We start from the raw sequence: 224,636 nt of genomic DNA on the forward strand, positions 1-224,636 counted from the left end.
CAGGATTTTTCCACGCTCGTGATCCGCGACGTCATGCACGCGAACCCGCGCCGCGTGCATCCGGAACAGCTGGCGGTGGATGCCGTCGCCGTGATGGAAGAATTCCGCATCAACCAGATGCTCGTCGTCGACGCCGATGACGTCCTGGTCGGCGCGCTGCACATCCACGACCTCACGCGCGCCAAGGTGATCTGATGGTGACTCCGCTGGCACACATCGAGCGCGCGGCGCGCGTGAAAGTCATGATCTTCGACGTCGACGGCGTCCTCACGGACGGCAGCCTGACCTATGGCCCGGACGGCGAAGTCACGAAGACGTTCTACGTGCTGGACGGCCTCGGCATCCAGCTGTTGAACCGCACGGGCGTGCAGACCGCGATCATCAGCGCGCGCACGTCGCCCATCGTCATCAAGCGCGCAAGCGACCTGGGGATCACGCACGTGTTCCAGGGCCAGCACGACAAGCGCCTCGCGTTCGCCGAGCTGCTCGCCAAGACCGGCGTGACGGCCGAGGAATGCGGCTACATCGGCGACGACGTGATCGACCTGCCGCTGTTCACGCGCGTGGGCTTTGCCGTGACCGTGCCGAGCGGGCATCCGGAAGTGCGGCACCGCGCCCATTACGTGACGCAGAACCCGGGCGGCCGCGGCGCCGTGCGCGAAGTGTGCGACATGGTGATGCGCGCCCAGGGCACCTACGAACAGGCGCTCGCGCCTTACTTCGGATAAGAGGACGAGCGCGCCATGGCTCCCGCCTCCTACAAACGTACCGCGCACCGCTGGCGCCTGCTGGCCCTGATGCTGACCGCCGTATTCTTTGCGTTCGGCAGCTTCTGGCTCGTGCAGGTGATGCAGGGCGAGGAGAGCGGGCCGCATGCCAACCCGGGCAACGAGCCCGATTACATCGTCGACAACTTCAGCTGGGTGCGCATGTCGGAGGCCGGCAAGCCGCGCTACGTGATCTCGGGCGAACGCCTGACGCACCGCCCGGCCGACAACACGGCCCTCGTCGACAAGCCCGTCGTGCAGAGCCTCACCACCGAGCATCCGCCCATGACGATGACGGCCGAGCACGCGCTCGTAAACCAGAACCAGAACCAGATCGACCTGACCGGCAACGTCGACATCCAGCGCCCCGGCAACGCGGCGTCGCAGCCGCTGCGGATCCGCACGGAAGTGCTGACCGTGCTGACGGACGACGAGATCGCCAAGACCGACCGGCCGATCCACATGACGCTCGGTAAAGCATCGGTCGACGCCGTGGGCATGGTGGCCAACAACGCCACCCAGCAGATCGAACTGGGCGGCCGCGGCGCAATCAGCTATCCGCCGCGCCAGTCGCGCTGAGCCCGCTGAAGCCAATAGGCCAATAGAGAGGACAACCGAATGAAAAAAATACTCGCCGCCGCCATCTTCCTGCTGGTGCCGCTGGCTGCTTCGGCCGAGAGGGCGGACGCGCTCAAGCCGATCAACATCCAGTACGACAAGGCCAACGTCGACCAGGTGACGCAGAACTATGTCGCCACCGGCAACGTGATCATCACGCGCGGCACCATGATCCTCAAGTCGGACCGCGCCGAGGTCAAGGAATCGCCGGACGGCTACCACACGTTCATCCTGACGGCCGAGCCGGGCAAGCTCGCGACCTTCCGCCAGAAGCGCGATGGCGGCCCCGACCTGTGGGACGAAGGCCGCGCCCAGCGCATCGAATACGACGAGCGCAACGACCTCGTCAAGCTGTTCTCGAAAGCGATGATCCGCCAGCTCGAGGGCCAGAAGGTCACGCAGGAAATGGACAGCAAATTCATCTCCTACGACAACCGCAAAGAGGTGCTGGTCGGCCGCAACGACGCCACCGGCGCCGACAAGCCGGGCAATGGCCGCGGCAGCATCACGCTGCAGCCGCACCGTGCGCCGGCGCAGGCGACCCCGGCGGCCGCCCCGGCACCGGCGGGCAAGCAATGACGGAGGCCCGCACGATGGACGTACGCACCGAGGTTCCGCCGGTCGAATGCGGCGGCAGCACGCTGGTCGTCAAGGGCCTGCAGAAGAGCTACGGCAAGCGCCTCGTGGTGCGCGACGTGTCGCTGCAGGTCGCGTGCGGCGAAGTCGTCGGCCTGCTGGGGCCGAACGGCGCGGGCAAGACGACGTCGTTCTACATGATCGTGGGCCTGGTGCCGTCGGACGCCGGCAGCATCGACATCAACGGCACCGACATCATGCGCCTGCCGATCCACCGGCGCGCGCTGCTGGGCCTGTCGTACCTGCCGCAGGAAGCGTCGGTGTTCCGCAAGCTGACGGTCGAAGAGAACATCCGCGCCGTGCTGGAATTGCAGCGCGAGAACGGCAAGCCGCTGACCAAGACGCGCATCGCCGAACGCCTCGACGAGCTGCTGACCGAGCTGCAGATCGAAAAGTTGCGCGAGAGCCCGGCCCTGTCGCTGTCGGGCGGCGAGCGCCGCCGCGTGGAGATCGCGCGCGCCCTCGCGACCAATCCGCGCTTCGTGCTGCTGGACGAACCGTTCGCCGGCGTGGATCCAATTGCCGTCATCGAGATCCAACGTATCGTGCGCTTCCTGAAGGAGCGCGGCATCGGCGTGCTGATCACGGACCATAATGTGCGCGAGACGCTCGGCATCTGCGACCGCGCCTACATCATCAACCAGGGGGCGGTGCTGGCATCCGGCCGACCCGACGACATCATCGCCAATGAATCGGTGCGCCGCGTTTACCTGGGCGAACACTTCCGAATGTAGTCATGAAACAGACGCTGCAACTCAAGACTTCACAGCACCTTGCACTGACGCCCCAACTCCAGCAATCGATCCGGCTGTTGCAGCTGTCGACTCTGGAGCTGCACCAGGAAATCGAGCAGGTCTTGAGCGAGAACCCCTTGCTCGAACGGCTCGACGATCCGCTCGACCGGTCGGTGCGCCTGCTGGCCGACGGCGCCATCAACAGCGCGCCGGCATCGACGCAGGCCGGTGAGGCGCCGGCCGCGCAGGGCTCGGGCGAGGAGGGCGGCGCGCCCGCCGAGCATGGCAATGGCGAGAACGGCGAAGCGGGTGGCGACAGCGGCGAAGGCGGCGGCAGCGAAGCCGGCGAGGACTGGGGCGAGTACGGCCGCAGCGGCAGCGGCGGCGACGATGAAGACGGCCGCCCGCAACTGGAAGCGAGTCCCGTCACGCTGCGCGAGCACCTGATGGAGCAGGTGCGCCTGACGTGCTGCGCGCCGCGCGACTGCGCGCTCGTGGAACTCGTCGTCGATGCGCTGGACGACAACGGTTATCTGGAAGAGCCGCTGGAAGACATCCACGCGCGCCTGCCGGCCGAACTGGAGATCGAGTTCGAGGAATTGCGCATGGCGCTCGCCCTCGTGCAAAGCATGGACCCGCCCGGCGTGGGTGCGCGCAGCGCGGCCGAATGCCTGGCCCTGCAGATCCGCCGCATGCCCGGCGTGCCGCTCGTCACGCGGCGCATGGCGCTCGTCATCGTCGAAAAATACCTGACGTGGTTCGCGCAGCGTGAATTCAACAAGCTCAAAAAGGCGCTCGATTGCGACGACGAAGACCTGCGCGAAGCCCAGGCCGTCATCCGCCAGTGCAACCCCCATCCGGGCGCGGCGTTCGCCTCGGATGTGTCGGACTTCGTCGTGCCCGACGTGATCGTGCGCCGCGCCAAGGACGGCTGGAGCGTGCAGCTGAATCCGGAAGTGATGCCGCGCCTGCGCGTGAACAGCCTGTACGCCTCGCTGATGAAGCAGGGGAAATCAGAAACACAGCTGGGTGCACAGTTGCAGGAAGCCAAGTGGCTCATCAAGAATATGCGGCAGCGCTTCGACACGATCCTGCGCGTGGCCCAGGCTATTGTGGATCGCCAGCGCAACTTTTTCTCGCATGGCGCAGTCGCGATGCGGCCCCTTGTTTTACGTGAGATAGCTGATACACTAGGTCTACACGAGAGCACAATTTCTCGAGTCACAACTCAGAAATATATGCTGACCCCGCACGGCATGTTCGAGTTGAAGTATTTCTTCGGGAGTCACGTTGCCACCGAAGCGGGAGGCGAAGCATCGTCGACGGCAATACGGGCCCTCATCGTACAACTGACAGGAGCAGAAGACCCCAAGAATCCCTTATCCGACAGCAAGATCGCGGAGATGCTAGGGGAACAGGGAATGGTGATCGCGCGGCGCACGGTCGCGAAGTACCGTGAGGCGCTGAAGATTCCACCCGTCAGCCTCCGCAAATCCTTGTAGCAAACTCTTGCAACAACGTTGCCATTTGCGCTTGATGCGCGCACGGCAACGCATCTTCAAAGGAGTGTGTATGAATCTCACAATCAGCGGACATCATCTCGATGTAACTCCAGCCATCCGAGAATACGTACAGAACAAGCTCGAACGCATCACCCGCCATTTCGATCAAGTGATCGATTCCCACGTCATCCTCTGCATCGACAATCTCACCGAGAAAGAAAAACGCCAGAAAGCGGAGATCAACCTGCGTGTCGCGGGCAAGATCGTCCATGTCGCCAGTGCCGCGCACGATTTATATGCCGCGATCGACATGCTGATGGACCGCCTCGACCGTCAGGTCGTCAAGTACAAGCAAATGCTCAAGGATCATGACAACGCGTGCATCAAGCGCATGTCCGAAGGAGGAGAGGAAGCTGCCGTCGCGGCGTGATACCACGCCAGCCGCAGCACCGAGGAACGAAGGGCGCATTGGCGCCCTTTTCGTTTTTATGGGCGCTACAATGTATCTCTGATTATTTCAATAACAAGGAGGAGCCTCGCAAAACCGTCGCGAGCGGCAGCAATGTTGTTTGAGAAGCGCAGCTGTACGACGAGTACAGCGAGCATCGCGGAACGACAGTGCAACGCGCAGCAGGTTTTTCGACGCGCCGAAGAGACATGACCGAACACGTACTGACGCGGATCGCCAACCGCACGGGCATCATCACCCTGGACCGACCGAAAGCGCTGAACTCGCTGTCGCTGGACATGGTCCGCGCACTCACTGCGACGCTGCTCGCCTGGCGCGAACATGCCGGCATCGACGCCGTCGTCATCGCCAGCACGAGCGAGAAAGCCTTGTGCGCCGGCGGCGACATCCGCTTCTTCCATGAGGCCGGCAAAGCCACGCCGCAGACGGGCAGTCCGCTGCTGGAAGATTTCTTCACCGAGGAATACGCGCTCAACCACCTGATCCACTTTTACCCGAAGCCGTATATCGCGCTGATGGATGGCGTGGTGATGGGCGGCGGCATGGGCATCGCCCAGGGCGGGCCGGATTGCGGCCTGCGCATCGTGACGGAGCGCTCGAAGATCGCCATGCCCGAGGTGAACATCGGCCTGTTTCCGGACGTGGGCGGCAGCCACTTCCTGTCGCATGCGCCGGGCCGCCTAGGCCACTACCTTGGCGTGACGGGCGTGACCATCGGCGCCGCGGACGCCATCTACGTCGGCCTGGCCGACGTGTTCGTACCGGCCGCCCAACTGGACGCGCTGCGCGCGCTGATCGAGTCGACGCCAGGCGCGGAACTGCCGGGCGCGATCCGCGCGTTTGCCGCGCCGTTCGCGCCCGACGCCGGCGAGCTGGCAGCGCAGCGCGAGGCGATCGACCGCCACTTCGGCGCGGACTCCGTCGCGGCCGTGATGGCATCGCTGGAAACCGATGCGAGCCCGTTCGCGCACAAGACGCTGGCCACGATGCGCCAGCGCTCGCCGCTGATGATGTCCGTGACGCGCGAGATGCTCGTGCGCGGCGCAAGCCTCGGCGTGGCCGACTGCCTGCGCATGGAACGCTCGCTCGTGCGCCGCACGTTCGAACACGGCGAGGTGCTGGAAGGCGTGCGCGCGCTCGTGATCGACAAGGACAATACGCCGCAGTGGAAACCGCCTCTGCTCGCCGACGTCACGCCGGAGATGGTGGCGTGGTTTTTCGCGCCCGTGTGGCCGGCGCACGCGCATCCGCTGCGCGATCTGCGCGATTCGTGATCGAACTGCGCTTCGAGTCCGAGCTGGCCGCCGCACCGGACACGGTGTGGCGATGGGCGACGTCGGTCGACGGCATTGCCGACGAGATGTCGCCGCTGCTGCGCATGACGTTCCCGCGCGGGATGCGTGCGCTGCCTGCGGATGCCTGCGCACCGGGCCAGCGCCTGTGCCGCAGCTGGCTTCTTTTGCTGCGCGTGCTGCCCATCGACTGGAGCGACCTGACCCTCGTCGAACTCGACCCGGGCCGGCGTTTTCTCGAACGCTCGCCGATGCTGTCGATGGCGTTCTGGCAGCACGAGCGCACGATCTCGCCGTCACCGCGCGGCGCCAGCGTGATCGACAACCTGACGTTCCGCCCGCGCCGTCCGCTCCCGCGTGCGCTCGTGCGCGCGAGCGTGGCGCTGTTCTTCCGCCATCGCCACGCGCGGTTGCGGCGGCGCTTCGGCGCTAGCCGACCGGAGACGGCATGACGCGACCACACGCACCCGCCGCCTGGACGGCACGCCTGGCCGGCTACCGCTGGACGGGCCAGGACACCGGTTGTTCGGAGGCCGACGTGTTCCGTCTCGACGCACCGGGCAAGCCCGTCCTGTTCGCGAAGACCGAATCCGCCGATCCGCTGGCGGAACTGCGCGACGAGGCGGCGCGCCTGCGCTGGCTGGCTGGCCGGCGCCGGCGTGCCGTGCGCGCCGGTGCTCGACCTGACGCAGGAGGCGGGTATGGACTGGCTGCTGCTCGGCGCCGTGCCGGGGCGCGATTTGCTGGCCGCCCGCCTGGCGCCGGCCGTCAAGGTCGCGCGGCTGGCGGCGGCGCTGCGGGCGCTGCACGCGCTCGATATCGCCACGTGCCCGTTCGACCACCGCGCGGCCCGGCGCATCGAACGGGCCAAGGCACGCCTGGAGGCCGGATTGGTGGACGAGGATGACCTCGACGATGAACACCACGGCACCGGGCCCGCCGTGCTGTTCGCGCGCATGGCCGCGCAGGCGCCGCATGGCGAAGACCTGGTCGTCACGCACGGCGACGCCTGCCTGCCGAACCTGATCGTCGATGATGAAGGGGATGCGGGCTGGATCGATTGCGGCCGCCTGGGCGTGGCGGACCGCTGGCAAGACCTGGCGCTGGCCACGCGCGACATCGCGGAAGCATTGGGCGACGCGTGGGTCGAGCCGTTCCTGGACGCCTACGGCACGCGCTTCGACGCTGCGCGCAGCCGTTTTTATCGGCTGCTCGACGAGTTCTTTTGATTCCCGCGCGGGCATGGGGTGCCCGCCCTACGTGTAGGCGGCCGGGTGGGCACCCGTGCCCACGCGTGACGCCTGCGATTCGTTGGCCGTGTCAGGGCTGTTCGCGGTGCCGCACGACGACCCGTTCCGTGCCGCCGAAATAGGCGCCGAGCCGCTCCGCCATGTACACGGACCGGTGCTGGCCGCCCGTGCAGCCGACCGCCACCGTCAGATAGCTGCGGTTGTCCTTCTTGAACGACGGCAGCCACTTGGTGATGAAGGCGCGGATGTCGGACAGCAGTTCGGCCGCCTGCGGTTGGGCGTCGAGGAAGGCGATCACGGGGGCGTCCTTGCCGTTCAGCGGGCGCAAAGTGAGGTCGTAATACGGGTTCGGCACGGCGCGTACGTCGAACACGAAGTCGGCGTCGAGCGGCACGCCGCGCTTGAACGCGAACGATTCGAAGTACAAGGTCAGCGGCGCGTACGTGACCTCGGCCAGTTCCTTGACCCAGGCGCGCAGCTTGTTGGCCGACAGTTCGGACGTGTCGATCACGTGGCCCATCTTCTCGATCGGTCCCAAGCGGTCGCGCTCTTCCGAAATGCATTCGATCAGCGTGCGGCGCGACGCGGGGTTCTCGCCCGGCCGCAGTTCGTGCGACAGCGGATGGCTGCGGCGCGTCTCGGAAAAGCGCGCGACGAGCGAGTGCGTGCTGGCGGTCAGGAAGATCACCTTGACCTGGTGACCGGCGTCGCGGAGCAGGGCGACGGTCGTCGGCAGTTCGGCCAGCGATTCGGCGCTGCGCGCGTCGACGGCGACGGCGATGCGTTTCGTGTCGCCGCCTTCGATGGTGCCGACGAGGGCCGGCAGCAGGGCGGGGGGCAGGTTGTCGACGCAGTAATAGCCCGCGTCTTCGAGGACGTTCAGGGCGACGGATTTACCGGAGCCCGAGATACCGGTGATGAGTAGGATGCGCATGGGGCGATGATAGCATCGGCCCGTGTTTGCCGCAGCGCACAAGGCTTATGGTTGAGGTGTTTGCAACAGGCTCCGGCGGCGCGCTGTTCGATTTTTGAAACGCTGTATGGACTCCCGCCTGCACGGGAAGTCGTTTCCGGCAATGCCGGGAATGACGGTCGTTTCAGGACCCGTATTTAGGTCGGTTCGGGATCCGTATTTAAAAACGTCGTTCCCGCGAAAGCGGGAACCCATACTGAACATCCGTCAGTCGCTCGACATCGCCTGCCGCTGCCGCTCCATGAACTCCTGCAGCGTATCGATCCCGCGCAGCTGCAGAATCGTATTGCGCACGGCGGCCTCCAGCAGCACCGCGATGTTGCGGCCGGCCGCGACGGGGATGACCACTTTGCGGATCGGCAGGCCCAGCACGTCCTCGGTGGGGAAGTGGAACGGAAGGCGTTCGACTTCTTCGTCCAGCGCGCCGCGCTTGACGAGGTGGACGATCAGTTTGAGGCGCATCTTGCGGCGCACGGCCGTCTCGCCGAAGATCGCCTTGATGTCCAGCAGGCCCAGGCCGCGCACTTCGAGCAGGTTCTGCAGCAGCGGCGGGCAGCGGCCTTCGATCATGTTCGGCGCGATGCGCGAGAATTCGACGGCGTCGTCGGCAACGAGGCCGTGCGAACGCGAGATCAGTTCCAGACCGAGCTCGCTCTTGCCGAGGCCCGAGTCGCCCGTGATCAGCACGCCGACACCCAGCACGTCCATGAACACGCCGTGCATGATGACGCGCTGCGCCAGCTTCTTCGACAGGTACACGCGCAGGTAGTCGATCACCTGCGCGGCCGGCAGCGGCGTCGAGAACAGCGGGATGTTCTGCTCGTCGCAGATGGCGAGGATGTCCGGCGGCGTGTCGAGGCCCTGGGCGATGAACAGGGCCGGCGGGCCGCCCGCGATCAGTTCGCCGATCAGGTGGCTGCGCGAGCCGGACTTCAGGCGCTGGTAGTAATTCAGTTCCTGGTGACCGAACACCTGCATGCGGCCCGGGTGGATCAGGTTCAGGTGACCCACCTGGTCCGCGGCCGAGACGGCGTCGCCGGAAATCTGGCGTTCTCCACCCGGGAATCCTGCGAACCAGCCCAGTTGCAGGCTGTCGCGGTTGTCGTCGTACAGCCGTTGGATGGTCAGCGGAGTCTGCAGCATGGTCGCTTTCGCAAGGTCAGCCGAGGGCTTGCAGGCTCGGCTGCCAGTTGATGATGCGTTCGTAGACGGATTTCGGATCCGTGTCGGTCGTCAGGGCCGTGCGGATCGCCTCGTCGGAGAACAGTTCCGCGATCTCCGACAGGATCTCGAGGTGCTGTTGCGTGACATGATCCGGGATCAGGAGGAAGAACAGCAGCTTGACCGGCTGGCCGTCCGGCGATTCGAACGGAATCGGTTCAAGCAGGCGCACGAACGCGGCCAGCGGCGATTTGAGGCTTTTGCTGCCCTTGATGCGGCCGTGCGGCACGGCGACGCCGTGACCGAGTCCGGTGGAGCCGAGTCGCTCGCGCGCGAACAGATTGTCCGACACGGTGGAGCGGGCGATGCCGCAGTTGTTCTCGAAGATCAGGCCGGCCTGCTCGAAGGCGCGCTTCTTGCTCGACACTTCCAGATCGAGCTGCACGTTCTCGAGCGAGAGGATTTTGCTTAGATTAGTCATAACACGCTTCTATTGCGGTGCACCCGGGGGTGCTTGCGAGCGGGAATTATAGGCCGGTTTTATGGCCGTGTAATTCGATTTTGCATGTCGTCGGGTGCTTGTCCAATCCCTGCCGCAAACGTGTGCGTAAAGACCAGGCACCCGACAACCTGACATGCGCAATTTCCGCCACGAAATCCCGGGTTTCACGCATGAACCATTCTCCCGGGGCCTCTTTTACCGATTTTTCTAGCGCTCGGTTGAGCAAAATTGTCGCTTTGCACATCCAACGGCATCGCAGACGCATCGCAGACGATGTCGCTGGAAACGTACACTGTAGATGGGGACGAACGACGAAAAATCACCCATCCGCACTGTTCATTGACGTGCAGTACGCAAATTCGGCGGTTTTCCGGTGCTGAAATTGGCGCGCCAGGGGTTGATGTCCAGGCCGCCGCGGCGGGTGTAGCGGGCGTACACGGCCAACTTGTTCGGTTTGCACTGGCGCAAGATGTCCGTGAAGATGCGCTCGACACACTGCTCGTGGAATTCGTTGTGCTCGCGGAAACCGATCAGGTAGCGCAGCAGGCTTTCCTGGTCGATCTGCGGTCCGGCATAGCGGATCTGCACGCTGCCCCAGTCCGGCTGGCCAGTGACGAGGCAGTTCGACTTGAGCAGGTGCGACATGAGGGTTTCCTCGACCGCCGCTTCGTCGTGGTTGGCTTTAAGTAACTCCGGCGACGGACTGTAGTGGTCGACCTCGATGTCGAGGCGGTCGATCAAGAGGCCGTCCTGCTCGCCCATTTTGAGCTTGTCGAAGTCCTCGGGCAGGGTCAGCGCCACGTGCACGGGCGCGCCGACGGCGTTGGACAGGTCTTCGCGCAGCAGGGCCAGCAGGGCGTCCGTGTTGGCGAGCCGCGTCTGGTTGAACGAATTCAGGTAGAGCTTGAAGGATTTCGATTCGACGATATTGGGCGAATCGGCGGGCACGGTGAAGGTCGCGATGGCGACTTGCGGCTTGCCGCGCATGTTCAGCCACGACAATTCGTAGGCATTCCAGATGTCGACGCCGAAGAAGGGCAGCGTGCCCTTCAGGCCGAGCTCGTCGCGCTTTTGCTGGCGCGGGATGGGAAACAGCAGCTCCGGCGCATACTGGGTCTGGTAGGCCGAGTTTTTGCCGAGAGGCGAATGTTCAGGGGTATTGGTCATGATGTTTTCTCGAAGCCGGCCACGTGCTCGTGACGTGCGTGGCGATGCCGGTCCGGCGGCGGCAAGGCGGCGTATCGTACACCTTTCCCGAAAACGCTGCGCGTTCAGGTAACCGATGCGTTACGGGTGGGGTGGACGGGAGACCCGCCCACCCTATGCAAATGCATGATCCGTATCAAAGAAACAGCTTGTAGACCGGATTCGCGCTCTCGTCCCAATAGCGGTAACCCAGCGTCGCGAGGAACTGGCGGAATTCGTCCATCTCGCCCGACGGCACTTGCAGGCCGACGAGGATGCGGCCCACGTCGCCGCCCTGGTTCCGGTAGTGGAACAGCGAGATGTTCCAGTTCGGCGCCATGCTGTCCAGGAAGCGCATCAGCGCGCCCGGGCGTTCCGGAAACTCGAAGCGGTACAGCAGCTCGTCGTGCGCCAGCCCGCTCTTGCCGCCGACCAGGTGGCGCACGTGCTGTTTCGCCAGCTCGTCGTGCGTGAGGTCGAGGGTGCGGAAGCCGTGTTCCTCGAACGTGCGCGCGACGGTGCCCGATTCGCTGCGGCTGCCGATCTGCACGCCGACGAAGACGTGGGCTTCGCTCTCGTCGCTGATGCGGTAGTTGAACTCGGTGACGTTGCGCGGTCCGATCAGCGCGCAGAAGCGCTTGAAGCTGCCGCGCTGCTCGGGGATCGTCACGGCGAATACCGCTTCGCGCGCCTCGCCCAGTTCGGCACGCTCGGCGACGAAGCGCAGGCGGTCGAAATTCATGTTGGCGCCGGACGGCACGGCGACGAGCGTCTCGCCGCGCACCGGATTCTTCGACATCAGCGAACGTTCGACATACGCCTTGGCGCCCGCGACCGCGAGCGCGCCGGACGGCTCGACGATGCTGCGCGTGTCCTGGAACACGTCCTTGATGGCCGCGCAGATCGCGTCGTTGTCGACGATGATGATTTCATCGACCAGTTCCTGGCACAGGCGGAAGGTCTCCGAGCCGACGAGGCGCACGGCGGTGCCGTCCGCGAACAGGCCGACGTCGGACAGCGTCACGCGCTCGCCCGCCTTGAGGCTGCGCGCCATCGCGTCCGAATCGTTCGTCTGCACGCCGATGATCTTGATGTCCGGGCGGATCTGCTTTACGTATGCGGCCACGCCGCTGATCAAGCCGCCGCCGCCGATCGCGAGGAAGATCGCGTGGATCGGGCCCGCGTGCTGGCGCAGGATCTCGACGCCGATGGTGCCCTGGCCGGCGATGACGTCCGGATCGTCGAACGGGTGCACGAACGCCAGCTTCTGCTCCTTCTCCAGCATCTGCGCGTGGATGAAGGCGTCCGTGTACGATTCGCCGTGCAGGACGACTTCCACGTTGCTGCCGCCGAACGCGCGCACCGCATCGACCTTCACGCTGGGCGTGGTGGTCGGCATGACGATCACGGCGCGGCAGTTCAGCCGCGCCGCCGACATGGCGACGCCCTGCGCGTGGTTACCGGCCGACGCGCAAATCACGCCGCGGTTCAGCTGCGACTCCGACAGGTTCGCCATCTTGTTGTAGGCGCCGCGCAGCTTGAAGCTGAACACGCTTTGCATGTCCTCGCGCTTCAGGTAAATCTTGTTGTCGGTGCGCTTCGACAGGCTGGGGGCGTATTCCAGCGGGGTTTCGACGGCCACGTCGTAGACGCGCGCGGTGAGGATTTTCTTGAGATAGTCGGTAGTCATGATCGATGCGGGCTGTTCGGGTTCCGGGGCGACGCTGACTGTCCTGCTTGGCGGGTAACCGAGGCGAGCAGTGCGGCAGCTTGGCTTGGTAGAGCCTGGCGTACCGTGTCGTTGCGAATGGACACCTCGAAAAACCGTCGCGAGCGGCAGCAACGTCGTTCGAGAAGCGCAGCTGTACGAATAGTACAGCGAGCATCGCGGAACGACAGTGCAACGCGCGGCAGGGTTTTCGACGTGCCCGGGTGTTTCTCCCCATTATAATGTACTGGACCCATCCGTCTCCCGTCCATCCCTTCCCGCCGATGATCGAATCCGCCGTACTGTGGCTGCTGAAATTCCTTGCCGTGCCCACCGTCGGGCTCACGTCGGTCTTCCTGATCGCCTTCGTCTCCGCCACCCTGCTGCCGCTCGGCTCGGAACCGGCCGTGTTCGCCGTCGTGAAAGCCAATCCCGCCATGTTCTGGCCCGTGATCCTCGTGGCCACGCTGGGCAACACGCTGGGCGGCGTCGTCGACTACTGGATCGGCTACCGCGCCAAGGTCGCCTTCGCGAAAGAGCGCTCGTCGCGCTGGTTCCACTGGCTGAAGCGCTACGGCGCGAAAACGATGCTGCTGTCGTGGGTGCCCGGCATCGGCGACCCGCTGTGCACGCTGGCCGGCTGGCTGCACCTGCCGTTCTGGCCCAGCGTGATCTATATGGCCGTCGGCAAGTTCGGGCGCTATGTGTTCATGACGGTCACGTTGCTGTACGTGCCGAACGGGTGGTGGAAGTGGCTGGGGGAGACGAGCAGCAGGCTGTTCGGGTAAGTGGGCATCCATCCGGCGTGGATAAGATGCCTCTTCTTTCATCACGCCGAGCTTTTGCTGGAAAATATTGCATTTTGCCATAACAAATTTGTGCGGATCCGCCGTTTTCTGTGCATTTCTGCTTTAGAAGCGTTGCAAAAATCATTCCTTCCCAGCGTGGTGCATCGCAATAAGCTAGAATAGAGAGTCCTACGCGTCAGTAAGACAGTCGATCTCCCCATGAACGCTCCTGCCAATATCCACGCCCTGCTCGAAGACAACGCGCCCATCCGGCTGCGCGAAATCCCCTATAACTACACGTCGTTCTCCGATCGCGAGATCGTGATCCGTCTGCTGGGCGAGTCATCGTGGCAACTGTTGGACGAATTGCGCGGCGCCCGCCAGACCGGGCGTTCGGCGCGCATGCTGTACGAAGTCCTGGGCGACATCTGGGTCGTGCGCCGCAATCCGTACTTGCAGGACGACTTGCTGGACAACCCGAAGCGCCGCGCCAAGCTGATCGAAGCGCTGCACCACCGCCTGGCGGAAGTCGACAAGCGCCGCCTGACGGTGGATAGCAGCGAGGCCGATGCGGCCACGGCGAGCCGCCGCAGCGCCGCCGTCGAGGAGCTGCTCGTCGCCGCGCGCAAGGCCGTCGACGACTTCGGCCGCGAGTTCCAGCAGACGTACGACCTGCGCAAGCGCGCCCGCGCCGTGCTGGGCCGCTACACCGATAAACGCAACATCCGCTTCGACGGCATGCACCGCACGTCGCACGTGACGGATGCCACCGACTGGCGCGTCGAATATCCGTTCCTCGTCCTGATGCCGGATTCGGAAGACGAGATGGCCGGCCTCGTGAAGGGCTGTATCGAGCTCGGTCTGACCATCATCCCGCGCGGCGGCGGCACCGGCTACACGGGCGGCGCGATTCCGCTCACGCCCATGTCGGCCGTCATCAACACGGAAAAGCTGATCGGCATGGGCGCCGTCGAGATGACGCGCCTGCCGGGCGTCGACCGCGATTACGCGACGATCTATACCGGTGCCGGCGTCGTCACGCAGCAGGTGTCGCAGGCGGCCGAGAAGGCCGGCTTCGTGTTCGCCGTCGATCCGACGTCCGCGCACGCCTCGTGCATCGGCGGGAATATCGCGATGAACGCGGGCGGCAAGAAGGCCGTGCTGTGGGGCACGGCCCTCGACAACCTCGCGTCGTGGCGCATGGTCGACCCGAACGGCGACTGGCTCGACGTCACGCGCATCGACCACAACCTGGGCAAGATCCACGACGCCCCGGTCGCGACGTTCAAGCTCGAATGGACGCATCCGTCGGAAAAGGGCGCGCCGAAGGGCGAGCCGTTCCGCACCGAGACGCTGGCCATCGAAGGCCGCCGCTTCCGCAAGGAAGGTCTCGGCAAGGACGTCACCGACAAATTCCTCGCGGGCCTGCCGGGCATCCAGAAAGAGGGCACCGATGGCCTGATCACGTCGGCCCGCTGGATCCTGCACAAGATGCCGAAGTACACGCGCACCGTCGCGCTGGAATTCTTCGGCCAGGCGCGCGATGCGATCCCGTCGATCGTCGAGATCAAGGATTACCTGGACAGCCTGCCGAAGAGCGGCAAGCCGGAATTCGCGAGCCTGCGTCTCGCCGGCCTGGAGCACCTGGACGAGCGCTATCTGCGCGCCGTCGGCTACGCGACGAAATCCAAGCGCGGCACCCTGCCGAAGATGGCGCTGTTCGGCGACATCGTCGGCGACGACGAGAACGCCGTCGCGCTGGCCACGTCGGAAGTCGTGCGCCTCGCGAACACGCGCGTGGGCGAGGGCTTTATCGCCGTGAGCCCGGAAGCGCGTAAAAAATTCTGGCTCGACCGCTCGCGCACGGCCGCCATCGCGCGCCACACGAACGCTTTCAAGATCAACGAGGACGTCGTCATCCCGCTGAACCGGATGGGCGAGTACACGGACGGCATCGAGCGCATCAACGTCGAGCTGTCGATCAAGAACAAGCTGCAGCTGGTCGAAGAACTGCACGCCTATTTCACGTCCGGGAACCTGGAAGTGACGAAGGCGGACGACGCGACCGGCGAAGGCGTGTCGAAGGAAGAGATCCTCGGCGACCGTTCGCAGCAGGGCGACGATCTGCTGGCCCGCGTGGCCGCGCGCTGGACCTGGATCATGGCGAACCTCGACCAGCCGCTGGGCGCGGTGCTGGACAAGCTGGCCGACTTCGGCCTCGATGGTTTGAGCGGCACGTTCCAGGCGCGCCTCGCGCAGCAACCGGGCGCCACGCTGTTCGACGTCGTGCAGGACCACACCGTGCGCGTCTCGTGGAAGAACGAGATCCGCGCGCCGCTGCGCCAGATCTTCAACGGCGCGGCCTATAAACCGATCCTGGACGAGGCCACCGCGATCCACAAGCGCGTGCTGCGTTCGCGCGTGTTCGTCGCGCTGCACATGCACGCGGGCGACGGCAACGTGCACACGAACCTGCCGGTGAACTCGGACGACTACGCGATGCTGCAGGATGCGCACAAAGCCGTCGAGCGCATCATGAAGCTCGCGCGTTCGCTGGACGGCGTGATCTCGGGCGAACACGGCATCGGCATCACGAAGCTGGAATTCCTCACCGAGGACGAGATCCGCGACTTCCGCGACTATAAGAAACGCGTCGACCCGGAAGGCCGCTTCAACAAGGGCAAGCTGCTCAACAGCGAGACCGCGTACGCCGACCTGCGCAACGCGTACACGCCGTCGTTCGGCCTGATGGGCCACGAATCGCTGATCATGCAGCAGAGCGACATCGGCGAGATCGCCAACAGTGTCAAGGATTGCCTGCGCTGCGGTAAGTGCAAGCCCGTGTGCACGACGCACGTGCCGCAATCGAACCTGCTGTACTCGCCGCGCGACAAGATCCTCGCGACGTCCGCGCTGATCGAAGCGTTCCTGTACGAAGAGCAGACGCGCCGCGGCGTGTCGATCCGCCACTGGGAAGAATTCGAGGACGTGTCCGACCACTGCACCGTGTGCCACAAGTGCGTGACGCCGTGCCCGGTCAACATCGACTTCGGCGACGTCTCGATGAACATGCGTAACCTGCTGCGCAAGATGGACAAGCGCAGCTTCAAGCCGGCCCAGCGCGCGGGCATGTTCTTCCTGAACGCGACCGACCCGACGACGATCAACACGATGCGCAAGGGGATGATCGACTGGGGCTACAAGGCCCAGCGTTTAGGCAGCGCCGTGCTGAAGGCAGTCGCGAAAGAACAGACGAAGGCACCGCCTCCGACGACCGGCAAGGCGCCGATCCGCGAGCAGGTGATCCACTTCGTGAACAAGAAGATGCCGGGCAACCTGCCGAAGAAGACGGCGCGCGCGCTGCTGGACATCGAGGACGACAAGGTCATCCCGATCATCCGCAATCCGAAGGTGACGAACGCCGATACGGAAGCCGTGTTCTACTTCCCGGGCTGCGGCTCCGAGCGCCTGTTCTCGCAGGTGGGCCTGGCCACGCAGGCGATGCTGTGGGAAGTGGGCGTGCAGACCGTGCTGCCGCCGGGCTATCTGTGCTGCGGCTATCCGCAGCGCGGCGCCGGCCAGTACGACAAGGCCGACAAGATGATGACGGATAACCGCGTGCTGTTCCACCGCATGGCCAACACGCTGAACTACCTCGACATCAAGACGGTCCTCGTCTCGTGCGGCACCTGCTACGACCAGCTGGCGACGTACGAGTTCGACAAGATCTTCCCGGGCTGCCGCATCATGGACATCCACGAGTACCTGCTGGAGAAGGGCGTCAAGCTGGAAGGCGTGACCGGTACGCGCTACATGTACCACGACCCGTGCCATACGCCGATGAAGATGCAGGACTCGATGAAGACCGTGAACGCGCTGGTGCAGACCGTCGACAACGTCAAGATCGAGAAGAACGACCGCTGCTGCGGCGAGTCGGGCACATTCGCCGTGAGCCGTCCGGACATCTCGACCCAGGTCCGCTTCCGCAAGGAGCAGGAGATGGTGAAGGGCGCGGATAAACTGCGCGCCGACGGATTCGACGGCGACGTCAAGATCCTGACGAGCTGCCCGTCCTGCCTGCAAGGCCTGTCGCGCTACAACGACGACTCGGGCACCACGGCCGACTACATCGTCGTCGAAATCGCGCGCCACCTGCTGGGCGAGAACTGGATGCCGAACTACGTGGCCAACGCCAACAACGGCGGTATCGAGCGGGTGCTCGTATGACGACGCGCGTGGCCGGCTGCGAGCTCTGCGACTTGAACGTGCCGACCGTCGTCGACAACGACAAGTTCGCCGTGATCCTGGTCGACGACGCGAACTATCCCGGCTTCGCGCGCGTGATCTGGAAGGATCATGTGCGCGAGGTGAGCGACCTTCCGGACGCCGATCGCCTGCTGCTGAACGACGCCGTCCACAAGCTCGAACTGGCGGTGCGCGACGTGATGCGGCCGCTGAAGGTCAACGTGGCGAGCCTCGGCAACGTCGTGCCGCACCTGCACTGGCACGTGATTCCGCGCTACGCCGACGACGCGCACTTCCCGGCGCCCGTGTGGACGCAGGCCGTGCGCGCGACGCCGGACGCGGTGCTTGCCGAGCGCAGGAAGCTCGTGCCGCAACTGGCGGAGGCGATCGCGCGCAGGTTCACCGACCGATAAAATATGCACCGTCGTTCCCGCGCACGCGGGATTCCATGCCGAGCCGACCGAAGATGCGCCGCATGGATTCCCGCTTCCGCGGAATGACGTTCTTGCTTTGCTACTGAACGGACCCCATCATGCCCACTCCCACCAACCTCACCATCCGCCAGCAATCGAAGGTCCTGGAAATCGCCTTCGACGACGGCGCCGTCTTCGCCATCCCGTTCGAACTGCTGCGCGTGTACTCGCCGTCGGCCGAAGTGAAGGGCCACGGTCCGGGCCAGGAAGTGCTGCAGGTCGGCAAGCGCGACGTCGGCACCCGCGGCGCCGAGCCGGTCGGGAACTACGGCATCAAGCCGCTGTTTACGGACGGTCACGAGTCCGGCATCTACACGTGGGACTATCTGTACAAGCTGGGCAGCGAGCAGGACCGGCTGTGGCAGGATTACCTGGGCCGTCTGCACGCGGCGGGGTATGAGGGCGACAGCGGCCGCGAGGCCAGTGCCGTGCCGGTGGCCGGGCAAAAGGGTGGCGGTTGCGGCAGCGGTGGGTGCGGGGGACATTAAGTCCGCCGCACGGGGACATTAAGTCCGCCGCATGCGGTCACTAACGAAAAAAGCGCCGGTTCGACACACGGCGCTTTTTTTTTCTTTGCCGGCCTGGTGGGCCGGCGCTATCCGGTCTGCGTTCCGGTCGGGAATTATTGCGGCTGGATGTTTGCTGCCTGCTTGCCTTTCGGGCCCGAGGTCACGTCGAAGCTGACGCGCTGGTTTTCCGCCAGCGATTTGAAGCCGGCCGAATTGATGGCCGAGAAGTGTGCGAACAGATCGTCGCCACCATCGTCAGGTTTGATGAAGCCAAAGCCTTTTGCGTCGTTGAACCATTTCACGGTGCCAGTCGCCATGTTTCTCTCTCTCAAGAAATTTTTTAACAAGTAATGAATTTAGCTGGCGGCACATGGTTAAGCGATAAGGCATCCCTGTTCCAGACTGTGCGCTAGCAAAAATCATTATAAGCAGAGTTTTAACAATAGTGATGCACGATTGCTATTCTGTGTGGCAAAGCCGACATGTACGCCGCAGACGTCATGTTCACCGGCGCGTTGAGCTTCCTTAAACACGGACTATGAGCGATCTCAGCTGTGTCTTTTGATGTTGGGATAGGGTGTACGACAATGCGCTAGTTTGCGCTTCCTGCATTACCGAACGACTTGGTGAACGCCGCGATGTCGATGCATGTTCTCGTGAGTTCCGCCGTCAGGACCTGTCGATTCCGCATCGATGACCATCCACGCGTGCTGCAGGCCAGCCTGAGTTTCGAGGCCTATGGCGATTTGCCCATGCGCGCGCTGCTTTTCAGGTTCTACCGGCCCGATGGCGCGCTTCTTCATGAAATCCATCCCGTGCGGGGCGCGATGTCCGAAGACAGTGTGCTCAGCCGTATCAGGAAGCTGCCGCTGGCGCTGCGGATGGAATATCTGATCCGGAGTCTGCTCCGTCGAAAGCTGTACTTTTCTCTCGACCTGCCGCCGTCCTGTCTTCAGTACCCTCGGTTTTCCGTGCGCGTGGAAAACGTCGGTGGCGCTCCCGTCGCGGTAGGCATGCCCCGGCTCAGTACGTCCACGCTTGCGCCGGACCGTCTCGAGCAGAATCTGCATTCGATCGAAGGATATGGCGACCGAATGAGCGTGTTCCCTGGCGAACCGCTGCAATTATTCGTCCATGCGCCACGCCGGCGGTTCGCGCTGACCGTCATCCGTCACGGCGCGCGAGAGCAGTCCATGCTGTCCATCGGCGGGATCGAAGGCAAGCCTCAGCATTACGCCGCCAATGCTTACGAGTGCGGCGCCGCCTGGGAGCCCACCTTCACCCTGCAGGTCGGCGCGGATTGGTGCAGCGGGATGTACGCGGCGCGTATTTCCGACAGCAGTGGGGCCGCCTTCGATATTACGTTCATCGTCAAGAAACGCAGGCTCGGCAGGCCCGCCGGCGTGGCGGTATTGGCGTCGACCAATACCTGGCTGGCTTACAACGCATGGGGTGGCGCGTCGCTGTACCGCTACGACATCGACGACGGCCTTGGCAAGCGGAGCGCATTCCGGGTACACATGCAACGGCCGAATCCGGCCGCATCGCCGGCCGGCGACGACGGCCACCTGGCAAACGCCGAAAAGCACATCCTGCGCTGGTTGGAGCAGAACGGCATCGCTTACGACTTGTACGCCGACATCGACTTGCACGACACGCCAACCTTGCTACGGCAATACCCCACCTTGGTGATCAGTACCCATAGCGAATACTGGACGGACCCGATGTACCGTGGCCTGGAAAGCTTCCTCGATGCGGGAGGCAACCTGATCTACCTCTCGGGTAACGGCCTCTACTGGAAAGCGGAAATCCGCGCACAACAGCTCGAGGTCAAGTATGACAGCGGCAGGCACACCTTCAGTGGTGAAGCGGGCGGGCGCTGGCGCGATTGCGGGCGCTCGGAAACCAGGATGCTCGGCATTCGTTTCACGTTGGCCGGCAAATCCACGTACGGTCCTTACAAGGTGATCGCGCCCCGCCACTGGATCTTTGACGGCACCGGCGTCGAAACAGGCAGCTTGATCGGCAAGGCAGGATTGAACATGGGCGGCGCTTCGGGATGGGAAATGGACAAGATCGACCCCCGCAACAAACCCGCCGGACTGGTCCACCTGGCCAAGGGGACCAATCGCTGGCGCAGCGGTGCGGACATGACGTATTTCACGCACGCCGGTGGGGGCGGTGTATTTTCGGCCGGATCGATTACCTTCGGCGGCAGCCTGGCGATCGATCCCGTATTGAGCCGGATGCTGCGCAACGTGTTTGCCAGATTCTCGCGACCGTGCGCCGAAGCGGAGACGACGGGCGCGTCCGGTCGCGCGCACGTGGCGGTCGCGGTAAGACAGCTTTAAGCTGAGCGCAGCACCCGGCTTGTATAATGTGGCAAGACTATACGGCTTGCTACTATGACCAACACCACGCATTTCGGCTACAAGACCGTCTCGGAAGACGAGAAGGTCCACGAGGTAGCCAAGGTATTCCACTCGGTCGCGTCCAAATACGACGTGATGAACGACCTGATGTCCGCCGGCCTGCACCGCGTGTGGAAGGCGTTCACCATCGCCCAGGCCGGCATTCGTCCCGGCTTCAAGGTGCTCGACATCGCGGGTGGCACGGGCGATCTGTCGAAGGCGTTCGCCAAGCAGGCGGGGCCGAGTGGCGAGGTCTGGCTCACCGACATCAACGAGTCGATGCTGCGCGTGGGCCGCGATCGTCTATTGAACAAGGGTCTCGTCACCCCCACCTTACTGTGTGACGCGGAAAAACTGCCGTTCCCGGACAATTATTTCGATCGCGTCAGCGTGGCGTTCGGCCTGCGCAATATGACGCACAAGGATCAGGCGCTGGCGGAAATGCGCCGCGTGCTCAAGCCGGGCGGCAAGCTGCTCGTGCTGGAGTTCTCGAAAGTCGCGGCGCCGCTGCAAAAGCCGTACGACGTGTATTCGTTTTCGGTGCTGCCGTGGCTGGGCCAGCGCATCGCGGGCGATGCCGAAAGCTACCGCTATCTGGCGGAATCGATCCGCATGCACCCGGACCAGGAGACGTTGAAATCGATGATGGAAACGGCGGGTCTGGAACGCGTGCAGTACTACAACCTGACGGCCGGTGTTGCCGCACTGCACACCGGCATCAAACTTTGAGGTGAGCAGATGAAAAAATTCTTGGCCAGCATGATGATCGCGCTGATGACGCTGTCCAGCGTCGCCGACGCGCGTCCGCTCGGCGGCAGCCGCTCGTTCGGCCGCCAGTCGCAGTCGGTCAGCCGGATGCGTGCCCCGGCGCCTGCGCCGGCGCCCGCGCCTTACCAGCAGCCGTCGTACCAGCGTCCGGCTCCGGCGCCCGCCGTGCCGGCCCCGCTGCCGGTAAAACGGCCGAGCATGTGGAAAGGCGTGCTGGGCGGGGCGCTGCTCGGCCTCGGCCTGGGCGCGCTGTTCTCGCACTTCGGCATCGGCGGGGCGATGGCCAGCGCCTTGTCGTCGGTGCTGATGATCCTGCTGCTCGTGTTCGCGGTGATGTTTATCGTGCGTATGTTCCGCCGCAAGGACACGCCGGCCAATCCGGCGTTTACCGGTTTTAACCAGACCCCCATGCCGGCCTCGGCCACGCCGGAAATCGGTTCCGGCCTGAACAGCGGCTACCAGGGCAACCAGGGCGGCTTCCAGCCGGGCTTCGCGAGCGCGCCGTCGCTCGACAAGGCCGCGCCTGCGCACCAGCAGTGGGGCGTGCCGGCCGGGTTCGACACGGAGGCTTTCCTGCGCCACGCCAAGGCCTCGTTCATCCGCATGCAGGCCGCCTGGGACCGCGGCGACCTGGCCGACCTGCGCGAGTTCACGTCGCCCGAGGTATATGCCGAACTGTCGCTGCAGATCCAGGAGCGGGGCGGCCAGCCCGACTTCACGGAAGTCGTCAATATCGATTCCCAACTGCTGGGCATCGAGACGACCGAGCGCGACTACTTGGCCAGCGTGCAGTTCAACGGCATGATCCGCAACGCGCCGGGCGCGCCGGCGGAACCGTTCGTCGAGGTCTGGAACCTGTCCAAGCCGCTCAACGGCAGCGGCGGTTGGGTCCTGGCGGGCATTCAGCAAATTACTTAAAAACTTCGCAATAAAAAGCTTGTGCTCCGGGTTTTATGCTCCGGTGAACTGGTAAGATCGAAACCGCCCGACCTATGCCGGGCGGTTTTATTTTGTGTAGGTGAAATGGCGATGCTTTCGACTCCCTCTTTCCTGTCGCCCACGGCCCCGGCCGTGGCGACGATCAATCACCTGCTGGCGCAGGAAGCCTGGGCGCGCGACGGCCTGATGCGCCATGCCGGCAAAACGGCCTGTATCGATATGGGCCATGTCGCGTTACGTATGCGCGTCGCGCGCGACGGCATGCTCGAGACGGCGGGCGCCGATGACGCGGCCAGCGTCACGATCCACGTCAAGCTGAGCGACCTGCCGCTGATCGTGCAGAACCGCGATCGCGCGTTTTCGTATGTGCGCATCGAGGGCGATGCCGAGTTCGCCAACACGATCTCGCAATTGTCCAAAGGCCTGCGCTGGGACGCGGAGCACGACCTCGAGCGCGTGTTCGGGCCGATCGGCGCCGTGCGCCTGGCCGGCGGGGCGCGCTCCGTTGTGACCGGTGCGGCCACGGCCGGGCGCCGCCTGGCGGAAAACGTCGCCGAATTCCTGCTGGAAGAACGCCGCGTGCTCGTGCGGCCAGCGGCGGTCGACGCATTCGCCGACGATGTCGGCCGCCTGCGCGACGACGTCGAGCGCACGGCCAAGCGCATCGCCAAACTGGAACAAAAATTGGCGCAACAAGCCGAGCGCCGCGCCGCGCCCGTACCGACGATCCCTGATACGCCTTCGGACCACTGATGATCCTGAAATTCCTGCGCCTGCTGAAGATCTTCACCGTCATCGTCAAATATGGCCTGGACGAGATCGCAATTTCCGGCCTGCACGTACCACGCACCGCCCGCCTGATCAATACTGTCTTCTTCTGGCGCAGGATCACCTCGCCGCGCGCGATCCGCCTGCGCCTGGCACTGGAAGAACTCGGACCGATCTTCGTGAAATTCGGCCAAGTGCTGTCGACCCGTCCCGACCTGATGCCGCCCGACATCGTGGCCGAGCTGTCGCTGCTGCAGGACCGCGTGCCGCCGTTCGATTCCGACGTGGCCGTCGCCCAGATCACGCGTTCCCTCGGCGCGGCGCCGGACATGCTGTTCGCCGCGTTCGAGCGCACCCCGGTCGCGTCGGCATCGATCGCCCAGGTCCACTTCGCGACGCTGAAAAACGGCAAGGAAGTCGCGGTGAAAGTGCTGCGTCCGGGCATGAAGTCGACGATAGATGAAGACATCGCCCTGATGCAGATGGCCGCCGGCCTCATCGAAAAAGTCTGGGCCGATAGCCGCCGCCTGAAGCCGCGCGAAGTCGTGGCCGAGTTCGACAAATACCTGCACGACGAGCTCGACCTGATGCGCGAGGCGGCCAACGCCAGCCAGTTGCGCCGCAACTTCGCGAATTCCGATTTGCTGCTCGTGCCGGAAATGTATTGGGATTATTGTTCCAGCAGCGTGATCGTGATGGAGCGCATGAACGGCATCCCGATCTCGCAGACGGATCGCCTCGTCGCGGCCGGCGTCGACCTCAAGAAATTGTCCAGCGACGGTGTCGAGATTTTTTTCACGCAAGTCTTCCGCGACGGCTTTTTTCACGCGGATATGCACCCGGGTAACATCCTCGTGTCCATCGATCCGGCCACGTTCGGCCGCTACATCGCGCTGGACTTCGGCATCGTCGGCACCCTGAACGATTTCGACAAGGATTACCTGTCGCAGAACTTCGTCGCCTTCTTCCGCCGCGACTACAAGCGCGTGGCCGAGGCGCACATCGAATCCGGCTGGGCACCGCGCGAAACCCGTGTCGACGAACTGGAAGCGGCCGTGCGCGCCACGTGCGAACCGATCTTCGACCGGCCCCTAAAAGACATTTCTTTCGGCCAAGTGCTGCTGCGCCTGTTCCAGACGTCGCGCCGCTTCAACGTCGAGGTGCAGCCGCAGCTCGTGCTGTTGCAGAAGACCATGCTGAACATCGAGGGCCTGGGTCGCCAGCTCGACCCGGAGCTCGATCTGTGGAAGACCGCGAAGCCGTACCTGGAGCGCTGGATGGCGGAACAGGTCGGCTGGCGCGCCTTCGTCGACCATTTGCGCGACGAGGCGCCGCGTTACGCGGCGATCTTCCCGCAACTGCCGCGCTTGGCGCATCAGGTGCTGGAAAAACATGCGCACCGCGAAGTCGACCAGGACGTCGTCATGGCCATGCTGCTGCACGAGCAGCGCCGCACCAACCGCCTGCTGATGTTCGTCGCCTGCGTGGCGGGCGTGCTGGCCGTGCTCGTCGTCGGCATGCATGTCGCCCAGCGCTGGCACTGGGGCTTCTGATGGCGTCGACGCCGGATTTCGCCAGCCGCGATCCGCTGTCGCCGCAATTCTGGGACGAGCGTTTCGAGCGCGATTTCACGCCGTGGGACCGGGGCGGCGTGCCGCTGGCGTTGCGGCGCTTCGTCGCGGCGTCCGAACGGCCCCTGACGGTGCTGATTCCCGGGTGCGGCTCCGCGCACGAGCTGGCGCTGATGTGCGAGGCCGGCTGGGACGCCATCGCCATCGATTTCTCGCACGAAGCCGTCGCCCGCGCCCGCGCGCTGGCCGGACCGGGCGGCGCTCCGTCGTGGGCGGACCGCATCGTGCAGGCCGATTTTTTCGCGTACACACCGCCGCGGCCGCTGGACCTCGTCTACGAACAGGCGTTCTTCTGCGCGCTGCCGCCGGCAAGACGGTCCGACGTGGCGCGGCGCTGGGCCGAATTGCTGGGGCAGGGTGGTTTGCTGGCGGGTTATTTTTACTTCGACGATGCGCTGAAGGGACCGCCGTTCGGCATCACGCGCGCCGAGCTCGATGCGCTGCTGGTGCCCACGTTCGAGTGCATCGTGGATGAGGCCGTCGAGGATTCGATCCCGGTATTCGCCGGCAAGGAACGCTGGATGGTCTGGCAGCGCACCTAGGTACGTCATTCCCGCGCACGGGAACGACGGGCTATCGAAAAGAAAAAGGCCCGCAAGCGGGCCCCGATTTGAAGTGTTCTTCTATGGTATTGCGGCGGGCCGGCAGAGCCGGTCGCGCAAACTTCTGTTTCTTAAACCTTGCACAGCATCGTTCCTGCTGAGGAATGCTATTTAAACAGTTAAGTTGATGTTCGGCAAACGGAACGCATCTGTGCGCTGACGAAAAACAACACTGTTTCCATGGTGCAGCAAGATGGCCATGCGTCCATCTACCCGGCAAAAGCTTTATAATTCAGGGTTTTGATGATTTTTGCGGAGTATTCAGATGCCGATTTACGCCTACCGCTGCGAAGAATGCGGTTTTGCCAAGGATGTACTGCAAAAGATTTCCGATCCGGTTCTGACCGTTTGCCCGTCGTGCGGCAAGTCATCGTTCAAGAAGCAAGTCACCGCTGCCGGTTTCCAGTTGAAAGGTACGGGCTGGTACGTGACCGACTTCCGCGGTGGCTCTGCTCCGGCGACCGGCACGGCACCAACGACGCCGGCCTCGTCCGACAGCGGCGGCAGCAGTGCCGAATCGTCGGCCGCGCCGGCGCCCGCGGCCGCACCGGCCAAGGACAGCAGCAGTACCTGACAACGGCGCCGGCCCTGCGTGGGCGGCGCATAATGAGCACCCGATACTTTCACCGGACGAATCCGTCACGACAATCGATGCGTAAATATTTCATCACCGGCGCGCTGGTGCTGGTTCCCCTGGCGATCACGGCCTGGGTGCTGCACTTCGTGATCGCTACGCTGGACCAGTCGCTCGTCCTCGTGCCGACCGCGTGGCAGCCGCGCAAGTACATCCCCGGCCTCGGCGCGATCATCACGCTGGCCATCGTGTTCCTGACGGGCGTGCTGACCAATAACCTGGTCGGCAAGTGGTTCGTCCGCATGTGGGAGCGGGTGCTGCAGCGCATCCCCGTCGTGAATTCGGTGTACGGCAGCGTCAAGCAGGTATCCGATACGTTGTTCTCGTCGTCGGGCAACGCGTTCCGCAAGGCCGTGCTGATCCCGTACCCGCACGAGAATTCGTACACGATCGCTTTTCTCACCGGCGTGCCGGGCGGCGACGTCAAGAATCACCTGGTGGGCGACTACGTGAGCGTGTACGTGCCGACCACGCCCAATCCGACTTCCGGCTTCTTCCTGATGATGGAAAAGAGCCGCGTCGTCGAGCTGGACATGTCGGTCGACGCGGCCCTCAAGTACATCGTCTCGATGGGCGTCGTGGCGCCACCGCCGCCGCTTGAAGCCGCGGCCGACGCACGCGCCGCCGTCGCGGCGCAATAAAAGAACAAGGCAGCAAAGAATCCAGGGCCTGCGATAGAAGCGGGCCCACCGAATCAACCAACCAGGATCGAAAAATTATGTCCTCCATGCGTACTCACTACTGCGGCCTCGTGACCGAAGAGCTGCTGGGCCAAACCGTCAGCCTGTGCGGCTGGGTGCACCGCCGCCGCGACCACGGCGGGGTGATCTTCATCGACCTGCGTGACCGCGAAGGTCTGGTGCAGGTCGTCTGCCACCCCGACAATGCGGACGTCTTCAAGGTCGCCGAGCACGTGCGCAACGAGTACTGCCTGCGCGTGACGGGCACCGTCGTGAACCGCCTGGAGGGCACCGCCAACGCCAACCTGAAGTCGGGCAAGATCGAGATCAACACCACCAAGCTGGAAGTGCTGAACGCGTCCGTGCCGGTGCCGTTCCAGCTGGACGACGACAACCTGTCGGAAACGACCCGCCTGACGCACCGCGTGCTCGACCTGCGCCGCCAGCAGATGCAGCACAACCTGCGCCTGCGCTACAAGGTGTCGATGGAAGTGCGCAAGTACCTGGACAACCTGGGCTTCATCGACATCGAGACCCCGATGCTGACCAAGTCCACGCCGGAAGGCGCGCGCGACTACCTGGTGCCGTCGCGCGTCAACCCGGGCAACTTCTTCGCGCTGCCGCAATCGCCGCAGCTGTTCAAGCAACTGCTGATGGTCGCCAACTTCGACCGTTACTACCAGATCACCAAGTGCTTCCGCGACGAAGACCTGCGCGCCGACCGCCAGCCGGAATTCACCCAGATCGACTGCGAGACGTCGTTCCTGACCGAGCAGGAAATCCGTGACCTGTTCGAAGACATGATGCGCGTCGTCTTCAAGAACGCCGCCGGCATCGACCTGCCGAACCCGTTCCCGGTGATGGACTTCGCCACCGCCATGGGCTCCTACGGTTCGGACAAGCCGGACATGCGCGTGAAACTGCAGTTCACCGAACTGACGGAGCTGATGAAGACCGTCGAATTCAAGGTCTTCAACAACGCCGCCAACATGACGGGCGGCCGTGTCGTCGGCCTGCGCGTGCCGCAGGGCGGTTCGATGCCGCGTTCGGAAATCGACGCGTACACCCAGTTCGTCGGCATCTACGGCGCCAAGGGCCTCGCCTACATCAAGGTCAACGAGAAGGCCAAGGGCCGCGACGGCCTGCAATCGCCGATCGTCAAGAACATCGCCGACGACGTGCTGGCCAAGGTGCTGGAATTGACCGGTGCGCAAGACGGCGACCTGATTTTCTTCGGTGCCGACAAGGCGAAGGTCGTGAACGACTCGATGGGCGCGCTGCGCGTGAAGATCGGTCACTCGGAATTCGGCAAGAAGGCCGGCCTGTTCGACGACGTCTGGGCCCCGCTGTGGGTCATCGACTTCCCGATGTTCGAGTACGACGACGAAGGCGACCGCTGGAACGCGACGCACCACCCGTTCACGGCGCCGAAAGACGGCCACGAGGACATGCTCGAAACGAACCCGGGCGCCTGCATCGCCAAGGCCTACGACATGGTCCTGAACGGCTGGGAACTGGGCGGCGGCTCGATCCGTATCCACCGCGAAGAAGTCCAGAGCAAGGTGTTCCGCGCGCTGAAGATCGATGCGGAAGAAGCGCAGCTGAAGTTCGGCTTCCTGCTCGACGCCCTGCAGTACGGCGCGCCGCCGCACGGCGGCCTGGCGTTCGGCCTGGATCGCCTGATCACGCTGATGACGGGCTCCGAGTCGATCCGCGACGTGATCGCCTTCCCGAAAACCCAGCGCGCGCAGGACCTCTTGACCAACGCCCCGTCGGAAGTCGACGAGAAGCAGCTGCGTGAGTTGCATATCCGTCTGCGGAACGAGCCGAAGGTCGCTTAAGAGCCACCACGTCGTTCCCGCGAAAGCGGGAACAGCCCATCGGGCTGTTCCCCCATACCGAGTGTGCTGTATCCAACTCGGCATGGGTCCCGCTTGCGCGGGGGCGACGTCGATTGACGCTACAATCCGGGCATGCCCCACAAAATCCCTGAATCCGTCCTCGTCGTCATCCACACCGCCGACCTGGACGTCCTGCTGATCGAACGCGCCGACCGCCCCGGCTTCTGGCAATCCGTCACCGGTTCCCTCGGCCGCCCCGACGAGCCGCTGCTGGACACTGCAACGCGCGAATTGTTCGAGGAAACCGGCATCGTCGCCGACGGCGAACGCATCGTCCTCAACGACTGGCACCTGTCGAACATCTACGAGATCTACGAAACCTGGCGCCACCGCTACGCGCCCGGCGTCACCCATAACACCGAGCACGTGTTCTCCGTCTGCGTACCGCGCGATATCGCGATCACCCTCGCGCCGCGCGAACACCTGCAATACGCCTGGCTGCCACTCCTGGCAGCGGCGGACCGGTGCTTTTCCAGCTCCAACGCGGAAGCGATCCTGCAATTGCCGCGCCACGTCCGCGGCGCGTAAACAAACACGGTCTATTTCAACCGTGCGCCCCGGAATCTGTGCTATTTTGCCTTGCTTTGTAGCAATGACATTCCGATCGACATCCCATGCGTAGCGAAAGACATCTGAAATTCGTTGCCCTTGCCGTCTTCACCGTCATGGTAACGGTGACGGCCGTGCCGTTTTCGCTGAACCGTTCCGTCAACGTCCTGATGGCGCAGTCGAGCGCCGACCAGGCCGCGCAGCAGCGCCTCGATGACATCCTGACCAGCATGCGCGACGCCGAGACGGCGCAGCGCGGCTTCGTCATCACCGGCAACGATGCTTTCCTCGAACCCTACGACCGGGCCCGACGCACGCTGCCTTCGGCCCTGCACGATGCCAAGGAAAAGGCACGCACGGACGCCGAGCGGGCGACCGTATGGCGCATCACGCGCCTGGTGGAACTCAAGCTGGCGGAACTCGACGAAACCATCCTGCTGCGCCGCCGCGCGGGGTTCGAGGCCGCCGAGCGCGTGGTCAGCTCGAAGCGCGGCAAGGCATACATGGACGACTTGCGCCAGCTCGTCGCGGCGGAAGACGCGCGCGGCGCGGCCAGGCGCGCCGCGCTGCGGACCGAATTGCTGGCACGCTCGCAGCGGTCGTTCGTCGTCGACGTCGTGGGCACCGCCTGCAACATCCTCGCGCTGGGCGTGCTGCTGCTGGTCGTGCTGCGCATGCTGCGCACCCGGCGCGCCGTCGCCGCGCAGCTGAAGACGCAGGCCGGCCAGCTCGCGGAAGCGGTTGCCCTGACGTCGCGCCACAACCGCGAACTGAAACTGGTCGCGGAACTGCTGCGCGCCGTGGAGGCCGTGGCGGCGCTGCCCGATGCCGGCCCCGTGATCGCGCGCTTCATGCCGAAACTGCTGCCCGGCGTGGCCGGCACGCTGTTCCTGCTGCGCGACGACGACGACAACATGCTGGACCGCCAGACGCAGTGGGGCGGGCCGTCCGACCAGCCCCTGGCCATCGACATCGATGCCTGCTGGGCGCTGCGCCACGGCGCGCGCTACAAGACGGCCGACTACGGCGATCCGGCATGCGCCCATTACCGCGAGTCGGAGACGGATGCGGCGGCGCGCCTGTGCATCCCGCTGGTCACGCACGATGAACTGGTCGGCATGCTGCATCTGGAAGGATTGACGGCAGGTCCGCTGCAGGAGGAGCAGGAGCGCCTGGCGGTGACGGTCGCGGAGCAGCTCGCGCTGGCGCTCGGGAATGCGCGCCTGCGCGAATCGCTGCGCCGGCAATCGGTGCTCGATCCGCTCACCGGCCTGTTCAACCGGCGCCACTTCGACGCCGCCCTGAAACGCGAACTGGCGCGCTCGCGCCGCAAGAACGTCCCGGTGAGCCTGGTGCTCGTCGACATCGACCATTTTAAAAACGTCAACGACGGCTACGGTCACGCCGTCGGCGACGCCGTGCTGCGCACCATCGCCCAGCAGCTGCGCCTCGGCATCCGCGAAGGCGACATCGCCTGCCGCTACGGCGGCGAGGAGATGGTCCTGCTGCTCCCGGAATGCACGGCCGCGGACGCGGGCATGCGCGCGGAGGCGATCCGCGTCGCCCTGGCTGCCATCACGCCCAATCCGGAAGGCGAGGGGCCGGAACGGATCACGGCGTCGTTCGGCGTCGCTTCCTATCCCCTCCATGCCCAGGACGCCGAGTCGCTGTTCTGGGCGGCCGACAAGGCGCTGTACCGCGCCAAGCAGCATGGGCGCAACCGGGTGGTGACGGGGGCCGAGGTAACTTGACCCTCCGGGAATGTGTCATGAATTCCACATGGGAACAAATGTTTCTTGACCGAAATAGTGGGGGTTGATACTTTCGGTCTTGAAGACTTCACTCATCCGTGCCCACGTTTCGAGGCGCAACATGGCCGACACGCTTACTATTCCCATCGACCAGGTCCAGATCGGCCTGTATGTGTACCTGGACCTGAAATGGTTCCAGCACCCGTTCGCCTTCAGCCATTTCAAGGTCAAGACCGAGGACCAGCTCCGCATCCTGCGCGGCCTGGGCCTTGCCACCGTGCGCGTCGACGCCGCGCTCAGCGATATCCCGGTGCCCACGCCGGCGCCGAACCGGCCCGTGCCGCCGGCGCCGCCCCCGATGTCGCCGGAGGCGCGTGCCGAGTCGCCGGTCATGGCGGCGAAACGCGAGATGATGGAGCGCATCCGCGAGCAGCGCGAGAACGCGGCGCGCATCGAGCAGGCGTTCGTGAACACGGCGCGCGCCATCCGCGACATCGACCGCAATCTGTTCTCCCAGCCGGCCGAAACGATCCGCGTGGCCGGCAAGTTGATTGGCCAGATCACGGAGTCGATCCTGTCCGCGCCCGAACTGGCCATCAACCTGATGGGCGATAAGCTGGGCGGCGAGGAAGTCTATGTGCATTCCCTGAACGTCACGATGCTGTCGATGATGATCGCACGCGACATCAAGCTGCCGCACGAGGTGGCCAGCCTGCTCGGCATGGGCGCGCTGTTCCACGACGTCGGAACGAAGAACATCCCGGACAAGGTGCTGAACAAGCTCGATCCGTACAACCACGCCGAGCAGGCGCTGGTCGAAACCCATTGTCACGGCGGCTTCGAGATCGGCCAGAAGCTGGGCCTGGCGGCGCCGGCGCTGGCCATCATCCGCGACCACCACGAGATGTTCGACGGCAGCGGCTATCCGCGCCATCTGCAAGGGGAGGCGGCCAGTGTCCTCGCCCGGATCGTCTCGATCGCGAACCATTACGATGAATTGTGCAACCCGCGCAATCCGGCCGACGCGCTCACGCCGCACGAGGCGCTGTCGCTGATGTTCGCCAAGATGCGCAGCCGCTTCGATCCCAAGCTGCTGCAGGTGTTCATCCGCTGCCTCGGCGTGTACCCGCCGGGCACGATCGTCCAGCTGGCCAACGGCGTCGTCGGCATGGTCGTCAACGTCAACACCGCCAAGCCGACGAGGCCCCAGGTCATGATCTACGAGGCCAGCGTGCCGCGCGAGGAAGCCATCGTGGTCAACCTCGAGCAGCAGCCGGACCTGAACATCGTGAAGTCGATCCGTCCGTCCCAGGTGCCGAAGGACATGTACAACTACCTCAGCCCGCGCAAGCGCGTCAGTTACTACTTCGATGCGAGCGACCCGGCGCGGAGGAGCCAGTCATGAACCTGCACCAGCTGATGATTGACCACAGCCCCTATATGGTGATGGTGGTCGATCCGGCCGACCTGCGCATCGTCGTCGCCAACCGCACGGTGGAACAGGTGCTCGGTTACCCGGCCGCGCAGTTGAGTGGAATGGTGATCACCGACATCGAAAGCTCGTTGCAGGACGTGTTTTATTGGGAGGACGTGCGCGGCGGCCAGTATCTCGACATCGAGGCGCAGGAGGGCGAGTACCAGTGCGCCGACGCCTCGCTGCTGACGGTGATGAAGTCGGTGCGCGTGATCCGCGACGGCGGGCGTCCGCTGCTGCTGGTGCGCGCGCGCGACTGCCGCCACGAGCGCCAGGTCGAGGCCCTGCTCGAGCAGACCCTGGCCCAGTTGCGCACGACGCTGGAATCGACCGCGGACGGCATCCTCGTGATCGACTGGCACGGCAAGATCACGAGCATGAACCGCCTGTTCTCGGCGATGTGGGACATCCCCGCCGCGCTGCTGCAGGCCGGCGACGACGACGACATCATCGAATTCATCGCGGGCCAGGTCGAGGAGGACGAATTGATCCGCAGCCGGTTGCGCCAGGTGGCCGATACCACCGAGACGCAGGACCTGTTCCGGCTCAAGAGCGGCCGCTTCTTCGAATGCCGCTCGCGTCCCCAGTTCCTGGGCGAGCGCGTGATCGGCCGGGTGTTCGGCTACACCGACGTCACCGAGCGCCACCGGGCCGAGGAAGCGCTGCGTGAATCGCGCGACCAGCTGGAATCGAAAGTGCGCGAACGCACCCGCGATCTGCAGGAAGCGAATGCGACCCTGGAAAAGGAAAAGGCGCGCCAGGCGGACCTGATCAAGAGACTGGGCGAGGCGCAGAGCCAGCTGCTGCAATCGGAAAAGATGGCCTCCATCGGCGTGCTGGCGGCCGGCGTCGCGCACGAGATCAACAACCCGATCGGCTTCGTCAATTCGAACCTGGGCAGCCTGCAAAAATATGCCCAGGCGATGCTCCGGCTGCTCGACAGCTACGAGGCGCTGGAAGACTCGTTCAGCCCGAACGACCGCGCCGAGATCGCGAAGATCAAAAAGGAAGTCGACGCCGACTACCTGCGCGAAGACCTGGAGCCGCTGCTGCGCGAATCCCTCGACGGCATCGACCGCGTACGCCGCATCGTGCAGGACATGAAAGACTTCTCGCACGTCGACGGCGGCGGCCTGCAGTACGCCGACCTCGAGGCGGGCCTGAACAGCACGCTGAACGTGGTCTGGAACGAGATCAAGTACAAGGCCGAGGTGACCAAGGAGTACGCGCAGATCCCGCAGATCGAGTGCTACCCGTCGCAGCTGAACCAGGTGTTCATGAACCTGCTGGTCAATTCCGCGCACGCGATCGAGAAGCACGGCCGCATCACCCTGCGCACGGGCTACGACGAGAAACAGGTGTGGATCGAAGTCGAGGACACCGGCACCGGCATCCCCAAGGACAAGCTGGGACGCATCTTCGAGCCTTTCTTCACGACGAAGCCGGTGGGCAAAGGGACCGGCCTCGGCCTGTCGCTGTCCTACGGCATCGTGCAGAAGCACGGCGGCCGCTTCGACGTGCACAGCGAAGTGGGCAAAGGCACGCGGTTCCGCATCGTCCTGCCGCGTTTCCGGCCGGTGCCCGAAGCGGGCGTCGCCATCTAGCCGCCGACGCACCATATGCGCGAAATCTTTTAACGAAAACGGCATATTAAAAAGCGAAAGCATTCGTTCCGGTTCGGTTGGCCCGGCGGTAGCCTGTGGCCATCCTCATCGACCCGGAACGACCATGACTGTCCTCCTGTTGGGCGCAAGCCCATCCTCGCCCTCGACGACCTGGCGCCTGCAGCAACTGGTGGGTGAACGCCTGGCGGAACGGGGCCATCGCACCGTCGCGCTGCAGGTGCGCGAACTCCCGGCCCAGGCGCTGCTGCGCGCCGACCTCAAGGACCCGGCCATCCTGGACGCCGTCGCCCGCGTGCGTGACGCCGAGGCGATCGTCGTCGGCACGCCCATCTATAAAGCCTCGTTCAGCGGCGTGCTGAAAGCCTTTCTCGACCTCCTGCCGCAGGACGGCCTGGCGCACAAGCTCGTGCTGCCGCTGGCCACCGGCGGCAGCCAGTCGCACATGCTGGCGCTGGATTATGCGCTGCGGCCCGTCCTGGCCTCGCTCGCGCCGCGCCATGTCCTCCCCGGCATCTACGCCACGCCGGAGCAGCTCCCTTGGGATCAGGAACTGGGCCTGCGCCCCGTGCGGGCCATCGCCGCGCGCATCGCTGCCGGCGTCGAACAGCTGCACGACGAATTGCAACGGGCAGCGCGACACAACGTCACAACCAGACAAGGATGCATCCATGAGTGATCCGTTCGATGCCGGCACGCGGCGCGGGCAGCGCCGCCGTACGCTCGGCATGTTGTTTGCCGCCGCGGTCGCGGTTCCCTTGACGGACCTGCCGCAGGCGCACGCCGCCGGCGCCCCGCGCGAAGTGCGCATCGGTTACCAGAAGTACGGCACGCTCACGCTGCTCAAGGGCCGGGGCACGCTGGAAAAACGCCTGGCCGAGAAGAACATCGCGGTCAAGTGGACCGAGTTCCCGGCCGGCCCGGCGCTGCTCGAAGGCCTGAACGTGGGCAGCATCGATTTCGGCACGGTCGGCGAAGCGCCGCCGATCTTCGCCCAGGCCGCGGGCGCGAACCTGGTCTACGTGGGCAACGAGCCGCCGTCGCCGGGGTCGGAAGCGATCGTCGTGCCGAGGGATTCGGTACTGCGCAGCGTGGCGGAACTGAAGGGCAGGAAGGTGGCCTTCAACAAGGGCTCGAACGTGCACTACCTGCTCGTGAAGGCGCTGGAACAGGCCGGCGTGGACTACCGCGCCATCCAGACCGTGTACCTGCCGCCGGCCGAGGCCCGCGCCGCGTTCGAGCGGGGCGCCGTCGACGCCTGGGTGATCTGGGACCCGTTCCTCGCCGCGGCCGAGAAGCAGCTGGGGGCGCGCGTGCTCGCGGACGCCAAGGGCCTCGCCGCCAACCACCAGTTCTACGTGGCCGCGCGGCCGTTCGCCGAGCAGTACGGGGACGTCGTGCGCATCGTGATCGACGAACTGGCCAAGGTCGACGAGTGGGGCCGCACGCACCAGCAGGAAGTCGCCGCCATCCTCGCCGCGCAAACGGGTCTGCCGGTGGACGTGGTGGCCCTGGCGGCGCAGCGCTATGCCTACGGCGTGCGCACCGTGACGCCGGACGTGCTGGCCGCGCAGCAGAAAATCGCCGACACCTTTTACAACCTCAGATTGATCCCGAAACCGATCGTCGTGCGCGCTGCGCAGCCGCCGGCGCAACTGTTCGCAAAGGAATGATATGACGACGCCGGATATCTTCTGGTTCATCCCGACCCACGGCGACAGCCGCTATCTCAGCACCAGCCGGGGCGCGCGCGCCGTCGACGCCGACTACACGCGCCAGATCGCCGTGGCGGCCGACACGCTCGGCTACGACGGCGTGCTGCTGCCCACCGGGCGCTCCTGCGAGGATGCGTGGGTGGTCGCCTCGTCGCTGATCCACGCCACGCGCCAGCTGAAGTTCCTCGTCGCGATCCGCCCCGGCCTGTCGTCGCCGGGCCTCTCGGTGCGCATGGCGTCGACGTTCGACCGCCTGTCGAACGGCCGGCTCCTGATCAACGTCGTCACGGGCGGCGACCAGGCGGAGCTGGAAGCGGACGGCGTCTTCGCCGACCACGAACAGCGCTACGAGATCTCGGACGAATTCATCCGCATCTGGCGTGCCGCGCTGGCCGGGGAGGGCGGCGACGACGGCTATCACTTCAGCGGCAAGCACCTGACCGTGAAGGGTACGCGGACACTCTATCCGCCCGTGCAGAAGCCGTATCCGCCGCTGTACTTCGGCGGCTCGTCGGACGCGGCGCACGAACTGGCCGCCGAGCAGCTGGACGTGTACCTGACGTGGGGAGAGCCGCCGGCCGCCGTGGCCGCGAAGATCGCGGACATCCGCGCGCGCGCCGCGAAACATGGCCGCGCTTTGAAATTCGGCATCCGCCTGCACGTGATCGTGCGCGAGACGAACGAGGAAGCGTGGGCCGCGGCCGATAAGCTGATCAGCCACCTGGACGACACCACCATCGCGAAGGCGCAGGCCGCGCTCGCGAAGATGGATTCGGTCGGCCAGCGCCGCATGGCCGCGCTGCACGGCGGCCGGCGCGACAAGCTGGAAGTGTCGCCGAACCTGTGGGCCGGCGTGGGCCTCGTGCGCGGCGGCGCCGGCACGGCCCTCGTCGGCGATCCGGACACGGTGGCCGCGCGCATGCGCGAGTACCAGGACCTCGGCATCGAGACGTTCATCCTGTCCGGCTATCCGCACCTGGAAGAATCGTATCGCTTCGCGGAGCTCGTGTTCCCGCTGCTGGGCAAAGGCAAGTCGCGCGGTGAACACTCGATCACCGGTCCGTTCGGCGAAGTGATGGCCGTCGATATCGTGCCGGATCGCGTGCCGAAAAAGGTGGCGTGATGCGTCCCGCGGTCCAGGCTCTCCCGGCGTCCGCGCAGCCTGACGGTGCGGCATCCGCCCGCCGCCTGTTCGCGCCGCTGGCGCCGTGGGCGCTGCCCATCTTCCTGATCGCCGCTTGGCAGGTCGCGGCGCATACTGGCGTGTTGTCGAGCCGTATCCTGCCCGAGCCCCTCGCCGTCGCCAGGGCGTTCCGCGACCTGGCGCTGTCCGGCGAACTGTGGACGCACCTGCGCGTGAGCCTGTGGCGCGCGGCGGCCGGCTTCGGCCTCGGCGCCGCGCTGGGGCTCGCGCTGGGCCTCCTGAACGGCAGCAGCCGGCGCGCGGCCGCGCTGCTCGACACGACGGTGCAAATGGTGCGCAACATCCCGGCCCTTGCGCTGATCCCGCTCGTGATCCTGTGGTTCGGCATCGACGAGGCGGCGAAACTGTTCCTGCTGTCGGTCGGCGTTTTCTTCCCCGTCTACCTGAACACCTTCCACGGTATCCGGGCGGTGGATCCTGGCCTGATCGAGATGGCGCGCAGCTACGGCCTGTCCGGCCGGGCGCTGTACCGCGACGTGATCCTGCCGGGCGCGCTGCCTTCGATTCTCGTCGGCGTGCGTTTTTCGCTGGGTCTCGTGTGGGTACTCCTGATCGTCGCCGAAACCATTTCCGCGCAGGCCGGCATCGGCTACATGACGATGAATGCGCGCGAATTCCTGCAGACCGACGTCGTGCTGGTCGGGGTGCTGCTGTACGCCCTGCTGGGCAAGGCCGCCGACCTCGCGGCGCGCGGCCTGGAACGCCGCTTCCTGCGCTGGAATCCCGCCTACCGCTGATCCCACAAGGTTCTCATGCACATCAACCAGATCGCCGCGCGCGGCGCTCACCTCAATCTGCACGGCCTCACCAAGCGCTATGCCGGACGCACGGTGCTCGACGCCGTCAACCTCATGATCCAGCCGGGAGAATTCGTCGCCGTCGTCGGCCGCAGCGGCTGCGGCAAGAGCACCTTGCTGCGCGCGATCGCGGGTCTGGAACTTCCGGACAGCGGGCAGGTCAAAATTGGCGGTGGCGGACTGAAGCCCGAGGTGCGGATGATGTTTCAGGACGCACGTCTGCTGCCATGGAAGACCGTGCTGCAGAACGTGGCGCTGGGCCTGAGGGACGGGGCGGCGCCGGCGCGGGCGGCGCTCGCCAGCGTCGGCTTGCTGGACCGCGCGGAGGACTGGCCGGCCGCGCTGTCCGGCGGCCAGCGCCAGCGTGTGGCCCTGGCGCGCGCGCTCGTGCACGAACCGCAACTGCTGTTGCTGGACGAACCGCTCGGCGCGCTGGATGCCCTCACGCGCATCGAGATGCAGCAACTGATCGAATCGCTGTGGACGGCGCGCGGCTTCACGGCCGTGCTCGTTACGCACGACGTGCAGGAGGCCGTGGTGCTGGCCGACCGCATCCTGTTGATCGAACAGGGCCGGCTTGCGCTCGACCTGGACGTCGGCCTCGCGCGTCCGCGCGCGCGGGGCAGTGCGGCATTCGGGACGATGGAACGCCAAGTGCTCGATCGCGTGCTACAAACACATCAATCCATGTGATTTTTTGAGAGATTTGCTTGGATTGATCGTGTTCGATTCTTTGACGAGCGTCCGATCTCCACTATATGCACGAAATTAAATTTAGGGAAAATAGATTCGCACAATACAATCGTTCGTTTGACAGTGAGAAATGATTTTATTAAGGTCCAGAAGTCGTTTCTGACGACTTTTCATTTTAGCAATGTCCAACAAGGGAGGAATCATGAGCGAACGCAGACACGAGCAGAAGGTCAAGGACGTTGGCGTTGATAACGATTACCTGTGTATCGAGCTATTGAGCGGTCTCCGCCTGATGGGCCCGCTGCGCACCAACCCGGTCTACCGCGACCCCGTCATCCCACCCGAAGCGCGTCCTCTGCCGAACGGCGAATTCAGGCACGCCGCCGTTTCCCCTTAAGCACTTCCCCCAACGCCTTTTCCGGCCAAAAGCCGGGGAAGGCTCCGCGCGCACGATTGCGCTCCCTACCTCGGAAAGGCACGGACTGATGGGGTTACAATGTTCCCATGAAAATCCGTGTTGCGACCTACAACATCCACAAGGGCGTCTCTTCCTTTCGTAGTACGCCGCGCGTGTTGGCGCTGAAAAAAGCCATCGGTACGTTCGGTGCGGACGTCGTGTTTTTGCAGGAGGTGCAGGGGCGGCACGACCGCTACCAGGCCCGCTACGGCGAAAAGCTGCGCAGCCCCCATCATCATTGGCCGGAAAAGGCCCAGCACGAGTTCTTTGCCGGCGAAAATCTGCACGCGGCTTATGGCATGAACGCCGTGTACGACCACGGCCACCACGGCAACGCGCTGCTGTCCGGTTATCCGATCTCGAATACGCGCAACCACGACGTGTCCGACCACGCCTACGAGCAGCGCGGCATCCTGCACTGCGTGCTGGAGACGCCGTCCGGCAATGTCCACTGCTATGTCGTCCACCTGGGCCTGTTCGAAGGCAGCCGTCGGCGCCAGACTGACTTACTGATTAATTGTGTGCAGGATTCGGCGCCGAACGGCGAGCCGGTCATCATCGCAGGCGACTTCAACGACTGGCGCAATACGCTCAGCGATTGCCTGCGCGTGAAGCTGGGCGTCGTTGAGGTATTCGATGAATTGGAACGGCCGGGCCGGCTCGGCGTCAAGATCGGTGATATGGTGCGGAATGTGGCTGGGCGCGAAAAACGCCTGGTCCCGGCGCGGACGTTTCCCGCCGCGCTGCCCTGGTTCCGGCTCGACCGGATTTATGTGCGCGGCTTCCAGGTCGAGCATGCCGAAGTGCTGCACGGCCCCCAGTGGGCGCGCCTGTCCGACCACGCACCGATCGTGGCCAACCTGCAGCTGGCATAGCGATGCGCACCGTTACCTATGTAGCGAACAACGACGTCACCCTCCTCGAAAGCGGCAGCACTTATTTCCCGGCGCTGCTGGCCGCCATCGACGCGGCCCAGCATGAGATCCTGTACGAAACCTATATCTATGCCGAGGACGACACGGCCCGCGCCGTCACCGACGCGCTGATCCGTGCCGCCAAGCGCGGCGTCAAGGTGCGCGTGTTGGTCGACTGGTTCGGCACCGGCAACCGCATCGCCTGCCGCCTCAAGGAGGAATTCTGCGCGGTGTGCGTGCACTACCGCATGTTCAATCCGTGGTTCAAGCGGGGTGCCGCGCGCAGTCACCGCAAGATCGCCGTGATGGATCGCCAGGTCGCCTTCGTCGGCGGCATCAATACGAACGACGACAATCTGCACGACTACGAACCGCATGCACCGCTGCCGGCGCCCCGCTGGGATTTCGCCGTGTGCGTGCGCGGCCCGCTCGTGGCGGAAATCCACCGCGAAGCCCAGGCGCAGTGGACGCGCGCGGGCCATCTGCCGCTCGTCCGGCGCATCAACCTGTTCCGCGAATTGCGTAAGCAGCCGGCCGCATTGGGCGATCATCCGATGCGCGCCGCGTTCGTCGTGCGCGACAACCTGCGCAACCGCCGCACGATCCAGCGTGCATACCTGCAGGCGATCGGCCGCGCGCGCAAGCGCGTGCTGATGGCCACGCCATATTTCGCGCCGGGCCGCAAGTTCCGCGATGCGCTGTGCCAGGCGGCGCGGCGCGGCGTCGACGTCTGCCTGATGATCGGCGTGGGCGAGTTCCGCATGCAGGATGCCGTCGCCTCGTCGTTCTATCCGCAACTGCTGGCGGCCGGGGTGCGCATCGTCGAGTACCGCAGGACCCAGCTGCACGCGAAGGTCGCCGTCGTGGACGACAACTGGGCCACGGTCGGTTCCAGCAATTGCGACGGGCTGTCGCTGTTCGTCAACCAGGAGGCGAACGTCGTCGTGCGCGATGCGAAATTTGCCGCCAGCCTCGCGCGCCAGATCGAGCGGGGCGTGGCCGACGGCGTGCAAGTGTGCCTGGATGATTTAAGGCAACTCAGTTGGGTGCGCCGCTGCGGCCACGAAATGGCCTATCTTCTCTATAAAATGACCATGCGGGTCGTCGCGATCGGCTATGCATGAGTGGAACTGCTATGACGGAACATGAAAACGTAAGAATCGATAAATGGTTGTGGGCGGCGCGCTTCTTCAAAACGCGCTCGCTGGCGGCGGATGCGGTCGATCGGGGACGGGTGCGGATCGGCGGCGAGCCCGTCAAACCCGCCCGCTCCGTGAAAGTCGATGATAAGATTTTCATCGACAACGGCTCGAACCGCTGGGAAGTGGTCGTGCTGGGCCTGTCCGACAAGCGGGGGCCGGCCCCCGTCGCCCAGGCGCTCTACCGCGAGACGGAAGAGAGCATCGTGCGCCGGGAAAACGACCAAGAGGCACGCCGCTTGTTCCCCGAACCGGGCAGCACGATCAAGGGCCGCCCGACCAAGCGCGACCGTCGCGCCATCACCCGCGCCGGCGGCTGACACGCCGCCGCGTGTTGCGGCCAAGGCACTAGAACGGTGCCTCTAAGTTCCCGTTTGACATTTCACGGCTGGTAGATAATAGTACGAGCGTTCGGATTTTTTCGGTCAGAAGAAATTCTCTCTTACGCGAGGCAATTATTAATACGACAGCTAAATCGATGAGCATGCGCAAAGGCGAGATGACGCGGGCCGCCATCCTCGATGTTGCGCTCGAGCTCGCCAGCCGCGACGGCCTCGAAGGCCTGACGATCGGCCTGCTGGCCGACCGCATGAGCATGAGCAAATCGGGCGTCTTCGCGCACTTCGGTTCGCGCGAAGACCTGCAGATCGACGTGCTCAAGCTGTACCACCGTCGCTTCGAGCAGGAAGTCTTTTTCCCCAGCCTGAAGGAAGCGCGCGGCCTGCCGCGTCTGGAGACGATGTTCAATCTCTGGCTCCAGCGCGTCTCGGTCGAGATCGCGTCCGGCTGCATCTATATCAGTGGCGCGGTCGAATACGACGACCGCCCGGGCCCGATCCGCGAAGAACTCGTCGCCATGGTCCGCACGTGGCAGGGTGCCCTGCTGCGCTGCGCGCAACAGGCGATCGACATCGGCGACCTGAAGGCGGACACGGATCCCGAACAACTGGTCTACGAAATGTACGGCCTTGTGCTGGCGGTGCACCACGATGCGCGCTTCCTGCGCATCCCGGGCGCCGTCGACCGCGCGCACCGCGGCTTCGCGCGCCTCGTCCAAGATTATCGCAACCCCAACAAGCAAAGCGGCCAGGCGCACACCGCCCGCGCTCAGTAATTTCAAGCCAACAAATATTTACCTGTCAGGAGAACAACCATGGGTCAGTACGTCGCGCCACTTCGGGATATGCAGTTCGTTCTGCACGAGTTCCTCAACGTCACCGAAGAATTCAAGAACCTGCCGGCGTACCAGGAGATCGACGCCGACATCATCAACCAGGTGCTGGAAGAGGGCGCGAAATTCACGCAGGAAGTGCTGTTCCCGCTGAACCACAGCGGTGACCGCGAAGGCTGCCACTACGACGCCGCCACCAAGACCGTCACCACGCCGAAAGGTTTCAAGGAAGCCTATAAACAGTATGTGGAAGGCGGCTGGGCGGCGCTGGCCTGCGATCCGGAATACGGCGGCCAGGGCTTGCCGGTCTCGCTGAACAACTCGTTCTACGAGATGCTGAACTCCTCGAACCAGGCATGGACCATGTACCCGGGCCTGTCGCACGGCGCGTACGAGTGCCTGAAGGAACACGGCACCGACGACCAGAAGAAGTTCTACCTGCCGAAACTGGTGTCCGGCGAATGGACCGGCACGATGTGCCTGACCGAAGCGCACTGCGGCACCGACCTGGGCCTGCTGCGCACGAAGGCCGAACCGCAGGCCGACGGCACGTACAGCATCACCGGCTCGAAGATCTTCATCTCGGCCGGCGAGCACGACATGTCGGAAAACATTGTCCACCTGGTGCTGGCCCGCCTGCCGGACGCGCCGGAAGGCTCGAAAGGCATCTCGCTGTTCCTCGTGCCGAAGTTCCTGCCGAACGCGGACGGTTCCGTCGGCAAGCGCAACGGCATCACCTGCGGCGCCATCGAAGAAAAGATGGGCATCCACGGTAACTCGACCTGCCAGATGAACCTAGACGGCGCCATCGGCACCCTGATCGGCCAGCCGCACAAGGGCCTGAACGCGATGTTCGTGTTCATGAACGCCGCCCGCCTGGGCGTCGGCATGCAGTCGCTGGGCCTGACGGAAGTCGCGTACCAGAACGCCCTGGTGTATGCGAAAGACCGCATCCAGATGCGCAGCCTGTCGGGCCCGAAGGCGCCGGACAAGCCGGCCGACCCGATCATCGTCCACCCGGACGTGCGCCGCATGCTGCTGACGGCCAAGGCTTATGCCGAAGGCGCGCGCGCCCTGACGTCGTACGTCGCGCTGCAGATCGACCGCGAACTGAACCACCCGGACGAAGCGGTCCGCAAGGAAGCCGCCGATGAAGTCGCGCTCCTGACCCCGGTCGTGAAAGCCTTCATCACCGACAACGGCTGGATCGCCACGTCGGAAGCGATGCAGGTGTACGGCGGCCACGGCTACATCGCCGAGTGGGGCATGGAGCAGTATGTGCGCGACGCCCGCATCAACATGATTTACGAAGGCACGAACACCGTGCAATCGCTCGACCTGCTGGGCCGTAAGATCCTGATGGACAACGGCGCCAAGCTGCGCGCCTTCGGCGAAAAGGTCAAGGCGTTCGTCGAAGAGAACGGCCTGGACGAGCAGATGGCCGAATTCGTCAGCCCGCTGGGCGAACTGGGCGAGAAGGTCGGCAAGCTGACGATGGAAATCGGCATGAAGGCCTTCCAGAACCAGGACGAAGTGGGCGCCGCCGCCGTGCCTTACCTGCGCGTCGTGGGCCACATGGTGTTCTCGTACTTCTTCGCGCAGATGGCGAAGATCGCGCTGGCCAAGAAGGATTCGGGCGACAAGTTCTACGAATCGAAACTGGCGACCGCACGCTTCTACTTTGCCCGCCTGTACCCGGAAACCGCGATGCTGATCCGCCAGGCGCGTTCGGGCGCGGCTAACCTGCTGGCGCTGGACGCAGACCTGTTCTAAATCGCACCATCACATCAAACCGTCATCCCCGCGAAAGCGGGGATCCATACTGAAGAACAGAATTCGGAAGCCGTCCTGTAAGGCGAATCGACCGAGTTCCGAAGCTCAGCATGGGTTCCCGCCTTCGCGGGAACGACGACTCATCAAAGGATAACGAGAATGTCCAACTTCATCGTCAAGAAAGTCGCTGTGCTGGGCGCCGGCGTGATGGGCGCGCAGATCGCTGCGCACTGCGTCAACGCCAAGGTCCCGGTCGTGCTGTTCGACCTGCCGGCAAAAGAGGGTAATAAAAACGGCATCGTTTTGAAAGCCATCGAGAACCTGAAAAAACTGTCGCCGGCCCCGCTGGGCAACAAGGAAGACGCCGCGCTGATCGAAGTCGCCAACTACGAGGACAACCTCGACGTGCTGGCCGGCTGCGACCTGATCATCGAAGCCATCGCCGAGCGCATGGACTGGAAGCACGACCTGTACAAGAAGGTCGCCCCGCACATTGGCGCGAACGCCATCTTCGCCTCGAACACGTCGGGCCTGTCGATCGAGAAGCTGGCCGAAGGCTTCGACGCCGAGCTGAAGTCGCGCTTCTGCGGCGTGCACTTCTTCAACCCGCCGCGCTACATGCATCTGGTCGAGCTGATCCCGACCGCTGCCACTAAGCCGGAAATCCTCGACCAGCTCGAAACGTTCCTGACCTCGACCCTGGGCAAGGGCGTCGTGCGTGCGAAAGACACGCCGAACTTCATCGCCAACCGCGTCGGCATCTTCGGCATGCTGGCCACGATCCACGAAGCCGAGAAGTTCGGCCTGTCCGTGGACGTCGTCGACGACCTGACCGGCGCGAAGCTGGGCCGCGCCAAGTCGGGCACGTTCCGCACGGCGGACGTCGTCGGCCTGGACACGATGGGCCACGTCATCAAGACGATGCAGGACAACCTGCAAGACGACCCGTTCTTCAGCGTCTACAAGACGCCGGACGTGCTGGCCAAGCTGATCGAGAAGGGCGCGCTGGGCCAGAAGACGGGCGCCGGCTTCTATAAAAAGGTCGGCAAGGAGATCATGCGCCTGGACGCAGCGACCGGCGAATACGTGCCGGGCGGCGCCAAGGCCGCCGACATCGTCGCGCGCATCCTGAAAGAGAAAGACCCGGTCAAGAAATTCAAGGCGATGCGCGAGTCGACCAACCCGCAGGCGCAGTTCCTGTGGGCGATCTTCCGCGACGCCTTCCACTACATCGCGTTCCACCTCGACAGCATCGCCGACAACGCGCGCGACGTCGACTTCGCGATGCGCTGGGGCTTCGGCTGGAGCGTCGGCCCGTTCGAGACGTGGCAGGCCGCCGGCTGGAACACGATCGCCCAGTGGGTCAAGGAAGACATCGAGGCCGGCAAGGCCCTGACGGACGCTCCGCTCCCAAGCTGGGTATTCAGCGCACCGGTCGCGGAGAAGGGTGTGCACACGCCTGAAGGTTCGTATTCCGTCACGAAGAACGCGTACGTACCGCGTTCCGACCTGCCGGTCTATCAGCGCCAGCAGTTCCGCGCACCGGTCGTGGGCGCGGGCGGCGACGATCCGAAGACCGCCGGCACCACCGTGTTCGAAGACGATTCCGTGCGCCTGTGGCACTCGGGCGACGAGGTGCTGGTCATCTCGCTGAAGACGAAGATGCACGTGATCGGCGACGGCGTGATCAAGGGCATCCAGCGCGCGCTGGCGGAAGCCGAGAAGGGCTTCAAGGGCATCGTCATCTGGAATACCGATGCGGCGGACGGCGGCGCGTTCTCGGCCGGCGCCGACCTGCAATCGGCCCTGCCGGCCTTCATGGCGGGTGGCGCGAAAGCGATGGACCCGATCGTCAAGGAACTGCAGGACACGTTCATGGCGATGAAATACTCGAACATCCCGGTCGTGGCCGCGGTGGCGGGCCTGGCGCTGGGCGGCGGTTGCGAGATGGCGCTGCACGCATCCAAGCGCGTCGCGGCTATCGAGTCGTACATCGGCCTCGTGGAAGTCGGCGTCGGCCTGGTGCCGGCCGGCGGCGGCCTGAAGGAAGCGGCCGTGCGTGCTGCCAATGATTCGAAGGGCAACGACATCCTGCAATTCCTGAAGACGGGCTTCACCAACGCGGCCACCGCGCAGGTATCGAAGTCGGCCCTGGAAGCGAAGGCGATGGGCTACCTGAAGGACGACGACATCATCGTCTTCAACCCGTACGAACTGCTGCACGTGGCGAAGGTCACCGCGCGCTCGATGTTCGACGCCGGCTACCGCGCGCCTCTGGCAAGGCCCGTGACCGTGACCGGCCGCTACGGCTGGGGCACGATCCGCGGCCAGCTGGTCAACATGCGCGACGGCGGCTTCATCTCGGCGTACGACTACCAGCTGGGCGACATGATCGCGGAGATCGTCTCCGGCGGCGACATCGACCAGGGCAGCGTCGTGTCCGAGCAGTGGCTGCTCGACATGGAGCGTAAAGCATTCGTCTCCCTGCTGAACAATCCGAAAACGCAGGAACGCATCATGGGCATGATGCAGACCGGTAAACCAGTGCGTAACTGATCGCGGCGCGGACAACAAGGACTACTGACATGAGCAAACAACTTCAAGACGCATACATCGTCGCAGCGACCCGCACCCCCATCGGCAAGGCGCCGCGCGGCTTCTTCAACAAGACCCGTCCGGACGATCTGCTGGTGCACGCGATCCGCGGCGCGATGGCCGCCGTGCCGAACCTCGACCCGGCGCTGATCGTCGACGCGATCGTCGGCTGCTCGTTCCCGGAAGCGGAGCAGGGCTTCAACGTGGCCCGTAACGCCGTCGTGCTGGCCGGCCTGCCGAACACCGTCGGCGGCGTGACCGTCAACCGCTACTGCGCCTCGGGCATCACCGCCCTGGCCATGGCCGCGGACCGCATCCGCGTCGGCGAGGCCGACGTGATGATCGCCGGCGGCGTCGAGTCGATGTCGATGGTGCCGATGATGGGCCACCACCCGTCGATCAACATGGAGACGTTCAAGGACGAGAACGTGGGCCTGGCCTACGGCATGGGCCTGACGGCCGAGAAGGTCGCGGCCCAGTGGAAGGTGAGCCGCGAAGACCAGGATGCGTTCGGCCTGGAATCGCACCGCAAGGCCATCGCCGCCCAGCAGGCCGGCCTGTTCAAGGACGAGATCACCCCGGTCGAAATCGTCACCCGCACGCCGGACCTGGCGAGCGGCGAGATCAAGGTCAAGCGCCGCACCGTCGACCTGGACGAAGGCCCGCGCGCCGACGCCAGCATGGAAGGCATGGCGAAGCTCAAGCCCGTCTTCGCCGCCAAGGGCAGCGTGACGGCGGCGACGTCGTCGCAGATGTCGGACGGCGCCGGCGCGCTGATCGTCGTCAGCGAGAAGATCCTGCGCGAACACAACCTGACCCCGCTGGCCAAGTTCTCCTCGTTCGCCGTGCGCGGCGTGCCGCCGGAGATCATGGGCATCGGTCCGAAGGTCGCGATTCCCGCGGCGCTGGCCGCCGCCGGCATCACGCAGGACCAGCTGGACTGGATCGAACTGAACGAAGCCTTCGCGGCACAGGCATTGGCCGTCATCCGCGACCTGGGCCTGGACACCAGCAAAGTGAACCCGCTGGGCGGCGCGATCGCCCTGGGCCACCCGCTGGGCGCGACCGGTGCGATCCGCGCCGCGACCGTCGTCCACGCCCTGCGCCGCAACAACCTGAAGTACGGCATGGTCACCATGTGCGTCGGCGCCGGCATGGGCGCGGCGGGCATCATCGAACGCGTGTAATCCACACGACGTAGACGGGAGGGTGGGTACGGCACAACCGTTCCCGCCCTTTTTTATATGAATAAGCGAGACATCGAATGGACATCCTGACCACCACCGCCGACGGCATCCTCACCCTCGAATTCAACCGCCCCGAACGCAAGAACGCGATCACGGGCGCCATGTACTCCATGCTGGCCGAGGCGCTGCGCGCGGCCGACACCGACCCGCACGTCCGCGCCATCCTCATCACGGGCAAGCCCGAGATTTTCACGGCCGGTAACGACCTGGAAGACTTCCTGCACAACGTCGGTCCGGGCTCGATGCTGGAATCGCGTCCCGTCTTCCAGTTCATGCAGGCACTGGAAGGCTGCACCAAGCCGGTGGTCGCGGCGGTCGCCGGCGCCGCCGTCGGCATCGGCACGACCTTGCTCATGCACTGCGACCTCGTGTACGCGGCCGACAACGCTAAATTCTCGATGCCGTTCAGCCAGCTGGGCCTGTGCCCGGAATTCGCCTCGTCGCTGCTCGTCGCGCAAGCGGCCGGCTACACGCGCGCGGCGGAAAAGCTGATGCTGGGCGAGGCGTTCGGCGCACAGGAAGCGTTCGAGATGGGCATCGTGGCCAAGGTGCTGCCGGCCGCCGAGTTGCTCGGGTTCGCGCAGGGGCAGGCCGCCAAGCTCGTGAAACTGCCGGCTGCATCGATCCGGACGACCAAGGCGCTCATGAAGCGCCCGCGCGCGGCGCTGGTGAAGGAGACCATCATGGCCGAGAACGAACGCTTCAGCGCGATGCTGACCGGCGCCGAGGCGAAGGAAGCCTTCACGGCATTCTTCGAGAAGCGCAAGCCGGACTTCAGCAAGTTCGACTAAGAGCCGCTACCACAAGCCATCGACACAGCCTGAGCAGATGACGGCGGCGCCAGCGAAAGGAGCGCGACATGGATGTCTAGTCTGCGCTCGAAACGGATGCGCAACTTGCCGAAGCCGGCGAACCGGGCGTGGTGTCGCTCGACCACCCAGCGATACCGGTCCGGAGGCCGGCCGAATCACACCGCCGCGGCAATCGCCTTGCCGACCTCCGTCGTATTCGCCGTACCGCCCAGGTCCGGCGTCTTCGGCCCCTGCGCCAGCACCAGCTCGATCGCCTTCATGATGGCCTCGTTCGCAGCCTGGTAACGCTCGTCGCCGTTGCCGAGGAATTCCAGCATCATCGCGCCGGACCAGATCATGCCGATCGGATTGGCGATGTTCTTGCCGTAGATGTCGGGCGCGGAACCGTGCACGGGCTCGAACAGTGACGGGAAGGTGCGTTCCGGGTTCAGGTTGGCCGACGGTGCGATGCCGATGGTGCCGGTGCAGGCCGGGCCCAGGTCCGACAGGATGTCGCCGAACAGGTTGGAGGCGACCACGACGTCGAAACGTTCCGGCGACAGCACGAAGCGGGCGCACAGGATGTCGATGTGGTACTTGTCCCACTTCACGTCCGGATAGGACTCTCCCATCGCTTCGACCCGCTGGTCCCAGTAGGGCATGCTGATCGAGATGCCGTTCGACTTGGTGGCGGAGGTCAGGTGTTTTTTCGGACGGCTCTGGGCCAGGTCGAAGGCGTATTTCAAGATGCGGTCCGTGCCCTTGCGGGTGAACACGGCGTCCTGCACCACGAATTCGCGGTCAGTGCCTTCGAACATCTTGCCGCCCACGGAAGAATATTCTCCCTCCGTGTTTTCGCGCACCACATAAAAGTCGATGTCGCCGGGCTTGCGGTTGGCCAGCGGGCTCGGCACGCCGGGCATCAGACGCACCGGGCGCAGGTTGACGTACTGGTCGAACTCGCGGCGGAACTTCAGCAGCGAACCCCACAGGGAGATATGGTCGGGAACCAGGTTGGGCATGCCGGCGGCGCCGAAATAGATGGCGTCGAAGCCTTCGAGCTGTGTGCGCCAGTCGTCCGGCATCATCTGGCCGTGCTCGAGGTAGTAATCGCAATTGGCCCAGGCCATGGTCGTGAATTCGAGGTCGAGCCCGAAACGGCTGGCGGCGGCCTCCAGCACGCGCAGGCCTTCCGGCATCACTTCGTTGCCGATGCCGTCGCCGGCGATGACTGCAATCTTCTGCTTCTTCATGGGGTGATTCCTTGAACAGGGTTGACGTTGTCGACAAGCATATCGAATACGATCCAACATGTAATCAAGGGATCCGTGAACCGAAAAGACACGAAGCGTAAATAATCCTTCGGATGCTTCCACGTCCCATGCGCCCAGAGCTCAGTGCCAGCCGGACCTCGGCACCGTGGCCCACCGGTTCTGGAAGTGCAGGTCGAATTGCTGGACTGGCCGATCAACTGAGCGCCGAAGGCTTCCAGAGCGCGCTCGGGAACGATGGCAATGTGCGCGTTTGCGTCGCCTTCCTCGAAGAGTGGCTCAACGCATCCTGGGTCTATCGGGGCTGGATCGCGACGACGACCCAGGCTAGCGCGCCATCGTCGCGCCTTCCGGCCGTCATGCGGACTTGCGCCGGCAGCGCTTCGCCGCGGCTGTCCTGCAGGGCGGTCTCGAAGGGGGAGGGCGATTTGGCGCGCGCACTCCGGCGCAGGCGGGCACCGCCGTCGGCGAACCGCTTCAGCAAGGCCTCGCCTTCCAACTCCGCCTTCGGGTAGCCGAGCCAGGCCGCCAGCGCGTCGTTGACGGACTCGCAGCGCAAGTCGGCATCCAGCAGGGCCATGCCATCGGACCCCAGATCGAGCACCGCGCGGCAGCGCGCCCGTTCGTCGCGCAAGGCCTGCTCGACCAGCTTTTGCGCGGTGTTCTCCATGCTGATGCCGACGAACTTGATGACGCGTCCGTCGAACTCGCGCACCGGCGTGGCGCGGGAGCTGATCCAGCGGACCGTGCCGTCGGGCTGGATCAGGCGGAAATCGAATTCGTGCGGGGTGCCGAGACGGATCGACTCTTCGTAGATCCGCTGCATCATCGGGATGTCGTCCGGGTGCACGTGCGTATAGAAGGCTTCGTTGCTCTCGACCTGCCAGCCGTAGACGGATTCCACGTTCGACGAGTACTTGACGTCGTCGGTGATGAGATCCCATTCCCAGGTCACGATGCGGGCGCCTTCCTGGGCCAGCTTCATGCGTGCTTCATTCGCCACCACCTCGGCCGTGTAGCGGCGCCGCACGTCGGTCATCGGCAGGTCGACGCTCGTCGCGCTTTCCATTTCGTGCTGCGCCTGTTCGCCGTAGCGCAGCCAGACCCAGTTCACGCCCAGGAAGGCCGCCAGCTTGCGCAGCTTCTCGTAATCGATCTCGCCGCCCTTGGTCCACTTGTGCACCGCCGGCCGGGATACGCCCAACACAGTCGCGACCGCCTGCAAGGTCAGGTTCTTGTGTTCGAGCAGCTCCTTGAGGCGGAACGCAAAACTGTTTTCTGTCATAAATCGATCCAAGGTTGGCGGTATGGCACGGTGCCGCTCGAAAGTATAGCTCAGCGACCCCGTGCGTAAAAAACCCGCAAATTCTGCTTGTACGCGGCGCGCAAATTCCCTAGAATGAATTCGTAAACCGTAGTTTTACCGTAAACCATGAGTTTACAGAACTCCGCAGATGGGCGCCAGTACTGGACCAGACTGCGGCACAAATAAATAATCCATGTGAAAGTTCACAGGAGGAGACTGTATGAGAAATACCTCGCTACGCAGCGACGGGTTCCTGACCGGCTGCACCATCGCGGCCGTGCTGGTAACCGTCGTCGCCCTGGCGGAATGGCCTGCCGAGGCAGCTGCCACCGCTTCCCACCTCTTCGAATGGTCGACGCGTGCCTTCGGGGCGTTGGTCCAGGTACTCGCCTTCGGCTGCGTCCTGGCGTGCCTGGCCCTCGCTTTCAGCACGTACGGCAACGTGAGGCTGGGCGAAGACAAGCCGGAATATTCGACCCTCTCCTGGATCTTCATGTTCATCTGCGCCGGCATGGGTTCTTCCACCATGTACTGGGGCGTGATGGAGTGGGTCTACTATTACCAGACGCCGGGCCTGAACGTCGTCAGCGGCAGCCGCGACGCGCTGGAGTACAGCATCAGCTACTCCTTCTTCCACTGGGGCCTGAGCGCGTGGGCGATCTATGCGCTGCCGTCCCTGGCCATGGCCTACCACTTCCACGTGAGGAAGAACAAGGGCCTGAACCTGGCCTCCATCGTCGAGGCCATCACGGGCTTCCGCGCTGCCGGCCCGGTCGGGCGGGTGGTCGACCTGATCTTCCTGCTGACGATGTTCGGCGCGCTGACCGTCTCGATCGCGCTGACCGCCTCGACCCTCACGCGCGGCCTGGCCAGCCTGACCGGCGTGCCCGATACCTTCACCACCCAGCTCGTCATCATCATCGGCGTGTCGATCCTGTTCTCGCTGAGCGCCTACGTCGGCATCGACGGCGGCATGCAGCGCCTGAGCCATATGGTGTGCTGGGGCGCGCTGCTGCTGGCCGCGGTGGTGTTCGTGATCGGTCCGACCCAGTTCACCGGCAGTAATATCGTGAATGGCCTCGGCCGCATGCTGCAGGACTATGTGCATATGAGCCTCTTCACCGACCCGACCGGGGATGGTTCCTTCAGCCGCAACTGGACGGTGTTCTACTGGCTCTGGTGGGTGTCGTACTCGCCGGGTGTCGCGATGTTCGTCGCCCGCGTATCGAAGGGCCGCAAGATCAAGGAAGTGATCATGGCGCTCCTGCTGGGCGGCAGCGTCGGATGCTGGTTCTTCTTCGGCGCGCTCGAAAGCTACAGCATGCACCAGTTCCTGTCGGGCGCCATCGACGTGCCGCGCATCCTGAAGGAGCACGGCGGCGAAGAGGCGGTCCAGATCCTGCTGAACGCCATGCCGGCCGGTAAATTCTTCCTGGGCGTCTATCTGGCCATCATGGTGGTCTTCCTCGCCGCCCACGTGGATGCCGTCGCCTATGCCGTGGCCGCCACCACCACCCGCAACCTGCGCGAAGGCGAGGACCCGAGCCCGACCAGCCGCGTGTTCTGGTGCGTGATGCTGACCCTGGTGCCGCTGGCCATGCTGTTCACCAAGGCGTCGCTGGAAACCATGAAGACCGCCGTGGTGCTGACCGCGATTCCCTTCCTGGCCATCCTCGCCGTGAAGCTGTTCGGCCTGTTCCGCTGGCTGATCCAGGATTACGGCAACACGCCGGCCCACCTGATCGAGTCGTCCACGATGCCGCCGCCGCATGCGATGCGTGCGCCGCGGGACCGGGACGCCGGCAGCAAGCGGGCCGCCATCGCGGAGTAAGACCACGGCATCCCCGCCCTGCGTTCGCCGAGCCACATACTCTTTATATTTTTTTACCGTTGTGTTAACCAATGGTTATCTGTTAAACGTGAGGATACAATGAATCATATCGCCAAGCTGCCGGCCGACTTCTGCGCCGATACCGAAAACGCCTGGACGCTGCCGGCGTCCTACTACACCGACCCCGCCATCTTCGAGTACGAGAAGGAAAAGATCTTCGCCCACAGCTGGATCTGCGTGGCCCACCGCAGCGAGCTGGCGGAGACGAACGACTACGTCACCCGCGAGGTGATCGGCGAAAGCATCGTGGTGCTGCGCGACCGCGACGGCGTGCTGCGCGCCTTCTACAACGTGTGCCCGCACCGCGGCCACCAGCTGCTGACCGGCAGCGGCCGCGCGCGCAACGTGATCACCTGTCCCTACCACGCCTGGACCTTCAAGCTGGACGGCGAGCTGGCCCATGCGCGCAATTGCGACAACGTGCCGAATTTCGACAAGGACAAGTCCAGCCTGGTCCCGCTCAAGGTGGAGGAGTACGCGGGCTTCATCTTCATCAACATGGACCCCGAGGCCGGCACCGTGGAAGAGCAGCTGCCCGGCCTGGAAAGCCGTCTGCGCGCGGCCTGTCCGGTGATCGACCAGCTGCATCTCGGCGCCCGCTTCGTCACCGAGACGGCCGCCAACTGGAAGAGCATCGTCGACAACTACATGGAGTGCTATCACTGCGGACCGGCCCACCCCGGCTTTTCCGATTCCGTGCAGGTCGACAAATACGTTCACACCCTGCACGGCAACTGGACCCTGCAGTTCGGCCTGGCCAAGTCCTCGGAAAAATCGTTCAAGCTCGACCCCTCGATCAAGGATCCGAGCTTCAGCGGTTTCTGGGCCTGGCCCTGCACCATGTTCAACGTGCCGCCGGGCGCCGACTTCATGACCGTGATCTATGAATTGCCGGTCAGCGCCGAGGTCACGCTGCAGCACTACGACATCTACTTCCTCAACAAGGAACTGACCGAGGAGCAGACCAAGCTGGTCGAGTGGTACCGCACCGTGTTCCGCCCGGAAGACCTGAATCTGGTCGAAAGCGTGCAGCGCGGCCTGAAGTCGCGCGGCTACCGCGGCCAGGGCCGCATCATGGTGGACCGCCAACGCAGCGGCATCAGCGAGCACGGCATCGTCCACTTCCACCGCAAGATGGCGAACGAGTACGGCGATGAGTGAGCGCGGCCACCTGGAAGGCGCCCCGCGCCTGAACGACGAGACCCTGTTCCGCCAGCAGGCCTGCATCGGCGGGGAATGGCGCGATGCGGCAAATGGCGCCACCGTGCAGGTGTTCGATCCCGCCGGCGCCGGGCGCATCGGCAGCGTGCCCTGCATGGGCGAGGCCGAGACGGTGGCGGCGATCGAAGCCGCCCACGCCGCCCTGCCGGCATGGCGCGCCCGCACCGCGAAGGAACGTGCGGCGCTGCTGCGCGCATGGTACGAGCTGGTCCTGCGGCATGAAGACGACCTGGCCGCCATCATGACCTGGGAGCAGGGCAAACCGCTGCACGAGGCGCGCGGCGAGATCCGCTACGCCGCCTCCTTCATCGAATGGTTTGCCGAGGAAGGCAAGCGGGTGTACGGCGACGTGATCCCGTCGCCGGGCGCCGACAAGCGCCTGGTGGTCGTGCGCGAACCGGTCGGCGTCTGCGCCGCCATCACGCCGTGGAACTTCCCGGCCGCGATGATCGCCCGCAAGGCCGGACCGGCCCTGGCCGCCGGTTGCACCATGGTCGTCAAGCCCGCCAACGAGACGCCGTTCAGCGCGCTGGCGCTGGCCGATCTCGCGCTGCGGGCCGGCATTCCCGCCGGCGTGCTGAACGTCGTCACCGGCGATGCCGTCGCCATCGGCAGCCAGCTCACCGGCCATCCGCTGGTGCGCAAGCTGTCGTTCACCGGCTCCACGCCGGTCGGGCGCCTGCTGATGCAGCAGTGCGCCGGCACCGTCAAGAAGGTCTCGCTCGAACTGGGCGGCAATGCGCCCTTCATCGTGTTCGAGGATGCCGACATCGACGCCGCCGTCGACGGCGCACTGCAGGCCAAGTACCGCAACGCCGGCCAGACCTGCGTCTGCGTCAACCGCCTCTACGTGCACGACGCCGTCTACGAGCGCTTCGTCGAGCGGTTCTCGGCCAGGGTCGCGCAGCTGCGCGTCGGGCGCGGCTTCGACGCCGCATCCGAGATCGGACCGCTCATCAGCGGCAAGGCCATCGACAAGGTGGCCGAGCTGGTGGCCGATGCGGTCGGCAAGGGCGCGCGGGTGGCGGTCGGCGGCGCCAAGCATGCCGCCGGCCCCGGCTTCTATGCGCCGACGGTGCTGACGGAGGTCGCGCCGGGCATGCGCATCCTCGACGAGGAAGTGTTCGGACCCGTGGCGCCGATCGTGCGCTTCCATGCCGAGGACGAGGTCGTGCGCATGGCGAACGACACCATCTACGGGCTCGCGGCCTACTTCTACAGCCGGGACATCGGCCGCGCCTGGCGCGTGGCGGAGCAGCTCGAGTACGGCATGGTCGGCATCAACACCGGCCTGATCTCGAACGAAGTCGCGCCCTTCGGCGGCGTGAAGCAGTCGGGGCTCGGGCGCGAAGGCTCGCGCTACGGCATCGAGGACTACATGGAAATGAAATACCTCTGCATGGCCGTGTAGGCCAGCGAGGATCGAAGAGATCGCAGCAATGGAAAATTCATATCGGACCATCCCGGTCAGGGTGGCGCGCATCGAGACCGTCACCCCGCTGATCAAGCGTTTCACCCTCGAAGCCGCCGACGGCGGCACGCTGCCTCCCTTTACCGGCGGCAGCCACGTCATCGTGCAGATGCGTGACGGCGCACGGCGCTACAGCAATGCCTATTCGCTGATGAGTTCACCGGAAGCCTTGGGCGCCTACCAGATCGGGGTGCGCCGCGAGACCCCGTCGAAAGGCGGCTCGGCCTTCCTCCACGACCGGGTGAAGGAGGGCGATCTGCTCGACATCACCACGCCGAACAATCTGTTCGCGCTGTCGGAGGACGCGCGGCATCACGTGCTGATCGCGGGCGGCATCGGGATCACGCCCTTCATGTCGCAGATGCACGAGCTGCGCCGGCGCGGCGCCTCCCACGAGCTGCACTACGCCTTCCGCGGGCCCGAGCACGGCGCCTTCAGCCAGGAGCTGGAGGCGCTGGCCGGACAGTCGGCGGGCAAGGTCCGGTTCTATGTCGACAGCCTCGGGCAGCAGTTGGACCTGGGCGGCCTGTTCGGCGGCCTGGTTGAAGGCGCGCACATCTACGTCTGCGGCCCGGCGGGCTTGATCGAGGCGGTGCGCAATGCGGCGCAGGCGGCCGGCGTCGATCCCGGGCGCGTGCACTGGGAGCAGTTTGCCGCCTCCGTGTCCGCGAACGATGGCGCTTTCACGGTGGTGCTGGCGAAGTCCGGCAAGACCGTCGAAGTCGGCGCCGGGGAATCGATCCTGGCGGCGATCGAAAGGGACAACGCCGTGCAGGTCGAATGCCTGTGTCGCGAAGGCGTGTGCGGGACCTGCGAGACCCGCATCCTCGAAGGCGAAGCCGAACACCTCGACCAATACCTCAGCAATGCCGAAAAGGACGCCCAGCGGACCATGATGATCTGCGTGTCGCGCGCCCGGAACGGCAAGCTGGTGCTGGATCTGTAATTCCAAGAGAGCGATAGAACGCCATGGAGGAGACAATGATGAAAGACGCGGGTTCGTGGAAGAGGGCGGCCGTTTTCTGGCTGACCGCAGGCATGCTGACGCCGCTGACGGCAGCCGCCGAATCGGGGGTGACGGTGTACGGCGTGATCAGTTCGGCGCTGAGATACACCTCGAATATCGACGGCAGGGAACATAATAAAACCGAAGTGGTGGCCAGCGGGATCGGCGGCAGCCGCCTGGGCATCTCCGGAACCGAGGATCTCGGCGGCGGCAACAAGGCCATCTTCCAGCTCGAGAGCGGTTTCGGCACCGATACCGGCCAGCCCGAGTACGGCATCCTGTTCGGCAGGCAGGCCTTCGTGGGCTTGAGCGGTTCCTGGGGCAGCCTGACTGTCGGCCGCCAGTACAACGCCGTGAACAACGTCGGCTGGTCCTTCAATCCACTGGACCAGAGCTGGGGCAACTACTGGTCCGATCCGTACTACACGGGCGGCGACATCTTCATGCAGGGCTACCGCATCAACAACAGCGTCATCTACAAGCGCACCATCGGCCCGGTCAGCCTCCAGCTCGATTACGGGGCGGGCGAGCAGACGGGCGGCGGTACGCGCGGCTCGACCTTCGGCGGCGGCATCATGTATTCGAAGGAGGGCCTGGGACTGGGCGCCGCCTACGACGAGCGCCGCGCGGCGTCGAGCGACGGCAACACCGTGAGCAACTACACCCTGGGCGCATCCTACGCCGCCGGCAAGGCGACCACTTATCTCGGCCGGATGGGGCGCCACGAAAGCGCCGGCCACGCGCGCTTCGCCATCTCCTTCATCGGTCTGGGCTACCAGCTCACGCCGGCCCTGCATCTGTCGGGCGCCTTTTACCGCTACGTCCAGAACGGCGGCGTGACGACCCAGTTCGAGGCGACGCCGCTACCGCTCGGCAGCGGCCATACCAATGTGTTCGCTGCCGTGGCGGACTATGCGCTGTCCAAGCGCACCAGCCTGTTCCTGGAAGCGGATGTGAACGATGCGCACGACGGCGCGGTGGGCCGCGAGACCGAATACTGGGGCTCGGGACCGGTCATCGGCATCGGCCATGCGGCTCGCAAGGGGGTGATGCTCGGCTTGCGGCACCAGTTCTAGCTGGTTCCGGCGCACATTCCATGAAAGGGACGCGCGACCTGTTCACATATCCAGGCAGGTCGCACGGCTGGGGCCGCGGTTACGCTGCACCCAGCGCAGGTTTGCCGTGTGAGCGATTCACGGCCGCGCTTGACCATCATCGTGACTTGTGCCGGTGGCTCCTAAGAACGCGCGCCCGGATCAGTACGCCAGCGAGCCCGCCATCGCGGACTGCACCAGGTCGTCGATCTCGCCGGTGACGTTGGTCATCGTGCTCGCCACGACGGCGAACTCGTTGCCGACCGGGCCGGCGCGCGCGGCCACGATCTGCGCGTTGAACGCGATCATGCGGGCCTGGCGCGCGATGGTCTTGATGTCGGCCATCATGTCCTGCATCTGTTTGCGCTGCTGCTGGGCATGACGCTTGGACTGTTCTTCATAGACCAGCGTCAAGGTGTTGAGCACACCGAGCAGCGGCGTCGCGCTGCGCACCAGGTCGTCGAGCAGGGCCGGCACGCGGGGCGATGCCGCGCCGATGGCGTCCAGCGTCGTTCCGGCCAGCGCGATGAACTCCCGGATGATCCGGTCGCCCTGCAACGTCCCGAAATAGGCATCGTGCAATTGCCGGCAGAAGATGCCCGGCAATCCTTTCTTGCCCTCGACCAACGTGATGTGCGCATCGGTGAACGCGGCCAGCACCTCGCGGGCGGTCTGGTCCGCGCCTTCATGGCCGAGCGACGCCAGCACCGCATACAGTACCGCCCGCTGGGACGTGAAGCGCCGCCGGCCGGACAGGTTGATCAAGACACCGAACACATCGCCGGACAGTTTGGTCTCGGGGGCAGCAGGGCGGGTAGCGGGAATTTCGGCGTACAGCATGATGAGCTCCATTCGGTTCGACCGCCTGCGGGGCGGCTGACGGGATACACGTTGCAGGTTCCATGCCAACCCGGATCGGGCTTTTCCGCCATCCATGCACCGACTTGAACCAGGTCCTCACGAAATCTGCACCCGGACGTGAGCACGCCGCCCCGAGAATGCGCAAGTCGGTAGCGCTTGACGGCACATGCGACAATAGTCAGCCATGAACCTGCATCGTCTCGACCTCGTCTCGCTTTCCCTGTTCAGCCAGGTGGTGCGCTCCGGCAGCATCAGCAAGGGCGCGCTGCTCGCCAACCTGGCCGTCGGGGCGGCGAGCAAGCGCATTTCCGACCTGGAGGCCGCCGTCGGCGCCGCGCTGTTCGAACGCCACTCGCGCGGCATCACGCCCACCGCGGCCGGCCTCGCGCTGGCCCGGCATGCGCAGCGCATCCTCGGCGACGTCAACCTGCTGGCCGCCGAACTGCACGACCACGCCAGCGGCATCGTCGGCGTGGCGCGCCTGTGGGCCAACACCTCCGCCATCACCCAGTTCCTGCCGGCCGACATCGCGGCCTTCGCCAAGGCCAATCCGGCGATCCGGATCGAGCTCGCGGAACTCAACAGCGGCGAGATCGTGCTGGGCGTGCTGGAAGGCCGCGCCGACATCGGCATCTTCGCCGACCGCACCCCGGCCCTCGGCCTGCACCTGATGTCCTACCGCGAAGACCGCCTCGTGCTGGTGGTCCCGGCCGGCCATCCGCTCGCCAAGCGCCGCAGCCTGCGGTTCGAGGAGGCGACCGACTACGATGTCGTCAGCCTGTCGCAGGGCACCTCGCTGGCGCAGCGGCTGCAGGCCGAGACGGAAGCGATGGGACGGCGCCTGCGCGTGCGCATCCAGGTGCGCAGCTTCGACGCGATGTGCCAGATGGTGGCGGCCGGCCTGGGCGTCGCGGTGCTGCCGGCCGACGCCGTGCGCGCGCTCGTGCGCTCGCTGAACCTGCGCCAGATTCCGCTCACCGATGCGTGGGCGCGGCGCCAGCTCCTGATCGGCGTGCGCGACCTGGAGACCCTGCCGCGCCACGCGCGCCTGCTCGTGGACCACCTCGCCGGCGGCGCCTAGAACCGGGCGAGCTTTCGCGAAACGCGAAAGCGGGGTTCACACCTTGATCATTCCGCACTCACGGGAGTACTGCCAGAATCGCATCCATCATCACGCCGTCAAGAGCGTGCGGGTCATTCGACGACTTACCAATCCGGAGACAACACATGAGCAAGATCCTTTCCGCCTCGACCGGCGCGGCCGACATCGCCGTCCCGGACATGGCGCGGATCGTGGCGAAGGTGGCATGGCGCATCATGCCCCTCATCATGATCTGCTACCTGTTCGCCTTTTTCGACCGCATCAACATCAGCTTCGCCAAGTTCGCTTTGCAAAGCAGCTTGTCGCTGTCCGACACCGCGTACGGCCTCGGTGCCGGGCTGTTCTCGGTCGGCTACGTCCTGTTCGAAGTCCCCAGCAACATGATGCTGTACAAGGTCGGCGCGCGGCGCTGGATCGCGCGCATCATGGTCTCGTGGGGCGTCGCCACCGCGCTGATGGCGCTGGTGCAGAACGAGTGGCAGTTCTATGTGCTGCGCTTCCTGATCGGCGCCATGGAAGCCGGCTTCGCACCCGGCGTGCTGTACTTCCTGACGCTGTGGTTCCCGACCGCGTACCGCGGCCGCATCACGTCGATGCTGTTCCTCGCCTCCGCCTTTTCCGGCCTCGTCGGCGCACCGGCCGCGGGATTGGTGCTGGCCCACCTGGACGGCGTGCTCGGCATGTCCGGCTGGCACTGGCTGTTCCTCGTGGGCGGCCTGCCGTGCATCGTGCTGGGCGCCGTCGTGTTCCTCGTGCTGAAGGACAAGGTCGAGGACGCGTCCTGGCTGGCCCCGCAGGAACGATCGCTGCTGTCGGCGCGCATCGCCGAGCAGAGCCGGCAGATCGGCAACCACTCGCTGCTGGACGCCCTCAAGACGCCGGGTTTCTTTACGCTGGGCCTGGTCTACTTCCTGATCCAGGTGAGTTCCTACGGCCTGAACTTCTGGGCGCCGCACATGATCCGCAGCGCCGGCACGACGAATCCGACCGCCATCGGCCTGCTCACCGCCGTTCCCTACCTGTGCGGCGCGATCGCGATGGTGCTGGTCGGCCGGCTGTCGGACGCCAGCGGCGAGCGCAGGAAATTCGTGATCGGCCTCGTGCTGCTGGGCGCGGCCGGCTTTTGCGGCGCGGGCCTGTTCGACCACAGTCCGGGCCTGCTGGTCGCGGCACTGGCCGTGATGGGCGCGGGTGTGGTAGCGTCGATCCCCGCGTTCTGGGCGCTGCCGCCGAAACTGGTGACGGGGGCCGGCGCGGCGGGCGGCATCGCACTGATCAATACGCTGGGGCAGCTGGGCGGCATCGTCAGCCCGGTGATGGTGGGACGCATCAAGGACGTCATCGGCAGCACCACGCCCGCCCTGTACGTGATCGCGGCGTCCGGCGTGATCTGCGCCGCGGTGCTGGCCTTCGGCCTGCCCGAACGGCTGCGCCAGCGCGAACAAACTGGAAACTGACGAGGACAACATGACGGCTGCTAGCACGATGTCCGCCACGGCCCTGCAGGGCGTGCGCGTGATCGAGATGGGACAATTGATCGCCGGGCCGTTCGCCGGCAAGACGCTGGGCGAATTCGGCGCCGACGTGATCAAGATCGAGGCGCCGGGCGCCGGCGATCCGCTGCGCAACTGGCGCATGATGAAGGACGGCACCTCGGTCTGGTGGCAGGTCCAGTCGCGCAACAAGCGCTCGCTCGCCCTGGACCTCCGCAGCGAGGAAGGGCAGGACATCGCGCGCAAGCTGATCGCCGAGGCCGACGTGCTGGTCGAAAATTTCCGCCCCGGCACCCTGGAAGGCTGGGGCATGGGGTGGGAGGTGCTGTCCGAGCTGAACCCGGGCCTCGTGATGCTGCGCATCTCGGGCTATGGCCAGACGGGCCCGTACCGCGACCTGCCGGGCTTCGGTGCGATCGGCGAGGCGATGGGCGGCCTGCGCCACCTGACCGGCGAGCCGGGACGCGTGCCGGTGCGCTGCGGCATCTCGATCGGCGACACCTTGGCCGCGCTGCACGGCACCATCGGCGTGTTGACGGCGCTGTACCACCGCAAGGTCAATGGCGGACGCGGCCAGGTGATCGACGTCGCGCTGCACGAAGCCGTGTTCAACGTGATGGAAAGCCTGATCCCCGAATACAGCGCGTTCGGCGCCGTGCGCGAGGCCGCCGGCAGCGCGCTGCCGGGCATCGCGCCCTCGAATGCGTACCGCTGCGTCGACGGCTATGTGCTGGTGGCCGGTAACGGCGACAGCATCTTCAAACGCCTGATGCAGGTGATCGGCCGGTCCGACCTGGGCGAGGCGCCCGATCTGGCGAACAATGCGGGCCGTGTCGCCCGCGTGGACGAGATCGATGCCGCCATCGGCGCCTGGACGGCCGGCCGCACCGTGGCGGACGTGTTGTCCATCCTGGGCGACGCCCGCGTCCCGGCCGGCAAGGTCTACACGGCGAAGGATATCGCGGAAGACCCGCACTACCGGGCGCGCGACATGATTCTCACCCAGCAGACGAGAGACGGCTACGAGGTGGAAGTGCCGGGCATCGTGCCGAAGCTGATGGGTACGCCGGGCAGCGTGCGTTCGGCGGCGCCGCGGCTGGGCGAGGATACGGACGCCGTGCTGCGCGAAATCGGCCTCACCGAAGACCAGATCGCGGCGCTGCGCGCGCGCAAGGTGGTCGCATGAGCGCCTTCATCGGCGCCGGCCGCCGCATCCACATCCAGGAAGTCGGCTTGCGCGACGGCCTGCAAGCCGAATGCCGCTTCGTGCCGACGGCCGACAAGATCGCGCTGGCCGATGTGCTGTCGGGCGCCGGTCTCGCGAAGATCGAAGTCAGTTCCTTCGTGTCGCCCAAGGCCGTGCCCGTGCTGGCCGATGCGGCCGAGGTGTTCGCCGGCATCGCGCGCCGGCCCGGCGTCGTGTATAGCGCCCTCGTGCCGAACGTGCGCGGCGCCGAGCGCGCCGTCGCGGCCGGCGTCGACGAGATGAACCTCGTCATGTCGGCCAGCGAAAGCCATAACTTGAGTAACCTGCGCATGACCCGCGAGCAATCCTTCGCCGGCCTGGCCGAAGTCGCCGCGCTGGCGCGGCGCCACGGCATCGCCGTCAACGTGTCGCTGTCGTGCAGCTTCGGCTGTCCGATGGAAGGCGACGTGGCGCAGCAAGCCGTGCTGGACTGGTGCGCGCGCTTCGTCGACGAACTTGGCGTGCACGGCATCACGCTGTGCGACACCACCGGCATGGCCTACCCGACGCAAGTGCGCGCGCTCACGGAGGAGGTGCGCGCGCGCTGGCCCGGCATCGAGTTGACCCTGCACTTCCATAACACGCGCGGCATGGGCCTGGCCAATGTGCTGGCCGCCATCGACGCGGGTGCCGACCGCTTCGACGCTTCCCTCGGCGGCATCGGCGGCTGCCCGTATGCGCCCGGCGCCACCGGCAATGTGTGCACGGAGGAAGTCGTCCACGCGCTCGCGTTGATGGGCTATGACACCGGCGTCGACCTGGCCGTGTTGCTGGACGCCGCGCGCCGCCTCCAGGACCTGGTGGGCCACGAGGTGCCGAGCCAGATCGTCAAGGCGGGGCGGCGTCTGGACCTGCACGCACGGCCGGCCGCGCAGGCCGCCTGAAGGACACCAGTCAGCGTATCACCGCTTCGCAGCGCGATCTCCGTCCGCCCGCGCCTGGCCACGATCCCGCCGCCATACAGCGGCAGGTCGAGGTAAGCCCGCGCGTCGCGCGCACGGCCGGCACACAGGCCTCGCGCACCGCTTGTGGCGCAGGACGACGCGCCACGTAGGCCGGGGCCAGCGCGCTGCGGCTTGCGTTGCCCAGGTCGAGGTAGCCGAACTGCAGGGCCGCCGGTTCCACGAGGCCGCCCGGTCCGGCATCCACCGGTCGCGGGCCGCACCTGCACGTCGAGGCGGCCGTCGCCGGCGAGCCGCAACGCGCCGAACCCCTGGTAGACCATGGCGCGCCGTCCGGGCAGGTGAGGTCCCCCGCCGTGCTCGCGCGCGTGGCTGACGTAGCGGATGGCGTCGGCACCGGCTCTTGCCATGGTTGTCTCCTGGAAATGCCGGTCGCATGAATGCCGGCCCAGCCCCTGTACGGTAGCGGCACGCGATCGACGCCGGCCTGCTCCGCGTCAGCCGTGCATGCGCACGCCCTCGATGCGGCGCGAGTACGTCCCATACGAAACACGATAGTGATGACGCGAGGAATCATTACGATCCCCGGTCGCGTGTGTCGGTCCCGCCGGGGATGCGCTACAGTGGGAGGATGTCGTGACAGGAGTTATCATGGAGTGTGAAATCAAATTGACGGTGGACGCGGCCGGCGCCGCCCAGATCAAGAAATCCGCCGTGCTGCGCGAGCACGCCGTGTCGAAACCGCAGGACCAGGACCACGTCGACCGCTATTTCGACACCGGCGGCTTCGATTTGTGGAAGCACGGTTTCGCCCTGCGCGTGCGCAGCGCCGACGGGCGCCACGTGCAGACATTGAAGGGCGGCGGCAGCGCCGTGGCCGGCCTGCACCGGCGCACCGAGCTGGAAGCCGAGATCCCGTCCGAGACGCCCGACCACGATCTGTTCGACAAGCAGCTGCGCCAAGCGTTGCCCGATCTCGCGCACAGCCTGGACAGCCGCCAGCTTGCCGACGAACCGGTCTTCGTCAACCGCACGAAGCGCACGTCGTGGATGCTCGCGCTGCCGGACGGCACGCACGTCGAGTGCGCGCTGGACGTCGGCGAATTGCAGCACGGCGAGCGCACGGCCCAGGTGCGCGAACTGGAACTCGAAGTCAAGGACGGCGATCCGGCCTGCCTGTACGAACTGGCGCGCCGGGTGCACGAGACGACGCCCGTGCGCATCGAAAACATCAGCAAGGCCGAGCGTGGTTATGCGCTGGCCACCGAGGACAAGCCACACGCCGTCAAGGCTACGCCCGTGACGGTCAAGCGCAAGGCCACGCTGGGCGACGCCCTGGGCGCCATCCTGCAGAACTGCCTGCAGCAGATGCAGGCCAACGAGCGGGGCGTGCTGGCGGGCGACGTCGAGAGCCTGCACCAGATGCGCGTCGGCCTGCGCCGCCTGCGCGCCGCCCAGGCGATGATGCAGAGCCTCGTGCAGCTGCCCGAGCCGCTGGCGGCCGACATCGAATGGCTCGCGGGCGAGCTGGGCGACGCGCGCAACTGGGACGTGTTCCTCGAATCCGTGCTGCCCGGCCTGCCGTTGTCGGAGGCGCAGAAACCGTCGCTGGCGCGCGTGGAGGCGGCCGCGCGCGAGGAAGCGGAGCGCCACCGCGCACGCGTGCGGTCGGCGGTCGGCAGTCCGCGCTACACGACGCTGATGCTGGCGCTGGGCGGCTGGATCGCGGGCAAGGGCTGGCAGCAGACGACCTTGCCGTCCGACCCGCTCGAGCAAAAGGTCGCGAAGGCCGCGCCGCAGCTGGTGCAGCACGCGGCCGCGCGCGTGCGCAAGCGCGCCCGCGGCTACGACCTGAAACGGCCGGAATGCCTGCACAAGGTGCGTATCGCGGCCAAGAAGGAGCGCTATGCGCGCGAGTTCTTCGTCGCGCTGTCGCACGACCGCAAGGCGACCAGGCGCCACGATCTGCTGACCGGCATGCAGGACGAGCTGGGCGAGATCAACGACGCGTTCGTCGCGCGCGAACTGGTCGCGCAATTGCGTGACCGGGTGCCGCAGGAGGCGGGGCTGCTCGGCTTCATCGAGGGCGTGCTGGCCGAGCGTGCAATCGATGCGATGCCGCGGGCGCGCCGTCACGTGAAGGGACGGCTGCGCAACCGGGCGCGCTTTTGAGCCTCAGGCCTTCACGGCCAGGAATTCGCCTTTCCCGACCGGGACCAGGCTCGCCGTGAAGGCGCGGTCGGCGCGCACGGCGGCCGTGAATCCGGCCATCTCTTCCGCATGCGACGTCGCGTTGTCGACGACGAGCAGGCCGCCCCGACGCAGCACGCGGCGGATGTCGGGCCACCAGTCCGGATAGGCGCTGCGCTGCGCATCGAGGAAGATCAGGTCGAACGAGGCGTCGAACAGGCTCTCCAGCATCGTGCCGGCATCGCCTTCGAGCAGGGTGATGCGGGTATCCAGGCCGGCCCGCGCGAAGTTGGCGCGGGCCATCTCGATCTTGGTCTGGGCCAGTTCGATCGTCGTGACGGCACCGCCGACGTCCGCCACGGCATCGGCCAGCCACAGCGTCGAATAGCCGTTCGACGTGCCGATCTCCAGGATGCGGCGCGCCCCCGTCGCCTTGGCCAGCAAGGCCAGGAATTCGCCCGTGGCGGGCGTGATGTTGAGCAAGCGCCCAGTGTGGTTGGCGGGATCGCCGTCGTGCGCGGCGCCGAAGGCGGCAAGTTCGTCGAGCAGGGTCTTGAGGTGCCGATCCAAAACAATCTCCTATCGTGGGCGGTCCGTAAACACCAAATGTCGTTCCCGCGCAGGCGGGAACCCATACTGAATCACGGAACCCGCTACGTTGGAAGCACTGCGACGCCTTCAACGTACCGACTCCGGAACCTCGGCATGGATTCCCGCTTTCGCGGGAACGACGAATAAATTTGGTGCCGGTATGTTTCCCGACCGCCGGCGCCGGTAGGGCGGCCGCGCCGCCTTGTGCTCTTTTCCCTAGGAGCGACGCGTATTCTGACGGCCGAATATGACGCCGGTTTGACGTCCATGTGACGGCGCCGTTACGGCGCGCCGGCGGCCACTATCGTGCCGCCCCATTTGCCCAGCAGGCCGGAAAGCAGCGGCGTGCGCTTGTCTTCCGGCGTGAGGACGGCCACCGCGGTCTGCAGGGCCTTGTCGCCGCGCGTGCCGAACGTGCGCGTGGATTCCGGCGGTTCGCGCTTCGCGGCCGCCGTCGTGTCCAGCGGTTGCGCCGGCGGCAAGTGGTTCGCAAGGTCCGCTTCGCGCAGCAGCAGGTCGTCGTCGGCCGCGACGGCCGGTGTGACGGCGATGTCGGGCGTGACGCCGCGCGCCTGGATCTCGTGGCCGTTCGGCGTGAAGTAGCGCGCCACGGTGAACTTGATGCCGCTGTCCTCGTCCAGCGAAATGACGGACTGGATCGAGCCCTTGCCGAACGTGCGCGTGCCGATCACGGTGGCGCGGTGCTGGTCCTGCAGGGCGCCCGTGACCAGTTCGGCGGCCGAGGCGGACGCGCCGTTCACGAGCACCGTCAGCGGCACGGTGCGGGTCCAGGCGGGCAGACCGGCCAGGACGTCGGGCTGGCCAAGTGCGTGATAATAGCGCTCGTCGACGGTGACGGTGGCGTTGGCGCCCGGCTCGCGCCCGCGCGCCGAGAACAGCACGGTGCCCGGCTGCAGGAACGCGCCGGCGACCGCGACCCCCGTCGCCACCAGGCCGCCCGGATCGTTGCGCAGGTCCAGGATCAGGCCGCGCGGCGGGTCCTTGCCGTCCAGTTTTTTCAGGGCCGCCGCCAGATCGCCCGCCGTGGCGCCGCCGAATTCGGAGATGCGGATCCAGGCCAGGCCCGGCGCGGCCATCTTGACGTGCACCGTGTCGTCGTGCAGGTCCGCGCGCGTGATGCGCAGCGTCTCGACCTTGCCGCCGCGCGCGACGCCGATGGCGACGACGGTTCCCGGCGCGCCGTGCATGCGCCGCGCGACATCGTCGCCCGCCAGGCCGGCGACGGGCGCGCCGTCCACGGAAAGGATCACGTCGCCCGGCCGGATGCCCGCGCGTTCGGCCGGCGAACCGTCGGTGGCGGCGACGACGCGCAGCCGGTCGCGGTTGCCTTCGACCTCGATGCCGATGCCCACGTACTCGCCGCTGTTCTCGCGTCCGACGTCGCGCATGGCGTCCTTGTCCAGGTAGCGCGAGTGCGCGTCCAGCGCGGCCAGCATGCCGGACAGGGCGCCGTCGAACAGCGCCTTGTCGTCCGTCTCGCCGACGTAGTTCTGCTTGATCAGCGCATAAGCCGCCAGCAGGCGCTCCACCTGCGCCTGCGGCAGCGTCAAGGCAGGCGCCGCCGTGTCCTCGGCGTGGACGATGGGCGCGCAGGCCAGGACGAGGGCGCCGATGGCGGCGCGCGCGATGCGTTTCATGGAGATCCTTTCGTCGATTCGTTCCTGGCATTCTGGCGCGCCGGGATGTTAAGCGCCGTTAAACGGGGGTAAATCGGCGTTAAGGAGTTGTAAGCGATCGCTGTCGCTTTTTGCCCGTATTGACGGGCCTTTTTCTTTTGCCGATGGCAAAAAGAACAGATAATCATTTCTTTGCCGCCACAGGAGAAGGTCATGCAAGACCACGACGATCACGACCGCCATCCGGAAGACCTGCCCGCCAGCCCCGCGCGCCGCCGCATCTTCCAGGCCGCGGCGGCCGTGGGCCTGTCCGCCTCGGTGGCGCCGGCCAGCGAGGCGAAGCCCAGGCACGTCAAACCCGTCGCCGGCTCGCTGGACGCGAAGCTCAAGGCGCACGTCAAGAACGTCGTCGTGATCTACCTGGAGAACCGCAGCTTCAACAACCTGTTCGCCGGTTTCCCCGGACTCGCGCAACCGCTGCCGCCGGCGCAGGGCGTGCAGAAGGACCGCGACGGCAGCGTGCTGCCGGAACTGCCGAAGATCTGGGGCGGCATGGTGCCGGCGCGCCAGAACATCGGCGGCAAGGATTACCTGATCAAGGAAGACGACATCCAGCACCTGCCGAACGCGCCGTTCAAGCTGACGGATGCCGCGGGCAAGCCGCTGCCGGAAGGGATCATCACGCGCGACTTGTGGCACCTGTTCTACCAAAACCAGATGCAGATCAACGGCGGCAGGAACGACGGCTTCGTGGCCTGGGGCGACAACGGCGCGCTGACGATGGGGCATTACGGCGAGACGTCGAAGAATCTGGGGCTGTGGCAGATCGCGCGCGAGTTCACGCTGTGCGACAACTTCTTCATGGGCGCGTTCGGCGGCTCCTATCTGAACCACCAGTTCCTGATCAGCGGCCGCGTGCCGGAATTCTTCAATGCGGCATCCACACCGGCAGCAAAGAAGATCGCCGTGCTGGACGACGGTCCGACGGGTTATCGCCTCGCGACCGCGCCCGATTCGCCCAAGTCGGCGCTGGACGGCAAGCCGAAGTTCGTCAACAACGGCACCATCACGCCGGACGGCTACGCGGTCAACACGATGGCGCCGCCGTACCAGCCGAGCTGGGTGCGTCCGGCTCCCGACGGCGACGCGCACCTGGCCGATCCGCAGGATCCGGCCGTGCTGCCGCCGCAGACGTATGCGACGATCGGCGACCTGTTGTCCGAACAAGGCGTCAGCTGGGCGTGGTATGCGGGCGCGTGGCAGGCGGCGCTGGACGGCCGCGGCGAAGGCGAACGTCCGAACTTCCAGTTCCACCACCAGCCCTTCAATTACTTCAAGCAGTTCGGGCCGGGCACCGCGGCGCGCGCCGCGCACCTGCGCGACGGCGGCCTGGGCGACAGTCCGATCTCGAACAAATTCATCGCCGACGCCGTCAAAGGGAAGCTTCCGGCCGTCACGTTCTACAAGCCGCAGGGGAATTTGAACCTGCATGCGGGTTATTCGGATGTCGAATCGGGCGACGCCCACGTGGCCAACGTGATCGAGCACCTCAAGAAATCGCCGCAGTGGAAAGACATGGTCGTCGTGATCGCTTTCGACGAGAACGGCGGCTGGTGGGACCACGTTGCGCCGCCGCAGGGCGACCGCTGGGGACCCGGCTCGCGCATTCCGGCCATCGTCGTGTCGCCGTATGCGAAGAAGGGCGCGGTCGACCACAATTTCTACGACACGACGTCGATCCTGCGCTTCATTACGCGCCTGCACGGCCTGCCCCTGCTGGAAGGCCTGGCCGCGCGCAACGCGGCGTTCGCGGCGCGCGGCGCGCGCCCGCCGGGCGACTTGACGGGCGCGCTGAGCTTCCGCTGACGGTCGCTTATTTTTCGCATATCGACAAAACTTTCCTGTTGGCTAACGCGCGCTGTTCAAGAAAACACAGCGATACACTTTGCTACGGCCGTTGTCATTTGAACACGAGCTTGCGCACGGCTTGTCCCCGCCAGGCGCCAACTTCATAACAGAGTTCAGGAGAGCAAAATGCAGAAAAATAAAACCTTGAAGGCACTGCTGGCCGTCTCGACGGTGGCCGCCATGTTCAGCGCCGCCGGCGTGCAGGCGCAGAATACGGTCAGCCAGACCCCCAGCCAGACCGGCACCAGCAGCACCCCCGGCAAACAGAACACCTCCGGCAAGACCACCCGCGAAGGCACCATCGACAACAGCAACAGCACCGGCATGGAAAACCGCGCCAAGCAGGCGGGCGGCACGGGTTCCTCGGGCATGGCCGGCCACAGCGCATCCGGCATGTCGGGTCAGGCCACGGGCAACTCCAGCACGGCAGGCGCGGCCGGCATGACCGGTAAAAGCACGAGCAGCACCAGCAGCACGAGCATGGGCGCGAGCGGCGCCGGCCAGTCGGCGGCGGGTGCCCCCACCGGCGCCAAGCTGAACGCCGGCGACGAAAAAATCCTCAAGGAAATGGCGATAGCCGACATGTCCGAAGTCGAAGGCGGCAAGCTGGCCCAGAGCAAGAGCCAGAACAGCGAGGTGAAGGCCTTCGCCCAGCAGATGATCGACGACCACACGTCGAACCTGAACGACGTGAAGGCCCTGGCCCAGGCGCGCGGCGTGACCCTGCCGGCCGAGCCGGACGCCAAGCACAAGGCCATGGCCGCCAAGCTGGAAAAGATGAGCGGCGACGCCTTCGACAAGGCCTATATGAAGCAGGCCGGCGTGCAGGATCACAAGACCGTCCACGCCAAGCTGATGGCGGCGGCGAAGAAAGCCAAGGATGCGGAAGTGAAAGCACTGGTCGAAAAAACCGAGCCGGTGGTCGCGCAGCACCTGAAATCCGCCGAACAGATGAAGATGGCGAAGTCGGGCACGACGTCCGGCAAGTAACGGGAGTTGTAGGGTGGGGTGATTGATGCCCCCGGCATCAATCACCCACCATGCGCTGGCGCTACCGCATCGCCGCCAGCACGCGCGCCCGTTCCTCGGGCGTGCGGTTCTGGCTCATCTTGAATTTGGCTTCCAGCCGTTCGACGACGATCTCGATGCCGACCGTCGCCCGCACGAGCTTCTCGATGTACCCGCGCGGCGCATCCTCCACTTTCCAGCCGGCGCGCGCATCCTCGTGGCGCCCCGTCATCCTGGTCATCTGTCCCAGAATCCACGCGGGATCGTCGATCGCGCGCAGCCGCCCGTGCGCATGCACGACGGCGTAGTTCCACGTCGGCACGGCGCGTCCTTCCGCCGCCTCCAGGTCGTACAGCAGCGGCGACACATAGCTCGACGCGCCCTGGAACAGCACGAGCACCGGCGATCCATCCGATTGCCAGACCGGGTTCGCGCGCGCCACGTGGGCGCGCAGCACGCCGTGCGGCGCGGCGTCGGCCGGCGGCGCCAGTTCGAACGGAATGTGGTCCGCTTCCAGGCCGCCGTCACCGGCACGCACCAGCGCACCCAGCGGATGCGCGGCGATCAGCGCCAGCATGTCGGCCTGCGAGTCCGCGGTGAAATGCGTCGGCACGTACATCATTCGAACCCTTCCACGACGATCTCTCCCTTGAGCGAATTGGCGATGTAGCAGCGCGCATGCGCCTCGTGGTGCAGCTCGGCGAGCGCCGCATGGTCGGGCCGGCGCGCGCCGTCGAACGCGATGGCCGGGTTGAGCACGATGCGCGTGATGGCCGGGCGGCCGTCCGCGCCGGCATCGAGCAGGCCGACGGCATGGTCGTCGTAGCGGTCGACGACGTAGCCGCGCGCGGCCGCCAGCGACAGGAAGAACAGCATGTGGCAGCTGGCCGCGGCCGCGACGAGGGCCTCTTCCGGATCGACGGCGGCCGGGTCGGACAGCGGCACGGGCACCGACAGCGGCGACGACGACGCCGGCACGTCCAGGCCGCCGTCGAAACGCCAGCGGTGCGCGCGGCTGTAGCGCTGGTCGGTGAAAGCCTGGTCGCCGCGCTGCCAGGCCAGGGTGGCTTCGAATCGTTTCATCGTGTCCCCGTGTGCGAAAGAGCTTCCATCTTAGGCCGTCGGGTGGCTTGCTCAAATGACCAATTTTCGCGAAGATGGGCGTACCAATCACGATGACGCCCATGCTCGTCCACGACATCCTCGCCGCCGCCACGCTCGAGCGCGACGCCGCCGCGCCGTTGTTCCGCCAGCTGTACGTCCACCTGAAGGAGGCGATCCTGACCGGGCGCATCGGCGCCGGCGTGCGCCTGCCGGCCACGCGTACGCTGTGCCGGTTGCTGGGCGTGTCGCGCCAGACCGTGCTGGCCGCGTACGAGCAGCTGATGGCCGAGGGCTATCTGGAGGGCACGGTCGGGAAGGGCACGTTCGTCAGCGCGTCGCTGCCGGCCGGCGCGCGCAATGACGGCGCCGCGCCGGCGCTGGTGCGTCCGCTGTCGGCGCGCGGAGAACTCATCGCGGGCGGCATGGCGCGCGTGTTGCACCACGCGGGGCCGCTGCGCGCCTTCCGCGCCAGCATGCCGGGCCTGGACCTGTTCCCGTTCGACGTCTGGCGCCGGCTGGAAGCGCGTCACTGGCGCCATTCGACCGCGTCGCTCGGCTACGCCGACGCGGCCGGCCATGCGCCGCTGCGCGAGCTGCTGTGCGCCTACCTGAAGGCGTCGCGCGGCGTGCAGTGCAGCCCGGACCAGATCGTGATCACGTCCGGGTCGCAGCAGGCGCTGTACCTGCTGGCCCAGCTGCTGCTCGCGCCGGGCGAATCGATGTGGATCGAATCGCCCGGCTACCAGGGCGCGGTGGCGCCGTTCACGGTGGCCGGCGCGCGCGTCTGCCCGGTGCCCGTCGACGTTGAAGGCATGGACGTGGCCTACGCGATGAAGCACTATCCGGACGCGCGCCTCGCGTTCGCGACGCCGTCGCACCAGCTGCCGCTGGGCGTGACCATGAGCCTGCGGCGCCGGTTCGAACTGCTGCGCTGGGCCGAGGCGAACCGCGCGTGGATCGTCGAGGACGACTACGACAGCGAGTACCGCCACACGGGGCCGCCGCTGGCATCGCTGCAAAGCCTGGACCGCGCGGGCTGCGTGATCTATGCGGGCACGCTGTCGAAAGTGCTGTTCCCCGCGCTGCGCCTGGGCTATGTGGTGGCGCCGCCGCCGCTGGCCGCGGCGCTGGCGCGGGCCAAGGCCGTCGTCGACCGCCACAGCCCCATCGTGCCGCAGGCGGCGCTGGCAGACTTCATCGCGGGCGGCCATTTCGCGCGCCACATCCGGCGCACGCGCGACGCGTACGGCGAGCGCCGGCAAGCGCTCATCGATGCGCTCGACGCGCGCCTGGCGGGCCGGCTGCGCCAGGGGCCGTCCGACGCGGGCCTCGATCTGTGCGTGCATTTTATGGAAACGGAAACGCTGGCCGAGGAGACCGTCGCGCGGCACGCCCGCGACCTCGGCGTCGACGTGCGCACGCTGGGCTATTACACGAATCCAGCGGCCGGCGCCGATTGCGCCGTCGATCCCGGGCTGCTGCTGGGCTTTTCGGCGTTCACGCCGGACGTGATCCGTGCCGGCGTGGCGGATCTGGAGCGGGCCATCGAACGGGCCGCGTAGGGTGGGCGCCCTGCGCCCACGCGTAACGCCAACACGCCGCAAACGTCGCGCGTGGGCACCGTGTGCCCACCCTACCGCGCTAATGCGCCAATAGATAAGCGCTCATGTCCAGCGCATCGCGCTCGCTCACGCCCAGCACGGGCATCGCTGTGCGCGGGTCGACGGCTTGCGGATTGCGGATCCAGCGCACGAGGTTGGCCTGGTCGTTCGGCAGCGTGCCGGCGATGATGCGGCGCCTCGCCATGTCGTCGAGCGGGCGGCCGACGTAGACCTTCGATCCGGTCACGCCGGGGATGATGTGGCATGCGCGGCAGCCGTACTGGGCGAGGGCGATCTTGCCGCGGGCCGGATCGCCCCGGACGCCGCCGGGGGCGCGGTGCTCGTCGCCGCAGCCGGCCAGCAGGAGCAAGGCGGCGACTAGGATCGGCCGCTTCATCGTTTGCCCTCCGCGCCGGGCGCCGTCAACGCACGGTAGTCGGCTGCGCTCAGCACCGGCAGCTGCATCACGAAGGCGACCGTCGCCCACATCTCGTCCTCGCTCAGATGGTATTCCCACGCGGGCATGCCGCTCATCTTGATGCCGTGGCGGGCAATCCAGTACAACTCGCGCGGCTTCCAGTGCCGGCTGGCGTCCACCAGCGGACCGGGCACCGGCTGCATGCTCAGGCCGTGGTTGCCGGGTGCGACGCCCGGGCCGCCGTGGCATTGGGCGCAGTTGTCGCGGTAGACGGCCGCCCCGCGCAGCACCTGGTCATGGCTGCCCAACGCGGGTACCAGGACACGCTTCGCATGATGGCGCACCGAGTAGTGCATCGCCTGTTCGAGCAGGCTGTAGACGGGCTGGAAGTGCTGCGTGGTCGCGCCGACGTCGTACCAGCCGGCGCGCACCACGACGAAGGCCCCGAGCGCGCCGACGGCCCCCGCGCCCAGCAGGGTGGCGATGGCGGTCGTCAGGATCAGGCGGGTGCGCGTGGCGGGCATGCGAATCGGATGAACGAATCGTGTTAAAAAAAATGCATGATGTCCGGTATTATAAAAGCCAACCCAATGTCGTGGATTCAACCGTGCCATGTCCTCGCCAGGTATCCGCACCGCTTCCTTCGCGCTCGTATTGACGTGCGCTTTGCTGCTGTCCGGTTGCAGCAAGAGAGAAAGCGACGATTATCGCCAGCCTTACCAAGGCGGCGACGCGGCGACCGGCAAGAAGCTGGTCACGCAATACCAGTGCGGCGCGTGCCATAAAATCCCGAACGTCGCGGGCGCCGGCGGCCTGGCCGGTCCGGACCTGGAAAAGTTCGGGCGCCTGAGCTACATCGCGGGCGGCATCCCCAACGACCCGCCGCGCCTCGTGGCCTGGCTGCTCGACCCGCCCGCCCTCAAGCCCGGGACGATCATGCCGGCCATGGGCATGACGGAGCAGGAGGCGCGCCATATGGCGGCCTACCTTTACACATTGCGATGAACGGGACGCTGCAATCCGTCCTGCACCCGGCCGGCCTTGACGCCGCCGTCATCAGCCAGTTCGCATGGGTCCTGTTCGGGGCCGGCACCCTCATCTTCGCCGCCGTGATGGCGCTGCTGGTCCTCGGCCTGCGCGACAACGCCACGCCGCTGCGGCCCGGCCTGTGGATCGCCGGCGCGGGCGTCGCCTTCCCCGTGCTCGTGCTGTCGGTGCTGCTGGTGTGGAGCACGTGGCGCAGCGCCCGACTCGTTCCGCAAAGCCCGAACGCCGCGCTTAGTATCTCCGTCACGGCGCGCATGTGGTGGTGGGAAGTGCGCTACCGCGATCCGGGCAGCGGGCGCGAGATCGTCACCGCCAACGAGATCCACGTCCCGGTCGGGCAGGCCGTGTACGTGGGGCTGAACGCGTCCGACGTCATCCACAGCCTGTGGGTGCCCGCGCTGTCCGGCAAGCCCGACATGATCCCCGGCCGCGTCACCGGCCTCACCTTGCGTGCCGAGCGGCCCGGCGTCTACCGGGGCCAGTGCGCGGAATTCTGCGGCGCCAAGCACGCCCGCATGGCGCTGCACGTCGTCGCGCTGGCGCCTGACGCGTTCCGCGACTGGCTGCAACGCCAGGCGGAGCCGGCCCGCAAGCCGCAGGGCGCCCTGCTGGAGCGGAGCCGCGCCGCCTTTCTCGAACAGCGCTGCCAGTCCTGCCACACGATCCGCGGCGTGGCGGAGACGGCGAGACGCGGGCCCGACCTGACGCACGTCGGCAGCCGCATCCGGATCGGCGCCGGGCTGCTGCGCACCCACCAGGGCACGCTGGCCGGCTGGAACGCCGACCCGCTAGCCGTCAAGCCCGGCGTGTTCATGCCGGCGGCCGCCGGCAGCGACGGCGAATCGCTGCGCGCGCTGGCGGCCTATCTCGAGCATCTGCGATGACGGCGCCAAGCGACGACCTGGCGCGGCTGGCGTTTCTTTGCGTCGGCGAGCAACTCAAACATCGGCCTGCTGTACATCGGCACGGCGCTGCGGTTCGGTATCCCGCCTACGTGGCGGGCTTGATCTGGAGTGTCGGCTGGCAGGTCACGCACGTCGGCTTATATCTGTGGCCGGCCTGGCTGCCGGTCGCCAAGAGGTTGCTCGGGCATTGACAGGTCACGCCGCCCTTGGCAACGCCACCCTGAACACGGTCCCTTTGCCCACTTCGCTCTTCACATCGATCGTGCCCTGATGTCCCTGCACGATGCCGTACACGATCGACAAACCGAGCCCGGTGCCCTTGCCGACCGGCTTGGTGGTAAAGAATGGTTCGAAAATATGGTCGAGATGATCGGGCGCGATGCCGCTGCCGTTGTCTTCGATCTCGACCCACACGATCTTGTCGTCGTAGCCGGTGCGTACCACGATGACGCCCTTGCCCTCGATCGCGTGGGCGGCGTTGATGAGCAGGTTCAGGAAGACCTGATTGATTTGCGAGGGCAGGCAATACAGCTCGGGGACGCCGGCGTATTCCTTGACGACGTCCGCCTTGTACTTGATTTCGTTCCAGGCGACGTTCAGGGTGCTGTTCAAGCCCTGTTCGAGATCGGCCATTTCTTTTTCCGTGCCGCCGGGCCGGGAGAAATCCTTCAGGTTCTGCACGATGTGCTTCACGCGCTGCAGGCCTTCCCGCGATTCCACGAACAGGGCGTCAAGGTCCTGGCGGATGTCGTCCAGGCCGATGTCCGCCTTCATGAAGGTGACCGGTGCGCGCGCCTCGCCTGGCAACAATCCTTCGACGCCTTCGAACGCACCGATGAGCTTCAGGATATCTTTTGCGTCGCGTTCGAGCGCGCCGAAATTCGAACTGATGAACGCGAGCGGATTATTGATCTCGTGGGCGACGCCGGCGGCCAGCAGGCCGATCGACGCCATCTTTTCGGATTGCAGCAACTGGCCCTGCATGTCGCTCAGCTTGCGGATCAGGACCTGCTGCTGCTCTTTCTCGGCCTCCAGCCTGGCATTGGCCACTTCCAGCGCCTGCGTGCGTTCGCGCAGACGTTCTTCCATGAGCTTGCGCTGGGTGACGTCGTAACCGATGCCGACGATGCCGTTCACCGCGCCGTCGTCGGCGCGCAGCAGCACCTTGGTCGTCACGGTCCAGCCCAATTCGCCCGTGTCCTGGTCCTCGACCAATTCCTCGTAATCGAACAGCGACTGGCCCGAATCCATGACTTGCTTTTCGTCGGCAAAATATTTCGCCGCCAGTTCGGTCGGGAAGAAATCGTAGTCGGTCTTGCCGATCAACTGCGGCGGTGTCTCGACGCCGGCCAGGCGGGCCATCCGGTTGTTCCCGAACAGGAAGCGGCTTTCGCGGTCCTTGGCGTAGATACGGAATGGAATGTTATCGACCAGGGTGCGCAGCAGGGTTTGTTCGAAAGCCAGTTCCGCGGCCGACCTGTCGTGCCGCTCGCGGTCGTGCCGGATCTGTTCCCGCAGGGCCGCGTTCGTCAACGCGGCCGAGGCCGATGTGGCCAGGATGTCGAGCAGTGCGGCGTCGAACGTCTGCGCATGCGCCAGGACGACCACACCGTCGCCGACGGCGAAACAGGCCGTTCCGTCCGCGCAGACGACTTCGCGCGTGCGCCGGACATGCTCGACGATGTCTGAAGCCGCCGCGTCCGCTTCATGCGCGTCCGCGAGCCAGTCACCCCGCTCGGCACCGCACAGCGTCACCGCAACGGCCACGGTCTCCCGCTGCATTGTCTCCACGCTGGCGGATGTGCAGATGCGACGCAATCCCTGCGCGAGCATGTCGAGCGCGCGCTCTTTGGAATTGCCTTGTGTGAAATTTAGTTTCGACATGGTAATTAATTCTTGCAGTTTCTGCCTCAGCGAACAACTGAATTCGACGCCACGCGCGAAATAGCCACACCGTTCGAGGTCACGATTGTAAATATTGCTCCAGATACGCGACAACGATAACATCGACGCAATAACACCGGTAGCGCTAACTACCCAATTCTCTGGAGACGCCATGACACACCCGTTTGCCCGGCTGACGGCCGTGCTGCATTTTTCCGCATTGGCGCTGGTGGCGTGCACCGCGCAGGCCAGCAGCCTGACGGCACCGGTACAACACATCTACGGCCGCAGCCACGTCAGTCTGGACGGGAGCTGGAGCTACATCGTCGACCCGTACGAGAACGGCTACTACGACTACCGCCACATGCCATTCGACCAGTCGGAAAGCGGCAAGGGCGGCTTCTACGACGACCGCAAGCCGAAGGACAAGACGGACTGGGTCGAGTACGACTTCGACCGCGCGCCGACGATGAAGGTGCCGGGCGACTGGAATTCGCAGGCCGAAAAGCTGCAGCTGTACGAAGGCACCGTGTGGCTGCGCCAGACGTTCCAGGCCGATCCCAAGCCGGGCAAGCATTACGCGCTGTATTTCGGCGCCGTCAATTACGAAGCGCACGTCTACCTGAACGGCAAAAAACTCGGCATGCACAAGGGCGGTTTCACCCCGTTCCAGTTCGACGTGACGGATACGCTGGCGAAGGGCCGCAACGTCGTCGTCGTCAAGGCGGACAACACGCGCCACCGGGACGAGATTCCGACCGTGAACACGGACTGGTGGAACTACGGCGGCATCACGCGCGACGTCATGCTGGCCGAACTGCCCGCCACCTACATCGCCGACTACAAGGTTCAACTGGCGAAAGGCGACGCCCAACGCATCGAAGGTTTTATCCAGATGGCGGGAGACGCCAAGGCGCAGCAGGTGACGGTCAACATCCCCGAAGCGAATATCAAAACCACGGTGCGCACGGATGCGAACGGCCGGGCTTCATTGAATATCCTGAATATCCCCGCGAATAAACTCACGTACTGGTCGCCCGAACAACCGAAGCTGTACACGGTGGAACTCAGCGGCGGCGGCGACAAGGTCGTCGACCGCATCGGCTTCCGCACCATCGAAACGCGCGGCCAGGACATCCTGTTGAACGGTAAATCCGTGTTCCTGCGCGGGATATCGATGCATGACGAGAACCCGCTGATTCCGGGCCGCCTGCGCGGGCAGGGCGACATGCGCATGCTGCTGCAGTGGGCCAAGGAGATGAACTGCAATTACGTGCGGCTCGCGCACTACCCGCACAGCGAAGAGATGATCCGCCTGGCGGACGAGATGGGCCTGATGGTGTGGGCGGAGGTGCCCGTGTACTGGACGATCTCGTGGATGAATCCGGACACGTACGCCAACGCGAACGCGCAGCTGACGGACCTCGTCGCGCGCGACAAGAATCGCGCGAGCGTCATCGTCTGGTCGGTCGGGAACGAGACGCCGATCAGCGCGCCGCGCAATACGTTCATGGGCAACCTGGCGAAGACGGCGCGCGCTCTGGACGACACGCGCCTCGTCGCGGCCGCGCTGGAAATCCATCGCAAGGGCAGCGACATCACCGTGGAGGATCCGCTCGCGGACCTGCTCGATCTTGCGAGCTTCAACGAATACGCCGGCTGGTACTGGGCCAGCAACGCGGAGATGCTGAATTACCGCTTCGACGTCCGCTACAACAAGCCGGTCGTGATCACGGAGTTCGGCGCCGAGGCGCTGGGAGCGCTACCACGCCGACGTCGACACGCGCTGGAGCGAGGAATACCAGGACGCGCTGTACCGCAACCAGTTCAAGATGCTGGCGGCGATTCCCGGACTGCGCGGGATGACGCCGTGGGTGCTCGTCGACTTCCGTTCGCCGCGCCGCCAGCATCCGTACTTCCAGGACTTCTGGAACCGCAAGGGCCTGATCTCGGACGACGGCAAGAAGAAGCGCGCGTTCTGGACCCTGAAGCAGTATTACGACGACGTGCAGCGCAAGTACGCCCATTGATTCAGTGCGGGAGGTCGATGCTTTCCGTTACGAGCCTGGTTCCGGGATTATTGAGCGTCCGGCGTCAATCGCGGTCGGGCGCCCCCAGCGGGAACAGGGGCCGGTACGGCCGCGCCTCGTCCACCGCGCGGGCGAACGACGGCCGCGCCAGCAGGCGCGCGCGGTAGGCGCGCAGCACGGGGTAGCGGCCGGCGATCGGATGCGTCCAGTCGGCGTAGAACAGCGCGGGCGCGGCGGCGCAGTCGGCCAGCGAGAAGTCGACGCCGGCCGCCCAGGTGCGGCCGGCCAGGCACCCCTCCAGCCAGGCGTACGCGAGCTCCAGCTTTTCCGTCGCCGTCGCGAGGCCGTCCGCCCGCTTGGCGGGGTCGCCCGTCAGCGCGCCGTTCACCGCGTGCTGCACCATGGTCATCACGTGCAGGTCGAAGAAGCGGTCCATGAAGCGTACGTCGAGTGCCGCCAACGGGTCGTCCGGCAGCAGGCGCACTGGCCCCGGATGCGTCAGCTGCAGGTATTCGATGACGATGCTGGTCTCGACGACGTTGCGCGCGCCGTCGACGAGCAGGGGAAATTTGCGCAACGGCCAGCGCCGCAGCCATTCCGCGGCGTGCTGCGGCGTGTCCGGCCCGAGGCAGCGGAACTCGAAAGGCGTGTCGTTCTCGTACAGCGCGATGAGCACTTTCTGCGTGTACGACGAGAAGGGATGACCGTAGAGTGCGAGTGACATGGCGGAACCGCTTTCGAAGGGTGGAGGAATAAACTACTTGCAAAGTGCAAGTGGTTAAACGATATCGCTATACTAAGCGGATTGCAAGCATAATGAACAAGGAGCAGGCGATGCCACAGGCCGGACGATCGGGCTGCCCGATCAACCTGACCCTCGAGCAGCTCGGAGACCGCTGGAGCCTGATCGTCATCCGCGACGTCATGTTCGGCAACCGGCGCAGCTATGGCGACCTGCTGGCGCAGAGCGAGGAGGGCATCGCGTCGAACATCCTCGCGGACCGCCTGAAACGCCTGACCGCGGCCGGCCTGCTGACGCGGCGTCCCGACCCGGCGCACCGCCAGAAGGGCATCTACAGCCTGACGGAACCGGCCATCCAGCTCGTGCCCTTGCTCGCGCACATGGGGGCGTGGGGACGCCGGCATACGGCGCCGAGCCGGGAGTTATCCGTGCGGGCGGCGTTGCTGGAGCAGGGCGGGCCGCCGCTGTGGGAGGCGTTCATGGAAGAGCTGCGCCATCTGCACCTGGGGGCGCCCGCGCCGGCGCGGTCCGTGTTCGCGGAGTTGCAGGCGGCGTACGAGGAAGCGGTGCGAACCGCGCGCAGCGAGACGACATCAAGGAGCAATGCGTAGATGACCAATCACGAATGGACCCCCGTCACCCACGACAACTGCAGCAACGTGGCAGGCCCCTTCTATCACGGCACCAGGATCCGTTTCGCGCCGGGCGATCTCTTGACCCCGGGTTGCGCGTCCAATTACGAGGCGGGCCGTGTCTCCAACAACGTGTACTTCGCCGCCGCGCTCGAGCCGGCCGTCTGGGGCGCGGAGCTGGCGACGGCGCTGGCCGGATCGGAAGGCCGTGGCCACGTCTATATCGTGGAACCCATGGGGACGTTTGAGGACGATCCCAACCTGACGAACAAGCGCTTTCCCGGCAACCCGACGAAGTCGTATCGCACGCGCGAGCCGCTCAGGATCGTCGCGGAGGTGAAAGACTGGACGGGGCATCCGCCCGAGGTGCTGCAGCAGATGCTGAAGCACCTGGACGAGTTGCGGCGCGCGGGGCGCGCCGTGATCGAAGACTAGCTCAGTCCCGCGCCCGTTTCTTCGCGCGCCGCGCGGCCAGCAGCGCGGCGATGCCGACGCCGCCGAGCCACGGCGTGCCCGGTTCCGGCACGTTGGCATGCTTCGTCGGCGTCTTGGCCGGATCGTTCGTCTGGCGCGGCAGGTCCGTCGTCGGCGGCAGCAGCGTGTCGGGAAGGGGCGACGGCTTCGGCTCGGGATCGTGCGGGGGCAGGACCGGCTCGTTCGGCGTCGAGGTCGGTTGGGTGCCGGCGGGTTTCGGACTGGTCGTGGTCGAGCCGCCGGGTTTCGGCTTGCTCGTGGTCGAACCGCCCGGTTTCGTACCGCCCGTGGTCGAGTCGACGGGTTTCGAACCGCCGGTCTTGGGCGTCGTGGTGGGCGGCGTCTTCGTATCCGACGTACCGGTACCCGAAGTTCCGGTGCCCGACGTTCCCGTGCCCGACGTTCCAGTGCCGGATGTGCCGGTATTCGACGTTCCGGTGTCCGACGTCCCCGTCGTCGACGTCCCGGTGCCCGGCGTCCCCGTGCCCGATCCGCCGGTGCCCGCGGTGTCGCCCGATACCTTGCTGGCCAGGGCCACCGGCAACATGCCGCGATCCCAGACGCCGCCGAGGCCGCTGCTGGGCACGCCCATCAGGGCGGCGCTGGTGCGCGTCGGAGACGTGCCGCCATGTTGCGTGGTGTCGCCGGTCCCGAAGGACTGGAGTTGGTAGCCATGGCCCGCGGGATTGCCTTCGACCGCGAAGCCGACCTGTTGCACACCGCCTTCGCCGGTGCCGTCCGCCGCCACTTCGACGGAGGAATCGAGTTCTTCCTCGCTCGGTCCGCGGGCTTCGACGGGCAGCTGGGGCACGTCGGAAATGCGGTTGCCGCAGCGCGTACGGATTTGGCTGCGGCCGTCGGAGAGCAGCGTTTCGCCTTCGGCCAGCTGCAGTTTCTTCGCCGTCCAGTACACCTTGTCGCCCTTGCGGTACGAGACGTACACGCCGCGCGGCTTGCGGACCGTCTCGACGGTGGCTTTGTCCGCCTCGAAGGCGGCATAGTGCACCGCCACGACCTTGTCCGTGACGATGGCGCGCGCGAGTTCCTTGCGGTCCGCCAGGCCGCCGGGCACGATCGAATAGGGATAGACGCGCCGCCTCTTGTTCAGCTGTTCCTGGGCTTCCACCTGCGCCGCGGCGCGCAGCACGGTCGGGGCCAGCGCCGCCGCATCGTCGGCAGCCTGCGCGACCGGCGCCAACGGGGCGGATTCCCGCATCTCCAGCGCGAACAGAATAGCGCAGCCCGCCACGCCGGCGAAGGCGATGGCGGCCATGCGTCTTTTCAGGCGCGACCCTTTTCGGTTCCGGCGAATGTAGGCACTGCGGTAGTCCATACGAGTCTCGGGAAGGATAAAGTAGGAGATCTCCTACAGAATAGCATCTTTCTTAATGACAAATCTACATTCCTCTGGAGAAATTCTATTTGCATTGTGTAAATAGAGACACTTTGGCGCTCGACGAGCGCCAGCACGGCCGTGATGTTGTCGCGGCTGCCGGGCGCCCTGGCCAGGGCGATCGGCTCGGCGCAGCAGTGTTCCAGCGATTGCGCATGCGCGGCGGTACTCGGTCGCGGCGTGGTGTGTTGCCGTGCAGGCCGTCGCTGCACGGCAGGGCCGGGTCGCCGCGACGCGGCGTGCAGGCCGTGACGCCGGCTGTAATGGCGGCTGCCGGACCGATCGCATGCAGCAGCAGGCGCCGCGGCGGGAGCGCCCGGCTTCCCGCCCGCGCCGTCTCGATGCGCAGGCCGGACCGGCCCTCGCGATGGCTGCCCGCCACGAGCGCCGCCACCGTGTCGGCCAGCTTGTCCGCGTCCGCGGGCGCCGGCGATCGGGCGCCTGCGGCCGGACCGGCACACTGGTCGAGCAGCGCCGCGAAATCGCCCCGCCTCGTTACGCAGAATACGGGCGCGCTTGCGCGAACAGGGCTGGCCGACAACAAAAGCGTGGATGTGGCGCGACGGCGCCGCAGGTTTATACTTGATGTATGAACGACACCCGCTGCACCTGGGCCAACATGGCCAATCCGCGCTACATCGCCTATCACGACCACGAGTGGGGCGTACCGTGCCATGATGAGACGACGCTGTTCGAAATGCTCAACCTTGAAGGCGCGCAGGCCGGCCTGTCGTGGGAAACGATCCTGAACAAGCGCGACAACTACCGCATCGCCTTCGACGGCTGGGACGCGGAAAAAATCGCGCGCTACGACGACGCCAAGGTGGCCGGTCTGCTGGCCGATCCGGGCATCGTGCGCAACCGGCTGAAGGTCGCGGCCGCCATCAACAATGCGAAGGCCTACCTGCGCCTGCGCGAGCAGGGGCTGACGCTGGACGATTACCTGTGGGCCTTCGTCGACGGCGCGCCCATCGTGAACGACTGGCCGGATGGCGCACGGCCGGCCCGGACCGACCTGTCCGACCGCATCTCGAAAGAGTTGTCCAGACGCGGCTTCAAATTCGTCGGCTCGACCATCGTGTATGCCTATATGCAGGGCATCGGCATGGTGGACGACCACGACCGCGCCTGCCTGTGCCGCCGCCGGAGGTGATGTCATGGATTATCGCGAAGCGTGGCACAACCGGGCCCGCTTTACCGTCTTCGATTCGCACTATGGCGACGGCGCCGCGATCCGCGTCCTGACCGACGTCTGGCGCACCGATCCGCAACGCTCGCCCAACCTGCACGTGATCGCGTTGTGCGACCACCTGCTGCCGGGCTTTCACCGCATGCCGCAGGCGGAGCCGGGCGTGACGCTGGACCTGATCAGCGCACCGCTCGAGGATGCGCTCGCCCAGCTGACGGCGCGCGTCGACATGTTCCGCCTGCACGACATCGGACACGCCGGCACCGGCTTCGCGCGCCACGTCGCGCGCGTGGCGGCGCAGAACGCCTGCCTGCTCGCGCAAGGGCTGACCCCGGACCAGGTCGCCGCGCTGACGGCGCAGGGTTTCGAGTTCGACGCCGACGGCCGCCACGCGCGCTTCGCCAGCCGCAAGCCGCGCCCGCCGGCACCGCCGACGCCCGAGCGGCGCGTGATCGTGCTCGGCGCCGGCATCGCCGGTTCCGCCGCGGCCGAGCGCCTGTGCGCGCGCGGCTGGCAGGTGACCGTCGTCGACCGCCAGCCGCAGCCCGCGATGGAAGCGTCGGGCAACCGCGCCGGCATCTTCATGCCGCTGCTGTCGAAGGACGACAACGTGCCCACGCGCCTGACGCGCGCCGCTTACCTGTACGCGCTGCGCCACTGGGAACGGCTGGGCGGCATCGGCCGCGCCATCGAGGGCGATACCTGCGGCGTGCTGCAGCTGGCGCGCGACCCCGATCACGCGGACGTGCAGCGCGCCATCGCGGCCGACAAGTCGCTCCCTCCCGATTTCGCCGAATGGCTCGAACGGCCGCAGGCGGAAGCGCTGCTCGGCCTGCCGGCGCCGGACGGCGGCTGGCTGTTCCGCGGCGGCGGCTGGGCGCGCCCCGGCAGCGTGTGCGAGGCGATGCTGGCCGCGTGCGGCGGACGCCTGGAGCGGCGCTTCGGCGTGGGCGACGTACGCATCGAACGCGACGGCGATCGCTGGCGCCTGAAGGACGCGCAGGGCGCCACGGTGGCGTGCGCGCCGAACCTGGTCCTGGCCAACGGCGCCGGCGCCGCGCAGGTCCCGCAAGCCGCGCAACTGCCGTTGACGATGCTGCGCGGGCAGGTCTCGCACGTGCCGGCCCACATGGTGCCGAAGCTGCCCGTCGTGCTGTGCCGCGAAGCCTATCTGACGCCCCCGATCGGCGGTGTGTGCAGCGCGGGCGCGACCTACGACGCCGATCCGGATCCGGCGCTGTCGCCCGAGAGCCACGCGGAAAACATCGAGCGCCTGCGCGGCCTGCTGTCCGACCCGGACGCCGCGAAGGATGCGCCGCTGGAAGGAAGAGTCGGTTTCCGCTGCGTCGCGCCCGACCGCTTGCCGCTCGTCGGCCGCCTGCCCGATTTCGATGCCGCCGGCACCACCGAGCGCCTGCGCGACGTACCGCGCCATCCCGGCCTGTACGGGTTGCTCGGCTATGCGTCGCGGGGCCTGATCTGGGCCGGTCTGTCGGCCGAATTGCTGGCCGCGCAGATCGAAGGCGAGCCGCTGCCGCTCGAATCCAGCTTGGTCGACGCCCTCGATCCGGCCCGCTTCGTGTTGCGCGCGCGCCGCGCGCCGCGGGGTCCGCAGCCTGAAAATTGATTTCTTTCGGGAAACTGAAAGTTTCAAAGGTATAATGTGTGTGGAGCAACATTTCACACACAAACCGGACATGGACGACACCCCCGACGCGCCAGAGCTGTCCCTGTTTCTCGCCTCGACCGCGCACGATATGAAGAATTCGATCAGTGTCCTGTCCGGGACGCTGGAGCGGCTGCTGGTCGCGCATTCCGCGCAGACGGACCCCGAGTACACGCAGATGGCGCACATGCTGTACCAGACCAAGCGCTTGAACGACAACCTGATGCAGCTGCTCGCGCTGTACAAGCAGGTGGGCACGCCCGCGTATCCGTTCGACGTGCAGCCGCTCGAACTGGGGCAGCTGGTCGACCAGGTGGTGGCGGCGGAACGCGTGCTGCTGAAATCGCGCGGCCTGAAGCTGGAGCTGGACTACGATCCGGAGCTCGTCTGGCACTTCGACGAAGACCTGATCGCGGGCGTGCTCTCGCATGCGATCAACAACGCCATCCACTACACGTGCGACACCGTGCGCCTGGCGATCCACGTAACCGTTGATGGCTGGCTCGAATTGCGCGTGGAAGACAACGGCCCCGGTTATCCGCCCGCGCTGCTGAAGGCCGGTGCCGGCGCCACGCGCGACAAGGATGGGGCAACAGCCGGCGGCATCAACTTCCTGACCAACAGCACGGGCCTGGGCCTGTATTTTTCGAGCGAAGTCGCGAAGATGCACCGCCACCGCGAGCGGCGCGGCACGCTGCGTCTCGAGAACGGCGGCCGCTACGGAGGCGGCTGCTTCATCCTGTGCCTGCCATGAACGCGCCCGCGAATGCATCGGTCAAGGCGGTGGGCGAGATCGACTGGGCCGACAAGAACTACCTGATCGTCGACGACTTCGTCGGCGTGCGCCAGCTGCTGCGCGAGAGCCTGCGCAGCCTGGGCGCGAAGAACATCGACCAGGCGTCGTCCGGCGGCGAGGCGATGGGCCTGTTGGCGCGCATCCGCTACGACGTCGTCCTGTGCGACTACAACCTGGGCGACGGCAAGAACGGCCAGCAGGTGCTGGAGGAAGCGCGCGTGCGCAACCTCGTCAATCCGAGCACCGTGTGGCTGATGGTGTCGGCCGAAAAGAGCGTGGAATCCGTGATGGGCGCGGCCGAGCACCAGCCGGACGCGTACCTGATCAAGCCGATCACGGAAGGCGTGTTGCTCTCGCGGCTGAACCGCGTGTGGCACAAGAAGCAGATCTTCCGCCTCATCGACCAGGCCTATGCCGAGAAGGATTATCTGCGCGCGGCCCGGCTGTGCGACGCGGCCATCGAGGCGCACAAGGCGCACGAGATCGACCTGCTGCGCATGAAGGCCAAGCTGATGGAGAGAAGCGGCGAGCCGGTCCGCGCGCGCGAGGTGTACGAGCGCGTGCTGGAGCAGCGCGAGTACCAGTGGGCGCGCGCCGGCATCGCCAAGATCCGCCTGGCCAACGGCGAGTTCGAACAGGCGCGCCAGGCCTTCCAGAGCGTGATCGCGGAAAACCGCTACTACATCGACGCCTACGACCAGCTCGCGCTGGCCTACCAGAACCTGGGGAAGCTGGAAGAGTCGTGCGCGATTCTCGAACGGGCCGCCAAGCTGTCGCCGAACTCCGTGCCGCGCCAGCGCAATCTCGGCAACGTGGCGCTCAAGGTGGGCAATGTGCAGATGGCCGAGAAGGCCTTCCGCAAGTGCATCGCGATCGGCGAGTATTCGATCATGAAGACGCCCGACGCCTACCTGGGTCTTGCGCGCGTGTGCGGCCTGAAGAACGATCCCAAAGAGGCGCTGCAGCTGCTGCTGCAGGTCCAGCGCGAATTCGCGGCCGATTTTCCGGACATCGCCCTGCGTTCCAAGATCACGGAGGGCCTCGTCTACCACGAGAGCGGCGACTACCGGCGCGCGCGCAAGGCCGGCGACGAGCTGGAAGCGTTATTGACTGCGACGGAAGACCGCCCCGACATCCCGACGTGCCTGGAGCTGGCGACCTTGCTGTTCGCCGTGGGCGTGAAGGATGCGCCCACCGAACTGCTGTGCTACGTGATCCGCAACAACCACGACAACCCGCTGCTGCTGGACGAGGTGCAGAAAATCTTCGACAAGGCGCGCCTCGGCGACGAGGGCCAGGAGTTCATCCGCGCGTCGAAGAAGGAAGCGACCGACCTGATGAACCAGGGCGTGCTGCTGTGGAAGACGGGCAAACTGAAGGACGCGGTCGAGTGGATGCGGGAGGCACGCAAGAAGGTGCCGAACAACCAGCGTATCCTGTTCAACGCGGCGCAGATCCTCGTCTCGCACCTGCAGCAGCACGGCTACGATGCGTCCCTGTCGGCCGAAGCGTACGACGTGCTGCACCACGTCGACCGGCTGCTGCCGGGGCAGCAGCGGTTCGCGCAGCTGATGGAGCAGCTGGCGCAGTTGCAGCCGATGGCCGACAGCGGGACGATCGCCGAGGTGGTGTAATCAGGGTTTGTCGGTTTTTGTGCGGCTCGTGCGCGTCTTGCCGTTGTTGACCGCGTCGCCGCCATTCGTTGCCGCCGGTTTGGCCTTCGGCATCTCTTTGGGCGCCTCCGCTTTCGGCGCATCACGCGCGCCATCCGCCGCCGGCACGGCCGCGGCCGCCGCTGGCGCCATCGCGCTGGCGACTGCTTGCGTAAATTGTTCCTGCAACATATTCCACCACGCGACGGCGGCCGGCATCGCCATCGCCGCCGCGTTACCTAGCGCGTCCGGTGCGCCGGACGGCAGCGGCGTGGCCGCGCCCGGCTGTGCCGTGCCGCCGCCCGCCGCCGCCGCGGGCGGCGCGGGCTGTGGCGTCGGCGCGCCCGGCTTGGCGGCCGGTGCCTTCGCGCCGGCGCTGCCGCCCTGGGCCTGCGCGCCGAAGAACGGCGCGAACGGGTTGTTGGCCATCTTTTCCGCGCTGACGCCGGACTGGCGCATCGCTTCGGCCATCGAGGCGCCCATCGACTTCAACGTCGCGAGCGTGCCGCGCTGCACTTCGAGGGCCTGGATGGTCCCGCGCAGCATCGTGAGATTCAGATTCAGCCAGGACTCGACCGCCTTGAGGTCGGCGATGCGTTTGTCCAGGTCATCGGTCGACATCGGCGGCGTGGCCATGCCGGGCAGGCCTGTGCCTGGGATATGCATGGATCCCCATAGGTTCTTGACGAAGTCCAGCGTGTCCGTCATGCCAGGCATGGGGGCGGAGGGTTTCAGCATGGTGGTCTCCTGAATTGGTCGCCGCTAGCGTAACAGATAAATAAGAGCGGATATAGATGCGGATGCAGGGAATGGCACGCGTGCGCCGGGCGGACCGGCTACACTAGGCGGATGAGGTCCGCTTATGCCAAGAACCACGGCCGCAGCCGGCAACTGGTGCTGGGCGCGCTCACGATCCTGTTGCACGTGCTCGTGTTCGTCTGGTTCGCCGGTCAGGTGGGCCGCGTGCCCGACCGTTCCGTGCGCATGGCGCGCCCGTCCATGACGGCCGAGCTGGTCGAGGCACCCAATCCCCGTCCGCTGCCGCCCGTGCCGCCGCCGCAGCCCGTGCTTCAACCGCCGCCCGTGCCCGCGGTGCCGCCTGCGCCCGTGGTCTCCGCCGCGCCGCCGCCGGGCCCGGATGACGCTGCGCCGGCACCGGGGACGCCCGACGGAACGGCAACCGGCGCGACACAAGCACTGACGCCGCAATCGGACGGTATCGCCGCCGATGACGCCGCCGGACGTCAAACGGGGCAGGATGGCGCCGCCGCCGGCGCGCTCGCCGTACAATCGCCGAAACAGGGCACGGATGCGCCAGCGGCACCGCCCCCGGCCGCGCCGGAAGCGCGCCGTTACAAGGTCGACATGCCGCCGTCGGCCGACATCACGCTCGACGTCGCGCGCACCGACGCGAACGGTACGAAGTGGAGCGGCGATGCGCTGCTGTCGTGGCGGGTGACGCCGTCCGGCTACCGCGTGAAGGTCGAGGCGGGCATCCGCGTGGTGTTCGCGCACGTGAACCTGCTCACCCTCACCAGCGAGGGCACGGTGGGCGACGAAGGATTCGTCCCCACCTTGATGACGGAAAAGCGGCGCGGGCGCGCCATGACGGCGACGCATTTCAACCGCCAGCAGGGCACGCTGACGTTTTCGGCGTCGGCCGCGACGTATCCGCTGGTGCCGGGCGCGCAAGATAAAGCCAGCGTGCCGCTGCAACTGGCGGCCATCGCGCGCGGCGATCCGAAACAATTGTCGGGAAATATCGACATCCTCGTCGGCGAAGACCGCGACGCAAGCGTTTTTACGTTCACGGTGACTGGGCAGGAACAGATCGACACACCGCTGGGCCGCATCGCCACCTGGCACCTGGTGCGTCCACCGAAGCCCGGCTCGTACAACTCGCGCCTGGAATTGTGGCTGGCGCCGGGCTATGGCTGGTATCCGGTACAGATCCGCAACGTCGAAGCGAGCGGGGCTGTTACGACCCAGACCGTGAACAACATCGTGATCCAACAAGCAGGAAGCTGATATATGAAGAATGTGTTGAAACTGGCAGGCGCGGGGACATTCGCAGTGATGGTCTCCTTGGCGGCGGGCGGCTCGGCGGCCGCGGCGGAAGAGCATCCGGCCATCAAGCGTCCGTTCGACCTGCCGCCGTCGGCCGACCTGACCTATTCCATCGGCGCGCGCCAGCGCGGCTTCAATCTGAGCGGCGAGGCGACGCTCACCTGGCGCATGAACGACAGCAAATACTCGATCAACGCCGAATCGCGCGTGGCGCTGCTGGGCAAGCTGACGGAAAACCGCAGCACGGGCATCGTGGACAACTGGGGCCTCGCGCCCACCGAGTACTACGACAAGCGCTTCCGCAAGGACCCGACGACCGCCACCTTCGACCGCGGCGACAAGACCATCACCTTCAGCGACGGCGACAAGAGCTATCCGATCAAGGGTGGCGAGCAGGACCGCGTGTCGGTGTCGTGGCAGCTGGTGGCGGTCGCCCGCGCCGCGAAGGACAAATTCAAGCCGGGCTCGGAATGGCAATTCTTCGTCGTCGGCCCGCGCGACGCCGACCCGTGGACCTTCCGCGTCGTCGGCCGGGAGAAGGTGCAAGCCGGAGCCTCGCTGGGCGAAGTGGAGGCCGTCCACGTGATGCGCGCGCCGCCGCCGGGATCGAAGGACCAGACCCTGGACATCTGGCTGGCGCCGGGGCACGAGTGGTATCCCGTCAAGCTGCGCTTCACCGACAGCGACCGCGATTACGTCGAGCAGACGCTCGAAAAGATCGTCAAGAAGTAGCCCAGGCCAGCACGTGCTCCGGCGCCGGCACCGCGCACTGCGGGTCCGGCACGGGCGTCCCGCGCGCCTGCGCGAGCGGCAGCACGCCGGCCCAGGCGGCGATGCCCATGTCTTCCTCGTCGTCCGCGGGCGGGCCGCTGCGGACCTTGCACACCGCCTCGGCCAGCGGGATGCGCAGCACGGTCGTCGCCGCGTACTCCTTGTCGTTCCCGGGCCGGACCTGGGCCTGCCGTCCCGGCGCCAGGTGTTCCATGAACGCTTCCAGCGCCTGCCGCTTGGCGGGCTCGCCGACGACCTCGAACCGGCCATAGACCATCGCGCTGCGGTAGTTCATCGTGTGGCTGAAGGCGGAGCGTGCCAGCACGAGGCCGTCCAGATGCACGATCGTCACGCAGCAATCCTGCGCCGTCAGGCACTGCAGCATGCGGCTGCCGTTCGATCCGTGGATGTACAGAGAGTCGCCGCCGCGCCAGCAGGCGGTGGGGATGCAATGCACGCCGTGCGCATCGGCGAACGCGACCTGGCAGATGTAGGCGGCATCGACGATGGCGTGCAACACGGCGGGGTCGTACGACGCTTTGTTCGCGCCGCGCTTGACCTGGGTGCGGGTGGAAGGAGCAGTGTTCATTGGCCTCGAAAGTAGGGTGGAAGCCGCACTATAATGTCCGGGATGGCTCTAGGAACAGATCCAGGAGCACACGATTTCATGGAGCCACGATGGATTACGCGCTGCTGCTGGAGACGTTCGGCCGCGACCACGCCCGTCATGCCTGGCCGCGCCAGCGCCTGCTGCACGAATGCCTGCGCACGGCGATCCGCGACGGCACGCTGGCGGCCGGCACGCGCCTGCTGGCCACGCGCGCGCTCGCGCAGGAACTGGGCATCGCCCGCAACACGGTGCTGTATGCGTACGAGCAGCTGGCTTGCGAAGGGTTCGTGATTCCGGACCGGCGCGGCACGGTGGTTGCCGGCATCGCCCCCGCGCCGCATCGCCGTGCGGCGGACGTGCCGCAGGCCGGCCTCGCGCGCCGTGCGCAGAACCTGCGCATCGTGAACGGCAGCGCCGGCGACGGCCTGCCGTTCACGCCCGGCATGCCGGACCTGCGCGCCTTTCCGCTGGCGCAGTGGCGCCGCCTGCTGGACCGTGCCTGGCGCGGCCTCTCCGCCGCGCAGCTGAACTACGGCGATCCGGCCGGCGAGCCGGCGCTGCGCACGGCCATCGCGGACTACCTGCGCGCGTCGCGCGGCGTCGTGTGCGAACCGGGCCAGGTGTTCATCACGGACGGCACGCAGTCCAGTCTCGACCTGTGCGCGCATGCCTGCGCCGACGCGGGAGACGTCGCCTGGATCGAGCACCCCGGCTACGGCGGCGCGCTGGCCGCGTTCCGCGGCGCGGGTCTCGTTGTTGCAGGCATCGGCATCGACGGCGAGGGGATGGCGCCCACCGTGCACGATTGGGCGACGTGCCGTCCGAAGCTGATCTACACGACGCCGTCGCACCAGTATCCGGTGGGCGCGGTGATGTCGGCGGCGCGGCGCCTGGCGCTGATCGATGGCGCGCGCGCGGCCGGCGCGCTGATCGTCGAGGACGACTACGACAGCGAATTCCGCCACGAAGGCCCGCCGCTGGCGGCCATGCAGGGCCTCGTGCAGGACGCGCCCGTGCTGTACTGCGGCACGTTCAGCAAGACGATGTTCCCGGCGTTGCGGATCGGTTTCCTCGTGGTGCCGGCCGGCCTGGCGCTGCCGCTGGCGGCGATGCGGGCGCAGTCGTCGGCCGCGGGGCGCACGGCGGAACAGCTGGCGCTGGCCGAGTTCCTGCGCAGCGGCGAGTTCGCGCTGCACCTGCGGCGCATGCGCCGGCTGTACCGGCAGCGGAGGGATGCGCTGGTCGATGCGGTCGCGCGGCACCTGGGCGATCGCGTTGTCGTGGAGGGCGCTTCGGCCGGCATGCATCTGGTGTTGCGCTTGCCGGACGATGGTCTTCCTGACGTGGAGATCGCCCGGCGGGCACGCGCGCAGGGCATCGCCGTCAATACGCTGTCGACGCATGCGCTGCCGGGCGGGCCGCCGTGCAGTGGGCTGCTGCTCGGTTATGCCCAGGTGCCGGGCGAGCGGATGGATGACCTCGTGCGGCGCCTGGCGGACGTCGTTCCGTAGGGTAGGCACCCGTGCCCACGCGTGACGTATGCAATGTGGCGGCGTGACGCGTGGCCACGTTTCATTTGAGGCCCCGGCCTCAAATGCCCGCCCTGCAACTTATTGGTCCGGACCCGGATCCTCCGGCTTGTCGTTTTCCCAATGCAAGACCAATTCCTTGGGCGCGTTGCCGACCTTGACGGTCCGTTTAAAGGTCTTGCCTTCGGCCGCCGCGCTGATCCGATAAGTGCCCGGCGGCAGCTTGGCAAAGAACATCGGGCCCGTGTTCGCCAGGCTCAGCAGGTTGGTACCTTTGGCGTCCATGATGTCGAGCTGGACGTCGGACCGGTAGGCGCCGCTCTGCTGGGTGGCGAAGGTCAGCAGCAGGTTGTAGTCGGCGCGCTGGGCTTTCATTGCGCCTTGTTCTTCCTCGCCAATGCCGCCGTTGATGTAGGCGATGCCGTTTTGCTGGTGTGGGGTGGGTGCCGCCGCCAAGGCGGCGGCCGGGGTCAGGCAGGCGGCCAGGACGACGGCCGCAAGTGTGCGTTGCATGGCGTTCCTCCTCGTGATGTGATGATGCAAATATCGCAACGTTCATTATCGCGCTGCCGGGCTGCGAGGGGCGCGCGCCTGACGTTGCAAACTTGGCAAGTCAAGCGCCGTTTCGATTCCGTTGCATATTCGCCAGATGTGAAACCCGTGAGTCCGTTCCGTATTAGTTGCCAAGCCTTAACTGTTATACTGACGCCCCCGCGCCCGTGGCCCAGAAGGCCGCGCGCGACAGCAGACTGGTAAGCCTTACGATGATCGACAACCTGGCAGCAACCGCCGCCGACTCCCAATCCCCAGCGCAAGAAGAGCTTGACCCGCTGCAGACCCACTTCCAGGAGGGCGTGGCGCCGGACGAGATCGAGCAGGTGTATCACCTCAAGCGCGCGCAGCCCATGCTGCAGGCGTTCACGGCGCTGTTCCACGGCTCCCAGGACGGCGTCATCGTGCGCCTTCTGGTCCTGCGCGAACTCGCGTCCGACGCGATGGACTCCGCGTTTTCGCGCGCCGACATCAACACGAAGTTCGCCTACCTGATCCCGGAAAGCCTGGAAACGGTGCTGGGCCGCCTGCGCAGCCATGGCCTGCTCGCGTGGGACAACCCGGCCGCCGTCTACCGCATCACGCCGCTGGCGCGCAATGTGCTGGCCGCGCTCGACACGCTGCTGGCGCTCGGCAAGCCGGAAGAGGACGAGGCCGAGATGGGCTTCCTGCTGTCGCAGGTCGCGGGCGCGCAGGCCGTCGGCGGCGTCACCGTCGACCAGCTGAAGCACCTGCTGGGCCGCCTCGTCGAGCTGCACGAGGAATTCCGCGACGCCATCGCGTCCGGTTCCGAATTCCGCCTGCGCGCGTCGCAGGCGAAGTGGCACATGGCGTGCGACTGGGTCGAGAAGGGCTCCGTGATCCTGCGCGCCATCACGTCGGACGAGCGCGCCGATTCGGCCACGCACCGCGCCGCCCAGGCGATCGGCCGCGCGCAGTCGCAACTGCTGAACATGCAGGGGATGTTCTCGCGCGCGCTGAACCAGATCGAGCGCCAGCGCGTGCACCTGGGCCAGTCCGGCCTGTCGACGACGGACATCAAGCGCTGGCTGCTCGCGCACGACGACCTCGCGAGCCTCGCCGAGGACGCGATCGACCGTCCGGTGGTGCCGCTGTTCGCAACGCCGGCCGAGATGATCGACGTGGCCGAGACGGAACTCATGATGGAACGCGTCGCGCCCACGGCACCGGGCGGCCTGCCGAACGGAGAAGACGCGCCGTTGACCATCAACGACAACCCGGCGATGCAGGCGGAGCTGGACGACTGGATCCAGCGCCTGGCCGATTTCGCCAACGTCGACAACTTCCCCGTCATGGCCGAAGGCGCGCCGCGCAGCGTGCCGATCCAGGAGTCGCTGCTGCCGGCCAGCTTCGCCGTCGCGTCGTACCGCGCCTCGCTGCTGCCGCTGCTGGGCGATCCGGCCGAAGCGAACCTGCAGGGCCCGACCGCCGAACTGGCGCGCCTGCCCGTGCGCTTCGACTCGGCCGACGACATGGTGCCGCTGGACGACCCGCACATCGCGGCGATCTCGCGCGCGACCCTCTCACTGAATCTCGATCTACCGAGTACTCCGGAAAGCAAGACGCAAGATGAATGACGATGCACAAATCCTGATCGCGCGACTGCTCACGCACCAGACCCTGCGCCGCGACGACAAGATGGTCAAGCGCGCGCTGTCGGACGACCAGTTCCGCGCCGAGATCGACAAGCGGCTGCTCGAATGCGGCCTCAAACTCCTCGACAACGTCTACGCCGACCACGTCACCCTGGCCCTGCACCGCAACGTCGAACCGAAGATCTTCGGCGCCAAGGACATCTGGCAGAACAATAATTTCGGCCTCACGCGCGACGGCGTGGCGCTGCTCGTCGTGCTGTGGGCGCAGATCATCCTGCCCAAGCGCCAGCGCCAGGAAACGCACCAGGCGATCGACGTCGACCAGTCCGACATGTTCGACAAGGACAACCCGATCCCGCGCGCCGAGGACACCTCGATCGGCATCTCGTACACGACGCTGCTCGCCGACTTCGGCGACAAGCTGGGCAAGAAGACCCGCATGGACATGAACCTCGGCCTGCTGTCGAAGCTCGGCTTCATCGAGCGCCGCGGCGACGTGATCCTGGAAGGTCCGCTGCTCGACCTGTTGATGGACACCGACGTGCTCAAGGAACGCATCATCAACGGCGCGCTGGCCGACGTGTTCAAGCGCGCACCGCTGGCCGCCGCGCCGCGCCGCCACGTCAGCGAAGCGGCCAACGACGAGCCGCAGCCCGCGCCGGACGTCGCCGCCGACACCGACATCGATACGCCCCAAGCCTAAGAGACCCGCATGTTCCACATCAAATCACTCGAGCTGGTCCACTGGGACTACTGGCAGCGCATCAAGAACATCCCGCTCGACGCCAAGATCATCACCATCGCCGGCCAGAACGGTTCCGGCAAGACGACCTTGCTGGACGCGCTGCGCACGCTGTTCGGCCTCGATTGCTCGATGGGCCGCACGTATAAACACTATGCGCGCCACTCGGGCCAGCAGAGCGCCTGGCTGCGCGCCGTCGTCGACAACAAGCCGTCCGGCCGCCAGCTGTCGAACCGCCCGTTCCGCCATTCCGGCTTCTTCAGCGACGACGAGGTCACGCTGTTCTGCCAGGTGCAGAAGAACGGCGGCGACTGGAAGCGCCAGTACCTGATGCGGCCCGGGAATATCCAGATCGAGGAAGTGACGGAAGCCACCGACTGGCTCGGCGTCGAGAACTACCGCAAGCGCCTCGCGTCGGCCGGTCTGTCGCCCGCGATGTCGAAGGTGCTCGCGCTGGAGCAGGGCGAGACGGATAAGTTGTGCGAATACGCGCCGCGCCAGCTGCTGGACCTCGTGTTCCAGGTGTTCGGCGACAAGGAAGTGCTGGACGCGTACGACGAAGCGAAGCGCCACCAGCGCGACACCGAGTCGGAGCTGAAGCGCTTCGAAGCCGAACTGGAAACGTCGCGCATCAACTTAGAGGGCCTGCGCCTGCGCGTCGCCAACTACCACCAGTGGGAAGACCTGCAAAAGGAACGCCGCGCCCTCGTCGAGGAAGTGCTGCCGAGCCTCGAATACCACGAGGCCCGCGAGAAGGCCGCGAACGTCAGCCGCGCGCTGCGCGAGGCGAAGAAGCCGCTGATGCAGGCCGATAGCCTTCTCTCCGAAAAGCGTAACGCGCTGGCCGCGCAGCAGCGCGCGCTGACGGAAGCGCAGCAGCAGGAAGTCAAGCTCGAACAGGAAGCGAACGAACTGGCGGGCCGCCTGACGCAGGTGAACGCCAAACTCAAGCCGCTGGAAAGCCTGCTCGAGCAAAAGGAACGCCTGAATAAACTGGCGGCGGACGCCGGCGCCGACATCGCGGAAGTGGCGGCCCAGCTGGAAGCGAAAGAGGCGGAACTGGCGAAGAAGAAGGCCGAGCGCGAAGCGCTGGCGACAAAAATCGCCGGCGAACTGGCGACGATCTCCGCGCTGCAGGGCAAGACGACGATGCCCGAGCCGGAAGCCCAGCGCCAGATGCGCCGCGCGCTGCGCGATGCGGGCATCCCGCATGCCATGCTGTCGGACATCGTCGAAGTGACAGACCCGAAATGGCAGGGCGCCGTCGAGGGCGTGCTCGGCGGTTACGCATCCGTCGTGCTGCTGGAGCGCGCGAAGGACGCGCCGGCCGCCTATAAACTCGCGGAGAAGGAGCGCTACCGCCACTTCATCGTGCCGGACTGCGTCGACGCGCCGGTCGTGAAGGACGATACCTTGCTGTCCGTCGTGCGCTTCAGCTCGAAAGCGCCGTCCTGGCTGATCGACCAGCTGGAACGCATCGAGCGCGTCGATTCCGTCGACGCCGGTTTCAAGAGCGACGCCGACGAGTGGATCACGCCGGACGCGTATCACCGCGAACGCCGCGGCGGCCGCTCGCTGTTCGTCGAGCCGTCGCGCTACCGCTTCGGCGCGGCCGGCAAGACGCAGCGCCTGGAAGCCATCCAGAAGGCGCTGCCGTCGCTGGAAGCGCAGGAAGACGGCTTGACCCTCGCGATCAGCAAGCTGGCGGCGGAAGTGTCGGCGCTGCGCGTGCGCATCGCCGGCGTCGACGCGGCGAAGGAATTGTCCGCGCGCCAGGCCGAATTCGAGGAAGCCACGCGCGCGCTGGAACCGCTGAAGGCCGAGCGCCTGCAGGTCGGCGCGCGCCTGGGCGAGCTGCAGGTCTTGATCAAGAACGCGACCGTCACGCGCACGCGCGCCGACACCGTCTGGCAGAACGCCCGCATGGCGCTGTCGGAAGCGGAAGCGGGCATGCGCCTGAACAACCGCCGCGTGATCGAGCAGCGCAGCGAGCATGCGCGCGAGCTCCTGAACCTGCGCCGCAGCTGGCGCCACGTGCCGAAGACCTGGCGCAGCGCGCAGCAGCGCGCGGCGCTCGTCGCGACGCACCAGAACGCGCACCAGGTCAAGCTGCGCATGAATGCCCTCGATGCGTCGCTCGCGCGGCCCGACTGGGAGCAGGACCCGACCGTCATCGACCAGTACGGGCGCCTGAACGACCAGCTGTCCGGGCGCCAGGTCGAGACGGAAGAGCGCCGCTACCAGAACAACCGCGCGATCGAGGCGACGGACAACGCGCGCGGCGCGTACATCGAGCGCCTGCGCTACACGATCAAGACCTATTCCAAGAACATCCGCGAACTGGGCGAGCTGGCGAACATCGATGTCTCGGTCGACCCGGTCCGCCTGGAGAACGACGACGTGCAACTGGCGCAGGCCGGCCTGCACGTGCGCTTCAAATTCGACGGCAAGGGCCAGATCGGCATGAACGACGGCGAGGCGTCCGGCGGCCAGCAGGTGATGAAATCGCTCGTGCTGCTCATCGGCCTGCTGAAGTCGGAAGAGGGCTCCGGCGGCTTCGTGTTCATCGACGAACCGTTCGCCCACCTGGACATCCGCAACATCCAGCTGGTCGGCGAGTTCCTCAAGAACACCGATGCGCAATACCTCATGACGACGCCGCTGACGCACAACACGGACGTCTACGATCCTTCGGACCTCACGCTCATCACGAGCAAGAAGAAGAAGGACATGCAGTGGGCGCAGCCGATCTTCGTGCTGCAGCGCCGGCGCGACGGGGACGACGAGAAGGCGGCCTGACCCTGACTCCCGCGAGGTCTGCGGCGGCCGGCGTGCAGGTGTGCGCCGGCCGTTTTGTTTGTGCGGCCGCGACACGCGGTTCACGGCGGCGCGGTTGCGTCCGCCGCGGTGCGCGGTTGCGGTGCCGTTACGTGACGGCGCAGCACCGCGCGTGCCGATTCGCCGATGACGCGCCAATGCTCGCGCCGCAACGTCGCGCGCTTGCGGTGCTTGGACGGGATGTCGGCCAGCGGTTTCATATAGAAGGGCAGCGCGATATGCCAGGCGCGGCCGGGAAGTTCGTCGCCGCCGAGGATGCGCCAGAAGCCGTCGTAGGCGTTGGCGAAATGCTTTTCGGCGGAAGCATCGTAGGCGCAGTGCCAGGCCGACTTGACGGCCATCACCTGGTCCATGCCGAGCGCCTGCGCGATGCCCTGCAGGGCGGCAAAGCAGAAGAAGCCGGGCGTCGTGACGAGGGGCGAGTTGTGCGGGAAGGCGCGCCTGAAGGCGTCGACGGCATCGTGCGCGCCGGTGCGCGGCCCCTGGTTGCGGGCGATGAAGGGCAGCATGCCGGGCCCGCCCAGCTCGGCGGTGCCGGCGAAGCGCTCGTCGACCCAGCTGAACGACAGGCGGTGCACGCACTTGCCGTCGGCCAGCAGCGACAAGGTCAGGTCGCCTTCCGCGTTCAGCCGCTGCGCCATGCCGAGCCTGACCTCGACCTGGCCGCCGTCCCCGTCGCGCCGCCACAGCACGAGTCCGCCGTCGCGGTAGACGGCGTGTTTATAGGCGGCGTCGAAGGTGGCGTCCTCGAAGCGGTAATGCGTGAGGACGCAGCGCACGCGCTGGCGCAACGACAGTCCCTTGGCAAGATAGTTCCGGTGGCTCAGGTGGTGAAACACGTCGTCGTGGACTTGCGTCACGTAGTTGCGGTAGACGTCCATGGCCAGCAATTCCAGATGGGCGCGGCGGAACAGCAGGACCCGCAGGCTGCGTGCGATGCAGGCGGCCCAGGAGGCGAACGGGTAATGACGCCGGGCGATCCAGTGCCGGGTCAGGTGGGCGAGAACCATATGTGCTCCAGATAAGTGACTGGAGCCATGAAAGGATGTCAATACGACGCGCGGCCCCCGGCGGCCATTCTCCGCAGGGTTATGCATCATGTATTGGAGTGCGACAAACGGCTGGGCTGATCAGATGTGGATCAAGAGGTGCCGATGCCGGTCGCACGTGGCGCGCGTCCGGCGGACGAATCACATGTCGCCGATGTCCTTGCGCATGCGCTGGCGCCAGCGCATCAGGCCCAGCGAGAACGTGGCGAAATAGGCGGCCGTCATGCCCAGGCACAGCATGGTGACGGGGCTGTCCGAGAAGCGCGGGTTGGGCTGGTTGCTGCCCTGGTTCATGTAGATCTCGATGCCGAGGTAGATCACGCGCGCCACCAGCAGCATGGCGATGAGGATGCCCATGCGCGACGGCGGCGTGAAGAAATAGCCTTCGGGCGTGTCTTCGAAACGGGTGCGGCGCAGGCCGTAGTTGCCGAGGGCAATGCCGGCGATGGCGCCGGCGGCAAGCGCGGCTAGCTGGAACGGACGGTCGACGACTTCCGTGCCGGGCACGACGACCAGCGCGGCGAACACGATCAGGCCCGTGTAGTGGCGCGACACGATCGAGCGCTGGCGCGTCATCTGGTTCTTGATGCGCGAATAGATGCGCCAGACGAGCAGGGGGACGAGGGCGATGAGGGCGAGGGTGGTAAGACTCATGCGGTACAGGTCAGGGGTTCGTTACGGCGGGGTTCGTTACGGCCGGCGCGGTGCGCTTGCGCCAGGAGAGCAGGCCGAACGCATAGCTCATGTAATAGCCGGCCAGCACGCCGAAGATGACGAGGGTCAGCGGGCTCGACACGAACTCGTGGTGGGCGAACGAGCCCAGCGCGTAGAACTCGTAGGCGCGCCAGGCCATGCGGCCCATGAACAGCAGAGCCACCACGAGGCCGATCGGTGCGTTCGGGGTGAAGAAAAAGTCGGCGCCGACCTGTTCGAAGCGCGTCTTGCCGATCGCGATCCGGCCCAGCACGGCACCGACGGGCAGCCCGGCCGCGAGGCCCGCGAGGGCGAACGGATTCGTCTTGATGCTGACGACGGCCAGGATCACGAGCAGCAGCGGGAAGAACACGAGGGTCGTGCGGTGACGCCACGTCTTCGACCGCTGGCGGGTCGTCAGGCGTTTGATGCGGCTGTACATGCGCCACAGCACGAGCGGCGTGAGAACGGCGGCAACGACGGGAGTCGGCAACATGAGATTCCTCGGTTTTCTTTCTGTCGAATCCGCCATTGTAATCCAGGGGACCTCGAAAAACCGTCGCGAGCGGTAGCAGATTTGGCCGAGAAGCGCAGGTGTACGAGTAGTACACCGAGCATCACAGGGCTCGGCGCCCCCGCCAAATCTGCAACGCGCAGCAGGTTTTTGACGTTCCCTCCAGGCGCGCGTCGGCAAACCGCTGCCCATGGTAATGTTTTGGCATGTTCCGCAGGAGCCTCCCATGATTCAAGACCTGATCGCGACGCGGCGTACGGTCCGGCACGAAGCCCACCGTGCTCCCGATCCCGTACCCGTCGAAGAACCGCCAGCCGACCCGTTCGAGAATGCCGATCCGCACCAGCCGCCGATCCGCACGCCGCAGAACGACGAGCCGCCCATCGACCCGAATCCGAGCGTCGTGCACTGACGCTAGGCCAGCAAGGCCGCGTGTTCCTGCAGCAGGGCGGCCAGCAAGTCCGCCATCAGCGTGACGCGCGGCGAGCGGCGCACGTCCGGGTGCACCGCGAGCCACAGCGGGCGGCTCAGCACCTGGCCGTATTCCGGATGCAGCACCAGCGCCGGATCGCCGCGGCCGAGAAAGTGCGGCAGCACGGCGACGCCCAGTCCGGCGCGGCACGCGGCCAGCATGGCGGCCGCGTCGTTGGTCCAGAAGGCATACGGGCGCCCGGCCGCGAATTTCGCCAGCCATTGTTGCTGGGGCGTTTCCTTCATCGATTCGCCATAGCCGATGAATTCCCATTCCTGTGCAGGGCGCTCGAACCAGCCGGGCGCCGCATACAAGCCGTAGCCGGTCTGCGCCAGCGGCCGGGCCGCGAGGCCGCCCTGGCTTGGCCGCGCCATGCGCAGCGCGAGGTCGGCCTCGTTCCGGTACAGGTCGGCTTGGCGGACTTCGCCGATGATTTCCAGCGCGATCGCGGGCCAGCGCGCGCGCAATGCGCCCAGGCGCGGCACGAGGAAGGCGCTGGCGAAGACCGGCGGCGCCGACAGCCGCACGATGCCCCGCAAGGTGGCGGCACCCGTGCCGGCGCGGGCAAACGCGAGCGCCTCGTCTTCGACGCGACGTGCCTGGGCCAGCAATTCCTCGCCTTCCGCGGTCAGCACCCAGTTTTTCGGCAGACGGTCGAACAGGCGCACGCCCAGGCGCGCCTCGAGCATGCCGATGCGTCGCGCGACGGTCGAATGTTCGACCTGCAGCATGCGCGCCGTCCCGCTCAGCGTGCCCTGGCGCGCCAGCTCGACAAAATATCGGATGTCGTCCCAGTCGAGGGTGCCTGGCTCGGATTGTTCGGATTGACCTCTGGATTTTTGCACGGTCACTGACGATTTTTAGGGATTTCGGACGATTTTTGATCAATCTACCATGGGGCCTCTCACATCAGGAGGTTATATGGATGAATTGATCGAACACGTGCGCATCCACCGCCAGGGCGGGGCGGAGGAATTGGAAGTCGAGCGGATCGCGCTCGCGCCGCCGGCTGCCGGTGAAGTGCGCGTGCGCCAGCTGGCGGTCGGTGTGAACTTCCTCGACGTGTACCACCGCAGCGGGCTGTATCCGCTGGCGCAGCTGCCGTTCACGCCCGGCGTCGAAGCCGCCGGCGTCGTCGAGGCGCTCGGTTCCGGCGTCACCGGATTCAGCGTCGGTCAACGCGTCGCGTACACGGGGTTGATGGGCGCCTACGCGGCGGTGCGCAACGTGCCGGCCGAGCGCCTCGTCGTCGTACCGGACGGCGTCGATCCGGATGCCGTCGCGGGTGCGTTGCTGCGCGGGATCACGGCGCACATGCTGTTCGCGCACGTGCGCCAGCTCCGTCCCGGCGACACCGTCCTCGTGCATGCCGCGGCCGGCGGTCTCGGCCTCGTGCTGACCCAGTGGGCGCGGGCGCTGGGCGCGCGTGTCATCGGCACCGTCGGCAACCGCGACAAGGCGGCGCTCGCGCTGGCGCACGGCGCCGAACGTGTCGTGCTGTACCGCGAGGAGGATTTCGTGGCGGCCGCGCGCGACTTCGGCGGCGGCCGCGGCGTCGACCATGCCATCGACGGCATCGGCGGCGCGACCCTGCTGCGCACCTTCGACGCCGTGCGCCCGTACGGCATGGCGGCCAGCGTCGGCCAGGCCGGCGGCAGCATCGAGCCGGTCGATCTGATGCAGATCGGAAAGTCGCGCGCGATCGCATTCTCGCGCCCGAGCGTGATGCAGTTCATGACGGAGCCCGCGCTGTACCGAGAGGGCGCGCAAGCCACGCTGGCGCGGCTGGCGGCCGGGCTGCGTGTGCCGGTCGGGCTGGCCCTGCCGCTGGGACGCGCGGCCGAGGCGCATGCCGCGATGGAAACAGGGCGGACCGCCGGCGCCGTGCTGCTGCGGCCGGATCATCAAAAAAGCGCTTGACCGACTCATAACCAGATGGTTATGATTAAACCCATAGCCAACTGGTTATAAGTAGCCATGACAGACGCCCACGATATTCTTTTCCGGACACTCGGCGACCCGACGCGGCGCGCCATTTTCGAATCGCTGTGCCGCAACGGCGAGCAGACGGTCGGGGCCCTCACGGCCGGGGCCGGCATCTCGCAGCCGGCCGTGTCCAAGCATCTGGGCCTGCTGAAACAGGCGGGGCTCGTGCGCGACCGGCATGAAGGACGCCAGACGCATTACGCCGCACGGCTCGACGCGCTGGCGCCGTTGACCGATTGGACGAATCAAATGGCCCGGTTCTGGGAGAGCCGGTTCGATGACCTGGAAGACCTGTTAACAAGGATGGACCAATGAACGATACCTCGCTCCAAACGCGCACGGTCACCGTCGAACGCGAGTTTGCTCACCCGCCGGAAAAGATCTGGCGCGCACTGACCCAGCCGCACCTGATCGAGGCATGGCTGATGAAGAACGATTTCGTGCCTGCCCTGAACCACCGTTTCAAGCTCAGCGCCGACTGGGGTTCCGTCGATTGCGAGGTCCTGGAAATCGAGCCGAACCGTTCCCTGTCGTACACGTGGGCCGCGATGGGCCTCGACAGCGTCGTCACCTGGACCCTGACCCCGACGGGCGCGGGCACGCACCTCAAGGTCGAACAGACGGGCTTCCAGCCCGGCCAGGACGCGGCCTACAATGGCGCGAAGTATGGCTGGAACAAATTCACCACCGCCCTCGACGAGGTGCTGGCGAAGCTCGGCGACTAAGCCCAAGGAGAAGACATGAAGCAGGAGAATGCGTCCGCGGACCTGCCGGCGTCCGCACTGATCGACCGCCGCATCGCCGACCTGGGCGGCTGGCGCGGCGAGACGCTGGCCCGGGTCCGCGCACTCATCAAGGAAGCGGTGCCCGACGTCGTGGAAGAGTGGAAGTGGATGGGCACGCCCGTGTGGAACAGCCAGGGCATCATCTGCACGGGCGAATCGTACAAGTCGCACGTCAAGCTGACCTTCCTCAAAGGTGCGTCGCTGGACGATCCTGCCGGCCTGTTCAACTCCAGCCTGGACGGCAACGCGCGCCGCGCCATCGATATCCATGAAGGCGAGCAACTCGACGCCACCGCGTTCCGTGCGCTCATCCGCGCGGCGGCGGCGCTCAACGCGGCCGCCAAAGCGAAGCCCAAGCGCGCGAAAGTTGCCTAAAACCGGGGTTAGAGCCCGGTTTTTGGAAATGTCGCGCTAGATATTGCCAAAATTTGGGCTCTGACCCCGGTTTCAATCAAATGCCCAGGAGTACAGCACGTCCAGCGCCGTATTCGTGCCGGTCTGCAGCTGCAGCGTGATGCGCGGGTTGATCTTGTAGCGCACCCGCACGACGCTCGATGCGGTCGCGGCGCCCTGTTCGAAGCTCAGGTACAGGCGCGACGAGATGCGCTTGCCGACCGTGACCACCGTGTTTTCCAGTCCCGACGCCTGGCCCGCGCCCTGGCGCACGCCCAGTTCGTCCAGGCCCAGCGAGTTCGCCAGCTTGCTTGTGATACCGCCCGTGCCGCCTTTGCCGCCCAGCAGGGCGCCGGCGGCGGCGCTCAGCACGTCGGCCTCGTTGCCCGTCGTCGCTTCCATGCCGTGGCCCAGCACGAGCCAGGACAGCTTGTCGCTGTCGGACACGTTCGGCGTCGACACGAGTTTCGCCGTCGGCGACAGCGCCGTGCCGCGCACCTGCACGCCCGCTTCGACATTGGTCTCGCTCAGCTGATCGCCGTCGGGACGCTTGCGCACCGCGAGGATGTCCAGCGACGGATTGTCGTACGGGCCGCTGAACGTGATCACGCCGCGCTCGATCGTGAGGCGCTGGCCGTACGCGGCATACGTGCCGCTGGCGGTGCTCACGGTGCCGTTGATGCGCGGCGGCCGGTCGCCCACTTTCAGCAGGTGGACGCTGCCGGCCAGGTAGGCGTCGGCGCCCATGCCGCGCAGGTGGAAGTCATCGCCCAGGTCGGCTGTCAGGTCGATCGTCAGCGGCACCGCCGCCTGCTTCTTCGCCGTCGTCGGCGCCGCCGTGCCGCGGCCCAGCACGATCACGTCGTCCGAGATCGTGGGCCGGTCTTGCGGCGCCAGTTCGACGAGCGCGCGGTCGGCCTTGAAATTGCCATCGACCCGGAACTGGCGCGCGTCGCGCACGACGCTGGCCTGGCCGCTCAGGACAACCGTGCGGTCGGGGCGCGACAGGGCTTCCAGCTTGTCCGCGACCAGTTTCAGATTCATCGTCGCCTCCCCGCCGGCAAACCGGACGAAGCCGTCCGCGGTCGCGCGCCCGCTGTTGCCTTCCAGGGTCAGGCGCTGCAATTGCAACTGGTCGCCGGCGAGCAGGGCGCGCAGCTGGCCGTTGCGCAGGCGGACGCCCTGGTCCGGCCAGCGCACGGCGAGGCCGTCGCCGTCGATGCTGCCGGAAAGTAGCGGTGCGCCGACGGTGCCCGTGCCGTTGATGGCGAGGCGCAGCGCGCCGTCCACTTCCAGGCCCGGCTGGCCGAGCAGCGGCGACACCCACGCGAGCGATGCGAGGTTCGCGCTGGACGCCAGCTTGAGCGGGCTGTCGTTGTCGACGCGGCCTTGCAGCAGCTGGGCGGTGGCGTCCACGCGGGCGTTGCCGACGCGCGCGCCGTCCACGGCGAGCTGCGTGCGCAGCGCGCCGCCGGCGACGTCCGCGCGCAGGTCGAGCTGGCGCAGGCCCAGCGCGATCGGCGTGATGTCGCCCGCGATCAAGTCTCCCTTTTCGCGGAACACGTGCACGTTGCCGGCCAGCTGGGGCACGGCGCCGGGCGCGCTGGGCGCACGCAGATCGATGGCCCATTGCGCGCCGAGGGTCAGGTCGCCGCGCACGTTCTGGCGCATGGCGTCCGACGACTGCGCGAGATAGCTGACCGGCACGCCGCTGGCGCTGCCGCGCGTGTTCCAGCGCGGCCCGATCTTGGCCAGCGAGTCGATCGTGACGGAACCGGCCGGCAGCCGGATCGTCGCGCCGTTGAACGCGATCTGCTCCGGTTTCATGAGCCCCGCGAGGCCCGAGCCGGGCGCGCCCGCGATGTGCAGCGGCGTCGGCGCGGCCAAGGTCATGGCGTAGCGGCCGCTGTTTTTCAACGAATCGACCGTGCCGTTCCACGCATTGCCGCTCAAGCCGCCGTGCACGGCCAGCGCGGCGTCGAACGTGTCGCCGCGCGCGGCAGCTAGAATCGTGTGCGCGCCGCGCGTGCCCGTCGACGTCAGGCGCGCCGAGGCGATCTTCGTTTCGCTGACGTTGCCCTGCTTGTCGGTCGCCGTGCTCGCGTAATCCGTGACCGACACGTCCAGCGCGATCGGATCGGCGGCGCCGCGGCCCGAGCCGAGATTCGCGGTGGCCGTCAAAGCACGCACCGACTGCGTGCCCATCGCGCGGATGTTCTGGCCTTGGACGCTTGCCGTCAGCGATGGCGTGTCCATCGTGCCGGACAGCGTGCCGGACCCGCGCAGCGCGCCGCCGAAGTCCGGGCCGAGCGCCGCCAGTTGCGGCGCGTCGATGCGCCAGTTCAGCGTATCGCGCCCGCTGCCGAACGCGCCGCTGGCGGCGACGACGTTGCCGCCCAGGTGCAGGTCGACGTCCGCATTCGACACGCGGCGTTTATCGGCGGCGAGCTTCGCATGGCCCCACAGCGGCGATTTCGACAAGGTGGAATCCTGCAGCGCCAGGTCGACGGCGCCCCCCATGTTCGCGCCCGTGCGGCCGCTCGCCGTAAAACCGCCGTTGATGCTGCCGGCCAGCGGCGAGCCGAAGGCGGCGGGGTTCAGGCGCTGCATGTCGCCTTGCGCCTTGACCTCGACGACGCGCGCGCCGGGGCTGCCGGCCAGCCACGCTTCGCCGCTCGCGTGCACGGACCCGTTGTCATTTTTCCGTTCGCGCGGCACCCAGCCGAGGTTGCGCGCATCGACGTCGAACGTCGTGCGCGGCGCCTGCATCGTGCCGGTGACGACGCCGCTCGCGAGCACGGCGCCATACAGGTCGCCGCGCAGGGCGGACAGCTGTTTGCCGTCGACCTTCCACGCGAGCTGCTCGCCCGGCTTGCCGAACGCGCCGCGCAGGTCGACGGTGTTCTGGCCCAGCGCCAGGGTGGCATCGACGTCGTGCACGTGCGTGGCGTCCGCATCGAGCTTGCCGTGGCCGGACAGCGGCTGATCGAACAGCCGGCTCGGATGCACGGCGAAATCGGCCGCGACGTTCCACTGCGGCGCCAGCGCGCCGGCCGCGTTGATCTCGGCATTGATGTCGGCCTTGGGGAACGCGCCGAAATCGGCCGGGTTGAAGCGGCCGACGACAGCGTTCGCCTTGAACGGCTTGTGGTCCTTGAGGCTTGCGCTGCCCGTCGCGCGCACGCTGCTCTTGCCCGCGAACAGGCGCGCGTCGCGCACGGTCAGCACATTGTCGGCCAGCGCGGCCTGCGCGGCGAGGCGCAGGCCGGCGTCCGCCAGGTTGACGTCCAGCGTCTGCGTGTCCTTCGTGTTCGCGACCTTGACATCGCCGGCGATCTTCGTCGGCTTCATGCTGCCGTGCACCTGGTGCAGGTCGAAGCGGTCCGTGTGCAGCGCGAATTCCGCCGTGCCGAGCCCCTTTTCGTCCGGACCGCGCTGCACGCTGCCGTTGCCCGTGAAGCGGCCGGCGGCGCCCACGTCGATCAGCACGTCGGTGATGCGCATGGCCGAGAGGTTGCCGCCTAGCTGGCCGCGCATCGCGCGCAGCGGCAGGCGTTGCTGGTCGAGCGTGCCGACGGCGCCGTCGTTCGTCAGGTCGACGGTGCCGGCGATGTTGCGGTTCGGGTCCAGGCGCACCGATACCGCCAGGTTCAGGTCGGCGCTCGGCAGGGAAGGGCTGAAGAAGCCCGGGTCGATGTCGTGCGCATCGAGCGTAAAGGTTTGCAGCGGGATGTCCGCGAACGGCGACATGACGATCTGCGCCTTGCCCTGCGCGCGCGCGGCCTGGCCGACGGCGTCGACGACGGTTTTTTGCAGGTCGCCGCCCGCATGCAGTTTCAGCTGCGCGCCGAGGCTCGGCGGCGTGGCGGTCTGCGCCGGTGCCGCCGGCTGCGATGGCGTCAGGCTCGCGTCCGCATCGAGCTTATACGGCAGCGTGTTGGCAATGCTGCCCTTGGCCGCCACCTGGCCCCACGGCGTATTGGCGGACGCGTAGTCGAGCTGCCACTGCGCCTTGTCGCCGTGCAGGCGCGCGCGGATGTCGTCGATTTCCGTCGCCGCGCCCTTGTTCACGAAGATGGCTTTCGCCAGGCGCGCGTCCTCCACGGCCACCTTGAACGGCGGCGCGAGGCGCGTGGGCATCGTGGTCGGCTCCTCCGATTTCTTGAGCGCCTCCACGCGCAGCACGCGCGCATGGAGCTTGTCGATCTCGACGCCGCGCGACAGGTATTGCCAGGGCTTCCAGTCGATGTCGATGTCGTCGGCCGTCGTCACGGACGTCTCGGTGCGGAACACGACGTGGCCGATGTGCATGTGGCCGTACAGCGATCCCGTGACGCCGGACAGCGCCAATTTCCCCCCGCTCGCGCCCGCGACGCGCTGCGCGATCATCTGCAGGGTGGTCTCGCGGCCCAGATACCAGACGGCGCCGCCCAGCACGACGCCGACGACGACCACGCCGATGCCGACGCGGCGCGGCCAGCGGCGGCGCACTGGTGTCGGGGTTTCCGGCGTTTGCTTGTCGGCTTCCATCAGAACGTGAATCCCAGTGAGAAGTGCAGGCGGACTTTATGCACCGCCTTGCCGTACGCGACGTCGACGTTGATCGGTCCGACGGGGCTGCGCCAGCGCGCGCCGACGCCGTAGCCGACCTTCGGTTTCAGGTCGTGGAAATTGTCGCCCGCATTGCCGACGTCGTAGAACACGGCCGCGCCCCACGGCGGCTTGAACCAGTAATCGTATTCGGCGCTGCCGGTGAGCAGGTAGCGGCCGCCCGTGATGGCGGAACCGACCGGCACGCCCAGCTGCTGGTAACCGTAGCCGCGCACGGACTGGTCGCCGCCGGCGCGGAACAGGAACGTCGACGGCACGCCGCCCTTGTCCTTCGAGCCGACGGCGCCGAATTCGCCGCGCACGATCAGGGTGCCGGCGTCGCCGATGGGTTTGTAGCCGAGGGCGCGCGTGTACAGGCGCACGAATTTCTCGTCCGTCAGCACGGGCAGGAAGGCGCCGCCGATCTGCGCGTTGACGATGTAGCCGCGCGACGGCTGCACGAGGCTGTCCAGGTGGCGCTTCGTGATCGAGAACGTCAGCGGCACGCTTTTCACGCGCGTCGTCGGCAGCTCGTCGATGGTCACCTGTTCGGTCAGCGCTTCCAGGGTCAGCGTCTTTTCCAGCAGCGGCGAGCCCCACGCGCGCTTGGCGTGGACGCTCGTCGTGCGCGTGATCTGGCCGTTGGCGTCGAGGCGGTCGTAGCCGGCGCCGAAACTGTTGTTGTAGCCGCCCGTCGTCGTCGGCAGATAGAACTCGGCCTTCGCGGCCTGGTGCTTTTGCTCGTACAGCACATTGCTCTTCATGCGCTTGCCGAACACGCTCAGGTCGTCGTACTCGGCCTGCGCGCGGGCGCCGGTGTTGGTCGAGTAACCGAGACCGAGCGCCACGTTCTTGCGCTTGTTCTCCGTGACGCGCACAAGTACGGGCAACGTCGCGGGCGGCGCCGGCGGCTGCTGTGTCGCGCCCTCGTTTTCCTTGAGGCCCGCTACCTGCGACGCGACCACGGACGCCATGTCGGCGCTCACTTCCACGCTGGCGAAGTAGCCGGTGTCCTGCAGGCGGCCCTGCAGCGCCTGCAGCGCGGCCTCGTTGTATTCGTCGCCGGGACGGATCGTGTTCAGGTTCGTGATCACGCTGGCCGGATAGCGTTTCAAACCCTGGATCTCGAGGCCGCCGAAGTGCGCGTCCGGACCGCTGTCGACGACGACCTTGAGCAGGGCGCGGTGCGTGTCCGGATCGACGGTGGCGCTGGAGTCGAGCAGCTGCGCGCGCGGGAAGCGCGTCTGCGCCACCTGGCGCACGAGGCCGCGCTTGGCCGCCTCCCAGTCGGCGGTGCGGAAGCGCGCGCCGACGGGCAGGGTCCAGCGGTTGCGCAGCGCGGCCGCGTCGATCGGGGCGCTGCCCTTGTCGAACGGGACGAAGCCGCGCAGTTCGATGTCGACGTCGCCCACGATGACGGGATCGCCCGGCGCGACGTCGATGAGCACCAGCGGCTTGCTGCCCGACGTGTCGAGGTCGGCGGACACCGTCGGGCTGTAGTAGCCCTCGGTGGCGATCAGGGTCTTGATCTGCTCGGGCGCCGCGCGCACGAGGCGCAGCAGTTGTTCGCGGTCGAGGCGCGCGTTGCCGCGCCAGCGCATCAGGTCGAGGTTATGCTCCAGCAGCTCGCGCAGGTGGCGCGGGGCGTCGATGCGGACGTCGTAGTCGATGGCGCGGGACGGCGCTTCCGGAGGCGGCGGCACCGGCTGTTCCTGCGCGGCCGCGACCGGAGCGAGGCATAGCGCGTTCACGGCCAGCACGATTTGTGCCAAAATTCGTGATCGCGCCGGCACCGTCGCCGTGCATGGGTCGGGTCGTGCGGAAATCATGTCGCTCCATTCGTCATATGCGGCCACATCTTAACTGATTGTCAAATGTGGTGGCGGACGACTCGGCCCGCTAATTACCTCAGGAAATTCAACATGCACAACCCCGATACCGCGCTCGTCCTGTTCAGCGGCGGCCAAGATTCCACCACCTGCCTGGCCTGGGCGCTGCAACGCTACGAGCGGGTCGAGACCATCGGTTTCGACTACGGCCAGCGCCACGCGATCGAGCTGGACGTGCGCGCGCCCGTGCTCGCGAAGATGCGCGCGCTGTCCGCCACGTGGGACCAGCGCCTGGGCGAGGATCACCTGATCGACCTGTCGCTGATCGCGCGCATTTCCGACACGGCGCTCACCAGCAACGTCGAGATCGCGATGCAGGCCAACGGCTTGCCGAACACCTTCGTCCCCGGCCGCAACCTGCTGTTCATGACGGTGGCGGCGACGGTCGCGTACCGCCGCGGCCTGACCGTGCTCGTGGGGGGCATGTGCGAGACCGATTTCTCCGGCTACCCGGATTGCCGCGACGACACGATGAAGGCGCTGCAGGTCGCGCTGAACCTGGGCATGGCCACGCGCCTGAAAGTCGAGACGCCGCTGATGTGGATCGACAAGAAGCAGACGTGGCAGCTGGCGGAGCAGTGCGGCGGCGAGGCGCTCGTCGACCTGATCCGCTTCGAGACCCACACCTGCTATCTGGGCGAACGGGGCGCGCCGCACGCCTGGGGCCACGGCTGCGGCAAGTGCCCCGCCTGCGAGCTGCGCGCGCGCGGCTACGAGCAATACGCCAAGGAGCGCGCGTAGGGTGGGCGGCTGCATACGCTGCCGATGAATAACCGCACCGCGTGCGCCGCCCACGCGGTGATACGCGCCCTTTGCGCCGTCGAATCCCGGAACCGAACATGCGCCTCGCCCTGCTGACCGACCTGCACGCGAACCGCGAAGCCGTCGAGGCCTGCCTCGCGCACGCGCAGCGCCAGCACGTCGACCAGTACGCGTTCACGGGCGACTTCGTCGGCTACGGCGCCGATCCGGCCTGGGTCGTGCGCACGGTGATGGACTACGTGGCGCGCGGCGCCGTGGCGGTGCAAGGCAACCACGACTACGCGGTCACGCGGCCGCTGCGCCCGCAGATGCACGCGGAGGCGCGCGAGGTCATCGCCTGGACCGGCGGCCAGCTGGGTGCCGATCAACTGGCCTTCCTGGCCGCGCTGCCCCTCACGCAACAACACGGCAACGCCTGTTTCGTGCATGCCAGCGCGTACGCGCCCGAGCAGTGGGAATACGTCACGGACCTCGGCGCGGCCGAGCGCAGCATCCGCGCCAGCGGCAGCCGCATCGTGTTTTCCGGCCACGTGCATGCACCGGCGCTGTACCGCCGCGCCGACGATGGCCGCATGGGGCGGCACGTGCCGGCGGCGGGAGAATCCATCGCGCTGCAGCCGCAGCACCAGTATCTCGTGCTGCCCGGCGCCGTGGGCCAGCCGCGCGACCAGAACAACGCGGCGTGCTATGCGGTGTTCGACGATGCGGCCCGCGAGATCCAGTATTTCCGGGTGCCGTACGATCACGGCGCGGCCGCGCGCAAGGTCATCGCGGCCGGGCTGCCGATCGTGTTCGCGATGCGGCTGGTCGAAGGGATTTAAACCGCCTGCTGCATGATGCGCTGCTTGCGCGAGCGGCTCACGAAGAACCACACGATCGCGAGGGGCACCAGCAGCGGCAGCAGCAGCGGCGAGATCATGAGGGCGAGCACGCAGGCGCCCACGGCCAGGCCGCCGATGCACAGGATGCCCACGCCGGCGAACACCACCGCGAGCACGGCGCCCACGAACAGCATGATCACGCCGGCCAGCAGCATGCCGCCGCCCGCGAAGACCGTCGCCAGCACGGCGCCCAGCGGGCCGCCGAAATCGTCGTCGCCGATGCTGACGACGCTGTCGCCGAACGTGAAGACGTTCCAGACGAGCAGGGCGAACAGGAACAGGATGATGATGGCGGCGGTCTTTTTCATGATGGGTCCTTTGGGATCGTTGATCGGGTCATGTCGTTGTCGGCATGGTCGTACTGTATCTGTACGTCCCGACGGGGCCCATCGGACTGCGACAGGCTGCACAATTCGAGGGCCGGAGGGTTGCTTGTGGCGACGAACGGTGCTGGCCCAACCAGTGTCCGCTACTCCTCTTCGGCATCGAACCGGCTGCGCACGTAATCGATGTGCGTCTGCATCGCCGTGCGTGCTTCTTCGGGCCGGCGGGCGCAGATCGCGTCGCAGATCGTGCGGTGCTGCAGCGACAGGATTTCCGACACCGACTGGTTCAGCTCGCGCAAGCCGTCGACGTTGCGGATGATGTGCTCGCGCATCATCTTCGTGATGCTGCTGTGCAGGTGCAGGAACATGCTGTTGCGCGAAGCCTGGGCGATCGCCTCGTGCAGCTCGACGTCGATGCGTGATTCGCCGGCGTGGTTGCCCTCCCGCCGCGCCTGGTCGAGCCGCGCCATCACGCCGCGGATGCGCTCGAGATCCTCGTCCGTGCCGCGCAAGGCGGCGAAGTAGGCGGTGGCGCCTTCCAGCACCCGCCGGAATTCCAGGATGTCTTCGCGCCGCGCCGGGCTGTCGGCAATGAGCTGACCCCACGGCGACGCCGCGCCCGTGCGCAACTGGTCCGACACGAAGACCCCGCTGCGCGGCCGGATGTGCACGAGCCCGCGCGCCCCCAGCTGCTGGATCGCTTCGCGCACCGTGTTGCGCGACACCGCATAACGCTCCGCCAGTTCGCGCTCCGACGGCAGCTTCGAGTTCGCCGGAAAACTGCCATCGAGCAAGGCCTCTTCCAGCTTGCGTGTGACCGAGTTGACCCGCCCCCCGGGCTGCCTGCTCCATGTGACCACGTGCTTCTCCTTCTCTGGCCCAACCAGTTTGTCATGCATACAGAATACTGGAAATATCTGTCGACCAAAAGAAAAAGACAACGAACTCTGGAGGCAATGCATGACCCGCAACGTGTATCTGTTCGGCACCTGTGTGATCGACCTGTTCATGCCGCAGGCCGGGCTCGACGCCGTGCGCGTGCTGGAAGCGGCCGGCGTCACCGTCCACTATCCGCGCGGGCAGAGCTGCTGCGGCCAGCCCGCGTGGAGCAGCGGCAATCCGGACGAGGCGCGGGCCGTCGCGCACGCCCAGCTGGACCTGTTTCCCGAACCCTGGCCCATCATCGTCCCCTCCGGCTCGTGCGCCGGCATGATGCGCAAGCATTGGCCGGAGCTGTTCCGCGACGATCCGGCCGTTGCCGCCCGGGCGCAGGCCGTGGCCGGGCGCGTGTATGAATTCGGCGCCTTCCTGTTGCACGTCCTGGAGTGGAAGATGCTCGCCGGGGCGCCCGCGCTGCCCGAGGACGTCGTCCTGCACACCTCCTGCTCCGCGCGACGCGAGATGGGCACGCGGGCCCACGGCGTCGCGCTGCTCGACGCGCTGCCCGGCGTGACGCGCGTGGAGCACGAGCGCGAATCGGAATGCTGCGGCTTCGGCGGCTCGTTCTCGATCAAGCACGCGGACATTTCCGGCGCCATGGTCAAGGACAAGATCGCATCCGTGCGCGCGACCGGATGCCGCCGCGTCGTGTCGGCCGACTGCGCGTGCCTGCTCAATATCGGGCACGCGGCGCAGCATCAGGGCGCCCCGCTCGCCGTCGAGCACCTGGCCAGCTTCCTCTTGCGCCGGATGGGAGAACAGGCATGAGCGCGCGCGACAGCATCTTGCAACGCCTGCGCGCCGCCCATCCGCAGGCCGCCGGCATCCTCGATCTCGAACGCCGCATCGATGCCCATTTCGACGCGCGCCGCGCGGACCCGCCGGCCGCGCCGGCTGTCCTGGCGCAGCGCATGCAGGCCGCTCTCGAAGCCGTGCGCGCGCAGGCCTGGTGCGCCCGTGCCGGCGAATGGCCCGCGCAGGTGGCCCGGCGCCTGTTGGATGCGGGCGTATCGCGGATCGTCGTCGACGCCGTGACTCCGGAAGGCCGGGCGTTGCGCGCCGCGCTGCCGGCCAGTATCGAGGCAGTGGCGTTCGACCGGCCGCTGGAAGATTGGAAGGAAGAACTGTTCGGCACCGTCGATGCCGGCTTCACGGTCGCGCGTTCCGGCATCGCCGCCACCGGCACGCTGGTGCTCGCGCCGGACGCCGCGTCCCCGCGCACCGTGTCGCTGGTGCCGCCGCTGCACATCGCGCTCGTCCATGCGCACACGCTGCACGCCGACCTGCACCAGGCGCTGCACGCGGAGCGCTGGCAGGACGGCATGCCCACCAACCTCGTGCTGGCGACCGGACCATCGAAGACGTCCGACATCCAGCAGACCCTGGCGTTCGGCGCGCACGGTCCGCGCTGGACGTGGGTCGTGATCGTCACAGAGTCACTCAACGTCAAGGAACCCGCATGACGACGTCCCCATTGCAGTTCGTGGCGCCGCAGGATTTCCACGCGCGCAGCCGCGCGGCGCTGGACGATCCGCAACTGCGCCAGAGTTTTCGCGGCGCGATGACCTTTCTGCAGGGCAAGCGCCGCGGCCAGTTCGGCGACGAGGACGAGCTCCAGCGCCTGCGCGACCTCGGCGAAGCCGTGCGCAAGAACGCGCTCGTGAAACTGCCGGCGTTGCTGGAACAACTGGAAACGAAGCTGACGGCCGCCGGCGCCACGGTCCACTGGGCCGCCACGCCCGAGGAAGCGAATGCGATCATCCACGGCATCGCGACGGCGCGCGGCGCGCGGCGCATCGTCAAGGGCAAGTCGATGGCGAGCGAGGAGATCGAGCTCAACCACTATCTCGAGCAGCGCGGCTTCGCCTGCGTCGAATCCGACATGGGCGAATACATCGTCCAGCTGGCCGGCGAAAAGCCGTCGCACATCGTGATGCCGGCGATTCACAAGACCCGCGCCGACATCGGCACGCTGTTCGCCAAGCACATCCCGGGGACGGCGTACACGGAAGACGTCGACCAGCTGATCCAGACCGGAAGACTCACGCTGCGCAACGCCTTCGTCGAGGCCGACATCGGCCTGTCGGGCGTGAACTTCGCCGCCGCCGACACGGGCACCTTGTGGCTCGTCGAGAACGAGGGCAACGGCCGCCTGTCGACCACCGTGCCGGACGTGCACATCGCCATCATGGGCATCGAAAAGGTCGTGGAAAAGCTGGAGCACATCGTGCCGCTCACGAGCCTGCTGACGCGTTCCGCGACCGGGCAGCCCATCACGACCTATTTCAACCTGATCTCGGGGCCGCGCCACGCGGGCGAACTGGACGGGCCGCGCGAACTGCATCTCGTCCTGCTCGACAACGGCCGCACGCAGGCGTATGCGGACGAGGAGCTGCGGTCGACACTGCAATGCATCCGCTGCGGCGCGTGCATGAACCATTGCCCCGTCTACGGCCGTATCGGCGGCCACGCGTACGGCACGACGTATCCCGGGCCGATCGGCGCGATCCTGTCGCCGCACCTGCTGGGCCTCGAATCGACGGCCGACCTCGCGACCGCGTCGAGCCTGTGCGGCGCATGCGGCGACGTGTGTCCCGTGCGCATCCCGATCCCGCAGCTGCTGGTGCGCCTGCGCACCGAGGCGAACCGCGACCCCGATGCCGAGGTCGAACATCCACTGCGCGGGCAGGGCGCCAAATACAGCCGCGGTGAACGCCTCGTCTGGCGCTTCTGGCGCGGCGCGTTCGCCCGGCCCGGGGTTTACCGCCTGTTCCGCTGGACGGCCACGCGGTTGCGCGGTTTGACGCCGGCGGACCAGCTCGGCTGGACCAAGTACCGCACCCCCCTCAAGCCCGCGCCGCGCAGCCTGGCCGATCTGCTGCGCGAGCGGGGACAACCCTGACAAAAGAACGTCATGCCAATAGACGTCACATTGAAGCCCCACTAAATTCTATAAACATCCGAGGAGACACACATGGTTTGGCAACAGATTTACGATCCATTCGGCAACATGGCAATATCGACCCTGCTAGCGGCCGTACCCGTCGTGGTGATGCTGGCCGCGCTCGGGTTTTTCCACATCAAGGCGCATATCGCGGCCGCGCTCGGCCTGGGCGCGGCATTGCTGGTCTCCGTGTTCGGCTACCACATGCCCGCCGTCATGGCAGGCAAGGCCGCGCTGTTCGGCGGCTTCACGGGCCTGCTGCCCATCGGCTGGATCGTCCTGAACATCATCTTCCTGCAGCAGCTGTGCGAACAGAACGGCAGCTTCAAGGTGCTGCAGGCGTCGCTGTCCGGCATCACGAACGACCGCCGCCTGCAGCTGCTGCTGATCGCGTTCTGCTTCGGCGCGTTCTTCGAGGGCGCCGCCGGCTTCGGCACGCCGGTCGCGGTCACGGCCGGCATCCTGATCGGGCTCGGCTTTTCGCCGCTGGCCGCGTCCGGGCTGTCGCTCATCGCGAACACGGCGCCGGTGGCGTTCGGTGCGCTCGGTACGCCCGTGATCACGCTGGCCAAGGTGCACGGCTACGACCTGATGGAAGTGACAGCCATGATCGGCCGCCAGCTGCCGTTCTTTTCCCTGTTGGTGCCGTTCTGGCTGATCTGGGCATTCGCCGGCCGCAAGGCGATGTGGGACATCTGGCCCGCGATCCTCGTGACCGGCCTGTCGTTCGCGATCCCGCAATACCTCGTGTCGAATTTCATCGGGCCGGAACTGGTGGACATCATCGCCGCCCTCGTGTCGATGGCGTCGCTGGTGCTGTTCCTGCGCGTGTGGCAGCCGAAGACCGTGTGGACGTCGGCCAGCCTGAAGGGCCGCGAGGCGGAGGGCGCATCCGGGCAGGCGGAAAGCACCCTGCGGTATTCGCGGGCGGAACTCGTGCGCGCGTGGACGCCGTGGATCATTCTCACGGTGTTCGTCTTCATCTGGGGCCTGCCGCCGGTGAAGGAATATTTCAATAGCGTGTTCGCGCCCAAATTCCCGATGGGCGGCCTGCACAACCAGATCATGCGCGTGCCCCCGGTGGTGCCGAAGGCCGTGCCGGAAGCGGCCGTCTACGTGTTCAACCTGTTGTCGGCGACAGGCACCGGGATCCTGCTGTCGGCCATCGCCGGCGCGCTGTTCATGCACTACAGCCTAGGTGCGATCGTGCGCACGTTCTTCCGCACCCTGTGGCTCGTACGGTACTCTCTGCTGACCATCGTGCTGATGCTGGCGCTGGGTACGCTCACGCGCTATTCCGGCACCGACACGACGCTGGGTCTCGCCTTCGCCAACACCGGCGTGCTGTATCCGTTCTTCGGCACCCTCATGGGCTGGCTCGGCGTGGCGATGACCGGTTCCGACACCGCCTCGAACGTCCTGTTCGGCGGCATGCAGAAAGTGGCCGCGCAGCAGCTCGGCCTCGCGCCGAACCTGATGGGCGCGGCGAACAGTTCCGGCGGCGTGATGGGCAAGATGATCGATGCGCAGTCGATCGTCGTCGCGTCCACCGCCACGCGCTGGGTCAACCACGAAGGCGACATCCTGCGCTTCGTGTTCTTCCACTCGTTCGCACTGGCCGCGCTGGTCGGTGTCCTGGTCATGCTACAGGCGTATGTGTGGCCGTTCACGTCGATGGTGACCCGATGAACGCTTCCGTCTCTTCCGAAACCCGGGCCGTCAGCCAGCGCGAGGCCGCGGCCCCGGTGCTGGCCGCGCTGCTGGCCGTGCTGCCCGACCGCTGCGTGCTCTTCGACGCCGAGCAGACGCGCGCCTATGAATGCGACGGCCTGGCCGCCTACCGCCAGATGCCGATGATCGTGCTGCTGCCGGAGAACGAGGCGCAGATCGTCGCGGCCATCGCGGTCTGCCGCCAGTTGCAACTGCCGATCGTGCCGCGCGGCGCCGGCACCGGCCTGTCCGGCGGCGCCATGCCGATCGCCGGGGGCGTCGTGCTGTCGACGGCGCGCCTGAACCGGATCGTCAAGCTCGATCCGTATGCCCGCACGGCCGTCGTGCAGCCCGGCGTACGCAATCTCGCGATCTCGGAAGCGGCCGCGCCGCACGGGTTGTACTACGCGCCCGATCCCTCGTCGCAGATCGCATGCACCATCGGCGGCAACGTCGCCGAGAATTCGGGCGGCGTGCACTGCCTGAAATACGGCCTGACCGTGCACAACGTGCTGCGCGTGCGGATGGTGACGACGGATGGCGAGATCATCGAGCTGGGCAGCGAGGCGCTGGACGCCCCCGGCCTCGACCTGCTGGCGGTCGCGATCGGATCGGAAGGCATGCTCGGCGTCGTGACCGAGGTGACGGTCAAGCTGGTGCCAAAGCCGCGCGTGGCGCGCGTCGTGATGGCGTCGTTCGACGATATCGTCAAGGCCGGCGACGCCGTCGCCAGCGTGATCGCGGCCGGCATCATCCCGGCCGGGCTGGAAATGATGGACCGGCTGTCGTCGCAGGTCGCCGAGGAATTCGTGCATGCGGGTTACGACACGCAGGCCGCCGCGGTCCTGCTGTGCGAGTCGGACGGCATCCCCGAGGAAGTCGACGAAGAGATCGCGCGCATGAGCGAAGTGCTCAGCCGCTGCGGCGCGACGGCGCTGGCCGTGTCGCAGGACGAGGCGGAGCGCCTGCGCTTCTGGTCCGGCCGCAAGAACGCCTTCCCGGCCGTCGGCCGCATCTCGCCGGACTATTACTGCATGGACGGCACGATCCCGCGCAAGCATCTCGCCCACGTGCTGCAGCGCATCGAGGCCATGGAACAGAAATACGGCCTGCGCTGCGCGAACGTGTTCCACGCCGGCGACGGCAACCTGCACCCCTTGATCATGTTCGATGCGAACGTGCCGGGCGAATTCCACCGCGCGGAGCTGTTCGGTGCCGACATCCTAGAGCTGTGCGTGGAAGTCGGCGGCACGATCACGGGCGAACACGGCGTCGGCATCGAGAAGATCAATTCGATGTGCGTGCAGTTCTCGCGCGCCGAGCTGGATGCGTTCCTGGCCGTCAAACGCGCTTTCGATCCGGCCGGCATTCTCAATCCCGACAAGGCGATCCCGACCTTGCACCGCTGCGCCGAGTATGGCCGCATGCACGTGCATCGCGGGCAGACGCCATTTTCCAACCTGCCGCGCTTTTGACGATGGATACGACGCTACAAGAATTCGCCGACCGGATCGGCCACGCCACCGCCACCCGCACGCCATTGCGCATCCGCGGCGGCGGCACCAAGGACTGGTACGGACAGGACGTGCAGGGCGCGATGCTCGACACGACGGCCTATCGCGGCATCACGGACTACGAGCCGACGGAACTCGTGATCAGCGCCCGCTGCGGCACGCCGCTGGCCGAGATCGAGGCCCACCTGGCGCAGCACGGCCAGATGCTCGCGTTCGAGCCGCCGCACTTCGGGCCATTCGCCACGATCGGCGGCACGGTGGCCGCCGGACTGGCCGGACCGCGCCGCCAGGCGGCCGGCGGCGTGCGCGACTTCGTGCTCGGCGCCGTGCTGTTGGACGGACAAGGCCAGGTGCTGCACTTCGGCGGCAAGGTGATGAAGAACGTGGCCGGCTATGACGTGTCGCGCCTCTTGGCCGGCTCGCTCGGCGTGTTCGGCCTGATCGCCGAGGTGTCGCTGAAGGTGTTGCCGAAGCCTGTCGCCGAATGCACGGTGCAGCTGCGGATGAACGAAGACGAGGCGCTGCGCCGGCTGAACGAATGGGGCGGGCAGCCGTTGCCCGTGTCGGCCTCCAGCTGGCACGACGACGTGCTGACGGTGCGCCTGTCCGGTGCGCGGTCGGCCGTCGACGCGGCGCGTCGTCGCATCGGCGGCGAGCTGCTGGACGATGCGGACGCCTGGTGGCGTGCACTGCGCGAACACGAAGGCGCCTTCTTCACGGAGGCGGGCAGCCTGTGGCGCCTGTCTCTGCCGACGGTCGCGCCGCCGCTGCCTCTGCCCGGCACCCAGCTGATCGAATGGGGCGGCGCGCAACGCTGGCTCAGGACTCGTGCCGATGCGGCCACGATCCGCGCGGCCGCAAGCAAGGTTGGCGGCCACGCGACGCTGTTCCGCGGCGACGACCGCCACGCCGGCGTGTTCCAGCCGCTGGCGCCCGCCGTCCTCGCGATCCACCGACAACTCAAGAATGCATTCGACCCGGCCGGCGTCTTCAACCGCGGCCGCATGTACAAGGATTTTTAAAGTGCAAACCAATCTCGCCGATTTCATCCGGGGCACGCGCGACGGCGACGAGGCCGACGCGATTCTGCGCAAATGCGTCCATTGCGGCTTCTGCACCGCGACCTGCCCGACCTATCAACTGTCCGGCGACGAGCTGGAAGGGCCACGCGGCCGCATCTACCTGATCAAGCAGGTGCTCGAAGGCCGTCCCGCCACCGGCAAGACGCAGGCCCACCTGGACCACTGCCTCACGTGCCGCAACTGCGAATCGACCTGCCCGTCCGGCGTGCAGTACGGACGGCTGGCCGATATCGGCCGGCGCGTGGTCGAGCGGCAGGTGGCCCGCCCCGCGGGCCAGCGCATGCTGCGCACGCTGCTCAAGGAAACGCTGCCCCGTAAATGGTTGTTCGCCCCCGCCATGAAGACGGGGCAGATGGTGCGCCCGCTGCTGCCGCGGGCATTGAAGGACAAGGTGCCGGCGCGGCAGAGCGCAGGCGTCTGGCCGCGCACGCAGCACGCGCGCAAGATGCTGTTTTTGGAAGGCTGCGTGCAACCGTCGATGTCGCCCAACATCAATGCCGCGACGGCGCGCGTGTTCGATGCCGTCGGCGTGCAACTGGTCGCGGCCAGCCGGGCGGGGTGCTGCGGCGCCATCCGCTGGCACATGAACGATGCGGACGGCGGGCGTGCCGACATGCGGCGCAATATCGACGCGTGGTGGCCGTATCTCGAGCAGGGCATCGATACCATCCTGATCAACGCGTCCGGCTGCGGCGCGATGATCAAGGAGTATGGTCATGCGCTGGCCGACGACCCGGCGTACGCGGCCAAGGCGGCGCGCGTGTCGGCCGCGGCCAAGGACGTCAGCGAAGTGCTGCCGCAATTCGAAGAGCGCTTGCGTGCGAGGCTGGTCGTGCGCAAGGACGCGCAACGCGTGGCCTATCACCCGCCGTGCACGCTGCAGCACGGCCAGCAGATCCGCGGCAAGGTCGAGGCGCTGTTGCGCGCGGCCGGCGTCGACGTGCAGCTGTGCGCGGACAGCCATTTGTGCTGCGGCTCGGCCGGCACGTATTCGGTGCTGCACAAGGACGTGTCGATGCGCCTGCGCGACGACAAGCTCGCGCGCCTGCAGGCGACGGGACCGGAGCGCATCGTGTCCGCGAATATCGGCTGCATCACGCATCTGCAGTCGGGGACGGACGTGCCGGTGGAGCACTGGGTGGAACTGCTCGACCGCGCGTTGGCGTAAGGGAAAAAGTGGCCGGAAATCAAGCCTTGCAATGCTGGAATCGGGGTCTATACTGACAGCCTGCTCTGTTGCAGGAGGCATCATATGCAATGTGTTTTGAACTATCGCAATCAGGACGCGGCCGGCCACAAGAATCCGCCCTCGGCACCGCCGGCGATTCCGCCCATCATCATCAATCCGTTCAACCGCCACATCCCGTCGCCGTCGCCGGCCATCGATCCGCGCAGCACGCCGCCCGGCCCACCCATCGTGCCACCGCGCCGCCCGGATCTGCGCATCATCTAGCCGTACGGAATCGGCGCTTGTCCAGTGCGCCGCGAAGGCCTATGATCTTGCTTCTGGGCGTACGCCCGCATCACCGAGAATGCAAGAATGAACGATCAAACCCCCGACCACGACGATGACGCCCCCGTGCAGGAGGCCCGTCTGTGGCAGGGCAACGGCTGGACCGCGCGCGTCATCAAGAACGAGGACGATGACGGCTGGGCCGTGGCCATGTACAAGGACGGCGAATCCGAGCCCGCCCTCGTCGGCCCCTGGACCATGGGCCGCGACAAGAAAAACCCGAAGCCGCTCGACACCCCGGCCTTCCACACGCTCGTCAAGACGGCGTCCGAAGTGATCCGCCGCCACGAGCAGCAGCTGCATGCGCGGCTGCACAAGAGCACCGTCGTCTCCACCCTTGATGGCGAGATGAAAGTCACGCTGGACATCGTGCCGGACGAGGACAATCCGTATGCCTTGCTGAGCGCATTCGACGACATGGGCGAGCGGGTGGCGCAGGTGCGCGTCGCTCCGGATTTCAAGCTGTCGCCGACGTCGGCATCGGCCTGGATCGAGAACGGTTTCCGGGCGCCGCGCTGAGGGTTGTCCCCCATACTGAGCAACAGAATTCGGTATCTCGGAAGTCCCGCAGTGTGCCTGGTAGACCAACTCCGGAAGCTCAGCATGGATGCCCGCCTTCGCGGGAGCGACGTAATTGATGGTGCTGGCTGTGTTTTTCCACGACACAATCCCCGCAAGCTCAGCCTGAGCTGATAAGATTTCCCGAACGCAATTTTCGTTCGCTAAGGGGAATCGATGGAAGACCGTCTCGCCCGCCTGGAAGCGGTCCAGGCCATGTTGCTCGACATCGGGCACCTGTCCGCCAGTTGTACCGACATCACCGAATTCATCGGCGCCGTCCACCGCGCGCTGGGCCGCATCATGTATGCGGAGAATTTCTACGTCACGTTGGCCGAACGCGAAGACAACACGGTCCGCTTCGTCTATTTCGTCGATACGTCCGACGAGGGACCAAGCCCCGACACGCGCGTGACGCTCGCGTCGCCCGACGAATCGCCGACGGCCTGGGTCATGCTCAACAAGCGGCCCCTCGCCGTGACGGGCGACGAGATGCGCGCGCGCGAAAACGGTGCCGTCTGGGGCACGGGCAGCATCGCCGAGCACTGGATGGGCTGTCCGCTGCTCGACCAGCAGCACGACGTCCTGGGCGCCATCGTCATCCAGAGTTATCTGCCGGAACATACGTACAGCGCGGAAGACCAGGCGCTGTTCGCGCTGATCGCCAACCACGTGTCGAACGCGCTGCAAGGCCTGCAGAGCATGGACCGCCTCGAGCGCGCCGTGCAGGAGCGCACGCTGCTGCTCGCGCGCGAGGTGAGCGAGCGCCGCCGCGCGGAGCAGGTGCAGCACGCGCTGTACCAGATCGCGGATCTCTCCGCGACCGCGCTCGAGACGGATGTATTGGCCGCGAGCCTGCACAACATCATCGGCGAGCTGATGATGGCCAAGAACTTCATCATCGCGCTCACGCACCCGGACACGGGCGAGATCAGCATCCCGTACTTTGCCGACGAAAAGGACAGCCAAGCGCCCCATCAACGCTTCCCGTTCGGGATGGGGATGGTGTCGTACGTGCTGCAGACCAAGCAGGCGCAGCTCCACGACGCCGGCAGCTTCGCGCGCCTGCACGCGGCCGGCAAGGTGAAACACCCGCTGGGGAACACGGACATCGCCAGCTGGATCGGCGCGCCGATGCTCGTGCACGACAAGGCGTACGGCGTGCTGGTCGTGCAGAGCTACGACCCGACCGTCGTCTACACGAAGGCCGACCTGGACCTGCTGGCCTTCATTTCCAGCCACGTGGCGGTCGCCATCGCGCGCATGCAGGCCGACCGCGCCATCCGCAAGGCGAAAGAACGCCTGGAACAACAAAACGCCGCCCTCGAACAGGCGCTGCACCAGTTGCAGGAAGCGCAGTCGGAACTGGTGCGCAAGGAAAAGCTCGCGTCGCTGGGCCAGATGGTGGCCGGCGTCGCGCACGAGATCAATACGCCGCTGGGCATCTGCGTGACGGCCACGAGCCACCTCGTGCAGGAGCTCAAGCTCACGCGCGAAGAGCTGGCGGCCGGGGAGATGACGGAAGACAGCCTGGAAGCGTTCTTCGACATCGTCGACCAGTCGCTGCGCATCATGACGACGAACACGCAGCGCGCCGCGGCCCTCGTGCGCAGTTTCAAGCAGGTGGCGGTGGACCAGTCGTCGGACGAAATCCGCGGCTTTAATCTCGGCACCTACCTGAACGAAGTGCTGCTGTCGCTGCAGCCGAAACTGAAGGGCCGGCCGATCGAAATCGCGATCGACTGCCCGAAAGACCTGCTGCTGGAGAGCTTTCCCGGCGCCGTGTCGCAGATCGTCACGAATATGGTGGTCAACTCGCTGATGCACGGCTTCGAGCGCGACCAGAGCGGCCACATCACGATCCACGCGGCGCTCGACGGCGACCACGTCGTCTTCGATTACGGCGACGACGGCGCGGGCATGGATGCGGAGACGCTGGCCAAGTTGTTCGACCCGTTCTTCACGACGAAGCGCGGCAGCGGCGGCAGCGGCCTCGGTGGGCACATCCTGTACAACCTCGCGACCAATGTGCTGGGCGGCTCGCTGCGCGTGGAGAGCAGCCCGGGCGCGGGCCTGCGCTATCACCTGCGCTTTCCGCGCAAGGCCGCGCGGCCCGTGCTGAAGGCTGCCTGAGTCTCAGCGGAGCACGCCGGCGATGGCCGCGCACACGCGGTCGACGTCGGCATCGATCATGCCGCAGTGCAGGGGGATCGTGACGGTCTCGCGGCCGATCCGCTCCGCGTTCGGGAACTGGCCTTCGCGCCAGCCGAGGTTGCGGCCCAGCGTCGTCAGGTGCGACGGTTCGTACGACAGGCCCGTCGCGATGCCGCGTTCGCGCAGCGCCGCGCGGAACGCTTGCCGCGTCGTGCCGAGGCGTTCGTACGGCAGCAGCACGCAGAACATGTTCCAGCTCTGGCCGGCCACGCCGCGCGGCGGCAGCACGGCGCCGTCAATGTCCGGGAATACCTCGAAATAACGGTCGGCCAGGCGCTGGCGCTGCGCCAGGAAGCCCGGCAGCTGCGCCAGTTGCGCGAGGCCGATCGCGGCCGACACGTCCGACATATTGTATTTGCCGCTGGCGGTGGCCACGTCGCGCGTGTCGTCCGCCAGGCGCTCGATGCCGTGGAAGCGCAGCACCTCGATGCGCCGCGCGGTGGCGTCGTCCGGCACGACGATGGCGCCGCCCTCGATCGTCGTCATGTTCTTGTTGGGGTGGAAGGAGAACGTGGCGATGTCGCCGAAGCCGCCGACCGGCTGCCCGTGCCAGGTCGAGCCCTGGACGAGGGCCGCGTCCTCGATCACGCGCAGGCCGTGGCGGCGCGCCAGCGCATACAGCGCATCCATGTCGCCCAGGGCGCCGGGGAAGTGCGTGGGCACGATCGCCTTCGTGCGCGGCGTGATGGCGGCGGCCGCCTGGTCGAGATCGATGGCGCGCGTGACGAGGTCGCAGTCGACGAAGACGGGGCGGGCGCCGACCTTGACGATCATGTTCATCGTCGAAAAGAAGCTTTGCGTGGACGTGATCACTTCGTCGCCGGGGCCTATGCCGCACGCCAGCAGCGCCAGTTCCATCGCGCCCGTCGCCGACGTGAGGGTGCGCGTCGGACGGCCGCCGAACGATGCCGACAGCGCGCGTTCGAATTCCAGCACGCGCGGGCCGCTGGCGATCCAGCCGGTGCGCATCGTGTCCGTCATGGCGGCGATGGTGGCGTCGTCGAGCGCCGGTTGGGAAAAATTCAGCAGGGTCACGGTCGTCCTCGGGGAAATGTCGGACCGGATATTGTATGCCTACCCGACGAACGTCGCGGCCACCGGCTGCCGCACCGGCGTCGGCGCGGGCCCGTTGGCGGCCGGCTTGTCGAACTGGTAGCCGTTGGCCTCGTGGACCTCCCAGCCGCCGTCGCCCTTCAATTGCAGCACGTGGGTGTGGTGGCGCAGCACGCCGGCGCGGTGGGCGATGCTGACCAGCGTCGCGCCGCTGTCGCGCAGCCGCGCGTACAGGGACGCTTCGTTGCCGCTGTCGAGTGCGCTCGTCGCCTCGTCGAGGATGACGATGTGCGGTTTGTGCACGAGCACCCGGCCGAAGGCCAGGCGCTGCTGTTCGCCGACCGACAGCAGCTTTTCCCAGTCCTGCACGGCGTCCAGGCCGCCCACGCGCTCGGCCAGGCGCGGCAGGTGAACCAGTTCCAGGATTTCCAGCAACTGCTCGTCGCTCAGGTCCGTGCGCACGCTGGGATAGATGAGCTGGCTGCGCAGGGTGCTCGACTGCAGGTACGGCTGCTGGGGCAGGAAGAAGACGTCCTCGATGGGCGGATGGTGGATCACGCCGCTGCCCTCGTGCCACAGGCCCGCGATCGCGCGCAGCAGCGAGCTCTTGCCGCAGCCGCTGTCGCCGGTGATGAGCAGCGCATCGCCCGGTTTCAGCACGAGGCTCAGCTCCTTGATCAGCACCCGGTCGGATTGCGGCGGGCACAGCGTCAGCGATTCCAGCGCAAGGTGGGTGCACGGACGCAGCTCGATGCGCGGGCGTTCGGCGGCGGCGGTCGCCGGTTGCGTGGCGGGCAGGACGAGGTTCGATAACGCCTGCAGGCGGCCGATGCCCGCCACGAAACGGCTGAGGCTCTCGAAGTTGTCGACGATGACGCCCACGGCGCCGAGCACGGCGGTGAACGCGCCGGCGGCCTGCGTCGCGCGGCCCACTTCCAGCTCGCCCGACAGCACGCCGCCGGCCAGGATCACGTAGGGCAGCACGACGGTGAGCTGGCTGAACGTGCGCTGGAAAAAGTTCAGCGAGCGCTGCTTCTTGATCAGCCGCGCATAGTTGCGGATGACCTTGTCGAACGTGTGGTCGATGTGCGTGCGCTCCTGCGCCTCGCCCCGGTAAAACGCGATCGATTCGGCGTTTTCGCGCAGGCGCATCAGGCTGAAACGGAAATCCGCCTCGCGCCGCAACTGCCAGAAATTCAGCTGGATCAGCGGACTGCCGAAGAAGTACAGGGCGACGATGTTGCCCGTCACGGCGTACGCCACCAGCACGGCGACGAGCACGTGCGAGATCGACCACAGGACGGCGCTGAACGCGACCAGCTGCATGATCGAGCCAAGGAAGATCAGCAGGAAGTTGATGGACCGGCCCGTGAACGTGTTGATGTCTTCGCTGATGCGCTGGTCCGGATTGTCGATCTCGCCACTGGAGCCCAGCTCGTAGTATTTGCGGCCCTTCAGATAGCCGTCGAGGAACCGGCCGGTGAGCCAGCGCCGCCATTGGTTCGCGAACACGTCGCGCATGTAGTAATAAAAGGCGTACGTCGGCACCGCGAGCGCGACGATGAGCAGGCAGGCCCGGACCGAGGTCCAGAAGCGGCCGCCGTTCTTGGCCGCCAGCGCCGAGGTCAGCTCGCCGGTCTGGTTGTTCAGCATGACGGCCAGCTTGGTGTCGACCAGCATGAGGACGATCAGCAGAAGCAGCAGGGTCCAGGCTTTTTTCCTTTCGTCTTCCAGCCAATAGGGCTTGGCCACGTTGAGGAATTGCTTCCAGGCGGCGAGCGACAGGGGAGCGGGCTTGGGTAACGGGGTGTCATCCGTTGCGGCGCCGGTGGGTGCGGAAGTGGGCGTGGTCATGGTCGGTCTCTGCGGTCGGCGGCGTGGGTATCTTTACCTCAAGCCTACGACCGCGTACGAGACCGTTCAGTGCGGAAACGGACATAGCGGCAATAGCTACGCCTTCACGAACAACTCATCGAACCCCGTATCCGGATCGAACTCGCGCCGGAACCGATGGCGCGGCAGCAGCGCCACCAGCACCTCGGCCGTCGTGCGCACGATGCATCCCGGGCCGAGATGGCCGCCGAGGACGCGGCCGCCGTCGTCCGCGACGGTCACGTGCAAATGGGGGCCGTCCGGCGACAGCGAGCCGCCGAGGGTCAGGACTTCCAGGTCGCCGCGCAGCTCCGTGAATTCCGAGCGGCCGGCGAAACGCAGCCTGGCGACGGAGAGACTGCCGATGCCTTGCAGGACGAAGGCGGCTTCCACGTGATGTTGCGCGATGAGCGCGTCGAGCACGGCGCGCAGGTCTTGGCCGGCGCCGATCCGCAGGGGCAGGGTCTGCATAGTCGTTCCTCCATGATCCCCTTCATTCTACGCCTGTCCATTTGCCACGAATGCAACCAATGGTCGCCGCATGGCAATTGCGAAAATAAACCAGGATTGCTTTCACTGCAGTACGCCGGCGGGCGCCGGCTCAATGCCACCCTGTGCACGGTGGCGGTCGACGCGGCGAGCGGGCGATCTTGACGCTGTAAGCAGTTCAGCAGTTCAGCGGTTCAGCGGCTCGCGGACAGGTTGGACAGCAGCTCGACCAGCTGGTCGATCTCGTATGGCTTGGCCAGCACCTGCACACCCGGGATGACGGCGCGCTGCTCGGTATAGCCGGTGGCGAGGATGACCGGCAGGCCGGGGCGGCGCTCGTGCAGGATGCCGGCCAGGTCGATGCCGCTCACCTTGCCGGGCATGACGATGTCGGAGAACACGACGTCGGCATCGAGGCCGGCGTCGAGCATCGCGAGCGCCTTGTCGCCGTCCGCCGCCACCATCACGTCGAAGCCGCAGTCTTCCAGGCCGCGCACGACGGCTTCGCGCACGAGGGGATCGTCCTCGACGAACAGCACGCGCCCGCTGCCGCGGCCAGGGGTCTGGCCGTCGGCGCGCGCCGCGATGGCCGACAGCGTCTGATGCGAGCGCGGCAGGTAGATGTCGATGGTGGTGCCGGCACCGACGGCGCTCGTCACGGTCAGCCAGCCGCGCGACTGGGTGGCGAACGCGTATGCCTGCGGCAGCCCGAGACCGGAGCCCTGGCCCGGCGGTTTCGTCGTGAAGAACGGGTCCAGCGCGCGCGCCTGCACGTCGGGCGGCATGCCCGTGCCCGTGTCGATCACGCTCACGCGCACGTAGTCGCCGCCCGTGCGCTCCAGCGTCGGTTCGAGGGTGCAGTTGCGCACATCGATGGCGAGGCGGCCGCCGTCCGGCATGGCGTCGCGCGCATTGATGGCGAGATTCAGCAGCGCCAGGTCGAACTGCACGGGGTCGATGGTGACGGGCCAGACATCGTCCGCGCACTGCACCTCCATGCGCGTGCCCTGGCGCAGCACGCCGCGCAGCAGTTGCACGGAGCCGCGCACCTGCTCGCCCGGATCGACCGTCAGCAGGCGCGCATCCTGCACGCGGCCGAACGACCCGAGGCGCGTGGTCAGCGCGGTGGCGCGGCTGACCGTGCGCTTGCACGTGTCGATCAGGCTCAGCACCTTGGGCTGGTTCGCCGTCAGGGAGGCCAGTTGCAGCGCGGTCGTCAGCGTCTGCAGCAGGTTGTTGAATTCGTGCGCGATGCCGCCCGTGAGGCGGCCGAGGGCTTCCAGCTTCTGGCCGCGCACGAGGGCGTTCTGGGCGCGCTCGCTGGCGGCCACGGCTTCGGCCACGCGCCGTTCCAGCTCGCCCTGGGCGGTGAGGATCTGGCGGCTGGCCTCGGCCATGCGCTGCGCCACGGCGTCGATTTCGATCACGCCCTGCGGCTGGTAGCGGACTTCACGGCCGGCGCCCAGGTCTTCGGCGCTGCGGCCCAGGTATTCGATCGGGATGGCGGCGCGGCGCGCGAACCAGCGTGCGGCCACCGACGACAGCACGAGCAGCACGGCCATGATGGCTGCCAGGAACGTGGCCGCATGCAGCGGCACGCGGCGCAGGTCGGCGATGGGAATGCTGACGACCACTTTCCAGTCCGACGCGGGCACGGTGCTGTAAAAAGCCTGCACGGGGATGCCGGCCAGGTTGTTGTTCGAGAACACGCCTTCGCGGCGGGCGGCGAAGTGCGACATCGCCACGCTGCTGACCGAGCGTCCGCGGTACAGATCGGGGTCGATCGAGCGCGCCACCAAGCGGCCCGCGCGGTCGACGACGGCCGCCTGCCATTCGGCGGGGAAGCGCTGTTCCCGCAGCACGTTCTGCAACGTGGCGGCGTTCACGCCCATGGAGAGGTAGTAGCGGATGGCGCCTTCCACGTGCACGGGCACCTGGATGGCGAAATCGTGGCGGTGCAGGATCGCCGACGCGAACAGATCGGACACGAGCGTGCGGTCGGCGCCGTCCCGCTTCATGAGGCCGTCGATGTTCGAGGCGCGCCGGAACGGCAGCGGCGCGCCCAGCGGGGCCCGCGTGTTGATCAGCTGGCGGCCGTCCAGGTCGATCAGGACGATGGCGGTTTCGTCATTCGGGGCGAGCGAGCTGGCGTGGCGATAAAAGGTCTCGAAGTCGCCTTTGGCCAGCGCGGGGGAATTCGCCAGCGCGTGCAGGATGCCTTCCTTCGTCTCCAGTTCGTTGTCGACCACCAGGGCGAAGGCGCGCACGGCTTCCTTGACGCTCGTTTCCTGGGCCAGCCGCTCTTCCTGATAGACATACCAGACCGCCAGCACGGCCGCGATGAAGGCGGGCACCAGGATCACCAGGATCAGGATCAGCAGTCGGGTTCGGATACGCATGGGCCGGAACGGCGGTCGTGACAACGTTGCCTCGAAGCCAGCATACTACCCGACAATGCTCAGCTTGTCCCTGCCTGGAGGTATTAGTTCAGTCCGGCCAGCGTTCGTTGATCTCGGCCGCCTTGTCGAGGTTGCGGATGAGGATATCGACATAGTAGGGATCGAGGTGCTGGCCCGCCACTTCGTGCAGGTAATCGCGCACCTGTTCGATGGGCCACGCCTTCTTGTACACGCGCTCGTGGGTGAGGGCGTCGAACACGTCGGCCACGGCGACGATGCGGGCATACGGGTGGATGTCCTCGCCCTTGAGACCCTGCGGATAGCCGCTGCCGTCCCATTTTTCGTGGTGCTGGTGGGCGATCACGGCGGCGGCCTTCAGGATCGGGCGCTGCGAGCCGTCCAGGATCTGCAGGCCGATGGTCGGGTGCAGCTTCATGATGTCCCATTCCTCGGGCGTGAGGCGGCCCGGCTTGAGCAGGACGGCGTCCGGCGTGGCGATCTTGCCCACGTCGTGCATGGGCGCGGCATGCATCAGCACGGCCGTCTCGTCGTCCGGCATGCCCGATTCCAGGGCCAGCAGGTGGCACACCTGGGCCATGCGGCGCACGTGGTTGCCGGCCTCGTTCGAGCGCGATTCGACGACGTCGCCCAGCCGCAGGATCAGCTCGGCCTGGGTATCGGTGATTTCCTGGTTCAGCAGGATGTTGTCGAAGGCGATGGCCACACCCGAGCAAAATACGTCGAGCAATTGCACGTCGATCTCGTCGATCTCTTCCACGCCCTTGAGCACCAGCAGCGACGCCTTGCCACTGTTGTTGGGGAAATAGCCGACATAGGTGTCGCCATGCAGCTTGGAGATGCGGTTGTGGCGCGCCTCGTCCAGCTGGGCGATCAGTTCCGGGCCGATGTCCTGCTCGCCGACGTCGCCGATGCGCGCCAGCACCTCGTACTGGCTCTCGCCCGCGATCACGCTGGCGCCGGCCACGCGCAGCAGCATGCTCTGTTCCAGGCGCAGCAGGGCGACGACCTGCTGCAGCAGGCCGCTGGCGAAATCTTTCAAATTGCGCTGCTTGAACAGGTGCGACGAGGCCGAGATCACGCGCTCCAGGCCTTCGCGGTAATTCTGCTGGACGCGTCTGGCGTCCTCGACCTTCATGATGTCGCGGTAGGCGCGCAGGGCGGCGAACGTCGTCGTGAACAGCTTGGTGCGGTCGAGTTCCGTCTTTTCCTTGTAATCGTTGATGTCGTAGTCGACGATCACGCGTTCCTCGGGCGCCTGGCCGGGCTGGCCGGTGCGCAGCACGATGCGGGTGAACTGGTTGTCCAGCTCCTGGCGCATCCAGCGCGCCACTTCCAGGCCGCTGTCCTCGCGCTCCATCACCACGTCGAGGAATACCAGGGCGATATCGTTGTCGCGCGCCAGGATCTCCTTGGCCTCGGCGCCGCTGTAGGCGTGCAGGAAGGAGAGACTGCGGCCGTCCAGACGGAAGCGGGACAGCGTGAGCTTGGTGATGTCATGGATGTCCGGTTCGTCGTCGACGAGCAGTACTTTCCATGGTGCAAGCTTCGGCGCGGCTGAGGATAGGAAGGACATTTGACGATCCAATCTCGTAACGATATCAGGGAAAGAGCAAGGCATTGCGGTAAGACAGCACCGGTTGGAAATGATTGTAGTATGAGCAGTGATCATTAACAACAAGAAATATTAATGACGCAGCGCAATAAGTCACAATGTCGCAACGTGTTGCTTCCCTGTCATTTGCGCCGTCGAACCCGGCTCATTCGTACAACTTCTGGCAGCGCTCGCACCAGAAGCTGCGCCGGTTCGTCCGGCCCAGGTTCGCCTTGTGGAACGGAATATGGCAGCGGGGACAGGTCTTCTGGTTATGCGCCAGCCAATGCTTCTTGAGGGTGAACGCCTTCTTCCATTCCAGAAAATCGAAGCTGTACTGGCGCGCTTCCTGCACGAGGGCGCGCAGCTTGGCCGGCGGCAGCGCGCCCACGGTCGACCGCGGATCCACGCGGATGCGGAACAGCACCTCGTTCTTGATGATGTTGCCGACCCCGGCGAAGATGTTCTGGTCCAGCAGGGCGTCGCAGACGAGCGTGTTCGCATTTCTCTTGGCCTCGGCGCGAAGCTTCTTGCGCGCCAAGGCCGGATCCCATGCATCCGACATGACGTCCGCGGCCCAGTCGTAATACGCGTCGATGTCGCAGTCGATTTCCTTGACGGAACAGGCATAGAAATTCAGCACGCCGCCATCCGCGAAGCCGAGCGACAGGCGCGGGGGCTTGTCGCGTCCTTCGTCCACGCGATAGGTGCCGAACAGCAGGAAATGGATGCGCACGACCATCGTCGGCATCTGGATGAGGAAATGCTTGCCCCACGTGCGCAGGGCGACGACGGGCTGGCCGACGAGGCGCGTGGTGTCGATGGCCCAGGTATTGCCCTCGGCGCGCACGATTTCCTGGCCCACGAACCGGGCGGTCTGCTCTTTCAAGATGACCAGTGACGGGCCTTCCGGCATGATGCGTCCTCGCTCACGTTACACTGCATCCGATTGTGCTGCGCATGAGCCGGGCGCACCTGTGCGGCGACTAACATTTCGATACAAACTATGACGATTCCGTAACGGACGCCAGCATGGAAACCGGCGTATAAGAATCAGGTATCAACGGTCGTAGTTCGATGAAGGAAAGGAAGAACATCATGAAATCGTTCGTGAAGACGATGGCCCTGGCGGGCCTGTTGGCGCTGGCCGCGGGCGGTGCGTCGGCTGCGGTCGACGTCACGTGGGTCCACCCCGAGAATTTCCATGATTTGCCGTTCCCGACGTGGGAGCGCAAGGAGATGCTGGACCAGATCGCCGACCATTTTAAAAAGCTGGGCGCGAACCTGCCCCCGGGCGAGGACCTGCGCATCGAGATCACGGATTTCGATCCAGCCGGCCGCCTGATCCCGAGCGCCCGGCTGGGCCGCGACCTGCGCGTCCTGACGGGGCGCGCCGACTGGCCGCGCATGGAACTGAATTACGCGATCGAGCAGAACGGCCAGGTGATCAAGAGCGGCCAGGCGCAGCTGCAGGACATGAATTATCAGCAGTCGCTCAATCACTACTTCGATTCGGAGCCGCTGCGCTACGAAAAGCAGATGATCGACGATTGGTTCAATAAAACGATTGCGCCGATCAAGAAGCGGTGATGTTCACTGGGGCTTGCCGTCGGCTTTGTCGCGCCAGCGGCCGCCCCCTTCGCGCACCGTGTAATCGGCCGGCACGGTGAACAGGGCGGCGGCCGGCTCTTCGCGTTTGACGTTTTCGAGGCGGAACACGACGTCGCCGCTGCGCGGGTCGCTGTGCTTCGCGTAGACGGTCACCATGAGGTCGGGCGCCGTCCACGTCTCGTCCGAGACGACGATCGGGTTGCGGTTGCCGATTTCGCCCGCCGGGATCTCATAGCTGCGCAGCTTGCCCTCGGCCTTGATGCCATTGAAGTCGCGCGTGCCCAAATCCTTCGTCACGGCCTTCGCTGCCCACTTGACGTCGGCGAACGCGCCGTTCACCAGCGGCGCCACTTGCATCTGCACGTTGCGCTGCGCACTCCCGCTCTCGGCCAGCGCCTTCGACACCTGGATGCGCACGTCGCGCTGGATGCGCCGGCGTTCGGCGTCGTCGAGGCCTTCCACCCGCTTGACGATGATGTCCTCGCTGCCGTCGGCGCGGCGCTGCCGTTCGGCGTCGGGCGGGGTGCCGTCCTTGTGCATGCGGTCGACCTTGACCGCCGTGCGGTCGCGCGGATGCAGGATCAGGTTCGTGCCGCCCGCCGGGTCGGCGATCATGACGGTGACGACCTCGCCCTTGGCGTCGCGGAATTCCTGGCGCGTGCGGCCGGCGCTGTCGCGGTACGTCATCGTCACGCGGCGGTTGGCGATCTGGTTGCCGTCGGCCAGCGTCTGCGTGCGTTCGGTCACGGCCTGGGCTCTGTACGGCGCATTCTTGAGAACGGCGCCCCGCATCACGGTGACGCCGGCGCGCGCATCGTGGTCCAGCTTATCGAAACCGAACGCCAGTGCGCCGTCCGAGGCGCGGCTGGCGCGCGTGGCGTCGCCGTGGGTGTCCTCGGCCAGGGCCGGGGCGAACAGCCCGGCCAGCAGGGCGGCGAGCAGCAGGTGTCTGGTGGTCATGGCATCCTCCTTCGGTTATCGGGTGGCGCTCAGGCGCAGCGCCAGCGGCTGCCCGTCGGCCGCGACGAGCATCTCGGCGCGCACGGAATCGCCCGCGTTCTCCGGCGTCAGCGGCACGCCCAGCGCGGCCAGGCTCGTGCGCGGCACGTCGGTGGCGACCATGTGCGGCGACGGCTCCGCGGCGATGCGCTCGGCCGAGTCGAGCGCGATGAACAGGCCGTTGTCGTCGAGCGCGACGAGCGCGCCGCTGCGGCCGCCGTCGTCCGCGGCGGGCGGGCGCAGCGCGACCGCCAGGACCAGGGCGCCGGCCACGAGGCCCGACAGGCCGCCGGCCAGCGCCCAACGCCGCACCGTCAACCCGTGATACCAGCGGCGCGGCCCCGGATGCAGCCGGGCGAAGGCTTGCAGCAATTCCTTCTCGACGCCGCGCGGGGCGTTCAACCGTCCGGCTTCGGCGCGCAGGGCGTCGAACAGCGGATCGCGGTCGGTCGTTTTTCGGGTGTCCATGGTGGCTCTCCTTTTCATGCCGCGGCGTTTGCCGCGTGCCAGCCGGCCAGGCGCTTGGCCAGCGCGGCCCGCCCGCGCGACAGGCGCGAACGCACGGTGCCGATGTCGACCTGGCAGATGTCGGCGATCTCGGCGTACGACAGGTCGTGCATCTCGTACAGGATGACGGCGTCGCGGTAATGCGGCGCCAGCAGCGCCAGCGCGCGCCGCACTTCTTCCGCGGCCTCGTTGTTCAGCAGGCGTCCCAGCGGACAGGCGGCGTCGTCCGGCGGGTCGGCCGCGGCATCGCCGTCGTCGTCCGGGCCGGACAGCACCACGTGGCGCTGGTGCCCCGTTTCGTGTTTCAGGATCAGGTTACGGGCCACGCCGAACAGGAAATGCTGCAACGCCCCGCGCAGCGGATCGAACCGGAACCGTTCCGTCAACAGGCCCATGAACGTTTCCTGCACCACGTCGGCCGCGGTGTCGGCCGAACCGCAGCGCAGCAGCGCGAAGCGGTACAGCGGACCCTGGTGGCGCCGGTATAAGGCCGCGAAGGCGTCGGCGGCGCCGCCGCGCATCTGGCGCAGCAGGTCGGTGTCAGTGGTTGTCGTGATCATGGGTCGTTGTGTTTTACCCGGGCACGTCGAAAAACCTGCTGCGCGTCGCACTGGCATCCTGCGATGCTCGCTGGACTGTTCGTACAGTTGCGCTTCTCGAACGGCATTCCGTCCGCTCGCGACGGTTTTTCGAGGTGCCCACCCATATTCCGGCGGGACGCGGGGAAAGTTCCAGATTTTTTATGCTTATTTTGTGTTCATCTGGAAAAGTTTGCGCGGACGTTCAGCCGACCCAGTTCACCCGCTCGAACTTGGCGCGGAATTCTTCCGGCATGGCGACGACCTGGCTCGTCTTGTAGTTGAAGAAGACGAAGCCCTGCTTGGCCATCGCGACCAGGGCCTTGTCCTTGGGGCGGGTGACGCGGAACGTGATGTCGCCGCCGTATTTGTTGAAGTCCATGACGCCCACTTCGAACAGCAACTGGTCGCGCGCGTGCGCCTCGGCGCGGTAGGTCGTCGCGAGGTCGGTGACGATGATGCCCGTGCCGTCGCGCTCCGTTTCGGGGACGCCGAATTCGAACAGGAAGCGTGCCCGCGCCTCGGAGATCATCGAGATCATCGAGTCGTTACCCAGGTGGTTCGCCGCGTTGATGTCGGTGACGCGCACCGTCAGCAAGGTCGTGTAGTAGTACTGGTCTTCGGGGAAGGTGAGGGTCAGTCGTGCCATAGGTGCATTCTACCCCGTGCGGGTAGCGTGTCCGGTTGAGGGGATTCGACGGGCGTCAACGCGTCAAACGATAGATCAGCAGCGCCGCGCGCACGGCACCCCGTTCGATCGACCCGACATCCAGGTCTTCGTTCGGCGAATGGGCGCCGTTGCCGCTCGCGCCGAGGCCGTCGAGGCTGTCGACGAGCGGTGCCACGAACTGGATGTCGCCCGCGCCGCGGGACTCGGCCGGCACGGCGCCGACCGGTCCCAGTCCGGCGTCCTGGCTGGCGCGCGAATACAGGTCGAGCAGCTTCAGGTTGCCGGGCGTGACGGCCATCGGAGGATAGGAATCGTGGAACGTGATGGTGGCGCTGGTGCCGGGCAGGTTGTGCGCGACGATGTCGCGCATGCGCGCCTGGGCGCGGTCGCGCTGCGGGTAGTCCAGGTAGCGCAGGTCGGCCTTGACGGTGGCCGTGTTGGCGATCACGTTCGTCTTCCCGAACGCGGTGCCGCGCGAGGCGGCATTGTCGAACGCGACCTCGGTGCCGCCCAGGATCACGCCCGGATTGAACGTGAGGCCCGGCTCGATCACCTGCTGGCGGAAGGCGTCCAGGATGCGGGCCGTCTCGTACACGGCACCGTAGCCGTTGGCGCCGAACACGGCCATCGAGTGGCCCTGGCGGCCCTTGACCTCCAGCTCCCAGCTGGCCGTCGCGCGCCGGCCCACGGTGGCGGTGGCCATCCCGTTCTTGTCGAGGATGCTGCCTTCGAAGCTGAGGGCAATGTCGCTGCGCTTGGCGAGTTCCGCCATGTCGCCGCGCGACACGCTTTTCGGATTCCCCGCGTCTTCCTCGTCGCCCGTGAACATGACGGCGATGCGCGCACCGTCGAGGACGCCCGCGCGCTGCAGCGCACGCAGCGCCTCGATGACGATCACGTCGCCGCCCTTCATGTCCGACACGCCCTGGCCGCGCACCCGGTCGCCGTCGCGTTTCCACATGGGGACGTCGGAGCCCGGCTCGAACACCGTGTCCAGGTGGCCGAGCAGCAGCAGGCGCTTGCCGCGGTTGCCCTCGCGCGTCGCGACGAGATGGCCGGCGCGGTGCATTTCCGGCGGCATGTCGATCCAGCGCGTGCTGAAGCCGAGTTCGTCGAACTGCTTGCGGAACAGCTGCCCCACATCGCGCACGCCGCGCGTGTTCATCGTGCCGCTGTTGACGAGGACGCTTTGCTGGAGCAGGTCGAGCGCCTGCGGCGCGTGCGCCCTGACCTCGGCGACGATTCTCTGCTCGGTCGGATCGAGCCCGTCCGCTTGCGCCGTTTGTACGCACGCCATTGCCGCCAGCGCCAACGCCGTCCCTGTCATCCTGAGCATCGCGATCTTTCCAAAAACAATGATGCTCAACTGTACACCGATTCAGCCCGCTTGCGCGTCATGGCTTCGGATCGGTCGGGTACGGCGGCCGCTTGCGCATCTTCTTTACGATGCCGTCGCGGCCCAGCAGCAGCACGAGTTCCGTGTTGCCCTCGCCTGGGGCCGGTGCCGTGTACAGCCACGCTTCCATGCCCGAGTCGAACACGACCGTCTTCGTGGGGCCGAACGCGGCCAGCAGCTCGGCGCGCGTCGTGCGGCCCGGCACGACGAGCTGGTCGAAGCGGGTCTCGGCCACGCTCGTGCCGGGCTCGGGCGCGCGCGTGGCGCAGCCGGACAGCAGGCCCGCCGCCAGCATGGCGATCAGCAGCGTGCGGCATCCGTTCATGGCGTCGACTCCTGTGCCGGGGGCGCGTCGTCCATGTACTCGAAGCTGACGAGCGTGTCGTCCGGCCAGCTGCGGTCCCAGATCGGCGCGTAATACGTGCGGTCGAGCAACACCTGGCAGTCGCAGAACGGCAGCATGTCGCGCGTCTGGTCGCCGCCCGCGTACAGGAAGCGGAACGGCAGCACTTCCGTGCGTTCGCCCGCGCGCAGGGTCACGGCAAACACGGGCCGCTCGGTGAAAAAGAGGAAATTGCCATCGGGGCTGTTGCACACTTGCTCCGGACTCGTCAGCGCGTTCGAGATCCACCCGAACAGCGGCGAGCTGTTCGATACGAGCCCGGCTTCCATGCCGACGAGGCATTCCAGGCGCAGGTCGCCCAGCCGGCGCGTGCCCGGCGGCAGGCCAGGCGTCACCACTTGTGCGCGCCACGTCATGCTCGTCGTCTTGCGGTTGGCGACGACGGCCGCGTCTTCCTGCAGCGCCTGCCCGTTGCGGGGCAACGTAAAACTGTTGTCGGGCGCGACCGGCACGGGCACGGCGATGTGGTCGCCGATGACACGCAGGGTGATGCCGCGCATGTCGACGGTCGGCGAACGGGGCAGCAGGCGGAAGCGCAACGTGGCCTGGGGCGCCAGCGCGTGCTCGCGCTGGAACCGCTCCATGCCGCGGATCATCTTGCGATACGACTTGTCGACCGGATCGCGCGTGTACGTGACGGTGACGGTCTGGATGTCTTTATCGGCCGGGTTTGCCGCCGCCGGCGCCGTCTGCGCGTGCGCCGTCCACGCCAGCAAGGCGCCCAGCATTGCCGGCGCGACGACACGCGAGACTGGCCGGCGCATGATCACCAGTAACGCACGCGGCCGACGTCCATGTGGACGAACTGCGAGTCGGGGTAATAGCCGACCCCGCCCGCCTTCTGCGCCATCGCGACCTTGTGCAACTTGGCCAGGTCCTCGCCGGGAATGCGCACGTCGATGGCCTGGCCCTCCATGTGCAGGCTGTGCTTGGCCACGCCGTTCGTGTTCTCGTGCAACATCGCGTTCGTTTCCGGCGAGCGATAACCCGAGATCACGTGCATGGTCGGATGGTTGCCGTACTGGGCGCTGACGCGGTCCAGCAAGACGAGCAGCTTCGGATCGATCGGCGCGATCTTGTTGTTGCGGTGGTCGCGCAGCAGCTTATTAATGTCCTGCAAAGCCTCGGGAATGAACTCGCCCTCGGCCCAGAAAATGGTCCGCAGGCTTTCGCCCGTGTGCGTGTTGTACAGGCGCACGATGCGCTCGTTGGGGGCCACCGGCGTGACGGGCGCATCCGGCAGGGTTTTGGCATGGGTCCGGATGGCGGGCGCACCGAGCACCGATGCGAGGACGGCCGAGCTTTTGAGGAAGGAGCGTCGTTGATTCATGAGCTTATCCTTTTGCTGATTGCCAGCCTCAATGATACGCCCCATGCATGATCCGTGCAGAGGACTGGGCCCGGACCGCGTGTCAGTGCAGGACGACAGGCCGCGACTGCCTTAGAATGGGCGCGGCCATTGTTCGTCGTGCAAACCTTGCCAGGAGAACAGCGTGGGTTTTGCTTACCGTTTCTTATTCGTATCGATGCTGGCGCTCGCCGGCACCGCGGCCTCGGCCGCGCCCGTGCGCGCCGCCGGCGTCGACATCCCGATCCCCGACATCCCGTACACGAAGTTCGTGCTCAAGAACGGCCTCACCGTGCTCGTGCATGAGGACCACAAGGCGCCCGTGGTCGCCGTCAACACGTGGTATCACGTCGGTTCGAAAAACGAAAAGCCCGGCAAGACGGGCTTCGCGCACCTGTTCGAGCACCTGATGTTTTCCGGCAGCGCCAACTTCAACAAGACGTTTTTATCCGCGCTGGAAGGCATCGGCGCGACGGACTTGAACGGCACGACGAACAAGGACCGCACGAATTATTTCGAGACGGTGCCGACCTCCATGCTCGACTACGCGCTGTTCGCCGAGAGCGACCGCATGGGCCATTTATTGAGCGTGCTCGACCAGAAGAAGCTCGACCTGCAGCGGGGCGTCGTGCAGAACGAAAAGCGCCAGCGCGAGAACCAGCCGTACGGCATCGTCGAGCAGATCGTCACGGAAAACACGTGGCCGGCGAACCACCCGTATTCCTGGACCGTGATCGGTTCCATGTCCGACCTCGACGCCGCGTCGATGACGGATGTCACCGACTGGTTCAAGGGGCATTACGGTCCGAACAACGTCGTGCTCGTGCTCGCCGGCGACATCACGCCGCAGCAGGCGCGCGAGAAGGTCGAAAAATACTACGGAGATATTCCGCCGGGCCCCCCGCAGGCGCACCAGCAGGCGTGGGTCGCGAAGCGCAGCGGCACGCATCGCGGGCAAGTGCAAGACCGCGTGCCGCAGGCCCGCATCATCCGCCTGTGGAACGTGCCCGGCGCCGACACGCCGGAAGAACCGCTGCTCGACCTGGCCGCGCAGGTGCTGGGCGGCGGCAAGATGTCGCGCCTGTACCAGCGTCTCGTCGTGAAGGAGCAATTGGCCACGAGCATAGGTTCCGGCAACGATTCGAACGAGATCGCCGGCCAGTTCTCCACCACGCTGACGGCCAAGCCCGGATTGCCGGCGGCCGACGTCGCGCGCATGGAACAACTGGCTGACGAGGAATTGCGCGCGCTGATGAAGTCGGGACCGACGGCCGCCGAGCTGCGGCTTGCGCAGACGACGATCCTCGCGCTGCACGCGCGCGCCGTCGAGCGCGTGGGCGGCTTCGGCGGCAAGAGCGACGTGCTGGCGCGCTGCGCCACCTACACGGGCAATCCGGATTGCTACAAGGTATATTTGCAGCGCATCAAGGACGCGACGCCGGCCACTGTCCGCCAGGCCATGCAGGCCTGGCTGCTCGATGGCGACTACGTGCTGGAAGTCGATCCGTTCCCGAGCGCGCTGGCCGCCGAGCCGTCCACGGTCGACCGCAGCAAGGGCCCGCCGGCGGGCCATCCGGAGCCGTTGGCCTTGCCGCCCATGCAGAAGACGACCTTGTCCAACGGCCTGAACGTGGTGCTGGCCGAGCGCCATGGCGCGCCCGTGATCAATCTGTCGCTGATGCTCGGTGGCGGCTTCGCCTCCGATGCGCAGGCGCTGCCGGGCCTCGCGAGCCTGACGTTGCGCATGCTGGAAGAAGGCACCAAAACGCGCAGCGCGCTGGACATCAGCCGCGCACTGGAAGCGCTGGGCGCGTCGTTCGGCACGACGATCAACCTGGACGGCGCCTTCGTCAACATGAACGTGCTGAAACCCACGCTGGCGCAGGCGCTCGGCCTGTACGCGGACCTGACCTTGCACCCGTCGTTCCCGCAAGCCGACTTCGAGCGCGTGCGCAAGACGCGGCTGGCCGCGATCCAGCGCGAGCAGACGGTGCCGCACCTCATGGCCTTGCGCGTGCTGCCGCCGCTGCTGTACGGTCCCGGCCATCCGTATTCGCTGCCGCTGACGGGCAGCGGCACGGAAGCCGCGGTATCGCGCATGACGCGCGCGGACCTCGTCGGCTATCACGATACCTGGTTCAAGCCGAATAACGCGACCCTGCTCGTCGTCGGCGACACGACGCTGGCGGAATTGACACCCCTGCTGGAGCGCGCGTTCGGGGCCTGGAAGGCCGGCCCCTTGCCCGCGCACGACGTCGCAACCGTCGCCCAGCCGGCCGGCACGACGATCTACCTGATCGACCGCCCCGGCGCGCTGCAGAGCGACATCGTCGGCGCCCAGCTGGCCCCGCCGCGCAACTCGCCGGATGCCGTCGCGCTGAATCTGCTGAACGACGTGTTCGGCGGCACGTTCAGCTCGCGGCTGAACATGGATCTGCGGGAAGATAAACATTGGTCGTACGGCGTCGGCACCTCGCTCGTGGCGGCGCGGGGCCAGCGCATCCTGTACAGCGATTCGCCCGTCCAGACCGATAAAACGGCCGACGCGCTGCGCGAACTGGCGCGCGAATATGCCGAGCTGGGCAGCGCGCGCCCCATCACGCCGCGCGAGCTGCAGGACGCGCAGGCCAACGAGACGCTGGGCCTGCCGGGCTCATTCGAGACGGTCAGCCAGCTCAGCAACGCCTATGCGACGATCCTGCAATACGGCTTGCCCGAGGATTACTACAACACGTACACGGCGACGGCCCTCGCGCTGACGCCCGCGCAGCTGAACGCACTGGCCGCGCGCGTCGTGCTGCCGCGTCAGCCCGTGTGGATCGTCGTCGGCGACATGAGCAAGATCGAAGCGCCGATCCGCGCGCTGAACCTCGGCACCGTGCGCCGGATCGACGTCGACGGGAAGGCTGGGTAAGGTGGGCATTTGCGGCCGGAGGCCTCAAATGAAACGTGCCCACGCTTAACGTTCGCGTCATGCATGCGTCACGCGTGGGCACAGGGTGCCCACCCTACGGTTTCGCCTGCTTTTGCTGCCGTTCCTGGTAACGCTGGAAGATCTCGAACCGTTCCTCGCGCCGTAAGATCTTCGAATGCGGGTCCAGCGTGTACGTCGCGCCGGCCGGCAGCGCGATGCTGCCATGCCCGTCCGCCATCGGCAGCGTGACGATGCGCCCGCCCACGCGCACGTCGAGCGGCATCGGGAACGGCGTGTTGCCGGCCGTTTTCCACGCGAGGTCCAGCGTGTCACCGCGGCGCGTGGCCAGCAGTTCGGGCAACGCGGCCTGATACATATACGCCTGGAAAAACCAGTCCAGGTCTCGTCCGCTCGCGCGCTGGACGATGGCGATGAATTCCGGCGTCGTCGCATAGCGCGGTGTGAAATTTCCCGGACGCGGGTCCGGCGTGCCGTACACGAGTTCGCGCACGGCGCGGAAAAAGGCGTCGTCGCCGATCAGGCCGCGCAACGTGTGCAGCACGAGCGAGCCCTTCGCGTAGATATCGCCGCCGGGGCCGCCGCGTTTGATGTCGTAGACGTCTTCCTCGCGCTTGTGCTTGCCGGACACGAGCGGCGCCTTGTTGCGGATCGCCGCCCGCTGCTGCATCAGCGCGGCATAGTATTCCTGGTCGCCGTGCAGGTATTGCATGTACAACGGTTGCATGTAGGAGCCGAGGCCCTCGTGCAGCCACATATCGTCCCAGTCGGCATTGGTCAACTGGTTGCCGAACCATTCGTGGGCGAATTCATGCTGCAGCAGGTCGTCGTAGCCATACGGCGTCTTGACGTATTTGTTGCCGTAGGCATTGATGGTCTGGTGTTCCATGCCCTTGTGCGGGGTTTCGACGACGCCCATTTTTTCGTCGCCGAACGGGTACGGTCCGATCGTCGATTCGAAGAAATCGAGCATCTGCGGGAATTCCGCGAACAGGTCTTGCGCATGCGCCTTGTTCTGCGGCAGGTACCACAGCCGCAGCGGGATCACGTTGCCGTAGCGGCTGCGGTAGTCGCCGGACAGGACTTCGTACGGCCCCACGTTGATGGCGATGCCGTAGGTGCTGGGGTGCTTCGCGCGCCAGTGCCACGTGCGCCAGCCGTGCGCTTCCGTCATCCCGAGCGACACGCCATTGCCCGCCGCGACCAGCGGCGCCGGCACGGTGATGTGTTCGTCGACGACGGCCGGCTTGCCCATCGGGTGGTCGATGCAGGGCCAGAACAGGTCGCAGCCTTCGCCTTCGACCGCGCTGGCGACCCACGGCCGGCCGTCCGGCGTGCGCGCCCACACGAAGCCGCCGTCCCACGGGGCCCGTCTCGCCACGTGCGGCTCGCCGTGGTAGGTCACGCGGATCGTCGTTTGACGGCCCGGTTCCAGCCGTTGCGGCAGCGTGATCGTCAGCTTGCCGTCCGGATTGCGCCACCGGTTCGCGGCAAGCGGCTGGCCGTCGACCGTGATGGCGTCGATGGGGAGGTTGCGGTCCAGGTCGAGGTCGATGCGGTCCAGCGGGGCGCGCGTGCCGAACGTGAGCGTCGCGTCGCCGCGCAGGCTGCGGCTGTCCGGGTCGATGCGCAGGCTCAGGTCGGCGTGATCGAAGACGAGCGCCTGCTGGTCGGCGCTGCGCTGCGCGCCCGAGTTGACGGTGTAGTCGGTGAGGGCGGGCTGGCTGGCGCAGCCCGCCAACAGCAGTCCCAGGGCGGCGATGGCGGTTCTTTGCAATCTTTGCATGATGCAGGGAATTTATCACAGCGGAAAGCTGCGCCATCCAAATCGCGGCAGGCGGATACTGCGCGGCGAGGAGGACTCTTCAATGACCGACCTGGATATCGACATCGGTCGCACCGCCCTGGTGCTGATCGATTTGCAGAACAGTAATGTGAAACGGGACCTGGCGCCCTACACGGCCGAGCAGGTGGTGGGCAATTGCGTGCTGCTGGCGGGCGAGATGCGCGACCGCGGCGGCATGGTGATCTTCGTGCGCGTGCTCGTCGACCAACTGCAAATGCCGCCCTCCGATGCGCCGATACGGAAGCCGGGCACGCCCGCGCCGCCGCCGGACGCGTCGCATCTGGCTTTGGCAGCGCAGGTGCAGGCGCAGGACATCGTCGTGACGAAGCGCCAGTGGGGGGCCTTCTACGGCACGGAGCTGGACCAGCTGCTGCGCCGGCGCCACATCAAGACCATCATCCTCGGCGGCATCGCCACCAACTTCGGCGTCGAATCGACGGCGCGCGCCGCGCTCGACCGCGGTTACGAGGTCGTGTTCGTCGAGGACGCGATGAGCAGCATGCAGGCCGACATGCACAAGTTCGCCTGCGAACACACCTTCCGCATCATGGGCAAGGTGCGCTCCACGCGTCATGTGATCGACGCGCTGCAGGCGGGGACGGGCGACGCCTGAGGCACCTGTCGATCGTCCCCGCGCAAGCGGGGACCCATGTTGAACAACAGAATTAGGTATCTTTGAAGCACTGCAGCGTTGAAACACTGCAGCGCGCCTGGCAGCCTGGCGCCTGAAGTTCAGCATGGCGGGAACAGCCCGATGGCTGTCCCGTCCGCGCGGAAGTCGTTTCCGGCAGTGCTGGAAAGTCGTTTTCAGCAGTGCTGGAAAGTCGTTTTCAGCAGTGCTGGAAACGACAGGCTTGCTTATTTGCGCGGTGCCGCCTGCTGGCTGTTCGCGGCCTGCGCCTGGGCCTGCCTTTGTTGCTCCCGCTCCTGCTTCTTCGCCATATGGTGGCCGATGGCGCAGCCGGCGGCCGCGCCGAGCAGGCCGTGCTTGCCGGCCACGTGGCCGCCCACGCCGCCGACGAGGGCGCCTTTCGCGCAGCTGGGTTTGGCGTAGGCAACGCCCGTCGAAGCGAGCGAGAGCATCAGGGTTGCGGCGATCAGTTTGGTGTTCATAAGTCCTCCATGGTTATGCAATCAACGGCCCAATGCCGTCCATGGATGACAGCTTAAACGCGGCCGCGCCGGTTGAATGTTCGCCAGATCACCGTTGCGGCAGACTGTCATGTCTGTCAGCGCTTATTTCGTATTTCCGCCGCGATTTCGTACGAGCGCAGGCGCGCCGTGTGGTCGTAGATCTGCGACGTGATCATCAGCTCGTCCGCGCCGGTACGCGCGATGAAGGCCTTGATTTGTTGTTCGACGGTCTCCGGCGAACCGATCGCCGAGCACGACAGCACGCCGTCGAGCATGCCGCGTTCCGCCGGGCCCAGCAGGTCGAGATAGCCTTCGACGGGCGGTTTCAAACGCGTCGGGTGCCCGCTGCGCAGGTTGACGAACGCCTGCTGCATCGAGGTCGCGCGCCATTGCGCTTCCGCATCGGTCTCGGCGGCGAACACGTTAAAGCCGAGCATCACGTACGGCTTGTCGAGCTGGGCCGACGGACGGAAGTTGGCGCGGTAGATCTCGATGGCCTGCATCATCATCTGCGGTGCGAAGTGCGATGCGAACGCGTACGGCAGGCCGAGCATCGCGGCCAGTTGCGCGCCGAACAGGCTGGAGCCGAGGATCCACACCGGCACCCTGAGGCCGGCGCCGGGGACGGCGCGCACCTGGCGGCGCGGCGACTCCGCAAAATAATCCATCAGTTCCACGACGTCCTGCGGGAACTCGTCGGCGTCGGACGCGAGGTTGCGGCGCAGGGCGCGCGCCGTCGCGTGGTCGGAACCGGGCGCGCGGCCGAGGCCCAGGTCGATGCGGCCAGGAAACAGCGATTCGAGCGTGCCGAATTGTTCCGCGATGACGAGTGGAGAATGGTTCGGCAGCATGATGCCGCCGGCGCCGAGGCGGATGGTCGAGGTGCCGTTGCCCACGTGGGCGATCAGCACCGCCGTCGCCGCGCTGGCGATGCCCGGCATGCCGTGGTGTTCGGCCAGCCAGAAGCGGTGGTAGCCCCAGCGTTCGCCGTGCTGAGCGAGGTCGAGCGAGCGGCGGAAGGATTCGGCGGCATCGCTGCCTTCCGTGATCGGGGCGAGGTCGAGGATCGAGAAGGGAATCATGGGTGCAGTCATCGAGGCATGATACGCCGATCCTTTTTTTCGCGTGCGGCACGGCCCGGATCGGCAGGCCGCGGCGCGCCCCTATGCTTGACCCCGCCTGGGAGGCTGCCTATGATGGCCCGTCAAACTATGTCGCTACGGCATCTTTTATGCGTATTTACCCGCTTCGCCATACCAGGACTTTGCTGGCCGCCGGCTGCGTCGCCGTGCTCGCCGCCGGCTGCGCCTTGCCGTTCCACGCGTCGCGCCCGCCCGCGGGCGGCACGCCCCGGCTGGACGTGCGCCGCTTCCCGCAGATCGACGCCGCCGTCAATGAGGCCATCGCCGCGCGCAAGCTGCCGGGCGCCGTCTTCCACCTGGAGCATGGCGGCGCCGTCTACGAACGCGCGTATGGCCGCCTGACCTATGAGCCGGCGTCGCCGTCCGTCACGACGTCGACCGTGTTCGACGCGGCGTCGCTGACGAAGGTGCTCGTCACGGCGCCGTCCGTGCTGATCCTGGCCGAGCAGGGGCGCATCGGCCTGGACGACAAGCTCGTCAAATACTTCCCGGACTGTGCGAACGGCGGCAAGGAAACGATCACGATCCGCCAATTGCTCACCCACAGCTCGGGTCTGCCCGCCGGCCTGCCGAAGGACCCGGACTGGACAGGCCGCGCGGCCGCGCACAAGCTCGCGTGCGCGCAGGCCGTCACGCATGCGCCCGGCACGTTCTTCCGCTATTCCGACATCAATTATGTGCTGCTGGGCCAGATCGTCGAGCAGGTCACGGGCACGCCGCTGGACGATTACGCGCAGGCCCACATCTTCGCGCCGCTGCGGATGCAGAACACGGGCTATCTGCCGCTGCGCCGCGTGGACGCCGCGACGATCGCGCCGACCCAGGTGGGCCGGGACGACGGCAAGGGCGCGCATGGCGACCTCGCGCCGGGCGAGCTCCTGCGTGGCGTCGTGCACGATCCGACGGTGCGCCGGATGGGGGGCGTGGCCGGCTCGGCCGGCGTGTTCACGACGGTCGGCGACGTGGCCCGCTTTGCCCGCATGCTGCTGGCGGGCGGCGTGCTGGACGGCGTACGCATCCTCAGCCCGGCGAGCGTGCGCCTGCTGACGACGGTGCAGTCGCCGGCTGGCCTGGCGCAGCGCGGCCTCGGCATGGACATCGATTCGCCGTACGCCAAACGGCCGCGCGGCACCGTGTTCCCGGTCGGCAGCTATGGCCACACGGGCTTCACGGGCTGCGTCCTGTGGGTCGATCCGGCGTCGCGTGCGTTCTACGTGTTGCTGTCGAACCGTGTCTATCCGGACGACAAAAGCAACGTGCTCGACCTGTACTCACGCTTGGGTACGCTGTCCGCGCAGGCGGCCGGGACGGATTGAAAAACCGGCACGACTTGTTTCCAGCAGGCTAACGCGCGCACCGTTCGCAGCGATATCATTAAACTCCGCCTCCACAATATCTGATTGATATTGCTGAGTTTTTTTGCCCCAGATACATTCTCTTTGGAGAGCGACATGAAAATGAATAAGTTATTGAAGGGCCTGCTGGGTGCCGCCGTCACGGTGGCGATGTTCGGTACCATGAATGCCCAGGCGCAGACGAGCGGCAGCTCGTCGACGGGCAGCAGCGCGACCGCGCAAGACCAGGCGACGTCGAGCACCCCGACTCACAAGAAACACAGCAAGAAGAAACACCATAAGAAGAGCAACTCCAGCAGCTCGAGCAGCGGTATGAGCGGCAGCAGCGGCTCGACCAGCAGCGGCTCGTCGTCGACCGGCAGCCAGGATATGCAGGGCACGTCGGGTTCGTCGGGCACGTCCGGTACCTCCGGCACGTCCGGTACCTCCGGCACCTCGGGCACCTCGGGCACGAGCGGCAGCATGGGTACCGGCACCACGACCACGCCGCCGACCGGCTCCAGCTCGTCGGGCTCGTCGGGCACCAGCGGCATGAGCGGCAGCACCGGCGCCAGCGGCACCGGCCTGTCCGGCTCCAGCGGCATGAGCGGCACCGGCTCGGGTTCGGGCACCGGCACCAGCGCCACCGGAACCGGCACCAGCGGCACCGGCACCAGCGGCACGAGCGGCACGAGCGGCACCGGCACCACCGGCCAGGACGGCAAGCGCGGTTATTAACCGGCCGTGACACGGCGCCGTTCGGCGCCGTGGACGATGCCAGCCCGTGGGCTGGTTTTTTTTGCCTGAAGCAATCAATAGCCTCGTCGTTGGTATAACATTATTTAAATAAAAAAATGAATAGCGCAAACATACGCGCGACCACGACAACGACGACGAGGAATCATGATGGAGACAACACGGATGGCCGTGCGCCTGCTGGCGCTCGCGGCCGCAAGCGCCTGCCTGCCCGCGCAGGCGGCCGACCTGGAGCTGGCACATATCTTTTCCGACCACGCGGTCCTGCAACGGGACGAGCCCATCGCCGTGTGGGGCACGGCGGGCCCCGGCCACAAGCTGGCCGTGACGCTGGCCGGACGCACCGTGAACGGCAGCGCGGACGCGCACGGCAAATGGAAGATCCAGCTGCCGCCGCAGCCCGCGGGCGGGCCGTACACGCTGACGGTGACGTCGAACGGGCAGACCGTCAGCCGTGCCGACATCCTCGTCGGCGACGTGTACCTGTGCTCGGGCCAGTCGAACATGGAATTCGCCCAGCGCCAGTCGACCAATGCCATCGGCGCCACGTACGCGGGCCGCAACGAGACGATGCGCTTCCTGAACGTGCAGAAGAACAGCACGGCGACGCCGCAGGATGAGCTGAAGGGACCCGTCGAGTGGCAGGTCGTGACGCCGGAAACGGCCGGCGACGCCTCGGCCGTCTGCTACTACATGGCGCGCTCGCTGCAGGGCAGCGTCAAGGTGCCCATCGGCTTCGTCAACGCCAGCTGGGGCGGCACGACGATCCAAGGCTGGACCGGGGCGGAGTCGCTGCGCACGCTGGCCGACTACAAGGCCGGCGTGGATGCCGTCGCGCAGTTCGGCGCCGATCCGGCCGCCGGCATGCGCGCCGAGGATGCGCGCAACGAAGCGTGGTGGCGCGCGCACGACCCGGCGGCGACAGCCCAGCGCGCGTGGATCGCGCCGGAATTCGACGACAGCGCCTGGCAGACCGTCACGCCGTCCGGTTCGTGGAAAGACAGCGGCCTGGCGGGCTTCAAGAACTTCGACGGCGTGGCCTGGTACCGCACGGCCGTCACGCTGACGGAGGCGCAGGCGCAGGCCGCGAACGCGCTGCACCTGGGCCCCGTCGACACGTACGACACCACCTGGGTCAATGGCGTGCGCGTGGGCGGCGCCAGCACGTCCTGGATGTGGCGCGATTATGCCGTGCCGGCTGGCGTGTTCAAGGCGGGCCGCAACGTGATCGCCATGCGCGTGCTGAGCGGCGGGCAGGGCGGCGGCCTGTCGGGCGCGCCGTCCGGCCGCACCATCGGCCTGGCGGATGGCCGGACGATCCCGCTGCCGGCCGCGTGGAAGGTCCAGCGCGGCGGCGCCATGAAGGGGTTGTCCGTGCCGCCGGCACCGTGGGACGTGCCGACGAGCCTCACGACGCTGTACAACGGCATGATCGCCCCGCTGGTCGGCTATAAATTCAAGCTGGCGGCGTGGTACCAGGGCGAATCGAACACGGGCGCGGCGCAGGAATACCGCACCCTGCTGCCGCTGCTGATGCGCGACTGGCGCCAGCGCTTCGGCCAGCCGGCGTTGCCGTTCCTCGTCGTGCAGCTGACGTCGTACGGATCGCCCGCGAAGACGCCCGGCAAGTCCGACTGGGCCGAGCTGCGCGACGCGCAGGCGTACGCGGTGGCGCACGACGCGCATGCGGGGCTCGCCGTCACGCTCGACGTGGGCGACCGCTTCGACATCCATCCGACCCAGAAGACGCTCGTCGGCGAACGCCTCGCGCGGGCGGCGCGGGCCGTCGCGTATGGCGAAAAGACCGCGCCCGGCAGCCCGACGGCCGTGTCTGCGCGCCGCAACGGCAACGACATCGTCGTCGCGTTCAAGGACACGGGGGGTGGACTGGCCACGTATTCGTCGGACCGCGCCATCGGGTTCGAGGTGTGCGCGGGCACTACTTGCCGCTATGCCGAGGCGCGCGTGGCCGGCAAGGCGAGCGACCAGGTCGTCCTGCCCGGCGCCGGCGCGCCCGACGTCACGCAGGTGCGCTACGCCTGGGCCGATGCGCCGTTCGTGAACCTGTTCGGCGGCGACGATCTGCCCGCCGCGCCGTTCCGGCTCGACGTCGCGCGCCCTTAGCTGAGGCGGTAGTCCTCCGGCAGCAGCGGGGGCGGCAGGTCGCTCTCGCCCAGCGCCGTACGCAGGTCGATCTCGATCGTGCGGCACAGGGCCTCGAGCGGCAGGCCGTTGTCGGAGGCGCGGAACGGTTCCTCGAGCTCGTCGCCGAGGGCGTCCAGGCCGAAGAAGGTATAGGCCACGATGGCCGACACGAGGGGCGTCAGGTAGCCGATCGTGTCCACGAGGCCGAACGGCAGCAGGAAGCAGTACAGGTACGCCGTGCGGTGCAGCAGCAAGGTGTACGAAAACGGAATCGGCGTGCCGCGGATGCGTTCGCACGACGCGGCCACCGCCGTCATCGCGGACAGGCTCGCGTCGATCGACGGCGCGAGGCAGGCGTCGAGGCGGCCCGTGCGCAGGCACTGTCCGAGGTCGGCGCCCATCTCCAGCATCAGCGCGTACGGCACGTTGGGCAGTGCGCGCACGCGTGTCCATTCGGCCTTGTCCAGCCAGGGCGCGACGTCGGTCTCGGGCGCGCCATCCGGCACGTCGCGCAGGCGGTGGCGCAGCGCGTGCGCATAGGCGATGGCGCGGCGCACGATGCGCAGATGGGGTTCGTTGTCGTCACGGACCGCGCCGGGCGCGACGAGCGACAGGCACTGGCGCGCCAGGCTGCGGCTGCGCAGCACGAGTTCTCCCCATTGCTTGCGGCCTTCCCAGTAGCGGTCGTAGGCGGCGTTGTTGCGGAAGCCCAGGAAGATTGCGAGGGGAAGCCCCATCAGCGTGAACGGCGTCGGCGTGAAATGCAGTTTGTGGTGGCCCAGTTCGCCGTCGGTCCAGGTCACGATCAGCGCCAGCACCGTGCTGACCGCGAGGTGCATCCAGATGCGCGGCAGGATCGATCCGCGCAGGATGAAGAACAGGCGCAAGGCCGAGGGGCGGTCGCGGACGATCATTGTTGGGCGTGGAAGATGCTTCGATGCATCATCATAAACCGGCCACGTCCCGTGTGCCGTTTCGGTCGCAAAACGGTTATCGTCACCCATCGACATCTACCTGGGGATCGCGATGAAGATACGCCAGTTGGGTAACCAGGGTTTGCACGTCTCCGCCATCGGCCTGGGCTGCATGGGCATGAGCGATTTCTATGCCAACCGCGACGACGCCGAGTCGATCGCCACGATCCAGCGCGCCATCGACGCGGGCGTCACGCTGTTCGACACCGCCGACATGTACGGCCCGCACACGAACGAGAGCCTGCTGGGCCGCGCGATCCGCGGCCGGCGCGAGGGACTCGTCATCGCCACCAAGTTCGGCGTCCGGCGCACGCCCGAGAATCCGGGCGACTTCCGCGTCTGCGGGCGGCCCGACTACGTGCGCGCCGCGTGCGAGGGCAGTCTCAAGCGCCTGGGACTCGACACGATCGACCTGTATTACCAGCATCGCGTCGACCCGGACACGCCGATCGAGGACACGATGGGCGCCCTGGCGGACCTCGTCCGCGCGGGCAAGGTGCGCTACGTCGGCCTGTCCGAGGCATCCGTGCAGACCATCGAGCGCGCCGTGAAGGTGCATCCGGTGACGGCGCTGCAGAGCGAATACTCATTGTGGACGAGAGACCCGGAAGACGGCGTGCTGGACGCGTGCCGCCGCCACGGCATCGGGTTCGTGGCATACAGCCCGCTGGGCCGCGGCTTCCTCACGGGCGGGATCCGCGCGCCGGACGATGTCGCGCCGGACGACTACCGCAAGAACAGCCCGCGCTTCCAGGGCGCGAACTTCGCGAAGAACATCGCCCTCGTCGACAAGGTGGGCGAGCTGGCGCGCGAGGCCGGCTGCACGCCGGGGCAACTGGCGCTGGCGTGGGTGCTGGCGCAGGGCCCGGACATCGTGCCGATTCCCGGCACCAAGCGCCGCGCCTACCTGGACGAGAACGTGGAGGCCGTCGACATCGAGCTCGGGCCGGCGCAGTTGACGGAGCTGGAGGCGATTTTTCCGCGCGGGGCGGCGGCGGGGATGCGGTATCCGGAAGCGACGATGGGGACGGTGAATCGCTGACAGGAACCACCGGGGTCAGAGCCCGGTTTGAGGCAATTTCTCAAAAACGGGCTCTGACCCCGGTTTGACGTCCAGCAAAGGCAAGGTGACGGTGAAGGTGCTGCCGCGCCCCGGCCCCGCGCTGGCCGCGTCGACCTGGCCGCCGTGCAGTTCGACGAGCTTGCGCACGAGAGCCAGGCCGAGGCCCAGGCCGCCCTGGGCGCGGTCGAGCGTGCGCGAGCCTTGCGTGAACAGGTCGAACACGACGGGCAGCAGATCGGGGCCGATGCCGTTGCCGTTGTCGCGCACCGCGAGGAAGGCTTGGCCGTCGGCGGCTTCCAGGTCGACCTCGATGCGGCCGCCTTCCGGCGTGTACTTGGCGGCGTTGTTGAGCAGGTTCGCGACCACCTGCACGAGGCGGGTGTGGTCGCCGTCCACCATCACGGGCTCCGCGCCCAGCCTGACGTCGAGGACGTGGCGGCGCGCGTCGACGAGCGGGCGCGCCTGTTCGGCCGCTTCCATGACGGCGCGGCGCAGGTCCAGCGGCTGCCGGGTCACGGTGACCAGGCCGCGCGTGACGCGCGAGACGTCCAGCAGGTCGTTCACCAGGTGACCCATATGGGCCACCTGGCGCGCGATGATGTCGCTGATCTGCTTGACGCGCGGTTCGCCCGCATAGGCCAGGCGCAGCATGTCGGCCGCGCTGGAGATCGGCGCCAGCGGGTTTCTGAGCTCGTGCGCCAGCATGGCGAGGAATTCGTCCTTGCGCTGGTCGGCCAGCTGCAGGGCTTCTTCCGCGCGCTTGCGTTCCGTGATGTCGATCGCCACGGCGTGCACGACGGTGCTGCGGCCGTCGGCGCCGAGGCCGAGGCGGCCGCGCACGTCGATCCAGGCCAGGCGGCCGTCGTCGGCGCGGCGGATGCGCGGGGTGGCGCGGTATTCGCCCTTGGCGCGGATCGCCTGCTCGACCGTGTCGCGCAAGGACTGGCGGTCGTCCGGATGGACGAGCTTGTGCAGCTCGGCGATGTTGTGCCAGTTCTTGCCGAAGACGCTGTGCAGGTTGGCCGAGAAGGTCACCTTGCCGCTGTGCGGATCGCGCTCCCACACGGCCATGCGCGCGGCCACGAGGCCTTGCTGCAGGCGCTCCTCGCTGTAGCGTACGGCCCGTTCCGCCCGTTCCAGCGGGGTGACGTCGGTGCACGTGCCGAACCACTGGACGATGTGGCCGCCGTCGTCGCGCAGCGGCGCCACCGACGTGAAGAAGCTGCGGTAACGGCCGTCGGCGCCGCGCAGCGGGAAGGTCATCTGCGCCATATTGCCGCTGGCGAGGGCTTCCTTCCAGCGCCGCATCACCTGGGGCAGGACTTCCGGATCGTGATAGCGGTGCCACTCGTCCGCGCCGACGTTGCCCGGCGGGCTGCCCGTGAATTCGTGCCAGCGGTCGTTGAACCAGACGATGTTGCCGTCCGGGTCGGCGATCCACACGAGCTGCGGGATGTTGTTCGCCAGCTGCAGGAATTTGCGGCGCTCCGCTTCCAGCCGCGTGCGCTGTTCGTACAGGCGGTCGAGCATGCGGTTCAGCGCGCGCGCCAGGCTGACGACTTCGCGCGAGCCTTCGAGCGGCGCGCGCTGGTTGCCGATGTCGTCGCCCAGGCTGGCGGAAAACGTCTCGAGGCGGCGCAGGTCGCGCGTAAGGCCGAACGCCAGCCGCGACGCCAGGATGAACACGAGCAGCGCGAGGAAGCAGGCGACCAGGAGGATCAGGAGGTAGTCCGGACCGGCCGATTCCAGCGGCAGCGGCAGGCGGCGCTCGTCCTCGCGCAGCACCAGGCCGAGGTGGGCCATTTGCGGCGGCAGCGGCACGGCTGCCGCGATCTCGTGTCCGCCGGCGGACGTGCGCGCGGGCGCGGCCGCGAGGACGGCCCACGGCACCGGCTTGAGGTCGGCCAGCCGCACCTTGTACATCAGGGCGCCCTCGGGCGTGTGCGTGCGCGAGTAACGCAGCAGGATGACGCCGATCATTTCATCGCCCGCGGGGCCGGTCTGCAGCGCGGCGCGCTCGTCGTTGCTGTTCAGGCGCGTGCGCAGCCAGGCCAGGTCGGCCGGGGTGAAGCCGGGCATGCCGTTGTCGGCGATTTCCTTGCCCTCGAAATCCGTGAACATCAGCCGCAGCGGGACGCCGTTCATCTGGCGCAGGCCGTGCAGGAACGGCGTCAGATAGGTTTCCTTGCCGGCGCTGTCGACGAGCGCCGTGGCCAGGATCGGGCTGGTGCCCACTTCGTGCAGGCGCGTGGCGACCGCCTGCAGATTCTGCCCGACCGTCGTCGCGTGGAAGGCGACCTCGCGCTGCAGCAGCAAGGCGTTGGCCTGTGCGCGCTGGTGGTCGATCAGCCAGAACGAGACGCCGGCGATCAAGAGCACGGCGGCCGCCGTCAGGATCGCGGCCGCGATCGCGAAGCGGCGCGACAGGCTGGCCGGGACGAAAGGCTCGGTCATATCAGTCGTCGGCCGGCACCAGCACGCCATCGGCGCGGTAGCGCGCCAGCAGCAACTGCTCCGGGCCCAGCGCTTCGTGGCGGGCCGGCGTGAACGGCGGCGCATACGTCTTGACGAGGCCGCGGACCGTGCCGAGATGTTCCAGCGCGTCGCGCACGGCCTTGCGGTCGGTGCTGCCGGCGCGGGCGATCGCCAGCGCCAGGAGATGCGTGAGGTCGTACGCATGGGCGGCGCCCACGGGGCTCTTGATGTCCTCGATGCGCCGGACCTTCGATACCTTCGCCGCGCTGTCGAGGAAGCGCCGCACGCGCGCCGGGTCGGCGCGGAAGAAGCTGAACGTCTGGATCACCGACAGGTCGACCTGCTGCAGCGCCGGTCCCGCCTGGGCCGCGAAGTCGCCGCCCGTTACGCCCCAGTGGCTCAGGATCGGCAGGCGTTGTTCTTTCGGCAGCGCGGCCACCTCGCGCACGAGGATCGCCGCCTCGTCGTCGTTGGCGACGAGGAGGATGGCCTGGGCGCCGGCCGCGCGCAGGTGCTGGTATTTGTCGACGAGGCTCGTGTCGCGCCAGTTGTACCACGACGTGCCGACGATCTTCATGGCCGGCTGGAGGGAAGCCGCGCGGCTCGCCGCCTCGGCATTGCTGCGGCCCCAGGACGTGTTGGTCAGCAGCAGGCCGATGCGCTGCAGGCCGCGCCGCCGCGCCGCCTGCAGCAGTCTGGGCATCGCGAGCGAATCGCGCAGCGACAGGCGGAACACGTAATTCGGGCGCATGTCGTTGTCGACGATGACGTCGGCCGAGGACCACGGCGCCATGAATAGGGTGTGCGTGGCACGCAGCGTCGGCAGCTCTTCGATGACGACGGGACTGAAGCGGCCACCGAACACGGCCACGAGGTCGGGCGTCGCGGCGAATTCCTGGATGTTGCGGATGCCGCGCGCGGGGATCGAGCGGTGGTCCTTGACGACGAGTTCCAACGGCCGGCCGTGCAGCACGCCGCCCGCCGCGTTGATCTCGGCGATCGCCGCGCGCATGCCCAGTTCGACGGCCTGGGCCGATGTCGAATTGTCCAGGCCGAATTCGCCGTCGATCCCCAGCAGCACGGGCCGCGGCGGGGCCGCGCGCGCCGTTCCGGTCCATAGCGACAATGCCATCGACAGGGCGGCGGCGGCCAACCGGCGGCGCGGCGGTTGCTGGAACGTGGATGAGGTACGACCCGACATGGCAAGCCCGTGACAAAGCGGAATCCGGAATTCTAACGTTATACCGGCAATCGTTACGGAATGCCTCGCCGAAATTGCGTTGCGATGTTGCAACTATTCGTTCCATCCGTAAATGGCGCGTGTATGATCGAAGCGTGATACGGCCCCGCCCACGCAGGCGTCCGTCCGTCGGGCCCAACCTACGCCTCCAGTCACCGCTCCGGCCCGCCGCCCCGACCCGCCGCGCGCATCCGCAGCTTTATCGCGCAGTGTTGTCATCGTCGTCGAGGTGCACATGAATATTCGGAATCTGAAGATCGGCGTCCGACTCGGGCTCGCGTTCGGCGCCGTGCTGGCGCTCGCGGCGATGCTGACCGTCGTCGGTACGCTGCGCCTGCAGCAGGTGGTCGGCGCCACCGCCGACATGGACGCCGTCATCCGCATGGCCCGCCTGTCCGACCGCTGGCTGGCCGATACCCGCATCAACCGTGCCCTGACCGAAGTGCGCCTGCGCGCTGCGGACGCGCAGGATCGCGACCGCATCAACGTCAAGATGAAGGCGAACAGCGCGGACATCAACGCCATCGACGAGGCATTGCAGCGTCTCATCGTCAGCGCGGAAGGCAAGGCGTTGCTGGACAAGCTCAATGCGCAGCGCAAGGCCTATACGCTGGCGCGCAACGAGCTGTTCGCGCTCAAGGATGGCGGCACGGCCGACGCGGCCGCCGTCGAACGCGCGGCCGATGCCGGGATGAATCCGGCGCTCACTGCGTACGAGGCGGCGGCGGGCGACCTGGCCGCGTATCAGAAACGGGTCTTCGACGACGCCAAGGCGCACGTGGAGGACGTCGCCGCGAGCGGGCGCCTGCTGCTGGCCGGCGTCGGCGTCGTCGCACTGCTGCTGGGCGCGGCGCTGGCGTGGTGGCTCACGCGCAGCATCACGGGCCCGTTGCAGCGGGCGGTGGCGCTGGCCAACGCGGTCGCGCAGGGCGACCTGACGAGCCGGATCGAGGCCGTAAGCCGCGACGAGACGGGCGAACTGATGGCCGCGCTGCGGACCATGAACGCGAACCTGAATGCGCTGGTGACGCGCGTGCGCAGCGGCGCCGACACCATCGCCACCGCCGCCAGCGAGGTGGCGCTGGGCAACCACCACCTGTCTTCGCGCACCGAACAGCAGGCCGGGGCATTGGAAGAGAGCGCGTCGTCGATGGAAGAATTGACGGGCACCGTGCGCCAGAACGCCGAGAATGCGCAGCAGGGCAACGAGATGGCGGCATCGGCCTCCGGCGTCGCCGCGCGCGGCGGCGACGTCGTCGCGCAGGTCGTCGCGACGATGGGCGCCATCGACGCGTCGTCGAAGAAGATCGTCGACATCATCGGCGTCATCGACGGCATCGCGTTCCAGACGAATATCCTGGCCCTGAACGCGGCCGTGGAAGCGGCGCGCGCGGGAGAACAAGGCCGTGGCTTCGCGGTCGTGGCGAGCGAGGTGCGCACGCTGGCGCAGCGCTCGGCGGCGGCGGCGCGCGAGATCAAGGAACTGATCGGCGACTCGGTGGACAAGGTCGCCACCGGTTCGCGTCTCGTCGGCGAAGCCGGCACGACGATGCAGGAAGTCGTCGCCAGCGTGCGCCGCGTGTCGGCCATCATGGCCCAGATCTCGGCCGCGTCGAGCGAGCAGAGCGCGGGCATCGAACAGGTCGGCGCGGCGATCCATCAAATCGACCAGGTGACGCAGCAGAACGCCGCGCTCGTCGAGGAAGCCGCGGCCGCCACGGAGTCCATGCAGGCACAGGCGCGCAGCCTGGCCGAGGCGGTCAGCGTGTTCAAGCTGGACCGCACCGTTTTGGTTGCTGCGCACCAAAAAAGTGAACATCGCATCAATTCGGTGCGGATCGGTGTATGTTGAGCGGAGTTTGCGCTATTTTGTAGCTGGTTGGCAACAAATTGGTTTCGATATGGGGGAATCTGCTCTACAGTTTTGGCTGCGTCCATCACCGTTGCGAACGGCACAGCCAAACCCATGCTCAAACACCTCAGCATCAAGACCCGCCTCATCTTCCTGACCGTACTGTTGAGTGCGGTTTCCCTCCTCGTCGGCATCGTCGGCCTCGTCAACCAGAGCGCGACGAATGCCGCGCTGGGCAGGGTCTACAACGACCGCGTCCTGCCGCTCGACCGGCTGAGCCACATCCTGACGTTGATGCTGCAGAACCAGAATGCGTTGTCGACTGCGGCGCTGACGCTTGACGCCGACAACGGTCCCGTCATCGCCGAAGTCGAGGCGCGCATCGCCGAGATCAGCGGTTTGTGGGACAAGTACAAGGCGACCAACCTGACGCCGGAAGAACAAGTCCTGGCACAGCAGTTCATCGACAGCCGCACGGCCTTCGTCCAGCAAGGCCTCAAGCCGACCATGGCCGCACTGCGCGGCAACGATCCCGAACGCCTCAAGCAACTCGTCAAGGGCCCGCTGAAGGAACGCTATCTGCCGGCGCAAAAGAACATGCAGGCGCTCGTGCGGCTGCAGCTGGACGTCGCGAAGGCGCAGTACGACGCGGCCCTGGCGCGCTACGAGCGCACGCGCAATCTGTCGGTCGCGCTGATCGTGTTCGGCGCGCTGGCGGGCGGTTTTGTTGCCATGTTGCTGATCCGCGACATCGGCGCGTCGCTGGCCGAAGCCGTCCGCTTGGCGCGCAGCGTGGCCGCCGGCGACCTCACCCAGACCGTGCACATCGAACACGACGACGAGGTGGGGCAGCTGTTGGCGGCGCTGCAGGCGATGACGACGTCGCTGGCCGGCATCGTCGGCGAGGTGCGCCGCGGCACCGACACGATCGCGACGGCATCGAACCAGATCGCGGCCGGCAGCCAGGACCTGTCGGCGCGTACCGAGCAGCAGGCGTCGTCGCTGGAAGAAACGGCGGCGTCGATGGAGCAACTGACGTCAAACGTGAAGAACAATGCGGACAATGCGCGCCAGGCGAACACGCTGGCCGAGACGGCGTCCGGCGTGGCGGGACGCGGCGGCGACGTGATCCGCGCGGTGGTCGGCACGATGGGCGAGATCAGCGCCTCGTCGCGCCGCATCGCCGAGATCATCGGCGTGATCGACGCCATCGCGTTCCAGACGAATATCCTGGCCCTGAACGCGGCCGTGGAAGCGGCGCGCGCGGGCGAGCAGGGCCGCGGGTTCGCCGTCGTGGCGTCCGAGGTGCGCAATCTGGCACAGCGCTCGGCCGGGGCGGCGCGGGAAATCAAGCAGCTCATCGAGCATTCGGTCGAGCGCGTGGAGGCGGGCGGCCGCCTCGTCGAACAGGCCGGCGCCACGATGCAGGAAATCGTTACGAGCGTGCAGCGCGTCACCGACATCATGGGCGAGATCACGTCGGCGAGCCGCGAGCAGACGGCCGGCATCGGCCAGATCAACGTCGCGGTGACGCAGATGGATCAGGTGACGCAGCAGAATGCGGCGCTGGTCGAGGAAGCGGCCGCCGCGGCCAGCGCGATGCGCGACGAGGCCGGGCGCCTGGCCGCGTCGGTCGGCGTGTTCCGGATCGGCGTGCAGTCGCGGCGGGCGCTGGCGCTGGCTTGATTCAGAACTTGGTCTTCTGCGCCTGCAGCTGCTCGCGCAGCTGGTGCGCGTTGCAGTGGCTGTAGTCCTTGTTCAGCTCCAGGTCGACGAGCGGCTTGAGCTGGTTGTCCAGCTGCCCGCGCAGCACGCCCAGGAACTTGGGCTCGGCCACCAGCTCAAGCTTCTGGAAGCGCTGCTCTTGCCAGCCCTTGAGCAGGAAGGCGCAGATGTCCTTGGCGAAGAATTCGGCGTCATGCTGTTCCGGCGTCTGCGCCGGCTGGTATTGCTTGTTCGGCGTGGCGCCACCCGTGTTGTGGATGCTCTGGCCGGCCGAGGTCGGGCCGAGGCGGTCCGTGTTGATGTCGATGTCGCGCAGGCGGGCATTGGCGCTGACCATGTCTTCGATTTCGATGTACGGCTGCTTGGGGTCCGATTCGGCGAAGATGCGTGCGCGGCCCGCGTCGGCGGATACGATCCAGGTGGTAGGCATGCTTTCCCCTTTTGTCCAAAATAAATTTGAAGGTGTAGGCCCCACCGGGGCCATACAGGCTGAGGGGAAGTCTAGCGCAACCTGAATTTTCAGGCGGTACGAAAGGGAACGTCGCAACGACCTGCTGCGCGTCGCACGATCGTCGCGGACGGCGCGTCCGGCGATGCCCGCCGTACTTCCGCACAGCTGCGCTTCTCGAACGACCTCGCTGCCGCTGCGCGCCTGCTAGACTGGCGCCATGCAAAAACTCCTGATCGTCCTCGGCCTCGTGCTGCTCGCCGCGGGGCTTGCCTGGCCCTGGCTGCGCCGGCTGCCGCTGGGCCGCCTGCCCGGCGACATCCACGTCGTGCGGGACGGCTTCAGCTTCCACTTCCCCATCGTTACCTGCCTCATCATCTCCATCGTCATCTCGTTGCTGCTGTGGATTTTCCGGCGCTGAGTCCGTGTGTCAAAAATATGACGCGCGGGTTCGCGATAGCAAGATTTGACAAACATGCTCGGAATTTCAACGAGACAATGCGCCCCATACGAAGACGAGAGACGCTGCAGCGTCCACGAATTCGAAACTGGCAAGGTTCTTTGATTACCACAGTTTTGGGAGAGCACATGAGACAGCAGATGGGACGGAATATCGTGACGCGCACCGCGATCGCGAGCGCCGTGGCGGTACTGGTGACGGGCATCGCGGCCGAGGCGCGGGCGCAGGACGACGCGAAGGCGACGCAGACCGTGATCGTGACGGGCGTGCGCGCCGCGCTCGAACAATCGCTGCGCCAGAAGCGCAATGCGGATGCCGTCGTCGAGGTGGTGACGGCCGAGGACATCGGCAAGATGCCCGACAAGAACGTGGCCGACGCGATCCAGCGCCTGCCCGGCGTGAACACGCAATCGTCCGCGGGCGGAGAAGGCGGCTTCGGCGAGAACGACCGCGTGAGCCTGCGCGGCACGAGCCCCAGCCTGCAGCAGACGCTGTTCAACGGCCACGCCATCAGCACGGGCGACTGGTTCGTGCTGAACCAGTACGGCGGCAACGTGGGACGTTCGTCGAGCTTCTCGCTGCTGCCGTCGGAACTCGTGGGCTCCGTCGTCGTGCAGAAGAGCGCCACCGCCGATCTCGTCGAGGGCGGCGTCTCCGGCGCCATCAACGTGATCACGCGCCGACCGCTCGACTTCCGCCAGCCCCTGACGGTGGAAGCGTCCGTGCAGGCCAACTACAACGACCTCGCGAAAAAGACGGAGCCGCAGGTGTCGGCCCTCGTGAGCTGGAAGAACCCGGCGAATAATTTCGGCGTGCTGCTGCAGGGCTTTTCGGAAAAGCAGAGCGTGCGCCGCGACGGCCAGGAGATCCTCGGCTACACCCCGGTCAGCGCGACGAGCGCCGCCGCCATCGCGAATCCGTCGCTGGTGGGCGTGAAGGTCCCGACCTTCATCGGCGCCGCGCTGTTCGAGCAAAAGAAGAAGCGCGAAGGCGGCGCGTTCGACATCGAAGCGAAGCCGTCGCGCGACTTCGGCATCGACTTGAACGGCTTCTATTCGAAGCTGAAGGCGCCGCACCAGAACACGAACTGGCTGGCCGCGCCCGCGAACTCGATCAACAGTGCGAACCTGATTCCGACGAACCCCGTGATCCGCAACGGCACCCTCGTCGGCGCCGCGTTCTCCAGCAACTCGGGCGAGGTCGACAACATCTACCGTCCGGATGCGGGCGGCGAATCGTGGTACCTGGACCTGAACGGCCGCTGGCGCGTGACGGAAGACCTGAGCTTCACGGGCAAGCTCGGTCGCACCCACGGCGTGGGCTTCGACCACAGCGACGTCTACTACCAGAACAACGTCGACGGCGGCATGGTGTACGCGCTGAACGGCATGACGCCTGCCACCGTGAGCTACCCGGGCGGGAACACGACGAAGCCCGGATCGACGGCATGGGCGGGCGGCGGCGAAGCGCAATCGGTCGACAAGGAAAAGTACGCGCAGATCGACGGCGAATGGCGTCTGCACGACAACCCGTGGATCCAGGCCGTGCGCTTCGGCACGCGCTGGACGGACCACAAGCGCACCGCCGAACACCCGCTGGAAACCCGTCCGGGCCCGAACGGCTTCTCGAATCCGGGACCGGCATGGAGCGGCCAGATGTATCCGGGCGACTTCGGCTCGGACCTCGGCGGCAGCGTCTACAACAACTACTTCAAGTACGACGGCGCGGCCCTCGGCGCCTGGGGCGCGGTGCCGGGCAACCGCCTGCTCGACTTCACGCTGCGCCACAACTGGCTGGACGAATTCAAGGTGGGCGAGAAGACGGCGGCCGTCTACGGCATGGCCGATATCGGCGGCGACGGCTGGAGCGGCAACTTCGGCGTGCGCGCCGTCGAGACGCGCCAGACGACCGTCGTGAACCTGCCGGGCGGACCGAACCCGATCACCGGTTCCGCGTTCGGTCCGTACACGCCGACGACGTACGAACGCAAATACCGCGACTACCTGCCGAGCGCGAACGTGAAGTTCGACGTGCGTTCCGATCTCGTCGTCCGCGCCGGCATCGCCAAGACGATGGCGCGGCCTGACTACAGCGCGCTGGGCGGCTCGGTGTCGCTGAACGACGACGCGCTGTCGGGCAGCGGCGGCAACGTCAAGCTCGATCCGATCCGCTCCGTCAACTACGACCTGTCGGCCGAGTGGTACTACATGCCGAAGGCGATGCTGTCGGCGGGCCTGTTCTACATGGATTTCAGCTCCATCGTCGCGCAGGGCACGAGCACGGGCAGCTATTACAACAACAAGCGCGGCGCGTTCACGGATTACCAGATCACGTCGCCGTACAACACCAAGGCCACGAACAAAGGCGTTGAACTCAGCTGGCAGCAGCCGGTGTGGAACAACTTCGGCGTGCTCACCAACTACACGTGGGCGGACGGCGAACTGGATGGCGGCGGCGAGATGCTCAACGCGTCCAAGAACACGTACAACGTGACGGGCTATTACGAGAACGACCGCTTCTCCGCGCGTCTCGCGTACAGCTACCGTTCGTCGTACAAGGCCGGCGTCGACCGCGGCGCGAGCCAGCACGTCGATTCGATGCCGTCGCTGGCGGCGTCCGTGAACTTCAAGCTGAACGAACATCTGACCGTCACGTTCGATGCGCTGAACCTCACGAACGAGACGATCAAGATGTACGCCGAAAACAAGGACCAGCCGCGCGCCTTTTACTCGAACGGCCGCACCTTCTACCTCGGCCTGCGCGGCAAGCTCTGATCGTGTCGCAACGGGAATCGCTGGACGGCGCCGCGGTCGCGGTGTCGTGGGAATGCCTGTCCAACCTCGTCGCGGACGAGGTGTTCGCGGCGCGGCTGACGTTGACCAACGTGTCGGGCGCGCCGATCGCATCGGGGTGGGCCGTGTATTTCAACACGTGCCGCCGCGTGCTGGCAGGCAGCGTGAGCGCGGGCTTCGACATCGAACACGTCAACGGCGACCTGTTCGCGCTGCGCCGCCCGGGCGGTGGGGCGTGGCTGCCGGGCGAGCTGCTGGACGTGCGCTACGAAGCCCAATTCTGGGCCATCAGCGTGACGGACGCGCCGCTCGGCTTCTACCTCGTCGAGGCAAGCGGACGCACGGTCGACCTGGGCGATCCGGAGATCAATCCGTTCGCGCGGCCGGAACAGCTGCAGCGCCATGCGCGCGACATGCTGCCGCCGGCCGACGCGGCCTGGCGCTGGCGCGAGAACGCCGGCCTGCGCCTGCTGCCGGCCGAGGAGGTGGGCCGCATCACGCCCACGCCGATCTCGGCGCGTTTGAGCGCGGAACGTTGCCGCTTGTCGGCCGCGAGCGGCGTCGATGCAGGGGCCGCGCTGGCCGGCGAAGCGGTGCTGCTGCGTGCAGTGCTGGCTGGCCTGCCGCAAGGCGAGGGCGCACGCATCCTGCTGGAGATCGGTGCGGCGGTCGCCACCGCAGGGGCGGCCGAGGGGCCGGAGGCCTACTGTCTCGACATCCGCGAGGGCTCGATCCTCGTGCGCGGCGCCAGTGCGCATGGCGTGTTCAACGGCATCCAGACGCTGGCCCAGCTGCTGGACGACGATGGCTCCCTGCCGTGCGGCCGCGTGCTCGACGCGCCGCGCTTCGGCTACCGCGGCATGATGCTCGACGTGGCGCGCCACTTCGCGCCGGTGGACACCGTGCGGCGCCTGCTCGACTGCATGGCGCGCTACAAATTGAATCGTCTGCATCTGCACCTGACGGACGACGAGGGTTGGCGCCTCAAGATCGACGCGCTGCCGGAACTCACGGACATCGGCAGCAAACGGGGCGTGGCCCGCGGCCATGGCCTGCCGCTCGATGGCGGTCCCTTGCCGCCATCGTTCGGTTCCGGCGCCGACGTGGAGACGTCCTCCGGCACGGGTTGCTACGACGCGGACGACTTCATCGCGATCCTGCGTTACGCGCATGCGCGCCACATCGAGGTCATCCCGGAATTCAATCTGCCGGGCCACGCGCGGGCGGCCGTGCTGGCGATGCGCGCGCGCCACGACCGCCTGCGCGCGCAGGGAGATATCGAAGGCGCCGAACGTTATCTGCTGAGCGATCCGTACGACGCCTCCGTCTACGAATCCGTGCAGCTGTGGCGCGACAACGTGATCTGCATCGCGCTGCCGTCCGTCGACCGTTTCATCGATACTGTCGTGGCCCACGTGGCCGCGCTGTACCGCGAGGCCGGCGTGCCCCTGAAGGCCATCCACACGGGTGGCGACGAGGTGCCGCTCGGCGCCTGGGAAGGCTCGCCGCGCTGCCAGGCGCTGATGCGCGAACGCGGCTGGACGCAGGTGGGCCAGCTGCACGCGGACTTCGTCGGCCGCTGCCGCGCGATCCTGGCGCGCCACGGCCTCGTGTTCGCGGGTTGGGAAGAGACGGCGCTGGCGTATGACGACACTGCGGCGGGCGGCGGCGTCACGCCGCAGCCGGATCCGGGCTTCGCGGGCCCCGGCTTCCAGGTCTATGCGTGGAATAACGCATGGGGCTCGGGCAAGGAGGACGTCGCGTACCGCCTCGCCAACGCCGGCTACGACGTGGTGCTGGCGAACGCCGCCAACCTGTATTTCGATCTCGCCTACGCCAAGGACCCGCAGGAGCCGGGCTATTACTGGGCCGGTTTCGTGGAGACGCGCCACGCGTTCGGTTTCTGCCCGCTGGACATGATCGTCAGCGCCGCCGACGACCCGATGGGGCAGGCCGTCCCGCCCGAGCGCCTGGCCGCGATGGCGCGCCTGACGCCGGAAGGACGGCGCCGCATCGTCGGCCTGCAGGGACAGCTGTGGGGCGAGAATGCGCGCACGCGCGACCGCATCGAATACCTGGCCGCGCCGCGCCTGGTGGCGCTGGCGGAACGGGCGTGGGCGCCCGATCCCGGCTGGTGCGCCATCGACGATGCCGCGGCGCGTGCCCGCGCCATGGACGACGCGTGGAACGAATTCGCCAACCGCCTCGGCCAGAGAGAGTTGGCGCGCCTCGACCGCGCGCCGCTGGCCTACGGTTATCGTCTGCCGCCGCCTGGCGCCGTCGCCCATGGCCGGACGGTCCACGCGAATGTCGCCCTGCCGGGCCTCGCGCTGCATTACACTCTGGACGGCAGCGAGCCCGATGCCGCCAGCCCGCGCTACGTGGCGCCGGTGGAAGCCGGGCCGGACGCCGCCGAGTTCAAGGTCGCCACCTTCGACACGCGCGGCCGCAAGAGCGCAACCGTCGTCATCGCACTGGACTCCCATGGATAGCCTCCGTCCCGACCACCTGACACCCGCCGGACGCGGACAAGCGCGCCATCCGCTGGCGTGGGTGCCTTCCCTGTACCTCGCGCAGGGCCTGCCGTTCTACGCCGTCGCCCTCGTCGCCGGGCTGATGTTCAAGAGCATGGGCGTGCCGAACGAGCAGATCGCGCGCTGGACCGGCATGCTGGGGCTTGCCTGGGTGTTCAAGGCGTTGTGGAGTCCCTTCCTGGAACTGGCGGCCAGCAAGAAGCGCGTCGTCGTCGTGCTGCAGGTCACGGGCGGGATCGCGCTCGCGGCCCTCGCGCTCGTGCTGCAGCTGCCCGCGTGGTTCGCGCTGGCGATCGGTCTGCTGGCCGTGGTGTCGCTCGCGTCCAGCACGCACGACATCGCGGCCGACGGTTTATATATCGCGAGCTTGTCCGCGCGCCAGCAGGCCGCGTACGCCGGCTGGCAGGGCGCGTTCTTCAACGGCGCCAAATTCCTGTCGCTGGGCGGGCTCGTGATCCTCGCGGGGTTCCTGGAACAGCGCGTCGGCGCGCCGGCCGCGTGGGCGACCGTGTTCGGCTTGCTGGGCGGGTTGCTGGCGGGCCTGGGGTTGTATCACGCGTGGGCGCTGCCGGGGACGCTCACGCCGGCCGCCGCGGGCGCATCCATGCGCGGCACGGTGGCCGTTTTGGTGGACGTCGTGCGCGCCTTCTTCGCCAAGCCGGGCATCTGGATGGGCATCGTGTTCATCCTGCTGTTCCGCCTCGCGGAAGGGCAGGTGCAGACGATCGGTCCGCTGTTCCTGCGCGACGCGCGCGCGATCGGCGGTCTCGGGCTCTCGACGCAGGAAGTGGGCGCGATCTACGGCACGGCCGGCACGGCGGCCTTCCTGGCCGGCAGCATCCTCGGCGGCTGGTTCACGTCGCGCGTGGGCCTCAAGCGCGCGATGCTCGTGCTGATCCTGGCGATGAACGTGCCGAATCTCGTGTTCTGGTATCTGAGCACGATGCAGCCGTCCAGCCTTGGCTTGACCACGGTGGCGCTGTCGATGGAGATGTTCGGCTACGGCTTCGGTTTCGTCGGCATGATCCTGTTCATCATGCAGGTGATCGCGCCCGGCCGCTACCAGACCGCGCACTATGCGCTGGGGTCCGGCTTCATGCAGCTGGGCTTCGTGCTGTCGAAGGTGGTCAGCGGCGACATCCAGCAACTGCTCGGCTATCGCCACTTCTTCCTGTGGGTCGTGCTGTCGGCGCTGCCCGTGCTCGTGCTCACACGCTTCGTGAAAATGACATCCGCCGAGCAGGGTTGACGTCAGCGGCGGTACGTCGGGCGGCGCGCCGGCGCCGCGTTGCGTTTTTCGATGTGGCGGAACGTGATGCGGCCCTTGCTCAGGTCGTACGCCGACATTTCCAAGGTCACGCGGTCGCCCGCCAGGATGCGGATGTGGTGCTGGCGCATCTTGCCCGACGTGTAAGCGATCAGTTTATGTCCATTGTCCAGGTCGACGCGAAAGCGCGAGTCGGGCAGGATTTCCTGGACGATGCCGTCCATTTCGATGAGTTCTTCTTTGGCCATGGGGGTCCTGGGGTGGCGGGCGCGCGGCGGTTTGCCGGGCGTGGGGTGGGAGGAAAAAGCGGTGGACCGGGTATATATCCGGAAGGCATATTATAAAACAATTCGATGATTCATGGTTATAAGCCGTATATACTCTGGTTGGAGTATAATAGGCGTATAAACACGCGGAGACCCCATGAAACTCGTCGAAACAAAACCCAAATTCCCCGACACGGACAAGGTCACGATCAATCTGGGCCTGGTCGACCTCGCCCAGATGGACCTGCTCGTGGCGGAAGGTTTTTATACCAACCGCACGGATTTCGTCCGCACGGCCATCCGCAACCAATTGCAGCAGCACGGCGAGGCGATCCGCCAGACGGTCACGCGCAAGCGCTTCGTCATGGGCATGCAGCGCTATACGAAGGCGGAACTGGAAGCGAGCGTCGCCGCCGGCGAACAGCTCGACATCCACGTACTCGGCCTCGCCACCATCGACGACGACGTCACGCCCGAGCTGGCGCGTGCGGCGATCGCGTCGCTCCAGGTGCTGGGCGCGTTTTTCGCCCCGGCCGCCGTCAAGTCCGCACTCGCGGACCGCATCCATTCCTGAGGAACACCATGAAACCCTATGAACAATTTGTCGAAAACATCCTGGGCGCGGTCCGCTCGGGCCAGGGCAAGGACCCGGCCGCGGCCACCGCGCTGATCCAGGACGCGCTGCGCAACGCCGGGCTGATGCCGGGCGCGCAGCCGGGCGCACGTGCGCCCTTCGCCGATCTGAACAACATACCGTCCGGCGATTGGCGCGCGCGCTTCGACGCGCGGCACACGCGTCCGCACAAGTCGCCCACGCCGGACGCGCCCGGCCAGTTCCTCGCCGGGTCGTTTAGTAACGGGGCCGGCACGCGCCGCTACCGTTTATATGTGCCGGCGCGGGCCGCGTCCGGGCCGCGGCCGCTCGTCGTCATGCTGCACGGCTGCCAGCAGAGCGCCGGCGACTTCGCGGCCGGCACCGCGATGAACCGGCTGGCGGAGGAGCATGGCTGCCTGGTGTTGTATCCGGATCAGGAGCGCGGCGCCAACAGTTCGAACTGCTGGAACTGGTTCGACGCGGCGCACCAGCAGCGCGAGCAGGGTGAGCCTTCCCTGCTCGCCGGCATGACGCGCGACGTCCTGCGCGAACATGGCGCCGACCCGGACCGCGTCTACGTGGCCGGCCTGTCGGCGGGCGGGGCGATGGCGGCCGTCATGGGCGCCGCGTATCCCGACCTGTATGCGGCCGTCGGCGTGCACTCCGGCCTGCCGGTCGGCGCCGCGCGCGACCTGATGTCGGGCCTGAATGCGATGAAGGGCAAGCACCTGGGCGGCGCGAGCCGGACCCTGCGCCGCCGCGTGCCGCTGATCGTGTTCCATGGCGACCAGGATGCCGTCGTGCATCCGTCCAACGGCGAGGTGCTGATCCGCCAGTTCCTGGGCGACGGGACCGTGCGCGAGATCGAGGAACGCGGCACTGCCGGCGCGGGCCGCGGCCACACGCGCACGACGGCGCTGGACGATGACGGGCGCGTGGTGGCCGAACACTGGATCGTGCACGGGGCCGGTCACGCGTGGGCGGGCGGCGATCCGGCCGGTTCGTACACCGATGCGTCCGGCCCGAACGCGTCGGCCGAGATGCTGCGCTTCTTCCTGGCGCAGGCCGACTGATCGACTGTTGCGAAGCCGTCAGGTTTGCTATGCTGGAGGATTCCCGTGACTGTTATTTGGAGTGATGCATGGTTTCCCTGCAGGAGCAGCTGATGAAGGCCGGGCTGGTCGACAAGAAGAAGGTCAAGGTCGCCAACCAGGAAAAGGCCAAGCAGCAAAAGATCGAGCGTCGCACCGGCGTGCAGAGCGTCAACGAGACGAAGGAGGCGGTCGCCGAGGCCCAGCGTCAGCAGGCCGAGCGCGCCCGCGCGTTGAACGCCCAGCGCGATGCGGCCGCGGCCGCCAAGGCCGTCGAGGCGCAGATCGCGCAGATGATCCAGGTTAATCGCCAGCCCAAGGGCAAGGGCAACCTCGACGTCGCTTATCACTTCACGATCGGCACCAAGATCGAGCGCATCCACGTCTCCGCGGCCGTGCGCGACCACCTGGTGGCGGGCCGCCTGTCCATCGTCGCCCATGCGGGCGGCTTCGAACTGGTGCCGCGCGTGATCGCGGACAAGATCGCGGAACGGGCGCCGGATCGTGTCGTGCGCGTCAACAAGGCCGCCGAAGCCGTCGCGGCAGGTGAAGAGGATCCCTACAAGGACTTCAAGATCCCCGACGACTTCGACTGGTGATCAACGTTTCTTGACAGGCAGCGCGAGCCAGCCGCGCCAGCGCCCTTCGACCGTCCGCTCGACTTTCTGGATGTGCGGGCGGGTGCTGTCCAGGCGCCAGACGGCCTGTTTGTCGAGCCAATCCTCGTACATGGAGCGGAAGCGCGGCCATTCGCCGTCGAAGTCGAGGCAGGCGTAGCTGCCGGGCGGCAGCACGCGCAGGCCCAGGCCCGGATCGAGCACGGCGTCGTCGGCGCAGCCGAAGTCGTAGCAATATTCGCGCTCGCCCGTGAAACCCGGGTCTTCGTCGAACACGCCGTACCAGGCGGTCGTGGCGGGCAGGCCGTCGGCCTGTTCGCGTTCCTGGATGAAGTCGTGGCAGGCGAACGACAGCGCCGCGCCGGACTGGCCGAAGAAGCGCTGATAGCGCAGCAACAGCGGCGGCAGGTTGCGCACGGCGATGCGCGCGGCGACCGTGCCCGGCTCGGGCGGGCAGTAGGGCGCCAGGATCGTTTCCAGGTCGTCCGGCTCGGCCACAAAAAAGCTGACGTCGCTCTCGCGGCCGACCTGCTGGTCCATGTATTGACGCCATCCCCCTTCGCGCCACGCCTTGGCCGACATCGCGAATTGCTGCTTGAACGCCTTGGCGAATGCCGCGTTCGACGGGAAGCCGCAATCCTGGGCGATGCGCACGATGGGCACGTCGGGTTCGTGGCGCAGCAGGTGCGCGGCGCGGCGCAGGCGGCGCTTGCGCTGGTATTCGACGGCCGAGAAACCGGTCAGTTCGCGGAAGATGCGGTCGAAGTGGAACGACGAATAGCTGGCCGACGCCGCCAGCGATTTCAATGCGAGCGGATCGCCGACCGAGTCCAGCATCAGGTCCATGACTTCATACAGGCGCGACACGCGCGCGGCGGTCTTCATGCGCTGGCCCTCCGGGCGCGGGAAAAGCTCGGCATCGACGGCAGTCATTACAAAAATGAAATAACTAGTTTCCGTAAATAACACGCCCTTGGCAAGCGTTTGCGCCGCCGTCGGCGCCGAGTGTTGTCAGTACGCCTAAGCCGCGTCATCTCCAGTCGCGCCAGATCGAACCCTTGCCGCTCCAGCTGCTCCAGCCACTCGAGCAGGGCGCCGTACGCCTGGCGGCATGGGCAGTTCAGGACGCTACGCATTACTCTGATGAAAAAGCAAATAGTTTCAAGGGGGATATATTGTAGATCAATTATCATATTTCTCGATGTCTGTCTAGTAACATTTAAACTCGCAATAATTTGTAATTAAAAAGCGACAACTTTTCGTCCGGCATAGTGGCCGATTCCATAGGGAAAGCCGAATTTTGTTCAATGTCAAATCTTCAATACAATAGTTAATTCGGGTACATTTTTTAGAACAACAATTGTTTTCTTGCTAAAGTCAAAAGTCGTGTAGTTGGTAAAAAAACACGAACGTGCCGTATCCCTCGGTGCGTCCACTTCAAGGCGAGAGACATGACAACCAATCCGACTTCTTGCGTTTCCCGTGCCCTACCCGGGCTGAATAAACTGGTCTTTGGCGTTGCCGCCGCGCTGGCGCTGCTGGCCACGGCACCCGCCACGGCCTCCGTGGTGAACTTCGAATCCCTGAGCCCCGACGCCATCTACGTCGATGGCGACACGCTCGCGGAGGCCGGCTACACGCTGCAGGCGGTCGACAATTTCGGCGGGACCAGCGGCGCCGTCGGCATGCTCATCAACGGCATGGACCCGACGAGCTGCGCGCTGGGCGGCTGCCCGACCAACAACACGAGCCATTTCTACCAGGGCCTGAACGGCGGCAGCGTCACGGTCAGCAAGAACGACGGCGGCCAGTTCAGCGTGCGCAGCCTCGACTTCGGTTTCGTTGCGCCGTTCGGCAGTCTGGCGAACTATTCGTATGGCCAGCTGCAGTTGACCGGCAACCTCGCGAACGGCACCACGGTCGGCCTGGCGCTCGACTTCGCGGGCACGGACAGCAGCGGCAATCCGCTGTTCGATACCGCCGTTCTGCCCACCGCCTTCGGCAATACCCTGCTGACGAGCCTGACGATCCGCGCCTGCCTGTTCGACGGCATCGGCGGCTGCACCGTCGCGACGGACCCGTCGGTGGATCCGACGGCCTACCAGCGCCAGTTCGCCATCGACAACCTCGCGCTGGCCGAAGTCCCGGAGCCGGGCAGCCTGGCACTGATCGGCTTGGGCCTGGGTGCGCTGCTGTCGCGCCGCCGCAAGTCCGCCGCTTCGTCCAACAACGCCTGACCCGCCGAGGTACCGACCATGAAACTGCGTCCCATCACTTCGGCCGTCCTGTTCGCGCTGACCGTCGCCGCGGCCACCCACGCGTATGCCGACGGCGAAATCCGCCGTTCCTACATCGTCCAGCTGGCCGACAAGCCGGTCGCCACCTACGACGGCACCGTCAGCGGCCTCCAGGCCACCAAGCCGGCCGCCGGCCAGCGCCTGGACGTCGACGCGTCCAGCGTCCAGAACTACATCAACTATCTGGAAGCGAAGAAGGCCGACGTCCTCTCCACCATCAGCCAGGCCCAGGTCACCAACGAATACAAGGTCGTGTTCAACGGTTTCTCGGCGATGCTGACCGACGCCGAGGTCCGCTCCCTCAAGAAGAATCCCGGTGTGGCCAGCATCTCGGCCGACTCGATCCTGCAGCTCGACACGAGCTATACCCCCACGTTCCTCGGCCTCGACAAACCGGGCGGCCTGTGGGACCAGCTGGGCGGCCAGGACAAGGCCGGCGAAGGCATCATCATCGGCATCGTCGACGGCGGCATCTGGCCCGAGCAGGACAGCTTCGCCGACCGTGTCGACGAGGACGGCAATCCGAGCCGCAGCGGCAGCAAGCTCGCCTACGACGCCCCGCCGGCGTCCTGGAAAGGCATCTGCCAGGCCGGCGAAGGCTTTTCCGCCAGCGACTGCAACAACAAGCTGATCGGCGCGCGCTGGTTCAAGCAGCCCACGCAGACGCTGCACTGGACCGAATTCCTGTCGGCGCGCGATTCCGTCGCCGGCGCCGAAGGCCATGGCGGCCACGGCGACCACACGGCCAGCACGGCCGGCGGCAATGCGCATGTGACGGCCAAGACCAATGGTCTTTCGTTGGGCAAGATCACCGGCATGGCGCCGCGCGCCCGTATCGCCGCCTATAAAGTCTGCTGGACCGACGGCGTGACCGGCGCGAACGGCTGCGCCACGTCGAACAGCGTGGCCGCGATCGAACAGGCCGTGAAGGATGGCGTGAACGTCATTAACTTCTCGATCGGCCCGAACGCCGGCGGCGGCGCGTTCAACGAACCGACCGAAGTCGCCTTCCTCGGCGCCGCGGCGGCCGGCGTGTTCGTGGCCGCATCGGCCGGCAACTCCGGTCCGGCGACGGCGCCGGTCGCCCACATCAGCCCGTGGCTGACCACCGTCGGCAACTCCACGCACAACCGCACGTACGCGGGCGATGTCGCGCTGGGCAACGGCGTGACCGTCACCGGCGCGTCCGGCAACGCCAACACGCCGTCGGCCCCGCTGATCCTCGCGAAGGACGCGGGCGCGGCCGGTGTCGACCCGTCCGACATCAACCTGGCGCGCTGTTTCGGCCCGGCCGACAATGTCGCCGCGCTGCTCGACCCGGCCAAGGTGACGGGCAAGATCCTCGTCTGCGACCGCGGCAGCAACGTGCTCGTCAACAAGAGCGCGAACGGCAAGACGGCCGGTGCCGTGGGCGTGATCATCACCAACGTGGCCGGCGGCGCGACGACGATCCTGAACCAGGCGCATACCATCTCGACCGTCCACATCACGAAGGAAGACGGCCAGAAGGTCAAGGACTATTACGCGGCGACGCCGGGCGCCACCGCGGCACTGAACAATCTGCGCGGCATCGTCGATCCGAACATCGTCGCACCGCAGATGAACAGCAGTTCGTCGCGCGGTCCGAACGTGGCCAACGCCAACATCATGAAGCCGGACGTCTCGGCGCCGGGTACGGACATCCTGGCCGCCGTCAGCGCCGACCTGACCCATGCCCAGCGCGACGCGGTCGCCGGCGGCGAGGCGGCGACGGTCAAGGACTTCGCGTTCTACACCGGTACCTCGATGGCGTCGCCGCACGTGGCGGGCATCGCCGCGCTGCTGAAACAGCGCCATCCGGACTGGAGCCCGGCGATGATCAAGTCGGCCCTGATGACGACGGCCTACGACACCTTCAACGATGGCCAGAACGGCGCAGTCCCCTGGGACAGCACGGCCAGGACGACCGGCACGCTGCCGTGGGGCCAGGGCGCCGGCCAGGTGGCGCCGTCGGTCGCCGTCGATCCGGGTCTCGTGTACGACCTGTCCACGGTCGACTACGCGCGCTTCCTGTGCGGCATCGGCATCACCAACGTGTTCAGCCCCGGGACCTGCTCGGCCGTCGGCAGCATCCAGCCGTATAACCTGAACCTGCCGTCGCTGACGGCGGCCAGCGTGCTGGGCATCCAGACCTTGACCCGCACCGTCAAGAACGTGGGCGCCGCCGCGGCGACGTACAACGCCAACGCCACGCTGCCGGGCTACACGGTCGACGTGAATCCGGCCACGCTGAACCTGGCGCCGGGCGCGGCCGGCACGTTCACGGTCAAGCTGACCCGCACCACCGCGCCGCTGAACACGTGGGTGTACGGCAAGCTGACCTGGAGCGACGGCACGCGTACCGTGCGCAGCCCGCTGACGGCGCGCGCCGCCACGATCGCCGCACCGGCGACGGTGGCCAGCGAGGCGACGTCCGGCACCAAGGTGATCACCGTCGGCACCGGTTTCGGTGGCGCGATGGCGACCGCCAAGTCCGGCCTGATCCCGGCCACCGAGTTCAACTCGACGGTCGTCACCGCGCCGAACACGGCCAACAGCGTGTGCACGGGCGGCGGCGGCACGGGCGTGAACGTCCATACCGTCACGATCCCGGACGGCACTTCGGCTGCCCGCTTCGCCCTGTACGACAGCGACACGAGCGGCGGCGGCCTGTCCGACCTGGACCTGGTGGTGGCGCGCGGCACGACCGTCGTCGGCTCCAGCGGTGGCCAGACGGCCAATGAGATGGTGACGCTGACCAACCCGCCGGCGGGCGACTACAAGGTCTGCGTCGTCGGCTACGCGCCGGTGGGCGGCAGCGCCACGTACAAGCTGTCGACCTGGGTGCTGAGCCCCACCGCGACCGGCGGCAACTTCAAGGCCATCGCCCCGAGCGTGGTCGCCGTGGGCGGCACCGCCTCGGTGGCGCTCTCGTGGTCCGGCCTGCCGACCGGCAAGCGCCACCTGGGTTCGGTCAGCTACCTGACCGGCGGCAGCGTGGTCGGCACGACGATGGTGGAAGTCGACACGACGGATCCTATCCCGCTGTTCCAGAACGCCGGTAACAAGCCGGCGAAGGTCGAGTAATCGTCGGGTTACAGCCCGACCTTGGGCCGCCACAAGCGGCCCGAACGACAAGGCCGCGGTGTATGCCGCGGCCTTGTCTTTTATGGGAAACGATCAGCGGGCGACAGGCGCCGTGCCGCCGGGACCGCCGTTTGCCGCGCGCAGCACGCAATGGCCGGCGGAGCAGGCCGCGCCCGGATCGGGGACGACGGAGCAGGTCGACATCATGCCCGTTTTCGTGTCCTCGGCGCGGCGTGCGGCCGCGTGCTCGGACACGAGCGCGCGCAGGCGCGTGCCGTCCGTGTTCTTGCTCGACCACGCCAGGTAGCGCTCGGGACCGCCGCAGGCCTTGTGGCCGACGCCGATCGTGTGGCATTGGTCGTCCGCGTCGCAGGCGGCATCGCCGCGCTCGGCTTCGATACGCGCCAGCAGCGGGGCGCTGCCTTTGTCCACGGTGGTCGACGGGGCCTGCGGCGCGTCGCTGCGGCAGGCGCTGCTCGCCAGCAGCAGGGCCAGGCCGGCCAGGTGGGCGAGGGTGCGGGATGGGGTGGAGGAGTTCATGCCCCATGATCGCGTGCGCCGCCGTGCTTGGCAAGAGGCGCACGCCGGTCATGGCCGAGTCATAATCGGCAGCTACAGTGCCCTTCATCAATATGACCGAAGGCGAGCGATGGGCGGGCGTTGGGTGCAGGATGAAGGCAGGACCGGCAAGCGCATCCTCGTGCTGAGCGTCCCCGCGGGCGCCGGCCACACCCGCGTCGCCGAGGCGATCCGCGCCGGCGCGCTGGCCGTGCCGGACATCGACGAGGTGATCCACCTCGACGCTACGGCCTATGCGTCGCCGCGCCTGCGTAAGGTCTACGCCGACCTCTATATCACGCTCGTGCGGCGCGCGCCCGCCGTGTGGAGCTGGGTCTACCAATATACTAACGGCGCCGCGCCGGACGGCTGGGCGCACCGGCTGCGGCGCCGCATCGAACGCCGCGACTGCGCGCCGCTGCTCGACAAGATCGCGCAACTGGCACCGGACGCCATCGTCTGCACGCACTTCCTGCCGGCCGAGCTCCTGTCGCGCGACATCGCGCGCGGCGCCTTGCCCTGCCCGGTGTGGGTGCAGGTGACCGACTTCGACGTGCACCGCATGTGGGTGCACCGGCACATGGCCGGGTATTTTGCCGGCAACGACGAGGTCGCGTTCCTGATGACGAAGCACGGCATCCCGCAAGACACGATCCACGTCACCGGCATCCCCGTCATGCCGGCGTTCACCTGCCGGCTGGATCGCGCCGAATGCGCCCGCGAACTCGGCATCGATCCCGGCCGCATGACCTTTTTGTTGATGGGCGGCGGCGCGGGACTGGGTGGCCTGTCCACGCTGGCGCAGCGCCTGCTGGCGATTCCCGGCAATTTCCAGCTGATCGTGCTGGCCGGACGCAACGCCGACGAACTGGCGGCGCTGCAGCGCCTCGCGGCCGCCCATCCGGGCCGGCTCGTGCCGCACGGCTTTACGGACCGGGTCGAACGCCTGATGGCCTGTGCCGACGTGGCGATCACGAAGCCGGGCGGTGCGACGACGGCGGAATGCCTCGCGATGGGCCTGCCGATGATCGTGAACGCGTCGATTCCCGGGCAGGAAGAAAGGAACGCCAATTTCTTGCTGGAGTATGGGGCGGCCCTGAAGGCGTTCGATGCGCCGTCGCTGGAATACCGCGTCCGCTACCTGATGGCCCATCCGGACGAACTCGAGACGATGCGCGTCCGGGCCAGGGCGCTGGGGCGGCCGTATGCCGCGGCCGCCGTGCTTGCCGCCATCCTGAAGCAGAACGAACCCGTCGATGCCAGTGTTTGAACTTTCCCATGCCGGCCAGTTCGTCGCGACCTTGGCCGCCATCGTCGTGGCCGCGTATGTCTTCGCCCGCGTCGAAGTCGAGATCGAAGGCGATGCGGGATGGGCGGCGAACCTGCCCACATGGCGCATCGAAGACCATCCGCTGCTCGACATCTTCTGGGGCGGCCGCGCGCTGACCGGCTACCACGCGTGGATGTTTTCCTTCATCGGCGTCATCTTCCATTTTCCGCTGGCGTTCATGGGACAGTGGTCGCTGCCGCTGGAGGCGCGTGCGCTGGGCGCCGTCATGCTGTTCTGGATCGTCGAGGACTACCTGTGGTTCGTCGTCAATCCCGCGTTCGGCTGGCGCCGCTTCAAGCGCGAACTGGTCCCCTGGCACAAGCGCTGGTTCGCCGGCGCGCCCGTCGACTACTGGATGTTCGGCGTCGTCAGCGCGCTGTTGTTCTGGTACGCGTACTGACCGCGCCGGCGCGGCGCGTGCCGAGATCGAGCGCATGGCGCACGCGCTGGCACAGTTCGCCGGATGTGCGCGAGATCAGCTCGTGGGGAATCTCGAATTTTTCCGTCAGCCGGTCGTAGTCTTCGAAGCCGTACGACACCATGAACGGATGCATGCCCGTGCCGATCGCGGCCGCGAAATCCTTGTGCTCGTCGCCGCAGACATAGGCGCGCGCCGGATTGATCCCGAACTGTTCTCGGATGGCGCGGAACTGGCTCGTCTTTTTTTCGGAGAGCGGAATGTGGACGAGGAAGTCGAGTGCGTTGATGTCGACGTTGTGGCGCTGGAACAGCTGGCGCAGCGTTTCCAGCGGTTCGTTCGTGATGTTGCGCGTGACCATGCCGACGACGACGTCCGGCGCGGCGACCAGTTCCCGCACGAGGTCGGGAATGCCTTCGTACATGGCCGCTTCCTCGCGATAGACTTCCGTGAGGCTGTCGACCAGCCGGGCCCGGCTGTTCTTGCGCAGGTTCTTCTTGATGATCGAGGGGAATTCCTTCAGCCCGCCCAGGTATTTGAAGAGGTTGTGGCGCTTCTGGAACCGCGCTTCGTCGCCGATGTCCAGTCCGTGCCGCGAGAAGGCGGCTTCGATGGCGGAAAACGCGTCGATGGTGGTGCCGTCCGCGTCGAGGATCAGCAGGCGTTTCCTGGATTTGTACATGTATGTCGTGGCCGGGTTCCGTTGCGTCATCATACGCACGGGCACGTTACCGGCGTGTGACATCAGTGCCGGAACAGGACGAACGCCAGCGCGCCGAACAGGCTCCATTTGAAGACGTAATAGACGGTGCGGTTCCACGCCTTGAGCCGTTTGCCGAAGCGGCGCAGCACGTACAGGTAGCGGAAGGCGCGGTTCAGGCCGCCCGTGCGGTCGCCGATTTCGTTCGGCGCCGCCGACGCGCGCAGCAGAAAGCCGCCGACGACGCGGCTCACGGCCTGGGCCCAGCGATACTTCAGCGGCCGTTCGACGTCGCAGAACAGGATGATGCGGTCCTGGTCCGTCCGGTTGGCAGCGTCGTGCAGATAGGTTTCGTCGAACAGGACGTCCTCGCCGTCGCGCCACGCGTACGGCACGCCGTCGACGACGATGGCGCAGCGGTCGTCGTTGGGCGTGACGAGCCCCAGGTGATAGCGCACGGACACGGCCAGCGGATCGCGGTGCAGGCCCAGCGTGCCGCCCGCCGGCAGCAGCGCGAACATCGCGGCCTTGACGGACGGGATGCGTTCCAGGATGGCGACCGTGCGCGGGCACAGCGTCTTTGCCGACGGATGCGGATTGTCGTACCACTTCAGGTAGAAACGCTTCCAGCCGCGCCGGAAAAAGGAATTGAAGCCGATGTCGTCGACCTTGTCGGACGGACGGATGCGTTGCATGTCGACCAGCGCCAGCGCTTCATGCCGGAACGTGCGCCACTCGTTTTTCAGCGCCGCCAGTTCCGGGAAGTACGACATCGGCACGAAGGGCGTCGTCGGCACGGCGGAAAACAGGTAGCAGAAGCAGTTCAGCGGCGCGGTGAACGTCGAGTGGTCGGACAGCTGGCGGAACACGCGGTGGCGCACGCGTCCGCGCAGGTGCACGTAGACCGCGCTGGCCACGAACAGGAGCAGGACAATCCAGCGCATCGGCGGGCTCCACACGTTACCTCGACGATGTGTATGACCCCGGCCGATGGGTTCAGTTCATGAAGAAACGCCACCCGGAGGTGGCGTCGGGACGGGCATTGCGCTGGCTCAGTCGCGCTCGATGTCCGCGTTCGCGTCGTTGCGGATGAACCCGGCGTCGTGGATGACGAAGACCTGGTCCGGAATCGCCTTGTGGTCGACGCTCGTCACGCGCCACACGATGCGGCCGTCGGCGGCCTGGATCAGCAGCGGCAGCTTCGCCGTCGTGCTCCAGCACACGTGCGTCGTCTGCGCGCCCTGGACGAGGGCGACCCACTCGCACGCGCCGATGGCGTGCGCGGCCCCGTGCGGCGTGGCAGCCTTCACGAGGCGGTAGTCGCCCTTGGGATGGCGCAGGCCGTGGCCGAGGTCGAACCAGTCGGTGAACTGGCCGATGCGGTACAGGTTGTCGCGGTCGATGTCGGTGCGGATCTTGCGGCCGAGATCGAGCACGGACAGCCGGTAGTCCGGACTGCCCGGCGTGTGCACGGCAAAGCTTTCCGCCTTGTCGTCCGTGCGGCGGCGGATGCGGCGGTCGCCGTCGCGCCAGACTTCCACGTGGTGTTCCGTGCCGCCGGCGAAATAAGTGGCCTGGAAATGGGTGGCCGCCGGCTCGCCGCGCGTGCTGAAGACGTGGTCGAAATCGGGCGCGGCGGCGCAGGTCAATGGGGCGGAAAACACGGCCGCGGCCGCCGTGCAGAGCACGAGCGACCGCGACGCGCGCCTTCCGGTGTCACCAGGAAGGGCGATGGCCATATCAGTTGCGCACCGCACGGGCCGAGTCGAAGTAGCGGTACGACTTGCCGCCCACGGTCAGGTCTTTCACCGACAGCTCGACGTTGTATGTGCCCTTGGTCAGTGCCGTGTCCTTCGCGGCGCCGGTCGGGTCCGTCGGCAGTTCGAACGTGAGGCCGGTGGCGGCGGCGGCCGGGGTCACGGTCGACGGCGTCACGGTCGGCACGTCCTTGGTGGCCGGCGATGCCAGGCCTTCGTTCAGCACGCGGCCGTCGGCCTGCGGCATGGATAGGCCGAGCAGGTAGGCGACGGTCGGCGCCACGTCGACGTTGCCGGACGGCGTCGTGACGACTTTATTGGACAGGAACGAGGGGCCGTTGGCGATCAGCGTGTTGTGCACGTCCGAAATGCCGAAGCTGCCGTGCATGCCGCGCTGGCCGCCGACGCTTTCGAACTCGATGCCCGGCATGCCCTGCACCGACGTGTTGTAATCCCAGTTGAAGGATACGACGACGTCCGGCTGGCCATTGTTCTGGCGTTTGGCGTTTTCCAGGTTCACCTGCGCCAGCGGCAGCGTGCCCGGGATGTTGCCGTAGCGGCTGTCGACGAAGATCGCGCCGTATTCCTCGCGCTGCTGCAGGACCGTCACCAGCTTCTGGACGGTGGCCGCGTCATGGCCCGGTACATAGAAATAGTCGGACCCGCCGTTCGCGGCGACGACGATGCCGTTGGCCGGCAGGTTGCCCGGTGCCGGCACCTTGAAGCTGGCGACCGGTTTCGTCAGACCCGCGCTGATGGCCTGGTACTTGGCGTTGGCGCTGCCGCACAGGGTGCCGGTCGTGTCGACGTTGACGGGGATGACGGGCTTGCCGTCGGCGGTGAGGCCGTACATGGCGCTCGTCGAGCAGCCCGCGCCGTCATAGGCCGCGAAGCCGCGGTAGGTCAGCAGGTCGGCCGAGCGCACGTCGCCCGAGAACGAGAAGCCGTTCGGATCGGGCGCGCCGATCGCCGCGCCGCTGACGCCACCGGTCGGGAGCGTGGTCGACGCCGTGATGGCGCGCAGCGGGAAGGTCGACACCGGACCCGAGACGCTCGAGTGGCCGTGGTCGGAGACGACGACGATATTGGTCGAGTTGTCCATGCCGTTGGCACGCAGCGCGGCGATCAGCTCGCCCAGGCGCGCGTCCTGCGAGCGCAGGCCGGCCTTCATGTTGGCGCTGCCAGGGCCGTAGCCGTGTTCGACGTTGTCCGGCGTGCGGAACCAGATCAGCGACAGCATCGGCTTCTTCTGCGGCAGGATGTATTGCGTGTACACCGACATCATGTACTTGTTGGCCGCGTCTTCCGGCGCGCCCTGCGTGGTGTCGGCCGAATCGCGCGCGGCGACGGTCACTTTGCCGTTGGGGTCGTACGCCGTGGTGTTGAACGTGACATAGCCTGCACGCGCCGTCGGGTTGCCGTTGTTGGCGGCGAGCGTGACGGCATCGGCACCGGAATAATTCTTGACGACGTTGACCGGCAGGGCGATGCCCGCGCCTTGCAGCTCGGTGACGAGGCTGCGCGGCTGCACCGTGTTCTCGTCGAGGAAGACGCCGCCCTTGCCCAGGTCCTGCAGGTACGCCGCGCCCGTCTTGCCGATCGTGGCCGTCGTCAGACCGGCCGCCTGGGCGGTGGCGAACAGGCTCTTCACGAGCAGCAGCTGGCCGCCGTAGTAATCGTTCAGCGTCGTCAGCACCGCGTAGTCTTCGGTGAACACGGGGTCCTGGTAATCCTGGGCCGCGCCGCCGGCGCCGCTGCCGGCCGGGATCGTGTTGGCGCTGCCTTGCGGCGGCGTCCAGAACGTGTTGCCGTAGAAGCCGCTGGTTTTCGGGAACGAACCCGTCGCGAACGACGATGCGTTCATCATCGTGAAGGTCGGGTAGGTCGAGTGGTTGTCGCTGAAATTGACGCCGCTCTGGCGCAGCGCGTACAGGTTCGGGGTGTCCGTCGCGTTGACGGAATCGGGGCGCAGGCCGTCCCACACCATGATGATCGTGCGGGTTGCGGTCGGGGTCGCCGGGGCTGCCGGGGTGGTGGACGCGACGGTGGTGCCGTCGCTGTCGCTGCCGCACGCGGCCAGCAGGATGCCGAGCGCGAGCGGGGTAATGAAGGTCTTTGCTAACCTCACGAGAATCTCCTGGTCAGAATCGGAAGTACGCGATCGATGGGATCGGGTCGCGCACAGGATCGTCCAGGGGAGTGACAGGTTCGTGACAAAAATGGCAATGGCCACGTTCTGTTACAAAGTTAATGTCCCGGTAATGTTAGTGGCCGCTCACGGCAAATCAGTAGGTTAGCGTAACCAGCGACACCGCCTGCCGCGGCAACTGCATCCTGACCGTGGCGGTGCCGTCCCGCGTCGCCACCGTCGTCGCCTCCACTTGTGCCAACTCGCTTGCCTTTTGCAACTCGGCTATCTGCGGTGCCGTCGGATGCGCTGGGGAGCCCATGCGCTTCCAGGCGGCGTACGAATTGCTGTGGTCCTGGTCGATGCGGTAATGCCGCAGTTGCACCTGTTTGGCGGGAATGCCGGCGATGCGAAGCTCGACGGGGGAGCCGGCGTCGATGACGTCGTCGTCGTGGTAATTCCAGACCATGACGGCGATATGGTGCGCGTCCTTCGCCGCCAGCGCGTCGATGTCGGTGCGCGCGCCGCGCACGCCGGCGGCCTGGATGCGCGCCGCGTCGTAGGCCTGGTCGCCCGTCACCGCCACGCGGTCGCCGCGCATCATGCCGAGCATGCGGAACACGTTCAGCACCGGCTTGTTGACGCCGTTGGTCGCCAGGTCGCGGAAGCCCGCGAACCAGGGCTGGTCCTCGAATTCGAACGACCAGTTCACCGCGCCGATCAGGTTGACGCCGCGCCGTGCGGCCAGGTCGTACTCGCGCGCGATCGAGGCGGCCGTGTAGCTCGCGTACAGCGTGCCGTTGCGGTAGGCGTTTTCCGGATTGGTCTGCATGCCGCAGGCGGCGCAGCCTTCCGGGTCGGATTCGCCGATGATGACGGGGATGTTTTTCAATTCCGGATGTTGTTCGACGAGCGCGAAGCCTTCGTCGAGGTGGCGGAAATGCGTGTCCATGCCCATCCGCACGACGCCGTCGACCACCTTCGGCGCGCCCTTGGCGTGGAAGGCGACGAAGTCCAGCGGCGTGCCGGTCTTGCCGGTCGCGTAGTTGGTCTCGTGCAGGCAGTGGCGCAGGAAGTCGTCCATGAAGCGCCCCGCGACGGCCGTGTGCGGACCGCCGATGCGCGCCGTCGGCAGCGCGCGTTTCACCGCATCGGCCGCGTAGTCGTACATCTTGAAGTATTCATGTTTAACGTCGGGCGCGATCAGGTAGAAGCCGTCCGGCTCGTTCCACACTTCCCAATACCAGCTCTCGACTTCCTTCTGCCCGTAGCGCGCGACGCTGTGCTTGACCCATTGGTAGATCAGCTCCGACCACTTGCCGTAGTCCTTCGGCGGCGTGGCCCAGCCGGTCATGATCTCCTGGTAGGGCGTGCCGGGCTTCCAGTGATGGCGATACGGCTGCGGGCGCTGCGACAGCGCTTCCGGCATGAAGCCGATCTGCGCCAGCGGCTTCATGCCGCGTTCGATATACGTGTCGAAGATGCGGTCGACGATGGTCCAGTCGTAGACCGGCCTGCCGTCCCTGTCTTCGCTGTACATATTCGTCGAGCCCCATTTGAGCGCGTAGCTGCCGTCGCCGGACGTCATGAGGTTGTGCGCGCGGACGTACACCGGGACCGGGCTCAGGGCGGCGATGTCGCTCAGCAGCTTTTTACCGTTAGGCGCCGTCGTGTAATTCGGTTCGTCGTAGCCGAACCAGGCCCAGATCGGCGTCATGGGACCCTTGACCTGCGCGGCGTCGATGGCGAGTTTGACGGGGGACGGCGTCGTGGATTGGGCAACGCACAGCGGCGCCGCGGCCGCAAGGAGGAGGGCGGCGAGATGTCTCTTCATTTTTTGTTCTCGTGGATCGGACCGATGGCATGATGCTAGGCTGAACCACGGCGAGCGTCCAATGACGGATTGTGCGCCGGTCATACCGAATCGGATATCACCTGAAGGGATTGCCCATGAAGCTGCGCTACCACGTCGTGTCGTACTGCCTTATCGCGTCCGCGCTGCCGGCTGCCGCGCAGACGCAGCAGATCCGGGTGCAGGGCCGCAACGTGCTGGTCCACGTGCCCGCCGGGTATGATCCAGGCCGTCCTGCGCCGCTGGTGCTGGCTTTTCATGGCGGCGGCGGCAGTGCGGGCTTCATGGCCGACGATAGCCGATACGGCCTGCAACGCCAGGCCGACCAGGGCGGATTCATCGTCGCCTTCCCCAACGGCGCGAGCAGGCTGCCCGGCGGCCGGTTGGCGACCTGGAACGCGGGTGCGTGCTGCGGCTACGCGCGCGACCAGGACAGCGACGACGTCGGCTTTGCACGCGCCGTCGTCAACGCGATCGAGGCGCGCTATGCCGTCGATGCCGGCCGCGTGTTCGCAACGGGAATGAGCAATGGCGGCATGTTCGCCCACCGTCTTGCGTGCGAGGCGGCGGACGTGTTCCGGGCCGTCGCCTCGGTCGCAGGCACCGATGCCACCACGCGTTGCAGCCCGTCGCGTCCCGTCTCCGTGCTCCATATCCACGCCCGCGACGACGACCACGTGCGGTTCGATGGCGGTGCCGGTCCCGGTGCATTCCGCGACCCGCATAGCGTGATGGATTTTATGTCGGTGCCGGAGACGATTGCGCGCTGGGTCCAGCGCGACCAGTGCAGCGGCGGCCCGCAGCGTGTGCTGCAAGTGCCGGGCGCCTGGTGCGACGCCTACAGGAATTGCGCCGGCGGCGCCCAGGTCCAACTCTGCGTGACGGACACCGGCGGCCATTCGTGGCCTGGCGCCGACCGCGTACGACCGGGCAAGGAAGCGGCATCGACGGCGCTGGACGCGAGCGCGGCGATATGGCGGTTCTTCGATAGCCAGCCGCCGCGTCCCGCCGGGGCGCCGCGCTGATCAGCTCTTGCGAACGAATTCCGACTTCAGGCTCATCGCGCCGAAGCCGTCGATCTTGCAGTCGAGGTCGTGATCGCCGTCGACGAGGCGGATGTTCTTGACCTTGGTGCCTTGCTTGACGACGCCGCCGCCGCCTTTCAGCTTGAGGTCCTTGATAACGGTGACGGTGTCGCCGTCCTGCAGCACGTTGCCGGCCGCGTCGCGCCACACGCGCGCCGCCTCGTCCGCGGCCGCTGCGGCCTTGACCGGCCATTCATGCGCGCATTCGGGGCAGACGTAGTTGCCCGAGCCGTCCTCGTAGGTCAGCGCCGAACCGCAGGCGGGGCAGGGGGGAAAGGTCGTCATGACGCCATGCCTTTACTCGTTGGTCTGGTTGGACGCGGCAGCCGCCCTGGCCCGCGCGATGTGCAGTTTTTTGTAGCTGTCGATCAGGCGGTGGTGCCTGTCGAGGCCTTCCAGCTTCATGCTCGTCGGCGTCAAGCCGAAGAAGCGCACGCTGCCGTCGACCGAGCCCAGCACGGCGTCCATCCGGGGATTGCCATACATCCGGCGGAAATTGACCACGTAATCGTCCAGTTCCAGGTCGTCATCGAGCACCACTTCCAGCACGACATTCAAGGCCTGATAAAACAATCGGCGCTCGACGGTATTGTCGTTGTACTGCAGGAAGGCGCCCACCAGATCGTGCGCATCCTCGAATTGCCGCAAGGCGAGGTGAATCAGCAGTTTCAACTCGAGAACGGTCAGTTGTCCCCACTCCGTATTCTCGTCAAATTCGATGCCGATCAGGGTGGCGATGTCGGAATACTCATCCAGTTCATTGTTCTCCAGACGCTCGAGCAGCGCGGCCAGGGCCGCATCGTCCAGGCGATGCAGGTTCAGGATATCGGCGCGGAACAATAATGCCTTGTTGGTGTTATCCCAGACCAGATCCTCGACCGGGTAGATTTCCGAATAGCCGGGCACCAAAATCCGGCAGGCGACGGCGCCCAGCTGGTCGTACACCGCCATGTACACTTCCTTGCCCATGTCTTCGAGAATGCCGAGCAAGGTCGCGGCCTCCTCGGCATTGGCATTTTCGCCCTGGGCAGTAAAGTCCCACTCGACGAAATCGAAATCGGCTTTGGCGCTGAAGAATCGCCACGACACCACGCCGCTGGAATCGATGAAGTGCTCGACAAAGTTATTGGGCTCAGTCACGGCATTGCTGGCAAAGGTCGGCTGAGGCAAATCGTTCAGGCCTTCGAAACTGCGGCCTTGCATCAATTCCGTCAGGCTCCGCTCCAGCGCCACTTCGAAGCTGGGGTGCGCGCCGAACGAGGCAAAGACACCGCCCGTCTTCGGGTTCATCAAGGTAACGCACATGACCGGATAGGTGCCGCCCAGCGACGCGTCCTTGACCAGCACCGGAAAACCCTGCTCTTCCAAGCCCTGAATGCCGGCCAGGATGCCAGGGTATTTCGCCAGCACGTCGTGCGGCACATCGGGCAGTGCCAGTTCACCTTCCAGAATTTCGCGCTTGACCGCCCGTTCGAAGATTTCGGAGAGGCATTGCACCTGCGCTTCGGCCAGCGTATTGCCGGCACTCATGCCATTGCTGGCATACAGGTTTTCGATCAGGTTCGATGGAAAATACACGACCTCGCCGTCCGAATGCCGCACGTACGGAAGCGACACGATGCCGCGCTCCACATTGCCCGAGTTGGTGTCGACCAGGTGCGAGCCACGCAGCTCGCCGTCGGGATCGTAAATGTCCAGGCAATACGCGTCGAGAATCCCGGCCGGCAGCGCGTCGTCGGGACCAGGCTGGAACCAGCGTTCGTCCGGGTAATGCACGAACGGCGCGTTGGCGATGTCCTCGCCCCAGAAGGCGCCGGCATAGAAATGGTTGTTGCTCAGGCGCTCGATATACTCGCCCAAGGCCGACGCCAGCGCGCTTTCCTTGGTCGATCCCTTGCCGTTGGTGAAACACATCGGCGAATGCGCGTCGCGGATGTGCAGCGACCAGACGTTCGGCACGATATTGCGCCACGACGCGATTTCGATCTTGATGCCCAAGCTCGCCAACAAGCCCGACATATTCGCGATCGTCTGCTCCAGGGGCAGATCCTTGCCCGGGATATAGGTACGCGATCCGGCATCCGGCTGTAATGTCAGCAATGCCTGGGCATCGGCGTCGAGATTCTCGACCTCTTCGATGACGAACTCGGGGCCGGTCTGCACCACCTTTTTCACCGTGCAGCGGTCGATGGAGCGCAAAATGCCCTGGCGGTCTTTGTCGGAAATATCCGGCGGCAGCTCGACCTGGATCTTGAAAATCTGCTGGTAACGGTTTTCCGGATCGACAATATTATTCTGCGACAGCCGGATATTTTCGGTCGGAATATTGCGGGTGTCGCAATACAGCTTCACAAAATATGCCGCGCACAAAGCCGACGAGGCCAGAAAATAATCGAAAGGGCCCGGCGCCGAGCCATCGCCTTTATAGCGGATCGGCTGGTCGGCCACCACCGTGAAATCATCGAACTTGGCTTCAAGACGGAGCTTATCGAGAAAGTTGACTTTAATTTCCATGGAGGAATTCCAAATAGGACGCTGGCTGGACAGGTGGACGATTTGACCGGGGCTGGACCGAATGCAAAGTTCGGACGCTGGAAACAGAAACGCCAACCAGTGAGGGTCGGCGTTGTGTGAGGCATGTTCTTGGTGGCCCGGGGCGGAATCGAACCACCGACACAAGGATTTTCAATCCTCTGCTCTACCAACTGAGCTACCAGGCCAAGGCGGCGCAGTATAGCACGGGTTACGCGAAATCCATAATTTTTGTGTAGGCGCTCAGTTCTGCCGGCCGGCGGCCCGTTCCTCGTGCTGGCGGTCGAGCGCCAGGCGCAGCTCCTTGCGGGCCTTGGCTTCCTCGTAGCGGCGCTGCTCGTCCGGCCCGAACGGGCGCAGCGGCGGGACGGGGACCGGTTGCTTGTCGTCGCCCACGGCCACCATCGTGAAGAAGCAGCTGTTCACGTGGCGCACCTGCTGCGTGCGGATGTTCTCGGCCACGACCTTGATGCCGATTTCCATCGACGTGCGGCCCGTGTAGTTCACGGCGGCCAGGAACGTCACCAGCTCGCCCACGTGGATGGGCTGGCGGAACGTCACCTGGTCGACGCTCATCGTCACGACATAGGTGCCGGCATAGCGGCTGGCGCAAGCGTAGGCCACCTGGTCGAGCAGTTTCAGGATGTTCCCGCCGTGCACGTTACCGGAAAAATTCGCGGTATCCGGGGTCATCAGGACCGTCATGGTGAGTTGGTGGGCAGGCAGGTTCATGGCGTCATGCGTAAAGATGAAGGATAGGGACGATGTTGCCTGAGAAACCCATTTGCGGCAACCGCCCCCTGCTGACGGTCGGTTCCGGATCGGCGGAACGCGCGATGGAGCCGGTGCGCTTGGCGGCGACCGAGGTGTTCAGGAGCCAGCCGGCCATCAGGCGCTCCTTGACGAGCGGCCGTTGGGTGAGTGCCTGGGTGTCGTCCGACAGGACTTGCAGGCGCCGGACGGCGATGGCCGTCGCGAGGAACGATCGCGCGACGACGACAGCGAACGCGAACCGGAGCTGGTTGCGCACGCTGGAGGTGGCGGATGGTTTCATGGGGTTCCTTGGTTTCTCGGAAGCAAGAGCCAATGAAAATCGTATCGGGGCCGGTCCACCTTGAGGCGACTCAGGACAGTGCGTTATATGTCGGTTCGCCTATCCGGCGCGGGTGAGCTACGATGCGCGGATGGCTATTCTTCTTGTCCCCGGCTTCATGGCCGACGAAACCTTGTGGGACGACATGGTGCCGGCGCTGGCGCGCTTCGGCCCGGTCGTCCATGCCGACCTGCGCCACGACACGTCGGTCGAGGCGATGGCGCGCCGCGTGCTCGAGACGGCGCCAGCAAACTTCCTGCTCGTGGGGTTTTCGATGGGCGGCTACGTCGCCCGCGCGATCGCGCGCCAGGCGCCCGACCGCGTGCAGGCGCTCGTGCTGATCTCGACGTCCACCCGCGGCGACACGGCCGCACTGCAACGGCGCAAGGGCGCGATCGGGAACGCGGCGCCGTCCATCGCGTTCAGTGGCCTGAGCCGCACGGCTGTCGCCACGTCGCTGCATCCGAAGCAGCGCGACAACGAGGCGCTGATCGAGCGGATCCGCGCGATGGGCATGCGTCTCGGCGGCGACGTGTTCCGGCGCCAGTCGCTGCTGGACCGGCCGGGCGACCTCGCACGGTCCGGCGAGATCCGCTGCCCGACACTCGTCGTGGCGGCCGCGGACGACCAGCTGCGCAGCCTGGCGGAAGCGCAGGAGATGACGGCCGCCATCCCCGGCGCCACGCTGGCCGTCATCGAGGACACGGGCCACATGATCCCGATCGAGGCGCCGCAGCGCCTGTTGGACGTAATCGTGCCGTGGCTCGCGGCGCAGGCCGACGGCTAGCCCTGCCAGGGCGTGAACAGGATCCCGCTCGCGATCAGCTCCGCCACCGCATCCTTGTTCTCGGCGCTTTCGCTGAACGCGGCCAGCACGTCCGACAGGCCCGCCTGCCTGTTGTCGAGGACGTGCAGCCAGTAGTCGTATCCCGCCTGTTCCGGCGTGCGGTGCAGCACGTTGTGGTACAGCCGGCTCACGATGTCGGCATTGCTCGCGCCGCCGTACATGTCGTTGAATTCCTTCGACGTCGAGAAGCCCGCCGCCAGGTCTTGCACGGACGAGCCCTTGTCCATCGCGCCGATCCAGAAGCCGAGGCCGGGCAGGTCCGGCGTGCGGTCGAAGGCGGCGCGGTAGAAGCGGTAGGCTTGGCCGGCGGCGCCGTCCGTGTCTGTTTGTAATGTCCAGAAACCCTTTAAAATGAAAGACTTAATGTGATTTTTGGTGAGAATCCGGAATGAAAAGCGGGCCACAGCAATGCCGTCCGGCCCGTCGGTATGAACGTCTTATGCTTTGTTCTGCAACCGGCGAATCGCCTCCGCCACTCCCTGGCCATACGCCGGATCCGCTTTCAGGAAGTGCCCGATCTGGCGATCCTGGGTAGCAGCGTCCGCACCGGACAGCGACCCGGCGATGTTGTCGATCAGGTTGCGCCTGCCTTCGTCGGTCAGCAGACGGAACAGGTTGCCGGCCTGCGTGAAGTGATCGTCGATGGCGCGGGTGTCGTAGCGCCCCGCGGCGCCTTCCAGCTGCCAGCCGGCGTCGCCGTGGCCGAACCCGCCGGCGGCGGGGATGTCGGCGCGGACCGGATCATAGTTCGCGGCCGCGCCGCCGTTGGCGATCGCCATCGCGCCGTCGCGCTGCTGGTTGTGGAACGGGCAGCGCGGGCGGTTCACCGGCAGATGCTGGTGGTTCGTGCCGACGCGGTACAGCTGGGCGTCGTGGTAGGCGAACAGGCGCGCCTGCAGCATCTTGTCCGGGCTGTAGCCCATGCCTGGCACGATGTTCGACGGCGACAGGGCGGCCTGCTCGACGTCGGCATGGTAGTTGTCCGGATTGCGGTTCAGTTCCAGGATGCCGACCGGGAGGCGCGGGAATTCGCCCTGCGGCCACACCTTGGTCAGATCGAACGCGTCCCAGCCTGTCTTCGCTTCCCAGGCGGCGCGCTGCGCGTCGTCCATGACCTGGATCTCCACGCTCCAGCGCGGGAAGTCGCCCTTGGCGATGGCGTTGAACAGGTCGCGCTGGGCGTAGTCCGGATCGACGCCGGCCAGGCGCTGCGCTTCGCTTGCGGTCAGGTTTTTGATGCCCTGCAAGGTCTTAAAGTGCCACTTGACCCACACACGTTCGCCCGCGTCATTGATCAGGCTATAGGTGTGGCTGCCGAAGCCGTCCATGTGGCGGTAGCCGTCCGGAGTGCCACGGTCGGAGAACAGGATCGTCACCTGGTGCAGGCTTTCCGGCGCACGGCTCCAGAAGTCCCACACGTTTTGCGCGGATTTCAGGTTGGTTTGCGGGTCGCGCTTCTGGGTGTGGATGAAGTCGGGGAACTTGATGCCGTCCTTCAGGAAGAACGTCGGCGTGTTGTTGCCCACCAGATCCCAGTTGCCTTCCTCGGTGTAGAAGCGCACGGCGAAACCGCGCGGATCGCGTTCCGTGTCGGCCGAACCCTTTTCGCCGCCGACGGTGGAGAAACGCAGGAACGTCTCCGTCTGCTTGCCGACGGCCGCGAACAGCTTGGCCTTCGTGAACTTGCTGATGTCGTGGGTGACGGTGAAGGTGCCGTAGGCCCCCGATCCTTTCGCGTGCACGACGCGCTCGGGGATGCGTTCGCGGTTGAAATGCTGCAGTTTCTCGATCAGGTGGAAGTCCTGCAGCAGCACGGGGCCGCGCGGGCCGGCCGTGATCGAATTCTGGTTGTCGTCGACGGGGATGCCGGAGGCGGTGGTCAAATGGGTCATGGCGGCTCTCTCAATGGTTAGGCTATCGATGATTTAAATTCGATAGCCGAGGTCTATTCGTGACCATGGTAGAGCCTGACTGGCATTCGTGCAAACTATCTGTTTATATGGATCTAATAGAAAAAACAAATCGTTATGCCGCAGCTGATTAAACACCGGGGTCAGAGCCCGATTTTGAGAAATTTCCCAAAATCGGGCTCTGACCCCGGTTTGCGTTAGATCAGGCTCAGCTTGACGTCAATATTGCCGCGGGTTGCGTTCGAGTACGGGCACACGATGTGGGCCGACTCCACCAGGTCCTGCGCCACGGCGCGGTCCAGGCCCGGCAGGCTCACGGCCAGTTCCACGGCCAGGCCGAAACCGTTGGGGATCGGCCCGATCGAGACGCTGGCGTCGATCGCTGCGTCGGCCGGCACGGCCACTTTCTTCTGGCCGGCGACGAATTTGATCGCGCCCATGAAGCAGGCCGAGTAGCCTGCAGCGAACAGTTGTTCCGGGTTGGTGGCGTCGCCTTTGCCGCCCATTTCTTTCGGCGGAGCCAGTTTCACTTCCAGCAGGCCGTCGTCGCTGCGGGATTGGCCTTCGCGGCCGCCGGTCGTGTGTGCCTTGGCGGTGTACAGGACTTTATCGAGTTTGGTGGTCATCGCATTACCTTTCAGTGGTTGAGTTCGTACTGCACATAAATCGCTTTTACGTCGCGCCGGCGAGCTTGTCGCGCATGGCCTTGATCTCGCCGACGAGTCTTACCAGTTCTTGCACGTCGCAACCGGTGGCGCCCAGGATGCACGCCGGGATGCCGGCCGCTTGTTCCTTCAGCGCCCGCGCCCGGCCGGTCAGCCGGATCACGACGCGGCGTTCGTCCGCCGGATCGCGGGAGCGGTCGACCAGGCCTTGCGCCTCGAGCCGCTTCAGCAGCGGGGTCAATGTCCCGGAATCGAGGTACAGCCGCTCGCCGATGTCCGACACCGTGAGGCCGTCGCGCTCCCACAGCACCAGCAGCACCAGGTACTGCGGATACGTCACGCCCAGCTTGTCCAGATGCGGCTTGTACACCTTCGTCATCGCCAGCGATGCCGAGTGGAGTGCGAAGCACAACTGGTTGTCGAGCAGGAGAGCAGCGTTTGCGTCGTTCGTTTCCATGGGGTGAACTATAGCGCGCAATCCAATTGCGCACAATATGTTATTTTTTATGAAGCCTATAGCCGGAATCAATTAACGTGGAGCGCCGAACACTTGCGTCCAGTACGCGGTGCGGTTGCGGTTCTGCGGATTGATCGCGTAGGCCGCGCCCATTTCCGTGAAGGCGGGATTCATGATGTTGGCGCAGTGGCCCGGGCTGTCCAGCCACGATGCGACGGCTTCGTCGACCGTGCGCTGGCCCGACGCGATGTTCTCGCCCACGCGCACCCAACGGTAGCCGGCGGCCGTCGCGCGGTCGGCGGGCAGGCTGCCGTCCGGCTGCTTGTGATTGAAATAGTGTTTCTGCGCCATGTCGGTGCTGTGTGCGAGCGCGGCCTGGCCCAGCAGCGGGTTCCACTTGAGCGGTCCGGCGGGGCCGAACGCCTGTGTCCCGCACGTGCGCGGCCGGGCGCGCGCGGCGTTCACGAGCGCGAGGATGTCTTGTCCCGCATCCGGCCAGTCCGGCAGCGGGGGAATCACGACGGGCTGCGCCAGTACGACTTGCCACTCGTTGCCGATGTGCGCCGTGCCGATCGCGGTGAATGCCGCGGCACGCAGCGTGCGGCAATATGTTTGGCCGATGACTTCCATCGCCGCGCGCGCGTCCGGCGGCCCCGTGACCGTGATCGCTTCGGCATGCGCCGCTTCGTAGCCGGCGTTCCGCAAGGCCGACTCGAGAAAGGTGCCGGGACCGATGCGGATACGGGACAGCGCCGGCTCGACGGCCAGCGGCCCGGCAGCCGCGGCGGGCCGGCCGTCGCAATCGCCGGGTGCGGCACGCCAGGCATTGATGAGGTTGGCGAGCTCGTCCGCGTGCGCGGGCGCGGCGGCCGCGGCCAGCACGGCGATGAACGGGACGAGGCGGATGAAGTCGGGCATGGCATGGTAGATGGGGATGCCCTTGGCACCGGGCAAGGGTGCTTTGGCACCGCAAGCCTACACAACCGTGGACACCATGAGCTGGACGGCATCCTTGCCGCCACGCCGGTCGACACGTGGAAGTCGTACTTCACGTTCGAGCGCGATGATTTCGCGCGCGGCCGGCACCGCACGCGGGGTCCGGAACCGGGCCGAGCGGAACCGCCAAGTCGCCGCCGGCTCGACACCGCATGCGATGACACTGAACAAGCCGTTCAATCGCATCGGGTATTCGGATCCGGACCGGCCGGATCTCGAGGGCCGGCCATGGCGGCGCACCATCCACCGCGGCGCCCATGCACAGCCCTGCGCGAACCTGGCCGACGCGTGGTCCCGCTACCATGTCTACGACGCGTTCGGCGTGAAGCCGGGCGACAGGATGTACCTGGCGCCGGGGCAGCGCGTCGTCTTCTGGTCAGCGCAACCGCCGGTAGGGTGGACGGCTGCGCCACTCCGGCGGCTTGTCGCAGACCCTCGAGCCGTCCGCGCGGCGATACGCGGCAGCCGCGTGGCCGCGCACGCGAAAGAGGGCGGCCCCTCAATGACGTAGCGCCATCGCGGCGGCCATCTGGTCCGGCCGGTCGGGGCGGAAGGCGCGCTCGGCCGGCGCCGTGTCGAACAGCGCCTCGACACGGACGAATTTACCGTCGCGCATGGTGAAGACATGGACCCACGGGCTGTCGTAGCTGCGCCCGGTGGACTTGACCAGCCACGTGGCCTCGCCGAGGACCACGACCTTGTCGTTTTCCGCGATGACGTCCTTGATGACGAAGCGCGTGGGCTGCATGGCCGCGCCCAGTTCCGAGAAGAAGCGCGCGACTTCCGCCTTGCCATGGAAGCTGCCGGCGAAGGGCAGGGCTTCCGCGTCGGGGCCGATCCACACGGCGTCGTCGTGTGCGTAGGCCATCATGGCGGGAATGTCGCCGTTCTGAAACAGCCGGTAGCCTTCCATGACGATCCGTTTGTTGTCTTGTGCGTCCATGTCCCTCTCCGTGTGGTTGTCGCGCGGCGAAGCCGCTTCATGCAGCCTAGCCCTCCGGAGCGGGAAGTCAAGCGTGGTCGGTGACTTTTGGTTGTCGTAAGCGGGGCCGCTGGGCATTACAATCAGGACATCACCCTGAAGGAATAGCCCATGCGTCTGATCTGCTTCGCCACCTTGTTCTCGCTGGCCGTCGTCCCGGCCGCCCACGCCCAATCGCAAGTGAAAATCGGCAGCGCGTCGCCGCTGTCCGGCCCCAGCGCGCACCAGGGCAAGGACATCGAGAACGGCGCCCGCCTGGCGATCGACGACTTGAATGCGCAGGGGGCGGCGATTGGCGGCAAGAAGGTCAAGTGGGTCTTGCTGGCGGAGGACGACGGCAGCGATCCGAAGCTCGGCACGGCCGTCGCGCAAAAACTCGTCGATGCCGGCGTCGTCGCCGTCGTCGGGCACCTGAATTCCGGCACGACGGTGCCGGCCTCGAAGATCTACAACAGCGCCGGCATCCCGCAGATCTCGCCGGCCGCCACCACGCCGCTGTACACGCACCAGGGCTACAAGACGGCATTTCGCATCGTCGCCAACGACGACCTCGTGGGCCGCGTGCTCGCGAATTATTCGATCAACACCCTGAAGGCGAAAAAGATCGCCATCATCGACGACCGCACCGCGTTCGGCCAGGGCCTGGCCGACCAGTTCGCGAAGGACGTCAAGCGGATTGGCGGCGCGGAGATCGTCAGCCGCCAGTTCACCAACGACCGTGCGACGGATTTCAATGCGATCCTCACGCAGATCCGCGCGCGCCGTCCGGACGTGATCTTCTACGGCGGCATGGATGCCACGGCCGGTCCGATGCTCAAGCAGATGCAGGCGCTGGGCATCGACGCGAAATTCGTGTCGGGCGACGGCGTGTGCTCGGAAAAGCTGCCGCAGCTGGCGGGAAGCGCGCTCGGCGACGACAAGGTGATCTGCGTGGTGGCGGGCGGCGTCGACGCGCCGCTGGAAGCGGGCATGGCGGCCTTCTCGGCGCGCTACAAGACGCGCTACGGCATGGCGTTCCAGACGTACGCGCCGTACGCCTACGACGCGACGATGGCATTCGCCGCCGCCATGCGCGCGGCCGGATCGTCCGACCCGGCGACGTTTTTGCCGGCGCTCGCCAAGATCAAGTACCAGGGCATCACGGGCACCATCGCCTTCGATGCGAACGGCGACCTGCGCGACGCCGCGCTCACGCTGTACACCTACCGCCATGGCCAGCTGACCAAGCTGCGGGTCGTGCGCGACAGTGTGGACGGCGCGCGTCCTGGCCGTTAATCCGTCACGACGTGCCAGACGTTCATCTTCTTGTCGCCTTCGCGCTCGCCGGCCTTTTTATCCTTGATGTACGTGTACAGCGGCTTGCCGTGGTAGGCGAGCTGCTTGGTGCCGTCGTCGCGCACGATCGCCGAATAGGGCTCGGACAGCGGCGCGTCGCCCGCCTTCACGGCCGGCCAGTTTTCCGCGCACTGGCCCTTGCAGGCGCTCTTGCCGCTGCCGGCGACGTCCTTGTCGAAGGTGTACACGGTCATGCCGTGGGCGTCGACGAGGATGCCGTCGACTTTCTTGACCGGGGCCGGATCGGCGGCATGGGCGGACAGGGCGAACAGCGCGGACAGGCAGGCGATACCAAGGTTGACAGCTTTCATGGGAGCTCTCCTTTGAAGACATCGGTTGTCGGGACTGCCCGGCCATTCTAGACCAGGAAGCGGGCTATAATGCGCGGTTCTGCCGTTCCCGCCCAGCTGATTGCTCATGTCCCTCGATTGGTTCGCGCCGGCGCAATGCGTCGGCTATATCGCGTTCGTCCTCGGCGTCGCGTGCGCCATGCAAAAGGACGACCGCCGCTTCAAGCTGTTCATGGCCGGCGAATGCCTGGCTTATATCGTCCACTTCGCCCTGCTCGGCAATCCGACGCCTGTCGCCAGCACGACCATGTCGCTGCTGCGCTCCGTGCTGGCGCTGTACACCCGCTCGCTGTGGGTGGCGGGGGGCGTCGTCGTGATGAACCTCGTTCTCGGTCTTGCGCTCGCCACGCGCATGACGGATTGGCTGCCGCTGGCCGCGTCCTGCATCGGCACGCTCGCGCTGTTCCTGCTGCGCGGCGTCCCCATGCGACTCGCGATGCTGTGCGGGACCTGCTTGTGGATCGCGAATAACATCATCGCCGGCTCGATCGGCGGCACGGCGCTCGAGATCGTGATGGCGCTCGTCAATGCGACGACGATCTGGCGCATGGCACGGGCGGCCCGGGTGGCGCAGCCCGCCTGATAGCCGTCAAGCCCGGACGCTTCGCGCGGCGCGGCGTCCGGTTCAGCGGCGACTGCAGCTGTCCCGTGACACGCAATTGCAAGCACGTCGTTTCCGTGACGACCCGTGATGAAACCCGCCAGCGAAAACCAGGCGACCGACCGCGCCTGGCGCATCGGCCAGGACCACCCCGTGCTCGTCTACAAGCTGATCGCGCAAGGCACGCTCGAAGAAAAAATCCAGGAGATGCAGCGCCGCAAGGGTGAGCTGGCCCATGCCGTGCTGGATGCGGAAGGCGCTCTGGCGGCCGCCATCGGGCCGGACGACTTGCAGATGCTGTTTGCGCACACCGTGCAGTAACGTACGGACGCCCGCGTCCGCCACCGGCATCCTGAACCCATGATCACAAGCTGACGAAAGGAGAACGATCATGGGCAAATATTTCCTGGCCTGGATCCTGGGCGTGCCGGCAATCGTGCTGGTCATCCTGTACCTGTTTTTCCACTGATCGCGGATGCCCGCGGCAACGACGACGCCACCCTCGACCGGTGGCGTCGTCGTATCGAGGCTCACGCCAGCGTGATGGCGACGTCGATATTCCCGCGCGACATCTTCGAATAGGGGCAGCGCTGGTGCGCGGACGCGACCAGCGCTTCGGCGACGTCGCGCGGCACGCCGGGCAGGCTCACGGCCAGGCGGGCTTGCAGCGCGTAGCCGTCGGCGCCGGTGCCGAGGTCGATTTCGGCATCGACCGCCGTGCCCGCCGGCAGCGCCACTTGATGGTCTTTCGCAGCCAGTCCCAGCGCGCCGATGAAGCAGGCCGACCAGCCCGCGGCGAACAGCTGCTCCGGGTTCGTGCCCTTGCCGTGGCTGCCCGGCGGCGACAGGGTGATGTCGAGACGGCCGTCGCTGCTGCGCGCGCCGCCTGCGCGGCCGCCGGTGGTGCGGGTCTTGCCGGTGTAGAGGACGTTGTCGATCTTGCTCATGAGATTTCCTTTCGAGGAGTTGTCGGCGATTACAGGTGGTCGACCGCGATGACGGCATCGGCAAACGCGCGCGGCGCTTCCTGCGGCAGGTTGTGGCCCACGCCGCCTTTGACGAGTTCATGCTTGTATTTCCCGGTGAAACGCTTGGCGTACGCGGCCGGTTCGGGATGCGGCGCGCCGTTGGCGTCGCCCTCCAGGGTGATCGTCGGCACGGTGATGGCCGGGAACGTCGCTAGGCGGGCTTCCAGCTTGTCGTATTGCGCTTCGCCCTGGATCAGGCCAAGGCGCCAGCGGTAGTTGTAGACGGTGATCGCGACGTGGTCCGGGTTCTCGAGGGAGGCGGCGCTGCGGTCGAAGGTGCGGTCGTCGACATGCCACTGCGGCGATGCCGTTTGCCAGATCAGCTTGGCGAAATCGTGGCGGTTCTTCGCGTAGCCGGCGGCGCCGCGGTCCGTGGCGAAATAAAACTGGTACCACCATTGCAGCTCGGCGCTCGGCGGCAGCGGCTGCTTGCCGTTTTCCTGGCTGCCGATCAGGTAGCCGCTGACCGAGACCAGACCCTTGACCCGCTCGGGCCACAGCGCGGCCACGATGTCGGCGCTGCGCGCACCCCAGTCGTAGCCGGCCAGGATCGCCTTGTCGATTTTCAATGCATCCATCAGGTCGACGACGTCTTTCGCCAGCGCCGCCGGTTCGCCGTTGCGTACGGCGTCCGGATCGAGGAAACGCGTCGTGCCGTAGCCGCGCAGGTGGGGCACGATCACGCGGTAGCCGGCCTTCGTCAGCAGCGGCACGACGTCGACATAGCTGTGGATGTCGTACGGCCAGCCGTGCAGCAGGATCACGACGGGACCATCGGCCGGACCCGCGTCGACGTAACCGACGTTCAGCACGCCGGCATCGATCTGCTTGATGGCCGGGAACGCGGCCGGGCTGGCCGTTTGCGCGCGGGCCGTGCCCAGCGCCGCGAGGGCGAGGATGGTTGCGCCGAGGACGTTGCAAAGCTTGAGGGGGGTGGGCTTGTTCATGGATTCCTCCGGTAATGGTCAGATGGTCTGCTGCCTTAAATTAATTATTGCGATAATCATTATGTCGACAAATTTATCCGAGCCGTTCGTGCTTTGCAAGCGCCAAATTCATTATTTCGATAATTATTTTTGCCGCGACGGCCTGGCCCATATCGGCTCGCTAAAATGATCATTCCGACAAGCAAAGAAGAGACATCATGGGAGCTGCGCGGGCCATGGCCCTCGTCGCCGGTTGCCTGCTGGCCGGTGCGGCCGGGGCGGCGCCGGTGTCGGAGCCAGTAAAGGTGACGGGAGGACAGATCGTCGGCACATACGCCGACGGGATAAATCGCTATCTCGGCGTGCCGTTTGCCGCACCGCCCGTCGGCAAGCTGCGCTGGCGCCCGCCGCAGGCCGATGCGCAGGCCAAGTCGTCCATCGACCAGCTCACGAACGACTGGTGGGGCTGGCGCACGGTGTACTGGGCCGGCCGGCAGGCGCGGTACGGCCGGGCCAAGCCCTACGTCTATTATTTCGCGCACCGGCCGACGGCACCCGTGACGCCCTGCGGCTACGGCTGCGGCGCGGCCTGCTCGTGCAGTCGCCGGATGCGAAGGACGTCCTGCCGGGGCATGGCGCCGAGATCCAGTACGTGTTCGACCATCTCGGCCAGGACGCCAGGCCGTGGTCCGCGTACGACCGCCAGCTGGCGAACCGGCTGGCCGACACCTGGGCGACTCGCGCGCGCACGGGCAGTCCGAACGGCAACGGGTTGCCGGCCTGGCCCGCGTTCGATGGGACCCGGCGACGATCCTGCGCATCGGCGACGCCGCCGACCTGGACGCGCACGGCAAGCTGCCGGATTTCTCGCTGTTCGCGCAGCCGCCGGGTTTACGAAAACACCGCTAAACTGCGGCGGATTCGCGAAAGCCTGTTGAGTTCCCATCGTCGACTTTGTATAACGTCCCGATGCGATTCACTCCACACATCCTTGCCGCGGCGTGCGCTTCCATCGTGCCGGTCCACGCCGCCGCGGCCCCGCATACGGTCGGCGCCGTCGTGCAAACGCTGCCGTCCGACGATGGCCTGGATCTGCGCCTGTCCAGCGGCGCACGGGTCCACGTCGGCTTCGTCACAGCCGATGTCGTGCGCGTGCGGATGACCCCCGGCGGCCGCTTCGCGCCGGACGTGTCGTATGCCATCGCCGGGACGCCGCCCACATCCAGGGCGACATTGACGACGCACGAGGCATCGGTGGAATTGCGCTCGGCCACGGGCACGCGCGTGGTGATCGGCACCAGGCCCGAGCTGGCGATCTCGGTGTACGACGGCGCCGGCAAGCTCGTCGTCGCGGACGACCCGGCCCGTCCGATGGCGTTCAACCCGGTCGACGGCACCGTCGAGACCTCGATGCGCCGCGACGACTACGAGCTGTATTACGGTTTTGGGGAAAAAACATTTCCCCTTTCTCGACATCAGCAGACCATGGTGATGTGGAACTCGGACGTGCCCGACTACCCGGCGGGCCACGATCCGTCGTATGAATCGATACCGTTCTTCATTGCCCTGCACGACGGCAAGAGCTACGGCCTGTTCTTCGACAACACGCGGCGCAGCTGGTTCGACATGGGGAAGACGGACCCGCACCGCTACAGCTTCGGCGCCGCCGGCGGCGAGCTGGATTACTACGTCTTCACAGGCGGCCCCGCGCGCACGCCGGCCGGCGTCCTGCGCGACTACACGGCGCTGACGGGCCGCGGCGCCTTGCCGCCCCTGTGGGCGCTGGGCTACCAGCAATCGCGCTGGTCGTACATGACGCAGGAACAGGTGCTGGATGTCGCCCACGAATTCCGCCGGCGCCACATCCCGGCCGACGTCATCTACCTCGATATCGACCACATGGACGGATTCCGCGTGTTCACGTGGAATCCCAAGACGTTCCCCGATCCGAAGACGATGCTGGACCGGCTGCACGATGCGGGCTTCCACGCCGTGACCATCGTCGACCCGGGCATCAAGTTCGACGAACGCTATCCGATCTACCGCAGCGGCCGCGAACAGGGCATCTACGTGCGCAATGCCGACGGCGGCGAGTTGCACGCGAAGGTCTGGCCCGGCATCTGCGCGTTCCCGGACTTCACGTCGCCGGCGGCGCGGGCGTGGTTCGGCAGCCTGTACAAGGCGCCGCTCGACCTGGGCGTCGACGGCTTCTGGAACGACATGAACGAACCCGGCGTGTTCGCCCCCGACGATTTCAAGCAGCCGGACATCAGTCTGGGCCCGCACAAGACGTTCCCGCTCGACGCGCGGCACGCCGGCGACGGCATCCCCGGCACGCATGCGCAATACCACAACGTCTACGGCATGCAGATGGCGCGCGCCAGCTTCGAGGGATTGCGCAACCTGCGTCCGGATAAACGCCCGCTGGTGCTCACGCGTGCCGGTTTCGCCGGGGTGCAGCGCTATGCCGCCGTCTGGACGGGCGATAACTCGCCGACCTGGACCCACCTCGCGCTGACCATCCCGATGCTCACCAATCTGTCCGTGTCGGGCGTGCCGTTCGTCGGCGCCGACGTCGGCGGCTTCATGGGCAGTCCGGGCGCGGAACTGCACACCCGCTGGCTGCAGGCGGCGGCGCTGACGCCATACTTCCGCACGCATTCCAACGACGTCTCCGCGCCGCGCGAACCGTGGGCCTTCGGCGCCGCCTACGAACGCATCGACCGCGCCACGATCGAACTGCGCTACCGGCTGCTGCCTTACCTGTACACGCTGTTCGCGGACAACGAGCAGTCCGGCACGCCGCCGATGCGGCCCTTGTGGTTCGCCTATCCGGGCGACGCGCGCGCGCGCCTCGTCGACGACCAGTTTCTCGCGGGCGGCGACCTGCTGGTGGCGCCGGTCCTGCACGAGGGGCAAACGCGCCGCGACGTCTATTTCCCGCAAGGGGACACGTGGATCGACTGGTGGGACGGCACCCGTCACGCGGGCGGCACCGCCGCGCAGGTCGCCGCGCCGCTGGACCGGCTGCCGCTGTTCATCCGCGCCGGTGCCGGCGTGCCCGTCGCGCCGGTCGTGCAAAACACGGGCGAGATGAAAAACGTGCCGCTGACGATCGCCGTCGCGGCCGGCGCCGGCGGCACGAGCCACGTGTTCCAGGATGCCGGCGACGGCTACGGTTACCGCCAGGGCGCGTCGCGCACGATCACCGTGACCCAGGACGCGCACGGCGTGCGGCTGGAGATGCCGCCCAACCGCGGTTATCAGCGCGTGGGCGCCATCGACATCATCGGCCTCGCGGCCGCGCCGGCCGGCGTCCGCATCGACGGCGAGCCTGCGCGCGACGTCCACTTCGACGCGGCGACGCGGCGCCTGCGCATCGCGCTGCCAAATGAAAACGTGAAGCGCGTCGAGTTCTAACCGCGGATCTGCGAAGGGCCCAACCCCAGCAGCCGGCGCATCCAGCGCGCCATGTGGCTCGGATGCGCGAAGCCGGCTTCCAGGGCGATCTCCGTGATGCTCTGTTTCCCCTCGAGCAGGCGCAGGCGCGCCCGTTCGACGCGGCGCTCGAGCACGAACCGGTGGACCGGCACGCCCACCGCCTGCTTGAACAGGGCCTTGAAATGCGACGGGCTGAATTCCGCGACGGCCGCGAGTTCGGCCAGGGTGAGCTCCTGGTCCAGATGGGCATCGATGTATTCGATGACGCGGCGCAGGCGCCATGCGGGCAAAGCCAGTGCCGGCGGCGGGTTCGTGATGCGTGACTGCAGGGCGACCAGGCGCACGGCAAGCGCCGAGGCGAGACTGTCGGCGAACAGCCGGCCGCCCGGGGAGCCGGCATGCTCCTCGGCCTGCATCATCCAGCCGATGCGTTCGATTTGCGGATCGCGGATGTGGATGGCCGGCGCGAGGTCGAAGCTGCCCGCGCCCGGGCCCATCTCGTGGGCCGTGGCGCGCAGATGCGCGGGCGCCAGCCGCAACAGCAGCGAAGTCGCCGGCTGCGACATCGTCCAGCGCGTACTCGACCCGCCGGGCACCACGCAAAACTGCCCATGCAGCCGCACGCCCTGGCGCTCGGCTCTGCCGGCCCGGTACGACACGGGCACCGGCGCACCGAGGTGGAGGCACAGCACGTGACGCTCATCCACGGGCGAATCGAACCGTCCCGGCGGGACGGGCGACGTCAGCACGTCGAGGAGCGGCAGCGGGGTGGCGGCAGGGCTGGGATAGCATGCGGGTCTGTCGATCATCGCAACCTCCGGATAGGCGTTTCGTCAATGTACCGGAAATCATCCGCCTGTGTCCGGAATCGGCCGAAGATGCGCGCCGGGCGGCGATGGCGCCGCTAGCATCCTTCCATGTCCACATATCGAAGGAGAGCTCATGAAACGCAGGGATTTCTTGCAGTTGGCCGGTGCCGCCGTCGCGGCTTGCGGTGCGCACGCGGCGGAGGCGCCGACCGAGGTGGAACGCTACCGCCAGGCGCGGCGCTTCGCCGACCTGCCGTTCGGCCGCATCGCCTATGTCGAGCGCGGCACGGGCGGGGCGGCGCTGTTCCTGCACGGCGCCCCGTTGAACGGTTTTCAATGGCGCGGCGCGCTCGACCGCCTGTCGCCTTACCGACGCTGCATCGCGCCGGATTTCATGGGCCTCGGCTACTCGCAGATCCCCGAGCGCCAATCGGTCGCGCCCGCCGCCCAGGTGGCGATGCTGGGGGCATTGCTGGATGCGCTGCACGTCGACCGGGCCGACATCGTCGCGTCCGACAGCGGCGGCGCGGTCGCACAGTTGTTCCTGGCCCGATATCCGGGGCGCGTACGCACGATGCTGCTGACGGACTGCGACACCGAGCCGAACAGCCCGCCGCCGATGATCAAACCGGTACTCGATATGGCGAACGCCGGCACGCTCGCTGACGACACGGCGAAATGGCTGACCGACAAGAATCTGGCGCGCTCGACTTTCGGCGCGGCCGTGTACCACGATCCTGCGATTCTCACGGACGACGTCATCGCGTATTACGTCTCGCCGATGGTGAGCACGCCATTGCGGCGCAAGCAGTACCACGACTTTCACAAGGCGCTGGCGCCGAACCCGCTGGCGGGCATCGAGGCTACGCTCAGGCGCAGCATGGTGCCGGTGCGGATGGTGTGGGGGAGCAAAGATACGATCTTTCCCGTGGCCGATGCAGCTTATCTAGACCGCATTTTTCCACGGTCGTTGGGTGTGCGTCAGGTTCCCGAGGGGAAGCTATTTTTTCAGGAGGAGTTTCCTGATGTGATTGCGGAAGAGGCGTTGCGCTTATGGCGCGCGAGTTGAACCGGCATCGGCCGCGCGGCGCATCGTCGTCAACGCCCGCCGGTTCGACGACTTCGACGCCGCCAGCGCCGAAGTATCTGTTATCGATGGCAAGCAACTGGGGTGATCGCCGCAGCTTCTATGGACGAAAAAAAATGCCGGGCGAACCGGCATTTTTTTGAATTCTTTGGTGGCCCGGGACGGAACCGAACCACCGACAGAAGGATTGTCAATCCTCAGTGCGCGAGCGGGGCGCCAGGGCCGGCGCTGCTGGTTTGCCCACTCACGGGCAGATGTTCGGGCGGCATGCCATCCTTGAACAACTGGCGGAGCTGCTGGCGCAGCTCTGGCGTATCGTCGTGATGGTGCACCGAAACCGCATGGTCGACAGCGGCTTGCAATAACTCTTCCTCGCTGTCGGCCGAGATGGCGACAGTGCAATGCATGTCGCTTGGAAACTCCCGGCAATCGATGAATTTGCGCGTCATGATCGGCTCCTTTACTCGATGAGCGGGCAGCGTGCCCGCTGGTTTCAGTATAGGCAGGCGGTGTCGTTTGCGCCGCAAACGTGCCAGTCGTGGCCAGCGATGGGCTCATCGAAGCGGCCCCGAGATCGATCATCGAGCACCGACGGGGCGGGTCTGTCCGAGACTGCCCGATTTGCGCGACTGTTCGGAAAACAAAAACGCCGACCAGCATGGGTCGGCGTTCTCGCTTTGAATCTTTGGTGGCCCGGGGCGGAATCGAACCACCGACACAAGGATTTTCAATCCTCTGCTCTACCAACTGAGCTACCAGGCCAAAGGAGGCATGATTATAGCGACGGGTTTGCGAAGTCGCAAGACCTGTCGAGCAAATTCCGCAACCGGCGGGACAGGATGCCCGTCCCGTCCGCCGAAAGCAGCCCCCGGTGAAGCGTCTATAATGTGTGTCATGAGCACACAAACCACTTCCTCCGCACATTATCGCAACGTCGCCCGCCGCAGCGACGTCTGCATCGTCGGCAATGGCGCCATCGCCAAGACGGCGGCGCTGGGCTTGTCGCAGGCCGGGCACAGCGTCACGCTGCTCGTGCCGCCCGCGCGTCCGGATGCGCCGCAAGCGTCGTCCGGCGGCGAAAAGCCCTGGGACGTGCGCGTGTACGCACTCAACCACACGGCACATACCCTGTTGTCGTCTCTTAAAGTCTGGGGCGCGCTCGACATGGCGCGCGTGGCGCCCGTCGACGCGATGGAGGTGCAGGGCGACGGCGAGCGGGGCGGCCATCTCGGCTTCGACGCGTTCGGCGCCCACGCCGGTGCGCTCGCGTGGATCGTCGAGGACAGCAACCTGAACCAGGCGCTCGACGCGGCGCTGCGCTTCGCCCAGAACGTCGAGACCGTTACCGGAAGCGCCTGCCGGATCGTGAGCGGCACGGACAACGTCGAGGTCGAACTGGAAGACGGCAGGGTGCTCTCGGCCCAGCTGCTCGTCGGCGCCGACGGGCGCGATTCGTGGGTGCGCGGACAGTGCGACATCGGCATCGATTACCGCGCCTACCACCAGCGCGCCATCGTGGCGAATTTTTCCTGCGAAAAGCCGCACCACAACGTCGCCTATCAATGGTTCACCTGCAAGGACGGGGTGATCGCGCTGCTGCCGCTGCCGGGCAATAAGGTGTCCCTGGTCTGGTCGGCGCCCGATACGCTGGCCGACACCATCATGAACGAATCGCTGGGCGAGCTGGCAATCCGCCTGGGCGAGTATTCGGAAAGCAAGCTGGGCCTGCTGAAACCCCTGCAGCCGGAAGACGTCAAGGCGATCCCGCTGGCGCTCGTGCGCCCGCACGCGGTCACGGCGCCGCGCGTGGTGCTGGTCGGCGACGCCGCCCATGCCGTGCATCCGCTGGCCGGGCACGGCATGAACCTGGGCTTCGGCGACATCGTCGACCTGCTCGACACCATCGCCGCGCGCGACGCGCATCAGGGCATCGGCGACGAGCGCGTGCTGGCCCGCTACGCTAGAGCGCGCAAGGAAGACGTGTTGCTGATGCAACTGGCCACGGATGGCCTGGAACGTCTTTTCGGCGCAAATCTGGAGCCGGTGCGCGTGGTTCGCAATTTGGGATTAAACTTGCTGGATAAGTTGCCCTTGGTCAAGCGACGGCTGATCGCCCATGCGATGGGCAGGTAACGTGCCAAATCTTTAAGGAATTATTATTCATGGGTAAAACAAAGCTCGCCGTCCTGCTGGCGACCGGCCTGATCACGTCGTGCGTCGGCGCGCAGAACTCGGTCGAAGCGAATATCAAGAAGGCGATCGAGCCGCGCCTGGGCGGCGCCAAGATCGAATCGATCAAGGAAACGCCGTATGCCGGCCTGTACGAGCTGCGCGTCGCCGGCGACATCCTGTACACGGACAAGAAGGGCGAATACCTGATCATCGGCCACGTCTACGATGCCAAGTCGACGCGCGACCTGACGCGCGAGCGCATCGACGACATCAACAAGATCAAGTTCTCCGACCTGCCGCTGGGCGACGCCATCAAGCAGGTCAAGGGCGACGGCAAGCGCGTGATCGCGGTGTTCGAGGATCCGAACTGCGGCTACTGCAAGCGCCTGCGCCAGACGACGCTGAAGGACATGGACAACGTGACGATCTACACGTTCCTGTACAACATCCTGTCGCCGGACTCGTTCGAGAAGTCGAAGAACGTCTGGTGTGCGCCGGACCGCGCCAAGGCCTGGGACGACTGGATGATCAACGGCAAACCGGCGCCGGCCGCGCCCGCGAGCTGCGAGTCGCCTAACGAGAAAGTGCTGGCACTGGGCCAGAAACTGCACATCACCGGCACGCCGGCGATCTTTTTCTCCGACGGCAGCCGGATCCCGGGCGCCGTCGACCAGAAGACGCTCGAGGCCAAACTGGCTTCCCTCAAGCAGTAATCCAAGCCCGGCACCGCCGGGCTTTTTTTGCAATACCCGATCACCAAAAACCAGAACAGGGAGAAGTCATGATCACTGTGAACATCAACGGGCGCGACGTCCAGGTCGACGCCGATCCCTCCACGCCCATCCTGTGGATGCTGCGCGACAACCTGAACATGACCGGCACCAAGTTCGGCTGCGGCGCCGCCCTGTGCGGCGCGTGCACCGTGCACCTGGACGGGCAGGCGATCCGTTCCTGCGTCACGCCGATCTCCGCCGCCGTCGGCCACAAGGTCACGACCATCGAAGCGATGGAATCGGACAAGGTCGGCAAGGCCGTGCAGGACGCCTGGGTCAAGCACGACGTCCCGCAGTGCGGCTATTGCCAGAGCGGCCAGGTGATGAGCGCCACGGCCCTGCTGCGCGTGAACAAGAAGCCGACGGACGCGGACATCGACAACGCCATGAGCGGCAACATCTGCCGCTGCGGCACCTATCAACGCATCCGCGCGGCCATCAAGGATGCCGCCAAGACCCTGGCGTAAGGAGGCCCGCATGCGATTCGACCTGATGCAGACAACGGTACCGGGCGCCGTCTCCCGTCGCGCCTTCCTGAAAGCCGGCTCGCTGGCCACCGGCGGTCTCGTCCTCGGCTTCGTGCTTCCCGCCGGCGGCCGCATCGCCCGCGCCGCCGAGGCGGCCAAGCCGACCGTCTACGCCCCGAACGCCTTCCTGCGCGTGGCGCCGGACAATACGGTGACCGTGATCGTCAACCGCCTGGAATTCGGCCAGGGCGTGCACACGGGCCTGCCGATGGTGCTCGCGGACGAGCTGGACGCCGACTGGAGCCAGATGCGCGCCGAACTGGCCCCCGCCGGCGACGTGTACAAGGACCCGGTCTTCGGCATGCAGATCACGGGCGGCTCGGGCACCATCGCCCACTCGTTCACGCAGTACCGCGAAGTGGGCGCCCGCGCGCGCGCGATGCTGGTGCAGGCAGCCGCGCAGCAGTGGAAGGTGAACCCGTCGCAGTGCCGCACGGCGAAGGGCGTCGTCTACGGTCCGGCGGGCCAGAAGGCGACTTACGGCTCGCTGGCCGAAGCGGCGAAGGCGCTGCCCGTGCCGGAGGCCGTCACGCTGAAAGACCAGAAGGCATTCCGCTACATCGGCAAGCCGATGCCGCGCCTGGACGCCCGCGCCAAGTCGACGGGCCGCCAGCAGTTCGGCCTGGACGTCAAGCCGGCCGGGACCAAGGTCGCCGTCGTCGCGCATCCGCCCGTGTTCGGCGCGAAGGTCGCGAAGTTCGATGCGTCGAAAGCCAAGGCGCTGCGCGGCGTGATCGCCGTGCTCGAAGTGCCGGTGGACCGCGGCGGTAGCGGCGTGGCCGTCGTCGCCGACGGCTACTGGCCGGCCAAGCAGGCGCGCGACCTCCTCGCCATCGACTGGGACACGAGCGCCGTCGAAAAAGTCGACAGCGGCAAGCAGATGGCCCAATTCGCCGAGCTGGCCAAGACGCCGGGCGCCGTCGCGCGCAAGGCCGACACCTCCAGGCTGGCCGGTGCCGCCAAGAAGATCTCGGCCGTCTACGAATTCCCTTACCTGGCGCACGCGCCGATGGAACCGATCAACTGCACGGTCGACCTCAAGGACGATGCCTGCACGTTGTGGGTCGGCTCGCAGTTCCAGGGCGTCGACCAGGCCGCGGCGGCCGCGGTGGCGGGCCTCAAGCCCGAGCAGGTCACCTTGAACACGATGATGGCGGGCGGCGGCTTCGGCCGGCGCGCGACGCCCACGTCGGACTTCGTCGTGGAAGCCGTCCACGTCGCCAAGGCGTACAAGGCCGCCGGCCACGCCGGTCCGGTGAAGCTGATCTGGAGCCGCGAGGACGACATCCGCGGCGGCTACTACCGGCCGTCGCACGTGCACCGCGCCGACATCGGCCTCGATGCCGACGGCAACATCGTCGCCTGGGACCACACCATCGTCGGCCAGTCGATCATCACCGGCACCGCGTTCGAACCGTTCATGGTCAAGAACGGCGTCGACAACACGATGGTCGAAGGCATGGGCGAACCGTACGACGTGCCGCTGAACCTGACGGCGCACATGGTCAAGGCCAACGTGCCCGTGCTGTGGTGGCGCTCCGTCGGTTCCACGCACACGGCGTTCGTGATGGAGACGCTGATCGACGAAGCCGCGCACGCGGCCGGCACGGATCCGGTCGCGTACCGCAAGAAGCTGATCGACGCGAAGCACGTGCGCCATCACGCGGCGCTGGATCTCGCCGTGGCGAAATCCGGCTACGGCAAGAAGACGCTGCCGAAAGGCCATGCGTACGGCGTCGCGCTGCACGAGTCGTTCAACACGGTCGTCGCCTACGTCGTCGAAGCGTCCGTCGTCGACGGCAGCCCGAAGGTGCACAAGGTCACGGCCGCCGTGCACTGCAACCTGCCGGTCAACCCGATGTCGATCGAGGCGCAGATCCAGGGCGCGGCGCTGATGGGCCTCGGCACGACGTTGCCGGGCGCGCGCATCACGCTCAAGGACGGCGTCGTCGAGCAGCAGAACTTCAACGACTACACGGTGGCGCGCATGAACGACATGCCGCACATCGACGTGTACATCGTCCCGTCGCAGGATGCGCCGACGGGCATCGGCGAGCCCGGCCTGCCGCCGCTGGCGCCGGCGCTGGCCAATGCCGTGTTCAAGCTGACCGGCAAGCGCCTGCGCAAGCTCCCGTTCGACCTGGCGACGGCATGATCGTGCCGGCCCCCTTGGTCGGCATCCTGCTGGCCGCCGGCCGGGGGCGCCGGTTCGATCCCGCCGGGCTGCGCAACAAGCTGCTGCAGCCGCTGGCGGGCCTTGAGCCCGTCGTCGTGGCCGGTGCGCGCAAGCTGCTGGCCGTCGTTCCTCGCGTCGTCGCGGTCGTGGCGCCCGGAGATGGGGGCGTCGGCGAGCGGCTTGCGGCGCTGGGCTGCGACGTGACGGTCTGCCCGGATGCCGACAGCGGCATGGCGGCGTCGCTCACGCACGCCATCCGGCATTCGCTGGCCATGGCGCCGCAGCCGCAAGCGTGGCTGGTGGCGCTGGGCGACATGCCGTACGTCGATCCAGCCACATTGCGCTTGCTGGCCGATGCGCTGGCGGCCGGCGCGGGGATCGCGGCACCCGTCATGGCCGGGCGGCGCGGCAATCCGGTCGGTTTCGGTGCGCTCCACCGCGATGCGCTGCTGGCCTTGCGCGGCGACGAGGGCGCGCGCCGCCTGCTGCAAACCTGCCCGGTGACGGAAGTCCTGGTGCATGACCCCGGCATCTTCCGCGACATCGATACGCCGGGCGACCTTACGGGACGGTAACCCAACCGTGTGAACACCCTCATGTCCGGGAAATCCGATTACACTACGGCGCATCGGAGAGAGATTGTTCACGCCATATGAAAAAAGCACCCCAGAAGCAGCCGCCGGCCATTCAGTACGCGATCGTTCCCAAGGACCTGGCCGGGCACCTGTTCGACGTCACCGTCACCGTGGCGGAACCGAGCCCGGAAGGGCAGGTGTTCGCGCTGCCGGCCTGGATCCCGGGCAGCTACATGATCCGCGAATTCGCCCGCAACATCGTGCGCATCCGCGCCGAATCGGGGGGAGAGCCGGTGCGACTCGCGAAGCTCGACAAGCATTCGTGGCAGGCCGCGCCCGTCGCCGGGCCGCTGACGGTGCATTACGAAGTCTATGCGTGGGACCTCTCGGTGCGCGCCGCCCATTTGGACCAGACGCACGGCTTCTTCAACGGCACGAGCGTCTTCCTGCGCGTCGTCGGCCAGGAGGCGCGGCCGCACCTGGTCGACATCCAGCGTCCGCCTGAGCCGGCCACGCGCAGCTGGCGGGTCGCCACGTCGCTGCCGGAAGCGGGCGCCAAGCGCTACGGCTTCGGCACGTACGTCGCGGGCGACTACGATGAGCTGATCGACCATCCCGTCGAGATGGGCGACTTCGCGCTGGGCGGCTTTACCGCGCACGGCATCCGCCACGACATCGTGATCACGGGCCGCGTGCCGAACCTCGACATGGCGCGCCTTGAAAAAGACCTGAAAGCCATCTGCGAAACCCAGATCGCGTTCTTCGAACCGAAGACGAAAAAGGCGCCGATGGACCGCTACGTGTTCCTGACGATGGCCGTCGGCGACGGCTATGGCGGTCTGGAACACCGCGCGTCGACGGCGCTGATCTGCGCGCGCACCGACCTGCCGACGACGGCGGCTTTGAGGACGGCCGAGCCGAACGAGGGCTATGTCAAATTCCTGGGCCTGTGCAGCCACGAGTATTTCCACACCTGGAACGTCAAGCGCATCAAGCCGGCCGTGTTCGCGCCGTACGACCTGCAGGTCGAGAACTACACGCCCCTGCTGTGGCTCTTCGAAGGCTTTACCAGCTATTACGACGACCTGATGCTCGTGCGCAGCGGGATCATCAGCGAGGCCACGTATTTCAAAATGCTCGGCAAGACCGTCGGCAGCGTCCTGCGCGGCACCGGCCGCACGAAGCAGAGCATCGCCGATTCCAGCTTCGATGCCTGGAGCAAGTACTACCGCCAGGACGAGAACGCGCCGAACGCCATCATCAGCTATTACACGAAGGGCTCCCTCGTCGGCCTCGCATTCGACCTGGCGATCCGCGCCAAGACGGGGGGCGCGAAATCGCTGGACGACATCATGCTGGCCCTGTGGGACCGCTTTGGCCGCGATTTCTACCAGGGCAATGGAAAAGGTGGGCGCGGCCTCACGGAGCAGGACGTGGAAAGCCTGTTCGACGAGGTGAGCGGCGTGCGCCTGAAGAACATGTTCGAGCGCTACATCCGCGGCACGGAGGACATCCCGCTGGCCAAGCTGTACGCCCCGTTCGGCGTGAAGGTGACGGAAGAGCGCAAGAGCGCCAAGCCGTCGCTGGACGCCGGCATCGGCCGCGACGCCGCCGGCGCCAAACTGAACCAGGTCCACGAGGGCGGCGCCGCGCACCAGGCGGGCCTGTCCGCCGGCGATGTCCTGATCGCCGTCGACGGCCTGCGCGTGAACGGCAACCCGTCCAACCTGGACCAGCTGTTCGCGCGCTACCGCGTGGGCGACAAGGTGACCGTGCACGCGTTCCGCCGCGACGAGCTGATGACGTTCGACGTCACCTTGCAGGGCGATCGCGTGCCGTGCGTCCAGGTGACCGTCGCGCCCGGCACGCGCAAGGGGCCTGCGATCAAGCGGCCGAGCGCGAGTTAGGTAGGGTGGTGATACGCGCCGGGTGAACTACGGCAGATAGGAGCGTAAGAGATCGAAATCGATCGGTTTGGTGAGGTGACGATCGAACCCGGCCGCGAACGCCCGCTCGCGGTCCTTCTGCTGTCCCCAACCCGTCGTCGCGATCAAGGTCACCGCCGCGCCGGCCGGCAGCTGGCGCACCCTGCGTGCCAGTTCGTAGCCGTTCATGTCGGGCAGGCCGATATCGAGCAGGGCCACGGCGGGCGCGAAGCCGGGCAGGATGTCGAGCGCCCGCGCGGCTGTCGGCGCCGTCCTGACCTCGCAACCGTGCAGTTCCAACGTCATGGCCAACGTCTCGGCGGCATCCTCGTTGTCGTCCACGACGAGCACGCGCACCTGGGCCGGTGCCGCATCGGTGGACCGCTCCTGCGACGCCGGTGCGGACACGCTGCCCGCCGCCAGCGGCAGGCGGATCGTGAACGTGCTGCCCAGGCCGGCGCCGGCGCTGTCCGCGTGCACGCTGCCGCCGTGCAGCGAGACGATGCCGCGCACGAGCGCCAGGCCGATCCCGAGGCCGCCTTTCGACCGTTCCAGTGCCGGCTCGAGCTGGGAAAACATGTTGAAGACGGTGGCGAGGGCCGAGGCGGGCAGGCCGATGCCGTTGTCGCGCACCCGGATCTCGGCCACGCCGTCCGCGCACGACAAATGCAGTTCGATCGTGCCGCCGTCCGGCGTGTACTTGGCGGCATTGGTGAGCAGGTTGATGACGACCTGCGCCAGCCGCGTGGCGTCGCCGTCGACGATCACGGGCGCCGCCGCGATCGACAGGCGTAACGTGTGGCGCGCCGCCTCCATCGTCGCGGCGAGGTCATGGGCTGCGCCGTGCACGAGGGCTGACAATTCCACCGGCGCGCGGCGCAGCTGCATGCGCCCCTGCGTGATGCGCGAGACTTCCATCAGGTCGTCGACGAGCCGGGTCAGGTGGCGCAGCTGCCGGTCGAACGCCTGCAGCAGGCGGGTGTCCGTACCGTGGCCGAATTTCAGCTTGAGGACGTCGAGCGCGCTGCGCATCGGCGCGAGCGGATTGCGCAGCTCGTGCGACAAGGTCGCGAGGAACTCGTCCTTGCGGCGGTCCGCCGCCGACAGTTGCTCGTTCAGCTTTTGCAGTTCGGCCTCGGCGCTGCGGCGCGCTTCCAGCGCCGTTTCCGCCGCCTTGCGTGCCGCCAGCAGTTCGCGCTCGTACGCGCGCCGGTCGGACGCCTTGAACAGGGCCCAGTGATCGACCGTGCCGTCCGCGTCCTGGCGGCGGCTGATGTTAATCAGCATGGGCAGGCGCTCCTGGCGCCGGTTGCGCAAGTCGACCTGGATCTCGGCCACCGACCCCTGTACCTGCAGGATCGGCTGGCAATGCGTGTGGTAGAAGAGGCGGGCACCCACCGGCAGCAGGTCGTGCATGCGCAGCTTGCCGACGAGCTCGTCTTCCGTATAGCCGAGCCACGTGCACGCCGTGCCGTTCGCCCGCAAGATGACGCCGTCGGGCGCCGTCAACAGCAGCGCGCAGGCGGCGTGGTCGAACAGGATGTCGCCGGTCGGCGCGGTAGGCACGGAAGTCAGCGCAGGGCGTGCGCGAGGAAGTTGTCGATGGCGCGCGAGCTTGCCGTCGGCGCGCTCATGTGCGGGCAGTGGCCGACGTTCTCGATGACGTGCAGCGTGTTGTTCGGCAGGTGGCGGTGCAGGAAGTCGCCGACCGCGCGGGGCGCCACCAGGTCGTCGCTGCATTGCAGGATCAGCGCGGGTACGGTCGACCGGGGCACGTCCGCACGGTGGTCGGACAGGAACGTGACGCGGGCGAAGTGCTTGGCGATGTCGGGATTATTGCGGCAAAAGCTGTCGGTCAATTCCGCGCGCAGTTCGGGACGGTCGGGCACACCCATGATCGCTGGTGCCATGCTGCTCGACCAGCCGAGGTAATTGGCGTCCATCGTCTCGAGCAGCTCGTCGATGTCTTCCCGGCTGAAGCCGCCGACGTAGTCGCCGTCGTTGATGTAGCAGGGCGACGGCCCGACCATGACTTGCGCGGCGAATTTTTCCGGCGCCTTGATCGTGGCCAGCAGGCCGATCATCGTGCTGACGGAGTGGCCGACGAAGACGACGGGACCGGTCGCGAATTCGTCGACGATCTCGAGCAGGTCGTCCGCGTAACCCTGCAGCGTGCCGTATTTATCGCGGTCGTAGGCGGACAGGTCGGAACCGCCGCTGCCGACCAGGTCGAACGCGATCGTGCGGAAGCGATCCTCGTAGGCAGGCGCCAGGAACCGCCACATCGTCTGGTCGCAACCGAAGCCATGGGCAAACACCATCGTCGCCGGACCGTTGCCGGCCAGCCGGACATTATTCCTGAACTGCACTTTTGACATGGTTGTAAACTATTTAAAAATGTAACATCGGATTATAGACGGTTTAATGCTGAGCATACGCACGCATTGCGCCTGACGGCGCGGTGGTCACGTTCCGTATCCGCCTGACGTCAGCACGTCGATCATGGCCCGCGTGGCGGCCGATTGCCGGCGGTGCGGCGCGTACACGACGGAGAACGGGCGCGAGCGGCCGCGCAGGTGCGGCAGAACTTCGACGAGACGGCCGGCCGCCACGTGATCCTGCACGATGAAATCGTAGCTCTGGCCGATGCCGATGCCCGCCACGGCCAGCGAGACCACGCCCAGCACGTCATCCGATACCTCGATCGTGGACGGCGCCGTCCATTCGACGTCGCCGCCGCCGTCGCGGAACACCCACGGCGCGACGCGGCCCGTGCGGGGCAGGACGAAGGGCAGGCAGGCGTGCGTACGCAAATCGTCCAGCGTGCGCGGCGTGCCGGCCCGCTCCAGGTAGCCGGGTGATGCGACCAGGCACAAGGTCTCGTCCGCCAGCTTGCGCGCCACCAGGCCGCTGTCCGGCAAGTGCCCGAGGCGGATCGCGAGGTCGAAGCCTTCGGCGACGAGGTCGACGCTGCGGTTGGTGATATTCAGCTCCACCTTCACGTGCGGATACTGCCGCGTAAACCGCGCCAGCAGGGCCGGCACGCGGTGGTGGCCCCACGTCGTCGGCACGCTCATCCGGATCCGTCCCGTCAGCGCATCCGCCTGCCCCTGGATCTCGCGCTCCGCATCGCCCAGCAGGACGAAGGCGGCGCGTGCCTGTTCCAGGTAGTGCCGGCCCGTTTCCGTCAACGTGACGCTGCGCGTGGTCCGCCGCAACAACTGCGCGCCGAGCCGGTTTTCCAGCCGCGTCACCGCGCGGCTCAGCACGGACACCGTGGTCGACAGCGCGACGGCGCCGGCCGTGAACGATTAGTGGTCCGCCACGGCGAGGAAGGCTTCGAGGTCGTCCAGGTAGTCGAATTGTCGGCTAATTTTGTCCTCCTGAGAACAAATGAATTCCTTGTGGCCCAGTTTATCCGCTTGGGGCGAAACAATAAAGTGACGGCCTATCGCAGCTCAACACCGAAAGGACATACCATGGATCTGAAACTCAACGACAAGACGGCACTGGTGACCGGTGCCACGGCCGGCATCGGCCTGGCCATCGCCCGCACGCTGGCGCGCGAGGGCGCGGCCGTCGCCATCACCGGGCGCGACCCTGGCAAGCTCGACGCGGCCGCCGGCCATATCCGCGCCGCCGTGCCGGGCGCCGTCGTGACGTCCGTCGTCGCCGACCTCGCCGACGCCGCGGGCGCGGCCGCCGTGGTGCGCGCCGTGCCCGACGTCGACGTCCTCGTCAACAACCTCGGCTATTACGAAGGCAAGCCATTTACCGACATCACGGATGACGACTGGATGCGCATGTTCGACGTCAACGTGATGTCGGGCGTCCGTCTGGCCCGCCATTATTTCCCGCGGCTGCTCGCAAAAAACTGGGGCAGGGTGGTTTTCATCTCCAGCGAAGTGGGCGCGTTCACGCCGCCGGACATGATCCATTACGGCGTCAGCAAATCCGCCCAGCTCGCCGTGTCGCGTGGCCTGGCCGAGCTGACGCGCGGGACCGGCGTGACCGTCAACAGCGTCCTCCCGGCCGCCACCCGTTCGGACGGCATCGTCGACTACCTGCGTCAGACGGCACCTCGTGCCGGCATGACGGATGCGGAGATCGAAGCCCATTTCTTTGCCACGTACCGCCCGAGTTCCCTGATCGCACGCATGATCGATGCCGATGAAGTGGCGGCGATGGTCGCCCTGCTCGCGAGCCCGCTGGGCGCCGCCACCAATGGCGCGGCCGTGCGCGTGGAAGGCGGCAGCTACCGGTCCATTCTCTGACCTTCGTTCCTGGGAGTCGCCATGACAATCACTCGTTTCGTGCTGGCCGCCGCCTTCATCTCCACCGCCGCGACCGCGGCCGACGCCGCCCACCTCGAACGCTGGCGCAGCTATGCGGGCGTCAGCTGGGATGCGCCCCGCGACGGCAACGACCCGGCGCCGTTTGCGAACGCCGTGAACGCGCCCATCGCCGGCATCCATTTCGACGCCGTCGGCCGCGCCTTTGTCAGCACGCCGCGCCTCGTCGCGGCCGACGCGCCGGCCACGCTGAGCATCCTCGACACCCACGCCACGACGGGCCCGGCACGTCTGACCGCATTCCCATCGCGGGAAGCCAATGCGGTGGCGGGCGCACCGGCCACCCATCTGCGCAATGTGCTCGGCTTTCATATCGATCACCGCAACGGCTGGCTGTGGGCGCTCGACCAGGGCTTCGTGGCGGGCGAGGCCGAAGCGCCGGCCGGCGGGCAAAAGATCGTCGTGTTCGACGTGCGCACGGGGAAGGTCGTCCGGACGATCGGCCTCGACACGGTCGCGGACCGCAAGGGCAGCTTCCTGAACGACATCGTCGTCGACGAGGTCCGCCGGATCGCCTATGTGTCCGACAGCGGCCTGCGCAGCGCGCCGGACAACCGGGCCGGCATCATCGTCGTCGACTACTTGTCGGGCCGCGCGCGGCGCGTGCTCGACCGGCATCCGGCCGTGCTGCCGCAGCCGGGCGCGAAGGTCGTGTCGCACGGCGCGGAAGTGTGGCCCGGCAAGCCGCTCGTGCTGGGCGTGAACGGCATCGCCTTGTCGCCGGACGGGAACACGCTGTACTGGACGGTGACGACCGGCACGCACGCGTACGCGATCCCGACGGCGCCGCTGCGCGATCCGCATGCGCGCCCGGCCATGCTCGCGACCCGCGTGCGCGACCTGGGCGACGTGGGCGGCAACACGGACGGCATCGTCACGGACCAGGCCGGCAACCTCTACATCACGGACGTGACCCGCAACGGCATCGTGCGCTACGACCCGCACACGGGGACGCTGGCGCTGCAGGCGGCCAGCGACGGCGTGCGCTGGCCGGACACGCCGGCGATCGGGCCGGACGGCGATGTCGTGTTCACGGCCAGCAACTTGAACGGGCACTTTGCCGGGCAGGTCAAGCCGGGCGAAGAGCGTTACGAGTTGTGGCGGTTGAAGCGCGATTGACAGGATTCATTCCGACGCCTGCGGCCTTGCCAGGCTGCGCAGCTGATATCGCTCGCTGTCCGCGAACAGGAAAGTTTCGGAAAAGGTGAGCCTGCCCGTATCCCGCGCCAACTGTTGCGGGGCCGGCAGCGGCGAGCTGCGCCGCACCGAGGCCAGTGCGATCTCGGACGCATCCGGATCGCGCGAGCGCTGCACGGCCACGTCCGCCAGTTGGCCGTCGCGGTCGACCGTGATCTCGAGCACGACGACGGCCGGCAGCATCGGCGGCAATGTGCCGGCATAGACGCGATCGGGATTGTGTTCGGCCACGTGGCGCGCGACCTGGGTCTTGTAGTCGTCCAGGCCGGCGGGCGCGGGCGCTGTCGGCGTGGCGGGTGTGGCGGGATGGAAGATGCGTGTCGCGGCGTGCTCGACGGAAGAGGTGACCGTGCTCGCGGCCGTCCGCACGCTCGAGCATCCGCTCAAGCCTGCGGTCGATATGATGAGAACCAGGCCTGTGCGGATGATCGTGTTCATGTCAGTCAAATAAACGCTTGAGTTCCGTGCCGGGATCGGGCGCGCGCATGAACGCTTCGCCCACGAGGAACGCGTGCACGTTGGCGTCGCGCATGCGCTTGACGTCGGCGGGCGCCAGGATGGCGGACTCGGTGACCACGAGGCGCTCCGCCGGAATGCGCGGCAGCAGGCCGATGGTCGTGTCGAGCGTGACCTCGAAGGTGCGCAGGTTGCGGTTGTTGATGCCCAGCAGGCGCGTGTTGAGCTTCAGCGCCGCATCCAGTTCGTCGCCGTCATGCACTTCGACCAGCACATCCATGCCGAGTTCCCGGGCACATGCTTCCAGATCCGCCATCAAACCATGATCCAGCGCAGCGACGATCAGCAGAATCGCGTCCGCGCCCATCGCCCGCGCTTCGTACACCTGGTACGGGTCGACGATGAAATCCTTGCGGATGACGGGCAGGTCGCACGCGGCGCGCGCCTGTTTCAGGTACTCGGGCGAGCCCTGGAAGAATTGCACGTCGGTCAGCACGGACAGGCACGATGCGCCGCCCGCGGCATAGCTCTGGGCGATCTCGGCCGGACGGAAATCGGCGCGGATCACGCCCTTCGACGGCGACGCCTTTTTCACTTCGGCGATCACGCCGGCGCGGCCCGCGTCGATGGTGCGGCGCAGGCTCGCCTCGAAGCCGCGCAGGCCGGCGCGCAGCGCGGCATCGCTTTCGACGTCGCGGCGCAGGCTGTTGAAATCGCGCTGCCGTTTTGCCGCGGCGACTTCGGTGGCTTTGACGTCGAGGATCTTGTTCAGGATATCGGACATGGTGGACCTTCAGTGTTGTTTCGCCAGCGCCAGCTTGACGCCGAGCCAGACGAACAGGCCGCCCGTGGCGCGGTTGAGCCATAGCGTGACGGCGGGGTTCAGTTTCAGGCGCGTGCTGGCCGTTGCGGTGAACAGGGCCAGGCCGTTACACCACAACATGCCGTTGACGTTGAAGATGGCGCCGAGGATGAGGAAGGCGAGCGCCTTGTGCGGCGCGTTCGTATCGATGAATTGCGGGACGAAGGCGAGGAAGAACAACGCCACTTTCGGATTCAGCACGTTCGTCAGGATGCCTTGCGCGTAGATGCGGCGCAGGGGCAGCGGCGCGAGTGCGGGCGGTGTCGTGGCGCCGGCGCCGCGTTTGCTGAGCAGCATGCCGACGGCCAGGTACAGGATGTACGCGGCGCCCAGCAGCTTGACGATGGTGAACGCGGCGGCGGACGTCGCGAGGATCGCCGACAGGCCGAGCGCCGCGGCGACGATGTGCACGAAGGTGCCGGTCCCGATGCCCAGGGCCGCCGCGCTGCCGGCACGCCAGCCCTGCGTCGCGCTGCGCGTCATGATGAGCAGCGAATCCGGGCCCGGCATGATGTTCAGCAGCAGGCCGGAGACGACGAACAGCGGCAGGTCGTGGATGCCGAACATGTCAGTTCGCCGCGCCCAGCGATCGCGTGACGTTCACGAACTGGTCGAGCTTCGCCAGCGCCGCGCCCGATGCGATGGCGGTGCGCGCGCGCTGCAGGCCGTCCTCGATGGACGCCGCCACGCCGGCCGCGTACAAGGCCGTGCCCGCATTCAGCGCGACGATGTCGTGCGCCGGACCCGGTTCGCCGCGCAGCGCTTCCATGATGCGCGCCTTGGATTCCGCCGCGTCGGCCACCTTCAGGTTGCGGCTGGCGACCATCGCGAGGCCGAAGTCTTCCGGGTGGATCTCGTATTCGCGGATCTCGCCGTTCACGAGTTCACCCACCATCGTGCCGGCGCCCAGCGAGACTTCGTCCATGTTGTCGCGGCCCCAGACGACGAGCGCGTGCTGGGCGCCGAGGCGCTGCAGTACGCGCACCTGGATGCCGACGAGGTCCGGATGGAACACGCCCATCAGGATGTTCGGCGCGCCGGCCGGATTCGTCAGCGGGCCGAGGATGTTGAAGATGCTGCGCACGCCCATCTCGCGCCGGACCGCCGCGACGTTCTTCATGGCCGCGTGGTGGTTCGGGGCGAACATGAAGCCGATGCCGGTCTGCGCGATCGACTGGGCGATCTGCTCGGGTTTCAGGTCGATCTGCGCGCCCAGCGATTCGATGACGTCCGCGCTGCCGGACGACGACGACACGCTGCGCCCGCCGTGCTTCGCGACGCGCGCGCCGGCGGCGGCGGCTACGAACATCGACGCGGTCGAGATATTGAAAGTGTGCGCACCGTCGCCGCCGGTACCGACGATGTCGACGAGGTGCGTCGTGTCGGCCATCGGCACCTTGGTGGAGAATTCGCGCATCACCTGCGCGGCGGCGGTGATCTCGCCGATGGTTTCCTTCTTCACGCGCAGGCCCATCGTCAGCGCGGCGACCATCGTCGGCGAGATTTCGCCGGACATGATCTGGCGGAAGAGATGCAGCATCTCGTCGTGGAAGATTTCGCGGTGTTCGATGCAGCGGAGGAGGGCTTCTTGAGGGGTGATCATGGCAGGTCCAGTTTTGGAATTCAGTTTGGCCACGCGGCCTTCGAATCGTCATTCCCGCGGAAGCGGGAATCCATAGACAGTCTGCAGCTTCGCGAAATTAACGACTTCGGACGCTCAGCATGGGTTCCCGCTTTCGCGGGAACGACGGCGGGTGCGGGGCTGTCGCTCGTGTCAGCGCTCGAGGAAGTTCTTCAGCATCGCATGCCCATGCTCCGACAGGATCGACTCGGGATGGAACTGCACCCCCTCGATGTCGAATTCCTTGTGGCGCACGCCCATGATCTCGCCGTCGTCCGTCCACGCCGTCACTTCCAGGCACGCCGGCAGCGACGCGCGCTCGATCGCCAGCGAGTGGTAGCGGATCACGGTGAAGGGGCTCGGCAGGCCCTTGAACACGCCTTCGCCGATGTGCGCGATCTTGGACGTCTTGCCGTGCATGACCTGCTTGGCGCGGATGATCTTGCCGCCGAACGCCTCGCCGATGGCCTGGTGGCCCAGGCACACGCCGAGAATCGGCTTCTTGCCCTTGAAATGCTTCAGCACGTCGACGGAGACGCCGGCATCCTTCGGCGACTTCGGGCCCGGCGAGATGCAGATGCGGTCCGGGTCCAGGTCGGCGATCTGTTCCAGCGTGATCTCGTCGTTGCGCACAGTGCGCACGTCTTCGCCCAGTTCACCGAAGTACTGCACGATGTTGTAGGTGAACGAGTCGTAGTTGTCGATCATGAGCAGCATGTCAGATCTCCCCATCCAGTCCGTCTTGCACTTGCTCGGCCGCGCGCAGCACGGCGCGCGCCTTGTTTTCCGTTTCCAGCCATTCCATCTCGGGGATGGAATCCGCGACGATGCCCGCCGCGGCCTGCACGTACAGGTTGCCGTCCTTGATCACGCCCGTGCGGATCGCGATCGCCACGTCCATCTCGCCGCCGAACGACAGGTAGCCGCAGGCGCCGCCGTAGATGCCGCGCTTCACGGGCTCCAGCTCGTCGATGACTTCCATCGCGCGCACTTTCGGCGCACCCGTCAGCGTGCCGGCGGGGAAGGTGGCGCGCAGCACGTCCAGGTTCGACATGCCGTCCTTCAAAGTGCCTTCGACGTTGGAGACGATGTGTTGCACGTGCGAGTACTTTTCGATCACCATCTGGTCCGTGACTTTCACGCTGCCCGTCTTGGCGATGCGGCCGATGTCGTTGCGGGCCAGGTCGATCAGCATCACGTGTTCCGCCACTTCCTTCGGATCGTTCAGCAGTTCGTGCGCCAGCTCGGCGTCGCGTTCCGGCGTCGAACCGCGCGTGCGGGTGCCGGCGATGGGGCGCAGCGTAACTTTGCGCTCGCCATTCGCTTCCTTCTCGTTGCGCACGAGGATCTCCGGAGAGCTGCCCACGATCTGCATGTCGCCGAAGTTATAGTAGTACATGTACGGCGACGGATTCAGCGAACGCAGGGCGCGGTACAGCGACAGCGGCGAATCCACGTACGGCTTGCGGATGCGCTGGCCGATCTGCACCTGCATCAGGTCGCCGGCCATCACGTATTCCTTCGCGACGGCGACGGCCTTCAGATAGTCTTCCTTGCTGAACTCGCGGACCGCTTCCGTGCGGACCGACCCCGACGTGACGGGCGCGTCGACGGTCCGGCGCAGCATCACGCGCAGGTCTTTCAGCCGCTGGCGCGCCTTGTTGAAGGCTTCGGGCTGCCCCGGATCGGCATAGACGATCAGGTACAGCTTGCCGGAC

General features: G+C 66.6%; 204 protein-coding genes, 3 tRNA genes and 5 pseudogenes (2 of these 212 running past the window's edge). 125 read left to right on the top strand and 87 right to left on the bottom strand.

Annotated elements, in window-relative coordinates; translation table 11 throughout:
• The 10 genes and pseudogenes from BVG12_RS22265 to BVG12_RS22310 all read left to right on the top strand — a co-directional run.
• On the top strand, positions 1-195 hold the 3' portion of the coding sequence (locus tag BVG12_RS22265; RefSeq protein WP_075794298.1) for a KpsF/GutQ family sugar-phosphate isomerase. The gene continues 828 nt to the left of window position 1, outside the view; the window shows 195 of its 1,023 coding nt (coding positions 829-1,023); its start codon lies off the left edge, out of view; the stop codon is at positions 193-195.
• Positions 195-728 carry a KdsC family phosphatase gene (locus BVG12_RS22270; RefSeq protein WP_179966237.1) on the top strand — a complete coding sequence of 178 codons (534 nt, stop codon included), beginning with the start codon at positions 195-197 and terminating at the stop codon, positions 726-728. The genes BVG12_RS22265 and BVG12_RS22270 overlap by 1 nt, the downstream gene beginning before the upstream one ends.
• A gap of 15 nt (positions 729-743) precedes the next feature.
• Complete coding sequence (gene lptC, locus BVG12_RS22275; RefSeq protein WP_075794299.1) at positions 744-1,346, top strand: LPS export ABC transporter periplasmic protein LptC; 603 nt, start codon at positions 744-746, stop codon at positions 1,344-1,346.
• Positions 1,347-1,385: 39 nt separating this feature from the next.
• Positions 1,386-1,964, top strand: a complete 579-nt coding sequence (gene lptA / locus BVG12_RS22280) for a lipopolysaccharide transport periplasmic protein LptA (protein ID WP_075794300.1) — start codon at positions 1,386-1,388, stop codon at positions 1,962-1,964.
• Entirely contained in the window at positions 1,961-2,755 is a 795-nt protein-coding gene (lptB, locus tag BVG12_RS22285) for an LPS export ABC transporter ATP-binding protein (RefSeq protein ID WP_083685312.1), read from the top strand. Before lptA ends, lptB begins: the two co-directional genes overlap by 4 nt.
• A 2-nt stretch (positions 2,756-2,757) precedes the next feature.
• Positions 2,758-4,257 (top strand): RNA polymerase factor sigma-54, encoded by a 1,500-nt coding sequence (locus tag BVG12_RS22290; RefSeq protein WP_075794301.1) that lies wholly within the window; start codon positions 2,758-2,760, stop codon positions 4,255-4,257.
• A gap of 70 nt (positions 4,258-4,327) precedes the next feature.
• On the top strand, positions 4,328-4,687 hold the full coding sequence (hpf, locus tag BVG12_RS22295; protein WP_075794302.1) for a ribosome hibernation-promoting factor, HPF/YfiA family: 360 nt from the start codon (positions 4,328-4,330) through the stop codon (positions 4,685-4,687).
• A 227-nt stretch (positions 4,688-4,914) separates the two neighbouring features.
• Positions 4,915-6,000, top strand: a complete 1,086-nt coding sequence (locus BVG12_RS22300; RefSeq protein WP_075794303.1) for an enoyl-CoA hydratase/isomerase family protein — start codon at positions 4,915-4,917, stop codon at positions 5,998-6,000.
• Complete coding sequence (locus BVG12_RS22305; protein WP_075794304.1) at positions 5,997-6,470, top strand: Rv1443c family protein; 474 nt, start codon at positions 5,997-5,999, stop codon at positions 6,468-6,470. The genes BVG12_RS22300 and BVG12_RS22305 overlap by 4 nt, the downstream gene beginning before the upstream one ends.
• Positions 6,467-7,247 (top strand): annotated as a pseudogene (locus BVG12_RS22310) (APH(3')-II family aminoglycoside O-phosphotransferase). Before BVG12_RS22305 ends, BVG12_RS22310 begins: the two are co-directional and overlap by 4 nt.
• A 91-nt stretch (positions 7,248-7,338) precedes the next feature.
• Here the strand turns inward: BVG12_RS22310 and rapZ are convergent.
• The 5 genes from rapZ to ilvA all read right to left on the bottom strand — a co-directional run bounded on the left by rapZ (position 7,339) and on the right by ilvA (position 12,929).
• The gene (gene rapZ, locus BVG12_RS22315; RefSeq protein ID WP_075794306.1) at positions 7,339-8,202 is read right to left on the bottom strand and encodes an RNase adapter RapZ; all 864 of its coding nucleotides are present in this window, start codon (positions 8,200-8,202) and stop codon (positions 7,339-7,341) included.
• A 246-nt stretch (positions 8,203-8,448) separates the two neighbouring features.
• On the bottom strand, positions 8,449-9,384 hold the full coding sequence (hprK, locus tag BVG12_RS22320) for an HPr(Ser) kinase/phosphatase (protein WP_036238906.1): 936 nt from the start codon (positions 9,382-9,384) through the stop codon (positions 8,449-8,451).
• Positions 9,385-9,400: 16 nt separating this feature from the next.
• Positions 9,401-9,883, bottom strand: coding sequence for a PTS sugar transporter subunit IIA (locus BVG12_RS22325; RefSeq protein ID WP_075794307.1), 483 nt, complete (start codon positions 9,881-9,883; stop codon positions 9,401-9,403).
• A 357-nt stretch (positions 9,884-10,240) separates the two neighbouring features.
• A complete protein-coding gene (gene queF / locus BVG12_RS22330) occupies positions 10,241-11,071 on the bottom strand; it encodes an NADPH-dependent 7-cyano-7-deazaguanine reductase QueF (RefSeq protein WP_075794308.1) in 831 nt (276 codons plus the stop codon).
• Positions 11,072-11,246: 175 nt separating this feature from the next.
• The gene (gene ilvA, locus BVG12_RS22335) at positions 11,247-12,929 is read right to left on the bottom strand and encodes a threonine ammonia-lyase, biosynthetic (protein ID WP_370662849.1); all 1,683 of its coding nucleotides are present in this window, start codon (positions 12,927-12,929) and stop codon (positions 11,247-11,249) included.
• A 152-nt stretch (positions 12,930-13,081) separates the two neighbouring features.
• On the opposite strand from ilvA, the gene BVG12_RS22340 reads away from it, so the two are divergent.
• The 4 genes from BVG12_RS22340 (at position 13,082) to BVG12_RS22355 (ending at position 18,791) form a co-directional block, all read left to right on the top strand.
• Positions 13,082-13,585, top strand: a complete 504-nt coding sequence (locus BVG12_RS22340) for a YqaA family protein (protein WP_075794310.1) — start codon at positions 13,082-13,084, stop codon at positions 13,583-13,585.
• Positions 13,586-13,804: 219 nt separating this feature from the next.
• Positions 13,805-17,812, top strand: a complete 4,008-nt coding sequence (locus BVG12_RS22345) for a DUF3683 domain-containing protein (RefSeq protein WP_075794311.1) — start codon at positions 13,805-13,807, stop codon at positions 17,810-17,812.
• Complete coding sequence (locus BVG12_RS22350) at positions 17,809-18,243, top strand: HIT family protein (protein WP_075794312.1); 435 nt, start codon at positions 17,809-17,811, stop codon at positions 18,241-18,243. Before BVG12_RS22345 ends, BVG12_RS22350 begins: the two co-directional genes overlap by 4 nt.
• A 119-nt stretch (positions 18,244-18,362) precedes the next feature.
• On the top strand, positions 18,363-18,791 hold the full coding sequence (locus BVG12_RS22355) for a gamma-butyrobetaine hydroxylase family protein (protein WP_075794313.1): 429 nt from the start codon (positions 18,363-18,365) through the stop codon (positions 18,789-18,791).
• A 134-nt stretch (positions 18,792-18,925) separates the two neighbouring features.
• On the opposite strand, the gene BVG12_RS22360 is transcribed toward BVG12_RS22355, so the two are convergent.
• A complete protein-coding gene (locus BVG12_RS22360; RefSeq protein ID WP_056448893.1) occupies positions 18,926-19,129 on the bottom strand; it encodes a cold-shock protein in 204 nt (67 codons plus the stop codon).
• A 309-nt stretch (positions 19,130-19,438) separates the two neighbouring features.
• Between BVG12_RS22360 and BVG12_RS22370 the strand changes: the two genes are divergently transcribed.
• From BVG12_RS22370 to BVG12_RS22500, 27 genes are all read left to right on the top strand, one after another.
• On the top strand, positions 19,439-21,163 hold the full coding sequence (locus BVG12_RS22370; RefSeq protein WP_156895712.1) for a N,N-dimethylformamidase beta subunit family domain-containing protein: 1,725 nt from the start codon (positions 19,439-19,441) through the stop codon (positions 21,161-21,163).
• Positions 21,164-21,217: 54 nt separating this feature from the next.
• On the top strand, positions 21,218-21,952 hold the full coding sequence (ubiE, locus tag BVG12_RS22375; RefSeq protein ID WP_075794316.1) for a bifunctional demethylmenaquinone methyltransferase/2-methoxy-6-polyprenyl-1,4-benzoquinol methylase UbiE: 735 nt from the start codon (positions 21,218-21,220) through the stop codon (positions 21,950-21,952).
• A gap of 9 nt (positions 21,953-21,961) precedes the next feature.
• Positions 21,962-22,909, top strand: coding sequence for a Tim44 domain-containing protein (locus BVG12_RS22380; RefSeq protein ID WP_075794317.1), 948 nt, complete (start codon positions 21,962-21,964; stop codon positions 22,907-22,909).
• A gap of 105 nt (positions 22,910-23,014) precedes the next feature.
• A complete protein-coding gene (locus BVG12_RS22385; RefSeq protein WP_075794318.1) occupies positions 23,015-23,683 on the top strand; it encodes a ubiquinone biosynthesis accessory factor UbiJ in 669 nt (222 codons plus the stop codon).
• Positions 23,683-25,251, top strand: a complete 1,569-nt coding sequence (gene ubiB, locus BVG12_RS22390) for a ubiquinone biosynthesis regulatory protein kinase UbiB (RefSeq protein WP_075794319.1) — start codon at positions 23,683-23,685, stop codon at positions 25,249-25,251. The genes BVG12_RS22385 and ubiB overlap by 1 nt, the downstream gene beginning before the upstream one ends.
• Complete coding sequence (locus tag BVG12_RS22395; RefSeq protein WP_075794320.1) at positions 25,251-25,871, top strand: methyltransferase domain-containing protein; 621 nt, start codon at positions 25,251-25,253, stop codon at positions 25,869-25,871. The genes ubiB and BVG12_RS22395 overlap by 1 nt, the downstream gene beginning before the upstream one ends.
• A 325-nt stretch (positions 25,872-26,196) precedes the next feature.
• Positions 26,197-26,505, top strand: a complete 309-nt coding sequence (locus tag BVG12_RS22400; RefSeq protein WP_075794321.1) for an FmdB family zinc ribbon protein — start codon at positions 26,197-26,199, stop codon at positions 26,503-26,505.
• Between the two features lie 77 nt (positions 26,506-26,582).
• Positions 26,583-27,206, top strand: a complete 624-nt coding sequence (locus BVG12_RS22405; RefSeq protein WP_075794322.1) for a DUF502 domain-containing protein — start codon at positions 26,583-26,585, stop codon at positions 27,204-27,206.
• Between the two features lie 86 nt (positions 27,207-27,292).
• A complete protein-coding gene (aspS, locus tag BVG12_RS22410) occupies positions 27,293-29,086 on the top strand; it encodes an aspartate--tRNA ligase (protein WP_229503683.1) in 1,794 nt (597 codons plus the stop codon).
• Positions 29,087-29,218: 132 nt separating this feature from the next.
• On the top strand, positions 29,219-29,674 hold the full coding sequence (gene nudB, locus BVG12_RS22415; protein ID WP_075794324.1) for a dihydroneopterin triphosphate diphosphatase: 456 nt from the start codon (positions 29,219-29,221) through the stop codon (positions 29,672-29,674).
• Between the two features lie 86 nt (positions 29,675-29,760).
• On the top strand, positions 29,761-31,446 hold the full coding sequence (locus tag BVG12_RS22420; RefSeq protein WP_075794325.1) for a diguanylate cyclase: 1,686 nt from the start codon (positions 29,761-29,763) through the stop codon (positions 31,444-31,446).
• Between the two features lie 121 nt (positions 31,447-31,567).
• Positions 31,568-32,851 (top strand): HD-GYP domain-containing protein, encoded by a 1,284-nt coding sequence (locus tag BVG12_RS22425; protein WP_075794326.1) that lies wholly within the window; start codon positions 31,568-31,570, stop codon positions 32,849-32,851.
• A complete protein-coding gene (locus BVG12_RS22430) occupies positions 32,848-34,524 on the top strand; it encodes a PAS domain-containing sensor histidine kinase (protein WP_075794327.1) in 1,677 nt (558 codons plus the stop codon). The genes BVG12_RS22425 and BVG12_RS22430 overlap by 4 nt, the downstream gene beginning before the upstream one ends.
• A 124-nt stretch (positions 34,525-34,648) precedes the next feature.
• Positions 34,649-35,221, top strand: coding sequence for an NADPH-dependent FMN reductase (gene ssuE / locus BVG12_RS22435; protein ID WP_075794328.1), 573 nt, complete (start codon positions 34,649-34,651; stop codon positions 35,219-35,221).
• Positions 35,214-36,215 carry a sulfonate ABC transporter substrate-binding protein gene (locus tag BVG12_RS22440; protein WP_075794329.1) on the top strand — a complete coding sequence of 334 codons (1,002 nt, stop codon included), beginning with the start codon at positions 35,214-35,216 and terminating at the stop codon, positions 36,213-36,215. Before ssuE ends, BVG12_RS22440 begins: the two co-directional genes overlap by 8 nt.
• A 1-nt stretch (position 36,216) precedes the next feature.
• The gene (gene ssuD, locus BVG12_RS22445; RefSeq protein ID WP_075794330.1) at positions 36,217-37,380 is read left to right on the top strand and encodes an FMNH2-dependent alkanesulfonate monooxygenase; all 1,164 of its coding nucleotides are present in this window, start codon (positions 36,217-36,219) and stop codon (positions 37,378-37,380) included.
• The gene (gene ssuC / locus BVG12_RS22450) at positions 37,380-38,198 is read left to right on the top strand and encodes an aliphatic sulfonate ABC transporter permease SsuC (RefSeq protein ID WP_083685316.1); all 819 of its coding nucleotides are present in this window, start codon (positions 37,380-37,382) and stop codon (positions 38,196-38,198) included. Before ssuD ends, ssuC begins: the two co-directional genes overlap by 1 nt.
• A 15-nt stretch (positions 38,199-38,213) precedes the next feature.
• Positions 38,214-38,951, top strand: coding sequence for an ATP-binding cassette domain-containing protein (locus tag BVG12_RS22455; RefSeq protein WP_075794331.1), 738 nt, complete (start codon positions 38,214-38,216; stop codon positions 38,949-38,951).
• Between the two features lie 202 nt (positions 38,952-39,153).
• On the top strand, positions 39,154-39,348 hold the full coding sequence (locus tag BVG12_RS22460; RefSeq protein ID WP_156895713.1) for a hypothetical protein: 195 nt from the start codon (positions 39,154-39,156) through the stop codon (positions 39,346-39,348).
• 107 nt (positions 39,349-39,455) lie between these two features.
• Positions 39,456-40,283 carry an endonuclease/exonuclease/phosphatase family protein gene (locus BVG12_RS22465; RefSeq protein WP_075794333.1) on the top strand — a complete coding sequence of 276 codons (828 nt, stop codon included), beginning with the start codon at positions 39,456-39,458 and terminating at the stop codon, positions 40,281-40,283.
• Between the two features lie 2 nt (positions 40,284-40,285).
• Complete coding sequence (gene clsB, locus BVG12_RS22470; protein ID WP_075794334.1) at positions 40,286-41,446, top strand: cardiolipin synthase ClsB; 1,161 nt, start codon at positions 40,286-40,288, stop codon at positions 41,444-41,446.
• Positions 41,447-41,457: 11 nt separating this feature from the next.
• A complete protein-coding gene (locus BVG12_RS22475) occupies positions 41,458-41,841 on the top strand; it encodes an RNA-binding S4 domain-containing protein (RefSeq protein WP_075794335.1) in 384 nt (127 codons plus the stop codon).
• Between the two features lie 164 nt (positions 41,842-42,005).
• On the top strand, positions 42,006-42,635 hold the full coding sequence (locus BVG12_RS22480; protein ID WP_075794336.1) for a TetR/AcrR family transcriptional regulator: 630 nt from the start codon (positions 42,006-42,008) through the stop codon (positions 42,633-42,635).
• A 39-nt stretch (positions 42,636-42,674) separates the two neighbouring features.
• Entirely contained in the window at positions 42,675-44,465 is a 1,791-nt protein-coding gene (locus BVG12_RS22485; RefSeq protein WP_075794337.1) for an acyl-CoA dehydrogenase C-terminal domain-containing protein, read from the top strand.
• A 159-nt stretch (positions 44,466-44,624) separates the two neighbouring features.
• Positions 44,625-47,021: a 3-hydroxyacyl-CoA dehydrogenase/enoyl-CoA hydratase family protein gene (locus BVG12_RS22490; protein ID WP_075794338.1), complete on the top strand. Its 2,397-nt coding sequence runs from the start codon at positions 44,625-44,627 to the stop codon at positions 47,019-47,021.
• Positions 47,022-47,050: 29 nt separating this feature from the next.
• Positions 47,051-48,247 (top strand): acetyl-CoA C-acyltransferase, encoded by a 1,197-nt coding sequence (locus BVG12_RS22495; RefSeq protein WP_075794339.1) that lies wholly within the window; start codon positions 47,051-47,053, stop codon positions 48,245-48,247.
• A gap of 77 nt (positions 48,248-48,324) precedes the next feature.
• Positions 48,325-49,098: an enoyl-CoA hydratase gene (locus BVG12_RS22500; protein ID WP_075794340.1), complete on the top strand. Its 774-nt coding sequence runs from the start codon at positions 48,325-48,327 to the stop codon at positions 49,096-49,098.
• Between the two features lie 6 nt (positions 49,099-49,104).
• Here BVG12_RS22500 and BVG12_RS35245 read toward each other — a convergent pair.
• The 3 genes and pseudogenes from BVG12_RS35245 to BVG12_RS22510 all read right to left on the bottom strand — a co-directional run.
• Positions 49,105-49,256 (bottom strand): annotated as a pseudogene (locus BVG12_RS35245) (IS5/IS1182 family transposase); the annotation flags it as partial.
• 18 nt (positions 49,257-49,274) lie between these two features.
• On the bottom strand, positions 49,275-50,351 hold the full coding sequence (locus BVG12_RS22505; RefSeq protein WP_075794341.1) for a tartrate dehydrogenase: 1,077 nt from the start codon (positions 50,349-50,351) through the stop codon (positions 49,275-49,277).
• A gap of 313 nt (positions 50,352-50,664) precedes the next feature.
• Positions 50,665-51,654, bottom strand: coding sequence for a PAS domain-containing protein (locus tag BVG12_RS22510; protein ID WP_075794342.1), 990 nt, complete (start codon positions 51,652-51,654; stop codon positions 50,665-50,667).
• 241 nt (positions 51,655-51,895) lie between these two features.
• On the opposite strand from BVG12_RS22510, the gene BVG12_RS22515 reads away from it, so the two are divergent.
• The 5 genes from BVG12_RS22515 to BVG12_RS22535 all read left to right on the top strand — a co-directional run bounded on the left by BVG12_RS22515 (position 51,896) and on the right by BVG12_RS22535 (position 58,340).
• Positions 51,896-53,506, top strand: coding sequence for a BCCT family transporter (locus tag BVG12_RS22515; protein WP_075794343.1), 1,611 nt, complete (start codon positions 51,896-51,898; stop codon positions 53,504-53,506).
• 99 nt (positions 53,507-53,605) lie between these two features.
• A complete protein-coding gene (locus tag BVG12_RS22520; RefSeq protein ID WP_075794344.1) occupies positions 53,606-54,727 on the top strand; it encodes an aromatic ring-hydroxylating oxygenase subunit alpha in 1,122 nt (373 codons plus the stop codon).
• Positions 54,720-56,198 carry an NAD-dependent succinate-semialdehyde dehydrogenase gene (locus BVG12_RS22525; RefSeq protein ID WP_075794345.1) on the top strand — a complete coding sequence of 493 codons (1,479 nt, stop codon included), beginning with the start codon at positions 54,720-54,722 and terminating at the stop codon, positions 56,196-56,198. The genes BVG12_RS22520 and BVG12_RS22525 overlap by 8 nt, the downstream gene beginning before the upstream one ends.
• Before the next feature lie 28 nt (positions 56,199-56,226).
• Positions 56,227-57,204 carry a PDR/VanB family oxidoreductase gene (locus tag BVG12_RS22530; protein WP_075794346.1) on the top strand — a complete coding sequence of 326 codons (978 nt, stop codon included), beginning with the start codon at positions 56,227-56,229 and terminating at the stop codon, positions 57,202-57,204.
• Positions 57,205-57,239: 35 nt separating this feature from the next.
• Positions 57,240-58,340, top strand: coding sequence for a porin (locus BVG12_RS22535; protein WP_075794347.1), 1,101 nt, complete (start codon positions 57,240-57,242; stop codon positions 58,338-58,340).
• 180 nt (positions 58,341-58,520) lie between these two features.
• Here the strand turns inward: BVG12_RS22535 and BVG12_RS22540 are convergent, their stop codons facing one another.
• A complete protein-coding gene (locus BVG12_RS22540; RefSeq protein WP_156895714.1) occupies positions 58,521-59,198 on the bottom strand; it encodes a methyl-accepting chemotaxis protein in 678 nt (225 codons plus the stop codon).
• A gap of 205 nt (positions 59,199-59,403) precedes the next feature.
• On the opposite strand from BVG12_RS22540, the gene BVG12_RS22545 reads away from it, so the two are divergent.
• From BVG12_RS22545 to BVG12_RS22565, 5 genes are all read left to right on the top strand, one after another.
• Positions 59,404-60,300: a LysR family transcriptional regulator gene (locus BVG12_RS22545; RefSeq protein WP_075794349.1), complete on the top strand. Its 897-nt coding sequence runs from the start codon at positions 59,404-59,406 to the stop codon at positions 60,298-60,300.
• 146 nt (positions 60,301-60,446) lie between these two features.
• Entirely contained in the window at positions 60,447-61,778 is a 1,332-nt protein-coding gene (locus BVG12_RS22550; RefSeq protein WP_075794350.1) for an MFS transporter, read from the top strand.
• A gap of 10 nt (positions 61,779-61,788) precedes the next feature.
• Positions 61,789-63,000 carry a CaiB/BaiF CoA transferase family protein gene (locus BVG12_RS22555; RefSeq protein ID WP_075794351.1) on the top strand — a complete coding sequence of 404 codons (1,212 nt, stop codon included), beginning with the start codon at positions 61,789-61,791 and terminating at the stop codon, positions 62,998-63,000.
• Positions 62,997-63,944: a hydroxymethylglutaryl-CoA lyase gene (locus BVG12_RS22560; RefSeq protein WP_075794352.1), complete on the top strand. Its 948-nt coding sequence runs from the start codon at positions 62,997-62,999 to the stop codon at positions 63,942-63,944. The genes BVG12_RS22555 and BVG12_RS22560 overlap by 4 nt, the downstream gene beginning before the upstream one ends.
• Before the next feature lie 669 nt (positions 63,945-64,613).
• Entirely contained in the window at positions 64,614-66,134 is a 1,521-nt protein-coding gene (locus BVG12_RS22565; protein ID WP_075794353.1) for a CYTH and CHAD domain-containing protein, read from the top strand.
• A gap of 3 nt (positions 66,135-66,137) precedes the next feature.
• On the opposite strand, the gene BVG12_RS22570 is transcribed toward BVG12_RS22565, so the two are convergent.
• Both BVG12_RS22570 and BVG12_RS22575 read right to left on the bottom strand, forming a co-directional pair.
• Positions 66,138-66,722: an O-methyltransferase gene (locus BVG12_RS22570; RefSeq protein WP_075794354.1), complete on the bottom strand. Its 585-nt coding sequence runs from the start codon at positions 66,720-66,722 to the stop codon at positions 66,138-66,140.
• Between the two features lie 302 nt (positions 66,723-67,024).
• A complete protein-coding gene (locus BVG12_RS22575) occupies positions 67,025-68,401 on the bottom strand; it encodes a S41 family peptidase (protein WP_075794355.1) in 1,377 nt (458 codons plus the stop codon).
• 192 nt (positions 68,402-68,593) lie between these two features.
• On the opposite strand from BVG12_RS22575, the gene BVG12_RS22580 reads away from it, so the two are divergent.
• Together BVG12_RS22580 and BVG12_RS22585 are read left to right on the top strand one after the other, a co-directional pair.
• The gene (locus tag BVG12_RS22580) at positions 68,594-70,246 is read left to right on the top strand and encodes an acid phosphatase (RefSeq protein WP_075794356.1); all 1,653 of its coding nucleotides are present in this window, start codon (positions 68,594-68,596) and stop codon (positions 70,244-70,246) included.
• 168 nt (positions 70,247-70,414) lie between these two features.
• On the top strand, positions 70,415-71,278 hold the full coding sequence (locus tag BVG12_RS22585; RefSeq protein ID WP_083685318.1) for a DUF4142 domain-containing protein: 864 nt from the start codon (positions 70,415-70,417) through the stop codon (positions 71,276-71,278).
• 61 nt (positions 71,279-71,339) lie between these two features.
• On the opposite strand, the gene BVG12_RS22590 is transcribed toward BVG12_RS22585, so the two are convergent.
• Complete coding sequence (locus tag BVG12_RS22590; protein ID WP_229503684.1) at positions 71,340-71,918, bottom strand: FMN-binding negative transcriptional regulator; 579 nt, start codon at positions 71,916-71,918, stop codon at positions 71,340-71,342.
• Positions 71,915-72,379 carry an OsmC family protein gene (locus BVG12_RS22595; protein WP_075794357.1) on the bottom strand — a complete coding sequence of 155 codons (465 nt, stop codon included), beginning with the start codon at positions 72,377-72,379 and terminating at the stop codon, positions 71,915-71,917. Before BVG12_RS22595 ends, BVG12_RS22590 begins: the two co-directional genes overlap by 4 nt.
• A 74-nt stretch (positions 72,380-72,453) precedes the next feature.
• Here BVG12_RS22595 and pdxR (BVG12_RS22600) point away from each other — a divergent pair, with 74 nt between their 5' ends.
• The gene (pdxR, locus tag BVG12_RS22600; RefSeq protein WP_229503685.1) at positions 72,454-73,962 is read left to right on the top strand and encodes a MocR-like pyridoxine biosynthesis transcription factor PdxR; all 1,509 of its coding nucleotides are present in this window, start codon (positions 72,454-72,456) and stop codon (positions 73,960-73,962) included.
• 79 nt (positions 73,963-74,041) lie between these two features.
• Here the strand turns inward: pdxR (BVG12_RS22600) and BVG12_RS35250 are convergent, their stop codons facing one another.
• Together BVG12_RS35250 and BVG12_RS35255 are read right to left on the bottom strand one after the other, a co-directional pair.
• Entirely contained in the window at positions 74,042-74,398 is a 357-nt protein-coding gene (locus BVG12_RS35250; protein WP_229503686.1) for a c-type cytochrome, read from the bottom strand.
• Positions 74,395-74,943, bottom strand: coding sequence for a c-type cytochrome (locus BVG12_RS35255; RefSeq protein ID WP_229503687.1), 549 nt, complete (start codon positions 74,941-74,943; stop codon positions 74,395-74,397). The genes BVG12_RS35250 and BVG12_RS35255 overlap by 4 nt, the downstream gene beginning before the upstream one ends.
• An 88-nt stretch (positions 74,944-75,031) precedes the next feature.
• Between BVG12_RS35255 and BVG12_RS22610 the strand changes: the two genes are divergently transcribed.
• Genes BVG12_RS22610 through BVG12_RS22620 form a run of 3 tightly spaced genes read left to right on the top strand, consistent with a single transcriptional unit; the run spans position 75,032 to position 76,562 of the window.
• Positions 75,032-75,424, top strand: a complete 393-nt coding sequence (locus BVG12_RS22610; protein WP_075794359.1) for a c-type cytochrome — start codon at positions 75,032-75,034, stop codon at positions 75,422-75,424.
• Positions 75,421-76,350 (top strand): cytochrome c oxidase subunit II, encoded by a 930-nt coding sequence (locus BVG12_RS22615; protein ID WP_075794360.1) that lies wholly within the window; start codon positions 75,421-75,423, stop codon positions 76,348-76,350. The genes BVG12_RS22610 and BVG12_RS22615 overlap by 4 nt, the downstream gene beginning before the upstream one ends.
• The gene (locus BVG12_RS22620; protein ID WP_075794361.1) at positions 76,347-76,562 is read left to right on the top strand and encodes a hypothetical protein; all 216 of its coding nucleotides are present in this window, start codon (positions 76,347-76,349) and stop codon (positions 76,560-76,562) included. The genes BVG12_RS22615 and BVG12_RS22620 overlap by 4 nt, the downstream gene beginning before the upstream one ends.
• 4 nt (positions 76,563-76,566) lie before the next feature.
• On the opposite strand, the gene BVG12_RS22625 is transcribed toward BVG12_RS22620, so the two are convergent.
• The gene (locus BVG12_RS22625) at positions 76,567-78,429 is read right to left on the bottom strand and encodes a PAS domain-containing sensor histidine kinase (protein WP_156895715.1); all 1,863 of its coding nucleotides are present in this window, start codon (positions 78,427-78,429) and stop codon (positions 76,567-76,569) included.
• Here BVG12_RS22625 and BVG12_RS22630 point away from each other — a divergent pair.
• Positions 78,428-80,452, top strand: coding sequence for a glycoside hydrolase family 2 protein (locus BVG12_RS22630; protein WP_218921027.1), 2,025 nt, complete (start codon positions 78,428-78,430; stop codon positions 80,450-80,452). The genes BVG12_RS22625 and BVG12_RS22630 overlap by 2 nt on opposite strands.
• Here the strand turns inward: BVG12_RS22630 and BVG12_RS22635 are convergent.
• Positions 80,350-81,009 carry a glutathione S-transferase family protein gene (locus tag BVG12_RS22635; protein WP_075794363.1) on the bottom strand — a complete coding sequence of 220 codons (660 nt, stop codon included), beginning with the start codon at positions 81,007-81,009 and terminating at the stop codon, positions 80,350-80,352. The two genes, BVG12_RS22630 and BVG12_RS22635, sit on opposite strands and share 103 nt — an antisense overlap.
• A 110-nt stretch (positions 81,010-81,119) precedes the next feature.
• On the opposite strand from BVG12_RS22635, the gene BVG12_RS22640 reads away from it, so the two are divergent.
• Positions 81,120-81,638 carry a winged helix-turn-helix transcriptional regulator gene (locus tag BVG12_RS22640; protein ID WP_075796509.1) on the top strand — a complete coding sequence of 173 codons (519 nt, stop codon included), beginning with the start codon at positions 81,120-81,122 and terminating at the stop codon, positions 81,636-81,638.
• Complete coding sequence (gene arr / locus BVG12_RS22645; RefSeq protein ID WP_075794364.1) at positions 81,639-82,094, top strand: NAD(+)--rifampin ADP-ribosyltransferase; 456 nt, start codon at positions 81,639-81,641, stop codon at positions 82,092-82,094.
• Between the two features lies 1 nt (position 82,095).
• On the opposite strand, the gene BVG12_RS22650 is transcribed toward arr, so the two are convergent.
• Entirely contained in the window at positions 82,096-83,406 is a 1,311-nt protein-coding gene (locus tag BVG12_RS22650; RefSeq protein ID WP_075794365.1) for a PEP-CTERM sorting domain-containing protein, read from the bottom strand.
• Positions 83,407-84,115: 709 nt separating this feature from the next.
• Here BVG12_RS22650 and BVG12_RS22655 point away from each other — a divergent pair.
• From BVG12_RS22655 to BVG12_RS22670, 4 genes are all read left to right on the top strand, one after another.
• The gene (locus BVG12_RS22655; RefSeq protein ID WP_075794366.1) at positions 84,116-84,679 is read left to right on the top strand and encodes a DNA-3-methyladenine glycosylase I; all 564 of its coding nucleotides are present in this window, start codon (positions 84,116-84,118) and stop codon (positions 84,677-84,679) included.
• A gap of 4 nt (positions 84,680-84,683) precedes the next feature.
• Positions 84,684-86,342 (top strand): FAD-dependent 5-carboxymethylaminomethyl-2-thiouridine(34) oxidoreductase MnmC1, encoded by a 1,659-nt coding sequence (mnmC1, locus tag BVG12_RS22660; RefSeq protein ID WP_075794367.1) that lies wholly within the window; start codon positions 84,684-84,686, stop codon positions 86,340-86,342.
• 70 nt (positions 86,343-86,412) lie between these two features.
• Positions 86,413-87,135 carry a sensor histidine kinase gene (locus tag BVG12_RS22665; protein WP_075794368.1) on the top strand — a complete coding sequence of 241 codons (723 nt, stop codon included), beginning with the start codon at positions 86,413-86,415 and terminating at the stop codon, positions 87,133-87,135.
• Positions 87,132-88,811 (top strand): tetratricopeptide repeat-containing response regulator, encoded by a 1,680-nt coding sequence (locus BVG12_RS22670; protein WP_075794369.1) that lies wholly within the window; start codon positions 87,132-87,134, stop codon positions 88,809-88,811. The genes BVG12_RS22665 and BVG12_RS22670 overlap by 4 nt, the downstream gene beginning before the upstream one ends.
• On the opposite strand, the gene BVG12_RS22675 is transcribed toward BVG12_RS22670, so the two are convergent.
• Positions 88,812-89,567: a PhaM family polyhydroxyalkanoate granule multifunctional regulatory protein gene (locus BVG12_RS22675; RefSeq protein ID WP_075794370.1), complete on the bottom strand. Its 756-nt coding sequence runs from the start codon at positions 89,565-89,567 to the stop codon at positions 88,812-88,814.
• A gap of 111 nt (positions 89,568-89,678) precedes the next feature.
• Here BVG12_RS22675 and BVG12_RS22680 point away from each other — a divergent pair, with 111 nt between their 5' ends.
• Positions 89,679-90,857: a DUF3108 domain-containing protein gene (locus BVG12_RS22680; RefSeq protein WP_075794371.1), complete on the top strand. Its 1,179-nt coding sequence runs from the start codon at positions 89,679-89,681 to the stop codon at positions 90,855-90,857.
• 3 nt (positions 90,858-90,860) lie between these two features.
• Positions 90,861-91,628 carry a DUF3108 domain-containing protein gene (locus BVG12_RS22685; RefSeq protein WP_075794372.1) on the top strand — a complete coding sequence of 256 codons (768 nt, stop codon included), beginning with the start codon at positions 90,861-90,863 and terminating at the stop codon, positions 91,626-91,628.
• Here BVG12_RS22685 and BVG12_RS22690 read toward each other — a convergent pair.
• Positions 91,618-92,256 carry a pyridoxamine 5'-phosphate oxidase family protein gene (locus BVG12_RS22690; RefSeq protein WP_075794373.1) on the bottom strand — a complete coding sequence of 213 codons (639 nt, stop codon included), beginning with the start codon at positions 92,254-92,256 and terminating at the stop codon, positions 91,618-91,620. The two genes, BVG12_RS22685 and BVG12_RS22690, sit on opposite strands and share 11 nt — an antisense overlap.
• An 89-nt stretch (positions 92,257-92,345) precedes the next feature.
• Between BVG12_RS22690 and pdxR (BVG12_RS22695) the strand changes: the two genes are divergently transcribed.
• Positions 92,346-93,788 (top strand): MocR-like pyridoxine biosynthesis transcription factor PdxR, encoded by a 1,443-nt coding sequence (pdxR, locus tag BVG12_RS22695; protein ID WP_075794374.1) that lies wholly within the window; start codon positions 92,346-92,348, stop codon positions 93,786-93,788.
• A 99-nt stretch (positions 93,789-93,887) separates the two neighbouring features.
• Here the strand turns inward: pdxR (BVG12_RS22695) and BVG12_RS22700 are convergent, their stop codons facing one another.
• Positions 93,888-94,319 carry a hypothetical protein gene (locus BVG12_RS22700; protein ID WP_075794375.1) on the bottom strand — a complete coding sequence of 144 codons (432 nt, stop codon included), beginning with the start codon at positions 94,317-94,319 and terminating at the stop codon, positions 93,888-93,890.
• Positions 94,320-94,570: 251 nt separating this feature from the next.
• On the opposite strand from BVG12_RS22700, the gene BVG12_RS22705 reads away from it, so the two are divergent.
• From BVG12_RS22705 to BVG12_RS22715, 3 genes are read left to right on the top strand one after another with little or no spacing between them, the layout of a single operon-like run.
• Positions 94,571-95,956 carry a hypothetical protein gene (locus tag BVG12_RS22705; protein WP_075794376.1) on the top strand — a complete coding sequence of 462 codons (1,386 nt, stop codon included), beginning with the start codon at positions 94,571-94,573 and terminating at the stop codon, positions 95,954-95,956.
• Positions 95,949-96,677, top strand: coding sequence for a hypothetical protein (locus BVG12_RS22710; protein WP_075794377.1), 729 nt, complete (start codon positions 95,949-95,951; stop codon positions 96,675-96,677). The genes BVG12_RS22705 and BVG12_RS22710 overlap by 8 nt, the downstream gene beginning before the upstream one ends.
• 9 nt (positions 96,678-96,686) lie before the next feature.
• Positions 96,687-99,515 carry an ATP-binding protein gene (locus BVG12_RS22715; protein WP_075794378.1) on the top strand — a complete coding sequence of 943 codons (2,829 nt, stop codon included), beginning with the start codon at positions 96,687-96,689 and terminating at the stop codon, positions 99,513-99,515.
• Positions 99,516-99,595: 80 nt separating this feature from the next.
• Here the strand turns inward: BVG12_RS22715 and BVG12_RS22720 are convergent, their stop codons facing one another.
• The 3 genes from BVG12_RS22720 to BVG12_RS22730 form a co-directional block, all read right to left on the bottom strand.
• Positions 99,596-100,564 carry a DUF535 family protein gene (locus BVG12_RS22720; RefSeq protein WP_075794379.1) on the bottom strand — a complete coding sequence of 323 codons (969 nt, stop codon included), beginning with the start codon at positions 100,562-100,564 and terminating at the stop codon, positions 99,596-99,598.
• Positions 100,565-100,744: 180 nt separating this feature from the next.
• Positions 100,745-101,257 (bottom strand): CcdC protein domain-containing protein, encoded by a 513-nt coding sequence (locus BVG12_RS22725; protein WP_075794380.1) that lies wholly within the window; start codon positions 101,255-101,257, stop codon positions 100,745-100,747.
• A gap of 10 nt (positions 101,258-101,267) precedes the next feature.
• On the bottom strand, positions 101,268-101,792 hold the full coding sequence (locus BVG12_RS22730) for a CcdC protein domain-containing protein (RefSeq protein ID WP_075794381.1): 525 nt from the start codon (positions 101,790-101,792) through the stop codon (positions 101,268-101,270).
• Positions 101,793-102,036: 244 nt separating this feature from the next.
• Here BVG12_RS22730 and BVG12_RS22735 point away from each other — a divergent pair, with 244 nt between their 5' ends.
• Entirely contained in the window at positions 102,037-102,222 is a 186-nt protein-coding gene (locus tag BVG12_RS22735) for a hypothetical protein (protein WP_075794382.1), read from the top strand.
• 2 nt (positions 102,223-102,224) lie between these two features.
• Here BVG12_RS22735 and BVG12_RS22740 read toward each other — a convergent pair whose 3' ends face one another.
• On the bottom strand, positions 102,225-103,127 hold the full coding sequence (locus BVG12_RS22740) for a LysR family transcriptional regulator (protein WP_075796510.1): 903 nt from the start codon (positions 103,125-103,127) through the stop codon (positions 102,225-102,227).
• A 76-nt stretch (positions 103,128-103,203) separates the two neighbouring features.
• On the opposite strand from BVG12_RS22740, the gene BVG12_RS22745 reads away from it, so the two are divergent.
• The 4 genes from BVG12_RS22745 to BVG12_RS22760 are packed head-to-tail and all read left to right on the top strand — an operon-like array spanning position 103,204 to position 105,428.
• Entirely contained in the window at positions 103,204-104,202 is a 999-nt protein-coding gene (locus BVG12_RS22745) for a quinone oxidoreductase family protein (protein WP_075794383.1), read from the top strand.
• A gap of 57 nt (positions 104,203-104,259) precedes the next feature.
• Positions 104,260-104,583 carry an ArsR/SmtB family transcription factor gene (locus BVG12_RS22750; protein ID WP_075794384.1) on the top strand — a complete coding sequence of 108 codons (324 nt, stop codon included), beginning with the start codon at positions 104,260-104,262 and terminating at the stop codon, positions 104,581-104,583.
• Complete coding sequence (locus BVG12_RS22755; RefSeq protein WP_075794385.1) at positions 104,580-104,993, top strand: SRPBCC family protein; 414 nt, start codon at positions 104,580-104,582, stop codon at positions 104,991-104,993. Before BVG12_RS22750 ends, BVG12_RS22755 begins: the two co-directional genes overlap by 4 nt.
• A 15-nt stretch (positions 104,994-105,008) precedes the next feature.
• Entirely contained in the window at positions 105,009-105,428 is a 420-nt protein-coding gene (locus BVG12_RS22760; protein ID WP_075794386.1) for a DUF1801 domain-containing protein, read from the top strand.
• 72 nt (positions 105,429-105,500) lie between these two features.
• Here the strand turns inward: BVG12_RS22760 and BVG12_RS22765 are convergent, their stop codons facing one another.
• Complete coding sequence (locus tag BVG12_RS22765) at positions 105,501-109,976, bottom strand: translocation/assembly module TamB domain-containing protein (RefSeq protein WP_075794387.1); 4,476 nt, start codon at positions 109,974-109,976, stop codon at positions 105,501-105,503.
• On the bottom strand, positions 109,976-111,865 hold the full coding sequence (locus tag BVG12_RS22770; RefSeq protein WP_083685320.1) for an autotransporter assembly complex protein TamA: 1,890 nt from the start codon (positions 111,863-111,865) through the stop codon (positions 109,976-109,978). The genes BVG12_RS22765 and BVG12_RS22770 overlap by 1 nt, the downstream gene beginning before the upstream one ends.
• A 93-nt stretch (positions 111,866-111,958) precedes the next feature.
• Here BVG12_RS22770 and queC point away from each other — a divergent pair, with 93 nt between their 5' ends.
• Together queC and BVG12_RS22780 are read left to right on the top strand one after the other, a co-directional pair.
• Positions 111,959-112,666: a 7-cyano-7-deazaguanine synthase QueC gene (queC, locus tag BVG12_RS22775; protein WP_075794389.1), complete on the top strand. Its 708-nt coding sequence runs from the start codon at positions 111,959-111,961 to the stop codon at positions 112,664-112,666.
• A gap of 98 nt (positions 112,667-112,764) precedes the next feature.
• On the top strand, positions 112,765-113,508 hold the full coding sequence (locus BVG12_RS22780) for a metallophosphoesterase family protein (protein ID WP_075794390.1): 744 nt from the start codon (positions 112,765-112,767) through the stop codon (positions 113,506-113,508).
• On the opposite strand, the gene BVG12_RS22785 is transcribed toward BVG12_RS22780, so the two are convergent.
• Together BVG12_RS22785 and BVG12_RS22790 are read right to left on the bottom strand one after the other, a co-directional pair.
• Positions 113,505-113,876, bottom strand: a complete 372-nt coding sequence (locus tag BVG12_RS22785) for a hypothetical protein (protein ID WP_075794391.1) — start codon at positions 113,874-113,876, stop codon at positions 113,505-113,507. The genes BVG12_RS22780 and BVG12_RS22785 overlap by 4 nt on opposite strands.
• A gap of 161 nt (positions 113,877-114,037) precedes the next feature.
• On the bottom strand, positions 114,038-114,754 hold the full coding sequence (locus tag BVG12_RS22790; protein WP_075794392.1) for a FadR/GntR family transcriptional regulator: 717 nt from the start codon (positions 114,752-114,754) through the stop codon (positions 114,038-114,040).
• A gap of 100 nt (positions 114,755-114,854) precedes the next feature.
• Between BVG12_RS22790 and BVG12_RS22795 the strand changes: the two genes are divergently transcribed.
• The 10 genes from BVG12_RS22795 (at position 114,855) to BVG12_RS22840 (ending at position 126,287) form a co-directional block, all read left to right on the top strand.
• Entirely contained in the window at positions 114,855-115,601 is a 747-nt protein-coding gene (locus BVG12_RS22795; protein WP_075794393.1) for a (Fe-S)-binding protein, read from the top strand.
• On the top strand, positions 115,598-116,296 hold the full coding sequence (locus BVG12_RS22800; RefSeq protein WP_075794394.1) for a LutC/YkgG family protein: 699 nt from the start codon (positions 115,598-115,600) through the stop codon (positions 116,294-116,296). Before BVG12_RS22795 ends, BVG12_RS22800 begins: the two co-directional genes overlap by 4 nt.
• The gene (locus BVG12_RS22805) at positions 116,293-117,735 is read left to right on the top strand and encodes a LutB/LldF family L-lactate oxidation iron-sulfur protein (RefSeq protein ID WP_075794395.1); all 1,443 of its coding nucleotides are present in this window, start codon (positions 116,293-116,295) and stop codon (positions 117,733-117,735) included. The genes BVG12_RS22800 and BVG12_RS22805 overlap by 4 nt, the downstream gene beginning before the upstream one ends.
• A gap of 72 nt (positions 117,736-117,807) precedes the next feature.
• A complete protein-coding gene (locus BVG12_RS22810) occupies positions 117,808-119,466 on the top strand; it encodes an L-lactate permease (protein ID WP_075794396.1) in 1,659 nt (552 codons plus the stop codon).
• Positions 119,463-120,962, top strand: a complete 1,500-nt coding sequence (locus BVG12_RS22815) for an FAD-linked oxidase C-terminal domain-containing protein (protein ID WP_075794397.1) — start codon at positions 119,463-119,465, stop codon at positions 120,960-120,962. Before BVG12_RS22810 ends, BVG12_RS22815 begins: the two co-directional genes overlap by 4 nt.
• 2 nt (positions 120,963-120,964) lie before the next feature.
• Complete coding sequence (gene glcE / locus BVG12_RS22820) at positions 120,965-122,023, top strand: glycolate oxidase subunit GlcE (RefSeq protein WP_075794398.1); 1,059 nt, start codon at positions 120,965-120,967, stop codon at positions 122,021-122,023.
• 1 nt (position 122,024) lies between these two features.
• Entirely contained in the window at positions 122,025-123,251 is a 1,227-nt protein-coding gene (glcF, locus tag BVG12_RS22825) for a glycolate oxidase subunit GlcF (protein WP_075794399.1), read from the top strand.
• A gap of 84 nt (positions 123,252-123,335) precedes the next feature.
• Positions 123,336-123,536, top strand: coding sequence for a hypothetical protein (locus BVG12_RS22830; protein WP_156895717.1), 201 nt, complete (start codon positions 123,336-123,338; stop codon positions 123,534-123,536).
• 87 nt (positions 123,537-123,623) lie between these two features.
• Positions 123,624-124,115 carry a hypothetical protein gene (locus BVG12_RS22835; protein ID WP_075794401.1) on the top strand — a complete coding sequence of 164 codons (492 nt, stop codon included), beginning with the start codon at positions 123,624-123,626 and terminating at the stop codon, positions 124,113-124,115.
• Positions 124,116-124,331: 216 nt separating this feature from the next.
• Positions 124,332-126,287, top strand: a complete 1,956-nt coding sequence (locus tag BVG12_RS22840) for a GAF domain-containing sensor histidine kinase (RefSeq protein ID WP_075794402.1) — start codon at positions 124,332-124,334, stop codon at positions 126,285-126,287.
• A 3-nt stretch (positions 126,288-126,290) separates the two neighbouring features.
• Here the strand turns inward: BVG12_RS22840 and BVG12_RS22845 are convergent, their stop codons facing one another.
• The 6 genes from BVG12_RS22845 to BVG12_RS22870 all read right to left on the bottom strand — a co-directional run bounded on the left by BVG12_RS22845 (position 126,291) and on the right by BVG12_RS22870 (position 134,709).
• The gene (locus BVG12_RS22845; protein ID WP_083685790.1) at positions 126,291-127,397 is read right to left on the bottom strand and encodes a DegT/DnrJ/EryC1/StrS family aminotransferase; all 1,107 of its coding nucleotides are present in this window, start codon (positions 127,395-127,397) and stop codon (positions 126,291-126,293) included.
• A gap of 45 nt (positions 127,398-127,442) precedes the next feature.
• Entirely contained in the window at positions 127,443-129,275 is a 1,833-nt protein-coding gene (locus BVG12_RS22850) for an ABC transporter ATP-binding protein/permease (RefSeq protein WP_083685324.1), read from the bottom strand.
• Between the two features lie 96 nt (positions 129,276-129,371).
• Positions 129,372-129,764, bottom strand: coding sequence for a PPC domain-containing DNA-binding protein (locus BVG12_RS22855; RefSeq protein WP_075794404.1), 393 nt, complete (start codon positions 129,762-129,764; stop codon positions 129,372-129,374).
• A gap of 212 nt (positions 129,765-129,976) precedes the next feature.
• On the bottom strand, positions 129,977-132,181 hold the full coding sequence (locus BVG12_RS22860) for a hybrid sensor histidine kinase/response regulator (RefSeq protein WP_075794405.1): 2,205 nt from the start codon (positions 132,179-132,181) through the stop codon (positions 129,977-129,979).
• A gap of 88 nt (positions 132,182-132,269) precedes the next feature.
• Entirely contained in the window at positions 132,270-133,775 is a 1,506-nt protein-coding gene (locus tag BVG12_RS22865; protein ID WP_075794406.1) for an HD domain-containing phosphohydrolase, read from the bottom strand.
• A gap of 184 nt (positions 133,776-133,959) precedes the next feature.
• Positions 133,960-134,709: a DNA-formamidopyrimidine glycosylase family protein gene (locus BVG12_RS22870; protein ID WP_075794407.1), complete on the bottom strand. Its 750-nt coding sequence runs from the start codon at positions 134,707-134,709 to the stop codon at positions 133,960-133,962.
• 182 nt (positions 134,710-134,891) lie between these two features.
• On the opposite strand from BVG12_RS22870, the gene BVG12_RS22875 reads away from it, so the two are divergent.
• Positions 134,892-135,383, top strand: a complete 492-nt coding sequence (locus BVG12_RS22875) for a DUF3016 domain-containing protein (RefSeq protein WP_075794408.1) — start codon at positions 134,892-134,894, stop codon at positions 135,381-135,383.
• 3 nt (positions 135,384-135,386) lie between these two features.
• Here BVG12_RS22875 and BVG12_RS22880 read toward each other — a convergent pair whose 3' ends face one another.
• From BVG12_RS22880 to mepK, 8 genes are all read right to left on the bottom strand, one after another.
• Positions 135,387-136,364, bottom strand: a complete 978-nt coding sequence (locus BVG12_RS22880; protein ID WP_075794409.1) for a hypothetical protein — start codon at positions 136,362-136,364, stop codon at positions 135,387-135,389.
• A 15-nt stretch (positions 136,365-136,379) separates the two neighbouring features.
• Positions 136,380-136,871 (bottom strand): hypothetical protein, encoded by a 492-nt coding sequence (locus tag BVG12_RS22885; RefSeq protein ID WP_075794410.1) that lies wholly within the window; start codon positions 136,869-136,871, stop codon positions 136,380-136,382.
• A 14-nt stretch (positions 136,872-136,885) separates the two neighbouring features.
• Positions 136,886-137,470, bottom strand: a complete 585-nt coding sequence (locus BVG12_RS22890; RefSeq protein ID WP_075794411.1) for an RNA polymerase sigma factor — start codon at positions 137,468-137,470, stop codon at positions 136,886-136,888.
• 223 nt (positions 137,471-137,693) lie between these two features.
• Positions 137,694-138,137 carry a thioesterase family protein gene (locus tag BVG12_RS22895; RefSeq protein WP_075794412.1) on the bottom strand — a complete coding sequence of 148 codons (444 nt, stop codon included), beginning with the start codon at positions 138,135-138,137 and terminating at the stop codon, positions 137,694-137,696.
• 55 nt (positions 138,138-138,192) lie between these two features.
• Positions 138,193-139,494 (bottom strand): M20/M25/M40 family metallo-hydrolase, encoded by a 1,302-nt coding sequence (locus tag BVG12_RS22900; protein WP_075794413.1) that lies wholly within the window; start codon positions 139,492-139,494, stop codon positions 138,193-138,195.
• Between the two features lie 58 nt (positions 139,495-139,552).
• A complete protein-coding gene (locus BVG12_RS22905) occupies positions 139,553-139,879 on the bottom strand; it encodes a hypothetical protein (protein ID WP_229503688.1) in 327 nt (108 codons plus the stop codon).
• On the bottom strand, positions 139,876-140,721 hold the full coding sequence (locus BVG12_RS22910; protein ID WP_075794414.1) for a hypothetical protein: 846 nt from the start codon (positions 140,719-140,721) through the stop codon (positions 139,876-139,878). Before BVG12_RS22910 ends, BVG12_RS22905 begins: the two co-directional genes overlap by 4 nt.
• 2 nt (positions 140,722-140,723) lie before the next feature.
• Positions 140,724-141,287: a peptidoglycan L,D-endopeptidase MepK gene (gene mepK, locus BVG12_RS22915; protein ID WP_075794415.1), complete on the bottom strand. Its 564-nt coding sequence runs from the start codon at positions 141,285-141,287 to the stop codon at positions 140,724-140,726.
• A gap of 163 nt (positions 141,288-141,450) precedes the next feature.
• Between mepK and BVG12_RS22920 the strand changes: the two genes are divergently transcribed.
• Positions 141,451-144,219 (top strand): M16 family metallopeptidase, encoded by a 2,769-nt coding sequence (locus BVG12_RS22920; RefSeq protein WP_229503689.1) that lies wholly within the window; start codon positions 141,451-141,453, stop codon positions 144,217-144,219.
• A gap of 94 nt (positions 144,220-144,313) precedes the next feature.
• On the opposite strand, the gene BVG12_RS22925 is transcribed toward BVG12_RS22920, so the two are convergent.
• Positions 144,314-146,014, bottom strand: a complete 1,701-nt coding sequence (locus BVG12_RS22925; RefSeq protein ID WP_229503690.1) for a M1 family metallopeptidase — start codon at positions 146,012-146,014, stop codon at positions 144,314-144,316.
• Positions 146,015-146,105: 91 nt separating this feature from the next.
• On the opposite strand from BVG12_RS22925, the gene BVG12_RS22930 reads away from it, so the two are divergent.
• Complete coding sequence (locus tag BVG12_RS22930) at positions 146,106-146,696, top strand: isochorismatase family protein (protein ID WP_075794417.1); 591 nt, start codon at positions 146,106-146,108, stop codon at positions 146,694-146,696.
• A gap of 245 nt (positions 146,697-146,941) precedes the next feature.
• Here the strand turns inward: BVG12_RS22930 and BVG12_RS22935 are convergent, their stop codons facing one another.
• Positions 146,942-147,196, bottom strand: coding sequence for a hypothetical protein (locus BVG12_RS22935; RefSeq protein WP_075794418.1), 255 nt, complete (start codon positions 147,194-147,196; stop codon positions 146,942-146,944).
• A 116-nt stretch (positions 147,197-147,312) separates the two neighbouring features.
• Positions 147,313-148,299 (bottom strand): LLM class flavin-dependent oxidoreductase, encoded by a 987-nt coding sequence (locus BVG12_RS22940; RefSeq protein WP_075794419.1) that lies wholly within the window; start codon positions 148,297-148,299, stop codon positions 147,313-147,315.
• A 149-nt stretch (positions 148,300-148,448) separates the two neighbouring features.
• Here BVG12_RS22940 and BVG12_RS22945 point away from each other — a divergent pair, with 149 nt between their 5' ends.
• The 3 genes from BVG12_RS22945 to BVG12_RS22955 all read left to right on the top strand — a co-directional run bounded on the left by BVG12_RS22945 (position 148,449) and on the right by BVG12_RS22955 (position 152,573).
• On the top strand, positions 148,449-149,675 hold the full coding sequence (locus BVG12_RS22945; RefSeq protein ID WP_083685326.1) for a serine hydrolase domain-containing protein: 1,227 nt from the start codon (positions 148,449-148,451) through the stop codon (positions 149,673-149,675).
• Between the two features lie 135 nt (positions 149,676-149,810).
• Positions 149,811-150,431: a hypothetical protein gene (locus BVG12_RS22950; RefSeq protein WP_075794420.1), complete on the top strand. Its 621-nt coding sequence runs from the start codon at positions 149,811-149,813 to the stop codon at positions 150,429-150,431.
• 165 nt (positions 150,432-150,596) lie between these two features.
• Positions 150,597-152,573: a sialate O-acetylesterase gene (locus BVG12_RS22955; protein ID WP_083685328.1), complete on the top strand. Its 1,977-nt coding sequence runs from the start codon at positions 150,597-150,599 to the stop codon at positions 152,571-152,573.
• Here BVG12_RS22955 and BVG12_RS22960 read toward each other — a convergent pair.
• On the bottom strand, positions 152,570-153,508 hold the full coding sequence (locus BVG12_RS22960) for a bestrophin family protein (RefSeq protein WP_075794422.1): 939 nt from the start codon (positions 153,506-153,508) through the stop codon (positions 152,570-152,572). The genes BVG12_RS22955 and BVG12_RS22960 overlap by 4 nt on opposite strands.
• Before the next feature lie 112 nt (positions 153,509-153,620).
• Between BVG12_RS22960 and BVG12_RS22965 the strand changes: the two genes are divergently transcribed.
• The gene (locus tag BVG12_RS22965; RefSeq protein ID WP_075794423.1) at positions 153,621-154,610 is read left to right on the top strand and encodes an aldo/keto reductase; all 990 of its coding nucleotides are present in this window, start codon (positions 153,621-153,623) and stop codon (positions 154,608-154,610) included.
• 15 nt (positions 154,611-154,625) lie between these two features.
• On the opposite strand, the gene BVG12_RS22970 is transcribed toward BVG12_RS22965, so the two are convergent.
• Both BVG12_RS22970 and BVG12_RS22975 read right to left on the bottom strand, forming a co-directional pair.
• The gene (locus BVG12_RS22970) at positions 154,626-157,085 is read right to left on the bottom strand and encodes a PAS domain-containing sensor histidine kinase (protein WP_075794424.1); all 2,460 of its coding nucleotides are present in this window, start codon (positions 157,083-157,085) and stop codon (positions 154,626-154,628) included.
• A gap of 1 nt (position 157,086) precedes the next feature.
• Complete coding sequence (locus tag BVG12_RS22975) at positions 157,087-158,307, bottom strand: ABC transporter substrate-binding protein (protein WP_218921028.1); 1,221 nt, start codon at positions 158,305-158,307, stop codon at positions 157,087-157,089.
• A 274-nt stretch (positions 158,308-158,581) separates the two neighbouring features.
• Between BVG12_RS22975 and BVG12_RS35555 the strand changes: the two genes are divergently transcribed.
• Entirely contained in the window at positions 158,582-160,198 is a 1,617-nt protein-coding gene (locus BVG12_RS35555) for a methyl-accepting chemotaxis protein (protein WP_083685332.1), read from the top strand.
• Positions 160,199-160,312: 114 nt separating this feature from the next.
• On the top strand, positions 160,313-161,884 hold the full coding sequence (locus BVG12_RS22985) for a methyl-accepting chemotaxis protein (protein ID WP_075794425.1): 1,572 nt from the start codon (positions 160,313-160,315) through the stop codon (positions 161,882-161,884).
• A gap of 1 nt (position 161,885) precedes the next feature.
• On the opposite strand, the gene BVG12_RS22990 is transcribed toward BVG12_RS22985, so the two are convergent.
• Positions 161,886-162,353, bottom strand: a complete 468-nt coding sequence (locus tag BVG12_RS22990; protein WP_075794426.1) for a host attachment protein — start codon at positions 162,351-162,353, stop codon at positions 161,886-161,888.
• A 238-nt stretch (positions 162,354-162,591) separates the two neighbouring features.
• Between BVG12_RS22990 and BVG12_RS22995 the strand changes: the two genes are divergently transcribed.
• From BVG12_RS22995 to BVG12_RS23010, 4 genes are all read left to right on the top strand, one after another.
• Positions 162,592-162,792: a DUF2905 domain-containing protein gene (locus BVG12_RS22995; RefSeq protein WP_075794427.1), complete on the top strand. Its 201-nt coding sequence runs from the start codon at positions 162,592-162,594 to the stop codon at positions 162,790-162,792.
• 167 nt (positions 162,793-162,959) lie between these two features.
• A complete protein-coding gene (locus BVG12_RS23000) occupies positions 162,960-165,605 on the top strand; it encodes a TonB-dependent receptor (protein WP_075794428.1) in 2,646 nt (881 codons plus the stop codon).
• Positions 165,606-165,607: 2 nt separating this feature from the next.
• Positions 165,608-168,115, top strand: a complete 2,508-nt coding sequence (locus tag BVG12_RS23005) for a family 20 glycosylhydrolase (protein WP_229503691.1) — start codon at positions 165,608-165,610, stop codon at positions 168,113-168,115.
• Entirely contained in the window at positions 168,108-169,406 is a 1,299-nt protein-coding gene (locus BVG12_RS23010; protein ID WP_075794429.1) for an MFS transporter, read from the top strand. The genes BVG12_RS23005 and BVG12_RS23010 overlap by 8 nt, the downstream gene beginning before the upstream one ends.
• Before the next feature lie 2 nt (positions 169,407-169,408).
• Here BVG12_RS23010 and infA read toward each other — a convergent pair whose 3' ends face one another.
• On the bottom strand, positions 169,409-169,672 hold the full coding sequence (gene infA / locus BVG12_RS23015; protein WP_056129853.1) for a translation initiation factor IF-1: 264 nt from the start codon (positions 169,670-169,672) through the stop codon (positions 169,409-169,411).
• Between the two features lie 175 nt (positions 169,673-169,847).
• Here infA and BVG12_RS23020 point away from each other — a divergent pair, with 175 nt between their 5' ends.
• From BVG12_RS23020 to BVG12_RS23030, 3 genes are all read left to right on the top strand, one after another.
• A complete protein-coding gene (locus BVG12_RS23020; RefSeq protein ID WP_056435134.1) occupies positions 169,848-170,264 on the top strand; it encodes a ribbon-helix-helix domain-containing protein in 417 nt (138 codons plus the stop codon).
• A gap of 8 nt (positions 170,265-170,272) precedes the next feature.
• The gene (locus BVG12_RS23025) at positions 170,273-171,358 is read left to right on the top strand and encodes an extracellular catalytic domain type 1 short-chain-length polyhydroxyalkanoate depolymerase (RefSeq protein ID WP_075794430.1); all 1,086 of its coding nucleotides are present in this window, start codon (positions 170,273-170,275) and stop codon (positions 171,356-171,358) included.
• 68 nt (positions 171,359-171,426) lie between these two features.
• Positions 171,427-171,975 (top strand): DUF2058 domain-containing protein, encoded by a 549-nt coding sequence (locus tag BVG12_RS23030; RefSeq protein WP_075794431.1) that lies wholly within the window; start codon positions 171,427-171,429, stop codon positions 171,973-171,975.
• On the opposite strand, the gene BVG12_RS23035 is transcribed toward BVG12_RS23030, so the two are convergent.
• The gene (locus tag BVG12_RS23035) at positions 171,976-172,878 is read right to left on the bottom strand and encodes a helix-turn-helix domain-containing protein (protein ID WP_075796518.1); all 903 of its coding nucleotides are present in this window, start codon (positions 172,876-172,878) and stop codon (positions 171,976-171,978) included.
• A 566-nt stretch (positions 172,879-173,444) separates the two neighbouring features.
• Here BVG12_RS23035 and BVG12_RS23045 point away from each other — a divergent pair.
• Together BVG12_RS23045 and BVG12_RS23050 are read left to right on the top strand one after the other, a co-directional pair.
• On the top strand, positions 173,445-174,230 hold the full coding sequence (locus BVG12_RS23045; protein WP_075794433.1) for an NF038120 family PEP-CTERM protein: 786 nt from the start codon (positions 173,445-173,447) through the stop codon (positions 174,228-174,230).
• Between the two features lie 18 nt (positions 174,231-174,248).
• Positions 174,249-177,395, top strand: coding sequence for a S8 family serine peptidase (locus BVG12_RS23050; protein ID WP_075794434.1), 3,147 nt, complete (start codon positions 174,249-174,251; stop codon positions 177,393-177,395).
• Between the two features lie 93 nt (positions 177,396-177,488).
• Here the strand turns inward: BVG12_RS23050 and BVG12_RS23055 are convergent, their stop codons facing one another.
• Positions 177,489-177,935 carry a hypothetical protein gene (locus BVG12_RS23055; protein WP_075794435.1) on the bottom strand — a complete coding sequence of 149 codons (447 nt, stop codon included), beginning with the start codon at positions 177,933-177,935 and terminating at the stop codon, positions 177,489-177,491.
• Positions 177,936-178,044: 109 nt separating this feature from the next.
• Between BVG12_RS23055 and BVG12_RS23060 the strand changes: the two genes are divergently transcribed.
• Entirely contained in the window at positions 178,045-179,223 is a 1,179-nt protein-coding gene (locus BVG12_RS23060) for an MGDG synthase family glycosyltransferase (RefSeq protein ID WP_075794436.1), read from the top strand.
• A complete protein-coding gene (locus BVG12_RS23065; RefSeq protein WP_075794437.1) occupies positions 179,210-179,683 on the top strand; it encodes a hypothetical protein in 474 nt (157 codons plus the stop codon). The genes BVG12_RS23060 and BVG12_RS23065 overlap by 14 nt, the downstream gene beginning before the upstream one ends.
• Here the strand turns inward: BVG12_RS23065 and BVG12_RS23070 are convergent.
• From BVG12_RS23070 to BVG12_RS23095, 5 genes are all read right to left on the bottom strand, one after another.
• Positions 179,652-180,383 carry an HAD family hydrolase gene (locus BVG12_RS23070; RefSeq protein WP_075794438.1) on the bottom strand — a complete coding sequence of 244 codons (732 nt, stop codon included), beginning with the start codon at positions 180,381-180,383 and terminating at the stop codon, positions 179,652-179,654. The genes BVG12_RS23065 and BVG12_RS23070 overlap by 32 nt on opposite strands.
• Positions 180,384-180,445: 62 nt before the next feature.
• Entirely contained in the window at positions 180,446-181,345 is a 900-nt protein-coding gene (locus BVG12_RS23075) for an aspartyl/asparaginyl beta-hydroxylase domain-containing protein (protein WP_075794439.1), read from the bottom strand.
• A 108-nt stretch (positions 181,346-181,453) separates the two neighbouring features.
• The gene (locus BVG12_RS23080) at positions 181,454-182,140 is read right to left on the bottom strand and encodes a hypothetical protein (RefSeq protein ID WP_075794440.1); all 687 of its coding nucleotides are present in this window, start codon (positions 182,138-182,140) and stop codon (positions 181,454-181,456) included.
• 1 nt (position 182,141) lies between these two features.
• Positions 182,142-184,286 carry an alkaline phosphatase family protein gene (locus tag BVG12_RS23085; RefSeq protein ID WP_229503692.1) on the bottom strand — a complete coding sequence of 715 codons (2,145 nt, stop codon included), beginning with the start codon at positions 184,284-184,286 and terminating at the stop codon, positions 182,142-182,144.
• A 157-nt stretch (positions 184,287-184,443) separates the two neighbouring features.
• Entirely contained in the window at positions 184,444-186,120 is a 1,677-nt protein-coding gene (locus BVG12_RS23095) for a GH39 family glycosyl hydrolase (protein ID WP_075794443.1), read from the bottom strand.
• A 116-nt stretch (positions 186,121-186,236) separates the two neighbouring features.
• On the opposite strand from BVG12_RS23095, the gene BVG12_RS23100 reads away from it, so the two are divergent.
• Positions 186,237-187,163 (top strand): extracellular catalytic domain type 1 short-chain-length polyhydroxyalkanoate depolymerase, encoded by a 927-nt coding sequence (locus BVG12_RS23100; RefSeq protein ID WP_075794444.1) that lies wholly within the window; start codon positions 186,237-186,239, stop codon positions 187,161-187,163.
• Here the strand turns inward: BVG12_RS23100 and BVG12_RS23105 are convergent, their stop codons facing one another.
• The 5 genes from BVG12_RS23105 to BVG12_RS23125 all read right to left on the bottom strand — a co-directional run bounded on the left by BVG12_RS23105 (position 187,164) and on the right by BVG12_RS23125 (position 190,809).
• Positions 187,164-187,508, bottom strand: coding sequence for a zinc ribbon domain-containing protein YjdM (locus BVG12_RS23105; protein ID WP_075794445.1), 345 nt, complete (start codon positions 187,506-187,508; stop codon positions 187,164-187,166).
• A gap of 12 nt (positions 187,509-187,520) precedes the next feature.
• Complete coding sequence (locus BVG12_RS23110) at positions 187,521-189,737, bottom strand: OsmC domain/YcaO domain-containing protein (RefSeq protein WP_075794446.1); 2,217 nt, start codon at positions 189,735-189,737, stop codon at positions 187,521-187,523.
• Between the two features lie 130 nt (positions 189,738-189,867).
• A tRNA-Phe gene (locus tag BVG12_RS23115) sits at positions 189,868-189,943 on the bottom strand.
• Positions 189,944-189,998: 55 nt separating this feature from the next.
• The gene (locus BVG12_RS23120) at positions 189,999-190,487 is read right to left on the bottom strand and encodes an acyl-CoA thioesterase (RefSeq protein WP_075794447.1); all 489 of its coding nucleotides are present in this window, start codon (positions 190,485-190,487) and stop codon (positions 189,999-190,001) included.
• A 4-nt stretch (positions 190,488-190,491) separates the two neighbouring features.
• Positions 190,492-190,809 (bottom strand): hypothetical protein, encoded by a 318-nt coding sequence (locus tag BVG12_RS23125; RefSeq protein ID WP_075794448.1) that lies wholly within the window; start codon positions 190,807-190,809, stop codon positions 190,492-190,494.
• A gap of 130 nt (positions 190,810-190,939) precedes the next feature.
• Between BVG12_RS23125 and BVG12_RS23130 the strand changes: the two genes are divergently transcribed.
• Positions 190,940-191,635 (top strand): alpha/beta fold hydrolase, encoded by a 696-nt coding sequence (locus BVG12_RS23130; protein WP_075794449.1) that lies wholly within the window; start codon positions 190,940-190,942, stop codon positions 191,633-191,635.
• Here BVG12_RS23130 and BVG12_RS23135 read toward each other — a convergent pair.
• From BVG12_RS23135 to BVG12_RS23155, 5 genes are all read right to left on the bottom strand, one after another.
• A complete protein-coding gene (locus tag BVG12_RS23135; RefSeq protein ID WP_075794450.1) occupies positions 191,632-192,099 on the bottom strand; it encodes a DUF4214 domain-containing protein in 468 nt (155 codons plus the stop codon). The genes BVG12_RS23130 and BVG12_RS23135 overlap by 4 nt on opposite strands.
• A 33-nt stretch (positions 192,100-192,132) precedes the next feature.
• Positions 192,133-193,587 carry a catalase gene (locus BVG12_RS23140; protein WP_075794451.1) on the bottom strand — a complete coding sequence of 485 codons (1,455 nt, stop codon included), beginning with the start codon at positions 193,585-193,587 and terminating at the stop codon, positions 192,133-192,135.
• 215 nt (positions 193,588-193,802) lie between these two features.
• Positions 193,803-194,231: an organic hydroperoxide resistance protein gene (locus BVG12_RS23145; protein WP_075794452.1), complete on the bottom strand. Its 429-nt coding sequence runs from the start codon at positions 194,229-194,231 to the stop codon at positions 193,803-193,805.
• A gap of 46 nt (positions 194,232-194,277) precedes the next feature.
• Positions 194,278-194,727 (bottom strand): MarR family winged helix-turn-helix transcriptional regulator, encoded by a 450-nt coding sequence (locus tag BVG12_RS23150; protein ID WP_075794453.1) that lies wholly within the window; start codon positions 194,725-194,727, stop codon positions 194,278-194,280.
• Positions 194,728-194,799: 72 nt separating this feature from the next.
• Positions 194,800-195,681, bottom strand: a complete 882-nt coding sequence (locus tag BVG12_RS23155; RefSeq protein ID WP_229503693.1) for a CAP domain-containing protein — start codon at positions 195,679-195,681, stop codon at positions 194,800-194,802.
• Between the two features lie 109 nt (positions 195,682-195,790).
• Between BVG12_RS23155 and BVG12_RS23160 the strand changes: the two genes are divergently transcribed.
• Positions 195,791-196,234: a hypothetical protein gene (locus BVG12_RS23160; protein ID WP_075794454.1), complete on the top strand. Its 444-nt coding sequence runs from the start codon at positions 195,791-195,793 to the stop codon at positions 196,232-196,234.
• Here the strand turns inward: BVG12_RS23160 and BVG12_RS23165 are convergent.
• On the bottom strand, positions 196,223-196,666 hold the full coding sequence (locus BVG12_RS23165; RefSeq protein WP_075794455.1) for a nuclear transport factor 2 family protein: 444 nt from the start codon (positions 196,664-196,666) through the stop codon (positions 196,223-196,225). The genes BVG12_RS23160 and BVG12_RS23165 overlap by 12 nt on opposite strands.
• Positions 196,667-196,816: 150 nt before the next feature.
• Here BVG12_RS23165 and BVG12_RS23170 point away from each other — a divergent pair, with 150 nt between their 5' ends.
• Positions 196,817-197,980, top strand: a complete 1,164-nt coding sequence (locus BVG12_RS23170; RefSeq protein ID WP_075794456.1) for a branched-chain amino acid ABC transporter substrate-binding protein — start codon at positions 196,817-196,819, stop codon at positions 197,978-197,980.
• Here the strand turns inward: BVG12_RS23170 and BVG12_RS23175 are convergent.
• A complete protein-coding gene (locus tag BVG12_RS23175) occupies positions 197,977-198,351 on the bottom strand; it encodes a COG4315 family predicted lipoprotein (protein ID WP_075794457.1) in 375 nt (124 codons plus the stop codon). The genes BVG12_RS23170 and BVG12_RS23175 overlap by 4 nt on opposite strands.
• A gap of 106 nt (positions 198,352-198,457) precedes the next feature.
• Here BVG12_RS23175 and BVG12_RS23180 point away from each other — a divergent pair, with 106 nt between their 5' ends.
• Together BVG12_RS23180 and BVG12_RS23185 are read left to right on the top strand one after the other, a co-directional pair.
• Positions 198,458-198,973, top strand: a complete 516-nt coding sequence (locus BVG12_RS23180; protein WP_075794458.1) for a YgjV family protein — start codon at positions 198,458-198,460, stop codon at positions 198,971-198,973.
• A 108-nt stretch (positions 198,974-199,081) separates the two neighbouring features.
• The gene (locus tag BVG12_RS23185) at positions 199,082-199,312 is read left to right on the top strand and encodes a hypothetical protein (protein WP_370662812.1); all 231 of its coding nucleotides are present in this window, start codon (positions 199,082-199,084) and stop codon (positions 199,310-199,312) included.
• 209 nt (positions 199,313-199,521) lie between these two features.
• On the opposite strand, the gene BVG12_RS23190 is transcribed toward BVG12_RS23185, so the two are convergent.
• Complete coding sequence (locus tag BVG12_RS23190) at positions 199,522-199,938, bottom strand: organic hydroperoxide resistance protein (RefSeq protein WP_075794459.1); 417 nt, start codon at positions 199,936-199,938, stop codon at positions 199,522-199,524.
• 29 nt (positions 199,939-199,967) lie between these two features.
• Positions 199,968-200,966 (bottom strand): alpha/beta fold hydrolase, encoded by a 999-nt coding sequence (locus tag BVG12_RS23195; protein ID WP_075794460.1) that lies wholly within the window; start codon positions 200,964-200,966, stop codon positions 199,968-199,970.
• Positions 200,967-201,181: 215 nt separating this feature from the next.
• On the opposite strand from BVG12_RS23195, the pseudogene BVG12_RS35270 reads away from it, so the two are divergent.
• Positions 201,182-201,310, top strand: a pseudogene (locus BVG12_RS35270) (hypothetical protein); the annotation flags it as partial.
• On the opposite strand, the gene BVG12_RS34855 reads toward BVG12_RS35270, so the two are convergent.
• Positions 201,298-201,462, bottom strand: a complete 165-nt coding sequence (locus BVG12_RS34855; RefSeq protein ID WP_218921097.1) for a hypothetical protein — start codon at positions 201,460-201,462, stop codon at positions 201,298-201,300. The pseudogene BVG12_RS35270 and the gene BVG12_RS34855 overlap by 13 nt on opposite strands.
• Before the next feature lie 135 nt (positions 201,463-201,597).
• Here BVG12_RS34855 and BVG12_RS35885 point away from each other — a divergent pair.
• Together BVG12_RS35885 and BVG12_RS23205 are read left to right on the top strand one after the other, a co-directional pair.
• Positions 201,598-201,696: pseudogene (locus BVG12_RS35885) on the top strand (hypothetical protein); the annotation flags it as partial.
• 218 nt (positions 201,697-201,914) lie between these two features.
• A complete protein-coding gene (locus BVG12_RS23205) occupies positions 201,915-204,365 on the top strand; it encodes a glycoside hydrolase family 31 protein (protein ID WP_083685341.1) in 2,451 nt (816 codons plus the stop codon).
• Here BVG12_RS23205 and BVG12_RS23210 read toward each other — a convergent pair.
• Positions 204,362-205,195: a helix-turn-helix domain-containing protein gene (locus tag BVG12_RS23210; protein WP_075794462.1), complete on the bottom strand. Its 834-nt coding sequence runs from the start codon at positions 205,193-205,195 to the stop codon at positions 204,362-204,364. The two genes, BVG12_RS23205 and BVG12_RS23210, sit on opposite strands and share 4 nt — an antisense overlap.
• A 133-nt stretch (positions 205,196-205,328) precedes the next feature.
• On the opposite strand from BVG12_RS23210, the gene BVG12_RS23215 reads away from it, so the two are divergent.
• Positions 205,329-206,264, top strand: a complete 936-nt coding sequence (locus BVG12_RS23215; RefSeq protein ID WP_075794463.1) for an alpha/beta fold hydrolase — start codon at positions 205,329-205,331, stop codon at positions 206,262-206,264.
• Between the two features lie 167 nt (positions 206,265-206,431).
• Here the strand turns inward: BVG12_RS23215 and BVG12_RS34225 are convergent.
• From BVG12_RS34225 to BVG12_RS23225, 3 genes are all read right to left on the bottom strand, one after another.
• Positions 206,432-206,506, bottom strand: a tRNA-Val gene (locus tag BVG12_RS34225).
• A complete protein-coding gene (locus tag BVG12_RS23220; protein WP_075794464.1) occupies positions 206,480-206,731 on the bottom strand; it encodes a DUF1059 domain-containing protein in 252 nt (83 codons plus the stop codon). The genes BVG12_RS34225 and BVG12_RS23220 overlap by 27 nt, the downstream gene beginning before the upstream one ends.
• Before the next feature lie 237 nt (positions 206,732-206,968).
• A tRNA-Phe gene (locus BVG12_RS23225) sits at positions 206,969-207,044 on the bottom strand.
• A gap of 132 nt (positions 207,045-207,176) precedes the next feature.
• Here BVG12_RS23225 and BVG12_RS23230 point away from each other — a divergent pair.
• The 6 genes from BVG12_RS23230 (at position 207,177) to BVG12_RS23255 (ending at position 214,412) form a co-directional block, all read left to right on the top strand.
• Positions 207,177-208,415 (top strand): FAD-dependent monooxygenase, encoded by a 1,239-nt coding sequence (locus BVG12_RS23230; RefSeq protein WP_169926837.1) that lies wholly within the window; start codon positions 207,177-207,179, stop codon positions 208,413-208,415.
• A 29-nt stretch (positions 208,416-208,444) separates the two neighbouring features.
• Positions 208,445-209,167: a DsbC family protein gene (locus tag BVG12_RS23235; RefSeq protein WP_075794466.1), complete on the top strand. Its 723-nt coding sequence runs from the start codon at positions 208,445-208,447 to the stop codon at positions 209,165-209,167.
• A 68-nt stretch (positions 209,168-209,235) separates the two neighbouring features.
• Positions 209,236-209,694, top strand: a complete 459-nt coding sequence (locus tag BVG12_RS23240) for a (2Fe-2S)-binding protein (RefSeq protein WP_075794467.1) — start codon at positions 209,236-209,238, stop codon at positions 209,692-209,694.
• A gap of 10 nt (positions 209,695-209,704) precedes the next feature.
• Positions 209,705-211,909, top strand: coding sequence for a xanthine dehydrogenase family protein molybdopterin-binding subunit (locus tag BVG12_RS23245; RefSeq protein ID WP_075794468.1), 2,205 nt, complete (start codon positions 209,705-209,707; stop codon positions 211,907-211,909).
• A complete protein-coding gene (locus BVG12_RS23250) occupies positions 211,906-212,505 on the top strand; it encodes a nucleotidyltransferase family protein (RefSeq protein ID WP_075794469.1) in 600 nt (199 codons plus the stop codon). The genes BVG12_RS23245 and BVG12_RS23250 overlap by 4 nt, the downstream gene beginning before the upstream one ends.
• A gap of 77 nt (positions 212,506-212,582) precedes the next feature.
• Positions 212,583-214,412, top strand: a complete 1,830-nt coding sequence (locus BVG12_RS23255; RefSeq protein WP_075794470.1) for a M61 family metallopeptidase — start codon at positions 212,583-212,585, stop codon at positions 214,410-214,412.
• Between the two features lie 27 nt (positions 214,413-214,439).
• Here BVG12_RS23255 and BVG12_RS23260 read toward each other — a convergent pair whose 3' ends face one another.
• From BVG12_RS23260 to BVG12_RS23270, 3 genes and pseudogenes are all read right to left on the bottom strand, one after another.
• Positions 214,440-215,996: a hybrid sensor histidine kinase/response regulator gene (locus BVG12_RS23260; protein ID WP_075794471.1), complete on the bottom strand. Its 1,557-nt coding sequence runs from the start codon at positions 215,994-215,996 to the stop codon at positions 214,440-214,442.
• Positions 215,997-216,001: 5 nt separating this feature from the next.
• The gene (locus BVG12_RS23265) at positions 216,002-216,808 is read right to left on the bottom strand and encodes an alpha/beta fold hydrolase (RefSeq protein WP_075794472.1); all 807 of its coding nucleotides are present in this window, start codon (positions 216,806-216,808) and stop codon (positions 216,002-216,004) included.
• An 87-nt stretch (positions 216,809-216,895) separates the two neighbouring features.
• Positions 216,896-217,804, bottom strand: a pseudogene (locus BVG12_RS23270) (LysR family transcriptional regulator).
• 105 nt (positions 217,805-217,909) lie between these two features.
• On the opposite strand from BVG12_RS23270, the gene BVG12_RS23275 reads away from it, so the two are divergent.
• Together BVG12_RS23275 and BVG12_RS23280 are read left to right on the top strand one after the other, a co-directional pair.
• Entirely contained in the window at positions 217,910-218,704 is a 795-nt protein-coding gene (locus tag BVG12_RS23275) for an SDR family NAD(P)-dependent oxidoreductase (protein ID WP_075794473.1), read from the top strand.
• 21 nt (positions 218,705-218,725) lie between these two features.
• Positions 218,726-219,901 carry an L-dopachrome tautomerase-related protein gene (locus BVG12_RS23280; RefSeq protein WP_075794474.1) on the top strand — a complete coding sequence of 392 codons (1,176 nt, stop codon included), beginning with the start codon at positions 218,726-218,728 and terminating at the stop codon, positions 219,899-219,901.
• A 6-nt stretch (positions 219,902-219,907) separates the two neighbouring features.
• Here BVG12_RS23280 and BVG12_RS23285 read toward each other — a convergent pair whose 3' ends face one another.
• The 6 genes from BVG12_RS23285 to trpE form a co-directional block, all read right to left on the bottom strand.
• Positions 219,908-220,417, bottom strand: a complete 510-nt coding sequence (locus tag BVG12_RS23285; RefSeq protein ID WP_075794475.1) for a TonB C-terminal domain-containing protein — start codon at positions 220,415-220,417, stop codon at positions 219,908-219,910.
• Between the two features lies 1 nt (position 220,418).
• Positions 220,419-221,219: an indole-3-glycerol phosphate synthase TrpC gene (gene trpC, locus BVG12_RS23290; protein WP_075794476.1), complete on the bottom strand. Its 801-nt coding sequence runs from the start codon at positions 221,217-221,219 to the stop codon at positions 220,419-220,421.
• A gap of 9 nt (positions 221,220-221,228) precedes the next feature.
• Entirely contained in the window at positions 221,229-221,864 is a 636-nt protein-coding gene (locus BVG12_RS23295; RefSeq protein WP_075794477.1) for a LysE family translocator, read from the bottom strand.
• Position 221,865: 1 nt separating this feature from the next.
• Positions 221,866-222,900 carry an anthranilate phosphoribosyltransferase gene (gene trpD, locus BVG12_RS23300; RefSeq protein ID WP_075794478.1) on the bottom strand — a complete coding sequence of 345 codons (1,035 nt, stop codon included), beginning with the start codon at positions 222,898-222,900 and terminating at the stop codon, positions 221,866-221,868.
• A 171-nt stretch (positions 222,901-223,071) separates the two neighbouring features.
• A complete protein-coding gene (locus BVG12_RS23305; protein ID WP_075794479.1) occupies positions 223,072-223,635 on the bottom strand; it encodes an anthranilate synthase component II in 564 nt (187 codons plus the stop codon).
• A gap of 1 nt (position 223,636) precedes the next feature.
• Positions 223,637-224,636, bottom strand: the 3' portion of a protein-coding gene (gene trpE / locus BVG12_RS23310) for an anthranilate synthase component I (protein WP_075794480.1). Its footprint extends 497 nt past the window's final position; 1,000 of the gene's 1,497 nt are visible here — the last part of the coding sequence; its start codon lies off the right edge, out of view; the stop codon is at positions 223,637-223,639.

It is taken from the genome of Massilia putida (assembly GCF_001941825.1).
Classification (GTDB): Bacteria; Pseudomonadota; Gammaproteobacteria; order Burkholderiales; family Burkholderiaceae_D; genus Telluria; species Telluria putida.

What these genes read in the sequence shown, in the direction of transcription:
- BVG12_RS22270 (WP_179966237.1), top strand. Translation starts at nt 195, where the DNA reads ATGGTGACTCCGCTGGCACACATCGAGCGCGCGGCGCGCGTGAAAGTC.
- lptC (WP_075794299.1), top strand. Translation starts at nt 744, where the DNA reads ATGGCTCCCGCCTCCTACAAACGTACCGCGCACCGCTGGCGCCTGCTG.
- lptA (WP_075794300.1), top strand. Translation starts at nt 1,386, where the DNA reads ATGAAAAAAATACTCGCCGCCGCCATCTTCCTGCTGGTGCCGCTGGCT.
- lptB (WP_083685312.1), top strand. Translation starts at nt 1,961, where the DNA reads ATGACGGAGGCCCGCACGATGGACGTACGCACCGAGGTTCCGCCGGTC.
- BVG12_RS22290 (WP_075794301.1), top strand. Translation starts at nt 2,758, where the DNA reads ATGAAACAGACGCTGCAACTCAAGACTTCACAGCACCTTGCACTGACG.
- hpf (WP_075794302.1), top strand. Translation starts at nt 4,328, where the DNA reads ATGAATCTCACAATCAGCGGACATCATCTCGATGTAACTCCAGCCATC.
- BVG12_RS22300 (WP_075794303.1), top strand. Translation starts at nt 4,915, where the DNA reads ATGACCGAACACGTACTGACGCGGATCGCCAACCGCACGGGCATCATC.
- rapZ (WP_075794306.1), bottom strand. Translation starts at nt 8,202, where the DNA reads ATGCGCATCCTACTCATCACCGGTATCTCGGGCTCCGGTAAATCCGTC.
- hprK (WP_036238906.1), bottom strand. Translation starts at nt 9,384, where the DNA reads ATGCTGCAGACTCCGCTGACCATCCAACGGCTGTACGACGACAACCGC.
- BVG12_RS22325 (WP_075794307.1), bottom strand. Translation starts at nt 9,883, where the DNA reads ATGACTAATCTAAGCAAAATCCTCTCGCTCGAGAACGTGCAGCTCGAT.
- queF (WP_075794308.1), bottom strand. Translation starts at nt 11,071, where the DNA reads ATGACCAATACCCCTGAACATTCGCCTCTCGGCAAAAACTCGGCCTAC.
- BVG12_RS22340 (WP_075794310.1), top strand. Translation starts at nt 13,082, where the DNA reads ATGATCGAATCCGCCGTACTGTGGCTGCTGAAATTCCTTGCCGTGCCC.
- BVG12_RS22345 (WP_075794311.1), top strand. Translation starts at nt 13,805, where the DNA reads ATGAACGCTCCTGCCAATATCCACGCCCTGCTCGAAGACAACGCGCCC.
- BVG12_RS22350 (WP_075794312.1), top strand. Translation starts at nt 17,809, where the DNA reads ATGACGACGCGCGTGGCCGGCTGCGAGCTCTGCGACTTGAACGTGCCG.
- BVG12_RS22355 (WP_075794313.1), top strand. Translation starts at nt 18,363, where the DNA reads ATGCCCACTCCCACCAACCTCACCATCCGCCAGCAATCGAAGGTCCTG.
- BVG12_RS22360 (WP_056448893.1), bottom strand. Translation starts at nt 19,129, where the DNA reads ATGGCGACTGGCACCGTGAAATGGTTCAACGACGCAAAAGGCTTTGGC.
- ubiE (WP_075794316.1), top strand. Translation starts at nt 21,218, where the DNA reads ATGACCAACACCACGCATTTCGGCTACAAGACCGTCTCGGAAGACGAG.
- BVG12_RS22380 (WP_075794317.1), top strand. Translation starts at nt 21,962, where the DNA reads ATGAAAAAATTCTTGGCCAGCATGATGATCGCGCTGATGACGCTGTCC.
- BVG12_RS22385 (WP_075794318.1), top strand. Translation starts at nt 23,015, where the DNA reads ATGGCGATGCTTTCGACTCCCTCTTTCCTGTCGCCCACGGCCCCGGCC.
- ubiB (WP_075794319.1), top strand. Translation starts at nt 23,683, where the DNA reads ATGATCCTGAAATTCCTGCGCCTGCTGAAGATCTTCACCGTCATCGTC.
- BVG12_RS22395 (WP_075794320.1), top strand. Translation starts at nt 25,251, where the DNA reads ATGGCGTCGACGCCGGATTTCGCCAGCCGCGATCCGCTGTCGCCGCAA.
- BVG12_RS22400 (WP_075794321.1), top strand. Translation starts at nt 26,197, where the DNA reads ATGCCGATTTACGCCTACCGCTGCGAAGAATGCGGTTTTGCCAAGGAT.
- BVG12_RS22405 (WP_075794322.1), top strand. Translation starts at nt 26,583, where the DNA reads ATGCGTAAATATTTCATCACCGGCGCGCTGGTGCTGGTTCCCCTGGCG.
- aspS (WP_229503683.1), top strand. Translation starts at nt 27,293, where the DNA reads ATGCGTACTCACTACTGCGGCCTCGTGACCGAAGAGCTGCTGGGCCAA.
- nudB (WP_075794324.1), top strand. Translation starts at nt 29,219, where the DNA reads ATGCCCCACAAAATCCCTGAATCCGTCCTCGTCGTCATCCACACCGCC.
- BVG12_RS22420 (WP_075794325.1), top strand. Translation starts at nt 29,761, where the DNA reads ATGCGTAGCGAAAGACATCTGAAATTCGTTGCCCTTGCCGTCTTCACC.
- BVG12_RS22425 (WP_075794326.1), top strand. Translation starts at nt 31,568, where the DNA reads ATGGCCGACACGCTTACTATTCCCATCGACCAGGTCCAGATCGGCCTG.
- BVG12_RS22430 (WP_075794327.1), top strand. Translation starts at nt 32,848, where the DNA reads ATGAACCTGCACCAGCTGATGATTGACCACAGCCCCTATATGGTGATG.
- ssuE (WP_075794328.1), top strand. Translation starts at nt 34,649, where the DNA reads ATGACTGTCCTCCTGTTGGGCGCAAGCCCATCCTCGCCCTCGACGACC.
- BVG12_RS22440 (WP_075794329.1), top strand. Translation starts at nt 35,214, where the DNA reads ATGAGTGATCCGTTCGATGCCGGCACGCGGCGCGGGCAGCGCCGCCGT.
- ssuD (WP_075794330.1), top strand. Translation starts at nt 36,217, where the DNA reads ATGACGACGCCGGATATCTTCTGGTTCATCCCGACCCACGGCGACAGC.
- ssuC (WP_083685316.1), top strand. Translation starts at nt 37,380, where the DNA reads ATGCGTCCCGCGGTCCAGGCTCTCCCGGCGTCCGCGCAGCCTGACGGT.
- BVG12_RS22455 (WP_075794331.1), top strand. Translation starts at nt 38,214, where the DNA reads ATGCACATCAACCAGATCGCCGCGCGCGGCGCTCACCTCAATCTGCAC.
- BVG12_RS22460 (WP_156895713.1), top strand. Translation starts at nt 39,154, where the DNA reads ATGAGCGAACGCAGACACGAGCAGAAGGTCAAGGACGTTGGCGTTGAT.
- BVG12_RS22465 (WP_075794333.1), top strand. Translation starts at nt 39,456, where the DNA reads ATGAAAATCCGTGTTGCGACCTACAACATCCACAAGGGCGTCTCTTCC.
- clsB (WP_075794334.1), top strand. Translation starts at nt 40,286, where the DNA reads ATGCGCACCGTTACCTATGTAGCGAACAACGACGTCACCCTCCTCGAA.
- BVG12_RS22475 (WP_075794335.1), top strand. Translation starts at nt 41,458, where the DNA reads ATGACGGAACATGAAAACGTAAGAATCGATAAATGGTTGTGGGCGGCG.
- BVG12_RS22480 (WP_075794336.1), top strand. Translation starts at nt 42,006, where the DNA reads ATGCGCAAAGGCGAGATGACGCGGGCCGCCATCCTCGATGTTGCGCTC.
- BVG12_RS22485 (WP_075794337.1), top strand. Translation starts at nt 42,675, where the DNA reads ATGGGTCAGTACGTCGCGCCACTTCGGGATATGCAGTTCGTTCTGCAC.
- BVG12_RS22490 (WP_075794338.1), top strand. Translation starts at nt 44,625, where the DNA reads ATGTCCAACTTCATCGTCAAGAAAGTCGCTGTGCTGGGCGCCGGCGTG.
- BVG12_RS22495 (WP_075794339.1), top strand. Translation starts at nt 47,051, where the DNA reads ATGAGCAAACAACTTCAAGACGCATACATCGTCGCAGCGACCCGCACC.
- BVG12_RS22500 (WP_075794340.1), top strand. Translation starts at nt 48,325, where the DNA reads ATGGACATCCTGACCACCACCGCCGACGGCATCCTCACCCTCGAATTC.
- BVG12_RS22505 (WP_075794341.1), bottom strand. Translation starts at nt 50,351, where the DNA reads ATGAAGAAGCAGAAGATTGCAGTCATCGCCGGCGACGGCATCGGCAAC.
- BVG12_RS22510 (WP_075794342.1), bottom strand. Translation starts at nt 51,654, where the DNA reads ATGACAGAAAACAGTTTTGCGTTCCGCCTCAAGGAGCTGCTCGAACAC.
- BVG12_RS22515 (WP_075794343.1), top strand. Translation starts at nt 51,896, where the DNA reads ATGAGAAATACCTCGCTACGCAGCGACGGGTTCCTGACCGGCTGCACC.
- BVG12_RS22520 (WP_075794344.1), top strand. Translation starts at nt 53,606, where the DNA reads ATGAATCATATCGCCAAGCTGCCGGCCGACTTCTGCGCCGATACCGAA.
- BVG12_RS22525 (WP_075794345.1), top strand. Translation starts at nt 54,720, where the DNA reads ATGAGTGAGCGCGGCCACCTGGAAGGCGCCCCGCGCCTGAACGACGAG.
- BVG12_RS22530 (WP_075794346.1), top strand. Translation starts at nt 56,227, where the DNA reads ATGGAAAATTCATATCGGACCATCCCGGTCAGGGTGGCGCGCATCGAG.
- BVG12_RS22535 (WP_075794347.1), top strand. Translation starts at nt 57,240, where the DNA reads ATGATGAAAGACGCGGGTTCGTGGAAGAGGGCGGCCGTTTTCTGGCTG.
- BVG12_RS22540 (WP_156895714.1), bottom strand. Translation starts at nt 59,198, where the DNA reads ATGCTGTACGCCGAAATTCCCGCTACCCGCCCTGCTGCCCCCGAGACC.
- BVG12_RS22545 (WP_075794349.1), top strand. Translation starts at nt 59,404, where the DNA reads ATGAACCTGCATCGTCTCGACCTCGTCTCGCTTTCCCTGTTCAGCCAG.
- BVG12_RS22550 (WP_075794350.1), top strand. Translation starts at nt 60,447, where the DNA reads ATGAGCAAGATCCTTTCCGCCTCGACCGGCGCGGCCGACATCGCCGTC.
- BVG12_RS22555 (WP_075794351.1), top strand. Translation starts at nt 61,789, where the DNA reads ATGACGGCTGCTAGCACGATGTCCGCCACGGCCCTGCAGGGCGTGCGC.
- BVG12_RS22560 (WP_075794352.1), top strand. Translation starts at nt 62,997, where the DNA reads ATGAGCGCCTTCATCGGCGCCGGCCGCCGCATCCACATCCAGGAAGTC.
- BVG12_RS22565 (WP_075794353.1), top strand. Translation starts at nt 64,614, where the DNA reads ATGGAGTGTGAAATCAAATTGACGGTGGACGCGGCCGGCGCCGCCCAG.
- BVG12_RS22575 (WP_075794355.1), bottom strand. Translation starts at nt 68,401, where the DNA reads ATGAAACGCATCGCGCGCGCCGCCATCGGCGCCCTCGTCCTGGCCTGC.
- BVG12_RS22580 (WP_075794356.1), top strand. Translation starts at nt 68,594, where the DNA reads ATGCAAGACCACGACGATCACGACCGCCATCCGGAAGACCTGCCCGCC.
- BVG12_RS22585 (WP_083685318.1), top strand. Translation starts at nt 70,415, where the DNA reads ATGCAGAAAAATAAAACCTTGAAGGCACTGCTGGCCGTCTCGACGGTG.
- BVG12_RS22590 (WP_229503684.1), bottom strand. Translation starts at nt 71,918, where the DNA reads ATGATGTACGTGCCGACGCATTTCACCGCGGACTCGCAGGCCGACATG.
- BVG12_RS22595 (WP_075794357.1), bottom strand. Translation starts at nt 72,379, where the DNA reads ATGAAACGATTCGAAGCCACCCTGGCCTGGCAGCGCGGCGACCAGGCT.
- pdxR (WP_229503685.1), top strand. Translation starts at nt 72,454, where the DNA reads ATGGGCGTACCAATCACGATGACGCCCATGCTCGTCCACGACATCCTC.
- BVG12_RS35250 (WP_229503686.1), bottom strand. Translation starts at nt 74,398, where the DNA reads ATGAAGCGGCCGATCCTAGTCGCCGCCTTGCTCCTGCTGGCCGGCTGC.
- BVG12_RS35255 (WP_229503687.1), bottom strand. Translation starts at nt 74,943, where the DNA reads ATGCCCGCCACGCGCACCCGCCTGATCCTGACGACCGCCATCGCCACC.
- BVG12_RS22610 (WP_075794359.1), top strand. Translation starts at nt 75,032, where the DNA reads ATGTCCTCGCCAGGTATCCGCACCGCTTCCTTCGCGCTCGTATTGACG.
- BVG12_RS22615 (WP_075794360.1), top strand. Translation starts at nt 75,421, where the DNA reads ATGAACGGGACGCTGCAATCCGTCCTGCACCCGGCCGGCCTTGACGCC.
- BVG12_RS22620 (WP_075794361.1), top strand. Translation starts at nt 76,347, where the DNA reads ATGACGGCGCCAAGCGACGACCTGGCGCGGCTGGCGTTTCTTTGCGTC.
- BVG12_RS22630 (WP_218921027.1), top strand. Translation starts at nt 78,428, where the DNA reads ATGACACACCCGTTTGCCCGGCTGACGGCCGTGCTGCATTTTTCCGCA.
- BVG12_RS22625 (WP_156895715.1), bottom strand. Translation starts at nt 78,429, where the DNA reads ATGGCGTCTCCAGAGAATTGGGTAGTTAGCGCTACCGGTGTTATTGCG.
- BVG12_RS22635 (WP_075794363.1), bottom strand. Translation starts at nt 81,009, where the DNA reads ATGTCACTCGCACTCTACGGTCATCCCTTCTCGTCGTACACGCAGAAA.
- BVG12_RS22640 (WP_075796509.1), top strand. Translation starts at nt 81,120, where the DNA reads ATGCCACAGGCCGGACGATCGGGCTGCCCGATCAACCTGACCCTCGAG.
- arr (WP_075794364.1), top strand. Translation starts at nt 81,639, where the DNA reads ATGACCAATCACGAATGGACCCCCGTCACCCACGACAACTGCAGCAAC.
- BVG12_RS22650 (WP_075794365.1), bottom strand. Translation starts at nt 83,406, where the DNA reads ATGGCCGCCATCGCCTTCGCCGGCGTGGCGGGCTGCGCTATTCTGTTC.
- BVG12_RS22655 (WP_075794366.1), top strand. Translation starts at nt 84,116, where the DNA reads ATGAACGACACCCGCTGCACCTGGGCCAACATGGCCAATCCGCGCTAC.
- mnmC1 (WP_075794367.1), top strand. Translation starts at nt 84,684, where the DNA reads ATGGATTATCGCGAAGCGTGGCACAACCGGGCCCGCTTTACCGTCTTC.
- BVG12_RS22665 (WP_075794368.1), top strand. Translation starts at nt 86,413, where the DNA reads ATGGACGACACCCCCGACGCGCCAGAGCTGTCCCTGTTTCTCGCCTCG.
- BVG12_RS22670 (WP_075794369.1), top strand. Translation starts at nt 87,132, where the DNA reads ATGAACGCGCCCGCGAATGCATCGGTCAAGGCGGTGGGCGAGATCGAC.
- BVG12_RS22675 (WP_075794370.1), bottom strand. Translation starts at nt 89,567, where the DNA reads ATGCTGAAACCCTCCGCCCCCATGCCTGGCATGACGGACACGCTGGAC.
- BVG12_RS22680 (WP_075794371.1), top strand. Translation starts at nt 89,679, where the DNA reads ATGAGGTCCGCTTATGCCAAGAACCACGGCCGCAGCCGGCAACTGGTG.
- BVG12_RS22685 (WP_075794372.1), top strand. Translation starts at nt 90,861, where the DNA reads ATGAAGAATGTGTTGAAACTGGCAGGCGCGGGGACATTCGCAGTGATG.
- BVG12_RS22690 (WP_075794373.1), bottom strand. Translation starts at nt 92,256, where the DNA reads ATGAACACTGCTCCTTCCACCCGCACCCAGGTCAAGCGCGGCGCGAAC.
- pdxR (WP_075794374.1), top strand. Translation starts at nt 92,346, where the DNA reads ATGGATTACGCGCTGCTGCTGGAGACGTTCGGCCGCGACCACGCCCGT.
- BVG12_RS22700 (WP_075794375.1), bottom strand. Translation starts at nt 94,319, where the DNA reads ATGCAACGCACACTTGCGGCCGTCGTCCTGGCCGCCTGCCTGACCCCG.
- BVG12_RS22705 (WP_075794376.1), top strand. Translation starts at nt 94,571, where the DNA reads ATGATCGACAACCTGGCAGCAACCGCCGCCGACTCCCAATCCCCAGCG.
- BVG12_RS22710 (WP_075794377.1), top strand. Translation starts at nt 95,949, where the DNA reads ATGAATGACGATGCACAAATCCTGATCGCGCGACTGCTCACGCACCAG.
- BVG12_RS22715 (WP_075794378.1), top strand. Translation starts at nt 96,687, where the DNA reads ATGTTCCACATCAAATCACTCGAGCTGGTCCACTGGGACTACTGGCAG.
- BVG12_RS22720 (WP_075794379.1), bottom strand. Translation starts at nt 100,564, where the DNA reads ATGGTTCTCGCCCACCTGACCCGGCACTGGATCGCCCGGCGTCATTAC.
- BVG12_RS22725 (WP_075794380.1), bottom strand. Translation starts at nt 101,257, where the DNA reads ATGAGTCTTACCACCCTCGCCCTCATCGCCCTCGTCCCCCTGCTCGTC.
- BVG12_RS22730 (WP_075794381.1), bottom strand. Translation starts at nt 101,792, where the DNA reads ATGTTGCCGACTCCCGTCGTTGCCGCCGTTCTCACGCCGCTCGTGCTG.
- BVG12_RS22735 (WP_075794382.1), top strand. Translation starts at nt 102,037, where the DNA reads ATGATTCAAGACCTGATCGCGACGCGGCGTACGGTCCGGCACGAAGCC.
- BVG12_RS22745 (WP_075794383.1), top strand. Translation starts at nt 103,204, where the DNA reads ATGGATGAATTGATCGAACACGTGCGCATCCACCGCCAGGGCGGGGCG.
- BVG12_RS22750 (WP_075794384.1), top strand. Translation starts at nt 104,260, where the DNA reads ATGACAGACGCCCACGATATTCTTTTCCGGACACTCGGCGACCCGACG.
- BVG12_RS22755 (WP_075794385.1), top strand. Translation starts at nt 104,580, where the DNA reads ATGAACGATACCTCGCTCCAAACGCGCACGGTCACCGTCGAACGCGAG.
- BVG12_RS22760 (WP_075794386.1), top strand. Translation starts at nt 105,009, where the DNA reads ATGAAGCAGGAGAATGCGTCCGCGGACCTGCCGGCGTCCGCACTGATC.
- BVG12_RS22765 (WP_075794387.1), bottom strand. Translation starts at nt 109,976, where the DNA reads ATGGAAGCCGACAAGCAAACGCCGGAAACCCCGACACCAGTGCGCCGC.
- BVG12_RS22770 (WP_083685320.1), bottom strand. Translation starts at nt 111,865, where the DNA reads ATGATTTCCGCACGACCCGACCCATGCACGGCGACGGTGCCGGCGCGA.
- queC (WP_075794389.1), top strand. Translation starts at nt 111,959, where the DNA reads ATGCACAACCCCGATACCGCGCTCGTCCTGTTCAGCGGCGGCCAAGAT.
- BVG12_RS22780 (WP_075794390.1), top strand. Translation starts at nt 112,765, where the DNA reads ATGCGCCTCGCCCTGCTGACCGACCTGCACGCGAACCGCGAAGCCGTC.
- BVG12_RS22785 (WP_075794391.1), bottom strand. Translation starts at nt 113,876, where the DNA reads ATGAAAAAGACCGCCGCCATCATCATCCTGTTCCTGTTCGCCCTGCTC.
- BVG12_RS22795 (WP_075794393.1), top strand. Translation starts at nt 114,855, where the DNA reads ATGACCCGCAACGTGTATCTGTTCGGCACCTGTGTGATCGACCTGTTC.
- BVG12_RS22800 (WP_075794394.1), top strand. Translation starts at nt 115,598, where the DNA reads ATGAGCGCGCGCGACAGCATCTTGCAACGCCTGCGCGCCGCCCATCCG.
- BVG12_RS22805 (WP_075794395.1), top strand. Translation starts at nt 116,293, where the DNA reads ATGACGACGTCCCCATTGCAGTTCGTGGCGCCGCAGGATTTCCACGCG.
- BVG12_RS22810 (WP_075794396.1), top strand. Translation starts at nt 117,808, where the DNA reads ATGGTTTGGCAACAGATTTACGATCCATTCGGCAACATGGCAATATCG.
- BVG12_RS22815 (WP_075794397.1), top strand. Translation starts at nt 119,463, where the DNA reads ATGAACGCTTCCGTCTCTTCCGAAACCCGGGCCGTCAGCCAGCGCGAG.
- glcE (WP_075794398.1), top strand. Translation starts at nt 120,965, where the DNA reads ATGGATACGACGCTACAAGAATTCGCCGACCGGATCGGCCACGCCACC.
- BVG12_RS22830 (WP_156895717.1), top strand. Translation starts at nt 123,336, where the DNA reads ATGCAATGTGTTTTGAACTATCGCAATCAGGACGCGGCCGGCCACAAG.
- BVG12_RS22835 (WP_075794401.1), top strand. Translation starts at nt 123,624, where the DNA reads ATGAACGATCAAACCCCCGACCACGACGATGACGCCCCCGTGCAGGAG.
- BVG12_RS22840 (WP_075794402.1), top strand. Translation starts at nt 124,332, where the DNA reads ATGGAAGACCGTCTCGCCCGCCTGGAAGCGGTCCAGGCCATGTTGCTC.
- BVG12_RS22850 (WP_083685324.1), bottom strand. Translation starts at nt 129,275, where the DNA reads ATGACCACGCCCACTTCCGCACCCACCGGCGCCGCAACGGATGACACC.
- BVG12_RS22855 (WP_075794404.1), bottom strand. Translation starts at nt 129,764, where the DNA reads ATGCAGACCCTGCCCCTGCGGATCGGCGCCGGCCAAGACCTGCGCGCC.
- BVG12_RS22860 (WP_075794405.1), bottom strand. Translation starts at nt 132,181, where the DNA reads ATGCGTATCCGAACCCGACTGCTGATCCTGATCCTGGTGATCCTGGTG.
- BVG12_RS22865 (WP_075794406.1), bottom strand. Translation starts at nt 133,775, where the DNA reads ATGTCCTTCCTATCCTCAGCCGCGCCGAAGCTTGCACCATGGAAAGTA.
- BVG12_RS22870 (WP_075794407.1), bottom strand. Translation starts at nt 134,709, where the DNA reads ATGCCGGAAGGCCCGTCACTGGTCATCTTGAAAGAGCAGACCGCCCGG.
- BVG12_RS22875 (WP_075794408.1), top strand. Translation starts at nt 134,892, where the DNA reads ATGAAATCGTTCGTGAAGACGATGGCCCTGGCGGGCCTGTTGGCGCTG.
- BVG12_RS22880 (WP_075794409.1), bottom strand. Translation starts at nt 136,364, where the DNA reads ATGACCACCAGACACCTGCTGCTCGCCGCCCTGCTGGCCGGGCTGTTC.
- BVG12_RS22885 (WP_075794410.1), bottom strand. Translation starts at nt 136,871, where the DNA reads ATGGACACCCGAAAAACGACCGACCGCGATCCGCTGTTCGACGCCCTG.
- BVG12_RS22890 (WP_075794411.1), bottom strand. Translation starts at nt 137,470, where the DNA reads ATGATCACGACAACCACTGACACCGACCTGCTGCGCCAGATGCGCGGC.
- BVG12_RS22895 (WP_075794412.1), bottom strand. Translation starts at nt 138,137, where the DNA reads ATGGCACGACTGACCCTCACCTTCCCCGAAGACCAGTACTACTACACG.
- BVG12_RS22900 (WP_075794413.1), bottom strand. Translation starts at nt 139,494, where the DNA reads ATGCTCAGGATGACAGGGACGGCGTTGGCGCTGGCGGCAATGGCGTGC.
- BVG12_RS22905 (WP_229503688.1), bottom strand. Translation starts at nt 139,879, where the DNA reads ATGAACGGATGCCGCACGCTGCTGATCGCCATGCTGGCGGCGGGCCTG.
- BVG12_RS22910 (WP_075794414.1), bottom strand. Translation starts at nt 140,721, where the DNA reads ATGCGCCGGCCAGTCTCGCGTGTCGTCGCGCCGGCAATGCTGGGCGCC.
- mepK (WP_075794415.1), bottom strand. Translation starts at nt 141,287, where the DNA reads ATGAATCAACGACGCTCCTTCCTCAAAAGCTCGGCCGTCCTCGCATCG.
- BVG12_RS22930 (WP_075794417.1), top strand. Translation starts at nt 146,106, where the DNA reads ATGACCGACCTGGATATCGACATCGGTCGCACCGCCCTGGTGCTGATC.
- BVG12_RS22935 (WP_075794418.1), bottom strand. Translation starts at nt 147,196, where the DNA reads ATGAACACCAAACTGATCGCCGCAACCCTGATGCTCTCGCTCGCTTCG.
- BVG12_RS22940 (WP_075794419.1), bottom strand. Translation starts at nt 148,299, where the DNA reads ATGATTCCCTTCTCGATCCTCGACCTCGCCCCGATCACGGAAGGCAGC.
- BVG12_RS22945 (WP_083685326.1), top strand. Translation starts at nt 148,449, where the DNA reads ATGCGTATTTACCCGCTTCGCCATACCAGGACTTTGCTGGCCGCCGGC.
- BVG12_RS22950 (WP_075794420.1), top strand. Translation starts at nt 149,811, where the DNA reads ATGAAAATGAATAAGTTATTGAAGGGCCTGCTGGGTGCCGCCGTCACG.
- BVG12_RS22955 (WP_083685328.1), top strand. Translation starts at nt 150,597, where the DNA reads ATGATGGAGACAACACGGATGGCCGTGCGCCTGCTGGCGCTCGCGGCC.
- BVG12_RS22960 (WP_075794422.1), bottom strand. Translation starts at nt 153,508, where the DNA reads ATGATCGTCCGCGACCGCCCCTCGGCCTTGCGCCTGTTCTTCATCCTG.
- BVG12_RS22965 (WP_075794423.1), top strand. Translation starts at nt 153,621, where the DNA reads ATGAAGATACGCCAGTTGGGTAACCAGGGTTTGCACGTCTCCGCCATC.
- BVG12_RS22970 (WP_075794424.1), bottom strand. Translation starts at nt 157,085, where the DNA reads ATGACCGAGCCTTTCGTCCCGGCCAGCCTGTCGCGCCGCTTCGCGATC.
- BVG12_RS22975 (WP_218921028.1), bottom strand. Translation starts at nt 158,307, where the DNA reads ATGTCGGGTCGTACCTCATCCACGTTCCAGCAACCGCCGCGCCGCCGG.
- BVG12_RS35555 (WP_083685332.1), top strand. Translation starts at nt 158,582, where the DNA reads ATGAATATTCGGAATCTGAAGATCGGCGTCCGACTCGGGCTCGCGTTC.
- BVG12_RS22985 (WP_075794425.1), top strand. Translation starts at nt 160,313, where the DNA reads ATGCTCAAACACCTCAGCATCAAGACCCGCCTCATCTTCCTGACCGTA.
- BVG12_RS22990 (WP_075794426.1), bottom strand. Translation starts at nt 162,353, where the DNA reads ATGCCTACCACCTGGATCGTATCCGCCGACGCGGGCCGCGCACGCATC.
- BVG12_RS22995 (WP_075794427.1), top strand. Translation starts at nt 162,592, where the DNA reads ATGCAAAAACTCCTGATCGTCCTCGGCCTCGTGCTGCTCGCCGCGGGG.
- BVG12_RS23000 (WP_075794428.1), top strand. Translation starts at nt 162,960, where the DNA reads ATGAGACAGCAGATGGGACGGAATATCGTGACGCGCACCGCGATCGCG.
- BVG12_RS23010 (WP_075794429.1), top strand. Translation starts at nt 168,108, where the DNA reads ATGGATAGCCTCCGTCCCGACCACCTGACACCCGCCGGACGCGGACAA.
- infA (WP_056129853.1), bottom strand. Translation starts at nt 169,672, where the DNA reads ATGGCCAAAGAAGAACTCATCGAAATGGACGGCATCGTCCAGGAAATC.
- BVG12_RS23020 (WP_056435134.1), top strand. Translation starts at nt 169,848, where the DNA reads ATGAAACTCGTCGAAACAAAACCCAAATTCCCCGACACGGACAAGGTC.
- BVG12_RS23025 (WP_075794430.1), top strand. Translation starts at nt 170,273, where the DNA reads ATGAAACCCTATGAACAATTTGTCGAAAACATCCTGGGCGCGGTCCGC.
- BVG12_RS23030 (WP_075794431.1), top strand. Translation starts at nt 171,427, where the DNA reads ATGGTTTCCCTGCAGGAGCAGCTGATGAAGGCCGGGCTGGTCGACAAG.
- BVG12_RS23035 (WP_075796518.1), bottom strand. Translation starts at nt 172,878, where the DNA reads ATGAAGACCGCCGCGCGCGTGTCGCGCCTGTATGAAGTCATGGACCTG.
- BVG12_RS23045 (WP_075794433.1), top strand. Translation starts at nt 173,445, where the DNA reads ATGACAACCAATCCGACTTCTTGCGTTTCCCGTGCCCTACCCGGGCTG.
- BVG12_RS23050 (WP_075794434.1), top strand. Translation starts at nt 174,249, where the DNA reads ATGAAACTGCGTCCCATCACTTCGGCCGTCCTGTTCGCGCTGACCGTC.
- BVG12_RS23055 (WP_075794435.1), bottom strand. Translation starts at nt 177,935, where the DNA reads ATGAACTCCTCCACCCCATCCCGCACCCTCGCCCACCTGGCCGGCCTG.
- BVG12_RS23060 (WP_075794436.1), top strand. Translation starts at nt 178,045, where the DNA reads ATGGGCGGGCGTTGGGTGCAGGATGAAGGCAGGACCGGCAAGCGCATC.
- BVG12_RS23065 (WP_075794437.1), top strand. Translation starts at nt 179,210, where the DNA reads ATGCCAGTGTTTGAACTTTCCCATGCCGGCCAGTTCGTCGCGACCTTG.
- BVG12_RS23070 (WP_075794438.1), bottom strand. Translation starts at nt 180,383, where the DNA reads ATGTACAAATCCAGGAAACGCCTGCTGATCCTCGACGCGGACGGCACC.
- BVG12_RS23075 (WP_075794439.1), bottom strand. Translation starts at nt 181,345, where the DNA reads ATGCGCTGGATTGTCCTGCTCCTGTTCGTGGCCAGCGCGGTCTACGTG.
- BVG12_RS23080 (WP_075794440.1), bottom strand. Translation starts at nt 182,140, where the DNA reads ATGGCCATCGCCCTTCCTGGTGACACCGGAAGGCGCGCGTCGCGGTCG.
- BVG12_RS23095 (WP_075794443.1), bottom strand. Translation starts at nt 186,120, where the DNA reads ATGAAGAGACATCTCGCCGCCCTCCTCCTTGCGGCCGCGGCGCCGCTG.
- BVG12_RS23100 (WP_075794444.1), top strand. Translation starts at nt 186,237, where the DNA reads ATGAAGCTGCGCTACCACGTCGTGTCGTACTGCCTTATCGCGTCCGCG.
- BVG12_RS23105 (WP_075794445.1), bottom strand. Translation starts at nt 187,508, where the DNA reads ATGACGACCTTTCCCCCCTGCCCCGCCTGCGGTTCGGCGCTGACCTAC.
- BVG12_RS23110 (WP_075794446.1), bottom strand. Translation starts at nt 189,737, where the DNA reads ATGGAAATTAAAGTCAACTTTCTCGATAAGCTCCGTCTTGAAGCCAAG.
- BVG12_RS23120 (WP_075794447.1), bottom strand. Translation starts at nt 190,487, where the DNA reads ATGAACCTGCCTGCCCACCAACTCACCATGACGGTCCTGATGACCCCG.
- BVG12_RS23125 (WP_075794448.1), bottom strand. Translation starts at nt 190,809, where the DNA reads ATGAAACCATCCGCCACCTCCAGCGTGCGCAACCAGCTCCGGTTCGCG.
- BVG12_RS23130 (WP_075794449.1), top strand. Translation starts at nt 190,940, where the DNA reads ATGGCTATTCTTCTTGTCCCCGGCTTCATGGCCGACGAAACCTTGTGG.
- BVG12_RS23140 (WP_075794451.1), bottom strand. Translation starts at nt 193,587, where the DNA reads ATGACCCATTTGACCACCGCCTCCGGCATCCCCGTCGACGACAACCAG.
- BVG12_RS23145 (WP_075794452.1), bottom strand. Translation starts at nt 194,231, where the DNA reads ATGACCACCAAACTCGATAAAGTCCTGTACACCGCCAAGGCACACACG.
- BVG12_RS23150 (WP_075794453.1), bottom strand. Translation starts at nt 194,727, where the DNA reads ATGGAAACGAACGACGCAAACGCTGCTCTCCTGCTCGACAACCAGTTG.
- BVG12_RS23160 (WP_075794454.1), top strand. Translation starts at nt 195,791, where the DNA reads ATGATTTCGCGCGCGGCCGGCACCGCACGCGGGGTCCGGAACCGGGCC.
- BVG12_RS23165 (WP_075794455.1), bottom strand. Translation starts at nt 196,666, where the DNA reads ATGGACGCACAAGACAACAAACGGATCGTCATGGAAGGCTACCGGCTG.
- BVG12_RS23170 (WP_075794456.1), top strand. Translation starts at nt 196,817, where the DNA reads ATGCGTCTGATCTGCTTCGCCACCTTGTTCTCGCTGGCCGTCGTCCCG.
- BVG12_RS23175 (WP_075794457.1), bottom strand. Translation starts at nt 198,351, where the DNA reads ATGAAAGCTGTCAACCTTGGTATCGCCTGCCTGTCCGCGCTGTTCGCC.
- BVG12_RS23180 (WP_075794458.1), top strand. Translation starts at nt 198,458, where the DNA reads ATGTCCCTCGATTGGTTCGCGCCGGCGCAATGCGTCGGCTATATCGCG.
- BVG12_RS23185 (WP_370662812.1), top strand. Translation starts at nt 199,082, where the DNA reads ATGAAACCCGCCAGCGAAAACCAGGCGACCGACCGCGCCTGGCGCATC.
- BVG12_RS23190 (WP_075794459.1), bottom strand. Translation starts at nt 199,938, where the DNA reads ATGAGCAAGATCGACAACGTCCTCTACACCGGCAAGACCCGCACCACC.
- BVG12_RS23195 (WP_075794460.1), bottom strand. Translation starts at nt 200,966, where the DNA reads ATGAACAAGCCCACCCCCCTCAAGCTTTGCAACGTCCTCGGCGCAACC.
- BVG12_RS23205 (WP_083685341.1), top strand. Translation starts at nt 201,915, where the DNA reads ATGCGATTCACTCCACACATCCTTGCCGCGGCGTGCGCTTCCATCGTG.
- BVG12_RS23210 (WP_075794462.1), bottom strand. Translation starts at nt 205,195, where the DNA reads ATGATCGACAGACCCGCATGCTATCCCAGCCCTGCCGCCACCCCGCTG.
- BVG12_RS23215 (WP_075794463.1), top strand. Translation starts at nt 205,329, where the DNA reads ATGAAACGCAGGGATTTCTTGCAGTTGGCCGGTGCCGCCGTCGCGGCT.
- BVG12_RS23220 (WP_075794464.1), bottom strand. Translation starts at nt 206,731, where the DNA reads ATGACGCGCAAATTCATCGATTGCCGGGAGTTTCCAAGCGACATGCAT.
- BVG12_RS23230 (WP_169926837.1), top strand. Translation starts at nt 207,177, where the DNA reads ATGAGCACACAAACCACTTCCTCCGCACATTATCGCAACGTCGCCCGC.
- BVG12_RS23235 (WP_075794466.1), top strand. Translation starts at nt 208,445, where the DNA reads ATGGGTAAAACAAAGCTCGCCGTCCTGCTGGCGACCGGCCTGATCACG.
- BVG12_RS23240 (WP_075794467.1), top strand. Translation starts at nt 209,236, where the DNA reads ATGATCACTGTGAACATCAACGGGCGCGACGTCCAGGTCGACGCCGAT.
- BVG12_RS23245 (WP_075794468.1), top strand. Translation starts at nt 209,705, where the DNA reads ATGCGATTCGACCTGATGCAGACAACGGTACCGGGCGCCGTCTCCCGT.
- BVG12_RS23250 (WP_075794469.1), top strand. Translation starts at nt 211,906, where the DNA reads ATGATCGTGCCGGCCCCCTTGGTCGGCATCCTGCTGGCCGCCGGCCGG.
- BVG12_RS23255 (WP_075794470.1), top strand. Translation starts at nt 212,583, where the DNA reads ATGAAAAAAGCACCCCAGAAGCAGCCGCCGGCCATTCAGTACGCGATC.
- BVG12_RS23265 (WP_075794472.1), bottom strand. Translation starts at nt 216,808, where the DNA reads ATGTCAAAAGTGCAGTTCAGGAATAATGTCCGGCTGGCCGGCAACGGT.
- BVG12_RS23275 (WP_075794473.1), top strand. Translation starts at nt 217,910, where the DNA reads ATGGATCTGAAACTCAACGACAAGACGGCACTGGTGACCGGTGCCACG.
- BVG12_RS23280 (WP_075794474.1), top strand. Translation starts at nt 218,726, where the DNA reads ATGACAATCACTCGTTTCGTGCTGGCCGCCGCCTTCATCTCCACCGCC.
- BVG12_RS23285 (WP_075794475.1), bottom strand. Translation starts at nt 220,417, where the DNA reads ATGAACACGATCATCCGCACAGGCCTGGTTCTCATCATATCGACCGCA.
- trpC (WP_075794476.1), bottom strand. Translation starts at nt 221,219, where the DNA reads ATGTCCGATATCCTGAACAAGATCCTCGACGTCAAAGCCACCGAAGTC.
- BVG12_RS23295 (WP_075794477.1), bottom strand. Translation starts at nt 221,864, where the DNA reads ATGTTCGGCATCCACGACCTGCCGCTGTTCGTCGTCTCCGGCCTGCTG.
- trpD (WP_075794478.1), bottom strand. Translation starts at nt 222,900, where the DNA reads ATGATCACCCCTCAAGAAGCCCTCCTCCGCTGCATCGAACACCGCGAA.
- BVG12_RS23305 (WP_075794479.1), bottom strand. Translation starts at nt 223,635, where the DNA reads ATGCTGCTCATGATCGACAACTACGACTCGTTCACCTACAACATCGTG.